Raw genomic sequence first — 228435 nt, 5'->3', positions numbered from 1 at the left:
TGGTCTTCTCCGCGCTGTCGGGCGACGAGCTCTCGCACATCGCCGGACTCCAGATCGGCCGCCTGGCCAAGCGCCTCGCCGACCGCAGGCTCACCCTCGACGTCACCCCGGAGGCCCTGGCCTGGCTGGCGGAGGAGGGCAACGATCCGGCCTACGGGGCGCGGCCGCTGCGCCGCCTCATCCAGACGGCGATCGGTGACCGGCTGGCGAAGGAGATCCTCGCGGGCGAGATCACGGACGGCGACACGGTACGCGTGGACCGGGTCGGGGACGGGCTGATCGTGGGACCCGCCGCGGCTGGAAAGGCCCTCTAGATCTCCTGGGCCTGAATGTTCGCGACCGTCCCCGGCCGAAAGACCTTGTGTCCGGCCGGGGACATGTCGTGCCGGTGCTTTCCCCGAATTGCAGAAGAATCGCTGATCATGGCCGGAACGAGAAATGGATCGTGCTCATCGGTTCGTTGATCACCATCGATATTGAGCCGAATATGCCGCTCGGATCTTCTGCCCGGCCGGCCTTGTCGATGGTCGGGTCGCGGCGTCCGCGGTAGCCCGTGGATCGCCATATCCCCTTCTGGGGCGGCCCGCAGCCACGACGTGTCGAGTGGCGGGCCGCGGCCCGGAATATCGGTTACTGCTCAATATCAGGACACTCCGGGACGTCCTTCGTTACCGGACCCCAAGAGTGAACAAGTGGGGAATTCAACAACCGGTAGGGTGCCACGCATGACCGACCGGATACGTGATGAGATAAATCCGCAGCCGGAGGGCGGCAGACGCGAGAATCTCATTCACCTCAGTGAATTTCGTGCGCTCTGGGCCGCCTATGCGCAGTCCGTTCTGGGCGACCAGCTGGCACGTGTGGCGCTGTCGTTGCTGGTCTTCGATCGAACCGGCTCACCCGGATGGACAGCGGCGACCTACGCCCTGACGACGTTGCCCGCCCTGTTCTCCGGGGTGCTCCTGTCCGGGCTCGCGGACCGCTTTCCCCGGCGTACGGTCATGATCGGCTGCGACTTGGTGCGGGCCGTGCTGGTCGGCCTGATGGCGCTGCCCGGTACGCCGCTGCCGCTGCTGGCCGGACTGCTGGTGGTGGCGCAGCTGGCGGAGGCGCCCTTCGGTGCGGCGCAGGGTGCCCTGCTGCCGACCGTGCTCGGCGAGCGGATGTACGAGCGGGGCCAGCGGGTCATGCTGATCACGCACCAGGCCGGGCAGCTGGTCGGGTTCGCCGCCGGGGGCGTGCTGGTCGTGTGGCTGGGCACCCACCTCTCCCTGGGGCTGAACGCGGTGTCGTTCCTGCTGTCGGCGGCCCTGATCCGGTTCGGAGTGAAGGACCGCCCCGCGACGAGCGCCGCTGGGGGCACGCTGCGGCTCGGCGCCCAGGTCGGGAGCGCGGCGGCTCTGATCTGGTCGGACCGCAGGCTGCGGACACTGGTCGCGCTCGGGTGGCTCGCCGGGTTCGTCGTCCTGCCGGAGGGACTGGCCGCGCCGTTCGCGGACGAGGTGGGCGGGGGCGACGCCTCGGTCGGGCTCCTGCTCGCCGCGCATCCGGCGGGAATGGTGCTGGGGACCCTACTGCTGGGGCGGCAGCGGGTCGGGGACGAGTGGCGCAGGCGCCTGCTCGGACCGCTGGCCGTCGCCGCGAACGTGCCGTTGCTCGTCTACTGGCTCGGCCCCGGCGTAGGGGCCGCCGTGTTCCTGCTGATGGTGTCGGGAGTGTGCTCCGCCTACCAGATCACCGCGGGGGCCACCTTCGTGCTCCTGACCCCGGCCGGCCAGCGCGGCCAGGCGCTCGGGCTGGCCAGGTCGGGGCTGATCGCGATGCAGGGGATCGGTGTCGCCGGTGGCGGCCTGGCGGCGGAGCTGTCCGGGTCCTCGGCGGACACGATCGGCGCTTCCGGGCTTCTCGGAGTGCTGTGCGCGATTCCGGTCGCCGTCGCCTGGTCGAGGGTACGGACAGCGGACGCGGGCATGATTCCGCTCAGGGCGCAGGGCCAATGACCGTCATTCGCGGTTAGGGTCGAAGGCAAAGTCAGGCAACCACGTGCGATCCACAGGAGTAACCGGCGATGTCTATCGACCCGTCCTCGATTCCCAACTTCGGGGGGCAGCCCGACCCGCAGGCGGCAGGACCCGCCGGCCCCGTCGTCCCTGACCAGGACCTCGTCAAGCAGCTGCTCGAGCAGATGGAGCTGAAGTTCGTCGTCGACGACGAGGGCGACCTCGCCGCGCCGTGGGAGGAATTCCGCACGTACTTCATGTTCCGTGGCGAGGACGAGCAGCAGGTCTTCTCGGTCCGTACGTTCTACGACCGCCCCCACGCCCTCGACCAGCGTCCCGTCCTGCTGGACGCGATCGACGACTGGAACCGCCGCACCCTGTGGCCGAAGGTCTACACGCATGCCCACGAGGGTGAAGAGGGCGCCGCGGCTTCCGTCCGGCTGATCGGTGAGGCGCAGATGCTCATCGGTACGGGCGTCAGCCTGGAGCACTTCGTCTCCTCGACGGTCAGCTGGGTGCGGGCCTCGATCGAGTTCGACAAGTGGCTCGTGGAGCGCCTGGGCCTGGAGTCGGCCGAGGCGAAGCCCGACGACACCGAGTCGCCGGAAGCCTGATCCGGATACACCGGTACGCGAGCCCGGCCCGGGGCGTGGTCATGACGATGGCCTTCGCCCCGGGCCGGGTTTTCTGACGCGCCGTGGTTTCTCAGCCGGTCAGGGTCTTCAGACGGGTCACCGCCTCGGACAGCACCTCGGTGCGCTTGCAGAACGCGAACCGCACGAAGGGCGCGCCCTGGTCCCGGTGGTCGTAGAAGACGGCGTTCGGGATGGCGACGACCCCGCAGCGTTCGGGCAGGGCGCGGCAGAACGCGAAACCGTCGCCCCCGCCGCCGAGAGGGCGGATATCGGGGGTGACGAAGTACGTCCCGGCCGGCCGGTGGACCCCGAAGCCCGCGTCGGCGAGTCCGTCGCTCAGCAGATCGCGCTTGGCGCGGAGGTCGGCGCGCAGCGCGTCGAAGTAGGTGTCGGGCAGACGCAGGGCGTCGGCGACGGCGTACTGGAGCGGGCCTGCGGAGACGTACGTCAGGAACTGCTTCGCCGCGCGGACCGCGGCGACCAGCTCCGGGCTCGCGGTGATCCAGCCGACCTTCCACCCGGTGAACGAGAATGTCTTCCCCGCGCTGCTGATGCTCACCGTGCGCTCGCGCATACCGGGGAAGCCGGCGAGCGGCAGGTGTTCGCCCTCGAAGACCAGGTGCTCGTAGACCTCGTCGGTGACGACGAGCAGGTCGCGTTCGCAGGCGAGCGCGGCGACCGCGGTCAGCTCCTCACGGGTGAGGACGGTGCCCGTGGGGTTGTGCGGGGTGTTGAGAAGGATGAGGCGGGTGCGAGGGGTGACGGCCGCGCGGAGTTCGTCGAGGTCGAGCCGGTAGGCGCCGTCGTGGGGGCGCAGGGTGACGGGGACGCGGGTACCGCCCGCCATGGCGATGCAGGCGGCGTACGAGTCGTAGTACGGCTCCAGGGCGATGACCTCGTCGCCGGGCTCCAGCAGGGCCAGCAGGGCGGCCGCGATGGCCTCGGTGGCGCCCGCGGTGACCAGGACCTCGGTGTCGGGGTCGTACGTCAGTCCGTGGAAGCGCTGCTGGTGCTCCGTGATCGCGGTACGCAGTTCCGGGATGCCGGGGCCGGGCGGGTACTGGTTGCCGCGCCCGGCGCGCAGGGCGCGGACCGCGGACTCCCGGATCTCTTCGGGGCCGTCGGTGTCGGGGAAGCCCTGGCCGAGATTGATCGAGCCGGTCCGCGCGGCCAGCGCGGACATCTCCGCGAAGATGGTCGTACCGAACTCGGTGAGCCGGCGGTTGAGCAGCGGTCGTCCCTGTGTCATGGCCGCCATCCTGTGCCGAAGCTCTGTAGTTGCTCAAGTCTGCTTTGGCTCCGCGAGGCGGAGGGCATCCCCCTGACACACAGGAAGCGGGGGACCTCGCTTCGGGGGACGGAAGGGCGTGAGGTCGGTGGGGATTTTCGCAGGGGTACTGGTCGGCATCGTCGTGGTGGCGGCCGTGATCGCCGGGCTCACCGGTGGGCGCGGCCGGCGCAGGCCGGTGCCCGGGGGGTCGGTCAAACGGCGCCGCAGGGCCGCCGGAAGCTCGTACGCGAGCGGTGGGGGCGGTTCGTCGTGCGGGAGCAGCTCCTCGTGCGGGAGCGGCAGTTCCTCGTGCGGGAGCAGCGGATCGTCGTGCGGGGGCGGTTGTGGCGGAGGCAGCTGACACCGGGCAGCCGGTCCGACGACGGGCGCTGCGCATGTGAGGTGTCCGGTGGGTGAACTCCCGCCGGACACCTTTTCGTTGAGCCACGCGGAGAGTTTCGGTTGAACAGTTGAACCGGGCTGCCCCCTGGGGGATGGAAACCACGTCAAGTTGGGCAAAAACGCTGTGAGTGCGGCGTACTTCGTGATTCCCTCCTTGTAGAGAACATTCAGCCCTCGGACCCCAGTTGGACCTGATCGGGCGTTCCCTCCCCCACGCGCACCTCCAGGGGGCGCCCCCTGTCCATGTGTCCATGTGTGTTTGCGGAGCCGAACCATGCTCACGACCCTTCATACGGCCTACTCCGACACCCGTGCCGCAGACCTGGCCTGGGCGCTCGGACGGGAGCCGCTGCCCGCCCTCGCCGTCCTCGACCTCCGGTTCGAGGAGGTCAAGGTGCAGTTGAGGCTGCTCGGCGCTTCCCACCAGGTCCTCCTGGAGGAGGACCGCGGCACTTGTTCGGAGACCGTTGCCTGTATCCCCGGAAGCAGTACCCCGTTGCCCCTCGGTGTCGCCAAGCGGTTCGGCGACTGGGAGTACGAATTCGCGGCGCGCGTCGAGACGCTGACCGAAGGCGCGTTCGCCGGACGCGCACAGGAACTGCTCGCGCTCGTCGCCGACCATCCGCACGGACTTGCCGGGACGTTTCCCGGCAGTCCGCACGCCTTCACCGCCCTCCTCGCGCAGCGGACCGACGGCCAGGTGCGGTGGCGGACCTGGCACGCGTACCCGCAGGAGGGGCAGTTGGTGGTGACGCGCACCCGGGTGGGGGTGAGGGTGCCGGCCCCGGTGCTCTGACCCGCGGCCGGTGCCCTGCCCCGCGGGGCAGGAGTGCGTCCGTGCGTGGATGCCTCACTTACACCCGTGTGGGTGACAGGTGGCGACTGTTCCGTAACGTAGCGTTCGTTTCATGATCGACCAGCAGGTGCCGCTGCGAGGGGGCCCGGCGCGGCTTCCCGTACGGCCCAGGACCGGACGGTTCCTCGTGCTGGCCGCTGTCTTCATCTGCGCCGCCTGCGGTCTCGTGTACGAGCTGGAGCTGGTCGCGCTCGCCTCGTATCTGATCGGCGACTCGGTCACGCAGGCGTCCGTCGTGCTCTCCGTGATGGTGTTCGCGATGGGTATCGGCTCGCTCCTCGCGAAACGTTTGCGCAGCCGTGCGGCGGTCGGCTTCGGGCTCATCGAGGCGGCCCTCGCGCTCGTCGGCGGTTCGTCGGCGCTCGTGCTGTACGCGTCGTTCGCCTGGCTCGGTGAGTCGCGGTACGCCCTGGTCGCGTTCTCGCTGACGATCGGCGTGCTGATCGGTGCGGAGATCCCCCTGCTGATGACGCTGATCCAGCGGGTCGACCGGCAGGACGCGGGCGGGGCGGTCGCCGACCTCTTCGCCGCCGACTACGTGGGGGCGCTGGTCGGCGGGCTCGCCTTCCCGTTCCTGCTGCTGCCGATGCTGGGACAGCTCACCGGAGCGCTGTTCACGGGCGCGGTCAACGCGGCGGCCGGCGGGGCACTGGTGCTGTGGCTGTTCCGGCGGGACCTGAGCTCCCGGTCGCGGTGGCTGCTGGTCCTGGCCAATGTCACGGTGATCGCGCTGCTGGCCACGGCCACGGTGCTCGTCGACGACTTCGAGCGGGCGGCCCGGCGCGCGGTCTACGGGGACCGGGTGCGGGTCGCCGTGCAGACCGGGGTGCAGGAGGTCGTCCTCACCGGTGAGGGGCGGGAGTCCCTGGACCTCTACCTGGACGGGCGGCTGCGGGTCAGTGCCCGCGACGAGCACCGCTACCACGAGGCGCTGGTGCACCCGGCGATGCGCGGGCCGCACGCGCGGGTGCTGATCCTGGGAGGCGGTGACGGCCTGGCCGCCCGCGAGGTGCTGCGCTACCCGGGTGTGCGGGCCGTCACGGTCGTCGAACTCGACCCGGCCGTCACCCGACTGGCCCGAACGGACCCCGCGCTCTCCGAGCTGAACGGTCACGTGTACCGGGACCCGCGGCTCAGGACGGTCGGCGAGGACGCGTTCAGCTGGCTGCGGGCTGTGCGGGGCTTCTACGACGTCGTCGTATCGGATCTGCCGGACCCCGGAATCACGGCGAGCACCAAGCTGTACTCGGCGGAGTTCTACGGGCTGGTCGCGGAGTCCCTCGCGCCGGGCGGGCGGCTGGTGGTGCACGCGGGACCCGTGGCGGTCCGGCCCCGGTCGTTCTGGACGGTGGAGGCGTCCGTGCGGGCGGGCGGCCTGTCGACGCGCCCGTACCGCGTCACCGGCAGGATCTCCGGATTCGCGGCCGGCCCGGACCGGGTCACGGAGCAGACGCGGGAGCCGCGCGACTGGGGCTTCGTCCTGGCCGCGCGGCGGACCGCGCCGCCCCTCGCGCTGGACGCGGGGGCCCCGGAACTGCGGTCGCTGGGGGAGCGGGAGCTGCGGGGCGCGGGCGTGGCCGCGGAGCGCGTACGGGTACGGGGGCAGGCGCCGTCGACGCTGGTGCATCCGCGGTACTGGGAGGAACCGTGACGGCGGCGTGCGGGGGCGCCGGGCGCGGAAGCTCTGACATGCGGAAGGGGGGAAGCGCTGACGTGGTGGCCGGGTCTGAGTAGGCTCGGTTTCCATGGAGCATGAGGTGTTCGTTCCGGTTCCGGTCCTGTCTCTGCGGCGGACGCTGGGCGATGCTGCCCGGGTCGCGCGCTGTGTGCCGGGATTCCAACAGGACGCCGACGCGTCGGCGGGCCCGCTGTCGGGCCGTCTGAAGATCAGGGTCGGCGGCCACGCGATCACCTACCGGGGTGTGCTGAAGCTCGCCGGCCGGGACGGTGACACCTTCGCCGTGGCCGGGGAGGGCGTGGAGGCCCGGGGCACGGGCTCGGCGAAGCTGGCCCTGACCCTCACCCTCACGGAGACCGACGGCGGCACGACGATCGAGTACGCGGGTACGGCGGGCGGCGACGGCCGCATCGCGGACCTGGAGGACGCGGCGGCTCTGGCGGCCGCCCACCGCTTGCTGGACCGCTTCACGCAGCAACTGGTGACGGAGTCGCTCGCGGCGTCGCCGGGGCGGGGCGCGGGCGGCTCCGAGGACGCCGGCACGTCCGGCGAGACCTCCGCGCCCGAGGTGTCCACGGGGCCGGGTGGCTCCGCCCGCGACGAGGCGTCCGTGCCGACCCACGAGGCCGTCGGCGACGACGTGTCCGTGCCGACGGACGAGGCCGCTTCCGACGATGTGCCGTGCGAGGACCCCGCGTCGCCCGGGAAGGGGTCCGTGTTCGACGCTCCGGTGCCGCCGCCCTCGCTCGACCCTCTGGCGGAAGTGGAGTTCACCGTGCCCGACGGGCCTCCGGCCGAGGCCGCGCACGCCAGGCGCACCATGATCGGGCGCAGCACGGAGGAGGTCGACCACGCGCCGCCGCGCGGCCGGTACGCGCCCGTGCCCTCGCCCGATGCGGACGGCGCCGCGACGACCCTGCGGTGGATCGCCCCCGCCGCCGCCCTCGCGCTCGCCTCCGCGGTGGTCGTGGGCCGTGCGCTGCGGCGGCGGAGGTAGCGACGCCAGTAGTGTCGTGGGGTGAGCAGAGCTGCGAAGAACGTCCGGCTGACCGTCGGCGACGCCGAGTTGACCGTTGACCCCACCCATGGCTGCCGGATCAGCAGCCTGCGGATCGGTGGCACCGAACTGCTGCGCCAGGGGGAGAGGTACGGCTGCTTCCCGATGGTGCCGTGGTGCGGGCGCACCGAGAACGGGCAGTTCCGCAGTGGCGGCGAACTGCACAGCCTGCCGCTGAACTCCCCGCCGCACGCCATCCACGGCACCGGGCGCGACACGTCCTGGCACACCGCCCGGGAGACCGGGACCGAAGCGGCCTTCTACTACGACCTGGCCGAACCGTGGCCCTACCCGGGCCGGGTCACACAGACCTTCGAACTCGCCGAGGACTCCCTGACGCTCCGGATGGGCGTCGAGGCGCACGTGGACTCGTTCCCGGCGCAGGCCGGCTGGCACCCGTGGTTCCTCCGCACCATCGGCGGCCAGGACGTGCGGCTCGACTTCGACGCCGCATGGCAGGAGGAGCGCGGTGAGAACCACCTGCCCACCGGCCGGCGGATCGACCCCCTGCCCGGCCCGTGGGACGACTGTTTCGGGATGCCCGACGGCGTCGACGTGAAGCTCACCTGGCCGGAGCAGCTGGAGCTGACGGTGAAGAGCCGGGACGAGTGGGTCGTCGTCTACGACGAGCAGGACGAGGCGGTGTGTGTCGAGCCGCAGTCCGGGCCGCCGAACGGGCTGAACACCGCGCCCCGGCTGGTCACCCCGATCGAGCCGCTGGAGATCGCGACGACCTGGAGCTGGGTGCGGCTCTGACCGGCGACGGCAGCGCTTACCCTCGTTGACATGACTGACGTACGCGCTGAGCTGCTCCAGCAGATCAAGGACAAGGCCGTGGTGCACGGCAAGGTGACCCTCTCCTCGGGGCTGGAAGCCGACTGGTACATCGACCTGCGCCGGATCACGCTGGACGGCAAGGCCGCGCCGATGGTCGGCCAGGTGATGCTCGACGCCACCGCCGATCTGGACTACGACTGCGTCGGCGGTCTGACGCTGGGCGCCGACCCGGTGGCCACGTCGATGCTGCACGCCTCCGCGGCGCGCGGGCGGAGCCTGGACGCCTTCGTCGTCCGCAAGGCGCAGAAGGCGCACGGTATGCAGCGCCGGATCGAGGGCACGGACGTGAAGGGCCGCCGCTGCCTCGTCGTCGAGGACACCTCGACGACGGGCGGTTCGCCGCTGACCGCCGTGGAGGCGGTGCGCGAGGCCGGGGGCGAGGTCGTCGCGGTCGCCGTGATCGTGGAGCGGGGGGCCGCTCCCGCCGTCGCGGAGGCCGGGCTGCCGTACGTCCACGTGTACTCCGTGGCGGACCTCGACCTGGCCTGACCTGCGGATTCGAACAAGGGCGGGCTGTTTCACGTGAAACGGCCCGCCCTTGCGTATGCCTGGGTGGAGGAGGCCGGGTGGAGCCGCGGCGAGAGTCTGGGAAGATGGGGGCGACGATGACGTCGCCCCCAGGTCAGGGACCAGCACTGCACACCCGCACATCCCAAGGAGCGGACAGATGCCCATCGCAACCCCCGAGGTCTACGCCGAGATGCTCGACCGGGCGAAGGCTGGCAAGTTCGCCTACCCGGCGATCAATGTGACGTCGACCCAGACCCTGCACGCTGCACTGCGCGGTTTCGCGGAGGCCGAGAGCGACGGCATCATCCAGATCTCCACCGGTGGGGCGGAGTTCCTGGGCGGCCAGTACAACAAGGACATGGTCACGGGCGCTGTAGCCCTGGCCGAGTTCGCGCACATCGTCGCCGCCAAGTACGACATCACGGTCGCGCTGCACACCGACCACTGCCCCAAGGACAAGCTGGACACCTATGTGCGTCCGCTGATCGAGATCTCCGCGGAGCGTGTCGCCAAGGGTCTGAACCCGCTGTTCCAGTCGCACATGTGGGACGGCTCGGCCGAGACCCTCGCCGACAACCTCTCCATCGCGCAGGAGCTGCTCGCCAAGGCCGCCGCCGCCAAGATCATTCTTGAGGTCGAGATCACCCCGACCGGTGGCGAGGAGGACGGCGTCACGCACGAGATCAACGACGAGCTGTACACGACCGTCGATGACGCGCTGCGTACGGCCGAGGCGCTCGGTCTGGGCGAGAAGGGCCGCTACCTGCTGGCCGCGTCCTTCGGCAACGTCCACGGTGTCTACAAGCCGGGCAACGTCGTGCTCCGTCCCGAGCTGCTGAAGGACCTCCAGGAAGGCGTCGGCGCCAAGTACGGCCAGACGTCCCCGTTCGACTTCGTCTTCCACGGCGGTTCCGGTTCCACCGCGGAGGAGATCGCCACCGCGCTGGAGAACGGCGTCGTGAAGATGAACCTCGACACCGACACCCAGTACGCCTTCACCCGTCCGGTCGTAGACCACATGTTCCGCAACTACGACGGTGTCCTGAAGGTCGACGGCGAGGTCGGCAACAAGAAGGCGTACGACCCCCGCAGCTGGGGCAAGCTGGCCGAGGCGGGCATGGCCGCGCGCGTCACCGAGGCGTGCGCCAACCTGCGCTCCACGGGCACCAAGATGAAGTAGTCAGTGTGGTGATGGGCCCGGTACCCCTTGGGGTGCCGGGCCCATGGCATGTCCGGGTGAGGTTCCGAGTGAGGTGAGGTAACCGCTGTGAGTGCGTCCTACGACTTCGACACCGTCGTCGACCGCCGGGGCACCTGGTGCGTCCAGTGGGACGGCGTCGCGGACCGGTTCGGGGTGGACGGGCTGCTGCCGTTCACCATCTCCGACATGGACTTCGAGACCGCGCCGGAGGTGCTGGCGGCGTTGCGGGCCCGGCTCGACCACGGGGTGCTGGGCTACACGGACTGGCAGCAGGACGACTTCCGGTCGGCGATAGCCCACTGGTACGAGACCCGGTACGGCACCGGGCTCGACACCGGGCGGCTGGTCTACGCGCCGTCCGTGCTCAGCCAGCTCTCGCAGCTCCTCCAGATGTGGACGGACGCCGGGGACGGGGTGGTCGTCCACACCCCCACGTACGACGGCTTCCGCAAGGCGATCACCGGGCTCGGGCGGGAGATGCGGGGGGTGCCGGTGGGGGACGTGGAGGCGTTGGAGCGGGAGCTGGCCCGGGCCGACGCGAAGGTGCTCGTGCTGTGCTCGCCGCACAATCCGACCGGGCGGGTGTGGACGGAGGCCGAGCTGACGGAGATGGCCGGCCTGGCCGGGCGGTACGGGGTGGCGGTGATCAGCGACGAGATCCACGCGGATTTCGTGCACGACGGGTACCGGCACGTTCCCTGGACGCGGGTGGGGGGTGACGGGCGCTGGGCGGTCATCACGTCCGCGTCGAAGTCGTTCAACTTCCCGGCGCTGACGGGGTCGTACGGGGTCGTCGGCAGGGCGAAGGACCGGGCGGAGTTCCTGCGGCGCATGGAGACGGCGGAAGGGCTCGCCTCGCCGGCGGTGCTCTCACTGACCGCGCACATCGCGGCGTACCGGGAGGGTGCGGCGTGGCTGGACGGGGTCCGTGCGTATGTGGCGGGGAATCTGGCGCTGGTCGCGGAACGGCTGAACGGGGCGTTCCCCGAGCTGGGGTGGGAGCCGCCGCAGGCGGGGTACCTGGCGTGGATCGATCTGCGGCCGCTGGGTGTGGACGACGAGGCGTTGCAGCGGGTGCTGATCGAGCGGGAGAAGGTCGCGATCATGCCGGGGGCGGTGTACGGGGCGCCGGGGTTTCTGCGGCTGAACGTGGGGTGTCCGCGGAGCAAGGTGAGGGCCGGGGTGGAGGCGCTGGTTCGAGGGGTGGGGGTCGTGCGGTAGGGGCGGGCTGCAAGAGGTGTCCTCCCGCGCCGGACAGGCGTGAGAGACGCCCCGGTGGCCGGTGCTCCGGGCGGCGGGGATGCTGGCCGCATGGGTGATGTGCGAAGTGGCGGTGGTGGGGACGGCATCCGGGTCTCGTCGCCCGTCGGTCGCTGGGTCGTCCTCACCACCGTTCTCGGGTCGAGCATGGCCATGCTCGACTCCACCGTGATCAACGTCGCCCTCCCCCGCATCGGCGAGGACCTCGGCACCGATCTCGCCGCGCTTCAGTGGACCGTCAACGCGTACATGCTCACGCTCGCCGGGCTGATCCTGCTCGGAGGGGCGCTCGGGGACCGGTACGGGCGGCGGAGGGTGTTCGTCGTCGGGGTCGTGTGGTTCGCCGCGGCCTCGTTGCTCTGCGGGATCGCGCCGAGCGCGGACGTTCTCATCGCCGCCCGCGCCCTGCAAGGGGTCGGCGGGGCGCTGCTCACCCCGGGGTCGCTCGCGCTCATCCAGGCCAGTTTCCATCCGGACGACCGGGCCCGGGCCGTCGGGCTGTGGTCGGGGCTCGGGGGCGTGGGGGCCGCGATCGGGCCGTTCGTGGGGGGCTGGCTCGTCGACGGGCCCGGCTGGCGCTGGGTGTTCCTGCTCAACCTGCCGCTCGCCGCCATCTGCGTACCCGTGGCCCTGCGCCACGTACCGGAGTCGAGGGACCTCGCGGCGCACGGCCGCTTCGACGTACTGGGGGCGGTGCTCGGGGCGCTCGCACTGGCGGGTGTGACGTTCGCGCTGATCGAGGCGCCGGGGCGGGGCGCCTCCCCGGTCGTCATCGGGGCCGCGGTGGGCGGGGTGCTGCTCGGGGCGGCGTTCGTGCGGGTGGAGGCGCGCCGCGCCGACCCCATGCTGCCGCCGTCGATCTTCGCGTCCAGGCTGTTCACCGTCGTCAACATCGTCACCCTCTGTGTGTACGCGGCGCTCGGCGGCTTCTTCTTCCTCTCCGCGATGCAGCTCCAGGTCGTCGCCGGATACTCGGCCCTCGGGGCGGGTGCCGCGCTGCTGCCCACGACGGTGCTGATGCTGCTGTTCTCCGCGTGGGCAGGCGAACTGGGCCGGCGGATCGGGCCCCGTATCCCGCTCACGGTGGGGCCCCTGCTGGCCGCCGCGGGGATGCTGCTGATGCTGCGGGTCGGGCCCGGTGCCACCGTCTCCTCGTACGTCGCCGACGTCCTGCCCGCCGTCGTCGTGCTGGGCCTCGGCCTGGTGGTCCTCGTCGCGCCGCTGACCGCGACCGTCCTGGCCGCCGTGGACACCGGGCGGGCCGGGCTCGCCAGTGGCATCAACAACGCGGCGGCGCGTGCCGCGGGGCTCATCGCCGTGGCCGCGCTGCCGCTGCTCGCCGGGATGGGCCCGGAGGCGTACCGCGACGCCGGGGAGTTCGCCTCGACCTTCCGGCGCGCGATGCCGATGTGCGCGGGACTGCTGGTGCTGGGCGCGGCGATCGCCTGGTGGACGGTGCGCACCCCGCGCACGGCGGCCCGGCCCGCGTGCACCGTGCACTGCGGGGTCACGGCCCCGCCGCTGGAGCCCGTACGACGCCCGCAGGACGCTTCGGAACGGGAACCGGGGTGATGCCCCACGGGCCCGTCCCACCAGGCACACTTGGACCCATGTCCATCCACGAGAACCTGCTCGGGGGGCCCTCCCCGACCCATCTGCCCGACGACCCGGAGCCGCGCGAGCTGCTCGCCAACGGCGCGGCGCCCGCCGACGTCGCAGCGAAGTACCCCACCTCCTCGCTGGCCTGGGCGCAGCTCGCCGACGAGGCGTACGAGGGCGGCCGGGTCATCGAGTCGTACGCGTACGCCCGCACCGGCTACCACCGCGGCCTGGACGCCCTGCGCCGCGCCGGGTGGAAGGGGCACGGCCCCGTCCCCTTCGAGCACGAGCCGAACCGCGGCTTCCTGCGCTCCCTGCACGCTCTCGCCCGCGCCGCGGGGGACATCGGTGAGAAGGACGAGCACGAGCGCTGCTCGACGTTCCTGCGCGACTCCTCACCGACCGCCGCCGACATCCTGGGCTGAGCCCGCGCCGTACCGGGCCCCGTGGACGCACGTCGTCCGCGGGGCCCGTGTGCTGTCCGCCGGACCGCCTCCGGGACGACGCCGCGCGTGGCCCCGGCTTAGGATGCGGGCAGGGGACCGGAGCTCCACTTCCTCACGGAAGGGGCGGACCGCTACCCGGAAGCTCGTGTCGAGGAGACAGAAATGTCGACGAATCACCCCGACCCCGAAGCCACCGGTGCGGACACCCCGCACCTGGACTTCGCGGGAACGACTCCGTACGAGGACTATGTCCAGGCGGATGTCCTGACCCACCTCCAGCACCTTCGCTCGGACGACCCCGGCGAGATGGTCTTCCTGGTCACCACCCAGGTCATGGAGCTGTGGTTCACGGTCATCGTCCATGAGTGGGAGACCGCGGCGCACGCCCTGCGCGAGGACCGCATACCCGTGGCGCGGGACGCGCTGAAGCGGTCCGTACGGGAACTGGAGGCGCTGAACGCCTCCTGGACCCCGCTGGCCGGGCTGACCCCCGCCCAGTTCAACTCCTACCGCGGCGCGCTCGGCGAAGGCTCCGGATTCCAGTCGGCGATGTACCGGCGGATGGAGTTCCTGCTCGGGGACAAGTCCGCCTCCATGCTCGTCCCGCACCGGGGCGCGCCCCGTGTGTACGCCGAGCTGGAGAAGGCGCTCCACGAGCCCAGCCTGTATGACGAGGTGCTGGCCCTGCTCGCCCGGCGCGGGCACGCGGTGCCGCAGTCCGTGCTCGGCCGCGACCTGGCCAAGAAGTACGAGCCGTCGCCCGAGGTCGAGACCGTCTGGGCGGGGATCTACGCCAACCCCGACCAGCACGACGAGTTGGTCCGCCTCGGTGAGGCGCTCACCGATGTCGGTGAGCTGGTCTGGCGCTGGCGCAACGACCATCTGGTCGCCACCCGCCGCGCGATGGGTTCGAAGACCGGTACCGGCGGCTCGGCCGGGGTCGCGTGGCTGGAGAAGCGGGCCACGAAGAACGTCTTCCCCGAGCTGTGGACGGCACGCAGCCATGTCTGAGACCTACATGGACACGTCTGAGACCTGTGCAGACAAGGCGGCGGCGCTCGACGCCGCCGACGAACTGGCCAAGCTCCGCGAGCTGTTCACCCTCGACGACACCGTCTACCTCGACGGGAACTCGCTGGGCGCGCTGCCCCGCCACGTGCCCGCGCGGCTCCAGGACGTCGTCACCCGTGAGTGGGGCGAGCTGCGCATCCGGTCCTGGGACGAGAGCGGCTGGTGGACCGCGCCCGAGCGGATCGGCGACCGGATCGCCCCGCTCGTCGGGGCCGCCGCCGGGCAGATCGTGGTGGGCGACTCGACGAGCGTGAACGTCTTCAAGGCCGTCGTCGCCGCGAGCCGCATCGCGGCGGACGGACGCGACGAGATCCTGGTCGACGCGACGACCTTTCCCACGGACGGGTACATTGCCGAGTCCGCCGCCCGGATGACCGGCCACCGGATCGTCCCGGTCGCGCCCGCCGACGTACCGGCCGCCCTCGGCCCCCGTACGGCGGTCGTCCTGCTCAACCACGTCGACTACCGCACCGGCAGGCTGCACGACCTGCCCGGTCTCACCGCCGCCGTGCACGCGGCGGGCGGCCTCGCCGTCTGGGACCTGTGCCACAGTGCGGGCGCCCTGCCCGTCGGCCTGGACGAGCACGGGGTGGACCTGGCCATCGGCTGCACGTACAAGTACCTCAACGGCGGCCCCGGTTCGCCCGCCTACCTGTACGTCGCCGAGCGCCACCAGGCGGCCTTCGACTCCCCGCTGCCGGGCTGGACCTCGCACGCCGACCCGTTCGCGATGACACCCGGGTACGCCCCCGCCGAGGGTTCGGTACGGGGCCGGGTCGGCACCCCCGACATCCTGTCCATGCTGGCGCTCGAAGGGTCGCTGGACGTGTGGGACGGGGTGGAGGTGGCCGCCGTACGGGCCAAGTCCCTCGCGCTGACGGACTTCTTCCTGGAGTGCGTCGCCGCGTACGTGCCCGAGGGCCGGGTCACCTCGATCACGCCCGCCGCGCACGCGGAGCGCGGCAGCCAGGTCGCGCTGCGGTGCGAGGACGCCGAGCCGGTGATGCGCGCGCTCATCGAGCGGGGCGTCGTCGGGGATCTGCGGCGGCCGGATGTGCTGCGGTTCGGGTTCACGCCGTTGTACGTGGGCTTCGCGGACGCGGAGCGGGCGGCGCGGATTCTGGCGGACGTGCTGAAGGGATAGCCCGGCTGCCGCATTGTCCTTGATCGCCGGGCGGGCCCGGAACCGCTCGTCCGGCGATCAAGAGCGACTGCCCGGGGCTGATACCGTCCCCGCAGGTCAAGCCAGTTGGGTTATTCGTTGGACGGTTGGAGCAGCATGTCGGATTCTGCCGCGCGTGATCGTGATGCCGCCGAGGAGGAGTCGGCGTTCGCCCACCCGGTGGTCGCCCCCGACCGGTCCGCGGCCTACGGCAGCCATCCCGACCAGGTGATCGACTTCTACGCTCCCCGGGACGGCAGGACCGGGGCGCCGCTCGTCGTCCTGCTGCACGGAGGGGCGTGGCGTGCCCCGTACGACCGGCACCATGTCTCCCCGTTCGCGGACTTCCTGGCCCGGCGCGGCTTCGCCGTCGCCAACGTCGAGTACCGACGCGGCGGCGAGAGCCCGCGGCAGAGTGCTTCCGGTCCTGCCGCCGGACGCTGGCCCGAGACCTTCGACGACGTCGCCGCCGCGATGGACGCGATGCCGCTGCTGGCCGGGCGGGAACTGCCCCAGGCCGATGTGCGGCGGATCGTGGTCACCGGGCACTCGGCGGGCGGCCAGCTGGCGCTGTGGGCCGCCGCCCGGCACGTACTCCCCGAGGGGTCGCCGTGGCGGCTGCCGTCCCCGCCGCCGCTGCGGGGCGTCGTCGCCCTCGCGCCGGTCGCCGACTTCGCCACCGCCGTCGAGCTGGACGTGTGCTCCGGCGCGGTGGGCCAACTCCTGGGCAGCGGTGAGGACTTCGCGGCACGGAGTCCCCATGCCGACCCGGCCGCCCTGTTGCCCACGGGTATCGCCACGGCCGTGGTGCAGGGCACCTGTGACCTGACCGTGCCCCCGGCGGTGTCGGAGGCGTTCGTCGACGCGGCGGCGAAGGCGGGGGAGATGGTGGGGCTGACGCTGCTGGAGGCGGTCGGGCACTTCCCGCTGATCGATCCGTCGGCCGACGCGTGTGCGGTGGTCGCGGAGGAGCTGGCCCAGCTCGCCTGGTGAGCCGGCGGGGTCCGGCCGGTGGGGCCCCGTGAGGGTGTCTTCCGGCCGGTGGCGTGCCGTGAGGATGTCGTCCGGGCGGTCGCGTAGTCCTTGCGACGGACGCCCGGGAATCCGTATCACTGCTGACGCCCCCGCCCGCCGCGCCGCCTACCGTGAGAAGCGTGACCGAGACCAAGACCAGAAGCCCCGAGTTCCGGCTGGCCGCAGACGCGATAGGCGGCCTGCGGCAGGACCTCTTCCACGATGTGCTCGCCTACCGTCCGCTGGACCCGCTGGGGACCGGCGGACCGGTGATCCGGCGGCTGCCGAAGCGGCTGCGGGCACGTGCCGTCTGGTCCCCGCACGCGGCGGTCGGCGCGCTGGCCCTGCTCACGGCGCTGATCGGTCTCGTCGCGGCCGACTCCGACGGCGTCTACGGAGTCGCGGCCGTCGTCACCGGGCTGCTGCCGGCCGTTCCGCTGCTGATGACCCTGGTCAGGCCCGTCGGCGCCTTCTGGGCGTCGATGGCGCTGACCCCGGTGGCGGCGGTGGCGGGCCGGGGGGACTGGCCGTGGGGACCGGGCATGTTCCTCTGCCACCTGGGCGTCCTGGTCGTGGTCGCGGCGCGCACCCGGCCGCGTGCCGCCGCCTGGATGTGGGTCGTGACCCTGTTCGCCGGGTCCTTCCTGGACAACTTCGGTGCCGGGTATTCCTCCACCATCGCCGGCATGGCCGTCACCTCCGCGCTCGCGCTGCTCGTCGTCGCCATGGTGCAGGTGCGGCGGGAGGCCCAGCGCGAGGTGACCGTGCAGCGCACGGTGACCGCCGTCGAGCGCGACCGGCGCACGCTCCTGGAGGAGCGCACGACCATCGCCCGTGAGCTGCACGACGTCGTCGCCCACCACATGTCGGTCGTGGCGATCCAGGCGGAGGCCGCCCCCTACCGGGTGGAGAACCCGCCGCCCGAGCTGGAACAGGCGTTCCTCACCATCCGCGAAAACGCCGTCGCCGCGCTCACCGAGCTGCGCCGGGTCCTCGGTGTCGTACGGGCCGAGGACCACGAGGCCCCGGACGCCCCGCAGCCCACGCTCGCCGAACTGGACCGCCTCCTGGCCAATGTGGCGGACGCGGGTCTGGAGACGGAGAAGACGGTCACCGGAGCCGTACGCGAGCTGCCGCAGGGCGTCGAGCTGTCGGCGTACCGGATCATCCAGGAAGCCCTGAGCAACACACTGCGGCACGCGCCGGGCGCCACCGCGAAGGTGGAGATCGGCTATGTGCTCGGCGGACTCGGGCTGCGCGTCGTGAACGGGCCGGCGACCGGTCTCGTCAAGCCCTCGCCGGGGGCCGGGCACGGGATCACGGGGATGCGGGAGCGGGTGGCCATGCTGGACGGTGAGATGACCGCGCAGTCCACGGCGGACGGCGGCTACGAGATCGCCGCGTTCATCCCCGTCCAGGCCGTGCGCGAACCGGCCGAGGACGACATGCTGCCGGGCGGGACCGTATGAACAGCATCAGAGTGCTGATCGTCGACGACCAGATGATGGTTCGCGAGGGCTTCTCCGTACTCCTCAACGCGATGCCGGGGATCGAGGTCGTGGGCGAGGCCGTGGACGGCCGCCAGGCCGTCTCGCAGGTGGCCGCGCTCCGGCCCGACGTCGTGCTGATGGACATCCGGATGCCGGAACTCAACGGCATCGAGGCGACCCGCGAGATCGTCGCCGCCGACGCGGACGCCAAGGTCCTGGTCCTCACCACCTTCGACCTCGACGAGTACGTGTACCAGGCGCTGCGCGCGGGGGCCTCCGGCTTCCTGCTGAAGGACGCGTCGGCCCGCCAGCTCGCCGAAGGTGTACGGGTGGTGGCGTCCGGAGAAGCGCTGCTCGCCCCGGCCGTCACGCGGCGGCTGATCACGGAGTTCTCGAAGCTCTCCGAAGCGCCGCGCCCTCCCGCGCTCGCCCGGATCGGGGACCTCACGGAGCGGGAGACGGAGGTGCTCGTACTGATCGCGCAGGGGCTGTCGAACGCGGAGATCGCCTCGCGCCTGGTGGTCGCCGAGTCCACGATCAAGACGCATGTGAGCCGCATCCTGGTGAAGCTGGGGCTGCGCGACCGGACGCAGGCGGCGGTGTTCGCGTACGAGGCACGACTGGTCACCCCCGGGTAGACCGTTCGAACTGAGCTGCTGGGCTGCCGGGTAGCGTCAGGGCATGTATGTGTCCTTCGACCCCTGGTCGCCCGCGTTCGTCGCCGATCCGTACCCCGCCTACACCGCGCTGCGTGCCGCCGGCCGGGCGCATTACTTCGAGCCGACCCGGCAGTGGCTGATCCCGCACTACTCCGACGTGTCCGGGCTGCTGCGCGACCGGCGGCTCGGCCGGACGTATCTGCACCGGTTCACCCACGAGGAGTTCGGGCTCGCTCCGCCACCGGCCGCGCACGAGCCCTTCCACACGCTCAACGGGCAGGGGCTGCTCGATCTGGAGGCCCCCGACCACACCCGCATCAGGCGGCTGGTCTCCAAGGCGTTCACCCCGCGCACGGTCGAGCGTCTCGCGCCGACGGTGGAGCGGCTGGCGGCCGAACTGGTCGACGCGTTCGTCGCCTCGGGCGGGGGTGATCTGCTGGCGGCGGTCGCCGAGCCGCTGCCCGTCGCGGTGATCGCCGAGATGCTGGGCGTGCCGGAGGCCGACCGGGCGCTGCTGCGGCCGTGGTCCTCGGCGATCTGCGGGATGTTCGAGCTGAATCCGTCGGAGGAGACGGCCCGGGAGGCCGTCCGGGCGTCGGTCGACTTCTCCGCGTATCTGCGGGGGCTGATCGCGGAGCGCCGCAGGGACCCCGGTACGGATCTGATCTCCGCGCTCATCGCCGCCCATGACGAGGGGGAGCGGCTCAGCGAGCAGGAGATGATCTCCACGTGTGTGCTCCTGCTGAACGCGGGGCACGAGGCGACGGTCAACACCACCGTCAACGGCTGGTGGACGCTGTTCCGGCACCCGGAGCAGTTGGCGGCCCTGCGCGGCGATCACGGTCTGCTGCCCACGGCTGTGGAGGAACTGCTGCGGTACGACACTCCGTTGCAGATGTTCGAGCGCTGGGTGCTCGACGACATCGAGATCGCCGGCACGGTCATTCCCCGGGGCGCGGAGGTCGCGCTGCTCTTCGGCTCGGCCAACCGTGACCCCGAGCGCTTCGCCGAGCCCGACACGCTGGATCTGTCCCGGCCGGACAACCCGCACATCACGTTCGGGGCGGGTATCCACTACTGCCTGGGGGCGCCGCTGGCCCGCATCGAACTGGCGGCCTCGTTCGGTGAGTTGCTGCGCAAGGCGCCGGGCATGCGGCTGGTCGCGGAGCCGGAGTGGCATCCGGGCTATGTGATCCGGGGGCTGAAGGAGCTGAACGTGGAGCTCTGAGGAGCGGCCGGTTCAGCAGCCCGGTCCGCAGGCGAGAGGTGGGCCCGCGAGGACGTCGAAGCCGTAGCCGAAGGCGGTCAGCGCAGCCAGGATCAGCGCGGGGATCAGGGCCTGGCGCCACTTTCGGCGTACGAGGGCGAAGAGGACGAGCGCGGCGGCGATCCCGCCGAGGGTCATGACGGGGAGGCCGAGCCAGAGGACGTTCCACTCGGACTCGCCTTCGAAGCCGCCGAAGATGCCGTCCATGCCGTACGGGGTCCAGACGACCAGACCCGCGATGGCGCCGATGGCGGCGGCGAGGCATCCCGCGGTGCCGGTGATGGCTTCTCGTCGTGTGTCCACGTGAGGGTGGACGCGGCGGGTGGGCCCGGGGGTTCCGGGGGCGGGGGCCGAGGCGGGGACGGCGATCCGGGTCCGCCGGACCACCCCGGGGCTCCGGCTCCTCAATCGCCGGAGGGGCTGGATCTGTCGGTCAGGGGCCTCAGGTCAGGACGTCCCGGCGGCGCGGGGCCGTCAGGCCGACGGTTATCAGGGCCGCCGCTCCCGCCGTCATCAGGAGCACTGGTGGCATGGCCTCCCGCGTCTTCGCGGCGCTCCTCGCCGACGACGACGGCGCCATGACCTCGGCCGAGCTGGCGCTCGCACTCCAGATCAGCCCGGCCGCCGTCTTCGGCGCGGTCAGCTATCTGACCCAGGTCAGCATGGTCAGCAGGGAGCGCGAGCCCGGCTCCCGCCGCGACCGCTACCGCCTGCACGACGAGATCTGGTACGCGAGGGTGCCCGCACCCTCGGCGAGAGCACCCCGGCCGGGGTCCGGCTCGCCGAGACGGCGGCGTTCTTCGAGAAGCCCTAGGCCACGGCCTGGCCCCCCGCCGTCGGCAGTATCAGCGACCACGCCCCCGCCCGCACCGTCCACGTCCGGGTGCGGACCGGGCCGGTGACGTGTATGTCGGCCCGGTAGCGGAAGTCCGCGCCGGAGACCGTCACCGCCTTGGCCTCCCGGGATTCCGTGCGCCCCGGCCCGGTGTGGATCACCACGTCGACCAGGCCGCCGTCACCCTGCGCGGTCACCGAGACGCCCTCGACCGGGCGGTCCAGGTCGTTCAGCAGGACCCCGTCCGCCTCCACGCGCAGCCGGTGCGTGCGCGGCGGTGTGTGGGCGGTGGCCGGGGCCGGGCGGACCAGGGACGCCACCAGGGAGCGGCAGGTGTCCCAGACCGCCGTGACCCCCGTGTGCGGGGCGCCGGCGGACGCGGGCAGGGCGGGGATGCGCAGGGTGCCGAGGACGACGCCGTCGCTGTCGTCGACCAGCAGGTCCAGCCGGCGGACCGTGCCGTCGAGCGCCGACCGGGCCGCGGCCACCGCGCCCCGGGGCACGCCGAGCGCGTGGGCGAGTTCCAGTGTGGGTGCGGCGCCGACCGGGATCAGGGAGAGGGCGCCGTCGGACAGCTCGCGCTCCCGGTGGAGATGGGCGACGGCGCGCAACAGCGCCCGGTCGTCGCCGACGACCACCGGCCGTCTGCTGCCCCGGCGCGACAGGGCCCTGAGGAACTCCTCGGGGGTGTCGGGAAGGCAGATCTTGGCGTGCGAGCCGGCGCTCAGCACGTCCTTCGCGATACGGACGGACTCGCCGTCGGTCCGGCGGGCAACCGGGTCGATGAGCACCAGAAGCTGGTGGTCGCCGTCGCCGGGGGGCTCTGCAGCCGACACCTCGGTCCTTCCTCGGGTAGCATCTTGGTGCAAGAGCCCCTTGCGCTATTGCGCCAGGGGCTTCGTCTATTCCGGGGCACCCGGTTCGACGGCTCAGGCTTTGCCGCACATCGTCGTGCGGCAGGTACACCTTTACGTACGCCCCCTGACCTTGGACATGCCCCGCCCGGAAGGGGTGTACGCCTGTGCCCGCACTTGTGCTGCTCGGTGCTCAGTGGGGTGACGAGGGCAAGGGGAAGGCCACCGACCTCCTCGGTGGTTCCGTGGACTATGTGGTGCGCTATCAGGGCGGCAACAATGCCGGCCACACGGTCGTCGTGGGCGACCAGAAGTACGCACTGCATCTCCTTCCCTCCGGAATCCTGTCGCCGGGGTGTACCCCGGTCATCGGTAACGGAGTCGTGGTCGACCCGGCGGTGCTGTTCTCCGAGCTGAACGGTCTGAACGAGCGAGGCGTCGACACGTCCAAGCTTCTGATCAGCGGCAATGCTCATTTGATCACTCCGTACAACGTCACGGTCGACAAGGTGACGGAACGCTTCCTCGGCTCCCGCAAGATCGGTACCACCGGTCGCGGTATCGGGCCGACGTACGCGGACAAGATCAACCGCGTCGGTATCCGGGTCCAGGACCTCTACGACGAGTCGATCCTCGTCCAGAAGGTCGAAGCGGCCCTCGACTTCAAGAACCAGATCCTCGCCAAGCTCTACAACCGGCGCGCGATCGAAGCCGGCAAGATCGTCGAAGAGCTGCTCACCTACGCGGACCGGCTCAAGCCGTACGTCTCCGACACGACGCTGGTCCTGAACAACGCCATCGACGAGGGCAAGGTCGTCCTCTTCGAGGGTGGCCAGGGAACGCTGCTCGACGTCGACCACGGCACCTACCCCTTCGTCACCTCGTCGAACCCGACCGCGGGCGGCGCCTGCACCGGTGCTGGCGTCGGCCCGACGAAGATCAGCCGCGTCATCGGCATCCTCAAGGCGTACACCACGCGCGTCGGCGCCGGGCCGTTCCCGACGGAGCTGTTCGACGAGGACGGCGAGGCGCTGCGCCGCATCGGTGGCGAGCGCGGTGTCACCACCGGCCGTGACCGTCGCTGCGGCTGGTTCGACGCCCCGATCGCGCGGTACGCGACCCGGGTCAACGGTCTCACCGACTTCTTCCTCACGAAGCTGGACGTGCTGACCGGCTGGGAGCAGATCCCGGTGTGTGTCGCGTACGAGATCGACGGCAAGCGCGTCGAGGAACTCCCGTACAGCCAGACCGACTTCCACCACGCGAAGCCGATCTACGAGATGCTGCCGGGCTGGTCCGAGGACATCACGAAGGCCAAGACCTTCGACGACCTGCCGAAGAACGCGCAGGACTACGTGAAGGCGCTGGAGGAGATGTCGGGCGCTCCGATCTCGGCGATCGGTGTCGGCCCCGGCCGTACCGAGACCATCGAGATCAACTCGTTCCTCTAGACCGGGGAAACCGCGGGAGGGCCGGGACGCGTGCGTCCCGGCCCTCCCGCGTTCGGTCCATCCCGAAGAGGCCCGAGGAGCCGGCTCCCGGAGAAGCCCCTCCCGGAGAGGGGCTCTCAGTCCGCCCCGCAGATCCGCAGGCCCTTGGGCGTCGCGCACGGCAGATGGCCGTGGGTCCTGATGACGTCCTGGCCGCTGCCGCGGCTGAGGTAGCCGAGGAAGCTGGAGGCCAGCGAGTCCGCGGGCGGCTGGCCGTAGCTGTAGGCGTACTCGATCTCGCGGTACGGGTAGGCGCTGCTGCCGATCGTGTCGACGGACGGGGTGGCGCCGTCGATCGCGAGCTGGTGCAGCCCGTTCAGTTCGGTTCCGGCGCGCAGTTCGCTGTAGCCGATGGCTCCGGGCAGCCGGGCCACGGTGGACAGGACCTGTTCGGTGCTGTCGAGTTCGCACCGGGTGACAGCGGACTGCGGGTCGTCCTTGGTGGCGCAGTCGCGGGAGGACTGGGCGGGCTCGTTGCGGCCGAGTACGCGCCGCTGGAAGACCTCGCGGGTGCCGGAGTTGGCGTCCCTGCTGACCAGCAGGACCTTCAGGTCCGGGCCGCCGAGGAGCTTCCAGTTGCGGATGTCGCCCCGGTAGATCTTCCGGATGTCCTCCAGCGAGAGGTCGCGCACCGGTACCCGGTCGTTGACGACGAGGGAGAAGAGCGAGACCGCGACGCGGTTCTCGCGCAGCTGCGGGTAGCCGTCCGGCTTCGGGCCGTCGGAGAGGGCGACCAGCGCGGGGGAACCGGACTTCGCCTCATCGGCGCCCTGGTCGGCGAGCCGCCGTATGCCGGCGTTGGAGCCGTGCGCGTCCACGTGGATGGTGGAGCCCTCGCACTCCTTCTCGTACTTTGCGGCCAGTTCCCGTACGACGGGGGCGAAGGCGGTGGAACCGGTGACCGTCAGCTCGCCCTGGGCGCAGCCGATCGGCGGCGGGTCGTCGTCCCGTACGAGGATGATCGAGGCGAGCGTGACGACGCAGACGGTCAGGGCCACGGTGATCAGCCGGGCGGCCAGGCCGAACAGGGGCGGTTTCTCGTCGGGGCGGGCGGCCTTGTTGGGCCTCACCTTGCCGTCCCGGATGCCGCCGATGATCTTGATGGGGCTGCCCACGCTCCCCCCGGTGAGCAGGACGAGCAGCTTGAAGTGTTCGTTGCGGTTGAGCGGGACGCGGGGGAGCCGGATCAGGGCGCCGCTGTGCCGCATCCCGCCCGCCGGGGTGAAGTGCTCCATCAGATGGTCGGCGTTCGGTGACTGCGTGACCGCTATGCCGCGGACCGTGCGGCCGGTGAAATCGACGGTCAGGCCGTGCAGTTCGCGGCCCGTGTAGTCGCTGTCCCCGATGGACTGCGAGCCGTCGTTCTCGACGCGCAGCAGGACGAGCGTGGCGTCGGCCATGTCCGCCGTCTCGTTGAAGAGACCGAGCCGCACGTTGGCCCGCCCCTGGCTGACGTCGCTGCCGATCGGGGTGTCCATCTGGACGCGGTAGCCGATGCGCTTGCGGCGGGGCACGCGGCGCTCGTACCAGAGCACCCCGACGGAGGCCAGGACACCCAGTACGGCGGTGAGCACGGCCACGACGTTCTCGGCGCTGAACCACTCCACGGCTTCCTCGCACTCCCCCCACGTGCACGGGCGCGCGCCCGTGCGCGGCCATTTGTTCGCGTCACCGTACGTGTGGCTCAAGGGAGTTGGGGGCGCGGAGCGGTCCCGTCGACTGAAGTTCGCCGGTTGTTCGCCGGGGCACTCCGGCAACCTTGGTCTAGACCTTGACAGGTACAGACCATTCCGCTTGAGTGACGGACACCCCCCATGGCGGCGCACGGGCAGCCCGTGCGCCGCGCCGAAGGAGTGATCATCTTGATCAGACGCGTCCTGAGTCTGCTGACCGCGCTGGGCGCGGTCGTCGCGACGATCGTCATCCTCCCCGCCACCACGGCCGCGGCGGCCACCTGCGCCCCGGCGTGGAACGCCTCGTCCGTCTACACCGGAGGCGGCACGGCCTCCTACAACGGGCACAACTGGTCCGCGAAGTGGTGGACCCAGAACGAGACCCCGGGCAGGGCCGAGGTCTGGGCCGACAGCGGCACCTGCGGTTCCGGCGGCGGTACGGGCGAGCCCAGTCCGTCGGGCTTCGTCGTCAGCGAGGCGCAGTTCAACCAGATGTTCCCGAGCCGGAACTCGTTCTACACCTACAGCGGACTGACCGCCGCCCTGAGCGCCTACCCGGCCTTCGCCACCACCGGCAGCGACACGGTCAAGCGCCAGGAGGCGGCGGCCTTCCTCGCCAACGTCAGCCATGAGACCGGCGGCCTGGTGCACATCGTCGAGCAGAACCAGGCCAACTACCCCCACTACTGTGACAGCAGCCAGCCCTACGGCTGCCCGGCGGGCCAGGCCGCCTACTACGGTCGCGGCCCGATCCAGCTCAGCTGGAACTTCAACTACAAGGCGGCCGGTGACGCCCTCGGGATCGACCTCCTGCGCAACCCGTACCTGGTGGAGCAGAACGCCTCCGTGGCCTGGAAGACCGGCCTCTGGTACTGGAACACCCAGAACGGCCCCGGCACCATGACGGCCCACAACGCCATGGTCAACGGCGCCGGATTCGGCGAGACGATCCGCTCGATCAACGGCAGCCTGGAGTGCAACGGCGGCAACCCCGCCCAGGTCCAGAGCCGGATCGACAAGTACCGGGCCTTCACCCAGATCCTGGGCACCACGCCCGGCTCCAACCTGAGCTGCTGATCAGGCCCCTCCTGCCGGACTGTGCCGCCGTCCGCCCGGAAGGGCGGGCGGCGCGCCACCGGCGCCCACCCCCGCGGGACCGCCGCGCCCATACCCGCGGACCCAACGCGCCTACACCAGCGACGGCTTCACGGACATCAGCAGATGCTGGTGCGTGGTCAGCGCAGGGACCGGATCGCCCGTGATCATCGCGCGCTGCCCCGGACCCAGCAGATGCAGCCGGACCACCGGCTCCTCGAAGGACGTCAGCGCGTCCATCAGATACGAGGGGTTGAACGCCACCGTCATCCCGTCGGCTCCCTCCAGTGAGGCCGGCAGCCGCTGCGCGGCCACATCGTCCTCGTATCCCGCCTGGAGCAGCACCGAGCCCTCGGCGGCCGAGAAGGTCAGCTGGATCGGACTGTCGCCGTCCGCGACCACCGAGACCCGCTTGACTGCCTCCACGAGACCGGACCGGTCGGTCACCGCGAACGCCGGGTCCGGCATCGCGAACAGTTTGTCGTGGCGGGGCAGCCGCCCGTCCAGCAGGCGCACCGTCGTCCGCATCCCCGCGTGCTCGAAGCCCACCGAGCCGGAGTCCAGTGCGACGCTGACGAGCCCGGACCGGCCCAGCGAGCGGGCGATCTCGGTGAGCCTGCGGGCCGACACCACGACATCGGCGGTGACATCGGGCGCCGCCGCCTTCCAGGGCAGGGTCCGCACCGCGAAGCGGTACCGGTCGGTGGCCGCCAGCGTCATCGTCGTACCGTCGAGGCCGAGCCGGATGCCGGTCAGCGTGGGCAAGGTGTCGTCCCGCCCCGCGGCCACCGCCACATGGGCGACCGCCGAGGCGAACTCGGCCGCGTCCACCGCCCCGCGGACCTCCGGCAGCGTGGGCAGGGCCGGGTAGTCGTCCAGCGGCAGCACCGAGAGGCCGAAGCGGGCGCCGTCCCCCGCCACCGTGAAGCGCGAGCCCTCCACCGCGCACTCCACCGCGCCCTCGGGCAGCACCTTGCAGATGTCGAGCAGCCTGCGCCCCATCACCAGCACCCGGCCGGGCCGCAGTGTCCCGGCCTCCACGTCGATGCAGGCCGACGCCTCGAAGTCGAGTCCGGAGATGCGCAGTCGGCCGCCCTCCCCCGCGAGCAGCAGCCCGCCGAGCACGGGCACCGGCGACCGGGTGGGCAGCACCCGGGCCGCCCAGGCGACGGCGTCGGTCAGTGCACCACGTTCAATGCGGAACTCCATGGCGGGGCTTCTCCTCATCGGTCACCGGAGTGCCGACGCTAGGGGACGCCACTGACAATCCCCCCTGGCCGCCCGCCGGAAGGGAGACGACTACAGCGACCACCCCCGTGTGCCGCTGCCGTCGCGCTCCCCCCGGTCCCTGCGTGCCCGGCTTCCCCCGAAGGCCGGGACACGTTCGGACTCTAGGGGGCGGGGTAGCGGAAGGGGAGCTTCACTTCGCCTTCCGTGAGGCTCTCCGGGTATCAGTTCGCACAGTCGGGCCGGTAGGCTTCACCACCGATTTTCCGTCGAGCGGGGGTCGCGTGCACACGCGGGAACGGGCCGAGGACGTACTGCGGATGCACCGCCTGGCCCGCGTCGGCGGAACGGCGGAGCTGCTGCGGTGGCTCGCCCTGCGCGCCGACGGCTGGGCCGGCCTGCTCGACTCCGACGGCACGGTGCTCCACGCCGCAGCCGCGCCGCAGCCGGGAGTGCTCCCGGAAGTGCTCCAGGAGGCCGCCGCACTGGCGGCCGAGGGCGTCATCGTGCTGAAGGGCCGGGACGCTCGCGCGTACGCGTTCGACAAGGGCGCGTACACCGGTCTGCTCTTCCCCCTCGACGGCCTCGCCGGCGCGCCCCTCCCCGTCCTCGCCGTCCTCGCGCCCCGCCCCCTGCCCCCCGGGCTGGCCACCCTGCTGGCCGACGTGATGATGCCCCTGACCCTGTGCTGGGAGTCCGAGACCGTCGAGCGCAAGCGCCGCCGCGTCGCCCTCGCCGAGTCCCGGGGCCGGGAAGCGGTGCTGCATCTCCTGATGTCCGGCCAGCTCTCCATCGCCCACCAGGTGGCGGGAGCCCTGCGGCCGAGGCTTCCCGATCCGGTGCGGGTGTGTGTGGTCGAGTGCTCGGGCGGGAGCCGCGACGACGTGGCGCGGGTCTGCGCGGACGTCTCCGGCGGCCGGTCGTGGATCGTGCGGTGCCCGGTCTACGCGCGGCATCTGATCCTCGTGATGCCGGCGGGCGAGAAGGCGGACGCCGAGCCCGTGGACCGTGCGGTCGCCGCTCTCGTGGACGACTGCGTCGTCGGAATCAGCGAGGAGATGCCGCTGTCCGACACGGCGACCGGCTACCAGCAGGCCTTCCACGCACTCGCCGTGGCGCGCGGACTCCCCGGCCGGCATTCCCGCTTCGGCCTCGCGCCGGAACCCGCCCTGGTCGTCGGCGCCGCGGGCGCGCAGTGGGCCGACACCCTGCTCGGCCCCCTGCTGGCCTACCGCCCGAGGCGGTCCCAGGACCCCGGCGGTCAGGAACTGACGGCGACCCTCCGCTCCTGGCTGGCCTTCTCGTCCGGTGCCACACAGCATCTGAAGATCCACCGCAACACGCTGACCGCCCGGCTGCGCCTGACCGGCGGACTGCTCGGCCTGGACCTGGAACGGATCGCCGACCAGGCGGCGGTCGATCTGGCCCTCCGCGTCCGGGCGGCACCCGCCCGGACCACGGCCACAGCCCCGGTGGCGGCGGCCGCCCCGAGCCTCGACGGGCTGCTGGCCGGCCCCGCGCTCCAGGCCTGGGCCGCGGACCAGGTGCGGGCGCTGGCCCCGGCCGGTGAGACGGCGGAGGCGACCCTGCGCACCTGGCTCAGGTGCGAGGGCCGCCTCGGTCCTGCGGCGCGGGAGCTGGGCATCTCCGTGCCGGGCGCCCGCAAGCGGCTCACCCGGCTCGAAGCGGTGCTCCAGCGCTCCCTGCTGAGACCCCCGAGCGCCCGCTACGACCTGTGGCTGGCGTTCCGGGCCGCGGATCTCACTACTTCGTGAAGCTACTGCGTGAAGCTACTTCGTGAAGATGAAGTACTTCCAGCTGCCGTGCGTGGTGCTGTTCACGCTGTCGCCCGACGACCCGTTGATGTACGAGGCGCGCACGCGCATCTTGTAACCGGTGTCGTGGGTGCCGTCCAGCCTGATCGAGGTCTGGCCGCTGGTGGAGAGCGCGAAGTACTGCTGGCCCACGTCGTACCAGGTGCCCATGTAGTACAGCTCCAGGGACAGCTTGTGCGAGCGGCCCTTGTAGTAGCTCATGGCCGTGTTGAAGACCGGGTCCGTCTTCTTGTGGAAGTACGCGTACGACCGCGTGCCGATCTTCGCGTTCTTGTACTCCTTGGTGACGGAGGTCGACACCTTCACCCGCGCGTACGCCGTCGACTTCACGGACTTCGGCGCGTAGCGCGAGTCGCCCCTGAACACGGCGGTGACGGTCGTGTCCCGCTTCATGTCGACGACCACGGACAGGTTGCCCTTGGAGTTGACCTTGCCCGTGCGGACGAGCTTCTTCGGCTTGTCGGAACCGAAGGGGTCCACCCACAGCTCGACGACCCGGTTCTTGTACGTCGTACCGAGGTGCGCCGTGAACGAGACGTCCTTGCCGTACGAGTAGACCGACTTGTTCCGGTTCAGCGTCAGGGACGGGGTGGCGCGCGAGACGGTGACGGAGTCGTATCCCGAGGACGCGGAGTGCGTGGCGTCACCCGCGTACGCCACCTTGTACGTCACCTTGCCGCCGGCGGGCGGGGAGTTGGTGAACGAGAAGGTGCCGTCCGACTTCAGGGCCACCGAGCTGGGCGCGGTGCCCTTCGGCGACTCCATGTCGACGCGGGTCACCGCGATCCGGGCACCGGCCGGGAACGGCGTGTTCGACGCGACCTTCCCGGTGACGGTCAGCTTCTTGGCGCGGGTCGCCGTCGACGGGGCGTTCACCGTGACGGTGGTGGCCGACTTGGTCGGGTCGGACAGCACACGCAGCGTGCGTACGCCCTCGCTGTTCTCGGAGACCGCGAACAGCCGGCTCTTGTCCGGCGCCCAGGCCAGAGCGTTGGGCACCAGGGTGTCCGCACCGCTGTGGTTCCCCGTGTTGGGGAAGTCGTACTGCCGCAGCGGGCCCTTCGTGCCACCGGCCTTGAAGACGTGGACGTCCGGGTCGTACCAGGAGAAGGTGCCTGCGGCGACCATGCCGTCGGGCGCGATGGTCAGCGCGTTCGGATACGCGGTGGTGGGGTACCGGCCGACCTCGGACAGGTCGGTGGTGGAGTAGATCGGCTGGTAGTACGGCGAGCCGCTCGCGGTCACGAGCTGCGTGCCGTCCGGGCTGATGTCGAAGTCGGCCAGGCCGCCGCCTCCGCCGTCCGGGTTCCACTTGGACGTACGCAGGGTGGCCGTGCCGGCCGCCACGTCGTACACCGCAAGGGTGGTCGGGCTGCCGCTGGACTCCCCGACGGCCAGCACGCCGGGAGCGGCCGGGTCCGAGGCGAGCCGTGTCCGGCTGCTCCAGGTCTCGCCGGGCGCCTGCGCGAGCGCGACGACCGGCTCGGCGCCCGACAGGTCGAGCCAGCCGATGTTCCCCGCGTAGCCGAACCACAGTCTGCCGTCGACGATGGCCAGATGACGCGGCTCCGTGGCGTCACCCAGGTCATGGCTGACGGTCTCGGTGGGTGTCTGGGTGTTCACGGCGACGATCGTGCCGAGTCCCGCGACCGCCGCGTACACCTGGCTGGAGTCGGCCGAGATCTCGAGCCCGGTCACGCCCGGCAGACCGGGGATGGTCGTGACGACCTTCCCCGTGTAGTCGGTCACCAGCAGCGTGCCGCTCGTCGGGTCGCTGATGTACACCCGCTGGTGGACGCCGTCCACGACGACATCGCCGACGGACGCTGCGGGAAGGATTCTGCTGCTGTCGGCGGCAGCCGGATTCGCGGCGCCGCCGACGAGCACTACTGAACTGAAGAGGACCGCGAGCGCTGTCGCGGTCGAAATTCTGCGCGTACGCACAGTGTCTGTTACCCCCACGGTAAGAGGGGCCGCATGGCACCCGGAGATGAGAGAGGGGTGCGGCCCGGATCGCAGGGTATGGCATGACACCGACAGTCAGCGCGCAATATCGGCCGACGGGGGCGGGGCGACGGTCGCGGGACCCGCCCCGTCAGCCGCCCGGTCACTGGAGGTCGCCTCCCAGGAGCGTTCCGCTGGCCGGGAAAAGCCCCAAGTGGGTGGTCCCGAATGCCACCGAAGACGTGTACACCGGCTGGGACGTACCGCCCGGCAGCACCCAGACCCCGCCCCGGTCGTCCTCCCACGCCGCGCCCACGGCGATCTCGGGCCTGCCGTCACGGTTGAGGTCCCCGGCGGTCACGGTCGAGCCGAACTGGTCGCCATCCTCGGCACCGCCCGGCACCCCGGCCGTGTTCTGCGTGAAGGCGTACGCCCCGGCGCCCAACTGGCCTGCCCGGAGGCCGGGTACGACGGTCACGGCTCCGGCGGACCCCCTGGTGCCGATGCCCTCACCGGGCGCGCCGATCACGATGTCGCCCACGCCGTCCCTGTTCAGGTCGGCGACGGCCACGGACGCCCCGAAGGTGTCGTGACGCTCGCCCCCGCCGGGGACACCTGCGGTGTCCTGGTGGATGGTCATGGGCGCCTTGTCGTACGCCACGCCCGTCTTGGACCCGAACCAGACGTGGACCGCGCCACCGATGTGGCCCACGATGCCTTCCTCGTTCGGCTCGTCGGGATCGCCGACCACCAGGTCCCCGTAGCCGTCGCCGTTGACGTCGCCGATGGCCGAGGTGAGTCCGTCCTGGAACCTGCGGTCGAGGGGGTCCGACGGGGAGGGGTTCACGAACACGAACCCACCGCTCTGCCCGCCCATGCGACCGGTGACGAGCACCCTGTCGGCCTTCTTGTCCCCGTTCAGGTCGCCGAGTGACGCGGACCGCATCCAGCCCGTCCTGTCGTGCAGCGTGGACCAACCGACCGCACCGGTCCGGCTGATCGGACCTGTCAGCTCCGTAGTGGTGTTGTCGTTGACGACCAGTATCCGTGCGCCGTCCGGGCCGGACCACGCGGCCACGTCCTTGCCCGCGTACCGGTCGCCCTCCACCCCCGTCGGAAGCACGGTCCCGGACACCAGACCGCTCTTACTGCCCCACAGGACCGTCACCGAGCCTGTCTCCTTCGCGGTACCGATGCTCTCGTAGAGGGAGCCGACCACAAGGTCCGCGAACCCGTCCTTGTCGAGGTCCGCGAGGGAACTGGACGCGCCGAAATGATCGCCGGCCTCGGCCGCGCCCGGCACACCGGGTGAACTCTGGGTGATCACGGCCCTCTTGCCCGCCGAGACGCCGGTGGCAGACCCGTAGAGCACCACCACGGCACCGGCGCTGTCGTGGCCGTTCACGGTGGCGCGGGGCGCCGGGACGACCAGGTCCCGGTAACCGTCCCCGTTGATGTCCTGAGGCACGGGCATCGGCGCGGCGAGTGCTGTCCCCCCGGACAGCGTCGCGGCGGCCACGGTCGCTGCTGCGGCCAGTACGGCCCCGCGTCTGCGACGAGACATTCGTACGGTCATGTGTGCCCCCACCCTGGAGAAACGTTGTGTGGGGCGTATTCAGCCACGCGGGGGTGTGGACCCGCAATCAACGCGGGGCCGGGCAGGATGTGCCCGGTCCCGCGTGTGTGTTCAGCCCGCCCAGGTGAGGAACGTCGACCAGGCGTCGGGGGCGACCTCGAAGGCGGGGCCTTCGGGGACCTTGGAGTCCCGCACGTGGACGGCGTGGGGGCAGGTGGCCACCTCGATGCACTCGCCGCCGCTTGAGCTGCTGTACGAGGACTTGTGCCAGTCGAAGGCGACCTCGATGCACTCGCCGCCGCTGTCACTGCTGTAACTGGACTTGAACCACCGCAGGGTGTTGCTCATTCCTTTTCTCCTGCCAACCGCTCGATGAGGCCCAGCGATTCACGAGGACCCAGGGCCTGTGCCCGGATCTTCGCATATCGATGCGCGTACGTACTCACCTTCGCGGCGTCCCTGATCAGCAGGCTCTCGTCCTGGGGCTCCAGGTACACGAGGTGGTCGTGGTCCGGGGTTTCCACCAGCGTCATGCCGCCCCGATCGCCCGCATGCTCGCCGCTCAGCCCGCAGTCCAGCGGCAGCACCTGAAGCGTGACGTTACGACGCCGGGCGCACTCCGCCAGGTGCCGCATCTGCTCCCTCATCACCTCCTTGCTGCCGATGGCGCGCGTCAGGACCGTTTCCTCCAGGATCAGTTCGATCAGTGCCACCGGCTCGCGGTCGAACAGGACCTTGCGCGCCATCCGGGCCTCGACCAGCTCCTCCACCCGATGGTCGGGGAGCGGTGGATATCCGCCCCCGATCAGAGCGCGTGCGTACGCCTCCGTTTGGAAGAGGCCATGTACGACGGGTGTTGCGTACAGCATCAGCCCCACCGCGTCCTGCTCCAGCAGCGCGTAGCCCTGGAACTGCTGCGGATACTTCTCCATCCGTACATACCGCCGCGCGGTCTCGAAGAAGTCCGCGTCGTCATCGAACACCCGATTCAGCGCGACCAGCATCGCGTCACTGGCCGGCTGGGCGTTGGTCTCCATCGCACTCACGGCCGCCGCCGAGTAGCCGATCTCGTTACCCAGGTCCTCCTGGGTCCAGCCGCGTTTCACGCGCATCGTGCGGGCCAGATCCGCCACCATCTGGGCCGTCGGACTCGCCGTTTCCTTGTTCTCAGCTCGCGCCATTGCGATCCCTTTTCGACTCAACCGGACTCAACCGGTCACTACCCGACCCCGCCGAATTCAACTGAACAACAGAGGAGTTCGCGCAGGTCAACGGGTATGCGACGCCCCTCGTCAGTCAAGGCAAACGCTAGGCGTTCGGCCACACAATGTCCCTGTGAATGCGCCGAATCGTGAAAGAAACATCGAGTGGATTCCGGACTCGGGATTCCAACTCCGCAAGGCGGGCGTGCAATTCGACGCCGTCCGCGTCGACGGGGACGACGGGCGTCGGCTCGCCGATCTCATAGAGGCGATCACGGGGGGCGAGCCCGGGCCCGTGATCACCGAGGCGAGCGGGCGGCGGGGGGTGTATTTCCTCGTGCCGGCCGGTACGACGTCGGGGCGGCCGTGGCCCGAGGGAGTGACGCGGCTCAACGCGGCGACCGGGGCGGTCAGTTACGCACCCGTACCGGCGCTGATCGGGCGGACCTGGCCCCTGGCGTGGCGGTATCCGCCGACGTGCCCGGGGCGCTTCGTGCACACGCTGATCCTGCTGAACGCGGCGTTTCTGCTGCTGGGCTGACCCGGTCGGCCGATCAGCCGCTCCACGACGCGTAGACGACGACATGCGTGCCGTTGTCGTTGGCTCCCACGCACACGTCACGCCAGTCGAGCAGCCAGCCGCTGGGGCGGCAGGTCTCCTTCCGGAGATCCAGTCTGCGGATGATCTCCGGGCGGGTCAGGCCGTCCTCGCTGTCGACGACCACCAGGCGGTAGCAGCCGCCGGACCCGCAGTTGGTGCCTTCGGAGACCACCGTGATGCCGGCCGGCAGGGGAGGTACGGCCCTGGCGGGCGGCGCGTCCGACCCTTCGGTGAGCATCAGGGAGTACAGGAGGCCGACCACGAGCGTGAGCGCGAACTGCACGCCCAGGAAGCCGATGGCTCCGTTGCGGCGGGGGATCCAGTCCGGGGGAGGGGAGTCTTCGTGGCGGCCTTCGAGTCCCGCGCCGCACGCGATGAGGACCGGCGCGAGGACCGTGTACACGAGATGGGCGTCGGGCCGGGGAGCGGCGATCCAGCCCTGCTGGACGCCGATCAGCAGCCCCGCTCCGGCCAGCAGCGCGCCGCCGACCGCCAGGCCCACCCCTCGGGTGCGGGCGATCGTCATCCAGACGACCAGCGGTGCGACGGCGAAGAGTATCCCCAGGATGGTCAACACGTAGTGCAACTTTCACCCGACGGCGGCGGCATGACGAGGGACGTCACGCCGCCGCCGTCCGGTTCCGGCAGCTTCGTACCGGACGGCCTGCGGTTACGGGAACGTGGGCAGGCCGGTCGGCGAGGACGTGGTGGGGACGTAGTCGAAGTTGGGCGTGAGGGTGCCGAACAGAGAACCGACGCGCGGGGCTTCACCGCCGGTGGCGAAGGCGAAGAGGCGCGAGGCCTCGGCCGTCATGTAGAACGGCGCCTTCTTGATGCGGAACCCGGTGGGGCTGGGGCGGGCCCCGGCCATCACCTCCGTATAGGTGGACTCGGCGACCGAGACCTCGTCGAGAAGCGTCTCTCCGTCGACCGCGACGCCCGCCGAGTAGGCCGGGGTCGGCATCACGCGGATGAAGGTCGGCTTGAGCGTGATGGTCTTGCCGGATTCCTCGTGGTGGAAGTTCAGGCCGCCGGGGTAGAAGATCCGGCCCTTGGAGTCGAGGCCGTCACCTGCCGTCGAGCCGATCGGCATGGAGAAGCCGCGGCCGTCCGCGTCCATGACGAACGGGCTGATGGCTTCGAGCGTGACGCCTTCGCGCTCCATCCAGGCCAGAGCCTCGTCGCCGAGGGCGACCTGCGCGTCGCCCCACGGGGAGATGTAGGCGCCCGGGAACGGCTCGGCGACGGCAGCTGTGGGGGTGGCCGCGGTGTGCTGCGGCGCGGAGGCTCCGGCGGACGCCATTCCGAAGGGGACGGTGAGCGCGGCCACGGCGGCGAGGACGGTAAGACGACGGAATCCGTACATACTTATAGGCCTTTTCTGCTTGTGGGGGTGAGGGCGGACGTGGCGTGCGGTCCGCCCGGAGCCCCAACAGAAGCGGGGGGAAGCCGAGTTCAGCAACAGTGGGCGCGGATGCGGCGCTCGACGTCCTTTATCGACGTTCTGTTGGGATGTGCCTATCCATGCATAGTCACGCTCAAGATCAAACTTTGCTTAACCCGCGCGGTGGAAATCAATACACGACCGGATGCGATGGGCGCGCTGAGGTCGCATCAAGGTCGCCGTCGAACCAGGCTGGGGCCAACTCCCCCCAGACACCGCAATGGAGAGTGGCATGCCTGGATTCGTCGGAACTCCCCGATTCAACAGACTGTCCCGTAAAAAGCTTGCCGCCCTTGCCGCCGTCACCACCGCGCTCGCCGCCGCCTCGGTGGCCGGACCCCTCATGGGAACCGGACAGGCGGGTGGCCATATCGACGCTCCGTCGACTCTGCTCGACGCTCCGACGGACCTCACCGACGTCTACGCCTTCACCAGCCCCGACGACCACGACATGGTCACCCTCGTGGCCAACGTCCGCCCCTTCCAGGTGCCGGGCACGGCGGCGAACGCGCTGGTGGACCACCCGTTCGCGACCGGGGCGCGGTACGAGATCCACACCGACGCCGACGGGGACGGGGCGCCCGACACCACGTACCGCTGGACGTTCCGCGACGAGGACCGCCGTCCGTTCGGAATGGGCCCCAAGGTCGGGCCGACGCCGGTGAATTCGCTCGACGACAGGTCGCTCGGCGTCCGGCAGAAGTACACCCTGGAGAAGGTCGCGGCCGACGGCTCCGCCACGAAACTGCTGACCGACGCCATCGCCTCGCCCACCCACACCGGCCGGGCCCTGATGCCGGACTACGGCAAGCTGCGGACGCAGGCCACCCGCGCCCTGCCCGGCGGCGGCCGTACGGTGGCCACCCAGGCGGCGGAGTCGTTCAAGGCCGACAGCCAGGTCTTCGGGCTCTTCACCGTCGGGACCTCGGGCCCGGTGCCCGGCTGGCTGCCCGACGCCCAGCCGCTGTCCGCGCTGAACGTGAACAGCCTTGTGCTGCAAGTACCCAAGAGCGAGGTGGCCCTCAAGGGCGACCCGGAGCGCAACCCCGTCGTCGGGGTGTGGGCGTCCGTCTCGCGGCAGGGTGCCGACCTGGGACGCAGCCTGGAGGAGCAGGCCCCCACCTTCCGCCAGGTCTCCCGGAACGGCACCCCGCACGTCGCCTTCGCGGTGTACGGCTCCACGATCGGGTTCTCGCAGCCTGGCGGGCCCGAGGACCGGTTCCAGGCGCGCGCCCCGAAGGGCGACCAGCTGGAGGCGGACTTCCTGGCCGCGACGCTCGACCCCGTACCGCCGAAGCGCATCGAGAGGGCCCAGGGACGCAAGGCGCCGGCGGCCCCGCGCCACGACATCCAGGCCCTGTTCATGAAGGGCATCGGGAAGTCCAACGGCTCGCTGTTCGGCTTCGACCTCAACACCCACACGATGAACGCCGACGCCGACCCCGGCCGCATCAGACTCGCCGAAATGCTCCGGCTCAACCTCACCACTCCGGTGACGGCCCGCCCGCGGTCGCACGGTGTCCTCGACGGTGACCTCCAGGGTTTCCCCAACGGGCGGCGCCTCAACGACAACATCGACGGTCCGCTGATCCGGATGCTGGAGGGCGAGCCCGCCGGCCCGTCCGCTAGGGACCTGCTGCCCGACCCGGTCCTGCGCCTCGAACCCGCCGACGCGCAGGCCACGTTCCCCTACCTCAACCTCCCGCACGCGGGCCCGTGAGTCGTCTGATCACCGCCGCGGGCGGAGCGGTGGCCGTGGCCGGCTGTGTGGCGGGACTCCTGTACCTGGGTCCCGGCACCGGCCGGCCACCGGCCGCCGGCCCGCCCGCCGCAGCGGGAACCGACGCGCGGGCCGGGGCCATGGACGCGCTCGGCACCGCCCGTGAGCGAGCCAGGGCCCACCCGAAGGAACCCACGGTCTGGGCGGCCCTGGCCCGTGCCGAGATCGAACAGGCCCGCACCACCCTGGACGCGGCCCGTCTGGACGCCGCCGACCTCGCCCTGCGCCGCTCGATGTCCCTCGACCCCACGGACAACTACGCGGCGGAGACGGGCCGTGGGCTGCTCGCCAACGCCCGGCACGCCTTCACCGAGGGCCGCGCCCAGGGGCTGCGGGCCACCCGGATGGCACCGGACCGGCCGGACGGCTACGCCGTACTGGCCGACGCGGAGATCCAGCTCGGCCACTACCCGGCCGCACGGGCGGCGGTACAGCGCCTCCTGGACCTCGCCCCGGCCTCGGCCGCGTACAGCAGAGCCGCGTACGACCTGGAGACGAACGGCAGACCGCAGGATGCGGAGATCGCGCTCCGGCGTGCGGTGGACAGCGCGGACGGCCCGGACGAACGGGCCTTCGCCGAAGCGCGGTTGGGTGATCTGGCCTGGTCCGGAGGCGCTGTGGACCGGGCGGACACGCACTACCGCCGGGCGCTGGACGCCGTGCCGGACCACCCGTACGCACAGGCCGGAACGGCCAGGGTGCTGGCCGCACGGGGTGAGCCGGGCAAGGCACTTGAGCTGTACGAGCGGCTCACCGGACGGACACCGCTGCCGCAATTCCTGCTGGAGGCGCTGGAACTGCGCGGTGCGGCGCCGTCGGACGGCCGCCGGCCCGGGGGAGAGGCGGCGGCGCTGGCCGCGCAGGTGCGCCTCGCGCTCGCGGACGGTGGCCCGGTCGATCCGCAGCTCGCCCTCTTCGCGGCGGACCACGGCGATCCGGAGGACGCGGTGGAGCTCATGAGCCGGGAGTGGAAGCACACCCGCAGCGTCATCGTGGCCGACGCGCTCGGCTGGGCGCTTCACCGGGCGGGCCGGGACGCGGAGGCGCTCCCGTACCTCCGCAAGGCGGCCGCGACGGGCTGGAAGAGCGCCCTGTTCCGCTACCACCGCGGCGCTGTCGAGCGGGCACTCGGCAGGCCCGAAGGGGCGCGGCACCTGCGCGAAGCCCTCGCTCTGAACCCGCACTTCTCCCCGTACCACGCACCGCGCGCCACCGAAATGAGCCGTGAATGACCCGCCTTCGCCGCGTCGCAGCCGTGGCACCCGTACTGATCCTGCTCACCCTGACGGCGGCGCCACAGGCCCACGCCCATCCGCTGGGGAACTTCAGCGTCAACCACTACGACGGGCTGCGGATCGCGCACGACCGGATCGAGGACACCGCCGTCGTCGACAGCGCGGAGATCCCCACCGCGCAGGACCGGGCCGCCACGGACAGGGACCACGACGGGCGGATCTCCCGGTCCGAGACGGCGGACAGGGCGACCGAGAGGTGCACCGAACTGGCGCGGAGGACCAGGGCGGCGGTGGACGGGCAGCAGCTGCGCTGGCGCACCGGGCGCGCCTCTCTGACGTACGCGCGAGGCACCGCGAACCTTCCTGTCAGCCGCCTGACCTGCGCGCTGCACGCGGATGCCGGTCTCTCCCGGGGGGCCCGTGTCACGTTCGCCTCGGGGGCGGACGTGGCGCGTACCGGCTGGAAGGAGATCACCGCGGTGGCCGGGCCGGGGGTACGGCTGGCCGAGTCGTCGGCCCCGGCGACGAGCCCGAGCCGGGTGTTGCGCCGCTATCCGGCGAGCGGGTCGGACCGGCCGCTGGACGTGACCGGCGCCGAGTTCCGTACGGCGCCGGGCGCGGGGGCGGCCGGGGCGGGACCGGCCGGGGCGCCGGCCGCGCAGGCGGTGGACCGGGGCGCGGTCCTCTTCCCCGCCCTGGAGAACCGGCTCGCAGAGCTGACGGCGGGCCGGGACCTGACGCTGCCCGTCGGCATGCTCGCGGTCCTGCTGACCCTGCTCCTGGGCGCGGGCCACGCGGCGCTGCCGGGCCACGCGAAGCTCGCGGTGGCGGCGTGCCTGGCACGGCGCGAAGGCGGTGTACGGGCGGCGCTGGCCGTGGGCGCCACGGTCACGACGACCCATACGGCGGGTGTCCTGGCGACGGGCCTGCTGCTGACCGCGGGCGGAAGCCTTCTGGGGGAGCGGCTGCTGGGGTGGCTGGGAGCGGTGAGCGGGGCGGTGATCGCGGTGCTGGGGACGGTGCTGGTGGTGTCGGCGGTACGGAGACTGCGGGGCGGAGGGGCGGACGGCCCGCACCACGGCCATGACCACGGCCACCATCACGACCACAGCCACCACGGCCACCACCACCATCACCATGACCGCACCGGACTGCCCGCGCTCCTCGGTGTGGGACTGGCGGGGGGTCTCGTGCCCAGCCCCTCCGCTCTGGTGGTGCTGCTGGGGGCGGTCGCGTTGAGCCGTACGTACTTCGGGGTGCTGCTCGTCGTCGGATACGGGGTCGGCATGGCCCTCACCCTGACCTCGGCCGGCCTGCTGCTGTCCGGCGGCGGGACGAGGCTCGCGGCCCTGGGGGAGCGGCGGCTGCCGGGGTTGCGCCGCTACACGCGATACGGGTCGCTGCTGACGGCACTGGCGGTCCTGGCCGTAGGACTGGCCCTGACCACCCGCAACCTGACCTGACAGCACTTCGCCCCGCCGGACAGCCGGCGGGGCGAAGTCGTCGCTCCTCTAGGCGAGGAACTTGGCGATCATCTGCGTCTTGCGCTGGAGAGCGTCAGGGCTCACGGAGGCCAGCTCGGCGGCGATCTTGTCGGCCTGCGCCTTCAGGTCCTTCACGACAGCGGTGTCGCTCTCGTCGGCATCGACCGTCCCGGCCTCAGCGAGACGGGCCGCCTGCACACAGGTCTGGGCCTGCGGCTCCAGGATGGTCAGCAGCGCGAAGAACTTTGCGAGGTCCGAGCTGTTCACGTGGGCTCCTAGGTCAGAGGGCCGATCATCTACGGTAACGAGGATGCTACCCATAGTGACTTCTCCCAGGTGGCGACGGAGCGCGGACACACCGAGGCGAGTCCCGGCCGCCACCCCCGGCCCTGGCCGCCACCTCAGCCCCTCCGGCGTTTGAGGACGGAACCGTTCACCGGGCGGCCCGGACACGCTCAGGCGCCTCCGGCGCCATCCGCGGCGCCGCCGCCCACCGTCTCCACCGCCTCGGACAGCCGCTCCAGCACCCGTACCGTCTCCGCGAACCCCTCCGCGCCCAACTCCTCCGCCAGCCGCGCGGCGAACTCCGCGTGGCCGGGGCCGATCCGCGACACCGCCTCCCGGCCCTCATCCGTCGGACGGAGCAGCTTCGCCCGGCGGTGGGCCGGATTCGGTACGTACTCCGCCAGCCCCTTCCCCACCAGCAGATCCGCGATCCGCTGCACGCTCTGCCGCGTGATCCCCATCGCCCGCGCGATCCCGGAGACCGGCAACGGCTCACGCAGCACCGCCCCGAGCACCTGCCACCAGGCCGCCGTGAGCCCGGCCGGCCGGGCCAGTTCCTCCGATACGGCGAGGAACTGCCCGTTCAGCCGGAACACCCCGAGCGCGGTCCGGCTCAACCGGACCTGGTCGTCGGAGCCGCTCATCCCGCCAGCACCTCGTACGCACGCGCGTCGGAGTCGTGGAACAGCCGGTACCAGGCGTCCAGCTTCTCCGGCCCGTACACCCCCAGCAGTCCGAACACCTCCCGTGCGAACGCCACCGGCTCCGTCGGCCCGGCCGTGACGAGGCCGCCGTCCGTCACCGCGTCCGCCTCCACGTACCGGGCGGCGCCCGCGTACCCCGTCGCCGCCAGGTAGAAGGAGACCGCACTCGTGTGGGCCCGGTCGTCGAGCAGCCCTTCGCGGGCGAGCCCGGCCGTCGCCCCGCAGATCGCCGCGACCGGCACCTCCGCGTCGAGGAAGGCGCGGGCCTCGCGGGCGAAGGGGGCCAGCTCGTCGCCGGTGTCCCAGAGGCTCGCCCCGGTCAGGATGAGCAGCGCGCTGTCCTCGGGCCGCAGCTCGTCGAGCGCCAGATCGGGCTGGACGCGCACCCCGCCCATGGTGGTGACGGATTCCGTCGTGGCCCCGACGGTCCGGACCGTGTAGCCGTTCTGCGTGAGATGGGCCGTGGCGTACCCCGTCTCCCAGTCGGCGAAGGTGTCGTAGACGGCCAGATGAACGGTCTTGCGGGTCATGGTGTCCTCCAGGGCCGGAATCGACTATGACAGCAGGCTGTCATGAATGCAGCATGCTGTCAATCAGTCCAGACCCGACACCCTGCCGAACCGAACGCCACACTCCATACAAGGTGGCCATGGAGCACGCCCCTCACCGGCACCTACGCTCACGGCATGACCCCTCATGCCCCGTATGTCGACTCCGCGGCCGGAGCGGCCGTGAAGGCCGCCGACCGCGCCCACGTGTTCCACTCCTGGTCCGCCCAGGGTCTGATCGACCCGCTCGCCGTCGCCGGCGCCGAGGGGGCGTACTTCTGGGACTACGACGGCAACCGCTACCTCGACTTCACCAGCGGCCTCGTCTACACCAACATCGGCTACCAGCACCCCACCGTCGTCGCGGCGATCCAGGAGCAGGCAGGCAAGCTCGCCACCTTCGCCCCCGCCTTCGCGATCGAGGCGCGCTCCGAGGCCGCACGCCTCATCGCCGAGCGCACCCCGGGCGACCTGGACAAGATCTTCTTCACCAACGGCGGCGCCGAGGCCGTCGAGAACGCCGTCCGTATGGCCCGGCTGCACACCGGCCGTACGAAGGTGCTCTCCGCCTACCGCTCGTACCACGGCGCCACCTCCACCGCGATCAACCTGACCGGTGACCCGCGCCGCTGGCCGTCGGACAACGGCTCGGCGGGCGTCGTCCGTTTCTGGGCGCCGTTCCTCTACCGTTCGCCGTTCTACGCCGAGACCGAGGCCGAGGAGTGCGCACGGGCACTCCAGCACCTGGAGGACACCCTCGCCTTCGAGGGTCCGTCGACCATCGCCGCGATCATCCTGGAGACGATCCCCGGCACGGCGGGCATCATGACGCCGCCGCCCGGCTATCTCGCGGGCGTCCGCGCGCTCTGCGACCGGTACGGCATCGTCTTCGTCCTCGACGAGGTCATGGCCGGGTTCGGCCGTACGGGCAAGTGGTTCGCCGCCGACCACTACGACGTCACCCCCGACCTGATGACCTTCGCGAAGGGCGTCAACTCCGGTTACGTGCCGCTCGGTGGAGTCGCGATCAACGCGGAGATCGCCGCGACCTTCGAGACCCGCCCCTACCCGGGCGGGCTCACCTACTCCGGCCACCCGCTGGCCTGTGCGGCGGCCGTCGCCACGATCAAGGTGATGGAGGACGAGAAGGTCATCGAGAACGCCGCCCACATCGGCGAGAACGTCCTCGGCCCCGGTCTGCGCGAGCTGGCCGAGCGCCACCCCTCGGTCGGCGAGGTCCGCGGCCTCGGCGCGTTCTGGGCGCTGGACCTGGTGCGCAACAAGGAGACCCGCGAACCGCTGGTCCCGTACAACGCGGCGGGCGCGGACAACGCTCCCATGGCCGCCTTCGGCGCGGCGGCGAAGAAGAACGGCCTGTGGCCCTTCATCAACATGAACCGCACCCACGCCGTCCCCGCCTGCAACGTCACCGAGGCGGAGGCCAAGGAGGGTCTCGCGGCCCTGGACGTGGCCCTCTCGGTCGCCGACGAGCACACCGCGTAAGGAGCCCCGCCCGGCATCCCGCCCCCGGCGCCCCCTCCTCCTCGGCGCCCCCTCCCCTTCGGCTTCCCCTGCCCGGAACCGGGCAGACGCGCCTGGCTTATGGTGACCGGAGCCGAAAACGGGAGGGGGCGCCATGCGCGCGAGCGGAGGCGTGACCCGCAATACGCTGCGGCAGCAGATCGCTGACGCGCTGCGTGACGAGGTGCTCGCCGGGCGTCTGCAGCCGGGCCGCGAATTCACCGTCAAGCAGATCGCGGAGCAGTACGGGGTCTCCGCGACCCCGGTCCGCGAGGCGCTGTTCGACCTCTCCGCGCAGGGCCTCCTCGAATCGGACCAGCACCGCGGATTCCGGGTGCGCGAGTTCAGCGTGGCCGACTACCGGTCGATGGTGGAGGCCCGCGCGCTCGTCATCGACGGGGTGTTCCGGGGCGTTTTCGACGGCCCGGAGCCGGCCCGGGAGCGCCTGAGTCCGTACCGCGACGCGCTCGTCTCCGTACGCCGCCGGGCGGAGGAGGCCGCACGGGCGGCACGCTGCGGCGATCTCGACATCCTGATCGGCTACGACCTGCGCTTCTGGCGTGAGCTCGGCGCGATCGTCGCCAACACGTACATCACCGACTTCCTGCACCGCCTGCGCGTTCAGGCGTGGGTGTTCGCCGTGCCGTATCTGCGCGGGGAGGCCGACGTACTGGACTGGCTGTGGAACGGCCACCAGGAGCTGGTGGAGGCGATCGTGGACGCGGACGCCGACGCCGTGCGCGCGGTGCTCGACGCGTACAACGAGCACGGCCTGAAGTGGGCCGACAGGCTCGCGGCCGGAGACCCGGCGCACCCCGGTCACCGGGCGGGAACGGCCGGGCCGGCGGAATAGGTCGGGAGGTGCTCTGTGCGCGACGTTCCGTCCGCATTACGCTGTCCCGACCATCGCACGAACCCGTTGGAGAGCGAGCATTCGTGGCCTGTGACCTGTGGCTGGTCCCCCTCGTCGACGTGCTGTGCCACAGCCCCGACAATCCGTTCGCCGAAGAGATCGCCATCTACGACAAGGCGCTGGGCGACGCGGGACTGCCGCCGGTCCCCGTCTACGCCTACATGCCGGGCCTCACCGGGGACGTCGCCCCGGTCGCGGGCTTCGACTACGACGCGCTGCACTTCCTGCGCCGCGCCTACCTGCTCCAGCTGAGCGGTCTCGCCGTGACACCCGTCGACGAACTGGGCGGGGACTACGAGCAGTTGCTGGAGATGTTCGAGCAGAGCGCGCAGCAGTCGCACCTGGTCTGGCACTACGACCACGCGGGGGCGTACGTCCCGGTGGACTTCGCCGCCCCGCTGTCGAACGACGAACTGCTGGAAGGCGGAGGTCCGTTGGGGTCCTCGCACGGCCTGCTGCGGGATCTGGAGTTCGTGGCCCCGTCGATCGGCATCGACCCGGCCAACCCGCCGGCCGCCCCGCTCCCGCCGATCGGCCCGACGACCCTGGAGGAACCGGCCGGCCCGATCCTCCACGACGACAACCCCTTCGCCCGCGAACGCCACGTATGGCTGGGCCTGCACGCGGCCGCGACCAGAAGCCTGGCGCAAGGCTCAATGATCATCTTCAGCTGACCGGCCCCCAGTACGCACCTCACCCGGCCCTCACCCCCCGGCCCTACTCCGGCGGCCGCTGCCGGGGCATGTTCGGCCGCCCCACAGTCGGCAGGGCGAACCGCCCCACCGCTCCCCCCGGCTCGGCCCGCCCGCTCCCGCCCCCCGAGGCGATCGACTGCATGGCCATCGGCGCGGGCCCCGCCCGGAACTCCACCATCCAGTCCGCCGTCTCCGACCGCACCAGCTCCGTGACGTCCTCCGAGAACCGGCGCAGCACCCCGAGGCACCGGTCCGCCGCCTCGCTCGCCGTGCCCTCGGCCGGCCCCAGCACCTCCCGTACGCACTCCGACGCCCAGTCGAACTGGAGCACCTGGAGCCGCCGCTGCACGGCCTGCGCCGTCGCGAGGTTCCTTATCCATCCGGACGTCAGCCCGAAGTACCGGTCGCACGCCATGCACGCCGCACCCAGCAGCAGCGAGAGATAGCCCCACCCCGCCGCCCCGTCCAGCGCCCCCGTCAGATCGAGCAGCGGCAGCGCCGCCCCCGCGACCACCCCGGCCGCCGTGCCCAGCCGCAGCGCCCGCGCCGCCCGCCGCTTGCGCAGGCGGTCCTGCAGATACCAGTCCGCGGTGCGCAGGGCGCCGTCCTCGACCCAGCGGTAGAGCTCGTCGAGACGTTCGGCCGGCTCGCCCCAGTCGCCGAGCGGGAAGGCGCGGCCCGTGAGGTCCCGGGGCGCCCCCACCCCCCGGGATCGACCGGAGCGCTTAGTTCCGGTTTCTGCACCGGTTCCCTCGCCGGACTCCTTGCGGGGCGGCCCTTCGGGCTGCATCTCCGGCTGACTCACCGGGGCACTCCTCTGCACTCTGCGTAGGAACGACGTGGGTTCTCTGGCTGACTCCGGGTAACTCTGCGTTACCGCTGATGCGCGTGGGTGTACTGATACGCATGCCCTTCCTACCGCCGAATGGTGGGGCGTGGAGTCGAAATCGCGGGATTCCTGGGTGTGCACGGCCTGTGATCAGGTATAGGAGGGTGACCAACGCATTCCAAATCTCACCCGAAAGAGTTGGTCCCGGGTGAGTGGGGCGCGCCGACCGGCGAGCACGTAGGCTCGGCATACCGAAACATTTGTCGTCGAAATGCCAGGAGTGACCGTGATTCCCGGTGGTGGTCAGCCGAACATGCAGCAGCTGCTCCAGCAGGCCCAGAAGATGCAGCAGGACCTTGCCGAGGCCCAGGAGGAGCTGGCCAGGACAGAGGTCGACGGACAGGCGGGCGGTGGCCTCGTGAAGGCCACGGTGACCGGTTCCGGCGAGCTCCGCGCCCTGGTGATCGACCCCAAGGCCGTGGACCCGGAGGACACCGAGACGCTCGCCGACCTCGTCGTCGCCGCGGTCCAGGCGGCGAACGAGAACGCGCAGGCCCTCCAGCAGCAGAAGCTGGGCCCGCTCGCGCAGGGTCTGGGCGGCATGCCCGGTCTTCCTTTCTGACCCCGGCCAAGACCTACTGATACCCAGGCGTACCAACTACGGTACGAGCAGAGCAGCACAGCAGCAGAAAGGCTTTCCGTGTACGAAGGCGTTGTTCAGGACCTCATCGACGAACTGGGCAGGCTGCCCGGCGTCGGTCCCAAGAGCGCGCAGCGGATCGCCTTTCACGTCCTGCAGGCCGAGCCGACCGACGTACGGCGTCTCGCCCATGCCCTCCTGGAGGTCAAGGACAAGGTCCGGTTCTGCTCGGTGTGCGGCAACGTCGCCCAGCAGGAGCAGTGCAACATCTGCCGGGACACCCGCCGCGACCTGACGGTCATCTGTGTGGTCGAGGAGCCGAAGGACGTCGTCGCGATCGAGCGGACCCGCGAGTTCCGGGGCCGTTACCACGTACTCGGCGGGGCGATCAGCCCGATCGAGGGCGTCGGTCCGGACGACCTGCGGATCCGCGAGCTGCTGGCCCGGCTGGCCGACGGCTCCATCACGGAGCTGATCCTGGCGACGGACCCCAACCTGGAGGGCGAGGCCACCGCGACGTACCTGGCGCGGATGATCAAGCCGATGGGTCTCAGGGTGACCCGGCTGGCCAGCGGCCTGCCCGTGGGCGGCGACCTCGAATACGCCGACGAGGTCACCCTGGGCCGCGCGTTCGAAGGCAGGCGACTCCTGGATGTCTGACGCCCGCGCTGTGCTTCTCCGGCCCCACTCACCGTTCGAGACCGCGCCCACGGGAGGTCCCCTCGATGTCTGACGCCACGCTGAACTCCGTCACGCAGGACCCGGACGACTTCGCCGTCCAGATCGCGGACCAGATCAAGACGTTCATCGTCGCGGTCACCGAGGTGTCCAAGGTCGAGGAGCCCGAAGAGGCCGTCCCCGTACTGCTTCTCCAGGTCTCGCAACTCCTGCTCGCGGGAGGCAGGCTCGGTGCGTACGAGGACGTCCTGCCCGACGAGCGCTACGAGCCGGACCTCGGCCCCGAACCGGACGCGGACGGCCTGCGCGAACGCTTCGCGGCCCTCCTGGAACCGATCGACGTCTACTCCGAGGTCTTCGACCCGTACGAGCCCCGCAAGGCCCCGGTCCCGCACCGGATCTCCGACGACCTGGCCGACCTGGTCACGGACCTCGGCCACGGCCTGGCCCACTACGAGGCGGACCGCACGGCCGAGGCGCTGTGGTGGTGGCAGTTCTCGTACTTCTCCAACTGGGGCTCCACCGCCTCCGCGACCCTGCGCGCCCTCCAGTCCCTGGTCGCGCACATCCGCCTGAACCAGCCCCTTGAGGAACTGGACGGTCTGGACACGGACCAGGACCCGGGCGACGCGGACCTGGCCGAGGAAGCCGGCCGCGTCATGTTCCAGGAGATCGCGGGCCCCCTGGGGCTGCGCCCGGCGAAGTAACCCGCTCACCCCCTCGTCCCGATCGGTGTGGGCTGGGACACAAAGGGGCGTGGTCCTGCGTTCGGCGGGCAGCAACCTCGTACGAGCAGTCCGGGTCGACACGCCGGACCACGTGGTGAGCGGGACATCTCACCATCTGGTAAGGACGGGTCGATTCCGGACTGCTCGTTAAACTGAGCCGACCGCACTATTGAATTGAGCGAGGAGCGCACGTGGGCCTTGTCGTGCAGAAGTACGGAGGCTCCTCCGTAGCCGATGCCGAGGGCATCAAGCGCGTCGCCAAGCGAGTCGTCGATGCCAAGAAGAGCGGCAACCAGGTGGTTGTCGTGGTGTCAGCGATGGGCGACACGACGGACGAGTTGATCGATCTCGCCGAGCAGGTTTCCCCGATCCCTGCCGGGCGTGAGTTCGACATGCTGCTGACCGCGGGAGAGCGGATCTCCATGGCGCTGCTGGCCATGGCGATCAAAAACCTGGGCCACGAGGCCCAGTCGTTCACGGGCAGCCAGGCCGGTGTCATCACCGACTCGGTTCACAACAAAGCGCGGATCATCGACGTCACGCCGGGCCGGATTCGTACCGCGCTCGACGAGGGCAACATCGCGATCGTCGCCGGGTTCCAGGGTGTGTCGCAGGACAAGAAGGACATCACCACCCTCGGCCGGGGCGGGTCCGACACCACCGCTGTCGCGCTCGCGGCCGCGCTGGACGCCGGGGTCTGTGAGATCTACACCGATGTGGACGGTGTCTTCACCGCCGACCCGCGGGTCGTGAAGAAGGCCCGGAAGATCGACTGGATCTCCTCCGAGGACATGCTGGAGCTGGCCGCGTCCGGCTCCAAGGTGCTGCTGCACCGCTGCGTCGAGTACGCACGCCGTTACAACATTCCGATCCACGTCCGCTCGTCCTTCTCCGGACTGCGCGGCACCTGGGTCAGCAACGAGCCGCAAGGGGACCAGCAGGTGGAGCACGCGATCATCTCCGGAGTCGCCCACGACATCTCGGAGGCCAAGGTCACCGTCGTCGGCGTCCCCGACAAGCCGGGCGAGGCCGCCGCGATCTTCCGCACCATCGCGAACGCGGAAGTCAACATCGACATGGTGGTGCAGAACGTCTCCGCCGCGTCGACGGGCCTGACGGACATCTCCTTCACGCTCCCGAAGTCCGAGGGCCGCAAGGCCATCGACGCCCTGGAGCGGCAGAAGGGCGCCATCGGCTTCGAGTCGCTGCGGTACGACGACCAGATCGCCAAGATCTCCCTGGTCGGCGCGGGTATGAAGACCAACCCGGGCGTCACCGCAGGCTTCTTCGAGGCTCTCTCCGACGCGGGCGTGAACATCGAGCTGATCTCGACGTCCGAGATCCGCATCTCGGTGGTCACCCGCGCCGACGACGTCAACGAGGCCGTGCGCGCCGTGCACACCGCCTTCGGACTCGACAGCGACTCCGACGAGGCAGTGGTCTACGGAGGCACCGGACGATGACGCACAGCCGCCCATCGCTCGCGGTCGTCGGTGCGACCGGGGTGATCGGCGGCGTCATGCTCCAGATCCTTTCGCAGCACGCGGATGTCTGGGGCGACGTGAAGCTGATCTCCTCGCCGCGTTCGGCCGGCCGCAAGCTGGTCGTCCGCGGTGCGGAGACAGAGGTCCTCGCGCTCGACGAGGACGTGTTCGACGGTGTCGACGTGGCCCTGTTCCTGGTGCCGGACGAGGTGTCCGCCCGGTGGGGGCCGCTCGCCGCGTCCAAGGGCGCCGTGGTCATCGACGACTCGGCCGCCTTCCGCGGGGACGACGACGTGCCGCTGGTCGTTCCCGAGATCAACCCCCATGCCGCCCGGCTCCGGCCGCGCGGCATCGTGGCGTCCCCGCACTGCACGACGCTGTCACTGATCGTCGCGGTCGGTGCCCTGCACGCCGAATTCGGCCTTCAGGAACTGATCGTCTCCTCCTACCAGGCGGTGAGTGGCGCAGGCCGCGAAGGCGTCGCCGCGCTCCGCCAGGAGCTGTCCCTGGTGGCCGGTACGGAGCTGGGCACGCACCCCGGAGACGTACGACGCGCCCTCGGCGACGGCGAGGCGAGCCCCTTCGCCGCTCCCGTGGCGCTGAACGTCGTGCCGTGGGCCGGGACCGATGCCGGAAACGGCTGGTCGTCCGAGGAGATGGCCATCCGCGACGAGTGCCGGAAGGTCCTGGGTCTGCCGGATCTCCGGGTCGCGGCGACCTGCGTGTACGTGCCCGTCGTCGCGACACACTCGATGTCCGTCCACGCGCGCTTCGAGAACGAGGTCGCCGTCGAACGGGCGCACGAGATCCTGGCGACCGCCCCCGGGGTGGTGCTCTTCGACAGCCCGGCGTCCGGTGACTTCCCCACCCCGTCCGATGTCGTGGGCACCGACCCGACCTGGGTCGGGCGCGTGCGGCAGTCGATGGACGACCCGAGAGCGATCGAAATGTTCATCTGCGGCGATAACCTCCGAAAAGGTGCGGCACTGAATGTCGCGCAGATCGCCGAGTCGGTGGCCGCCGAATTTCCCCGGACCTGATCGAGCCGGTTTTGTAGGATCTGTGCGTTCCCTGTGAGCAAGTAGCAGGTCTGAACCTCTTGAGCTGGGACATTGCCGTATCCGACGATGATCTCCTGGCTTTCTGCAACCGCGAGTCGGGCGGCTGCGTCTATGCCGTCACTCTCGTGTGGCGGGGCGCACGTATGGGGCATTCGGGGAAGAGCAGGTACGTATGAGGGCATGTCGCACAGCGCCAAACGCGATGGCGCACGCGTACAACCCTGACGGGGGGAAACGTGTCCAACTGGCGTGGCAGAGGTTCTCGACATCACAGTGGTGGGCCCGTTGCGAGGCGCTTCATTGCGTCCGCTCCGGCGGCCCCGCGCAGCCGGCGGTATGCCGGTGATTGCGCCCATGCCCGCTGCACGTTCCACGCGGCTGCCTTCGCAGCGCGAGGGCGCTGAGGAGACGGTGGCAGCGGGGACCACGGTCGACCACCTCACCGAGACCTATCGCGCCCACTACCGTTCGCTGCTCGGCCTCGCGGCCCTGCTGCTGGACGACACCGCGTCGTGTGAGGACGTGGTGCAGGAGGCGTTCATCCGCGTGCACTCGGCGCGCAATCGGGTACGTGACCCGGAGAAGACGCTCGCGTACCTCCGCCAGACGGTGGTCAACCTCTCCCGCTCCGCACTGCGTCGCCGCATCCTCGGGCTGAAGCTGCTCTCCAAGCCCATGCCGGACATGGCGAGCGCGGAGGAGGGGGCGTACGACCAGCTGGAGCGGGACGCGCTGATCAAGGCGATGAAGGGGCTGCAACGACGCCAGCGAGAGGTGCTGGTGCTGCGCTACTTCGCGGACATGACGGAGGCCCAGGTCGCGGAGACCCTGGGGATATCGCTGGGCTCGGTCAAGGCGTACGGATCCCGAGGCATCGCGGCGCTGCGCGTCGTGATGGAGGCGCAGGCATGAGTGGCCCCGAGCACAGGCGTGAGAGCGACCGGACTGGAAACGGAATTGTGAACCACGGGTCGGAGAACACACCGGACGCCCACCCGGACGGTGCCGAGGACCGGGGCCAGGCCCAAGGTCAGGCTCCGGACCAGGGCCGAACTCCCGACCAGGAACCGGAGCTTGAACCGGTCCCCGAAACCGCCCCCGAACCGGCCCCCGAACCGGAAATGGAACGGGAACGGGACGCGGAGCCCGAGTGGGACGGGGCGCACGCCCAGGACGCGGCAGCCGACCTCGACGAACTCGCCCTGCGCCGCATGCTCCACGGAGCCGTCCAGGACCTCGAACCCTCCAACGGCACCCTCGACCACCTCCACCGCGCCGTGCCCGCCCGGCGCGCGCGGCGCCGGCAGGCGGTCGTCGGATTCGCCGCGGCGGCCCTGCTGCTCGGCACCGCGGTCCCCGCGTTCGTGCACGTCGCGAGTTCGGACGGCGCCACCGGAGCCAACCCCGCCATCGCCGGTCACGGCGAGCAGGCCCAGGGCGGCAGCGGGGAGGAGTCGGGCGAGGAGCCCGGCGACGACAAGGACCCGGGGCCCGCCGACGAGGTGACCGATAGCGGCAAGGGCGACCCCGATGTCTCCGCCTCCCCCTCCTCGGACACCGACGACGTTCCCGACCCCCAGGGCATCGGCGGCGTCGCCGACACCCCGCGCTCCGAGGTGGCCGCCATGCCCAGCTGCGGCCCCGGCCAGCTGGGTGTCGTATCGGCCGAGTCGGGTGCCGCGGGCGCCGACGGCACGGTGTACGGCACGTTCCGGATCTCCAACGTGTCCGGTGAGGAATGCTCGGTGAGCGGCAACGGCTCGGTGGGCGTGCAGGCGATGGGCGCGGCCGACCCGCTCAAGGTCCAGGTCGTCCAGCACACCGCCGGTGACCCCGCGGCCGGACTGCCCGATCCCTCGCTGGAGCCCGGCACGGTGATGCTGAAGCCGGCCATGGCGTACGAGGTGCGGTTCGCCTGGGTGCCGTCGGAGACCTGTCCGACGACCGGCACCTCGCCCAGCCCCACCCCGACGGACGCCGTCGGCGGCTCCACGAGCGAAGGGGCGGCCTCGACGGGCACGGAAGCACAGTTCGGCAGCGAGGACGGCGGGACCGCGGACGGCAGCGTCGCGGTGTCGCACACCTCGGAGGCGGGGTCCCCGACGGCGCAGACGACGATCTCCGACGCCTGCGCGGGCACGATCTACCGCACAGGAGTGCTCGCGGTGTCCCAGTAAGGGCGAGGCGGGATGTGAGGAGGGGGAGGGCCCGCACGCGGGCCCTCCCCCTCCTCACATCCCGTTCGACGCCGGAGGCTCGTCAGTCGGCGTCGGCCGCGAGCCCCAGCTCGACATCGCGCGCCGCCTCGGCCTCACGCCGCAGCAGCCGGAACCACATGAAGAGCACGAAGCCGCCGAAGACGAACCACTCACCCGTGTAGCCGAGGTTCTGGAACGCCTTCAGGTCGAGCCCGCTGCCCTGCGGCGCCTCGGCGGGCACCGGCTTCAGCGCGCCACCCGTGGCGCCCTTGCCGTCCGAACCCGCCTCAGGCTTCTGGAGCGTGACCCAGGCGTCGTACACGTCGTACGGCACGAGGTTCACGAGCGACGCGGCGCTGATCATGCCGAGCTGGCCCTCGGGCAGCCCGCCCTCGGAGTGGACGCCGTCCGTGCCCGCGTTCTCGGACGCCTGGAGATCGCCGGTCACCGTGACCTGGCCGGCCGGTGCGGCAGGCACCTCGGTGCGGCCCGCGGTGCCGGGCAGCCACCCGCGTACGACCGGCAGGGCCTTGCCGCTGTCGGTACGGAGCAGGTTGAGGACGTAGAAGCCGTTACGGCCGTCCAGCTCGCGGCCGGGTACGAGGAACTGCTCGGCGTACGTCCCGGTGGCGGTGGCGGGGCTGCCGGACGTCACCTTGTCGACCGGCAGCAGGGAGTCCAGGGGCTTGGCGGCCCGCGTACTCGGATCGGGCCGCTTCTCGGCCTCCTCGTGCGTCTGCACGCGATCCTCGAAGCGGCCGAGCTGCCAGGTGCCCATGAACACGCAGAACGGTATGGCCAGCACGACGAAGAGGTTGATCCCCCACCATCGCGGGGTCAGCAGGAACCGGTACACCCCTCCACGGTACGGTCCCCGCTCCCGCCGGTCCGGAGCGGGGCCCTCAGTCGCCGCTGCCGTCCGGCCACCCGCTTTGTCCTCAATCGTCGGACGGGCTCGATTTCAGGTGCCTGAGCGCGAAGTCCAGCTCCAGCCGCACCTGCTTGATCCGCTCCTCCACGACGAGCGAGCCGTGCCCCGCGTCGTACCGGTACACCTCGTGCACCGCGCCGCGGGCCTTCAGACGGTCCACGTAGTTCTCCACCTGGCGGATGGGGCAGCGCGGATCGTTGACGCCCGCGGAGATGTAGACGGGGGCGCGCACCGCGTCGACGTACGTGAGCGGGGAAGACGCCTCGAAGCGCTCGGGCACCTCCTCCGGCGTGCCGCCCATCAGCGTGCGGTCCATCGCCTTCAGGGCCTCCATCTCGTCGTGGTAGGCCGTGACGTAGTCGGCGACCGGAACGGCCGCCAGGCCCAGGGCCCAGGAGTCCGGCTGCGTACCGAGACCGAGCAGGGTCAGGTAGCCGCCCCAGGAACCGCCCGCCAGGACCAGCCGGGCCGGGTCGGCAAGGCCGGACTTCACCGCCCAGTCGCGGACGGCCGCGATGTCCTCCAGCTCGATGAGCCCGACCCGGTGCTTGAGCGCGTCCGTCCAGGCACGGCCGTAGCCGGTCGATCCGCGGTAGTTGACCCGTACGACGGCGAAACCGTGGTCCACCCAGGCCGCCGGGCCGGACGCGAACGCGTCGCTGTCGTGCCAGGTCGGGCCGCCGTGGATCTCGAACACGGTCGGGAACGGGCCGTCCCCGGTGGCGGGCCGCTGCACGAGGGCGTGGATACGGCCGCCGGGGCCCTCCACCCACGCGTCCTCGACGGGCACCGACGCCGGTGCCTGGGCGCCCGGCGGGTCGAGGACCACGGCGCCGGTCGTGGACCGGACGACGGGCGGTCGCGCGGCCGATGACCAGAGGTACTCCACGGTGCCGTCCGGCCGGGCCGTCGCGCCCGACACCGAGCCGGCCGGGGTCTCCACCCGGACCAGCTCCTTCGCACCGGGCTCGTACCGCCACAGCTCGCTGCGGGCCTCGAAGCTGTGCTCGACGAGGAGCGCCGAGCCGTCCGGATACCACTCGGCGCCCACGTCACCCGGGAGGTCGATCGGCAGATGCGTCTCGGTCCCCGCGACCGGGTCCCAGATCATCGGCTCCCAGCGGCCCCTGCGCTGGTGCCCGACGAGGAGCCTGGTGTCACCGGCCACGGGGGAGAAGCCCAGGACGGCGAGGCCGAGCTCCTTCGTGCCGCCCTCGGTGTCGTCCAGCTCGGCGACCGTCGGCGCCGCCCCGCCGTCCTCGGTGCCGGGGGCGCCCTGCCACCGCACCACCCGCAGCGCGGAGTGCATCGCGTCCCCGTGCTCCGTGTGCTCCAGGGCGATCAGAGTGCCGTCGTGGGAGAGGTCTCCGACCCCGGCGGACTCCCGGTGCCGGTAGATCTCGACGGGGGCGTCCGAGGGGCGTACGACATGGATCGTCGTGCCCTCCTCGTCGGTGGAGCGGCCGATCACCGCCGTACCGTCCCGGCCGATGGCGAGACCGGCGGGGTAGGAGGGTTCGAGCCCCGGGGCGGCGGGCTCGTCCTCCCCCTGGGCGCCGTCGAAGGGCTGCCGCATCCACACACCGAACTCGTCGCCGTCGGTATCGCTGAACCACCAGATGGCCGAGCCGTCCGGCGTCAGCAGACCGTCGGTCGTCCCGTTGGGCCGGTCGGTCACCTGGCGCTGCCGCCCGCTCGCACGGTCCCAGGCGTAGAGCTCATACGTCCCGGTGGCGTTGGAGACGAACAGTGAGCGGTCAGGGGCGTCCTCGGCCCAGTCGGGCAGGGACACGCGGGGCGCGCGGAATCGCTGCTCCCACTCCGGCGTGGACGAGACGTTCTGTGTGTCGCTCATGCCACCATCCAACCCGATCGCGCGCACGGCCGAGCGGCCTGTGGATAACTGTTCGCGCCGTCCCCCGCCTGTGGGTAACTTTCGGGCATGCATGCACCGACTCCGGACGACTGGCACGACGCCAACCGCGCGCGGTGGGACGAGCGCGTGGCGATACACGCGGCGAGCGACTTCTACGACCTCGACGCGTTCCGCGCGGGGAAGGACGCGCTGCGCGACTTCGAGCTCGCCGAGGTCGGTGACGTCACCGGGAAGTCGTTGCTGCACCTTCAGTGCCACATCGGGCTCGACACCCTCTCCTGGGCCCGGCACGGCGCCGCGCACGTGGTCGGTCTCGACTTCTCCGAGCCCGCCGTGGAGACCGCCCGCGGTCTGGCCCGCTCCCTCGGTCTCACCCCGGAGCGCGCGGCCTTCGTCGCCGCAGATGTGTACGACGCGGCGGAGGCCGTCCCCGATTCCTCGTACGACATCGTCTACACGGGCGTCGGCGCGCTGAACTGGCTGCCCGACATCGAGCGCTGGGCGGAGACCGCCGCCTCGCTCGTCGCCCCCGGCGGCTTCCTCTACCTCGCGGAGTTCCATCCGCTCACCGACGCGCTGGACGACGCGACGGGCTCCCGGGTCACGTACGACTACTTCAGCCGTGAGGCATGGGTGGACGAAACGCCGGGCACGTACACCGACTTCGACGCGCCGACGATCCACAACCGAAGCGTCGAGTGGCAGCATCCGGTGGGCGAGGTCGTCTCGGCGCTGGCCTCGGCCGGGCTGCGGATCGAGCTGCTGCACGAGCACGACGCCTCGCTCTTCGCGCGCTTCGCCGCACTGGAGCGGCAGGGTGACGGCTACTACCGCTTCCCGGCCGACCGCCCGCGTATCCCCCTGATGTACTCGGTCAAGGCGTCCCGCCCGCTCCACGGCTGAGCCCTCGGGGGTCACGGCGATGCGGCGGCCCTCCGGAGCGGACTCCGGTGGACCGCCGCATCTGTGGGGAAGGACCCCGTGGGGCGGAACCCTGTGCGTGACGCGGCGGGTGGAACCCGTGCGTTACGCGGCCGAGCGGAAGGCCGGCAGATATCCGCCCGCCTGCCCCGTGGCCTTGGGGTGGTACGAGTTGTAGACCGGGATCGAGACGCTGTGGATCCAGGCGTCACCGGAGCACAGCTCGTGTCCGGTGAACTCGTCCACCACGCTGGAGAAGGTGAATCCGGCATCGGCGGCCCGCTTGGCGAGGACGCCGTTCAGGATGTCCGACGCCCTGTTGATCGCACCGCGCTCGGTCTCGGTGAGCCCGGCGATGCAGCTGCCGGAGAGCTTGTAGAAGCGCGGATAGCCCAGCACCACCACACGCGCCTGCGGAGCCCGTGAACGGATGCCGCTGTAGAGCGAGTCGAGGCGCGCCGGCAGCACGTTCTCCACCTGGGAGACCGCCGCGTTCACGCTGTTCAGACAGGTGGCCTCGCTCGACAGGACACAGTCCGTCATCACGTCGGCGAACCCGACGTCGTTGCCGCCCGCGGTCACGCTGACGAGCGCCGTCGAGGAACTCAGCGCCCCCAGCTGGCCGCTGGAGACCGAACTCGTCGTCGCCCCCGAGCAGGCGACGAAGGCGAACGACGAGGGGGAGTTCGCCGCGGCCCATAGGTACGGATACGCGTTGGTGCTGCGCCGGCAGTCACCGCTGTCGGAGAGGTAACTCCCGGCGCCGACACCGGAGGAGTAGGAGTCGCCGAGAGCGACGTAACCACCGGCGGCCGCCGAGGCCGGCGTGGCGGCGCCCAGCGCGGCGACGGCGGCGAGAGCGAGCGTGGAGAGGGATGCCCAGATTCTTCGTACTGACATGGCTGCCAGCCCTTCGAAGTGTGGGGGATGGGGGGGATTTGGTGGGGCGCCCCAGTTTTTAGCAGCTCCGGGTACTCGCCGGTAATGCCCGCGCAAGAAGTCGTCTGATATGCCCGAATGATCGTTCGGTAGTCGAAGCTCCGCGCGTAGATAAACCTCGAATGCCCCCTGAAATAAAGGCCGTTGGGGCGTTTCGGTGGGTAAATCATTTGAACGGCCGCTGTGGTGGTCAGTACCGTTCCCCGCCGGGCGGGGCCGGTCTGGATGCCCGCCGCGTACGGCCGCGTACAGCCGAGGAAGGTCCCTGCATGACGGGCACGAAGATGCACGCCGACGAAGTCGACATCGACGCCACGCTGGTCGGCCGGCTGATCGCCGCGCAGTTCCCGCGGTGGGCGCATCTCCCCGTCACCACCATCCGCTCCGCGGGCACCGACAACGCCATGTACCGGCTGGGCGAGGACATGGCCGTACGTCTGCCGCGCGTTCCCGGCGCGGCGGGCCAGGTCGCCAAGGAGCAGTGCTGGCTGCCCCGCCTCGCCCCGCACCTCCCGCTGCCCGTGCCGGTCCCGCTCGGCCTGGGCGAACCGGGTGAGGAGTTCGGGATGCCGTGGTCGGTCTACGGCTGGCTGGACGGCGAGAACGTCTACGACTCACCCCTCACCGACGAGCCGGACGCGGCCGTCCGGCTGGGCCGTTTCGTGGCCGCCCTGCGCACGGTCGACGCGAGCGGAGGACCGGCGGGCTTCCGCGGCGGGCCGGTGAGTACCCGCGATACGGACGTCCGCACCGCGATCCGCGAGCTGGGGGCGGACGGCGCCGTGGACGCGGACCTCGTGACGGCGGCATGGGAGGCGGCTCTGCGGCTCCCCCAGTGGGAGGGCGAGCCCGTCTGGCTCCACGGCGATCTGTTGCCGGGCAACCTGCTGGCCCGGGACGGGCGTCTCGCGGCCGTCATCGACTTCGGAGGGCTCGGCACCGGCGACCCCGCCTGCGACACGATGGCCGCCTGGACCCTGTTCTCCACGAGCTCCCGGGGCCTGTTCCGCGAGGCCGTCGAGGTGGACGACGCGACGTGGGCGCGGGGCAGGAGCTGGGCGCTGACCTTCGGCCTCGTGGCGTACCGCTACTACCGCGTCACGAACCCGGTACTGGCCGCCGTCGCCCGACGCGCGGTGGGCGAGGCACTGGACGACTTCCGGCGCGTGGGCTGACCGGCCGGCCCCCGCCCGCGCGGCTCCCCGCCGTAGGGGATGCGTCAAGAGCGTCCCCCGACTCGTATGGGACCCGTTAACGGGAGCCGCCACCCCCCTGAGAAGGCGTTTCCTCGGAATGTCCGAGAATCCGTTCTTCACTCAGGAGCTCACGATGGCCGATGTGGCCTTCGTCGTCACCACGATCGCGGTCTTCGCGCTGGTGGCCTTCATCGCCCGAGGGGTGGCGAAGCTGTGACCGCCGAGAACGTCGTCGGCCTCGTCGTGGCCGCCGCCCTGCTGGGCTACCTCGTGCTGGCCCTCATCAAGCCGGAGAGGTTCTGAGCCCCGGCCATGAGTCCTGTCCTCTCCGGAGCGCTCCAGCTCCTCGCCCTGATCGTCGCGCTGGGGCTGGCGTACCGCCCGCTCGGCGACCACATGGCCCGTACGTACTCCTCCGACAGGCATCTGCGTGTCGAGAAGTGGATGTACAAGGCCATCGGCGCCGACCCCACCACCGAGATGCGCTGGCCCGCCTATCTGCGCGGCGTCCTCGCCTTCTCCGCGGTGAGCGTCCTCTTCCTCTACCTGATGCAGCGCGTGCAGGGTTCGCTGCCCGGCTCGCTCGGCTTCTCCTCGATCGACCCGGACCAGGCGTTCAACACCGCCGCCTCGTTCGTCGCGAACACCAACTGGCAGTCCTACTACGGCGAACAGGCCATGGGTCACGTCGTGCAGACCGGCGGCATCGCGGTGCAGAACTTCGTGTCCGCCGCGGTGGGCATGGCGGTCGCCATCGCCCTCGTACGGGGCTTCGCGCGCGCTCACACCGGTGAACTCGGCAACTTCTGGTCCGACCTGGTGCGCGGCACCGTCCGCATCCTGCTCCCGGTCTCCGTGATCGGCGCGATCGTCCTGGTCGCGTGCGGCGCCATCCAGAACTTCTCCGGCATCCACGAGGTCGGCCAGTTCATGGGCGGCTCGCAGCAGTGGAACGGCGGCGCGGTCGCCTCGCAGGAGGCCATCAAGGAGCTGGGCACGAACGGCGGCGGCTACTTCAACGCCAACTCCGCCCACCCCTTCGAGAACCCCACCCCCCTCTCGAATCTCTTCGAGATCTTCCTGATCCTGCTCATCCCGTTCGCGCTGACCCGCACCTTCGGCACGCTGGTCGGCAGCGTCAGGCAGGGGTACGCGATCCTCGCCACGATGGCCACCCTCTGGATCGGCTTCAGCCTCCTGATGCTGTGGACCGAGTCCGCGCACCACGGACCGGCCTTCGACCTCGCGGGCGCCGCGATGGAGGGCAAGGAGACCCGCTTCGGGATCGCCGGCTCGTCGGTCTTCGCGGTGGCCACCACGCTCACCTCCACCGGCGCGGTGAACTCGTTCCACTCCTCGTACACCGGCTTCGGCGGCGGCATCACGATGCTGGGCATGCAGCTCGGCGAGATCGCCCCGGGCGGTGTCGGCTCCGGTCTGTACGGAATGCTGATCATGGCGGTCATCGCGGTGTTCATCGCCGGGCTGATGGTCGGCCGCACCCCGGAATACCTGGGCAGGAAGATCGGCACCCGGCAGATCACGTTCGCCGCCTGCTACATCCTCGTCACCCCGGCACTGGTCCTCGGCTTCACCGCCGCGGCGATGGCCCTGGACACCCCGGGCCACTCGATGACCAACTCCGGTGCGCACGGCTTCTCCGAGATCCTGTACGCGTACACCTCGGGCGCCAACAACAACGGATCGGCCTTCGCCGGACTGAACGCCGACACGCAGTGGTTCAACAGCACGATCGGTATCGCGATGCTGCTGGGCCGCTTCCTGCCGATGGTGTTCGTGCTGGCGCTCGCCGGATCGCTGGCCGAACAGAGCCCGGTCCCCGAGACGGCGGGCACGCTGCGCACGCAGAAGCCGCTGTTCACGGGCCTCCTGATCGGCACCATCATGATCATCACCGGTCTGACCTACTTCCCGGCGCTCGCGCTGGGACCGCTCGCCGAAGGGCTCGCGTCATGAGCACCAGTACGCCGACCGTCACCCCCAGCACGCCGACCGCCACCCCCGCCGGGGCGCCGCGCCAGGGCGCTCCCACCGGCCGTACGCCCCGGAGCGGCGGGGTGGGCGGGGGTCTGTTCGACCCCAGGACGCTCATCAGGGCGTTCCCGGACGCGCTGCGCAAGCTCGACCCCCGGGTCATGGTCAAGTCCCCCGTCATGTTCGTGGTGCTGATCGGATCGGTCCTCACGACGGTCTTCGCCGTCAGGGAGCCGGGCGACTGGTTCGGCTGGGCGATCACCGGCTGGCTGTGGCTGACGACGGTCTTCGCCAACCTCGCCGAGGCCGTGGCCGAGGGCCGCGGCAAGGCGCAGGCCGACACGCTCCGAAGGGCCAAGACGGACACGGTCGCCCGCAGGCTCGTCGGTACGCGTGAGGAGAGGGTCCCCGGCACCGACCTGCGCGTCGGTGACCTCGTGCTCTGTGAGGCCGGCGACATCATCCCCGGCGACGGTGACGTCGTCGAGGGCGTGGCCTCGGTCGACGAGTCGGCGATCACCGGCGAATCGGCGCCGGTCATACGGGAGTCGGGCGGCGACCGCAGCGCTGTCACGGGCGGTACGAAGGTGCTGTCGGACCGGATCGTCGTCACGATCACCACGAAGCCCGGCGAGACCTTCATCGACCGGATGATCAACCTGGTCGAGGGCGCCGCCCGGCAGAAGACCCCCAACGAGATCGCGCTCAACATCCTGCTCGCGTCCCTCACGATCGTCTTCCTGCTCGCGGTCGTCACGCTCCAGCCGTTCGCCACGTACGCCGGCGCCCGGCAGTCGATGACCGTGCTCACCGCGCTGCTGGTCTGCCTCATCCCGACGACGATCGGTGCGCTGCTCTCGGCGATCGGCATCGCGGGCATGGACCGGCTGGTCCAGCGCAACGTCCTGGCGATGTCCGGGCGCGCGGTCGAGGCCGCGGGCGATGTCTCCACGCTGCTGCTCGACAAGACCGGCACCATCACCCTCGGCAACCGACAGGCATCCGCGTTCGTACCGGTCGCGGGCACGACCGAGGCGGAACTCGCGGACGCCGCCCAGCTCTCCTCGCTGGCTGACGAGACGCCCGAGGGCCGCTCGGTCGTGGTCCTGGCGACGGAGGCGTACGGACTGCGGGAGCGCCACCGCGGCGAACTGGCGCAGGCCCGTTGGGTGGCCTTCACCGCCCGGACCCGTATGTCGGGTGTGGACGTCGACGGACGCAAGGTCCGTAAGGGCGCGACCGGTTCGGTACTGGCGTGGGTGAAGGAGCGGGGCGGCCGCGTCTCCGAGGACGCGCAGGCGCTCGCGGACCGTATCTCCGAGGCCGGCGGCACACCGCTGCTGGTGGCGTCCGAGGACGGGGAGGGCGCCCGGGTCCTGGGAGTCATCCACCTCAAGGACGTGGTGAAGGAGGGCATGCGGGAGCGGTTCGACGAACTGCGGCGCATGGGCATCAAGACGGTCATGATCACGGGCGACAACCCGCTGACCGCGAAGGCCATCGCCGAGGAGGCGGGGGTCGACGACTTCCTCGCCGAGGCGACGCCCGAGGACAAGATGGCCCTCATCAAGCGGGAGCAGGCGGGCGGCAAGCTCGTCGCGATGACGGGCGACGGTACGAACGACGCGCCGGCGCTCGCTCAGGCGGACGTCGGAGTGGCCATGAACACCGGCACATCGGCCGCCAAGGAGGCCGGGAACATGGTGGACCTGGACTCCGACCCGACCAAGCTCATCGAGATCGTCGAGATCGGCAAACAGCTCCTCATCACCCGGGGAGCGTTGACGACCTTCTCGATCGCCAACGACGTCGCGAAGTACTTCGCGATCATCCCGGCGATGTTCGCGGTCGTGTACCCGGGCCTGGACAAGCTCAACATCATGGACCTGGCCTCGCCGGAGTCGGCGATCCTGTCCGCCGTCATCTTCAACGCGCTGATCATCATCGCGCTGGTGCCGCTGGCGCTCAGAGGAGTCCGGTACCGGCCCACCGGCGCCGACAGGATGCTCCGCCGCAACCTCGGAATCTACGGACTCGGCGGCCTGGTCGCCCCGTTCGTCGGCATCAAGGCCATCGACCTCGTCATCTCCCTCTTCCCCGGGCTGCGTTGATTCAGGAGCGTGCAGATCACCATGACCAACTCCCTCGGCAACACCGCCCGGATGCTCGGTGCCGGACTGCGGGCCCTGCTCGTCCTGACCGTGATCTGCGGGGTCGTCTACCCGCTCGCGGTCACGGGCGTCGCCCAGGCCCTGTTCCACGACAAGGCGAACGGCTCGGAGATCACGTCGGAAGGCCGGACCGTCGGCTCCGCACTCATCGGGCAGCGCTACGACCTGCCGCTGAAGGAGGGGAAGGAGACGGCGGCCCCGGACCTCAGATGGTTCCAGCCGCGCCCGTCCAACGGCCTCGGCGCCAACAACGCCAACACGCGGTACGCGCTCATCCTCTCCGGCGCGACCAACCGTTCCGGCGACAACGCGGAACTGATCCAGTGGGTGAAGGACGCCAAGGCAGCGGTGGTGACGGACAACTCGACACCCGGCCACCCGGTCGAACCGTCCGACGTCCCGGCCGACGCCGTGACGTCCTCCGGTTCGGGCCTGGACCCGCACATCTCCCCGGAGTACGCGAAGCTCCAGGTCAACCGGGTCGCTGAGAAGAACAACCTCGACGTCGAGCAGGTGGGCCGACTGGTCACCGGCCACACGGACGCCCGCGCCCTCGGCTTCATCGGCGAGCCCCGCGTCAACGTTCTCCAGCTCAACGTCGCACTCAGGGCCCTGATGGAGAAGTGAGGGCCGTGACCGGGAAGTGAGGGCCGAAACGGACGGGCGGCCCCGGAGTGCTGGGTCCAGTTCCCAGCACTCCGGGGCCGCCCCTTCGTACGCGAAGGCTGCTCACCCGCTCGTCCCCGAAGGGCCGGCGCCGCAGGGCTCAGTTGTGCCCGAACTTCCGCTCCTTCTTGTGCGAAACGCTCTCCCCGATCGCGCGTACCGCCTCGGGCGAGGCCTCTGTCGGCCTCTGCTCCTTGGTCTCCGCGGTGGCACTGCGCTCATGACCACCGGTGCGAGCACCACGGTTCTGCCGGCTCTGTTTCTTGCTCACGACCACGCCTCCTGTCAGCGTCCCGGACGGTGGGGCACTTTCCAGATTCGCATGTGCGTACGAAGGTCGCATGTCGGGCATGACCGAGGCCCCGGGTGCGTCAGGAGCGGGAGGGTGATCGGCGCCCCGGCTCAGAACGCGGAGTTGGCGAACCAGTGCGTCAGCAGGGCCTCGTCCCCCTCGTGCGAGAGCGCCGCGGAGCTGTGGTGCAGACGGCCGTAGACGAGAAGCAGCAGGTCGCGCGCGGCTCCCTGGACGGTCGCGTCAGCGGTCTCCGCCATCGTCTCTGCCATCGTCCCCGTCCCCGTCCCCGTCCCCGTCCCCGTCCCCGTCTCCGTCTCCGTCTCCGTCCCCGTCTCCGTCTTCGCGCGGGCCGAGGCGAGAGCGAAGCCGTCGGGCCGCAGGCGGACGAGCCAGTCACCCTCCCCGTCGGTGGCGCGGAAACGGATGGTCCTTCCGGGGCCGCGCAGGTTGACGACCTCGGGGGCGAAGGAGGCGGCGAAGGGCAGGTTGACGAGGAACTCGTCGATCCCGTCGATGGCCACCGCGCGGTCGATCACGGGCCGGAGCCCGAGGGCCAGCTCGGCGTCGGCCCGGTGCAGCAGGGTCTCGAAGAGCATTCGGCGCGCCCAGAAGCGGGCGTGCTGATCGACGCCCCACGCCCACATCGGCAGGCCCGGGTCGGTGACCGCGAAGGCGTCGGCGGCGACGCGCGCGCTCTCGGCCAGCCAGTCGGCGTACGCGTCCTCCTGGTCCGGGAGGCGCAGGTCCACCGTGCGGCTCCGCGGGGCCTCCTGGACGCCCTCCCGCAACAGGGCCGAGAACCAGCGCTGGACGCTGCCGGTGTGCCTGACCAGGTCGGCCAGGGTCCAGTCGGGGCAGCTGGGTACCGGGGTCGCCAGGTCGGCGCCCCTGACCACCGTGACGAACCGGGCGGTCTCCGCCGCGACCTGCGCGCGGTGGTCGACGATGGGAGCCGATGCCTGGCTGGGGTGGCCGGAGGTCTTCATCGTGGCGTGCCTTTCAGGGAGTTCGTGAGGGCGTGCGGGCGTGGACGCCCCCGCCGTTCAGACGAGTTCGGCGTCCGCTGCGGCCTGTGCGGGTTCCGCCGTCCCGGACCCCGCGACCTTCCGCAGCACCGGCGTACGCGGCGCATGCGACGACTTGAGCCCGATGAGAGCGACGGCCACGACCAGGGCGAACGCCGCCCCGGCGATGGCGAAGCTCAGCGTGAACTGGCTCTCCTGGGGCAGCACGGGCATCCCGGCCGGGAGTGCGATGGTCTTCGACGCGAGCAGCGAGGTGATCACCGCGCTGGCGACGGCGCTGCCGACCGAGCGGGAGATGGAGTTGAGGCCGTTGGCGATGCCGGACTGGTGGGCCGGGACGCCGGCGACGATGAGCGCCGGCATGGCGGCGTAACCGAAGCTGATCGCCAGACCGATGACCATGCCGGCGCCGATCACCGAGGCGGTGGTGTCGTGCGCGACGGTCAGCCACGTGAAGCCGAGGACTCCGAAGCAGGCCCCCGCGGCCAGCGTGGTGCGCGCGCCGAGCCGTCGCACGAGCACACCACCGAACTGGGCGCCGACGAGCGAGACGAGCGTGGCCGGCAGCAGGTAGGCGACGGACGCGCCGAGCACCGAGGCGCCGAATCCGTAACCGGCGAGGTCCTCGGGCACCTGCACGAGGTACGAGACGCCGATGAACTGGGCGAACATCGCGAATCCCAGCAACAGCCCGGCCAGGTTGGTGAAGAGAACGGGCCGGTGGACGAACATCTTCATGTCCACCATCGGCTCACTGACCCGGCTCTCGGTGACGGCCCACACGCCCGCCATGACGACCGCGCCCACGAAGGCGCCGAGCGTACGGCCGGACGTCCATCCCCACTCGTGTCCCTGCGAGATCGGCAGAAGCAGCAGCACGAGCAGCATCGCGAGGGTGAGCGCGCCCAGCCAGTCGGTCCGCCCCCCGGTCTTCGTACGGGAGGGAGGCACCGCGAACAGCACCCCCGCCAGCGCCACCACGGCGAGCACGACCGCGAGCCAGAAGACCCGGTGGTAGTCGGGATCGGAGCCCTGGGTGAGCAGTCCGGCGCCGACCAGCGCGAGCCCGCTGCCGAAGGCCAGCGTGCCGCTGACCAGGGCCATGGCCCCGTGCAGCTTCTGCGGCTTGATCTCCTCACGCAGTACGGACAGGGCGAGCGGGAAGATCGCGGTCGCCGCCCCCTGCATCACCCGGCCCACGATCAGCCAGGTCAGCGAGCTGGTGGTGGCCGCGAGCACCGAGCCCGCGATCATCACGAGCAGGACACCGATGAGGGTGGGCCTCTTGCCGTGCTGGTCACCGAAGCGGCCGAGCAGGGGGGTGAAGACGGCGGCCGAAAGCAGCGTGGCCGTGGTCACCCAACTGGCGTTCGCCGTGGTGGCGTTCAGGTCGCTCTGGATGATGCCCAGGATCGGAACGACCAGGGTCTGCATCATCGAGACCACCATGGCGGCCAGACCGAGGGCGAGGACGACCGCGGTCTGCCCGGAGGCGCGTGGGGGAGTCGCGTGATGTGCGTGGGACACGGAACTTCTCTCTCGACTACTTGACAACCTAGATGCTTGAGAACGTCAAGCAACGGGTTAGACGGTAAACGTCAATATTTGAGATCGTCAAGTTTCCTGAGGTAAGGTGATCCGCATGACAGGATCTCCCCGCGTCGACACGGCCCAGCTCATGGAGCTGCTCTCGGTGTCGCTCGGTGCCTACTACGGCGACTTCACGGTCGCGGCGGCGAGTGAGAATCTCACGGCGAGCCAGGGCAAGACGCTGACTGTGCTGCGCCGGGGCCCGGCCGCGATGCGCGTCCTGGCCGACACGCTGACCTGCGACGCCTCCAACATGACGGGGATCATCGACCGGCTGGAGAAGCGCGGCCTGGTCCGCCGCGAAGCCAACCCCACCGACCGGCGCGTCAAGAATGTGGTCCTCACGCCCGAGGGCAAGCGCGTCATCGACGTGATCCGCGCCAGGATGCACACCACGCTGGACGGCCTGAACCAGCTCAGCGACCAGGACAGGGACGCCCTGTACGTCCTGCTGGAACGCGTCTTCGTCTCCCGCCCCGCTGCCGCCTGACCGACCACGGCAAAGGGGGAGCGGACGGCCGCCCCCTGGCTCCCGAAACGGCCCGTACAACACGTCAGGCCCGGTACTGATCTCTCAGTGCCGGGCCTGACGTGATTTGGCTGTCGGGGGTGGCGGGATTTGAACCCACGACCTTTCGTCCCGAAGTAACTCGGGTGGGAGCTCGGCCATGGCCCGGAGCGCCTCTCACCTGTGCTGACGGTCCGCAGACGTTCGCGCTTGTCCGCCGCTGTTCGTCGGCGTTGTCACGCAGTTGGACACTCACGATCGTGAGGCCGGAAGGCAGTGAGCAGGTCACCGACATCTCGAACTTGATGACGGGTATTCGAAGACTGCTCGCGCTTAAGGAGGCTGATGCCCATGACCGCCGCCCCAATCGCCTACAAGGGGCTCGACTTAATGCCGACATGGTTCGTCGTCGTGGTCGCAGTGCTGGCTGCGATCGGGATCATCCTGGCCTATCGACGAGGACGTTGACGGCCAGACCGGAACAGGCGGGCCGCTGTCCACCAGCTGCTGACCGGCGGCCCGTCGGTCTGGTTTTGCTGACCAGCCTCATCCTTATCAGGTCGGTCATGGAGCTCATGGAGCTCGGAGAAAACCGATCTGAGTACGACTCCGGTGCCCGCTGGGGACCGCTCGTGTCCGGCTCGGTTCATCGCCTCGGCTGTGCTACTGCGTCGACGCGTCTCGGAGAGATTGGCGGGCGAGCCCTGAGCTGGGACCACGTGTTCCTGAAGGGCCAGCCGGATGCCGACCCGCCTCAGCCTCCGCACATCGCAGTGTGGCGCTCGGTCCGTCGCGGCGGGGACACGAAGATCCGGAAGTCCCGGCGAACACTCGCTCCGCGGGCACGTTGCGTCGAGGCCCTCTGGCAACAGTTCGAAGAGCAAGGCTGGGTACGGCTCTCGATGCAACCAACGTCCGGCGCGCGTTCCGCCAGGCGCTCAATGAGGCCGTGGGAAATCAACGCCGAAGAGTGGACACCGCGGGAGCTCCGGCACAGGCACAGCTTCGTGTCCCTGCTGTCCGACCGTGGTGTCCCCCTGGAGGAGATCTCTCGCCTGGTTGGCCATTCAGGGACGGCTGTCACCGAGGAGGTCTACCGCAAGCGGATCCGCCCTGTGATCCAGACCGGAGCCGTGGTCACGGACGGGATCTTCCACCGCGGTCCGGAGCGGTAGTCACGTAGATAGACACGCAGTAACGCCAGAGGGCCCTTACCTACCCGGTAAGGGCCCTCTGACCTGCTACTTAGCTGTCGGGGTGGCGGGATTTGAACCCACGACCTCTTCGTCCCGAACGAAGCGCGCTGCCAAGCTGCGCTACACCCCGATGTCACGCGGTCTCCCGGCGACATCGATTACTTTAGCCCACCCGCGGCCGGAGGCGAAATCCGGTTTCTGCGGGTGCCGGAGGCCCCCGGTCCGTGGGTCAGTCGCGCGGCGTGAGGGTCAGCAGCGTCGCCTCGGGCGGGCAGGCGAACCGGACCGGGGTGTAGCGGTTGGTGCCGCAGCCGGCCGAGACGTGCAGATAGGACCGCCGGCCCCCGGCCGTGTGGGTGGAGAGGCCCTTGACCCGGTCCGTGTCCAGGTCGCAGTTGGTGACGAGGGCCCCGTAGAAGGGGATGCAGAGCTGGCCGCCGTGCGTGTGGCCCGCCAGGATCAGGGGGTAGCCCTCGGCCGTGAAGGCGTCGAGGGAGCGCAGGTACGGGGCGTGGACCACGCCGATGGAGAGGTCCGCGCCGGTCTCGGGGCCGCCCGCGACCTCCGCGTAACGGTCGCGCTTGATGTGCGGGTCGTCGAGGCCGGTGAAGGCGATCTCCAGGCCGTCGAGCTTCAGCCGTCCGCGCGTATTGGACAGGCCCAGCCAGCCCGCCTCGTCGAACGCGTCCCGCATCGGCTCCCACGGGTTGTGGACGACGCCGACCGCCGGGGCGTTGCCGTTGAGGCCGTGGTTGCCCTGCATCTTCTCGAACAGATACCGGGCGGGGTTACGGAGCTTGGGGCCGTAGTAGTCGTTGGAACCGAAGACGTAGACCCCGGGGAGCTCCATCAGCGGACCGAGCGCGTCGAGCACCTCCGGTACGGCTTCCGGGTCCGAGAGGTTGTCGCCGGTGTTCACCACGAAGTCGGGGCGCAGGCCCGCGAGCGACTGGAGCCAGGCCCGCTTCTTGCGCTGGCCGGACACCATGTGGATGTCGGAGACCTGGAGCACGCGCAACGGGCGTGCCCCGTGCGGGAGTACAGGAACCGTGATCCGTCGCAGGCGGAACGAGCGGGCCTCGAATCCGGCGGCGTAAGCGAGACCGGCGACGCCGACCGCAGCGCCGACAGCCGTGACTTTCAGGGGTACTCCGTAGCGTGCGCGCATGTGCCCATCGTCGCAGACACGGTGCCGCGACAGGAAAACGCACGGGCGGCAGGTGCCCCGTACCTGTCACAATCGCCGCATGACCACGCTCAAGTCCAAGCTCAAGGAAGACCTCACCACGGCCATGAAGGCGCGTGACGAGCTGACCTCGTCCACCCTCCGGCTGACCCTCACCGCGATCACCAAGGAGGAGGTCAGCGGCAAGACGGCGCGCGAACTCTCCGACGACGAGGTGCAGAAGGTGATCGCCCGGGAGGCGAAGAAGCGCCGCGAGGCCGCGGAGGCATTCGCTCAGGGCGGCCGGCAGGAGCAGGCCGACCGGGAGAAGGCCGAGGGCGAGCTGCTCGACGCGTACCTTCCCAAGCAGCTCAACGACGAGGAGCTCACGGACATCGTCGCCGCCGCGGTCGAGGAGGCGAAGGCCGCCGGAGCCGAGGGGCCGCGCGCGATGGGCGCCGTCATGAAGATCGTGAACCCGAAGGTGGCGGGCCTCGCCGAGGGCGGCCGGGTGGCCGCGACGGTGAAGAAGCTCCTCGCGGGCTGATCACCGGTTCGGGACCCACCGCCTGACGGGCCCCCGGCGGGCGTTCTGCCTCCGCCGGGGGCCCGTCATCGGCGCGTGGATCAGCTGAAGGTCGAGACCGACTCCAGCATGTGGTCGTAGCTGTCCCAGTGGATGCCGCCGGTCACGGTCCCGTCGTAGACGCCGGTGTACGCCACGAGGGCGACGTGACGGTCCTCGGGGAGCGACATGTCCACGTCGCGCGTCGAGCCGGCCTTGGTCCGGTTCCAGTAGTAGTACGTGGTGTCCCCCTGCACGACGAGCCGGGCCACCGTCGACTTGCCGTCACTGACCAGGTCGGTGATGTAGAGGTGCTCGCCGTAGGGCTCGAACTTGGCCTTGCCCAGCTGGGACGCGGTGTAGATGGTCACGGCGGGGTCGTCGGCCTGCGCCGAGGACGCCGTGATTCCTCCCACGAGCAGAACTGCGGAGGCGATGGTTACGGCGCGCATTGCGTGACGCATATAAATGACCTTTCGGTTGTGGCTATCGGAGATGCAGCCCGGTCCGTGCGCTTTGAATCATTCAGGCTGAATCTTCTGAGTGGTCCGACAGTTGGCCGCGATGAGCATGAGGACTTTTCCGTCAGCCGTGAACGGGCTTCCTGCGGCAGGGGACTGAGAACAGACCTGCCAATTCCTCGCTGCCCGGGCGTCGAGCGGCCTGGACGGTTTATCCCGGTCCCGGGCCGTCATGCGGTCGGGCCGGAAGCCGGTCGCGGCCATCAGGGCCGCGGCTTCGCCGGTGGTCCTGCCCGTTACGTCGGGGACCGCGGGGCGTGGCACGTCGGCGCCCCTCTTCGCGGGGCAGTCCTCCGCCGATGGCACCACGAACAGGTCGACCGCGCTGAGCTCCGGCTTGTCCTCCGTGAAGCACACCTCGTACTTCCGGGTCATCTCCGGCGGTATGTATCTGCCCAGGGAGGTCGCGTCCCGGACCGAGAGTCCGAGTCCCGCGGACGTCACCTCGTCCACGACCTCCACGAGCGGAGTCCCCGGCTTCACGCTCCGGAAGCCGGCCTCGTCCTTGGGCCGTGAGGCCTCGGGTGATGATCCGCAGCCTGCGACGAGCGACGAGGACGCGAGGAGAAAGACAATGGCTCTTGCCGTCCCGATAAATCGCAACCGTCTTTACGCCCTTGTTTTTTCGTGTGCGCCGCAAAGTGAGTAATAAATACTCGCGGCTCTTTCTTCTTCGATCATAGGTGGGGAAGACGTGGTGAGGACGGGGCGGAGGTCAAGATATACGGAACAAGGTCGTCCGGTACTGCGTTGGGTGAAATCCAGGTGTCACAAAGTCGTTTGTGGGTGGAATTTATGGATTCGCCACGCAGGTCAGGAGTCGCGTTTTTCACGAAGAGTCACGTGAGCTTGGTCACGTAGGGGTGAAGCACGAAGAGGGTGCCCCGGGATCATCCCGGGGCACCCTCTTCGTGCTTCTACGCGATCAGCGCCGCCCGCGCACCGAGGTGCGTGAACCAAGCCGGCGGATCAGTTCCGGCCGCCGCCGGTGCCGTCTCCCCAGTCACCGTCACCACCGGTGGCGCCGCCGAGGAGGCCGGGCAGGGAGATGTCGTCGCCGGGGTTGGCGTCGTCACCACGGCCGCCGTTGCCGTTCTCGTCCCTGTCACCCCTGTCGCCCCTGTCGCCCTTCTCTTCCTTCTCGGGCTTCGTGTTGCCGCGCGGAATCTTGACGTAGTTGAACGAGGGCGTTTCGCCGGCGCTCAGCATCTCGGTCATCGCGGTCCGCCAGATCGGGCCGGGAAGGCAGCCACCGCAGACCTTGTCGTAGTACTGGCCGCCGATGGTGATGTTGTACATGCCGCGCTTCTCGCCGACGTCGTCGCCGACCCAGACCGCGGTGGACAGGTTCGGGGTGTAGCCGACGAACCAGGCGTCCTTGCGGTCATCGGTGGTACCGGTCTTGCCCGCGTTGTCGCGGTCGGTGAGTCCGGCCTGGGCGCCGGTCCCGTCCTCGACGACGCCCTTGAGCATCTGGTTGATCATGTCGGCGGTGCGCTCGCTCATCGCCTGGTTGCAGACGCTCTTCGGGACGGGCAGCGACTTGCCGGCCCGCGTGGTGACCGCCTCGATGGCGACGGGAGAGCAGTACGTGCCGCGGTTGGCGAAGGCGGCGTAGGTGGAGGCCATGCCCAGCGGGGTGTTCTCCGCGACCCCGAGGGTGATCGACGCGTCCTCGCCGAGCTTCCTTCCCGTGCCCGCCTCGTACCCGAGCTTCTTCGCCATGGTGACGGTCTCGCACAGACCGACCTTCTGCTCCAGCCGCGCGAAGTAGGTGTTGATGGACTTGCCCAGCGCGCTGGTCAGGTCGTAGGGGCCCTTCTCGGACTCGAGCTCGTTCTGCACGGGCCACTGGCCCGAGCCGGTCGGGCTGCCGGCGCAGGTCCGGTAGTCGCTCTTCGCCATGCTGATCTTCCACGGGTCGTCGTAGACCGTGGTCGGGCTGACGCCGCCCTCCAGAGCGGCGGCCGCGGTGATGGGCTTGAACGTCGAGCCGACCTGGAAGCCGTACGTCGTACCGCCCATGTCGCTGCCGACGGCGAGGTTGATCACCGTCTCGTTCTTCGTCCCGTCGAGCCCGTACGGCCGCGACTGTCCCATCGAGAGGATCTTGCCGGTGCCGGGCTGGACCTGGACGACCGAGGCGGCGACGCCGTCGTCCTTGTTGACGCGGGAGGTGGCCGCCTTGTTGGCCGCCGCCTGCGCCTCGGGGTCGAGGGTGGTCTTGATGGTCAGGCCGCCGAGGTCCCACAGCTTCTGCCGGTCGGCCTCGGTCTTGCCGAACGCGGGGTCGGACAGGACGGTCTTGCGGACGTAGTTGCAGAAGAAGCCGGCGCCCTCGACGGCGGTGATGCAGCCGCTGCGGGGCTTGCTGACCTTCAGGCCGAGCGGGGTGGCCATGGCTTTCTCGGCCTCGGCCTGCGTGATGCTCTTGGTCGCGGCCATACGCTGCAGCACGGTGTTGCGACGCTTGGTCGCCTCCTGTGCGTCGTTGACCGGGTCGTAGCGGCTCGGCGACTGGACGATGCCGGCCAGCATCGCCGCTTCCGCCAGTTCGAGCTTCTTGGCGGGCTTGGAGAAGTAGCGCTGGGACGCGGCCTCGATGCCGTACGCCTGCTGCCCGAAGAACGTGATGTTGAGGTAGTTCTCCAGGATCTTCTTCTTGCCGAGCTCTTCCTCGACCTGGATCGCGTACTTGAGCTCGCGGACCTTGCGGCCCAGCGTCTGCTGGGTGGCCGCCGCGACCTTCGCCTGGTCGTCGCCCGCCTCTTCGACGAAGACGTTCTTCACGTACTGCTGGGTGAGGGTCGACGCACCCTGTGCCGCCCCGCCGGCCTGCACGTTGCGGTTCATCGCGCGCAGGATGCCCTTTAGGTCGACGGCCCCGTGCTCGTAGAAGCGCGAGTCCTCGATCGCGATGATCGCGTCCTGCATGTACGGGGAGATGTCCTTGAGCGGTACGACGGTCCGGTCGCGCGAGTAGTCGGTCGCGATGAGACCGCCGTCGCTGTCCAGGATCTTGGTGCGCTGACTGAGCGGTGGCGTCTTGAGGTTGGAAGGGATTTCGTCGAATCCCTCGACCGTCCCCTTGGCCGCGAGGCCGAGCACTCCGGCGGCAGGCAGTGCGATACCTGCCAGGACAGCTCCGGATAGTGCGGCGACACCGAGGAACTTGGCGGCCTGCTGGGTCGTCGTGAGACCCCCGCCCGAGCGCTTCTTTGGCATGGGGGCAGCCTACGTTCTCATTCGCCGGACAGGCGTATATGCGTTGGCCTAAGCTGCTCTCAACTGTCACAGCAGTCCGGTTTCATATCAACCCCCGTGCAGTTCCAGCCATCTCCGTTCGCAGTGTCTCCGCGGCCCCCGGCGTTCCCGAATTCGCCTTGTGTGTCACGGATTGCCCGCAGCGACTTGGGTGCACTATCCCGATTTCAGGGTGATGGTCTCGTATGTCCTCCCCTCACTCCTCTGGGTGATCTGCCGCGTACGCATAGTCCGTTCGGGCCATCGAAGATTGGGCCCGAAGGGGGTGTTGTGCCGTCCCTACCTTCCGTAACGTCCTCAACTGGTGGCGGTGAATATGCCGCCGCCGCCGTGGGGGAGCCTCGATTCGGGAGAGGACGGCGCCGGCATGGGCTGGGTAACCGACTGGAGTGCGCAGGCAGCCTGCCGCACTACCGATCCGGATGAACTGTTCGTACAAGGGGCAGCGCAGAACAGGGCCAAGGCGGTGTGCACCGGTTGTCCGGTGCGGACCGAATGCCTGGCCGACGCGCTGGACAATCGCGTCGAATTCGGCGTGTGGGGCGGAATGACGGAGCGGGAGCGCCGCGCACTACTGCGCAGACGGCCCACCGTCACGTCCTGGCGTCGCCTGCTGGAGACCGCTCGCAGTGAATACGAGCAGTCGACGGGCATCCTGCCCGCAGCGGTCGGCCTGGACGACGACGTGCTGCACGAGACGTTCGCCGCCGTGGGGTAGGCCCACGAGCCCGCGCCCCACTAGGGGGTGACGGGCGGTAGGGCCTAGGCAGCTCCGGCCGGAGCGGAAGCGGAACCGGCCGCGAGCCGGTCTCCGATGGCTCGGAGACCCGCCAGGTCGTGTACATCGCCGGGCAGCGCGGCCACTTCGGTGACTGCGACCTCGGGATGGAGTGCGGTGAAGCGGTCGCGTGTGCGCTGTTCGCGCGCGACGACCTGCATGCGCTCGGCGTGCAGCCGCAGCAGACCTGCGGTCAGCTGCTCGACCGAGTGCTCGGCTGATGCGGAAGGGCCGGGTTCATCACGCGGCTCGTGCGGTTCATTCGGCTCGTGCGAATCGTCGCGTTCGTCGGGGGGCAGCGGTGTGCCAGGGGCTTCGGGAGAGGCGCCCGCCGGGTCCACCGGGTCACTGAGGCCAGCCTTCCCTGTCGTCTGATCCACAATGCCGCGCTCTTCAAGATTTTCCGCGGCGGCCAGCGCACGCTCCGCGGTCAGCCGGGAAGCCTCGCTGCCGTGCACCCGGTTGAGCACCAGCCCGGCCAGAGGCATCTCCTCCGCTGCCAGCCGCTCCACGAAGTACGCGGCCTCGCGCAGCGCGTCCCGCTCGGGCGTCGCGACGACGAGGAACGCCGTGCCGGGCGCCTGGAGCAGCTTGTAGGTGGCATCGGCCCGGCTACGGAATCCGCCGAACATCGAGTCCATCGCTGCGACGAAGGTCTGTACGTCGCGGAGGAACTGACCGCCGAGCAGCTTGCCGAGCGTCCCCGTCATCATCGACATGCCGACATTGAGGAACTTCATCCCGGCCCGGCCGCCGATCTTCGCCGGAGCCACCAGCAGCCGGATGAACTTTCCGTCCAGGAACGAACCCAGACGCTTCGGCGCGTCCAGGAAGTCCAGCGCGGAGCGCGAGGGCGGCGTGTCGACGATGATCAGATCCCACTCGTCGCGGGCCCTCAGCTGCCCCAGCTTCTCCATCGCCATGTACTCCTGCGTGCCCGCGAAACCGGCCGACAGGGACTGGTAGAAGGGGTTCTCCAGGATCGCGCGGGCCCGGTCGGCGTCGGTGTGCGCCTCGACGGTCTCGTCGAAGGTCCGCTTCATGTCGAGCATCATGGCGTGCAGTTCGCCGCCGCCCGCGCCGTCGATCTCCTCGACCCGGCGCGGGATGTTGTCCAGCTGGCCGATGCCCATGGACTGGGCGAGCCGGCGGGCCGGGTCGATGGTGAGGACCACCGCCTTGCGCCCGCGTTCGGCTGCCCGTACGCCGAGAGCGGCGGCCGTCGTGGTCTTGCCGACCCCGCCGGAGCCGCAGCACACGACGATCCGGATCTCCGGGTCGTCCAGGAGCGCATCCGTGTCCAGCCCCGGTGCGACGTCCGAACCCAGCGTCATGACCCCACCTCTTCCCCTGCGCCCTGTTTACGGAGCTCGGCCGCCAGGTCGTACAGCGCGGGGAGGTCCACACCCTCGCCGATCAGCGGGAGTTCTGCCGTGGGCAGCTCCAGACCGGCCAGCACGGCGCGCTGCTCGCGCTCCAGCGAGACCCGCTGGGCGTGCTCGGCCGCCTGCGCGACCAGCGGCCGTACGAGTGCGGCGGAGCCGGTCACGCCCGACCGGGTCAGCGTCTTCGCGATCTCCTTGCGACGGGCCCCGGAGGCCGTCCGCAGCGCGTCCTCGTCCAGCAGGTGCGGGCGCACCATGTTCACGATGACCCGGCCCACGGGCAGCTCGGCCGCACGGAGCTCGGCGATGCCGTCCGCGGTCTCCTGGACCGGCATCTCCTCCAGCAGCGTCACGAGGTGGACCGCGGTCTCCGGGGACTTCAGGACCCGCATCACGGCCTGTGCCTGATTGTGTATCGGGCCGATCTTCGCCAGCCCTGCGACCTCGTCGTTCACGTTGAGGAAGCGGGTGATGCGTCCGGTGGGAGGCGCGTCCATGACCACGTGGTCGTAGACGAAACGTCCCCGCTTGTCCTTGCGGCGTACGGCTTCGCACGCCTTGCCGGTCAGCAGGACGTCCCGGACCCCCGGTGCGATGGTGGTGGCGAAATCGATCGCCCCGAGCTTCTTGAGCGCCCGGCCGGCGCTGCCCAGTTTGTAGAACATCTGGAGGTAGTCGAGGAGGGCACGCTCGGCGTCGATCGCCAGGGCATGGACCTCCCCGCCGCCCGGCGCGACGGCGATCTTGCGCTCCTCGTAGGGGAGCGCTTCCGACTCGAAGAGCTGGGCGATGCCCTGTCTGCCCTCGACCTCGACGAGGAGGGTGCGCTTCCCCTCGGTCGCGAGGGCGAGCGCGAGGGCGGCGGCGACCGTGGTCTTACCGGTACCGCCCTTGCCGCTGACGACCTGGAACCTGCTCACGTCCTGGAGCCTAACCAGTCGTGCCCCGGGCTACGCACGAGGCCGCACGTGCCAGGTATTACAGTCGGCTCCATGACCAAGTGGGAATACGCGACCGTGCCCCTTCTCGTGCACGCGACCAAGCAGATTCTGGACACCTGGGGCGAGGACGGCTGGGAGCTCGTCCAGGTCGTGCCCGGCCCGAACAACCCCGAGCAGCTCGTGGCGTACCTGAAGCGGGAGAAGCCGTAGTGGCGGGCGTGGTCGAGGCGCGCCTCGCCGAGCTGGGCCTGACGCTCCCGGACGTCGTGCCGCCGCTCGCGTCGTACCAGCCGGCCGTGCAGTCCGGGGTGTACGTCTACACCTCCGGTCAGCTGCCGATGGTGGAGGGCAAGCTCGCGGTGACCGGCAAGGTCGGCGCCGAGGTGACGCCCGACGAGGCGAAGGAGCTCGCCAGGACGTGCGCGCTCAACGCCCTTGCGGCGGTGAAGTCGGTCGCGGGTGACCTGGACCGGATCGCCCGGGTCGTGAAGGTCGTGGGCTTCGTCGCCTCGGCCGCCGACTTCACCGGTCAGCCGGCCGTGATCAACGGTGCGAGCGAGCTGCTGGGCGAGGTCCTCGGCGACAAGGGCGTGCACGCGCGCAGCGCCGTGGGCGTCGCGGTGCTGCCGCTGGACGCGCCGGTGGAGGTCGAGGTGCAGGTCGAGCTCGTCGACGCCTGAGCCGTCTCCTGTACGCCTGCGATGATCCCGTCCGGTCCGTGTGACCGGGCGGGATCGCGCGTGTAAGGGGCAAGGGAGCGCCCCAGGGGGAGCATGCGTGTAAGGGGCATGTACGAATCACCCGCGGCCCTCGAACATCGGGACGGTTCCGGATAGCCTCCGGCCATGTCCAATGGTCAGTGGTACCCACCGGAATGGCCCGACCGGATTCGGGCCCTCGCCGCAGGCGAGCTGACAGCCGTGGCCCCCAGGCGGGCCGCCACCGTGATGCTGCTCCGGGACCCTGCCGCGGGCACCGGGGGTGGGCCCACCGTGCACATGCTGCGTCGCCGCACCTCCATGGCGTTCGCCGGGGGTGCGTACGCCTATCCGGGTGGCGGAGTCGATCCGCGCGACGACGACCACCTGGTCGGCTGGGCCGGGCCTTCGCTCGACCACTGGGCGGAGCGGCTCGGCGTCGCCACGGTGACCGAGGCGCAGGCCATCGTCTGCGCGGCCGTGCGCGAGACGTACGAGGAGGCGGGCGTCCTCCTGGCGGGGCCGACGGCAGGCACGGTCGTCAGCGACACGACCGGGGCGGACTGGGAGGCCGACCGCGAGGCGCTGGTCGCCCGTGAGCTGTCCTTCGCGGAATTCCTGGACCGGCGTGGTCTGCTGCTGCGTTCCGACCTGCTCGGCGCGTGGGCGCGGTGGATCACCCCGGAGTTCGAACCGCGCCGCTACGACACCTGGTTCTTCGTCGCCGCGCTCCCCGAGGGCCAGCGCACCCGTAACGCGTCCACCGAGGCCGACAGGACCGTGTGGATCGCCCCCGGCGAGGCGGCCGACGGCTACGACAGGGGCGAACTGCTGATGATGCCGCCCACCGTGTCCACGCTGCGGACGCTCAGGCCGTACGGGACGGCCGCGGAGGCCCTGAAGGCGGCAGACACCCAGGACCTCGCTCCCGTACTCGCACAGGCCCGCCTGGACGGCGACGAGCTGGTGCTGAGCTGGCCGGGACACGACGAGTTCACCAAACACATCCCGGCCGGGAGCACGGAGGGCGAGGGCGCATGAGCGACGCGGAGGCACTTCCCGGGCAGCCGCGGGGCGGAGTCCTCTCCGGCCCCGCCACCACCCGTACGGTCAACGTCCTCGCCCCGAACGCGTCGGCGATGACGCTGGACGGCACCAACACCTGGATCGTGGCCGAACCCGGCTCGGACCTGGCCGTCGTCATCGACCCGGGCCCGCTGGACGAGGCCCACCTGCGGGCGGTGATCGACACCGCCGAGCGGGCCGGGCGCCGAGTCGCGCTCACCCTCCTCACCCACGGCCACGCCGACCACGCGGAGGGCGCGGCACGCTTCGCCGAGCTGACCCGTACGAAGGTGCGCGCCCTGGACGCGGCGCTGCGGCTGGGCGACGAGGGGCTGGGGGCGCGCGATGTGATCACCACCGGCGGACTCGAACTCCGGGTGGTCCCGACCCCTGGGCACACCGCGGACTCGCTCTCCTTCCACCTGCCGGCCGACGGAGCGGTGCTCACGGGTGACACGGTCCTGGGACGCGGTACGTCGATGGTGGCGCACCCGGACGGGCGGCTGGGCGACTACCTCGACTCGCTGCGGCGCCTGCGCTCGCTGACGGTCGACGACGGAGTGCACACCGTCCTGCCGGGGCACGGGCCGGTCCTGGAGGACGCGCAGGGGGCGCTGGAGTTCTATCTCGCCCATCGCGCGCACCGCCTGGCCCAGGTGGAGACGGCGGTGGAGTCGGGCCGCCGGTCGCCTTCGGACGTGGTGTCCCACGTGTACGCCGACGTGGACCGCTCGCTGTGGCCCGCGGCGGAACTGTCGGTGCGGGCCCAGCTGGAGTATCTGACCGAGCACGGACTCATCTAGAGCTTCGCGGGCGACCGGGAACGCGGAAGGGCCCCGCCGTCCGGCGGGGCCCTTCGCACAGGTGCGGGGTCAGCGTGAGCGCTTCGCCAGCCGCTCCACGTCCAGCAGGATCACCGCGCGCGCCTCAAGGCGCAGCCAGCCGCGTCCGGCGAAGTCCGCGAGCGCCTTGTTGACCGTCTCGCGGGAGGCGCCGACCAGCTGGGCCAGCTCTTCCTGGGTCAGGTCGTGCACGACGTGGATGCCCTCCTCCGACTGCACGCCGAAGCGGCGCGACAGGTCGAGGAGCGCACGGGCGACACGGCCCGGTACGTCGGAGAAGACCAGGTCGGACATCTGGTCGTTGGTCTTGCGCAGCCGCCGGGCGACCGCACGCAGAAGCGCGGTGGCCACCTCGGGGCGGGCGTTCAGCCAGGGCTGGAGGTCGCCGTGCCCGAGGCCGAGGAGCTTGACCTCGGTCAGGGCCGTCGCCGTCGCGGTGCGCGGGCCCGGGTCGAAGAGCGACAGCTCTCCGATGAGCTCGCCGGGACCGAGGACGGCCAGCATGTTCTCGCGCCCGTCGGGGGAGGTGCGGTGGAGCTTCACCTTGCCCTCGGTGACCACATACAGGCGGTCGCCCGGGTCGCCCTCGTGGAACAGCGCGTCGCCGCGCGCGAGGGTCACCTCACTCATCGAGGCGCGGAGCTCCGCGGCCTGCTCATCATCGAGCGCCGCGAAAAGCGGGGCGCGCCGCAGAACGTCGTCCACGAGTTCTCTCCTTGTCGGCCTGTTCAGGGAACCGTGGTCCCCATGATGCCGGACGGTAAAACAGTGCGATCAATCACAAACCAGTTTGACGCACGGACGTGCCGGACCGTACGGCAGGGGGCCGATTGGGCGCGGATGCGCAGTGACCGGGGCGGATGTCAGTGCCGGGCTCTAGGCTGGCCGGGTGTCCAGAATGCCGGTGAGAGCACAGGTCGAGGGGGCTGATGGGGTGTCGGAAGGCCCTGATTCCGCTGTGGGCGAACAGTTCGCACGTCGCCCCGCAAATGCCACAAAACACCCGGACGAGACCACTGCGGGGCAGCCCGCGACGAAGGCAGGGAAGACGACGAAGGCAGTGAAGACGACGAGGGCAGTGAAGACGGAGAGGCCAGTGACGGAGACGAAGGCGGTGGCGGAGACGAAGACGACCGGGTCGACGAGGGCGGCCAAGCCCCCGAAGACGGCCAAGCCCGCGAAGACGGCGAAACCGGAATCGCACCTCGCCATGGTGCGCCGCGCGCGCCGGATCAACCGCGAGCTCGCCGAGGTCTATCCGTACGCCCATCCGGAGTTGGACTTCCGCAACCCCTTCGAGCTTCTCGTCGCCACCGTGCTCTCGGCGCAGACCACCGACCTGCGGGTCAACCAGACCACTCCCGCGCTGTTCGCCGCCTACCCGACCCCTGAGGACATGGCGGCGGCCGTTCCGGAAAAACTGGAAGAGCTCATTCGGCCGACCGGCTTCTTCCGGGCCAAGACCAAGTCGCTGATAGGCCTTTCGACCGCCATCCGGGACAACTTCGGCGGCGAGGTCCCCGGCCGGCTCGTCGACCTGGTGACGCTGCCCGGCGTGGGCCGCAAGACCGCCAACGTCGTGCTGGGCAACGCGTTCGGGGTCCCCGGCATCACGGTGGACACGCACTTCGGCCGGCTGGTCCGCCGCTGGAAGTGGACCGACCAGGAGGACCCGGAGAAGGTCGAGGCAGACGTGGCCGCGATCTTCCCGAAGAGCGAGTGGACGATGCTCTCCCACCGCGTGGTCTTCCACGGCCGGCGCGTCTGCCACTCCCGCAAGCCCGCCTGCGGCGCCTGCGCCATCGCGCCGCTCTGTCCTTCGTACGGTGAAGGGGAGACGGACCCCGAGAAGGCGAGCAAGCTCCTGAAGTACGAGATGGGCGGCTACCCGGGCCAGCGCCTCAGCCCTCCGCCCGACTACCCGGGCAAACCGGCACCGCCCCTCGGGGCCGAATGAGGGACGGGAACGGCCCGGCCCGTATCGAAGCGAGCGAAATGGCCCCGGAACGAAATGGCCGATGACAGGCGTTGTGAAACGGAGGGGGTGCATATGACGCACGCGCAGAGCACGCGGTCCGCTCCGACCGCGGGGACGGACTCGCCCGCCGGTGACGGACCGGGCACGCCCCACGGCGACTTGGTCCCCGTCACCACCGAGGGGCTGCCCGACTGGCTCGACCCGGTCGCCCGCGCGGCGCGGAAGATCCGGCCCCAGCAGCTCAGCCGCTTCCTGCCGCCCGAGAGCGGTGCGGGCCGCCAGTCCGCCGTCCTGATCCTGTTCGGCGAAGGCGAACGCGGCCCGGAACTGCTCCTCATGGAACGCTCCAGCTCCCTGCGCTCCCACGCCGGCCAGCCGTCCTTCCCCGGCGGCGCCCTGGACCCCGAGGACGGCGATCCGGCGACCACCGGGCCGCTCAGGGCCGCGCTGCGGGAGGCGCAGGAGGAGACGGGGCTCGATCCGCGGGGCGTCCAGCTCTTCGGCGTGCTGCCCCGGACGTACATCCCGGTGAGCAGCTTCGTGGTGACGCCCGTTCTCGGCTGGTGGCGGGCGCCGAGCCCCATCGGCGTCGTCGACCCGGCCGAGACCGCCCGGGTCTTCACGGTCCCCGTGGCGGATCTCACGGACCCGGCCAACCGCGTGACCACCGTGTACCCCAGCGGCCATCCGGGGCCGTCGTTCCTGGTCGAATCCGCCCTCGTCTGGGGGTTCACGGCCGGTGTGATCGACCGGATTCTGCATTACGCGGGCTGGGAGCGCCCCTGGGACCCGACCAGACAGGTGCCGCTCGACTGGCGCCCATGACAGGCTGACTGCTCCATCCCGTGCTGCGCTGCTCCGGCCCGGCCCGGATCCCGTCGGACGGACGACGGGCCAGGTGACGAATCTGCGAGGCTAGAGACGGTGAACGTGCTGGACATCCTGCTGCTGGTCGGCGCCGTGTGGTTCGCGGTCATCGGCTACCGCCAGGGTTTCGTCGTCGGCATCCTGTCGGTGATCGGCTTTCTGGGCGGCGGACTCGTCGCCGTGTATCTGCTGCCGTTCATCTGGGACCAGGCGACCGACGGTTCCGAGGTCTCCTCCACGGCCGCCGTTGTCGCGGTCATCATCGTGATCGTGTGCGCCTCGGCGGGCCAGGCGTTCACCACCCACCTGGGCAACAGGCTCCGCGGGCACATCACGTGGTCGCCCGCGCGCGCTCTGGACGCCACCGGCGGTTCCCTGGTCAACGTCGTGGCGATGCTCCTGGTCGCCTGGCTGATCGGCTCGGCACTGGCCGGCACATCGCTGCCCACGCTCGGCAAGGAGGTCCGTAACTCCAAGGTCCTTCTCGGCGTCTCACGGGTGATGCCCGATCAGGCGTCCACCTGGTTCACCGACTTCTCCTCGGTGCTCGCGCAGAACGGCTTCCCTCAGGTCTTCAGCCCGTTCGCCAACGAGCCCATCACCGAGGTCAGCGCCCCGGACCCGGCCCTGGCCGGCAGCCCCGTCGCCGCCCGTGCCAAGAAGTCCATCGTCAAGGTCGTGGGCATGGCTCCCGGTTGCGGCAAGGTCCTCGAAGGCACCGGCTTCGTCTTCTCCGACCGCCGCGTCATGACCAACGCCCACGTCGTGGGCGGAGTCGACGAGCCGACCGTCCAGATCGGCGGCGAGGGCCGGCTGTACGACGCGAAGGTCGTGCTCTACGACTGGCAGCGCGACATCGCCGTACTGGACGTGCCGGACCTCGAGGCCAAGCCCCTGCGCTTCGCCGGCGGCGACGCGGAGACCGGTGACGGCGCGATCGTCGCGGGCTTCCCGGAGAACGGCGCCTACGACGTACGCTCCGCCCGCGTCCGCGGGCGCATCGACGCCGACGGCCCGGACATCTACCACCGGGGCACGGTCCGCCGCGATGTGTACTCGCTCTACACGACCGTGCGGCAGGGCAACTCCGGTGGCCCGCTGCTCACTCCGGACGGACAGGTGTACGGAGTGGTGTTCGCCAAGTCCCTCGACGACCCGGACACCGGATACGCGCTGACGGTCGACGAGATCCGCCAGGACATCGAGCGCGGCCGGAGTGCGAACCAGCAGGTCGACAGCCAGAGTTGCGCGCTCTAGGGCCTGCCCGGCCCTGAGCCGCCGGACAGGCCCTGGGCCTGCGAGTCCTGGTGTGGGAAGGGGACCGCGTCATCCCCGGGGATGACGCAGCCGCGCCGAGACCCAGCGGGCCCGGCGGCGGAGAATGCGCGGAATTCCAAGCTGGGGATCATGAAAGTCATACACTTCGTGCACCCGGCCCTGCGGGCCGCCCCCCTCGTGAGTGCTCGGACCGACCGTTGCGGTCGAGCGGCGGTTGCGTGCTGCGTCACCGAAGTCGTGCGTCCAGCCCATACCCCGACGTCTGCCCGGCACCCAAGGTCGGTAATCGTGGGGAAGTCAGCCAATTGGCCTATGCGGCAGGCAATTGGCTGTTCGTCGGACACGTGTGCCCCTGTGTCAGCGGTCGGGTTCGGGGTCCTTGAGCCAGTTGATGAGTTCGGTCGAGAAACCCACCGGGTCCTCCTCGTGGGGGAAGTGCCCCAGACCGTCGAAAAGTCGCCAACGGTACGGCGCTTCCACGTACTCGCCGGACCCGGCGGAACTCCGCGTACGGATCGCCGGATCGAGTGAACCGTGCAGATGCAGCGTCGGTACGCGCACCGGCCGCTTCATCCGCCGGTTGAACTGGACGCCGTCCGGCCGGGCCATGGACCGCACCATCCAGCGGTACGGCTCGATCGAGCAGTGTGCCGTCGACGGGATCGACATCGCGCGCCGGTAGACGTCCAGCGTCTTGTCGTCGGGGAAGTCCGCGGTTCCAGGCCCCGACCACTCCGTGATCAGCCGGCCCACGAGGGCCGCCTCGTCGGCGACGAGCCCGCGCTCCGGCAGCCACGGCCGCTGGAAACCCCAGACGTAGGACCCCGCCCGGGACTGCGCGAAGTCGGAGAGCATCGCGGAGCGCCAGCGGCGCGGGTGCGGCATCGAGGACACCACGAGCCTTCGGACCAGCTTCGGCCGCATGACGGCGGCGGTCCAGGCGAGATAGCCGCCCAGGTCGTGGCCGACCAGCGCCGCGTCCGGCTCACCCAGCGAGCGGATCACGCCGGTGACGTCGAGAGCCAGGTTGGCGGGGTCGTACCCCCGGGGCGTACGGTCGCTGCCGCCGACCCCGCGCAGGTCCATGGCCACGGCACGGAACCCGGCGTCGGCCAGGGCGGTCATCTGGTGGCGCCATGTCCACCAGAACTGCGGGAAGCCGTGCAGCAGGAGCACCAGGGGCCCGTCGCCCAGCTCGGCGATGTGGAAGCGGGCACCATTGGCCGCCACGTCCCGGTGGGTCCATGGACCGTCGAGGCGTACGGGACTGCCGGAACCGGCCTGGCCCAGAGGGCCTGCTGCCGGAGCGAACGCACTGGAATCAGGGACCGTCATGTGGACGAGCGTGCCACAGTGGACGCCTTGTCCTGGACCGGGCGGCTTTCGATGGCCTTGTCCGAGGGGGTGCTGCCGAACGTCGTGCGGGCCGTACCGGGCAGGGGCTCGGGCCGCGGGTGGGGCTTGACGCCCTGGAGGACGGCGGCGGTCTGCTTGGCGGAGGCGATGGACTTCTCCGGCGGCTTGAGCTGGCCGAACTTGATCTTCGCGAGCAGCGCGAAGAGCGCGCCGACCACGATGTACGCGCCGCCGACGATCAGGAAGCACCAGGCCAGCCCGAGACCGGAACTGTGGATCCAGTAGGCGAGCGCGAAGCTGAACATGGGGATCGAGGCCAGGAACAGCACCCCCATGATGGCGCCGGCCACACCGCCCACCGCGCCACGCTTCACGTCCTGGCGGAGTTCCGCCTTGGCCAGTGCGATCTCGTCGTGCACCAGTGCCGACATCTCGGACGTCGCCGCGGCGACCAACTGTCCGAGACTGCGGTCGCCATTGCCCGCGTAGTTGCCGGGGTCGCTCATCCCTGACTCCCTCTCCTCTTCAACACATCCGGTGTCAGATCATGCCGGACTGTCCGTCCTGTTGCTCGTTGCCCCCGCCGCTCGGGCCAGACGGCGATGCTCGGCGGCCTTCTTTTCGAGGATCGCGGCCATCCGGAGGTGGTACTCCGGATTGCCCTGCTCGTAGACATCGGGGACGCCGTCCTCGTCCTCGTCGAGCTCCTCGGCGTCGTAGAGGGCCCGGTATCTGCGTACCCGCAGTTTGAGGAGTACACCGGAGAGTACGGCCGCAATCAGGGAACCCATGAGCACGGCGGCCTTGATCTCGTTGACCGTCTCACCCTCGCCCTCGAACGCGAGTTCCCCGATGAGCAGTGAGACGGTGAAGCCGATACCGGCGAGCGAGGCGACGGCGAAGAGATCGGCCCAGGCCAGGTCCTTGTTGAGCTCCGCTTTGGTGAAGCGGGCGGCGAGCCAGGTCCCGCCGAAGATGCCGACGGTCTTGCCGACCACGAGGCCGAGGACGACACCGAGCGTTTCGGGCTGGGTGAAGACGCCGGCGACGGCGTCGCCCTGGAGGGAGACGCCGGCGGAGAACAGCGCGAACAGCGGTACGGCGAAACCGGCCGACAGCGGGCGGACGAGGTGCTCGATGTGCTCCCCGGGGGAGTGCGCCTCGCCGTCACGCGTCGTGCAGCGCAGCATCAGACCCATGGCGACACCGGCGATGGTCGCGTGGACACCGCTGTTGTACATCAGCCCCCAGATGACCAGGGCCAGCGGTACGTAGATGTACCAGCCCTTGATCTCGGCACGGAGCAGGAAGTAGAAGACGACCAGGCCCACGACCGCTCCGCCGAGCGCCATGAAGTCGATGCTGTCGGTGAAGAAGACCGCGATGATCAGGATCGCGAAGAGGTCGTCGACCACGGCGAGGGTGAGCAGGAACGCCCGTAGGGCGGAGGGCAGCGAGGTGCCGATGACCGCGAGCACGGCGAGGGCGAAGGCGATGTCGGTGGCGGTGGGGACCGCCCAGCCGGCCAGGGTTCCGCCGCCGAGTACGGCCGTCAGGGTGTAGACGAGGGCCGGGACGGCCATGCCGCAGAGCGCGGCGATGACCGGCAGGGCGGCCGCTCTGGGGTCCTTCAGTTCGCCCGCGACCAGTTCACGCTTGAGCTCGACACCGGCGACGAAGAAGAAGACGGCGAGAAGGCCATCGGCGGCCCAGTGGGCCACGGAGAGGTTCAGTCCCAGTGCTTCGGGACCGAGGTGGAAGTGGCTGACCGACTCGTAACTTCCCCCGAAGGTATTCGCCCAGATCAGCGCGGCCACGGCGGCGACCAGCAGGATGATGCCGCCGACCGTCTCGGTGCGCAGCGCTTCGGCGACGTAGTTCCGCTCGGGCAGGGAAAGGCGGCCGAGGACGGTGCGGCGGGGGGAGGGCGGGGTGGGAGTGGGCGCGGCCACGGTGGAGACCTCCGGGTCGGTACGGCAGCGGGGCATGGCTGGAGCACTTGCCGACCAGACTTCCCGGCGCACCTAGTGGAGATTTCTTATGACGTTGTTGACGGAGTCATCACTGTACCTGGGGGTACCGGAGCCGTATCGAACGATCTTCAGACTAAATGCCCGAGGGGCACCCGGCTCGTTGCCGGGTGCCCCTCGGTGCGGTGGCTGTCAGTGATGCGGTGGCTGTCAGTCCTCGGACGAGGAGGGCAGCTGCGTCGTGATCAGGTCCATCACCGTCGAGTCGGCCAGCGTGGTGACGTCGCCGACCTCGCGGTTCTCGGCGACATCGCGCAGCAGACGGCGCATGATCTTGCCGGAGCGGGTCTTGGGCAGTTCGGCGACCGGCAGGACCCGCTTGGGCTTGGCGATCGGGCCGAGCGTGGTGCCCACGTGGTTGCGCAGGTCCGCCACCAGTTCGTCCGAAGCGGTGGCCGTGCCACGCAGTATCACGAAGGCCACGATGGCCTGGCCCGTCGTCTCGTCGGCTGCGCCCACGACGGCGGCCTCGGCGACCGCCGGGTGCGAGACGAGTGCGGACTCGACCTCGGTGGTCGAGATGTTGTGCCCGGAGACGAGCATGACGTCGTCGACCCGGCCCAGCAGCCAGATGTCGCCGTCCTCGTCCTTCTTGGCGCCGTCGCCCGCGAAGTACTTGCCTTCGAAGCGTGACCAGTAGGTGTCGAGGAAGCGCTGGTCGTCGCCCCAGATGGTGCGGAGCATCGACGGCCACGGCTCGGTCAGGACGAGGTAGCCGCCCCCGCCGTCCGGGACCTCGCGGGCCTCGTCGTCGACGACGGTGGCCGAGATGCCGGGCAGCGCGCGCTGCGCCGAACCGGGCTTGGTCGCCGTGACGCCGGGCAGCGGCGAGATCATCATCGCGCCGGTCTCGGTCTGCCACCAGGTGTCCACGATCGGGCACTTGTCGGCGCCGATGTGCTTGCGGTACCACATCCACGCCTCGGGGTTGATCGGCTCACCGACCGAACCGAGGACGCGCAGCGACGACAGGTCGAACTTGGCGGGGATGTCGTCACCCCACTTCATGAACGTACGGATCGCCGTCGGCGCGGTGTAGAGGATGGTGACGCCGTACTTCTGCACGATCTCCCAGAAACGCCCCTGGTGCGGGGTGTCGGGCGTGCCCTCGTACATGACCTGGGTGGCGCCGTTGGCCAGCGGCCCGTAGACGATGTACGAGTGGCCGGTGACCCAGCCGATGTCGGCGGTGCACCAGTAGACGTCGGTCTCCGGCTTGAGGTCGAAGACCGCGTGGTGGGTGTAGGCCGCCTGGGTGAGGTAGCCGCCGGAGGTGTGCAGGATGCCCTTGGGCTTACCCGTCGTACCCGAGGTGTAGAGGATGAAGAGCGGGTGCTCCGCGTCGAATGCCTCGGGGGTGTGTTCGGCGGACTGCCGGGCGGTGATCTCGTGCCACCAGACGTCGCGGCCCTCGGTCCACGCCGTGTCCTGTCCGGTGCGCCGCACCACGAGGACGTGTTCGACCGACGCGATACGCGAGACGGCGTCGTCCACCGCGGGCTTGAGCGCGGAGGGCTTGCCGCGGCGGTAGCCGCCGTCGGCGGTGATGACGACCTTGGCGTCCGCGTCCTCGATGCGCGCGGCGATGGCGTCGGCGGAGAAGCCGCCGAAGACGACCGAGTGCGCGGCGCCGATGCGGGCGCAGGCCAGCATCGCGACAGCGGCCTCGGGGATCATCGGCAGGTAGACGGCGACCCGGTCGCCCGCGACGACACCGAGTTCGGTGAGGGCGTTGGCGGCGCGGGAGACCTCGTCCTTCAGCTCCGCGTAGGTGAGGGCGCGGCTGTCGCCGGGCTCGCCCTCGAAGTGGATGGCGACCCGGTCGCCGTTACCCGCCTCGACGTGGCGGTCCACGCAGTTGTACGCGACGTTGAGCTTGCCGTCCGCGAACCACTTCGCGAAGGGCGGGTTGCTCCAGTCGAGCGTCTCGGTCGGCTCCGTGGCCCAGGTCAGGCGGCGGGCCTGCTCGGCCCAGAAGCCCAGCCGGTCCGCCTCGGCCTGCTCGTACGCCTGCGCTGTGACATTGGCGTCGGCGGCCAGCTCGGCAGGCGGAGCGAACTTCCGCTCTTCCCGAAGCAGGTTGGCGAGGCTTTCGTTGCTCACGACTTCTCCCAGTCCCAGGGTGTCCGTTGTGTCCCGGGGCATAGCTCATCAGGCCAAAGGCCGGGTGACAAGTGTCTGCCGGGAATTGGTTTAGACCTGTGTTCTCGTGTATGGGGCCACAGATCCCGCTTCCGTACGCAGCCGGGTGCGAGGCGGGTGCGAGGCGGAAGCGGGACCACAAGGTCTCACGGACCGGGCGGGGGTGTGGTTCAGGCAGGCCTGCGGTTCGGGCGAACGTGCCGCTCCGTCAGGCGTCGAGGGCGGTGCTGAGGTCGGCTCCGGGGCCGACGCGGTCGAAGACCTCGTCGGTGCCCGTACCCGTACTGGCCCCCTCGGCCAGCAGATACGCCTGTGCCTCGCCCACGTGGAAGTACATGCCGTGCAGTTCCAGCGTGCCTTCCGCCAGCCTGCGCGCCACCGATTCGTGGGCCCGCAGATGGTCCAACTGCTGGACCACATTGGTGAGGCAGAGCTGTTCCACCGCGTCGGCGGGCAGCCGTCCGGAGATCCGGGCCCAGGAGTGGTCACGCGACGCCATCCGCTCCAGGCTCGGCAGACCGTGCCGCAGCCACCGCCACAGAGGTGTCCGGGGCGCGCGCGGTTCGGAGCCGAGCAACGCCTGCATGGCACCGCAGCCGGAATGTCCGCAGACGGTGATGGACTCGACCCTCAGCACATCCACCGCGTACTCGATGGCCGCGGCCACCGAGTCGTCTCCGCTCTCGGTGGTCTCCGTGTCCGGCGGCGGGACGAGATTGCCCACGTTCCGCACGGTGAAGAGGTCGCCGGGGCCGCTCGACGTGATCATGCTGGTGACCAGCCGGGAGTCGGCGCAGGTGATGAAGAGCTGGGAGGGCCGCTGGCCTTCGGCGGCCAGCCGGGCCAACTCCTCGCGCACCAGTGGTGCCGTGTTGCGCTGGAAGGAACTGAGACCGTTGAGCAGGCGATGGGCTCCGGCGGGGCGTGGGGCTCCACCCGTCGTCACGTCCCCCGTGCTCGGGCTGCTGGGTTGATCCGTCCCACCGACGCGGTCGGCATCCCCCGGCCCGGACTTACCCCCGCCCGTGGCGTCTTGCGGCGTACCCCCGGTGGTGGCTGCGGCGGCGTGTTCGGCACGGTCGTGGCAGTGGTGGTTGCGCCAGGGGGTCCAGGGGCGGCAGCAGGAGTGCGCAGCCGCCGCGGGCTCGGCGACCCGGCCGCCCGACCTGCCGGTGAAGACGACGCGTCCACCCTGGGCGAGCTGGGCGCTGCGCCAGTCCTGGATCGCCTCGAACGCCGCGTGATCCATGAAGAAGCCGTCCAGCTCGACGATCGCATCGACGCCGGGGGGTAGCTGGCCGAGCGTCCTGCTCAGCCGCGGCACGGCCAGAAACGTCAACTGCCCGCGGACCGTCACCAGATGGCGCCCTTCCTGCTCCGTCACGGTGATCCTCGTGCGGGCCAGGCGGTGCAGTGCGACGGCCACCGCCACCGCGACGCCGAGCGCCACTCCCTTCAGCACCCCGAAGAGGACGACGCCGCTGATCGTCGCTCCGTACACCAGGAATTCGCGGTGCTTGTGGACGTTACGGATGTGGGCGAAGCTCACCATCTGGATGCCGACCATCATGACCAGGGCGGCGAGCGCGGCCAGCGGAATCCATTCGAGCACCGTGACCAGCAGGGCGGCGGCCAGCAGCACCCAGAGGCCGTGCAGCACCGTGGCCGCCCGGCCGGTCGCCCCGGCCCGTACGTTCGCCGAACTGCGCACCGCTCCACCGGAGATCGGCAGCCCGCCGAGCAGGCCCGCCAGCGAGTTGGCGATGCCCTGGCCCCGCAGCTCGCGGTCCAGATCGGAACGCCTGACCGCCTCGTGGCCGGACGGCCCGCCCCGGGAACGGTCTGCCGCACGGTCCGCCGCCATCTTGTCCACGGCGACCGCCGCGAGCAGGGACTCCAGGCTGGCCACCAGCATGACGGTGAACACCGCGGTGGCCAGGGCGAGAACGGGGCCCTGCGGCATTTCGGGCAGGGCGTGCGAGCGCCAGGACGGCAGGTCGACCCGGGCGATCCCCGGGGTCGCCAGGGCGGCGACCGCGGTCGCGATCACCACGGAGGCCAGCGCCGCCGGAATTCTCCGCACCACGTGACCGGCACGTCCCGGGAGGCGTGGCCACAGCACCAGGACGGCGATGGTCAGCGAGCCGATCAGCGGGGCGGCGGGACTGATCCGCTCCAACTGCGCGGGCAGAGCGAGGGCGTTGTCGACGGCGGAGCTCTGGGGCGAGCCGCCGAGCACGATGTGCAGCTGGGCCAGCGCGATGGCCACACCGATCCCGGCGAGCGTGCCGTGCACGATGGCGGGGCTGACGGCGAGCGCGCTGCGGGCCGCTCTCAGGGAGCCCAGCAGGATCTGTAGAAGCCCGGCGCCGATGGTGATCGCGCAGGTGGTCCGCCAGCCGTAGATCTGGATCAACTCGGCGGTGACGACGGTCAGTCCGGCGGAGGGGCCGCTGACCTGAAGAGGGGTGCCGCCGAGCAGCCCGGCGACGATTCCGCCGATGGCCGCGGAGACCAGGCCGGCCTCGAGTGGGGCGTCCATGGCGACGGCGAGGCCGAGCGACATGGGGACTGCGATGAGGAACACGGTGATCGACGCCGACAGGTCGGCGCCGGCGATGCGGAAGCGGCGTCCGCCGGGCGGCGGTGGCGGGCTGTGTGGTCGCTTGAATCCCGAGGCCCGGGAAGGGCGGGAACTGCGGGATGTGTGGTCATTACGGGTGGGGACGCATGCAGACATGTTCCCGTCTCCTCCGGGGCAGCGCGGTCGCGGAACGTGGGGGACGCGGCCGTGGGTCACGGCGTGCAGCGGCGGGATTTCTCAACTCTCAGTAAACGAATCGTAATGCAGAGTAAAGAGATGTGTCCATGATCTAGGGCAAATGGTCCTTTGAGCCACCCAATCAGGTGAATATGCAGCTTTTCATTCGGCCTGTCGTCCGGGTTCGTTCGGCCTGCGTGCGACGTTGGCCGCGCCGTGTCGGCACTTCGACGCACATAACCTGCAAGGAAGAGGGTGAGGCGGATGATGGCCGCCACGAAGAAGATCGTCATGGGTGTCATGGCGACGGCACTGGTCGCGGGCCTGGCGGGCTGTGCCGGCTCCGGTGCGGGTTCGGGGGCAGCCGGTTCCGGCGCCGAGAAGGGGGCCAACGGCCCGAAGGAGGACGCCCCGGCCGCAGCCCCCAAGAACAAGGTGCAGCTCATCGGCGACGGCTCCACCGCCTTCACCGGGCGGCAGCCGAAACTTCCCGCCCCCAAGCGCCTGGCGCCCGGTCAGAAGCCCCCGCAGTTCGTGGTGTTCTCCTGGGACGGAGCGGGTGAGGACAGTCAGAAGCTGTTCTCACACTTCCGCGGCGTGGCCAAGAAGAACAACGCGACCATGACGTACTTCCTCAGTGGCGTGTACCTGCTGCCGGAGGAGAAGCGGCACCTCTACAACCCGCCCCAGCACTCGGCGGGCCGCTCGGACATCGGCTTCAACGACACCAAGGGCATTCGCGACACCCTCACCGAACTGCGCGCCGCCTGGCAGGACGGCAACGAGATCGGCACCCACTTCAACGGCCATTTCTGCGGCAAGGACGGCGGAGTCGGGACCTGGTCCGTCGAGGAGTGGAAGAGCGAGATCCGCCAGGCGAAGGCCTTCGTCCAGAGCTGGAAGTCGAACACCCCGGAACTCAAGGCCGAGGCGCCACTGCCCTTCGACTACGAGAAGGAACTCGTCGGCGGTCGCACCCCCTGCCTGGAAGGGCAGGAGAACATGGTCGCCGCAGCCCGGACGATGGGCTTCCGGTACGACTCCAGCGGCGTCGGCAACCAGGTCTGGCCCAAGAAGAAGAACGGCCTCTGGGACCTGCCGCTCCAGCTCGTCCCCGTACCCGGCCGAGCCTTCGAGACCCTCTCGATGGACTACAACTTCATGTTCAACCAGTCCGGCACGACCAAGGGCGACCCCGCCAAGCACGAGTACTGGGGCAACCAGATGCGCGACGGTCTGATCCAGGCGTTCGACCGCTCGTACAACGGCAACCGGGCCCCGCTGATCATCGGCAACCATTTCGAGTCCTGGAACGGCGGCACGTACATGCGCGCCATCGAGGAGACCATCGAGACCGTCTGCACCAAGGAGGGCGTGCGCTGCGTCTCCTTCCGGCAGCTCGCCGACTGGCTCGACGCACAGGACCCGGCGACGCTGGCCAAGCTCGGCACGCTCGGCGTGGGCGAGGCGCCCAAGGCGAGCTGGGCCTCCTACCTCGGCCCGACGGGTCAGGGCAAGCAGGCCGCCAAGCCCGCTGCCGCCAAGCCCGCAGCCGGTGAGCCCGCCGCGAAGTCCGCCGCGGGTGAGCGGTCCGCCGACTGACGTCTGCGGCTCGTCGGGCCGGTGGGGCGTGTGGCGGCCGAGGCGTTGATGCCCCGGATGCCGCACACCCCGCCGGCCGCGGCCTCGTCCGGCCGCCGTCACGCGGGCTGCGCGACGCCCGTCTGCGCGTACCGCTCGTCGAGTACGAAGGCGGGGTCGACCTGCGCGGCGAGGTCGGCGCCCGTCTTCGCATTGCCCCAGCTCTCCGCGTTCTTCAGATGGAAGTGGACCATCTGACGCGTGTAGCGATCCCAGTCGCGTTGTGTGTACGAATCCTCCGCGGCGTCCTGCAGGGCCTGCAGCGCCATCCGGTTGTCCGCCTCCAGCAGCTCGAACCGGGCGGGACGGCCCTTCTCCATCGAGCGCACCCAGTCGGAGTGGCCAACGCCCACCAGCAGGTCGTCGCCCACCTCGGCCCGCAGGAAGTCCAGGTCGTCCTGGCACTGGACCTTGTTGCCGACCACCTTCAGCTCGACGCCGAAGTCCCGTGCGTACTCCTTGTACTGGCGGTACACCGAGACGCCCTTCCGGGTCGGTTCCGCGACCAGGAACGTCATGTCGAAGCGGGTGAACATCCCGGATGCGAACGAGTCCGAGCCCGCGGTCATGTCGACCACCACGAACTCGTCCGGGCCGTCGACCAGGTGGTTGAGGCACAGCTCGACCGCCCCGACCTTGGAGTGGTAGCAGGCCACCCCCAGGTCGGACTCGGTGAACGGGCCGGTGGCCATCAGCCGGATCTCCCCGTCGTCGAGCCGGACCGTACGCGCACAGGCGTCGTAGATCGGGTTGTCCTCGCAGACGCGCAGGAGTCGCGAGCCCTCGCCGGGCGGCGTCGTTTTGATCATCGTCTCGGCGGAGGCGATACGGGGGTTGTTGCCGCGCAGGTAGTCCTTGATGAGGGGGAGCTGCGCGCCCATGGCGGGCAGGGCGGCGGCCTCCTCCTCGTCGAGGCCGAGCGCGGCTCCGAGATGCTGGTTGATGTCGGCGTCCACCGCGACGACATGGGCTTCATTGGCAGCGAGGTGGCGGATGAAGAGCGAGGACAGCGTTGTCTTGCCGCTGCCGCCCTTCCCCACGAAAGCGATCTTCATGTTCACCTAGGGTAGTCGTACGATCGCGGTGTGCTGTCACACTTCGTGAAGAAGACCACTCCAAGGCGGTAAGGGTGTAGGGGGCGCGTAGCCTCGCTACTTATGAGTACGACTGCCTCAGACCCGCTCGCCGCGCTGGCTGCCCTGCCCGGCGTCACCGATGCCGTGGACTCCGTACGCAAGGCCGTGGACCGGGTCTACGGCCACCGTGTCATGCGGCGCCGGAGCAACGAGGTCACCGCGGAGGCGGCCCTGCGCGGCGCCCGCGGCTCGGCCGCGCTCTCTGGCGCCGACTGGAATCTGGAGGAGGTGCGCCGGCGCACCGACTTCAGAGGTGATGACGAGGCGCGCACGATCGGCGCGGCCCTGCGGCTGACCGCCGAGGCGGGGCAACTGCTCTCCATCTGGCGGCAATCGCCCCTCCGTGTCCTGGCGCGGCTGCACCTGGTGGCGGCGGGCGGGGCCTCTCCCGATGACGCCGTCGGGCGGCCGCGACTGGCAGGCGAGACCGTCGAAGAGCCGCTGATCGAGGCGCCGGTACCGGACGCCGACGAGGTCGCTGGACGGCTGGAAGGCCTGTCGCAGTTGATCATCGCGGGGAGCGCGGCGCCTGCGCTGGTCTCGGCGGCGATCGTGCACGGTGAACTGCTGGCTCTGCGTCCCTTCAGCTCCTGCAACGGTCTGGTCGCGCGGACGGCGGAGCGGATCGTGCTCATCGGCAGCGGCCTCGACCCGAAGTCGATCTGCCCGGCCGAGGTGGGCCACGCGGAGCAGGGGCGAGCGGCGTACGTGGCGGCCTTCGAGGGCTATCTGACCGGGACGCCGGAGGGCATGGCGGCCTGGATCGCACACTGCGGCCGTGCGGTGGAACTGGGGGTGCGGGAGTCGACGGCTGTCTGCGAGGCGATGCAGCGCGGCGCTGCCTGATGCCCTGGTGACCGGCGTTTCACGTGACGACCGGCGTTCCACGGCTGCCTGGGTCCACGGGCTGCGGGCTCACGGGCTGCGGTTACGGCCCCGAAAAGGGTTGCGGCGGTACCGGAAACCGGTACCGCCGCTGGCATGTCCGCCGGGTTACCAAGCGTCCTCGATATATGCCCATCAGGTCGGGTACTTCGCCCGTGCCCTGGTGCGGCTGGCCCGTAATCGACGGGTCGACGTCGCGTGGGTGCTCGGCTTTCATGCGCGGTCCGTGGGGCCGACTTGCGTGTGAAGGTCATCCTCGCGGATGTCCTTGGTCTCGCGGGCCGTTGAGTCCTTTGTACTCCCCTGGTGGAGGAAGGGAAAGTGGTGGCCGGACTTCTTTACTTTTAGGTTCAAATACGGGTGAGTCGGGCGGGACCGGGGGGCGGAGGGCGAATGCCGTGGGCCGTCGCGAGGGGACGGACGCGGCCTGCCCCCGCGGGGGATCAGCCGGCGAGCGTGGTGGCGCGGCGTCGGCTGGCGTACCAGACCAGTCCCGCGGTCACGGCTGCCGCGCCCACCGCCGCCGCTGCCACGAGCGCCGGGCGCGGGGGCATCGAGAAGGCGGGCAGTCGCTGCTTGAGTCGGACCGGCCGGTTGAAGACGAGAATCGGCCACTCCCGGAGGGTCGCCTCGCGCCGCAGCGCGCGGTCCGGATTCACCGCGTGCGGGTGCCCGACGGACTCCAGCATCGGCACATCGGTCGCGGAGTCGCTGTACGCGTAGCAGCGTGAGAGGTCATACCCCTCCGACACCGCGAGCGCCTTGATCGCCTCGGCCTTGGTCGGCCCGTAGGCGTAGTACTCGACCTCGCCGGTGAAGCAGCCGTCGTCGCCGACGACCATCCGGGTGGCGACAACCCGGTCCGCGCCCAGCAGCTCGCCGATCGGCTCGACCACCTCGGCGCCCGACGTGGACACGATGACCACGTCGCGGCCCGCCGTGTGGTGCTCCTCGATGAGGGTGGCGGCCTCGTCGTAGATGAGCGGGTCGATCAGGTCGTGAAGGGTCTCGGCGACGATCTCCTTGACCTGCTCGACGTTCCATCCTTTGCAGAGCGCGGAGAGATATTCGCGCATCCGCTCCATCTGATCGTGATCGGCGCCTCCGGCAAGGAAGACGAACTGTGTGTACGCAGTGCGCAGTACGGCGCGGCGGTTGATCAGCCCGCCTTGGTAGAAGGACTTGCTGAAGGTCAGCGTCGATGACTTCGCAATGACCGTCTTGTCCAGGTCAAAGAAGGCTGCTGTGCGCGGCGAGAAGCAGTTTTCCACAAGGCTGAGCATAGGGGCCCACCATTCGGCGTAAACTCTGGCGTGTGGGTTTGCCTGAGAAGGCTCTCGGGTACACCATGGAAGTCACGGATCGTTCGCGACCGTGCTAACCCGGTCCGGCTCCTCCCCCCCCGAGTCGGCCGTGGGGACGACCCCCGCTCTCCCCCCCGGCGGGGGTCGTCGCATGTCCGGACGCGGTTTGGCCGCCCGGGATCAATGTCTCCGCCCTCCTCCCAGCCGTGATGACCCGGCTCGGCGCGGGACTTTCTTCAGTTTGCCTCGTCACGGTGCGTTACGGAAGAGCTGCGCTCGGAAGTCGCCGGTATGGGTTACCGAGTTATTCACAACGCTGAAGTTGTCCACAGTTTTGCATCAAGATCCACATGTTTTTCCGAAGCACTGCACGGTGATTCCACCCGTGAAGTCCGCGGGTTCCGGAATCGCGCATCTCGGAACGCTCCGAGATCGCCGCGAACCGTACTGAGGGGGCAGTGGGAAGGGGGCGGAGATCGTGGCTGGATCGTTCGCACGAGAAGGTCTGCCGAGCTCGGAAGGGCGTCGGGGCGGGCCGTTGATCGTGACCGAGGACGTGGAGTTGCTCGACGATCTGCTGAGGCTCTGCGCGGCGGCCGGAGCGGAGCCGGAAGTTCATTACGGGCCGCCCGAACGAAGGGGCGGCTGGGAGCAGGCCCCGATGGTTCTGGTGGGCGACGACGCCGCCCCGCGATGCCGTGGCGCTGCCCGCAGGCGCGGCGTGATGCTCGTCGGGCGGGACCAGGACGCACCGGACGTCTGGCGGCAGGCGGTGGAGATCGGGGCCGAATATGTGCTGCGGCTGCCCGATTCGGAGGGCTGGCTCGTCGATCAGATCGCCAACGCGGCCGAGGGCGTGGGCCGTCCCGCGCTGACCGTCGGCGTGATGGGCGGGAGGGGCGGCTCCGGCGCATCCACGCTGGCCTGTGCGCTCGCGGTGACCGCCGCCAGGTCCGGCCGGCGGACGATGCTGATCGACGGAGACCCGCTGGGCGGTGGCATCGATGTGCTGCTCGGTGGTGAACGGGCCGATGGGATGCGGTGGCCGGATTTCGCCCAGTCCAAAGGGCGGGTCGGCGGCGGTGCGCTGGAGGACTCGCTGCCTGCCCTGCACGGGCTGCGGGTGCTGAGCTGGGGCCGCGAGGACGAGGTGGTCATCCCGCCGCAGGCCATGCGGGCGGTGCTGGCCGCCGCGCGCAGACTCGGCGGAGTGGTCGTCGTGGATCTGCCGCGCAGGGTGGACGAAGGCGTGGCCGAGGCGCTGGCGCAGCTCGATCTCGGACTCCTGGTGGTGCCGGGCGAACTCAGGGCGGTCGCGGCGGCCCAGCGGGTGGCGTCGATGGCCGGAATGGTCCTGGAGGACCTGCGGGTCGTCGCGCGGGGGCCGTACGCGGCGGGCCTCGACGAGCGATGGGTGGCCAACGCGCTGGGACTGCCGCTCGTGGGCGAACTGCCCTGGGAGGCCGGGCTTCCGGCGGCCCAGGACGACGGTGCGCCACCGGGGAGCGCGGTGCGCGGGCCACTGGCCCGGTTCTGCACGGCCTTCTGGGAGCAGGCGGGCGCCGCCGGTGGCGGAAGCCTCGCCGCCGGGCTTCCCGGCGGAGGTGTGTCATGACGGAAGCTCTCCTCGACGCCGTGCGGCAGCGTCTGGCCCGCAGCGGCGCGGCGCCGACCCCGGCAGGGGTGGCGGCGGCCCTGCGCGCCCAGGGGCGGCTCCTGGGCGATACGGAAGTGCTCGGCGCGGCCCGCGAGTTGCGGGGTGAGCTGGTCGGCACCGGGGTGCTGGAGCCGCTGCTCGCCGACCCCGCGGTGACCGATGTGCTGGTGTCCGCGCCGGACCGGGTGTGGGTGGACCGGGGCGGCGGGCTCGAACTGACCGGGGTCACCTTCGCGGACGCGGCCGCAGTACGCAGGCTGGCGCAGCGGCTCGCGGCCGTCGCCGGGCGGCGTCTGGACGATGCCCGGCCCTGGGTGGACGCGCGGCTGCCGGACGGCACCCGGATGCACGCGGTGCTGCCCCCGGTGTCCGTCGGCTCGACATGTCTGTCCTTGCGGGTGGTGCGGCCCAGAGCGTTCGCGCTGACGGAGCTGGTCGAGGCCGGCACGGTGCCGCCGGGCGGGGACCAGCTGCTGCGGGACCTGGTGGAGGCCAGGGTCTCGTATCTGATCAGCGGGGGGACGGGCGCGGGGAAGACGACGTTGCTGTCGAGCCTGTTGGGGGCGGTCGGGGAGCGGGAGCGGATCGTGCTCGCCGAGGACTCCGCCGAGCTGCGGCCGGACCATCCGCACGTGGTGCGCCTGGAGTCACGCCCCGCCAACCAGGAGGGCGCGGGCCGTGTGACTCTGCGGGACCTGGTGCGGCAGGCGTTGCGGATGCGACCCGACCGTCTGGTGGTCGGGGAGGTGCGAGGGGCCGAGGTCACTGAACTGCTCGCCGCGCTGAACACAGGGCACGAGGGCGGATGCGGTGTATTGACCGAACTAACTCTGACGTTTTCGCAGGTCAGAGGGCATTCTGTTAAGTTCCGGCAGTGCGTGACAGAAGAACACTCGAACGAAATCTGAAGACCTTCGTGCTGCCCGAGATCGGGCAGTTGCAAACGACAGGGGACGCTTGGGAGCCGTACCGGCTCATCGATCCGGAAGGGCAACGCGTCGAACCGGTCGCGATCTACTTCAAAGACCTGCTGACCGCAGACAGCCCGGCCACCACGCTGTATTCGTACGGCAACGACCTGCTGCGATGGTGGCGGTTCCTGTGGGCCCACGACATCGCATGGGACCGCGCCGTCCGTGAGGACGCCCGGGACTTCACGCTGTGGATGCAACTCGCGGACAAGCCGGTGCGGGTTCACTGGCGGCACCGCGGCAAGGATCCAGCCGAGATACCCGCGCGCAAGATTCCGGCCCTCTCACCAGGAACGCCTAACCCGGTAACCGGGAAGCCGACCATCGGCAAGAAGTACGCGCCCGCCACCCGGGCCCACTGCGAGACCGTGCTCCGGACCTTCTACGACTTCCATCTCGACCTCAACAGCGGCCAGTTGCTGGTCAACCCGTTCCCGTTGGACCGCAACCGCCGCAAGGGGCGGCCGCACGCCCACCACAACCCGACGGAGGAGTTCAAGCGCGAGCGGACCGGCCGCTACCGGCCGACCGTCCCAAACCGAATCCCCCGCCGGATACCGGACGACGAGTACACCAAGGTCTTCGCCGGCCTGCGCTCGCACCGGGACCGCGCCCTTCTTGCCTTCTGGGTCTCCACTGCCGCTCGTTCAGAAGAGTTGCTGACCGCGACCGGCCGCGACGCCCTGCCCGGCCAGCAACTCATCGGCGTAATCCGCAAAGGCACCCGGGACTACCAACAGCTGCCCGCGTCTCCCGACGCATTCGTCTGGCTCCGCCTCTACCAGGAAGAAGCCTGGCGCAACGGAGTCCCGCGGGGGCGCAACCAGCCTCTCTGGTGGACCTTGCGACGCCCTTGGCGGCCACTGAACTACGACGCCGCTCGCGCCATGTTCAAGCGTGCGGTTGAACTCCTGGGCGCCAACTGGACACTCCATGACCTGCGGCACACCGCGACATACCGCATGACCGAGGACCCGAAAATGTCGCTGGTCTACGTCCAGCACATCCTTGGCCACAAGGACCAGAGCACGCTCCAGAAGTACCTTCGCCCGAGCCGGGACGAGGTCATCTCCGCCGGGCTGGCCCACCATGCCCGGCAGGAGGCGAAGAAGAACGCCGCACCGCCGGCCCCCACCGCCCCCGCCTACAACGAGGACTCCATGAACACCCTCTTCGGAGGGCTCGTCGCATGACCACCGCAACCCTCACAGCCCCGCCGCAGGCCCCGCGCAAGCTCGCCGGCGCTGAGGCCGCAGCACTCCTGCAGAAGTTCCCGCCACGCCAGAATCTCGACTCCTGGTTCATCACCGAAGCCGACACCGACTACATCCTGGACCGCCTCCGGACACACCCCTTCCGCGCTGAAGGCGACAGCGCCCAGTCGACGCGCATGGTCGGTGCCCGGGCAATCCTGGCCTGGCTTGCGACCTTTCCCGGATCGACCTGGCAGGCCAACTGGGACGCCAGCCCCGCAGCACCCTCGACCGCCGGCTGGCACCACACGGTCCTCGACTGGGCCGCCGCCGAACTCGGCCGCCGGCCGACTTCGGCCTGCCTCTCCTCCGGGACTCTGGCCCTGATCTGCGCAGACGTCATCCGCCCCTCTCCGGCCTGGTTGGCCGCCAGCTCTTCCAACGCCCTGCGCCCGGCCATGGCGGCGGCCCGCGACCCAGAAGGGTTCGCGCGCCTGGAGGCCCAGTTCCCCGCGGCCATCCGGTCCACCCGGCATGCCTCCGCGGCCCTCAAGGCCGTCGCCCGCATCCTGGCCGCCTTCGGCGGCCTCGTCGAGGACATCACCGTCGGGGACCTCCTCGTCCTCCTTCAGGAAACCAACCACGACGCAGCCCGCGGGGCCCGCATCGCCTACACCGCTCTGCGCGACCGCGGCCAGTTTCCGCCGGACGCCCCGGCGACCCTGCTCCGGCTCCAGACCCGCACAGGCCAGGTGACCCCTGCCGAACTCGTGGACCGCTACCACCTGCGCTGCCGCCCTGTCCGCGACCTCCTCGTCGACTACCTCACCGAACGCCAACCGTCGCTCGACCACAACTCCTTGATCAGCCTGTCGGCGGCTCTGGCCAACAATTTCTGGCGGGACCTCGAACGTCACCACGAGGACATCTCCTCGCTGCATCTAACTCCGGAAATCGCCGCGGCCTGGAAGGCCCGCGTCAACGTGGTCACCCGCCGCCGGCGCATGCCAGACGGTCAGGTCATCGAGACCACTACGCCCCGCAACAGCGCACCTGCGGTCAAAACTCTCGTCCGGGCGTTCTACTTCGACATCGGCCAGTGGGCCCTGGACGAGCCGGCCCGATGGGGACCTTGGGCAGCACCCTGCCCCATCACCGAAGCTGACTGCTCAGACAAGAAGACCAAGCAACGGCAGAAGACCGCCTCCGACCAGCGGACCCGTGAGCGACTCCCCGTGCTGCCCGCTCTCATTCGCGTCGCCGATCGTCGGCTCAAGGAAGCCCGCGCTCGTCTCGAAGCACTCCACGCCACACCTCTCGGCACCCAGTTCACCGTCCTCGGAGAGACGTTCACAACGCCCAAGGGAACCTCCCGGGCCGGCCTCACGGGCCAGGCATACGACGACACAGGCCGCCGCCGGGACATCGAGGCCGAGGAAAAGCGGGCCTTCTGGGGTTGGGCCACCATCGAGATCCTCCGGCACACGGGAATCCGCATTGAGGAGCTACTGGAACTCGGCCATCACAGCATTATTCGCTACAAGCTTCCCACCACAGGGGAGTTCGTTCCTCTGCTGCAGATTGCGCCATCGAAAACAGACCAGGAACGCCTGCTGCTTGTCACTCCCGAGCTTGCTGACGTCCTGAGCATCGTGGTCACACGCGTCCGCGGTGAGAACAAAGCAATTCCATCGGTTCCCAGCTACGACATTCATGAGAAGGCTTGGAACGACCCGATGCCACTTCTCTACCAATGGAATGTTTCAGGCGAGAGGCGGCCTATTTCATCAAACACGGTTCGCGACGCTCTCAATGATGCACTCATAGCCACGGGACTCACTGACGCTACCGGAAAACCGCTAAAGTTCCAGCCACACGACTTCCGACGGATCTTTATCACCGACGCGATTCTCAACGGGCTGCCCCCGCACATCGCCCAAGTCATTGCCGGGCACACCAACATAAATACCACTATGGGTTACAACGCTGTCTACCCGGTCCAGGCCATCGAAGCTCACCGGTCATTTATCGCCCGACGCCGCAGCCTCCGCCCTAGGGAGGAATACCGCGCAGTCACCTCGGAAGAATGGAACGAGTTTATGAACCACTTCGAACAGCGCAAGCTAGCGCTGGGATCGTGTGGTCGCGCTTTCGGCACCGACTGCATTCATGAACACGCTTGCGTTCGATGCCCTGTCCTAATCGTCGATCCTGCGGAAAGAGGCCGGCTTGTTGAGATCCGCGACAATCTAGACGAACGAATCGCCGAGGCGAAGCGTGAAGGATGGTTGGGCGAGGTCGAGGGACTGTCGGTCAGCAGGGACGCCGCAGAAGAGAAGATCGACCAGCTAGATGCCCGGCAAGAGAAGAAGGATTCGCCTGTCTTCCTCGGAGTTCCCAGCTTCAGTCAAATCGCTATTCACGCGAATTAGACCATCCACGCCAAAGAGTCTGACCTAGGACCTAATAAGAAGAACGACCCGAGGTCCTACTTCCCCTCTACTCGTGGTGCAAGTCTTCACCATGCTGATGGCGGAGCTGGGACAGGATCAAGCTCCCCAGTCCGAGAACACCGAATGCATATCGCTTTGCGTCGTCACGCTTTTGGATATTGTGGCGATCTACATTGCTCAGCGCCTGAGCAAACCCCATTCCCAGCCCTCGCCAACCTTCCCACTCGCCGGGCTCCTTGCCGAGCCGATACTGGGCATCGGTAGCGAATACAGCAGCGAAGAGACTTTTGCCGACCAATACCTGGCCGTTGTTTCCCCGGGGGTTTCCGCACCATCTCCGAACGCAGTCTTCGACATAGATGGCGGTCTGGCTGGAGACCGTTTGCCAGTCCTCGCTTTGGACATGCTTCTGAACGTGAGACCACAGGGCTGGGTCAAACGTTGTTTCATCCACTGCGTCGTCGCTGGTTCCGGCGTCGGACAGCTCGAATAGGGCTGCTTCGATTACGCCGTTAGCCTTCTTCAGGCCACCAATAAAAATGCGCTCGCCATAGTCGTCAGACATTCCTGAAGAATATACAGACGGCGAGTATTTGACCTTGTCGAAATCCTTCAGCAAGTGATGATCTGAACCCAGGGCGCGAATGAGAGTGGACTTGACGCGGCCTTTCCATGACGTGATTTCACCAGGGGGGCGAAGCTCGATCCCTCGGCGATCAGCTTCTTCCTTGAGTCCCGTCAGGACCTCGATGGCTCGCTGGGTATGCATCGACACACGGTACGACCACGTGTGCACAAGGGCATAGCAGTTAGTTCAGAGAAGGCACGGTGCACGCCAACGCCGCCGAACACGTCCCGGCCCGTCTTGAAGCGCTGGGGACGGCCGCGGGGCTCGACCGGACGGCCCTGCACAGCCAGTTGGCGGCCGCCCTGTCGGTGGTGGTCCATCTGGTGCGGGACCGGGGTGGACGTCGGAGGCTCACCGAGATCCATGTGCTGGAACGGGACGCGGCGGGGCTGGTGGTGACCGTGCCCGCCTTGCGCTGGGGCGCCGACGGGTTCGTACGGGAGCGGGGCTGGGAGCGGCTGCGGTCGCTGATCGGGGGCGCGTCGTGACAGGCGTGGGGCCGGGGTACGCGATGTACGCGGCGGCAGTGTGTGCCGGGCTGGCGGCCTGGGCCGGTGTGCAGCGCGATCCGGCGCTGCGTCGGGCGCGTGTGCTGTTCGTGGACGGGGCGCCGGAGCCGAGTCGGCTGGGGACGTACTGGGCGGCGATGCCGGTGATCCTCCGCGGGCGGCGTGAGTGGCTGTGTGTCCCGGTGGCGGTGCTGCTCGCCGTGCTGGGCGGGTCGGTGCTGCCGTTGGCCGCGGGGGCCGTGGCGGTGCCGCTCGTGCGGCGGTGGCTGCGGGTGCGGTCCCGGCGGAGCGAGCGGGAGCGGGCGGCGGATGCGGTGATGGGGCTGTGCGGTGCGGTGGTGGGGGAGTTGCGGGCGGGGCGTGAGCCGGGGCAGGCGTTGCTGGTGGCTGCCCGTGACTCGGGGGAGGCGCTCGGCGAGGCGGAGGCCGCCGTGCTTGCGGCCGCGCGGTTCGGTGGGGATGTGCCGGGTGCGTTGCGGCAGGCCGCGGATGCGCCAGGGCATGAGGGGCTCGCCGGAGTGGCGGCGTGCTGGCGGGTCGCGGTGGACGGCGGGGCGGGGCTCGCGGCCGGACTCGACCGCCTGGAGGGCGCGTTACGGGCGGACAGACGGCGGCGGGAGGAGCTGCGGGCCCAACTGGCGGGCGCTTGGTCGACGGTCGTGGTGCTGGCCCTTCTGCCGGTGGCAGGGCTGGGGCTGGGTGCGGCGCTCGGGGCCGATCCCTTGCGGGTCCTGCTGCACAGTCCGGGCGGGCTGGCGTGCCTGGCGGCGGGGGGAGTGCTGGAGGCGGCGGGCCTGGTGTGGGCCCGGCGGATCGTCAGGGCGGGTGAGGCGGCGTGAACGGGATGACAGGGGGTGCTGTCCACGCCCTGGGGATCGTCGGGACGGTGATGGGCACGGCCGCGTATCTGGCGCTCGCCGTCGCCGGGCGCCGGCGGGAGCGGGCGATGCGCAGACGGGGGTCGTTGCTGCTGGCGATCGGAGGGGGGAAGCGGCGCCGGTGGCGGCCGGGAGTCCAGGCGGGTGCGCAGAGGTGGGCGGCGCCGTTCGGGGCAGCGGCAGTCGGCTGGGTTCTGGTTGGCGGGCTGCCGGGCTGTGTGGCAGCGGTGGGCGCGGCGTACGGGACGTGGCGCTGCCAGCGGTCGTGGATGGCGCGTGACGCGGGATCCGCCGATGCGGAGGCGGCTGCGACGGCAGGCCAACTTCCGCTGGCCGCAGATCTGCTGGCGGCCTGCCTCACCGCCGGGGCCGGTCCCAGGGAGGCGGCGGAGGCAGTGGGGGAGTCCATGGGCGGCCCGGTCGGTGAGCGGCTGGCCAGGGCGGCGGCGGAGGTCCGGCTCGGCGGGGAACCGGCCGAAGCGTGGGGGCGGTTCGCGAACATACCGGGCGCGGAGCCGCTGGCCCGCTGCCTGGACCGGGCCGGCTCGACCGGGGCACCGGCGGCGGAACCTGTCACCCGGCTGGCCGAAGCGATGCGCGCCGAACGGGCGAGTGCGGCCGTGGCCCGTGCCCAGCGTGCCGGCGTCCTGATCACCGCGCCGGTGGGGCTGTGTTTTCTGCCCGCCTTCCTGGCGATCGGGGTGGCACCGGTGGTGATCGGGCTGGCGACCGGACTGCTGACCGACGGCTGACGCGAAAGCGGCGGTGCCTCCTTTCGGGCGCCTGCCGGTTCATGAAAATCGACATATCTATTCAATTTCGGGGGTTGAGATGAGCGGGAACTTCAGGGAACGCGCGCTGGGTTCGGTGCGCCGGGCATGGGCCGCCAAGCGGAGCCTGCTGGGCAGGTTCGGCCGGTCGGACCGTGGGATGACGACTTCCGAGTACGCGGTGGGAACCATCGCGGCCTGCGGGTTCGCCGCGGTGCTCTACAAGGTCGTGACGAGCGGGCCCGTGCTCTCGGCGATGCAGTCGTTGATCAAGGACGCCCTCGATGCGAAGTTCTGAGGCCGGGCGGAAGTGCCGGGCGCCTGGCGCTTCCGCCCGGGACCGGGGTGCCGTGACGGCGGAGGCGGCGATGGTCATTCCCGCCCTGGTCGCCTTCGCGCTGGTCCTGATCTGGGCCCTGGTGGCAGCCGCCTCCCAGATCCGGTGCGTGGACGCGGCGCGGGCGGGGGCGCGGGCGGCAGCCCGTTCGGAGCCGGATGCGGCGGTGCGGGAGGCGGCACGGTCGGCGGCGCCCCGGCAGGCGCGTGTCGAGGTGGAGCGGTCCGGAGAGCTGTGGCGGGTCCGCGTGGAGGCACCGGCACCGGGGCCAGGCCCGTTGGCGCTGACGCTGAGCGCGGAGGCGGCCGCGCTGGCCGAGGACACGGTGGGAGTGGACACGGTGGGAGCGGAGCCGTGAGGGGGCGGAGGCGAGGGCTGACGCTCGGGGCAGGGGCAGGGGCAAGGACAGGTTCCCGGTCCCGAGCCCGGCCCCGAGCCCGAGCCGGTGATCAGGGGCTGGCGACGGTGTGGGTGGCGGCGACCACGGCCACCCTGTGCGCGGTGTTCGCGGTGGTGCTCGCCCTGGGGCAAGCCGTGGCGGCCCGGCACCGGGCCGGCGGCGCGGCTGATCTGGCCGCCCTCGCCGCGGCCGACCGCGCCCTTCAGGGCCCGGCAGCCGCGTGCGAGGCGGCCGGGCGGGTCGCCGGGGCACAGGACACGGTGCTGGTGCGCTGCGCGGTGCGGGGAGAGATCGCTGACGTGACGGCGCGCGCCCGCTTCGGCCCGTACGCGCCAGAGATCAGGTCCCGCGCGGGACCGCCGGAAGGGGCGGGGGCCTCAGGAACGGGCTGACCGGGCGGAATCGCCAGGTCTGCTGCGGCGCCGGGGACTTCGCCCGTGCTACTCCTTCTGGGCTTCTTCCGGGGGCGGGGGAGCCGTGCGGAGGAGTTCGGTGAGGAGACGTACGGCGCCTCGCTTGTGCAGGGGCTCGTTTCCGTTGCCGCACTTGGGGGACTGGATGCACGACGGGCAGCCCGCGTCGCACTCGCAGGATGCGATGGCCTCGCGGGTCGCCGTCAGCCACGTCCGGGCCGTGTGGAAGGCCCGCTCGGCGAAGCCGGCGCCGCCCGGGTGGCCGTCGTAGACGAAGACCGTGGGCAGCAGGGTGTCCGGGTGGAGCGGCACGGAGACCCCGCCGATGTCCCAGCGGTCGCAGGTGGCGAAGAGCGGGAGCATCCCGATCGACGCGTGCTCGGCGGCGTGCAGCGCGCCGCCGAGGATCTCCGGATTGATCCGGGCGGCATCGAGCTGGTCCTCGGTGACCGTCCACCACACGGCGCGGGTACGCAGGGTGCGGGGCGGCAGATCGAGCTTGGTCTCGCCCATCACCTCCCCGGTGATCACCCTGCGGCGCAGGAAGGAGACGACCTGGTTGGTGACCTCCACGGAGCCGTAGCAGAGCCGCCCGTCGCCCCAGGGGATCTCGGTGTCGGTCTCCAGGACGGCGATGGCGGTGGTGTCCCGGGCGGTGGTCGAGTACGGCGGGTTCGCCTCCTCGACGAGGGCCACCGAGTCCTCCAGGTCCAGTTTCCGCACCAGGTAGGTGCGGCCCTGGTGGAGGTGGACGGCGCCCTCGTGGACGGCGGTGTGCGCCGCCGACTCGTCGACGGTGCCGAGCAGACGGCCGGTGCCCTCCTCGACGATCTGGACCGGACGGCCGCCCTCGCCCCGGATGTCGGTGAGATCCGCCGCGCGCTCCCGGCGGGTCCAGTGCCAGCCCGACGGGCGCTTGCGCAGCAGTTTCGCGGCCTCCAGCTGCGGCAGCAGATCAGGCACCGCCGGACCGAAGAGCGCGATGTCGGACTCGGTGAGCGGGAGCTCGGCGGCTGCCGCGCACAGATGGGGGGCGAGGACGTACGGATTGTCCGGATCGAGGACGGTCGACTCCACGGGCTGCTGGAACAGCGCCTCCGGGTGGTGGACCAGATAGGTGTCCAGCGGGTCGTCCCGGGCGACCAGGACGGCGAGTGCGCCCTGACCGGAGCGGCCGGCCCGGCCGGCCTGCTGCCACAGGGACGCCCTGGTGCCCGGGTAACCGGCGATGACGACGGCGTCCAGGCCCGAGACGTCGATGCCCAGTTCCAGGGCGGTGGTGGCGGCGAGGCCGAGGAGCTCGCCGGAGTGCAGGGCGCGTTCCAGGGCGCGGCGTTCCTCGGGGAGGTAGCCACCGCGGTAGGCGGCGATCCGCTTCGGCAGCGAGCGGTCGACCTCGGCCAGGCGTTCCTTGGCGATCACGGAGATGAGCTCGGCGCCGCGCCGGGAGCGTACGAACGCCACCGAGCGGACGCCCTGAAGGGTCAGGTCGGTGAGGAGGTCGGCTGTCTCGGCCGTGGCCGTACGGCGTACCGGGGCGCCCTTCTCGCCGTGGAGTTCGGTCAGCGGGGGTTCCCAGAGGGCGAAGACCAGCTCGCCGCGGGGCGAGGCGTCGTCGGCGACCTCCTTCACGGGGAGGCCCGTGAGGCGGCCTGCGGCGACCGAGGGATCCGCCGCGGTGGCGGAGGCGAGGAGGAAGACCGGATCGGCGCCGTAACGGGCGCACAGGCGGCGCAGGCGCCGCAGCACCTGGGCGACGTGGGAGCCGAAGACGCCCCGGTAGGTGTGGCACTCGTCGATGACGACGAAGCGCAGGGCGCGCAGGAACGAGGACCAGCGGGGATGGGAGGGCAGGATTCCGCGGTGCAGCATGTCGGGGTTGGTCAGGACGTAGTTGGCGTACTGACGTACCCACTCGCGTTCCTCGACGGGAGTGTCTCCGTCGTACACGGCGGGCCTGATCGCGTGGCCGAGGGGCGCCGCGAGTCCCTTCACGGACCGCCGCTGGTCGGCGGCGAGGGCCTTGGTGGGGGCGAGATAGAGGGCGGTCGCCCCGCGCCCGTTCGGGGCTTGCGAGCCGTCGAGGAGGGTGCTGAGGACCGGCGCGAGGTAGGCGAGCGACTTCCCGGAAGCGGTCCCGGTGGCGATCACGACGGATTCGCCGTCCAGGGCGTGCTCGGCGGCGGTGGCCTGATGTGTCCACGGATGGTCGATTCCGGCCTGCTGAATCGCCGCGACGACTTCTGGGCGGATGCGATCCGGCCAGATGGCATGGGTTCCCGCCCGCGGGGGCAAGTGCTCCGTATGAGTGATGCGCGCGGACCGGCCCGCCCCTGCGGCGAGCCGGTCGAGGACCACGGCGGGAGAGGGGCGGGAGCCCCCGTTCTCGGGCGGTCGACTGGGGCGGTGATTCTTGGCCATCGGCACCGAGTGTGTCACTGGCGTGGCGGACAATGGTCCCAAGGCGTCGTGCATGGCTGCTGGTAAGTGATTGAATGCCATCGCGGCTGGCGATCCGTCCCCTGGCTCCGTCGGGGAGACCGAGGGGCGACCGCTCGATAGCAAGGTGCTGGAGGATCCGTGGACCTGTCCCTGTCGACTCGCAATGTGTCCGGCCCTGGTGGCGACCGTACGGTCGTCGAGGTCGGTGGCGAGATTGATGTGTATACCGCGCCCAAGCTGCGCGAGCAGTTGGTCGAGTTGGTGAATGACGGCAGCTACCACCTGGTTGTCGACATGGAAGGTGTCGACTTCCTCGACTCCACCGGCCTCGGCGTGCTCGTGGGTGGCTTGAAGCGTGTCCGGGCCCATGAGGGCTCGTTGCGCCTGGTCTGTAACCAGGAGCGCATTCTCAAGATCTTCCGGATCACAGGTCTGACCAAGGTGTTCCCCATTCACACCACGGTCGACGAGGCTGTCGCTGCCACCGACTGACGTCGGAGCGGGCCGGCCTCGTCTGGCCGGCCGGCAGGCAGTGCACAGCCCGGCACGCGGCAGCAGGCAGGCCGTGGCGAGCAGGTGGTCGGCCATGGGCCGACTGCCGGCTTTGTCGGCTTTTCCGGAGGCTGGAGAGCAGGGGTACCGGGCGCCACGCCCGGGCCTCTGAGAAGCACGCCCGTACGTTCGAGGGGGATCACATGGCCACCGTTGAACTCCGCTTCAGCGCTCAGCCCGAACATGTCAGGACGGCACGCCTTGTGGCAGCCGCCGTGGCGCGCCGGGCCGGGGTGGACGAGGCGTTGCTCGACGAGGTCAGACTCGCTGTGGGCGAGGCCTGCAGCCGTGCTGTCGGGCTGCACCGCAGTCATGGCATCACCGCCCCGGTGGCGGTCGTACTGACCGAAGAGGAGAAGACCTTCTCCATCGAGGTGGGCGACGAGGTGCCCGGCCCCGGCAGCGAGGCCCACGCCACGCCCGGCGGGCGAAGTGGCGCGATGGATTCCGAGACCGACGGCGAGGCCGAGGACGAGATGGGTCTCGCGGTCATCAGCGGCCTGGTCGACGACATGGAAGTCAGATCGGGTGCGGCAGGTGGAGTGATCCGCATGAGCTGGCCGACGAAGTCCGCGGCGGTGCTTTCCTGAGACCCGTGGCGGCGCGGTCCCGAGTCCGCGTCGAGCCTGTGGGGGTGCGTCCCCGAGCCCGCGTCGAGCCTGTGGCGGTGCGTTCCCGAGCCCGCGCACGGTTCCGGGTTTCCGCGATCGTCCGGGTGCGTGTGATCCGGCGCGAGTCCTGACCTGTTCCTATTTCCGGCACCTTCCGGGTGTGCGTGATCGATTTTCCGGGCCCTGCTGAGCAGGGCCTTTTTCGTTTTCGCTTGACCGGTGATCTCCCGGCAATGGCCCTGCCCCGTTACTGCATTCGGGCGAAATCGAGGGTGAGATCATTTGCCGATTGAGGGACGATGGTCAATTCCATTACGCACCCACTGTTTTGATCAGGTTCTGCTCCCTACAATCCGTCCACGTCTTGAGCGCTGAGCGTCAAGGAGGACGTATGGCGGGGTTCCGCAACACACCACTGGCAGAACTGACGCAGTATTCCGCACCTTCCGACCGTCCCACCTCACTCGCGGCCGCGGTTCTCACCGATGACAACCGGCTGATCATCATCGTTGTCGCGGTCGTCGCCGTCGCCGCACTGGTCGTGGCCCAGCTGCTGGTGCGCCAGGTCCTGGCCGCCGGTGAGGGTACCGAGCGCATGAAGGAAATCGCGGCAGCCGTCCAGGAGGGCGCGAATGCGTATCTGGCGCGGCAGCTGCGTACCGTCGGCATCTTCGCCGTCGTCGTGTTCTTCCTGCTTCTGCTGTTGCCGGCCGACAACTGGTCGCAGCGCGCGGGACGGTCGTTGTTCTTCCTGGTGGGTGCGCTTTTCTCGGCGGCTACCGGATACATCGGCATGCGCCTCGCCGTACGCAGCAATGTGCGCGTCGCGGCAGCCGCGCGTGAGGCGACTCCGGAAGAAGGCGAACCGGAAAAGGATCTCACCACCGTTTCGCACAAGGCGATGAAGATCGCTTTCCGTACGGGGGGCGTGGTCGGCATGATCACGGTGGGCCTCGGCCTGCTCGGCGCCTCCTGTGTCGTCCTCGTCTACGCCGCCGACGCGCCCAAGGTGCTGGAAGGGTTCGGACTCGGCGCCGCACTGATCGCCATGTTCATGAGGGTCGGCGGCGGCATCTTCACCAAGGCGGCGGACGTGGGCGCCGACCTCGTCGGCAAGGTGGAGCAGGGCATCCCTGAGGACGATCCGCGCAACGCCGCCACCATCGCCGACAACGTGGGCGACAACGTCGGGGACTGCGCGGGCATGGCGGCCGACCTGTTCGAGTCGTACGCGGTGACGCTCGTCGCCGCACTCATCCTCGGCTCGGCCGCCTTCGGGAACTCCGGACTGGCCTTTCCCCTGATCGTGCCGGCGATCGGCGTGGTCACCGCGATGATCGGCATCTTCGCGGTCGCCCCGCGGCGCGCCGACCGCAGCGGGATGACCGCCATCAACCGGGGGTTCTTCATCTCCGCGGTGATCTCGCTGGTCCTGGTGGCGGTGGCGGTCTTCGTCTACCTCCCGTCCTCGTACGCCGAACTGGACGGCGTCACCGACAGCGCCATCGCCTCGCACGGCGGCGACCCCCGGATCTTCGCCCTGGTCGCCGTCGCCATCGGTATCGTGCTCGCCGCGCTGATCCAGCAGCTCACCGGCTACTTCACCGAAACCAACCGCCGCCCGGTCAGGGACATCGGAAAGTCCTCGCTGACGGGCCCGGCCACCGTCGTGCTCGCCGGGATCTCCATCGGCCTGGAGTCCGCCGTCTACACCGCGCTGCTGATCGGGCTCGGCGTCTACGGGGCGTTCCTGCTCGGCGGTACGTCGGTGATGCTGGCGCTCTTCGCCGTGGCGCTCGCCGGGACCGGCCTGCTCACCACCGTCGGGGTCATCGTCGCCATGGACACCTTCGGACCGGTCTCCGACAACGCGCAGGGCATCGCCGAGATGTCGGGCGACGTCCAGGGCGCCGGCGCCCAGGTGCTCACCGACCTGGACGCCGTCGGCAACACCACCAAGGCCATCACCAAGGGCATCGCCATCGCCACCGCGGTCCTGGCGGCGGCGGCGCTCTTCGGGTCCTACCGCGACGCGATCGCCACGGCGGTCGAGGACGTGGGAGCCGAAGCGGGCGAGCTGGGGCTGAGCCTGGACATCTCCCAGCCCAACAACCTGGTCGGGCTGATCCTCGGCGCGGCGGTCGTCTTCCTCTTCTCCGGTCTGGCCATCAACGCGGTGTCCCGGTCCGCCGGGGCCGTGGTCTACGAGGTGCGGCGGCAGTTCCGCGAGCATCCCGGGATCATGGACTACAGCGAGAAGCCGGAGTACGGGCGCGTCGTCGACATCTGCACCAAGGACGCGCTGCGCGAGCTGGCCACGCCCGGTCTGCTCGCCGTGCTGGCGCCGATCGCGGTCGGTTTCAGTCTCGGTGTCGGGGCGCTCGGCTCGTATCTCGCGGGTGCGATCGCGACCGGCACCCTCATGGCCGTCTTCCTCGCCAACTCCGGTGGCGCGTGGGACAACGCCAAGAAGCTCGTGGAGGACGGTCATTACGGGGGCAAGGGCAGCGAGGCCCACGCCGCGACCGTCATCGGTGACACGGTCGGAGACCCCTTCAAGGACACGGCCGGACCGGCGATCAACCCGCTCCTCAAGGTGATGAACCTGGTGGCGCTGCTCATCGCCCCGGCGGTCGTTCAGTTCAGCTACGGGGACGACGCGAGCGCCGGGGTGCGGGCGGTGGTGGCGGGGTTCGCCGTCGTCGTCATCGTCGGAGCGGTGTACGTGTCCAAGCGGCGCGGGATCGTCATGGGTGACGAAGACGAATCCGGGGGCGGAGGGGACGACGATGGTGGCCGTCCCGCCAAGTCGCCCGATCCGGCGGCCATTTCCTGATTCTGGACGGCCGGCCTCGCGTGCCCCAATGGGCTCGGGGGCCGTAGCGCCAGGTCAAGCGGCGGGCGGGCGGACCTTTCTGAGGTGTCGTCCGCCCGCTGTGCTGCACGGGGCATCGTCCGAATCGGTGAGCATCCGCACGCGTGAGTGGGCATTCGGGTGAGTTGTATCTCCCTCATTTCCCTTGGTGCAAATGGCTGCAAAAGCCCGTACATCCGACGTCCGGCGCCAGAATGTCGCCCACTTGGCGTGTAAGTTCCGGGGCCGAGAGCCTTGGAAGGGACCCAATCCGGTGAACAAGAAGCTTGCAGCCGCACTGTCCGGCGGTGCGGTACTCGTACTGACGCTGTCGGGCTGCAGCGACGACAGCGACGACAAGGTCAACGACTGGGCCAAGGAGGTCTGCGACCAGGTCCAGCCCCAGCTGCAGAAGATCGCGGACGCCAACGCCGACATCCAGCGGCAGACCGCGGACAACAGCAAGCCGGCCGACGTCCAGGCGACCGACTCGGCCGCCTTCCAGCAGATCTCGCAGGCGTACAAGGCGCTGGGCTCAGCCGTGGACTCGGCGGGCCCGCCGCCCGTCGACGACGGTGAGACCACGCAGAAGGAGGCCGTGAAGGAGCTCAACGCCTCCTCCGCCGCCTATGCCGAGCTGAAGACGAAGGTCGACGCCCTCGACACGAAGGACCAGGCGAAGTTCGCCGACGGTCTCAAGAACATCGCCGACGAGCTGAACAAGATCAGCACCAATGGTGACCAGGCGCTGAAGAAGCTCCAGTCCGGTGAGGTCGGCACCGCGATGGCCAAGCAGAAGGGCTGCCAGAAGCCCACGGCCTCCTCGCCGTCCGCCGAGCCCCCGGCGTCGGCCTCGCCGTCCGCCTCGGCGAGCAAGAAGGCCTGAGGGCAGGGCCTGCTGGACCGCCGGTCAACGGCCCGGTCACCCTCCATGGGTGCCGGGCCGCTGCCGTTGTCAGTGGGAGCGGACACAATGGGCGGGTGAGTACGACCAGCCTTCCCGCATCCGACCGTATCCCCGCGCTCCGTGAAGCCCTGCTCTCCGCCGCCTTCACCGCGGACGGGCTCCTCGACCGGCTCGGCGCGTCCGCGTACGCCGCGCTCGCCCGCAGCGAGACGGTGCCCGCTCTGCGGGCGACCAGAGGCGAATCGCCGCTCGACACGCTGGTGCGGCTCTTTCTTCTTCAGCGCTCCGTCGCCTACGAGCGGGCCCGCGCCGCGCTTCCCGTGGAGGAGTGCGTCGAGGACGGCTGGCTGAGACGTGACGGCGACGAGGTGCGGGCGACCGTCGACGTCCGGCCGTACGGCGGGCCGGAGGGCGAGGACTGGTTCATCGTGTCCGACCTGGGCTGTGCGGTGGGCGGGGCCGGCGGCATCGGTTCGCACGAGGAGGGCGTCGTCCTCGGCGTCGGCGGGGCGTCGACCACGCTCGCCGGAATCACCGTCCGTGAGCCGGTGGCCTCCGCTCTGGACCTCGGCACCGGTTCCGGCATCCAGGCGCTGCACGCCTCCCAGCACGCCACCCGCGTCACGGCCACGGACCTGAACCCGCGGGCCCTGGCCTTCACCCGGCTCACCCTCGCCCTGTCCGGGGCCGCCCCCGCCGATCTCCGCGAGGGGTCCCTCTTCGAACCGGTCTCCGGCGAGACGTTCGACCTGATCGTCTCCAACCCGCCGTTCGTGATCTCGCCCGGCGCCCGGCTGACGTACCGCGACGGCGGAATGGGCGGCGACGACCTGTGCCGGACCCTGGTGCAGCAGGCGGGCGACCGGCTGAACGAGGGGGGTTACGCCCAGTTCCTCGCCAACTGGCAGCACGTCGAGGGCGAGGAGTGGCAGGACCGGCTGCGCACCTGGGTGCCGGGCGGCTGCGACGCCTGGATCGTGCAGCGGGAGGTGCAGGACATCACGCAGTACGCGGAGCTGTGGCTGCGCGACAGTGGCGACCACCGCTCGGACCCCGCCGCGTACACCGCGCGCTACGAGGCGTGGCTCGACGAGTTCGAGGCCCGCGGGACGAAGGCGGTCGGCTTCGGCTGGATCACGCTCAGGAAGACCGGTGCGGCCGAGCCGTCGATCGTGATCGAGGAGTGGCCGCACCCGGTGGAGCAGCCGCTCGGCCCCGCGATCGAGGCCCACTTCGCCCGCCAGGACTACCTCCGGGAGCAGGACGACGCGGCGCTGCTGGCCGCCCGCTTCACGCTGGCCGCCGAGGTCGTGCAGGAGCAGGTCGGACTGCCCGGCGCGGAGGACCCCGAGCATGTGGTGCTGCGCCAGAACCGCGGGATGCGCCGTGCCACCAAGGTCGACGCCGTAGGGGCCGGATTCGCCGGTGTGTGCGACGGGTCGCTGCCCGCGGGACGGATCCTCGACGCCATCGCCCAGCTGATGTCCGAGGACCCCGTGCTGCTGCGCGACCGCACCCCGCAGGCGATCCGGCTGCTGGTGGAAGAGGGTTTCCTGGAGCCGGTAGGAGAAAGCGCGTGAGCGCCTCCTGGCGGGTCCGGTGGGCCGGGCGCATGACGCCCCGGCCTCGTACGGAACCGGAGCGCCGGTGATCCGTATAGAGCTGGACGAGGCTTCGCTCGGCGCGACCCGGATCGCCGTCAGCCCGCTGTGGGACACCTTCTGCAGCATCCATCTGGCCCGCCCACACCGGACGGTCTCCTGGCCGTACGAGGCGTGGGTGGGCCGGGCCCGCGAGGTCCTGCGCGAGGACGACCGGACGCTCCCGCTGCGCCTCCTGATCGACGGCCCGGACGGCTTCCCCGACTTCATGGTGCCGAAGCCGGCCGGGGCCGCCTCCATCGAGGCGGAGCTCGACCTCGTCCGGGCCACGCCCGCCGATGTCGTACGGGCCGGGATCGACGAGCATTACGCGGACCTCGGCGACCATCCCTGGGTCCGCCCCTATCGCGACGACCCCGAGGCGGCCTGCGCAGCGCTCGCGGACGCGTACGCGGCGTACTGGGAAGGCGCGCTGGCGCAGCACTGGCCGACCATGCGCCGGCTCGTGGAGGACGAGGTCCTCGTCCGGGCCCGCACCTTCGCCACGGAGGGCGTCGACGCGCTCTTCGCGGGGCTGGAGGCTCGGGCCAGATGGACGCCGCCCGTCCTGGAGCTGACCAAGCACATCGACGCCGACTACCGGGCGGGCGAGCGGCGGCTGCTGCTCGTCCCCCTCGTCTTCGCCGAGGGCTGCCGGCTCTACTCCACCGACGACCCCGAGGTCCTGACCGTCTCCTTCCAGGCCAGGGGAGCGGCCGCCCTGCGCGAGCGGTGTGCCGAGCCGGAGTCCGGCGCCGCCGACCGGCTCGGTCTGCTGCTGGGCCGGGGGCGGGCCTCGGTCCTGCGCCAGCTCGGGGCCCCGCTCACCACGGCCGGGATATCCGACCGGCTGGGCCTCGCGCCGAGCACGGTCTCCGAGCACCTCTCGGTCCTCGCCGACTCGGACGTGGTGACCCGGCACCGCGTCGGCCGCAGCGTGTACTACCAGCTCACCGACACCGGCCGGGCGCTGCTCGCACTCCTGTCCGGGGAGGACATCCTGCGCGCGGTGTCCTGACGCGGGGCGCCGCGTGACGATTCGGCGGCCCCCGAATCGATGGCCGGGCAGCGGCCGCGGTTCTAGCGTCGCCGCCATGCTTGCGATCGAGGCGAGGAATCTCCGCCGCACCTACACCGCCCGCACGGGCTTTCTGCGGCCGCGCCGCACCGAGACCGAGGCCGTCCGCGGCGTCACTTTCCAGGTGGCGCGCGGCGAGCTCTTCGGACTCCTCGGGCCCAACGGCGCGGGCAAGACCACGACCATCAAGATGCTCAACACCCTTCTGCTGCCCACCTCCGGCACCGGGACGGTGCTGGGGCACGACGTGGCCACCGACCCCGTGGCCGTACGCCGCCGGATCGGGTACGTCTTCGGCGGCGACCGGGGTCTGTACGACCGGCTCTCCGCCCTCGACAATCTGCGCTACTTCGCCGAGCTGTACGGGGTCGAGCCCCGCGAACAGAGGGCCCGGATCGGTGAACTGCTGGATCTGGTGGGGCTCACGGGCCGCGAGAAGGAACGGGTCGAGGGTTACTCGCGGGGCATGCGTCAGCGCCTGCACATCGCCCGCGGCCTGCTGCACAAGCCCGATGTCCTCTTCCTCGACGAGCCCTCCATCGGCGTCGATCCGGTGGCGGCCCGCGATCTGCGCCGTACCGTCGCCGATCTGCGAGCGGGTGGCACGACCATCCTGCTGACCACCCATTACATGGCCGAGGCCGACGAACTCTGCGACCGGATCGCGGTGATCGCGGGCGGCACGATACGGGCGCTCGGCACCCCTGACCTGCTCAAGTCCCGGGTCCAGGACCGCGATGTCCTGGAGATCGAGGCGTACGGGGCGGCCGACGGCCACCTCGACCGCATCCGGGCACTGCCCGGGGTGCGGGGCGTGGCCGCGGAGGAGCGCGGCAGCGGGCAGGCCGTCACCGTGCAGACGGAGCGGGGAGCCGGGCTGCACGCCGGGGTCCTGGCGGCGCTCGACGGCATCCGGGTCGGACGGGTCGTCACCCGTGAACCGACCCTGGAGGACGCCTACATCGCGATCGTCGAGGAGACGAACGGCGCGGACCCGGAATCCGCGGCATCGGGCGGGCCGGAGACCGCGAGGTCCGACGAGCGGGAAACCGCCGCACGTGGTGAGCGGGAGGCCGCCGTATGAGGACGGGAACGAGCCCTCGCCGGGCCCTGCGGCTGACCGTCGTCGGTGTGCGCACCCACGTCTCGTACATGAGCCGGTCGCCGCTCGAAGTCACCTTCGCCGTCCTTCTGCCCCTGGTGTACGCGACTCTCGCCGTCTACCTCTTCCGCGCCGCCGACGACCCCGACGGCCTGCTCACCGCGGCCGTTGGGGCGGGGCTGATGGGCATCTGGTCCTCGGTGCTGTTCGGGTCGGGCGGCGCCGTGCAGAACCAGCGCTGGCTCGGCACGCTGGAGACGCTGGTCGCCTCGCCGGCCCCGCTCTCCCTCGTCCTGCTGCCGATCACGCTGGCCACGGCCGTCATCGGGACCTACGCCATGGGCGCGACGGTCCTCTGGGGCGCGGTGCTCTTCGGCGTGCCGATGGACTTCGCGCACCCGCTGCTCTTCCTCGTCGCCGTCCCCGTGTGCGTGCTGTCGCTCGGCATGATGGGGCTGCTCCTGGCCGCCACCTTCGTCCTGCTGCGCAACGCGAACGCGCTCGCCAACCCGCTGGACGCGCCCGTGTGGCTGCTGTCCGGAATGCTCGTCCCCGTCACCGTCCTGCCCGACTGGACCCGGCCGGTCTCCTGGGCGCTGCCCACCACCTGGGGTTCACGGGCCGTCCACGCGGCGACCTCGGGCGGGCCCGCCCTCGCCGAGGTGCTCGTCCCGATGGGCGCTGCCCTCGCCCTCGGCGGGTTCTACGCCCTGCTCGCGGTCCTGGTCCTCGGCCGGGTCGAACGCCGCGCCCGGGCCGCCGCCACTCTCTCCCTCGCCTGATGACCGGGCCGTTCAGGATCTCCAGGAGCCCCAGCATGCCCTCGCCAGCCCCCACCTCCCTGGCCGCACTCGCCTCGGGAGCCGTCCGTACGGCACGGCTTGTCGTCCTCGGCGGAGCCATCTCCTACCGCGCACTGTTCAACTGGACGACGCCGCCCATGTTCATCGGCACGCTGCTCGTCGGCCCGCTGCTGCAACTGCTGTTCTTCGTCTTCCTCGGGCGGCAGCTCGGGGTGGCCGACGACCGCTTCTATCTGCTCGGCAACGCCGTGCTCGCCTCCTCGACCGCCTGCGTCTACGGCGGCACCATGGCCATCGCCAACGAGCGCCGCTACGGCACTCTCGGCGCCGTCCTCCTCAGTCCCCGCCACCGCGCTCCGCTCTGGTTCGGCCGAGCGCTGCCCTACGTACTCAACGGGCTTCTCATCAGCGCCTTCACCCTCACCGCTGCCTCCCTCCTGCTGGGGCTGCGGATTCCGCTCGGAGCTGTACCGGGGCTTGTTGCGGTGCTGCTCGCCGCCTCCGCCGGATGCTCCGCGTTCGGTCTCGCGCTGGGGGCCCTCGGGCTCCGCTTCCGGGATGTCTTCCTGGTCTCGAATGTGGCCGGTTCCGTACTGCTCCTGCTGACCGGTGCCAATGTGCCCCGGAGCGGGCTACCCGCGTGGATGCAGGTCGTCGGTGACGTGCTCCCGCTGACCCATGCCGCGGACGCGGCCCGGCAGTTGTCCGCGGGCGGCGTCCTCGATACGGGCCTGCTCGGGGCCGAGCTCGCGGTGGGCGCCGGGTACGCGCTCCTCGCCGTGGGCCTCCTCGCGCTGTTCGAACGCGGCAGTCGGCGCCGCGCGACCCTCGACGTGATGTGACGACGTGACCCGGGAAGGGGCCGGGGGAGTGCTGTTCACCCCGGGTTCGTGTCGACGACGCCCCGGCGTGGCAGCCTCCCCCTGCCGGAGCGCGTCACGACGAGTGAGTTTGAGGGGTACGGACATGGAGGACGTCACCGCCGTCTTCGCCGGTACGGCATTCGCACTGTTCGGTGCCGCGCTCCTGACCTGGACGGGGGCGCGCACCCTGCACCGCGCGCCGGTGGCTCACGGTGTGAGCCCCGTCGCCTCCACCGCGCTCGCCACGCTTTTCGGCGCGGCGTTCCTCGTCGTCGGCGTCTGGTGCTTCACCCGCGCCTGATCCCCACTCCCAGCAGGGCTGGGCCCGGGCGTGGCACCTCCGGCGGGCTCCGCGAGCGCACCTCGGCGGCGCCCCGGAATGCGCAGGCAGGAGGCGTGCGCCCTGCGGACCGAGCGGTCCGGGCGGCAGGAATGGCGGAAGTCGGGTTACCGTTCGAGTGGCCGTTGCGGGCTTTTGCCGTTTGACACGGGGGCGGGTTGTACCGTCACACTCCGCAGCGACAGCACCGCGGGCAGCGTCATTACGCTGCCCGGATGCCCACTGAGTGCCGACCGGAGAGAAGAGCGAAGTTGTCCCCGACCAGCGAGACCGCACAGGGCGGCCGCCGACTCGTCATCGTCGAGTCGCCTGCCAAGGCGAAGACGATCAAGGGCTATCTCGGCCCCGGATACGTCGTCGAGGCGAGCGTCGGGCACATCCGCGACCTCCCGAACGGCGCCGCCGAGGTGCCGGACGAGTACACCGGTGAGGTACGTCGTCTCGGCGTGGACGTCGACAACGACTTCCAGCCGATCTACGTCGTCAACGCCGACAAGAAGGCCCAGGTCAGGAAGCTCAAGCAGCTGCTGGCCGAGTCCGACGAACTCTTCCTCGCCACCGATGAGGACCGCGAGGGCGAAGCCATCGCGTGGCACCTCCAGGAAGTCCTGAAGCCCAAGGTCCCGGTCCACCGGATGGTCTTCCACGAGATCACCAAGGACGCGATCCGCGCCGCCGTCGCCAACCCGCGCGAGCTCAACCAGCGCATGGTCGACGCCCAGGAGACCCGCCGCATCCTCGACCGCCTCTACGGCTACGAGGTGTCCCCGGTCCTCTGGAAGAAGGTCATGCCGCGGCTGTCGGCGGGCCGTGTCCAGTCCGTCGCGACCCGCCTCGTCGTCGAGCGGGAGCGCGAGCGCATCGCCTTCCGTTCCGCCGAGTACTGGGACCTGACCGGCACGTTCGCCACCGGCCGTACCGGTGACGCGTCCGACCCCTCGACGCTCACCGCCCGCCTCAGCGCGGTCGACGGCCGCCGGATCGCCCAGGGCCGCGACTTCGGTCCCGACGGGCAGCTCAAGTCCGCCTCCGGCCAGACGCTGCACCTGGACGAGACGAACGCCCGTGCCCTGGCCGCGGCGCTCGCCGAGTCCACGTTCGCGGTCCGCTCCGTCGAGTCGAAGCCGTACCGCCGCTCGCCGTACGCGCCGTTCCGTACGACCACCCTCCAGCAGGAGGCCAGCCGCAAGCTGGGCTTCGGGGCCAAGGCCACGATGCAGGTCGCGCAGAAGCTGTACGAGAACGGCTTCATCACCTATATGCGTACGGACTCCACGACCCTCTCCGACACCGCGATCTCCGCGGCGCGGGCACAGGTCACGCAGTTGTACGGAGCCAATTACCTGCCGGACAAGCCGCGCACGTACGCCGGCAAGGTCAAGAACGCGCAGGAGGCGCACGAGGCGATCCGTCCCTCGGGCGACCGCTTCCGCACCCCCGCCGAGACCGGTCTCACCGGCGACCAGTTCCGGCTGTACGAGCTGATCTGGAAGCGGACCGTCGCCTCCCAGATGAAGGACGCGGTCGGTAACTCGGTCACCGTCAAGATCGGCGGCCGGGCGAGCGACGGCCGGGACGCGGAGTTCTCGGCCTCCGGCAAGACGATCACCTTCCACGGCTTCATGAAGGCGTACGTCGAAGGCGCCGACGACCCGAACGCCGAGCTGGACGACCGCGAGCGGCGCCTGCCGCAGGTCGCGGAGGGTGACGCCCTCTCCGCCGACGAGATCACGGTCGACGGCCACGCCACCAAGCCGCCCGCCCGCTACACCGAGGCCTCGCTGGTCAAGGAGCTCGAAGAGCGCGAGATCGGCCGCCCGTCGACGTACGCCTCGATCATCGGGACGATCCTGGACCGCGGCTACGTCTTCAAGAAGGGCACGGCGCTCGTCCCGTCGTTCCTCTCCTTCGCCGTGGTCAACCTGCTGGAGAAGCACTTCGGCCGGCTGGTCGACTACGACTTCACCGCCCGTATGGAGGACGACCTCGACCGCATCGCGCGGGGCGAGGCCCAGTCCGTGCCGTGGCTGAAGCGTTTCTACTTCGGTGCGGGCGAGGACACGGCCGGCGCCGGTGCCGCCTCCGACGCGGGCAACGGCGACGGCGACCACCTCGGTGGTCTGAAGGAACTCGTCACCGACCTCGGCGCGATCGACGCCCGGGAGATCTCCTCCTTCCCCGTGGGCAGCGGCATCGTGCTCCGCGTCGGGCGCTACGGCCCGTACATCGAGCGCGGCGAGAAGGACTCCGAGGGTCACCAGCGCGCCGATGTGCCCGAGGAGATGGCACCCGACGAGCTGTCCGTGGAGTACGCGGAGGAGCTGCTGGCGAAGCCGAGCGGCGACTTCGAGCTCGGTGCGGACCCGGTCAGCGGGAACCAGATCATCGCGAAGGACGGGCGCTACGGCCCGTACGTCACCGAGGTGCTGCCCGAGGGCACGCCGAAGACGGGCAAGAACGCGGTGAAGCCGCGGACCGCCTCGCTCTTCAAGTCGATGTCGCTGGACACGGTGACGCTGGCCGACGCGCTCAAGCTGATGTCGCTGCCGCGTGTGGTCGGCGAGGACGCCGAGGGTGTCGAGATCACCGCGCAGAACGGCCGCTACGGCCCGTATCTGAAGAAGGGCACGGACTCGCGGTCGCTCACCTCCGAGGACCAGCTCTTCGACATCACCCTCGAAGAGGCCCTGGCGATCTACGCTCAGCCCAAGCAGCGCGGCCGCGCCGCCGCCAAGCCGCCGCTGAAGGAACTGGGCACCGACCCGGTGAGCGGGGCCCCTGTGGTCGTCAAGGACGGCCGTTTCGGCGCGTACGTCACGGACGGCGAGACGAACGCGACCCTGCGGACCGACGACAGCGTCGAGGACATCACGCCGGAGCGCGGCTACGAGCTGCTGGCCGAGAAGCGCGCCAAGGGTCCCGCCAAGAAGAAGACGGCGAAGAAGGCCCCGGCGAAGAAGGCCACGGCGAAGAAGACGACCACGGCCGCCAAGAAGACGGCGGCGAAGAAGACGGTCGCCAAGAAGACGACCACCGCCAAAAAGACGACGACGGCCAAGAAGGCCACAGCGGCGAAGAAGACGGTCTCGTCCGCCTCCACGGAGGACTGACCGAGCACGCACACGGACGGCGGGGCCCTCACGGTCCCGCCGTTTCGTATGTCTCGTATCCGTATGTCTTGTATCCGTATGTGTCGCGTGTACGGGGAAGGCGCCCGCCGCGCCCCCGCGGCCGTATGTTCGGACGGGGCCAACGGTGACCGCACCGCTCCGGATAGGCTGGGCGGATGACGCGAGCCGAGCAGCCAACGGTCGTGAGCCCCACCTCCGACACACTTGCCGCAGACTCACGCGAGCGCGCCGTACGAGCACTGTTGCGTGTTCCCCCGCTGAAGCGGTTGTGGAGCGCCCAGCTCGTCGGCAGTATCGGCGATGCACTCGCCCTTCTCGTGCTGGTGCTGATGTCGCTGCAAGCGGCGGTCCTGGAGGGCTCATTCGGAGCCGGATACCGAGGGGCGGCCTTCGCGGTCGCCGCGGTGTTCGGCGTCCGGATTATTTCCACGGTGCTCTTCGGAGCCGTACTCCTGGGGCCACTGACGTCGCTCACGGGCCCGGGCGGCCCGGTGGACCGGCGCTGGCTGATGATCGGGGTGGACGGGCTGCGACTCGCTCTCCTGGTCGTCGCACCGCTGTGGATCGACTGGATGCCCGACCAGGCACTCATGATGATCCTGATCACCGTCTTCGTCACCGGCGTCGGTGAGCGGCTGTGGACGGTCGCGAAGGAGAGCGCGGCCCCCGCGCTGCTGCCAGCCCCGCCCGCCGAAGGCGCCGCCGTGCGCCCCCTGCCCGACCACCTCGACGCACTGCGCAGGCTCTCCCTGCGTACGAACTTCCTCGCGATCCCCGCCGCCGGAGCGGCCCTGCTGATCGCCACCCTGATCGGCAATCTGCTCGGTGCGGGACTCGACTGGTTCTCGTTCCACCAGGCGGCACTCGGTTCGTACGTCGCGGCCGGACTGTTCTCCGCCTCGATCTCGACCCTGTACTTCCTCGAACTGCCCGGTACGCCGACCCCCCGCCCGCGTTCGCCCCTGGAGGGCCTGCGCCGTCCGGCCACCGGCACGGGACCCGACAAGGGCCGCACCGGCACGGTTCCGCTGGTCGTCGGCGCCTGCGCCGCGGTCGCGGGGGCGATCGCCGCTGCGGCGGCGGTCTCCGTACTGCACGCGCTCGACCTGGGCGGCGGCCCCGCCACGTTCGCGCTGCTGATCCTGGCGCTGACCGGCGGCACCGGCCTCGGTATCCGTACCGCGCAGAAGGTGCTGCCCACCCTGTCGCGGCGCCGTCTGCTGGCCTTCGCCACCGCCGTCACCGGAGTCGCGCTCCTCACGCTCGGCCTGGTGCCCGACACGACGACGGGGCTGCTCCTCGCGCTCCTCGCCGGTTACGCGGCCGGTGTCGCCGCCGGCACGGGGCACACGCTCATCGACCAGGAGACCGAGGAGTTCCGGCAGGCCAGGACCACCGAACACCTCCAGGCCGTCGTCCGGGTGCTCATCGCGCTCGGCGCCGTCGGCGGCCCGCTGCTGGCCGCCGCCATCGGCCGGCACCGCCTGGTCTCCGGTGACTTCGTCTTCGCGCACGGCGGGGCCGCGTTCGTGCTGATGCTCATCGGCGCGCTGCTGCTGCCCGTGGCCGCGGTGCTCCTCGCCAAGACGGACGACCGCGCGGGTGTGCCGCTGCGACGCGATCTGCGCGAGGCGGTGCGCGGCGGCGATCCCACGGTCGCGCCCGCCGCCACCGGCTTCTTCCTCGCCCTGGAGGGCGGCGACGGGGCCGGCAAGTCCACCCAGGTCGAGGCGCTCGCCGAGTGGATCCGGGCCAAGGGCCACGAGGTCGTCGTGACCCGCGAGCCGGGAGCGACGCCGGTCGGCAAGCGGCTGCGGTCGATCCTGCTCGACGTGTCGTCGGCCGGGCTCTCCAACCGGGCCGAGGCCCTGCTGTACGCCGCCGACCGCGCCGAGCACGTCGACTCGGTCGTGCGTCCGGCGCTGGAGCGCGGTGCGATCGTCATCTCCGACCGGTACATCGACTCGTCCGTCGCCTACCAGGGCGCGGGCCGTGACCTGTCCCCGACCGAGATCGCCCGGATCTCCCGGTGGGCGACGAGCGGCCTCGTACCGCATCTGACCGTGCTGCTGGACGTGGACCCGGAGACCGCGCGCGAACGGTTCACGGAGGCGCCGGACCGTCTGGAGTCGGAGCCGCCGGAGTTCCACGCCCGGGTGCGTTCCGGCTTCCTCACCCTCGCGGCGGCCGACCCCGTCCGCTATCTGGTGGTGGACGCCGGCCAGGAACCGGCAGCGATCACCACCGTCGTACGCCACCGGCTCGACCGGCTCCTTCCGCTCTCCGAGGCCGAGATCAAGGCCCAGGAGGAAGCGCGCAGGGCGGCCGAGGAAGAGGCCAGGCGCAGGGCCGAGGAAGAGGCGGCCCGCAAGGCCGAGGAGGAGCGGCTGGAGCGCGAGCGGCAGGAACAGCTCGCCAGGCTCCGTGCCGAGGAGGAGGAGCGCAAGCGCCGCGAGCTGGAGGAGGCGCGGCAGCGCGAGGCCGAACGGCAGGCCGAGGAGGCCCGGCTGCGGGCCGAGGAGGCACGCCGTCTCGCGGAGGAGGAGCGCGCCAGGCGCGAGGCCGAGGAGCAGGTGCGCGCGGCCGAGCAGGAACGCCTTCGCAGGCAGGCCGAGGAAGAGGCGCGGCTGCGCAAGGAGGCGGAGGCACGACGCCTTGAGAAGCAGCGCAAGGCGGAAGAGGCCCTGCTGAGGGCCGAGGAGGCACGGCGTCAGGCGGAGGCGGAGGCCGCGTCCAGGGCAGAGGCCGAGGCCGCGTCCAGGGCGGAGGCGGAGGCCGCTGCTGCTGCCGCTGCCGCCGCTGAGGAAGCGGAGCGTTCGGAACGTTCGAAGCGCTCGCGGCCCTCCGACCGGTCCGGGCCGTCCGTGCCCGACAACGAGCTCACGGTGCCGACGCCGGTCATCGGGGCGAACGAGGTCACCCAGCCGGTGCCGTCGCCGGTGGCGCAGCCGACCGAGCACCCGCACTCCGAACGCTCGGACCGCTCCGACCGCTCGGACCGCTCGGACCGCTCCGACCGTTCCGACCGCTCCGGCCGTTCGGCCGGGGACGACGCCGATACGGCCATGCTGCCGCGGGTGAACGACCCGGCCGCGCGCCGTCCGGCACGGGACGCGGACGAGACGGCGGTTCTGCCGCCCGTACGGGACGAGGCGCCGTCCGACCGTGTGCCGCCGGGCATCTTCCGTGACGAGCGCCCCGCCGCGCCCGCCCCGGAGAGCGAGAACGAGCGCACGCGCGAGCTGCCGCAGATCGGCGAGGACCCCCGGGCCACCCGGGAGGCGTACGACCGCCAGGCCCGCCAGAAGCGCCCCCGGCCCGACTGGGCCGAGGAGACGCCGCTGGACGACCTGCCGTCCCTGGCCGACGAACTGCTCGGCGGCCACGACGAGGATCAGGGTCCGTCCGGCCGGGGCCGCCGTCCGCGCGGCTGACCGACCCGCCTGGCTGACCGATCCGCCCGGCTCTCTCATCGGCGGGCCCGGAATTCCGGGCCCGCCGATGGCGTGGGAGCGGCAGCCGTCCCGGGAGCGCCCGTCGGCCGGCCCGTGCCGACCGCCGGAAAGCCGGGATTGTCAGACCCTTCCCCCACAATGGGAATCCGGCTCGACGCATCACCCCACCCCCGCCAGCGCTCGACGCACCACCACACCACCGGAAGGGCGGTGACCCATGACCGTATGGGACGACCTCGTCGGACAGGACCGGGTGCAGGAGCAGCTGGCCGCTGCCGCCCGTGACGCCGATGCGCTGGTCACCGCCATCTCCACCGGCGAGCCCGTGCCGCCGGGCTCGAAGATGACCCACGCCTGGCTGTTCACCGGACCGCCCGGGTCCGGACGGTCCACCGCCGCCCGTGCCTTCGCCGCCGCGCTCCAGTGCACCAGCCCGGACCGGGCCCTCGGCGGCATCCCGGGCTGCGGTTTCTGCGACGGCTGCCACACCAGCCTCATCGGTACGCACGCCGACGTCGACGTCATCCGCACCGACCTGCTCTCGATCGGTGTGAAGGAGACCCGCGAGCTGGTACGCCGCGCCCAGCTCTCCCCGGCCGTCGGCCGCTGGCAGGTCATCGTCCTGGAGGACGCCGACCGTCTGACCGAGGGGGCGGGCAACGTCCTGCTGAAGGCCGTCGAGGAGCCCGCGCCCCGCACGGTGTGGCTGCTCTGCGCGCCTTCCCTGGAGGACGTCCTGCCCACCATCCGCTCCCGCTGCCGTCACCTCACGCTCCGCACGCCGTCCGTCGACGCCGTCGCCGACGTCCTGATCCGGCGGGACGGCATCGATCCCGAGCGGGCCGCCTCCGCGGCCCGGGCCACCCAGGGCCACATCGGTCGGGCCCGTCGCCTGGCCACGGACGAGCGGGCCAGGGCCCGCCGCGCCGCCGTGCTCAAGCTCCCGCTCCGGATCGATGACGTCGGCGGCTGCCTGAAGGCCGCCCAGGAACTGATCGACACCGCGTCGGAGGAGGCCAAGCAGGTCTCGGACGAGGTCGACGTCAAGGAGACCGACGACATGAAGGCGGCCCTCGGCGCGGTCGCGGGAGGCCGGATGCCCCGTGGCACGGCGGGGGTGATGAAGGAGCTGGAGGACAGGCAGAAGCGCCGCAAGACCCGGTCGCAGCGCGACAGCCTGGACCTGGCGCTCACCGATCTGACCGGCTTCTACCGCGACGTACTGGCGCTCCAGCTCGGTTCGCGGATCGCCATAGCCAACGCCGACGCGGAGGACGCGCTCGACCGGATCGCCCGGTCGTCGACCCCCGAGCGCACCCTGCGGCGGATCGAGGCGGTCATCGCCTGCCGCCGGGCACTGGATCGCAACGTGGCACCGCTGCTCGCGGTGGAGGCGATGACGATGGCGCTCCGGGCCGGCTGACGCCGCCGCTGCACGGGTGGGACGGGTATTCACCCGAATGAGCAGGGAATCGGACGAGTCGTCACCCGGCGACTACGCTCCGGGGATGGACACCAGGCGCCTGCTCCGTATCTCCGCCACCGCGCTCGCCACTGCGGGCCTCCTCGTCTCGGGCTGCAGCAGCGGACCGTCGACGACGAGTGCGTCGGCGGCCGGAGCGGCGGCCCCCAAGGACCTCAAGCCGTACTACGCGCAGAAGCTGAACTGGCGGGACTGCGGTGTGGAGGGCTTCCAGTGCGCCACGATGAAGGCGCCGCTGGACTACGGGGATCCCGACGACGGGGACATCAAGCTGGCCGTCTCCCGCAAGAAGGCCACCGGGCCGGGCAAGCGGATCGGCTCGCTCCTGGTGAATCCGGGCGGACCGGGCGGCTCGGCCGTCGGCTACCTCCAGGGGTACGCGGCCATCGGCTACCCGGCACCGGTCCGGGCCCGCTACGACATGGTCGCGATCGACCCGCGCGGAGTGTCCCGCAGTGAGCCGGTCGAGTGCCTGACCGGCAAGGAGATGGACGCCTACACCCAGGTCGACCAGACCCCCGACGACGCCGCCGAGACCACGAAACTGAGCGCCGCCTTCGAGGAGTTCGCCCGCGGCTGCGAGAAGCGCTCCGCCAGGATCCTCCCGCATGTCTCCACGGTCGAGACGGCCCGCGACATGGACGTCCTGCGTGCCCTGCTGGGCGACGAGAAGCTGCATTACGTCGGGGCGTCCTACGGCACCTTCCTCGGGGCGACGTACGCGGACCTCTTCCCGGACCGGGTGGGCCGGCTGGTCCTCGACGGTGCGATGGACCCCTCCCTTCCGGCCATCGACATCAACCGCGACCAGACGGCGGGCTTCGAGGCGGCGTTCCAGTCCTTCGCCGCGGACTGCGTGAAGAAGGAGGACTGCCCGCTCGGCACGACCTCCACGGAGGCGGCGGGCACCGCGCTCAAGCGGCTCTTCACCGACCTGGACGCCAAGCCCGTCCCGACCGGCGAGAGCCGGAAGCTGGGCGAGTCGCTCGCCACGACCGGGGTGATCGCCGCCATGTACGACGAGGCGGCCTGGCCCCAGCTCCGTGAGGCACTGGCGGGGGCCGAGCGCAGTGACGGCTCGGGTCTGCTGGCCCTCGCCGACAGCTACTACGAGCGCGAGCCGAACGGCTCGTACGCCAACCTGATGTTCGCCAACGCGGCCGTGAACTGCCTCGACCTGCCCCCCGCCTTCGACGCGCCGACCGCCGTCCGCAAGGCCGTCCCCAGCTTCGAGCAGGCGTCCCCGGTCTTCGGCAGGGGCTTCGCCTGGGCGGCCCTGAACTGCGGCTACTGGCCGGCCGACCCCACCGGGACCCCCCATCGCACGGAGGCGAAGGGCGCGCCGCCGATCGTCGTGGTGGGCACCACCCGGGACCCGGCCACCCCGTACAAGTGGGCCGAGTCACTCGCGGACCAGCTCTCCTCCGGCACGCTCCTCACGTACGAGGGGGACGGCCACACGGCGTACGGCCGGGGAAGCGACTGCATCGACACGGCGATCAACACCTACCTCCTGGAGGGCACACCTCCCCCGGCCGGCAAGAAGTGCTCCTGACCCGGGCCCGGCCCACGCCCGAACCCTGCCCGCCCCGCGTCTGACCTGCGGATACGGCTCCGGGGGCGGCCGGTACGGAGCACCCCCGGAAACTGTGTAGACTTGGGCCCGCTGCTGATCGCACCATAGTGCGACAGGGCGTGCCGCCTTAGCTCAGTTGGCCAGAGCAACGCACTCGTAATGCGTAGGTCTCGGGTTCGAATCCCGAAGGCGGCTCTTTTGAAGCCCCAGGTCTCACTCACCGTGACCTGGGGCTTTTGCTTTCTTGGGGGGAGAGACGCATGGGTGTGCCGGAGCTGTCGGGGGTTCTTCCCGGTCCGTTGGTCGGTGTGGAGTGGCTCGGGGAGCGGTTGGGGCTGCCGGGGGTCGTGGTGCTCGATGCCTCCGTGGGCGCGAACCGGGGGGCGGAGCGGCGGATTCCGGGGGCCCGGCTCTTTGATATCGACGGTGCGCTGTCCGATCACTCCGGGCCGCTGCCCCACACCATGCCCGGGGCGGAGGCCTTCGCGCGGGAGATGCGGGCGCTGGGTGTCCATGACTCCGACACCGTGATCGTCTACGACGGGGTGGGCATCTACTCCAGCGCCCGGGCCTGGTGGATGCTGCGTGCGATGGGCTTCGACCGGGTCGCCGTGCTCGACGGGGGTCTGCCCGCGTGGGCCGGAGCCGGGCTGCCGTTGGAGAGCGGTGGCGTCCCGGCGGTGTGGGCGGAGGGTGACTTCACCGCTCGGCCGCGCGCCGGGTTCGTCGTCGGGAGCGGCGAGGTCTCGGCTGCCCTTGCCGATCCGGATGCCGTCGTCTTCGACGCCCGGGCCCGGGAGCGGTTCGCCGGTACGGCACCCGAGCCCCGGGCGGGGCTGCGGGGTGGCCATATGCCGGGGGCGGTGAACCTGCCCTTCGTCGAGCTCCAGCGTGACGGACGGATGCTCCCGGCCGCGGAGCTGCGAGCCGCCTTCGCCGGTCTCGCGGGGGAGCGGGAGCGGCTGGTGTTCAGCTGTGGGTCCGGGGTCACCGCCTGTGTGCTGGCGCTGGGTGCCGAACTGGCGGGGTACGGCGGCCTGTCCCCATCCGGTCTGTCCGTGTACGACGGATCCTGGAGCGAGTGGGGGCTGCCCTCGGAGCGCCCCGTCGTGACGGGCGGTTCCGAGGACGGCCGCCTCTCGTGACGGGCGGTTCCGAGGACGGCCGCCTCTCGTGACGGGCGGTTCCGAGGCCGGCCGCCTCTCGTGACGGGCGGTTCCGAGGATGGCCGCCTCTCGTGACGGGCGGTTCCGAGGATGGCCGCCTCTCGTGACGGACGCGTCGAAGGCGGCGGAGGGCGTGTCATTCGCGCATGCCGGCCAGTTCGGCCGGCCGGGTGCGCAGGGCCGCCAGGGCCGGCAGTACGGCGGAGACCGTGGCCAGGGCAGCGCTCGCGGCCAGGAGTGCGGCCATGGTGCCCCAGGGCACGATCACCGGTGAGCTCACGGCGAGCAGTTCCAGGGCGCCCTTGACGCCGAGAAGGTTCAGGGCGGCGACCGCCCCGCCGAGGACGGCGCCCACGGCCACGACCACCAGGGCCTCGACGGCGACCAGGCGCAGGATCTGCGGTTTCGTGGCGCCGGTGAGGCGGAGTACGGCGAGGTCGCGGACCCGGTCCGAGGTGGCCATCACCAGGGTGTTGGCCAGGGCGATGCCCGTGTACAGCAGGGCGATTCCGAGGATCAGGAACAGGCCCGTACGGGTGTTCTCGCTGGTGCGCGGATAGTGCTCGGCGACCCAGGCGTCCTTCGTCAGGACGGGGGTGGCGGTTACCCGGCCGGCCTCTTCCAGGAGGGCGGCGGTGGCCGAACGGTCCGCTCCGGCACGGAGTGCGATGTCGATACGGTCGATTCCGGCGCCCGCCGCGTTCCTCGGGGTCACGTACACCCCGTTGGAGCCGGTGCCGACGCGCAGGACCGCGGCGATGCGCAGCGTCACCTTGCGCCCGTCGCCGAGCCAGACGCTCACCCGCTGCCCGACGGTCCGGGTCTCCCACTCCTCGTTGACGACGATGGAGCCGTCGTCGAGGTCGGTGATCCGGCCGGAGACGACCGGGAGACGGGCGATCCGGGCCAGGGCGGTCGGGTCGACGGCCCTGGCCTCGGACCGGATGAGCGCGGTGCCCTCTTCGAGGACGGTGACGGCGGTGGAGCGCGAGGCGCTGGTCACCGCGCCCGGGATGCCGCGGGCCCGGATGAGGAAGCGCGGGTCCAGCGTGCGGCCCTCGTCGGCCACCGCCATCCAGTCCGCGCGGGTCTGCGATGCCGCTTCGGTGACCTTGGCCCCGCTGATGGTGGCCACGGTGCCGAGCAGGGAGACGGCCAGGGCGACGGTGATGAGGACCGGAGCCGCGACGGCCGCCGTGCGGCGTACCGAAGTGGAGGCGTTCTGCCGGGCCAGCAGACCCGTGGCGCCCGGCAGCCGTGCGGGCAGCCAGGTCAGCAGACGGGTCAGCGGGCGTACCAGGAGCGGGGCGAAGAGCGCGCAGCCGACGATCAGCCACATGGGCTGAAGGACGTACGTCTTCCGCTTCAGTACGTCCCCCGGATCGGTGACCAGCGCCCAGGCCAGCAGCCCCAGGCCGGTCAGCAGGACGGCGGATCCCACCAGGAGGCGGCTCAGCGGCATCGTCCGGCTGTCGACGGAGGACTCGCGGAGCGCCTCGGCGGGGCCGATCCGTCCGGCCCGGTGGGAGGAGACCACCACACCGGCCATCGCGACGAACAGTCCCGTCCAGAAGGCGGCGTGCAGGGGCCAGGCCACGTCACCGACGGCGAACCAGGACGGTGCGATTCCCGCGCCCGTCATCCAGGAGGCGAGCCGGGGTGCGGCGGCGTCGCCGAGCAGGCAGCCCGCCGCCGAGGCGAGCACCCCGATGACGGCTGCCTCGGCGACCACCATGCGGCGTACCTGACCCGGTGTGGCACCGGCCGTGCGGAGCAGCCCGAACTCGCGCCGCCGCTGGGCCACGGTGAAGGAGAACGTCGACGCGACGACGAAGACCGAGACGAAACCGGTGATGCCGGCCGCCGTGCCGAGCATGGCGTTGACGGCGACCAGCGCCTCGCTGTCCCGGTCGGGGTCGGGGTCGGCCCGACGCCGTTCGTCACCGGTGAGGACGGTCATGCCGGGGGCGGCCCCGGCCAGTTGGCGTACGGCGGCGGGGTCGGCGTTCACCACGACCGCGTCGACCGGTGGGGAGATGCGGGCCGCCTCGGCGTCGCTGAAGAACACGGCGCTCTCGAAGCCGGTCGCCGGCACGGTTCCGACGACCGTCCGTACGGCGGCGGCGCCGTACCGGCCGGTGGCGGCCCGGACCCGGTCCCCGACGCGGAGGCCGTGGCCGGAACCCGTCGCGACGACGATCTCGTGCCGAGCCTCGGGGGCACGGCCCGCGGAGAGGCGGTACGGGGTGGCGGCGGCGATCGACCAGGGGTGGCCGACGAGGTCCTCCCCGGTGATCCGGACGGGGAACGTACGGTCCTGGGCCGTGCGGCCCAATGAGGCGAGCCGGGCGGCCAGGTCGGCGGGCACGGGCCGGGGATCGGCGAGTCGCTGCGTACGTTCCCCGACCGGCGTCGCGATACGCAGGGTGTCGGACGCCCGTACGACGACCGGGGCCGCGGCGAACCGTTCCGGCACCCGGTCCGGCGGGCTGAACGTCGCCGCCAGGGCCATCCCCGTGGTGGCGATCAGCCCGACGCCCAGGGCCAGGGCGACGAAGGAGCCGATGAACGTGACCCAGCGGGTCCGCATCGAGCGCAGTGCCAGGCTCAGCACGGGAGCACCGCCGATGCGGTCATACGTGCGGCGACCTGATCCGCCGTCGGCTCGTACAGCTCGTCCCGTACCGATCCGTCGGCCAGGAACACCACCCGGTCCGCATAGGAGGCGGCCACCGGGTCGTGCGTCACCATGATGACGGTCTGGCCCCGGTCGGCCATGGAGCGCAGCAGCGTCAGCACCTCCCTGCCGGTCTGCGAGTCGAGCGCCCCGGTCGGCTCGTCACCGAACAGCACCTCGGGACGGGTGACAAGAGCCCTGGCCAGGGCCACCCGCTGCTGCTGCCCGCCGGACAGTTCGGCGGGCCGGTGCCCGGCCCGGTCGGCGAGACCGACCTGCTCCAGTACGTCACGCACCTCGGACCGCTTTGGCCGTCGGCCCGCAAGCCGCAAGGGGAGCGCCACGTTCTGCGCCGCCGTGAGGGAAGGCAGCAGGTTGAACGCCTGGAAGACGAACCCGACGCGGTCGCGGCGCAGCAGGGTCAGCCGCCGTTCGCTCAGCCCTGTCAGATCCGTGTCCCCGAGGAACACCCGGCCGCCGGTCGGCCGGTCCAGGCCCGCCGTGCACTGGAGCAGCGTGGACTTGCCGGAGCCGGAAGGCCCCATGACGGCGGTGAACGTTCCACGGGGGATGGTGAGGCTGACGTGGTCGAGGGCGGTGACGGCGTCGGCAGGCTTCCCGAAGGAGCGGGTGACCGAACTGAGCCGCACGGCGGGCGGGTCGGCGGCGGGTCGCTGATTCATGAGAGCCAGTCAACCGACGCCTCACGCCGCGCACATCGCAGCGAGGAGGGGTCCTGGAGGTGGAGGTGGCTCCACCTCCACCCAGCACCCGGCGGATGGTGGAGCCAGCTGGGTGGCCGCCCGCGACCAGCACCTTCTACCGTGCGCTCATGCGCTCCCACAGCATCGGTCAGGCTCTTCGAAGGCCCCGCTACCTCCTCGGCGGATGGCCGTGGCGTGCGGCGCTCTATCTGCTCAGCGGGGTCCCGGCCGGGATGGCGGTCCTCGGCTGCGTCCTGCTGCTGGCGGTCGTGGGCAGTGCGCTGACCCTCGTACTGATCGGGATTCCGCTCCTTCTGATGCTCGCGCTCACCGGTGTCCCGGTGGCCGCGCTGGAGCGCCGGCGGCTGCGGCTGGTCGACCCCGCTCCGATCGCTGATCCGCACCGCGACCCGGACCGCACCGGCCTGACCGCGTGGGTGCGGACACGGCTGCGGGAGCGGGCCACCTGGCGGGAGCTCGGCTTCGCGCTGCTGTTCGCCTGGGTGCTGTGGCCGTTGGAGGGGCTGGTGATCGGGACGGTGCTCGCGGTCTGCGGCGGACTGCTCTCGACGCCGGTCGTGATGGCCGTGGTCACCGGCGGCGAGGAGGTACGCGTACTGAAGCTGGGCCTGGCCGAAACGTATCCGCAGGCGTGCGCCGCTGCGCTTCTCGGGGCCGTACTGCTGGCTGCGTCCGCCTACCCGGTGGGGCTGGCCGCCGCGGCCAGGGGTGCGCTGACCCGGTGGATGCTGTCCTCGCGCGGCAGCGGGACCGACGCCAGGATCGTGGAGCTGGGGCGGTCGCGGATGCGGCTGGTGGACGCGTTCGAGGCGGAGCGCCGGAGGATCGAGCGCGATCTGCACGACGGGGCGCAGCAGCGGCTCGTCGCCCTGTCGATGACGCTGGGCCTTGCCAGGCTGGAGAGCCCGGCCGAGCCACTGGGCGGACTGCTGGCCAAGGCGCACGACGAGGCCCGGGCGGCGCTGGTCGAGATCAGGGAACTGATCCAGGGAATCCACCCCCAGGTGCTCACCGACCGCGGTCTCCAGGCAGCGGTCGAGGACCTGGCGGACCGGTCGGCTGTGCCTGTGGACGTGGAGTTCGACCTGCCGGGCCGGCTCCCCGAACATGTCGAGACAGCTGTGTACTTCGCGGTCTGCGAGGCGCTCGCCAATGTGGCCAAGCACAGCGGGGCCGGCCGGGCCGAGGTGCACGGCCGCGTGACGGAGGGGGCGTTGGTGGTCGAGGTCCGGGACGACGGGACGGGTGGTGCGGCCACGGCCGGCGGCACCGGGCTCCAGGGGGTGGCCGACCGTGTCTCGGTGCTGGACGGCCACCTGCTACTGTCCAGCCCGCCCGGAGGACCGACCGTATTCCGGCTGGACGTTCCCGTGCACGCCCTGGTCGGGCACGCCATATCCCTTACGCCCGCCGCCCCATGACGTTGAGGATCTGATGTTGCGCATCGTGCTGGCCGAGGACAGCGTGCTTCTGCGGGAGGGCCTCGTCGGTCTGCTGGAGCGGTTCGGCCACCAGGTCGTGGCGGGTGTCGGCACCGCCGACGAGCTCACCGCCGCGGTCGAGGAACACGGGCCGGACGTCGTCGTGACCGATGTGCGCATGCCGCCAGGCTTCTCCGACGAGGGCCTGCGGGCGGCCGTCGCCCTGCGCGAGGCCCGGCCGCGGCTGCCCGTGCTCGTCCTCAGTCAGTACGTCCAGCGGGCCTACGCCGAGGAGTTGCTCGACTCCTCCGACGGCACGGGCGTCGGCTATCTCCTCAAGGAGCGGATCGGCAACGTGGAGGAGTTCGTCGACGCGCTCCAGCGGGTCGCCGACGGCGCCACCGTGGTCGACCCGGAGGTCGTACGCCACCTGCTCAGGCACCGCCGTGATCCGCTGTCCCGGCTCACCGCCCGCGAGCAGGAGGTGCTGGCGCTGATGGCCGAAGGCCGCTCGAACGCCTCGGTGGCGCAGGCGATGTCGGTCAGTGAGGGCACGGTCAGCAAGCACTTCGGCTCCATCCTGACGAAGCTCGACCTCTCGCTGACGGACGAGACGAACCGCCGCGTGCTCGCCGTACTGGCCTACCTGCGGGGGTAGGTCTCCCGTTCGGATCGGGCCCGGACTCGCGTGCCCTGGTGCCGTACCTCGGGGCGTGTCGTCAGCCCGTCGCGGTGCCGACCAGCTCCGCCGCCTCGTCGAGCACCGCCAGCTCCCGCTCGCTCTGGCACGGGTCCGCGGCCCGGAGCGCCCTGGCGCGGGCCAGGGCGCCGACGGGTACACCGCCGTCCTCGGCGAGCCGGCCGACCAGCTCCCCCAGCAGACCCCGGACGGCGGCGCCGGCCGGGAACGAGGGATCGAGCGAGACCTGGGCCAGGATCAGGCACGACATGGCCCGGTCGAGCTCCGGCGGGCCTTCCGAAGCGGTGCTCCAGTCGATCACCATCGGACCGTGGGGCGTCAGCATCACGTTCTCCGGATGCAGATCGAGATGGATGATCCGGTCGTCCGGGTCGTGGGAGAGCCGGGGCGGGATCGCGTGCAGCTCCCGCAGGAGCCGCGCCAGCGTCTCGGCGCCCTCCGGCCCGCTGAGCGTGCCCGCGAGCAGGGCCTCCGCCATCGTCGGGCCGGTCAGCCGTTGCAGCACCAGGTCGGATGCGGGCATCGAGGGGCCTACGGGCGGACCTATGCGGGGGACCGGGAATCCGGTGGCGGAGAGGTAGGCCATGACGGCCAGTTCAGGCGTGGCGTCGGTGCCGTCGCGGTAGCGGCGCAGGACCCAGGACTCGTCGATCGCGTACACATCGGCGGTGCGTCCTGAGCCCAGCGGTTGGCCTGTGTGCATGAGGGGAACCTACCCGGGCCGCCGTCCGAGGGGGAGTCGCCGGGGCATGTGCACGTCCTCGTCCGGGGGCGCCCCATAACGCGAAGTGAGGGGGCGGACGGGATCTCCTCGGCCGACGGGTGCGCGGCTACGGTTTCGGCAGTCCCCGACACGGCCTCCCCGCCGTGGAGCCCAACACCCCCCACACCAAGGAGAGTTACGTGGAGATCACCGCACTCCGCAGACGCGCGCTCATCGCGTGCACCGCCACCGCGGCGGTGGGCGCGCTCGCCCTGGCAGGTCTGACCGGCACCGCGTCGGCCGACCCGACGGGCGCCGCCGTCCCCTCCGTGGCGGCGGCCGGGCAGGTGTCACCCGGCCTGATCGAGGCCATGCGGCGCGACCTCGGGCTGAGCGAGGAGGAGGCGAGGAGCCGGATGGACGACGAGTACCGGGCCGCGGCCGTCGCCGCGGGGCTGGAGAAGTCCCTCGGCGCCAGCTTCGCCGGTGCCCGGGTGAGCGGTGACAGCGCCACGCTCACCGTCGCCACCACCGACGCCGCGGAGGCGGGACGCATCACCGCCGCGGGCGCCGAGGCCGAGGTCGTCGGCCACAGCCTGGACCGCCTCGAAGCCGCCAAGGCCGCGCTGGACCGCACGGCGCGGAGCGAGGCCCCCAGGGACGTGCCCTCCTGGTACGTCGACGTGCGCACCAACCGGGTCGTCGTCAACGCGGCGGACGCCTCGGCCGCGGACACCTTCCTCGACGCCGCCGGTGTCTCCCGCTCCCTCGTGAAGGTCAACCGGTCCACCGAGCGGCCGCGCGCCCTCGCGGACCTGCGCGGCGGCGACGCGTACTACATGAACGGCTCGGGCCGCTGCTCCATCGGCTTCCCGGTCAGACGCGGTACGCAGAACGGTTTCGTCACCGCTGGCCACTGCGGCAGGGCCGGCACGACCACCAACGGCTACAACCAGCAGGCCCAGGGCTCCTTCCAGGCATCCACCTTCCCCGGCCGCGACTACGCCTGGGTCGCCACGAACACCAGCTGGACCCCGCGCGCCCTGGTGAACGGGTACGGCAGGGGCGACGTGACCGTCACCGGCTCCACCGAAATGCTCGAAGGCGCCTCCGTCTGCCGCTCGGGATCCACGACCGGCTGGCACTGCGGCACCATCCAGCAGCGCAACACCAGCGTCACCTACCCCGAGGGCACCATCTCCCCGGTGACCCGCACCAGTGTGTGTGCCGAACCGGGCGACTCCGGCGGCTCGTTCCTCTCCGGGAGCCAGGCGCAGGGAGTCACCTCCGGCGGTTCCGGCAACTGCTCGTCCGGCGGTACGACGTACTTCCAGCCGGTGAACGCCGCGCTCCAGGTCTACGGGCTGACCCTGATGACCAGCGGCACACCGACCGACCCGCCCACCGATCCCACGGACCCGCCGACCGAGCCGGGCGGGACCTGGGCCGCGGGCACGGCGTACGCCGCCGGCGCCACGGTCACGTACGCGGGAGCGACCTACCGCTGCCTCCAGGGCCACACGGCCCAGCCGGGCTGGCAGCCGCCGAACGTACCGGCGCTGTGGCAACGGGCCTGACCGCCTGACCGGACACCTCCCCTCCGTACGTCCTCTCCCCCATCCGAGGAATACGCCATGACTCCAGCAGCAAGCGACAGCACCCCGAACGAAGAAGTCCCCCACGACCGCCGCATCAGCCGCAAGAGCCTCCTGAAGGCCGCGATCGTCGCGAGCGCCGCCCCGCTGCTCGCCGGAGGAGGCGTCGCGCTCGCCCGCGACGCCGGCTCCGACGGCGGGCTGCTCGCCCCCACCCCCGCCTGCGACGACGGGGACGACCCGACGCCGCCACAGATGGAGGGCCCGTACTTCAGGCCCAACTCCCCGCGCCGCACCAGCCTGGTGACGACGGGGACTCCTGGTGTGCCGCTGACCGTCAGCGGTTACGTCTTCGGCCGGGCCTGCCGGCCCGTCCCCGGAGTGCTCCTCGACTTCTGGCAGGCCGACACCAACGGTGCGTACGACATGGCCGGCTACGCCTTCCGCGGCCACCAGTTCACCGACGCGAACGGGGCCTTCACGCTCACCACGGTCGTGGCGGGCCTCTATCCCGGACGCACCCGGCACATCCATGTGAAGGCCCAGGCCCCCGGCCACCCGGTGCTCACCACCCAGCTGTACTTCCCGAACGAGCCGCGCAACGCCACCGATTCCCTCTTCGACCCAGCGCTGCTCATGAACGTGCGTACCGCCGGGAACGGCAGGCAGGGCACCTTCGACTTCGTCCTCGACCTCGCCCAGACCCCCGGCCCCACCGACCCGCCCACGGACCCTCCGGGCGGTACCTGGTCGGCCGGGACCTCCTACCGCGCGGGAGACCGCGTCACCTACGGCGGTGTCGCCTACCGCTGTCTGCAGGGCCACCTGGCCATGACCGGCTGGGAACCGCCCCATGTCCCCGCGTTGTGGGAACGCGGGTAGACGCGGCAGCAGGCGGGCACCACCGCCCCGAAGGGTCCCGTCCACGCGGTCAGCCGCGCGGGCGGGACCCTTTCCCAGTCCCTCTGAAACATTTGCGGGCGCCCGACGCGTCGAAGGGGTGTGGGGGCGGGGAGCGGGACACGGACCGGACGAACGGGGAGGGCATGAGGACGTCGCGCGCGGACGACTTCGGAGAGTTCGCGGCTGGTCGTGCGAAGCATCTGTATCGCTCGGCATGCCTGCTGACCAGTGGGGACGAGCATCTCGCCGAGGACCTGGTGCAGGAGACCCTGGGCCGGATGTACGTGCTGTGGGGCCGCGTCCACCGGATCGACAACCCGGCGGCGTACGCCCAGACCGTGCTCGTACGCACGTTCCTGACTCACCGGCGACGCCGTTCCGCGGCCGAGCGCCCGCAGGCGGAACTGCCGGACAGCGCGACGGCCCAGGGCAGCGATCCGGCGTTGCGGCTGGCGCTGCTCCAGGCGCTGGCGCAACTGGCGCCGAAGGACCGGGCGGTGGTGGTGCTGCGCTACTGGGAGGACCGGAGCATCGAAGAGACCGCCGAGGCACTCCAGGTCAGTTCGGCGGCGGTACGGACCCGCTGTGTGCGGGCGCTCGGGAAACTGCGCGAGCAGCTCGGCGGCAGCATCGCGGAGTTCGCGCTCCACTGACGGCGCCGCACCGACGGCATCCACGCAGAACTCACTCAGACGCACTCAGCCCGAGAAGTGGTGGTTTCCCATGCCCTTTGAAGACGAACTCAGCGAGGAGCTCCGCCGTGCGGGGGAAGCCTTCGAGCTCACCGACTGCCCGTCGGTGGTGGACGGCGGGCTGGCGGCGGGCCGCCGCGCCCTGCGGCGGCGCCGGGTGACGGCCATGGCGGGAAGCGTGATGGCACTGGCCCTGATCGGCGTGGGCGGGGCCTTCGCCGGCGGCCTGATCGGCGGGTCCGGTACCTCGGCCGACCTGGCGGGCGGACAGCGGTCCGTCCTGCCGGGGTCCGGGTCCGGGTCCGGGTCCGGGTCCGGGGTCTCCGGGGCCGAGATGGCCGACACGCTGGAGAGCCTGCTGCCGAAGGGCGCGACCGCTCAGGCGGTGGGCCAGGGAACCGATGCCGTGCGCGACCGCGGTCGTGCGACGGCTTCCGTCGTCTACGACGACGGGAAGGGGGAGGCGACGGTCTCGGCCTCGCTGTATGTCACTCCGGAGCTGGAGAAGGACGCGAAGGGCATGCCGCTGTGCCGGGAGGACGCGAAGTTCTGGGCGAACGAGCCCACGGGCAGGAAGCCCGAACTCGGCATCATCGGCAGCGAGGAGGGCGTCGGCAGCAAGGCGGCCCAGCAGAGGGTCATGGCGTGCGCGGTCCCGGTGGGAGGGGACGGGAAGCCGGAGAAGGGGGGCCCGGCGGACAACGGTGAAGGGGACGAGGGGATCACGTCCTCGCGGTACGTCTACCTCACCAACAGCGGTGTCACGGTGGACATCCGCGCGTACAACGGCATCGTGGGCGCACGGGCGAAGCCCACCCGGCCCGAGCCGCCCCTGGGCACGGATCGGCTCGTCGCCCTGGGCAAGGCCGCGGAGTGGCGGGCGCTGGCCCTCCGGCTGAAGGCGGCCCTGGCGCACGACGACGGGAAGTCCGCGAATCCTCCGGCCCCGGCCCCGTCGTCGGCCTCGCCGGTGGCGACCGCGCGACCGCCGCAGACGGAGAAGCAGGAGACGCCGGAGAAGCAGGAGAAGGCCGCGAGGCCGGGGGACGGCCTGCCCGTTGCCCCCGCACTCGACTACACCCGCCTCATGCCCACGTTCCTGGGACTGCTGCCCAAGGACCTCCGGGTTGTGGAGAAGCGGCCCGATGGCGACGAGTACGCGTACGTCATCGTGGACGACGGCAAGGGCAGGTCGCTCGTCCAGGTCAATGTGCAGCGCGACATGCGGGACGTCGCCGATCAGCTCTACACCGGCGCGGAGACGCTGCCCGACGGCACGAAGGTCATGACCACGCAGGAGCCCGGTGAGAAGGGCGGCGAGGGCGTCGTCCAGTGGACGGCCGACACGATGCGCCCCGACGGCATGCGCGTCGTCGTCTCCGCCTTCAACTCCGGCGAACAGTCGGCGGCCGCCACCCGGGCCGAGCCCGCGCTGACCATCGAGCAGCTCACCGCGCTGGCAACCAGCACGGAGTGGCTGAAACTCCAGAAGTAAGGGCCATCAGGGCCTCACTTGGCGTCGGAGTACCGCTCCACCACCGCCGTCGTGAACGGAAACCGCACCGGTGTGTCGCCGAAGGCGGTCCGCCCGGCCAGTTCCCCGGCCGCGCGGATCGCCTCCACCACGCGCTCGGCCTCCTCGGCCGGGCAGTGCACGATCACCTCGTCGTGCTGGAAGAAGACCAGTTCGGCTCGCGACTCCCCGGCGGTGAGCGTCCGTCGCAGAGCGGCCAGGAGCAGCAGTGCCCAGTCGGCGGCGCTGCCCTGCACCACGAAGTTCCGCGTGAAACGGCCCCGGGCCCGGGCGTTCGACGAGGCGTAGCCGGGGGTGACGTCGGGGTCGCCCGAACCGCCACCGCCCGGCAGCTCCCCGGCCTCCTGCGGGATGCCCGCCTCCTCGTCCTCCCCGGCCCCGGCGGCCGGAGGGCTCGTCCGGCCCAGCCAGGTCCGTACGAGCCGGCCCTCCTCACCGGCCTTCGCCGCGTCGTCGACGTAGGCGACGGCCTGCGGGAACCTCCGGCGCAGCGCGGCCAGGTTCTTCAGCCCGTCGCCGGAGGTCTGGCCGTAGATCGCGCCGAGCAGGGCGATCTTCGCGTGGTCGCGGTCGCCGTGGAACGCCCGGTCGGACAGCGCCTTGTAGAGGTCGCCGTCATGGCCTGCCACCTCCATCAGGCCCCGGTCGCGGGAGATCGCGGCCAGGACGCGCGGCTCCATCTGGTCGGCGTCGGCGACGACCAGTCGCCAGCCCTCGTCCGCGACGACGGCCTGCCGTATGACCTTGGGGATCTGGAGGGCCCCGCCGCCGTTGGTCGTCCAGCGGCCGCTGACCGTGCCGCCCGGCTGGTACTCCGGCCGGAAGCGGCCGTCACGGACCCAGTCCTGGAGCCAGCTCCAGCCGTGCGCCGTCCAGATCCGGTACAGCTTCTTGTACGCGATGAGCGGCTCGACGGCCGGGTGGTCCAGCTCTTCGAGCTCCCAGCGCCGTGTCGACTTCACCTTGATCCCGGCCTGCGCGAACGCCTTCAGCACGTCGGCGGGCAGATCGGGGCGCACCCTCCTGCCGAACGCGGCCGACACCTCGTCCGCCAGCTCGGCCAGTCGGCGGGGCTCCCCGCCGCCCGCGTACCGCTCGCCCAGCAGTTCGTGCAGCAGGTCGCGGTGCACGTCCGCCCGCCAGGGCAGGCCCGCCCTGTTCATCTCCGTGGCGACGAGCATGCCGGCCGACTCGGACGCGGTGAGCAGCCGCATGCGGCCCGGATGCGACGCGGCGTCGTGACGGCGCAGCTGCTCGGCGTAGACGGCGAGGAGCGCGTCGAAGGGGACGTCCGTCCCCGACCGCGGTTCGAAGAGGGAGGACTGCGACCCCGGCTCGGCGGAGCGGGGCGGCGGATCGGGCGGCACGGGCGCGTTGCGCAGACGGGCCCAGGCGGCGGCCGCTGAGCGGGGCTCCCCGAAGCGCCCCTCGTGGCCGAGCAGCAGCAGCTCGGCGCACTCCACGTCGTAACACCGCTCGACCCGGACGCCGGCGGCGAGCAGCCGTGGATAGATCTCGGCGGTCGACCGCCAGACCCAGCGCACCACGTCGGGCCGTGACCGGACGGCCTCGGTGAGGTCGGGCTCGGCGAGGACGGGGCCGGCGGGCAGCCCGTCCCGGTCCAGCGGTGCGAGCAGCGCACCGCCGCCCTCTGCCGTGGCCAGAGCCCAACGATCGGTCATGGACCGAGTCTGGCACCCGCCACTGACAACGGCCCGGACGGCGGCTCCGGGTCGCAGGACCGAATCCGGGCCGTGAGGATCGACGCATGGAAGCGATCGTGTACGAGCGGTTCGGGGGTCCCGAGGTGCTGCACCTGGCCCAGGTGGACGAGGTGCACCCGGGACCCGGCCAGGTGCGTGTGGAGGTCAGGGCGGCGGGGGTCAACCCGGTCGACTACAAGATCCGGCGCGGCTGGATGGAACAGGTCTTCCCCACACCGTTGCCCGCCACGCCAGGCAGTGACTTCTCCGGAGTGGTCGACGAGATCGGTGAGGGCGTCACGGCGTTCGCGCCCGGCGACGAGGTGCTCGGCACGAGCGTCACCGGCTCGTACGCCACCCACGCGCTCGCTGACGTGCGAACCATCGTCCGCAAGCCGGAGGAGCTCGACTGGGAGGCCGCCGCCGCGCTGCCGGTCGCCTCCGAGACGGCCGCCCGGGTACTGGACGAACTCGCGGTGAACGAGGGCGACACCCTGCTGCTGCACGGGGCGGCCGGAGCGGTGGGCTCCGCGGCGGTCCAGCTGGCGACGGCCCGGGGCGCCACGGTCATCGGCACCGCGTCGCCGGCCAACCACGAGTACCTGCGGGTCCTCGGCGCGGTCCCGGTGGCGTACGGGGAGGGCCTGGTCGACCGGGTCCACCAGGTCGCGCCGCAGGGTGTGGACGCGGTCTTCGACGCCTCGGGGCGGGGTGCGCTGCCTGACTCCATCGAGTTGCGCGGCGGCACCGGCCGGATCGTCACCATCGCGGACGCGGATGCCGCGAAGCTGGGGGTGGCGTTCTCCTCCGCCGTCGGCGCCCCGCCGGGCGCACACCTCGCGGAGAGCGTCCGCCTGGCGGCGGCGGGGGAGCTGCGGGTGCCGGTGGCCCAGACGTTCGCCCTGTCCGATGCGGCGAGGGCGCAGGAGGCGAGTGAGGCGGGACATGTGCGGGGGAAGCTGGTTCTGCTGCCCGGCATGTGAGGCGCGGGGCCCGGAGCCGCGCTCCGGGTTCGGGCAGGGGCGGGCGCAGGCAAGACCGCCGCCAGGCCGGGGCAGGAAGTGGGCGGGCAGGGGCAAGACCGCCGCCAGGTCATGCCCGCACCCCACCTACCCTGACCTCATGGAACCGGTGATCGACCAGGCATTCGCAGCAGCCCTGTACGCGCAGGACGACACCGGCCTGGACACCGGCGCCTCCCTCCTGGCCGCCGCCCCCACCGCCGACGACGAGGTTCACGCCCGCGGCGAGGAGTTCGTGCGGCGCGCCTGGGCCCGCGGCTGGCAGCCCGCCGACCTCGTACGGATCGTCCGGCGGGACCTGGACGAGAGCGGGGCCGCGCTCGTGGCCACCCTGATCACGGCCGAGACCGCCGGGTACCCGCACCTCCCGCCCCGCTGGGCCGACCAGCTCGCCGCACTGCCCGCCCCCGTGCCCCGGAACCGCCCCGACCGCTTCTCGTACGCCTCCGCCCTCCTCGACCTGTACCGCGTGCTGCTGCGCCTCCCCGCCATCGAGCCCGTCGGCCCGGCCCCCGGGACCGCCGCCGACCGCCTCCACCAGCCGCCCGCCCATGGCGAATCCCGCATGCTCACGCGGATTCGCGCGCTCCTGGCGAAGGCGGAGGGGACCGGCTTCCCCGAGGAGGCGGAGGCCCTCACCACCAAGGCGCAGGAGCTGATGGCCCGGCACAGCATCGACGAGGCGCTGCTCGCCGCCCGTACCCACAGCGACGAGACGCCGGGCGCCTGCCGGATCGGGGTCGACGCCCCGTACGAGACGGCGAAGGCGATCCTGCTCGACGCCGTCGCCTCCGCCAACCGCTGCCAGGCCGTCTGGAACAGCGAGGCCGGCTTCACGACGGTCGTCGGCTTCGAACCGGACCTGGAGGCGGTGGAACTGCTCTTCACCTCCCTGCTCGTGCAGGGCACGTCCGCGATGACGAAGGCCGAGGCCGGCCAGCGCGCCGGCGGTCGCAAGCGCACCAAGACGTTCCGGCAGTCCTTCCTGATGGCGTACGCCCAACGGCTCGGCAGCCGCCTCGCATCCGACACCGCCCGGGTCACCGCCGCGGCGGACGCGGGCGACGACACCGGGACCGGCACGGAACAGGCCACCCCCGGCAGCCTGCTGCCCGTGCTGGCCGCCCGGGACGTCGCGGTCACGGACGCGGCCGAGCGGATGTTCCCGAAGACGACCACCACCCGCGTACGCGGCGCCACGGACATCGACGGCTGGACCCACGGTACGGCCGCCGCGGACCGGGCCCGGATGGGTGGAAGCGGGCCGGGCATCGACCGTTGAGCGGAGGATGAGCCGTTAAGGCCCGTTCATCCGCTCCAGTCGTCCTTGTCCTGTATTGCGGCCGGGCTCGGCCTTTGCGGCTAGGCTCGGCCCATGAGCTGGCTCCGGGCGCTGAAGGAGACCGCCCGCTCGGGGCTGACGTTCGAGCGGCGGCGTCTGGAACCGCTCATCGCGCTCCGCGGGGCCGCGGGTCTGGCCCTCGTCCTCGGGACGAGCCTGGCCCTCTTCGGGCCCGTGATCGCCGCCAGCTCCGCGTTCGGCGCGTACCAGGCGGCGATCGCCACCTTCCAGCGCAGCTGGCGGCCCAGGCCCGTCCTCGCCCTGGTCTCCGGTGCCAGCCTGGCCGTGTCGACCTTCATCGGCTACCTCACCGTCTCGCAGACCGGCCTGTTCGTCGCCCTGCTCGTGCTCTGGACGTTCGTGGCCGGCCTGGCCTGGGCGGCGGGACCGACCGCGGGCATCATCGCCTCCTCCAACGTCGCGATCATGCTGGTGACGATCACTCTGCCCACCTCCGTCGCCGAAGCGGCCGTGCACGCCGCGATGATCGCGGTCGGCGGCGTGGTCCAGGCCGCGCTGATCATCCTGTTCCCGGTACGCAGGTGGGGCGCCCAGCGGGACGCGCTCGCCGATGCCCTCGCCGGTGTGGGCGACTACGCCCGACGGCTGCGCCACGATCCCCTGGCCGACTTCGACCCGGTCCTGATGATGACCGCCCGCAGCGCCGCCGCCGTCACCCCCCGGCAGGCCCGTCGCAGGCCCGCCGAACTGCACGGGGCCCGCGGGGTCGCCGAACGGATCAGGCCCGTGCTGGCCTCGCTCGCGGACCCCGCGCTGGGCGTCCCGGCGGAGGGGCCGGAACGCGACCGGGCTCGCGAACTGCTCGGGGCCGCCGCGTCCGTGCTCGACGCGGCGGCCCGCGCGATCCGGCAGGGCGACCCGGTGCGGCTCCCCGCGCCCGCCCTCGCCACGCTCAGGACCCCCGACACCGAGGTGATCTTCACCGGCCCGCCCCGCCGCGCCGCCGACCGGCTCACCGCGCTGCTCGACGACGTCATCGAGATCGCCGAGGGCGCCGGCACGGGAGACGGGGAGACCGCCGTCCCGGACGCCCCGCACCGCCGCCGCCCCACGCTGCTGCGGCTGGTCCCCGTCGTGCTGAGGTCGATGCGGGGCGAGCTGCGGCGCGGGTCCCCGATCCTGCGCCACGCGATCCGGGTCTCGGCGGTCGTGGCGGCGGGCTACCTGGTGGGCGCGGCTCTGCCGTTCGGCCACGGGTACTGGGCGCCGATGGTCGCCGTCATGGTGATGCGCCCGGACTTCTCGCAGACGTACTCCCGTTCCGTGGCCCGTTTCGGCGGCACCGTCGTCGGGGTCACGCTCGCCAGCGTCATCGTGCAGACCGTCCGCCCGGACGCCACGCTCTCGGCCGCCCTCTCGGTGGTCTGCGCCCTGCTGATGTACCTGCTGATGCGCACGGGCTACGCGATCAGCCAGATCTGTGTCTCCGCCTACGTCGTCTTCCTCCTCGGGATGGCGGGCGACGACTGGTCGCAGACCGTCAGCGAACGAGTCGGCCTGACCCTCGCGGGCGGCATCCTCGCGATGGTCTCGTACGCCATCTACCCGGCCTGGGAGACGCCGCGGCTGCGTAACCGCCTGGCCGACTGGCTGATCTCGGACGGCCGTTACGCGGCCACGGTCGTCGACCAGTACGCCGATCCGGCGGCCAGGAGCAACGAGGACGTACGCGCCGCCCTGCTGGCGACCCGGGAGGCCCGGGTCGCCTGGCAGGAGGCGCTGGCGACCGCCCAGTACGAGCCCGTACGCCACCGGGGCATCTCCCGGTCGGCCGCCGACGACGCCCAGCACGCGCTGGCGCGGCTCGGCCGGGTCGCGATGGTGCTGGAGGCGCATCTGCCGGGGAGGTCTGCCGCCCCCGTGCCGGGCGCCGCCGAGCTGGCGGCGGCCCTGCGGAAGGCCACCGAGAGGGGCGCGAAGGCGGTGCGGGAACGCCGTGTACCGGAGTGGGAAGCGGTGCGGGAAACGGTGGCGTACTGGGACACCGAGGAGTCGGGCTCGCACGCCGCGACGACGGAGGGCGCCCCGGCCGACGCCCCTGCGGACGCCCCCGCGGCCGTCCCCGCGCAGCTTCCCGACCCGGTCGTACGCGAGGGTGCCGGCCTGCTCCTCGACGCCCTGGAGGAGTTCTCACGGAGCCTGGACACGGGTGAACGGGACGCGGATGAACGGGGCACCGGCGAGCCGGGGAGTGGATGACTCCCGGCCGTCAGGGGGTCGGCATGCCCGGCAGGTCGGAGGGAAGCATCGTGCCGTCGGTCTTGGTGAGCGTGTCCTTGGCCCCGGCGTCCCAAGAGACGACGAGGGTCTTGCCGTCGTTGGACTCGACGGACCCCATGGTGCGGTCGGTGTTCCCGCCGGGGCACTTCAGCGCCAGCATCACCTTGCCGTGGTCCTTCACCTCGCCCTGGCAGACGTTCTGTTCGGCGACGAGCGCGACCTTGCCGGAGGTGACGGACAGAGCGACGGCCTTCCCGTCGGTCAGCCCCGCCCAGGTGCCTTCGAGCTCGGAAGCACCGGCGCCGGGCTGCCCGGAGGCCGAGCCGGAGTCGGAGCCAGAACCAGAACCTGAATCGGAGCCGGAATCGGAACCAGAATCGGAACTGCCCGAGCCGCCCTTACGGCCCTCTGCGCCACCGTCGCCGTCACTGCCACAGGCCGTCAGCGCGAGCGCGGCCACAAGGCCCGCGGTGATGATGGCTCCGGTACGTACGAACCTGTCCATGTGGACTTCCCCCTGTTGTTTTTCGGTCGAAAGACCGCGCCAAACTACCAGCGCCGCAGAAGTAACTCCCTTGAGGCGGAGCCGAATAGGCGTGCTGTTCGTCTCCTGTCAGGAGGGCGGGCAGGTGGGGAAGTGAGCTGTAATCAAAGGAACACCCCGCGTGCACGTGCATCTGCTCATGCATTGGCATATGAACACAGCTATGATCCGAGCTAGTTGACACTTGCACCTTGCAACTCGGGGAGCGTCCTGTGCACCACGTGTACAACGGCATGGCAGCCACAGAGCTCCGCGGAGTCGTCTGGCAGAAGAGCAGACACAGCAACTCCCAGGGCTCCTGTGTGGAGTTCGCGAAACTGCCCGGAGGGAATGTGGCGATGCGGAACTCGCGCCATCCCGACGGGCCCGCCCTGGTCTATACGCCGGCCGAGATAGAGGCGTTGCTGCTCGGCGTCAAGGACGGGGAGTTCGACCACCTGGCCGCGGGCGGCTGACCGCCCCGGTCGCTCACGCACTCCCGCGCCCGCGCGCACACCCGCCCACGCCCCTGCCGTCGACGCCCGCTCTACGCGCGTCGGCACGCAGAAGCGCTTTCCTACGCGCCGTCGGCCGTCCCGCCGCCCGGCAGCCGGAACAGCGCCCAGACCACCTTTCCGCGCATCGCCCCCGTGGGCAGCTTCTCCCCGGCCAGTACGGGGGAGGGGTGCCAGCCCCACGAGTCGCTGAAGGACTCCACCAGGAACAGGCCGCGACCCGACTCCGCCGAGTCCGCCGCCTCACCGGCCACCGGACCGGACCGGCTGGGATCGCGCACCGCGCACACCAGGCGGGACGTCCAGTGCATCAGGTGCAGCCGCACGGGCGGGTCCTGCGGGTCCCTGGCGACATCCGCCGGCAGGGCATGACGCAGTGCGTTGGTGACGAGTTCGGACACGACCAGGGCGACATCGTCGAACCGCTCGGTCAGCTCCCACTGGGCGAGCGTCTTCCTGGTGAACTGCCGCGCCCCGCCCACCGCTTCGTAGCGAGCCGGCAACGTGCAGGAGGCCGATCCGGCGACCGCCGAGGGGTCGGTAGGTGGAAGCCCCTGCCGTAACGGCTCGAGCATCGTCGATCCATTCGTCCCCATGCGAGGCACTCCCGGGATTCGCGGCTGTAGCGGCACTGCCTGTAGCGGTACTGCGGGGGGTACAGCGGCACAACACGAACGAGCACGCAGGTGCGCGATGGCCATCGTTCCGAATGCGCAGGGCAGATGCAAGGGCAGATGCACGTGCACGCGCCGGACCTGCCCGACAGCGTGCCGGTTCTTACTCATTTCTTCCCCTGGGCAGATTCGAAGCTTTCTGCAAGTCTTCCCATTTCCGTAATCGAATGAGTACGGGCTGAAGCGTTTTGGTGGCAGAATCCGGCACTCGGGGTTCAGGGGGAACCCCGAGTGTCCGGGAAGCGATGGGGAGGGTTGGACCAGTGCCGGCAGGCGAGTCGAGTGGTTCTGTGGTGCGGCGCATCCTGCTGGGCTCACAGCTCAGACGCCTGCGCGAGTCGCGCGGCATCACCCGTGAGGCGGCCGGCTACTCCATCCGCGCCTCCGAATCGAAGATCAGCCGCATGGAGTTGGGACGGGTGAGCTTCAAGGCCAGGGACGTCGAGGACCTGCTCACGCTCTACGGCGTCGCCGACGAGGTGGAGCGCGACTCCCTCCTCGGCCTGGCCCGTGAGGCCAACGTGGCGGGCTGGTGGCACAGTTACGGTGATGTGCTGCCTGGCTGGTTCCAGACGTACATCGGTCTGGAGGGTGCGGCATCGCTCATCCGGATCTACGAAGTCCAGTTCGTCCACGGTCTGTTGCAGACCGAGGCGTACGCCCACGCCGTGGTCTCCCGGGGTATGCGCGGCGCCCCCGCGGCCGAGATCGACCGCCGGGTCGCACTGCGGCTCGAGCGGCAGAAAGCGCTCGTCTCCGAGCGGGCCCCGCGCTTCCACGCCGTGCTCGACGAGGCGGCGCTGCGCCGTCCGTACGGTGAGCGCGAGGTGATGCGTGCGCAATTGCGGCATCTGATCGATATGTCGGAGCAGCCGAACATCACCCTTCAGGTGATGCCCTTCAGTTTCGGCGGCCATGCGGGAGAGAGCGGCGCATTCACGATGCTGCGATTCCCGGAATCCGATCTGTCGGACCTTGTCTATCTGGAGCAGCTGACAAGTGCGCTTTATCTGGACAAGGCCGAGGAAGTCGCCCAGTACGAAAAGGCCATGATTCGGCTCCATGAGGACAGCCCCGGCCCCGAAGAGAGCCGGGATCTGCTCCGTGGACTTCTTCAACTGACGTGATGTGTACGTACGATGACGTCGTATCAGCCGTGCCGGGAGTCTGCGTCTGCAGTAAGGGATTGCATGTCCTACTTCAATGAACTGGCCCACCAGTACATCGACGGCGAGTGGCTGACCGGCAGCGGCTCGTGGGACATCATCGATATCAATCCCTACAACGGCGAGAAGCTGAGCTCGATCACCGTCGCCACCTCGCTGGAGGTGGACAGGGCCTACCGCGCCGCGGAACGCGCCCAGCCGAAATGGGCCGCGTCCGGCCCGTACGAACGCCGTGCCGTGCTGAGCCGCGCCGTGGACCTCATCGAGGAGCGCACCGAGGCCATCGTCGAGGCGATCATCGAGGAACTGGGCGGCACCCGCCTCAAGGCGGAGTACGAGGTCCGCACCTGCCAGGAGTTCCTGCGCGCGGCGGCCGGTCAGGCGCTGCGCCCCCTGGGCCGGCTGCTGCCCTCACCGGTGGACGGCAAGGAGAACCGCGTCCACCGGGTGCCCGTCGGGGTCATCGGTGTGATCTCCGCCTTCAACTTCCCTTTCCTGGTGACCATGAAGTCCGTGGCCCCCGCCCTTGCCCTCGGTAACGCGGTCGTCGTCAAGCCCCACCAGAACGCTCCCGTCGTCGGCGGCACCCTGGTGGCCAAGATCTTCGAGGACGCGGGACTTCCCGCCGGACTGCTCAACATCGTGGTCACGGACAGCGCGGAGATAGGCGACTCGTTCATCGCGCACCCCGTGCCCAAGGTGATCTCGTTCACCGGTTCGGACCGGGTCGGCCGCCATGTCGCCGCGACGGCGGGCGGTCTCTTCAAGCGGGTCATCCTCGAACTCAGCGGCAACAGCGCCCTGGTGGTGCTGGAGGACGCGGACATCGACTACGCGGTCCAGGCCGCCGTCTTCAGCCGTTTCCTGTACCAGGGGCAGGTCAGCATGGCCGCCAACCGCATCCTGGTGGACCGGGCGGTCGAGGCCGAGTTCACCGAGCGGTTCACGGCCGAGGTGGCCGGTCTCAGGACCGGCGATCCCCGCGATCCGGACACCCGGATCGGCCCGGTCATCAGCGCCTTCCAGGCGGAGGCCCTGACCGCTCTGGTCGACCAGGCGATCGCCGACGGCGCGACGGCGCTCGTACGGGGCCGGACGCGCGGCAACCTCGTCGAGCCGACGGTGCTGGCCGGACTGCCCGAGGGATCTCCGCTGCTGGCTCAGGAGATCTTCGGCCCGGTGGCGCTGCTGGTGCCGTTCGAGGGCGAGGACGAGGCCGTACGGATCGTCAACGACAGCCCGTACGGACTGAGCGGCGCCGTGCACACGAAGGACGTGGAGCGCGGTGTGCGCTTCGCCCGGCGCATCGTCAGCGGAATGTTCCACGTCAACGACTCCACCGTCCAGGACGACCCGCTCGTGGCCTTCGGCGGCGAGAAGATGTCCGGGATGGGCCGGCTGAACGGTGAGGCGGCCGTGGAGGCGTTCACCACGCAGAAGTGGATCTCCATCCAGCACGGGCGCACCCGATTCCCCCTGTGAAACCGAGAGTTGAGGACGGAAGCTGACCGCAAGGGTTCGTAACGTGGTCGGTGTCAGGAAGAAGGACACCGGCACGATCCCCAAGGCGGTCACCATGGTCACTCACGTTCTCTCCGAGGCGCACGGCGACGAGCGCGGCGCACTTCTGTCCTTCGTCGAGGCGCAGCGCGGAGCCATCCGCCGTTCGCTCATCGGCCTCTCCGAGGAGCAGGCCGCGAGCCGTCCCAGCGCCAGCGAGCTCTCCCTGTCCGGGCTGGCCAAGCACGTGGCCGAGACCGAGCTGAGCTGGCTCCGGATGGCCCAGCAGCGGCCGAACGACAAGGCGCGCACCCAGGAGACCTGGGGCGACAGCTTCCGGCTGGTCGAGGGCGAGTCCGTCCCCGGCATCCTCGCCTTCTGGGCGAAGGTCGCGGCGGAGACCGAGGAGTTCATCGCCTCGGTGGACAGCATGAACGACACCTTCCCCCTTCCCGAGGCGCCCTGGTTCCCCAAGGACGGCCGGGTCTCGATGCGCTGGCTGCTCATCCACCTCGTGGAGGAGATCGGCAGGCACGCCGGGCACGCGGACATCATCCGGGAGTCCCTCGACGGCAGGACGGCCTTCGAGCTGGTGGCCCAGGACGCGGGCTACGCTGAGGGCAGCTCCTAGTCAAAGTTGAATAGAAAGAGTGTGGGAATGTCCGCGATCCGGCTGCTGGTCCTCGGTGCCGTGCGTCAGCACGGCCGTGCGCACGGCTATCAGGTCCGCAACGACCTGGAGTACTGGGGCGCGCACGAGTGGTCCAACGCGAAACCCGGATCGATCTACCACGCTCTCAAGCAGATGGCGAAGCAGGGCCTGCTGGTCGCGCACGAGGTCGCCCCGTCCACGGCCGGCGGCCCGCCGCGCACCGAGTACGAGATCACCGACCGGGGAACGCGGGAGTTCCTGACGCTGCTGCGCGAGGCGATCATCTCGTACGACCAGAAGATGGACGTGCTCTCGGCGGCCATCGGCTTCATCGTCGACCTGGAGCGGTCCGAGGCGGTCGCGCTGCTGCGGCAGCGGATCGCGGCCATCGAGGCGTGGCGGACCTCGGTCACCGAGCACTACATCCCCGAGGACGGGCCGGAGCAGCTCGGCCACATCGGCGAGATCATGCATCTGTGGGTGCACTCGGCGGACGCGGGCGCGGAGTGGACGCGCGGTCTCGTCGCCCGGATCGAGGGTGGCGCGTACACCTTCGCGGGCGAGGGCGAGCCGTTCGTTGGGGTGCTCGGTGAGGGCGAGGAGAACCCGTACGCGACCGGCATCCCCGATCCTGGGGATGCCCACTAATCAAGTTTGACGAATGCATGGGCGTGGGATACCTTCCTGCATCTAGTCAAGTTTGACTACGCGAGGAGCTGGGGGAGAACGTGACCGACGCGATCGTCGTAGAAGGCGTTCACAAGCGGTACGGGGACAAGCGCGCCCTGGACGGGCTGGACCTCACCGTCCGCCGGGGCACCGTGCACGGCGTGCTCGGCCCCAACGGCGCGGGCAAGACCACGGCCGTCCGCATCCTGTCGACCCTGCTCAGGCACGACGAGGGACGGGTCGAGGTGGCGGGACACGACGTACGCACCGGTGCGCGCGAGGTCCGGCAGCGGATCGGCCTGCTCGGGCAGCACGCGGCGGTGGACGAGGAGCTGGGCGGCCGGCAGAACCTGGAGATGTTCGGCCGGTTGTACCACCTGGGCGCACGCCGGGCGGGCGCACGGGCGGACGCCCTGCTGGAGCGGTTCGGGCTCGCCGACACCGGCCGCAAGCCCGTCAAGCAGTACAGCGGAGGCATGCGGCGGCGGCTCGATCTGGCCGCCTCCCTGATCACCGACCCGGAGGTGCTGTTCCTGGACGAGCCCACGACCGGCCTGGACCCGCGCGGCAGGGCCGAGGTGTGGAGCGCGGTGCGTTCCCTGGTGGGCGGTGGCACGACCGTCCTGCTGACCACGCAGTATCTGGACGAGGCGGACCAGCTGGCCGACCGCATCTCGGTGATCGACCGGGGGCGGGCCGTCGCGGACGGGACGGCCGACGAGCTGAAGGCGAGGGTGGGCGGCGACCGGATCGACGTGGTCCTGCGTGACGCGGCCAGGCTCGGGGAAGCGGCGGCGCTGCTGGGGGACGGCGTGACCGTGGACGAGGACCGGCGGCTGCTCAACGCGCCCGCCCCGGACCGGATGGCGGCACTGACCCGGACCGTACGGGCGCTGGAGGAGGCGGACATCGAGGCGGAGGACATCGCGGTACGGCGTCCGACGCTCGACGAGGTGTTCCTGGCCCTCACGGAACGGACATCGGACGACGCGGAGGTGGCGGCATGAGCGCGGGTACGGCAACGGCGGCAGCGACGACGAAGGTCACGTCGACAGGCCGCGTCGGCTGGGCACTGGCCGACTCCTGGACGATGACCCGGCGCGAACTGGCGCACTGGGCACGGCAGCCGGTCCAGGTGGTCGTCGGCCTGGTCTTCCCGGTGATGCTGCTCCTGATGTTCAACTACCTGGTCGGCGGGGGCCGGGGAGTCGACGGCGACACCACCGAGTTCCTGGTGCCCGGCATGCTCGCGCTCACCATGGCCTTCGGCCTGGAGGGGACGATGCTCGCCGTCACCCAGGACCTCGGCAAGGGCGTCATCGACCGGTTCCGCTCCATGCCGATGGTCTCGGGCGCCGTCCTGGTCGGCCGGAGCGTCGCCGACATGCTCCAGTCGGTGGCGGCGCTCGCCGTCATGACCGGCGTCGGTTACGCGGTCGGCTGGCGCTGGCACAACGGCCTCGCCGCCGCACTCGGCGCGGTGGGGCTCCTGCTGCTGCTCCGGTTCGCGATGCTGTGGATGGGCATCCAGCTGGCGATGGTGGCGGGCAGGCCGGAGATGGTGCAGGCCGTACAGATCCTGGTCTGGCCGGTGGGCTTCCTCTCCAACGTCTTCGCGACCCCGGAGTCGATGCCGGGCTGGCTCGGAGCGGTCGTCGAATGGAACCCGATGTCGGCGACGGCGACAGCGGTACGCGGTCTGTTCGGCAATCCGGGCGCCGCGGGCGGCACCTGGGCATCGGACCACGCCGAACTCCTGGCAGTGGCCTGGCCGCTGGCGCTGACGGCGGTGTTCCTCCCCCTGGCGGTCACCCGTTTCAAGAACCTGGACAACTGACCGGACGGGCCGCCTCCGGCCCGTCCGTTCATCCCTCAGTGATGGAACGCCGTGGCCGCACCCCGGTCACGGCTCAACGGGTGCCCCTGCGCCCGAAGGTCCGGCAGCAACCGCCGGAGGTCCTCCACCAGCAGCTCCGCGAGATCCGACGAGAACCCGTTCCGGCACACCACCCGCAGCACCGACAGATCCTCCCGGTGAGCCGGAAACGTGTACGCCGGGACCAGCCATCCGTGCTCCCGCAACCGCCGCGACACGTCGAACACGTCGTACGCCTTCACGTCCGGCGCCGTGGTGAACGCGAACACCGGCAACTCGTCGCCCCGCGTCAGGAGCTGGAAGTCCCCCAGGCTCTCGATCGCCTGTGCCACCCCCCGCGCCACATCCCGCGACGCCTGCTGGACCGCCCGGTATCCCTCCCGCCCCAGCCGCAGGAACGTGTAGTACTGCGCCACCACCTGCGCCCCCGGCCGGGAGAAGTTCAGCGCGAACGTCGGCATGTCGCCGCCCAGGTAGTTGACCCGGAAGACCAGCTCCTCCGGCAGCTCCGCGGCCGAACGCCACAGGGCCCAGCCCACCCCGGGATAGACCAGGCCGTACTTGTGCCCGGAGGTGTTGATCGACGAGACGCGGGGAAGCCGGAAGTCCCACACCAGGTCCTCGTCGAGGAACGGAGCCACCATCGCCCCGGACGCCCCGTCCACATGGACGGGGATGTCCAGGCCGGTGTGCTCCTGGAGCTCGTCCAGCGCCGCGCACAGCGCCGCGATCGGCTCGTACGAACCGTCGAACGTGGAGCCGAGGATCCCGACCACCCCGATCGTGTTCTCGTCGCAGAGCTCGGCGGCGGCCTGTGGGTCGAGATGGAAGCGGCCCCCCTCCATCGGGACCTGCCGGGCCTCGACCTCCCAGAACGTACAGAACTTCTCCCAGCAGACCTGCACGTTGATGCCCATCACCAGATTGGGCCGCGCGGTGCCCGGGTAACGGTCGGCGTTCCGCGCCGCCCAGCGCCGCTTCAGCGCCATTCCCGCGAGCATGCACGCCTCGCTGGAACCCGTCGTCGAGCAGCCCACCGCGGCCGCCGGGTCCGGCGCGTGCCACAGGTCGGCGAGCATCGAGACGCAGCGCCGCTCCAGCTCGGCCGTGCGCGGATACTCGTCCTTGTCGATCATGTTCTTGTCGCGGCACTCGCCCATCAGCACCCCGGCCTGCGGCTCCATCCAGGTGGTGACGAACGTGGCCAGGTTCAGCCGCGCGTTGCCGTCGAGCATCAGCTCGTCGTGCACGAGCGCGTACGCCGTCGACGGCGGGACCGGCCCGTCCGGCAGCCGGTGCCTGGGCGGCGCCGACGTCATGGCCGCCGTCGGATCGGCCTCGCCGAAGAACGGGTTGAGGGCGAGCCTGCGCCGCTCCTCGGGGGGTTCGTCCTCGTGCCCGTGGGCACCTTTGTGAAGCGGCATCGGCGGCAGCCCTTCTCGGCTCTCGGCGGCGGTCGGGGTCTGCGCCGGGCGGAACACCGACCGGACATAGACCGCACGAACGCGACGATACGGACATACATCCCAACCGGCGCGTCGAGTGGGCGCCACCGGAGGGCGGCCCCCCGTCACCTCACCTCAGCGGCGTACCGTCCTCGCGCAACTGCATCTGCGGCCGCCCCGTCGCCAGCAGCCAGGCCGGCAGCGAGGCGATGCAGAGCACGGGCAGGACGGTTGTGTCGCTCACCAGCACGGCCGCGGTGAACAGGCTCAGCCAGCCCTGGCGGGTCACGGCCAGCAGGACGCCCAGCACCGCACAGGACACGGCGAGCGCGGGCGGTACGGAATCGACGAGGGTGTTCGCGCAGAGCCCGAGCGCGACTCCGACGAAGACGGCAGGGAAGATCCGCCCGCCCCGGAAGCCGCAGGTCGCGGCGACGACCAGCGCCGCCGTCTTCACCACCGCCATCACGGCGAACTCCCCGGCTGTCCAGTTGCCGGGATGCGCGGCGAGTTCCTTCACCTCCTCAAGCCCCTTGAAGAGCGTGAGGTGGCCGCCCAGGGCCCCCAGCAGGCCGAGCAGCAGTCCGCCCAGCGTCATCGCGAGCACCGGATGCCTCAGCGCTGTGAACAGCCGGTGGGCCACCGGGAACGCGTACACCGCCACCAGTCCGAGCAGCGCTCCCGCGGAGGCGATCACGACCGAGGAGAGCAGGTCGCCCCAGGCGGGCTTCGTGTAGTCGGGCAGTGACAGGTCGAAGCTCGGATGGGCGGTCAGCATCATGGTGAGCGAACCCGCGGCGCCCGCCGCGAGCGGGGCGAAGAGCCGGTCCCAGAGCGCCCCGGGGGCGGGGCGCGAGGCGAGGCTCTCGGAGAGGATCAGCGCCGCGGCCACGGGCGTGCCGAACAGGGCGCCGATGGTGCCGGCCGCCGCGAGGTAGACCCACATCTCGGCGGGCGCCCCGGGCAGCGCACGGCGGCCGAGCCAGAAGGCCAGCGCGATGTTCGCGGCCGTGATCGGGTTCTCGGGCCCCAGACTCACTCCGCCGGCCAGCGCCAGCAGGGTCACCAGGAGCAGCCCGGGGAGGACGCCGGGTGCCATCGGGGTGTCGACCAGCCCTGTGGTGGCCGGATCGGGTCCGGCGTGTCCGTGCACGGTGCGGACGACCAGACCCACCGCCAGGCCGGTGGCGGTGAGCATGACGATCATCCACAGGGAGGAGTACCCGCCCACGCCGAGCGCGTCGGGAAGGGTCTTCCAGAGCACGTCCTTGAGTTCGTCCGCGAGCAGGCTGACGCCGAGCAGTACGAGCGCGGAGACCACTCCCACGGTGAGGGCGGGCACGATGACCAGCAGCAGCCGATGGGCCGGTGTGGGCGCGGGGGAAGGCGATTCGGGGGCCACCGGCTCACCATAACGGCGTAAAAGCCGCATACTCCTCAAAGTCTTCGTCAGGCCGCATGATTTCCCGCTTGCACCTCACGCCACGTCAGGACTCAGGCTGAGGCACGTACCGAGCAACAGAAGGGAGCGGGGGGCCGTGAGCTACTCCGTAGGACAGGTCGCCGAATTCGCCGGGGTCACGGTGCGCACGCTGCACCACTACGACGGAATCGGCCTGCTGTCGCCCAGCGGGCGCAGCCACGCGGGCCACCGCCGTTACGACGACGGGGACCTCGACCGGCTTCAGCAGATCCTGTTCTACCGGGAGCTCGGCTTCCCGCTCGACGGCATCGCGGTCCTGCTCGACGACCCGGAAGCGGACCCGCGGGAACACCTGCGCCGCCAGCACGCGTTGCTGTCCGACCGGATCGCCGCACTGCGGAAGATGGCCGCCGCCGTCGAAACAGCCATGGAGGCGAAGAAGATGGGCATCAACCTCACGCCCGAGGAGAAGTTCGAGGTCTTCGGGGGCAAGGACCCCGAGGCGTACGCGGAGGAGTCCGAACGCCGCTGGGGAGGCACCGAGACCTACGCCGAGTCGCAGCGCCGCGTCGCCCGCTACACCAAGGACGACTGGAAGCGGATGCAGGCGGAGGTCACCGACTGGGGCGAGCGCTACAGCGCGCTGATGGAGGCGGGCGAGCCGGCCACCGGTGAGCGGGCGATGGACCTCGCCGAGGACCACCGGCAGCACATCACGACGTGGTTCTACGACTGCACGCTCACGATCCACCGCGGGCTCGGCGAGATGTACGTCTGCGACCCGCAGTTCCGCGCGTATTACGAGTCGATGAGGCCGGGCCTGGCCGAGCACCTGCGGGACGCGATCAACGCCAACGCCGAGCGCCGGGCGTAACCGCGCCCGTCGGTACGGGGGCGGGGCGCCCCGCCCCCGTACCGCTCACAGCCTGCTGATCACCGCCGCCGTCCCGTACGCGCAGACCTCCGTCCCCACGTCGGCGGCCTCGCTCACGTCGAACCGCATCATCAGCACCGCGTTGGCGCCCCGCGACCTGGCCTGCTCGACGAGCCGTTCCATCGCCTGGTTGCGGGTCTCGACCAGGGTCTTCGTCAGCCCCTTCAGCTCGCCGCCGATCATCGACTTCAGACCGGCGCCGATCTGGCTGCCCAGGTGGCGCGACCGCACGGTGAGGCCGAACACCTCGCCGATCACCTGCGTCACCTGATGCCCGGGAACGTCGTTCGTCGTGACGATGAGCACATCGGCCTGAGCCGCCTGTCCGCCGCCGTAGTCCTCAATGCCCATGGTTGTGGCACCTCCTGCGGACAGCTTTGCCCCGGTTCGCTCCCTGTGCATTTCCGCCTACGCCGTTGGAACCCGGAGGCGCCTCGCAGCGTTGATAGCTTGGGGCGGCCACGCAGCCGCCATCGATCGATCCTGGAGCCCGGACCCTTGAATACGCTTGCGCTCGGCCCGAGCTGGCTGGACCCGGACTATCTGCTCAACACCTTCGGGCTTCCCGGCCTCCTCGCCATCGTCTTCGCCGAGTCCGGACTGCTGATCGGCTTCTTCCTGCCCGGCGACTCCCTGCTGTTCACCACGGGTCTGCTGGTGACGACGGGGGACCTGAAGTACCCGCTGTGGCTGGTCTGCACCCTGGTCGCCCTGGCCGCGATCATCGGTGACCAGGTCGGCTATCTCTTCGGCCGGAAGGTGGGCCCGGCCCTCTTCAAGCGCCCGGACTCCCGCCTCTTCAAGCAGGAGAACGTCGAGAAGGCCCACGACTTCTTCGAGAAGTACGGCCCGAAGTCCCTGGTCCTGGCCCGCTTCGTGCCCGTGGTGCGTACGTTCACGCCGATCATCGCCGGTGTGAGCCGGATGAACTACCGCTCGTTCATCACGTACAACATCATCGGCGGCATCCTCTGGGGCGTCGGCGTCACCGTCCTCGGAGCCATGCTCGGCAAGATCGACTTCGTGCACGCGCACATCGAGCTGATCCTCATCCTGATCGTGCTCGTCTCGGTGCTCCCGATCGCCTTCGAGTTCCTGCGCGCCCGCGGCAAGTCGAAGAAGGAAGCCGCGCGCGGGCAGGACGACCCGGGGCACTCCGGCGGCGGTCCGGCCGCAGGCGGCAACCCCTCCGCAGGCCAGCGCGGCCGGCACGCCAAGCGCTGACCCCGTCGCCGTACGGGCTCAGAAGCCGCGCGTCCGCTTGGCCGCGCGGCGGCCCGCACCGCCGACGGCCCCGGGCACCCGCATGAACAGCCGCGAGATCTCGCTTCCCAGGTTCACCCCGATCGCGATGGCCAGCGCCGTCGCCACCGCGGTCGACAGGGAGGCGAGCCCCGCGTCCAGCTCCCCCTGGGCCACACCCAGCAGACCGAAGTACGTCGCGGAGCCGGGCAGCAGCGGACCGATCGCCGCCGTGATGAACGGCAGCGAAGAGGTGTACTGGTAGCGCGAGAACAACTGGCCGAACAGCCCCACCAGACCGGCCGCCACCGCCGTCGCCGCGACCGGCGAGATGTCGCCCGTGCGGGCCATGGCCCCGTAGATGATCCAGGCCACGCCGCCGTTGAGGGTGACCATGAGGACGGTCGAGCGCTCCTGCTGGAGCAGCAGCGCGAAGGCCAGGCTGAGCGCCATCGACGCCAGGATCTGGAGCACGGGCCTGTCGATGGCCACGAAGCGCTCCTCGGGGTTCAGCCCGACCCCCAGCTGGACGCCCAGATAGAGGATCAGCAGCACCCCGGCGACGATGCCGATGAAGAAGTACATGACTTCCAGGAGCCGTGCGGCGGCCGTGATGTAGTAGCCGGTCAGCCCGTCCTGCACACCCGCTACCAGGGCCCGCCCCGGCAGCAGCGCGAACAGCCCACCGGTGATCACCGCGGACGGGCGGATGTCCGTGGAGTGGGTCATCGTCAGCAGGACGCCCATGGCCGCGGGCGGCATCGCCGCGACCAGGAACTGGTAGAACTCCGGCAGGCCGCGCCCCGCGCAGAGCCACGCCAGCCGGTCGCCGAGCATCGCGCCGGCCGCTGCCACGAGGAAGACCAGCACACCACCGCCCACCAGCACGGATGCCGCACCGGCCAGCAGACCGGCGGCGGCCGTCAGGACCCATCCCGGGTACGGATGCCGGTTACGGCGGATCTCGGCGAGACGCCCGTACGCGTCCTCCAGCGAGACCTCGACGTCCTCGGTCGTGATGTCGTCGACCAGCCGGAACACGGCCGCCAGCCGGGTGTAGTCGGTGCCGCGGCGGCGTACGGTCCGGCTCGCCGTCACCGGGTCATCGACCAGCGACGGCTGGTGAGAGATCGACAGCAGCGTGAAGGTGACGGTCGGCTCGGACCGGTCGAGTCCGTACGAACGCGTCACCGCGAACATGGCGGCCTCGACGTCCTCCGCGCCCTCACCGCCCGCCAGCAGCAGCTCCCCGATACGCAGCGTCAGGTCGAGCACGCGCGGTACGGCGGGGCCGGTGTCATCGGTCCGCTGGATGCTCTCGGGCGCGGGCCGTTCGGTCACCGGCATCCGCAGCATGGTCCGCATCCGGTCCTGCCAGGGGGCCTCCTTGGTCAGCCGGATCATCGGGCTGCCGTGGGCCGGGGTGAAGGCGGGCGGTGCGTGCTGGGCGCTGTAGGCGCGCGGCGGCACGAACGCGGACGTCAGCGTGTCCGAACCGGAACCGGAACCCGTTCCGGGCCCCGAGCCCGATGCCCCCGAAGGGTCCGTGTGCAGACCTGCCGGAAGAGCGAACTCCGATGTCGGATGGTCGTCCTCGACAGGCGCCGCGGGCTGGTCCACGCCCTCAGGTGGCACGAAGGCGCTGCGTGCCTCGTCGGACTGGGGCTTCTGGTCCTCCGGACCGCCCTGTTCCGCCACTACTCGACCTCCATCCCTTCGGCTCGTTTCCTCGGCTGCGCCCAGGGCTCTGTCTCGTGCCCAGTATGGGCACGGACATGGCCCGGGACGCGAAACGGGCGGCCCACCCGTGAAGGTGTGCCGCCCGTTCACCGACCCGCCCGGACCGACTGGCCCGGGCGGAAACGGAAGCGTTGCGTCAGTGCGCGCCGCCCTGCGCCTCAAGACGCTTGTAGGACGCCTCGATCTCGGCCTCGGCCTCGGTGCGGCCGACCCAGTCGGCGCCCTCGACGGACTTGCCGGGCTCCAGGTCCTTGTAGACCTCGAAGAAGTGCTGGATCTCCAGGCGGTCGAACTCCGACACGTGGTGGATGTCGCGCAGGTGCTCCACCCGGGGGTCGGACGCCGGGACGCACAGCAGCTTGTCGTCGCCGCCCGCCTCGTCCGTCATGCGGAACATGCCGATGGCACGGCACTTGATGAGGCAACCGGGGAAGGTCGGCTCCTCCAGGATGACCAGCGCGTCCAGCGGGTCGCCGTCCTCGCCGAGGGTGTTCTCGACGTAGCCGTAGTCGGCCGGGTAGCTGGTCGAGGTGAAGAGTCGACGGTCCAGGCGGATGCGACCGGTCTCGTGGTCCACCTCGTACTTGTTCCGCGAACCCTTAGGGATCTCGATAACGACGTCGAACTCCACGGGTGGCTCCTCCATGATCAACACATACGACTGGTGATTAAGTGTCCCCCACGCAGATGGGTGCTCGCGAAAGGGGCTGGTCAACGGTGGCCGAGCCGGTGGAAAGACCGTCGATCCGTCCGTCGAACATGTGGGACAGGCTGAAAGACCCGAAGAACCGGAAACGGCTGATCGGGTCGGGCAGTCGGCGGTTCGTAGCAGGCTCCGCGGTGCTCGGACTGCTCGTGGCCACCGGCGCCGTCGTCGCCGCCGGTCCCTGGGACACCGGTCAGCGTAAGGCCGAGCGGGACCTGGCCGTCGCCCGGGACCACACAGGTGGCGCACATCACGAGCGCACCACGCCCGCCGCGCCGAAGCCCGCGCCCAGCGCCCCCGCCGTGCTCACCGCGCTGGGCGGCCCCGTCACCCGGACGGCGTCCAAGGACGCCGCCGGTCTCACCGCCGTCCTCGGCCCCCTCCTGAACGGCCCCGCCCTCGGCACCCGCCGCACCGGCGCCGTCATCGACACGGCCACCGGGAAGGAGCTGTACGGACAGGGCACCGGCACCCCGATGACCCCCGCCTCCACGGTGAAGATCGCCACCACCGTCGCCGCGCTCCGCGCCCTCGGCACGGACCACCGCATCGCCACGACCGTCCGGGCCTCCGCGGACTCGCGGACCCTCACCCTCGTCGGCGGCGGCGACCCCACCCTGGACAAGGCCGCCCTGCGCCGCCTCGCCGCCGACGCCGCGGACGCGGTGCGGGAGCAGGAGATCAGCACCGTAAAGCTCACGTACGACACCTCCCGCTACACCGGGCCCCCGTTGCACCCCATCGGCCCCAACGAGAACATCGCCCCCGTCAGCGCCCTCATGATCGACGAGGGCCGGCTCGACGGCTCCACCCACGGGCCCGCCCCGCGGACCGCCGACCCGGCCGGGGACGCCGCGCGCGCCTTCGCCGTCCTGCTCGACGAGGCCGGCATCGCCACCGAGGCCGCGCCCACCCGCCACCGGGCCCCGGCGAAGTCCCGGACGGTCGCCACGCACCGCTCGAAACCCATGTCGGCGCTGGTCGAGCGGGCCCTGACCAACAGTGACAACGACATCGCCGAAGCCCTCATGCGCGAAACGGCGCTGGCGACGGGCGAACGGGCCGACTTCGCGGGCGGCCGACGGGCCGTCACCGCACAGCTGAAGAAGCTGGGCCTGCCGACGGCGGGCGCGAACCTCGCCGACGGCAGCGGCCTCGACCGGAACGACCGGGTGACCGCCGCCCTGCTCGCCGGCCTCCTGGCCCACGCGGCGGACCCGGCGCACCCCGAACTCCGTCCCGTCCTCACCGGCCTCCCCGTCGCCGGATTCAGCGGCACCCTCAAGGGCCGCTACACGGAGAAGTCCCACGGCACCGGCCTGATCCGCGCCAAGACCGGCACCCTCACCGGAGTGAACACACTCGCCGGGACCGTCGTCGACACGCGGGGCCGGCTCCTGGCGTTCGCCTTCCTCGCCTCCGGCACGACGTCCCCGTCCGAAGCCCAGTCCTCGCTCGACACCCTGGCCACCGCTCTCGTCGACGGCCCACGATGAGCGGTCCAACACCCCTCCATGGGGCGACCCCCTCACGTACGGTTGACGCATGACGAGCATCGGTGGTGCCGAGATGGTCGACTGGAATCTCGCGGTGGCGACCGCGACGCGGCTCGTGCGGCCGGGGCCCGAGATCAGCCGCGAGGAGGCCCGCGCCGTCGTCGCGGAGCTCCGCCGGCATGCCAAGGCCTCGGAGGAGCATGTCCGTTCCTTCACCCGGATGATCCCGGACGGGGCCGAACCGGAGGACACCCCGGTCCTGGTCGTCGACCGGGCCGGCTGGATCAAGGCCAACGTCGCCGGCTTCCGGGAACTGCTCCGCCCCCTGCTGGAGAAGATGCAGGACCGGCGTCCCGGCGGCCCCGGCGGTGCCGTGCTCGGCGCGGTCGGCGGCAAGGTGACCGGCGTGGAGCTGGGCATGCTGCTGTCGTTCCTGGCCTCCCGGGTGCTGGGGCAGTACGAGACGTTCGCCCCCGCCACCCGCGAGCTCCCCGCGTCCGCCAAGGGCGGCGGCCGGCTGCTGCTCGTCGCCCCCAACATCGTCCACGTCGAGCGCGAACTCGAAGTGGACCCCCATGACTTCAGGCTCTGGGTGGCGCTGCACGAGGAGACGCACCGCACCCAGTTCACCGGTGTGCCCTGGCTCCGTGACCATCTGAAGGGCGAGATCCAGTCGTTCCTGGACGAGACGGACGTCGACCCGATGACCGTCCTGGAGCGCCTGCGCGAGGCCGCCCAGTCGCTGTCGGGCGCGGGCCGCCCCGAGGGCGAGGAGGGCGAGGAAGAGGGCCGCAGCCTCGTCGAGATCGTCCAGACACCGGCCCAGCGCGAGATCCTCGGCCGGCTCACCGCGGTGATGTCCCTCCTCGAAGGACACGCGGACTTCGTGATGGACGGGGTGGGGCCCGAGGTCGTCGGCTCCGTGGCCGAGATCCGGGAGAAGTTCCAACAGCGCAGGGCCCGTGGCGCGGGCCGCCTCGACCAGGCGCTGCGCAAGCTCCTGGGACTCGACGCCAAGCTCCGTCAGTACCGCGACGGAGAGCGCTTCGTCAGCGCCGTGGTCGGCGAGGTCGGTATGGACGGCTTCAACCGGGTCTGGACCTCGCCCAACACCCTCCCGACCAAGGCCGAGATCGCCAAGCCGGCGGACTGGATCGCGAGGGTGCACCGTAAGCCAGAGGCGTGATCATGACCCGCCCGTAGGCCGAAGAATGCCCCTCCAATCACCCATCCGAGGGACCATAGGGGCATGGGAAGGCGTGCGATGCTCGATGAACAGCTTGGCTCTGTCACCATCGACGCACTCTGAGTGACGGGACTCACGTTCTGTCCCTTCGAGGCACCCCCCGAAAAAACTTCACGAAGGGCACCGGACATGGGTCCCCATCCTGCGGTCGCGGCGATACGCCTGGCGGTTCGCCGCGTACTCCACGACGTACTCACCGAATACGACCGCCACACCGACAAGGCCGGCCGGGCCGAGTTCGCCGAAGCGGGCGCCGGCAGGCAGCGCGCCGCACTTCCCGAACGGCCCGATACCCCACTCGTGCTCGTGGCATGCTCCGGCGGCGCCGATTCCATGGCGCTCGCCTCCGCCCTCGCCTTCGAGTCCCGCAAACTCGCCGTCCGGGCGGGCGGAATCACCATCGACCACAACCTCCAGCCGGGGTCGGCCCTGCGCGCCGCCGAGGTCGTCACCCGGCTCGGCACCATGGACCTCGACCCGGTCGAAGCGGTCTCCGTGCACGTCGGCCGCGACGGCGGCCCCGAAGCCGCCGCCCGTGACGCGCGCTACGCGGCCCTGGACGCGGCGGCCGAGCGCCACGGCGCCGCCGCCGTCCTGCTCGGCCACACCCGCGACGACCAGGCGGAAACCGTCCTGCTCGGCCTCGCCCGAGGCTCCGGCATCCGCTCCCTGTCCGGGATGGCGGCCGCCTCCGGGCCCGCGGGCCGCTACCGCCGTCCCTTCCTCCAGCTCGACCGGCAGACCGCCCGCAAGGCCTGTCTGGTGCAGTCGCTGCCCGTCTGGGACGACCCCCACAACATCGATCCGGCCTACACCCGCTCCCGCCTCCGCCACGAGGGCCTGCCCGCCCTGGAGAAGGCACTCGGCAAGGGTGTCGTCGAAGCGCTCGCCCGTACGGCCCAGCTCTCCCGCGACGATGCCGACGCCCTCGACACCTGGGCCGCCGAAGCGGACCGTTCCGTACGCGACGACGCGGGGCAGCTGGAGTGCGCGAAGCTCTACGTCCTGCCGCCCGCCGTGCGCCGCAGAGTGCTGCGCCGGGCGCTGATCGAGGCCGGTGCCCCCGCCGGGTCGCTGTTCGCCCGTCATATCGAGGAAGTCGACCGTCTCATCACCGGCTGGCGCGGCCAGCGCGCCATCAACCTGCCGGGCCGCGTCGAAGCCCAGCGGCAGGGTGGCAGACTGGTCATTCGGCAGAGCTGTAGCGCAAGCGGCTGAAGTGCAGGCGAAACGGCCGGCCGGCCCGGGGCACGACTCCGGGACCGGCGGGCTAAGAAAGAGACGCGGGTGAACGAGAAGGACATGGGCACCGACCTTCAGTCGGTGCTCCTCACCAAGGAAGAGATCGACGCGAAGCTCGTGGAGCTGGCCGCGAAGATCGACGCGGAGTACGCGGGCAGGGACCTGCTCATCGTCGGCGTCCTCAAGGGCGCGGTGATGGTCATGGCGGACCTGGCGCGCGCCCTGTCCACCCCCGTCACCATGGACTGGATGGCCGTCTCCTCGTACGGCGCGGGCACCCAGTCCTCCGGGGTCGTCCGCATCCTCAAGGACCTGGACACCGACATCAAGGGCAAGCACGTCCTGATCGTCGAGGACATCATCGACTCGGGCCTGACGCTGTCGTGGCTGCTGTCCAACCTGGGCTCGCGCGAACCCGCGTCGCTGGAGGTCTGCACCCTGCTGCGCAAGCCGGATGCCGCGAAGGTCGCCATCGACGTGAAGTGGATCGGCTTCGACATTCCCAACGAGTTCGTCGTCGGCTACGGGCTGGACTACGCGGAGAAGTACCGCAACCTCCCCTTCGTCGGCACGCTCGCCCCGCACGTCTACGGCGGCTGACGCCCTGCCGCCTGCCCTGCCCGGCCGCCCGGCCAACCCGGACGGGCGGTGGGGAACCCTCACCGGCTTCCCGCCGTTGGAGCTTCGAAGGCGGATTTGTCAGACGTCCCCGGCGGTCGCGGGTGACAATGCTGGGGTACGGTCCGAAGAACAGTCTTTTCTCACAGCAGCATTTACCTACGGGCAGGAGGGACGGGGCGACTTCGCTCCGTATGGATGGACGTGAAGCGATACTTCCGTGGGCCGGTCATGTGGATCGTGCTGGCCGTCCTCGCCGTGGTCGTGTTGATGCAGGTCGTCGGCTCGTCGGGCGGCTACAAGACGGTAGACACCGGCGAAGTGATCCAGGCGATCAGCAAGAACCAGGTGGAGCAGGCCAAGCTGACCACCGGTGACGAACAGATTCTCAAGATTGAGCTGAAGGACGGCCAGAAGCTCGAGGGCGAGTCCGGCAGCAAGTTCCAGGCGAGCTACATCGGCAACCAAGGCGTCGAGCTGGCGGACACCCTGCAGCAGAAGTTCGAGAGCGGTGACATCGAGAAGGGTTACACCGTCTCGCCGTCGAAGCAGTCCCCGTTCGTCTCGATCCTCCTCTCGCTGCTGCCGTTCGTTCTGATCGTGGTCGTCTTCCTGTTTCTGATGAATCAGATGCAGGGCGGCGGTTCCAAGGTCATGCAGTTCGGCAAGTCCAAGGCGAAGCTGATCACCAAGGACACGCCGAAGACGACGTTCGCCGACGTGGCGGGGTCGGACGAGGCGGTCGAGGAACTCCACGAGATCAAGGAGTTCCTGCAGGAGCCGGCGAAGTTCCAGGCCGTCGGCGCCAAGATCCCCAAGGGTGTCCTGCTGTACGGGCCTCCCGGTACGGGCAAGACGCTGCTCGCCCGCGCGGTCGCAGGCGAGGCCGGCGTCCCGTTCTACTCGATCTCCGGTTCCGACTTCGTCGAGATGTTCGTCGGTGTCGGTGCCTCCCGAGTGCGTGACCTCTTCGAGCAGGCCAAGGCGAACGCCCCGGCGATCGTCTTCGTCGACGAGATCGACGCCGTTGGCCGGCACCGCGGTGCCGGTATGGGCGGCGGTCACGACGAGCGCGAGCAGACTCTCAACCAGCTGCTCGTCGAGATGGACGGCTTCGACGTGAAGGGCGGCGTCATCCTGATCGCCGCCACGAACCGGCCGGACATCCTCGACCCGGCGCTGCTGCGCCCGGGACGCTTCGACCGGCAGATCGCGGTCGACCGCCCGGACATGCTGGGCCGTCTGGAGATCCTGAAGGTGCACCAGAAGGGCAAGCCGGTAGCGAAGGACGTCGATCTCAACGCCGTCGCCCGCCGCACCCCCGGCTTCACCGGTGCCGACCTGGCGAACGTGCTGAACGAAGCTGCGCTCCTCACGGCGCGCAGCAACCGGAAGCTGATCGACAACGCCATGCTCGACGAGGCCATCGACCGCGTCGTGGCGGGTCCGCAGAAGCGGACCCGGATCATGTCCGAGAAGGAAAAGAAGATCACCGCGTACCACGAGGGCGGACACGCCCTGGTCGCGGCGGCTTCTCCCCAGTCGGACCCGGTCCACAAGATCACGATCCTCTCCCGTGGCCGCGCCCTCGGTTACACGATGGTGCTCCCGGAAGAGGACAAGTACTCCACGACGCGCAACGAGATGCTCGACCAGCTCGCGTACATGCTGGGCGGGCGCGCGGCCGAGGAACTGGTCTTCCACGACCCGACCACCGGCGCTGCGAACGACATCGAGAAGGCCAGTGCCACGGCCCGCGCGATGGTGACGCAGTACGGCATGACGGAGCGGCTCGGCGCGATCAAGTTCGGTGGAGACAACACCGAGCCGTTCGTGGGCCGCGAGATGGGCCACCAGCGCGACTACTCGGAAGAGGTCGCCGCGCTGGTCGACGAAGAAGTCAAGAAGCTCATCGAGACCGCGCACAACGAGGCCTGGGAAATCCTCGTCGAGAACCGCGACATTCTCGACGCCCTGGTCCTCGAACTCCTTGAGAAGGAGACGCTCGGCAAGGAGCAGATCGCTGAGATCTTCGCTCCGATCGTCAAGCGCCCGGCCCGCCCGGCCTGGACCGGTTCCTCGCGGCGCACGCCGTCGACGCGGCCGCCGGTCCTCTCTCCCAAGGAGCTGGCCCTCACCAACGGCGTCACCACCGCCAACGGTTCGGCCACCCCCGCGGAGATCGCCCCGAAGGACATCACCCCGGCGACGGAGTCGATTCCCGACGAGCGCCCCGAGAGCTAGACCCCGTACCGACTCCGGTGTGGCCCCCGTCACGGGCGTCCCACCGGGCCCGGAATGGATGCCGCGTCCCCCAGGTTTTAGCCTGTGGGGGCGCGGCTTTTTCGTATGCCTGCGAGGTTTGCGCGAAGCACGCGCACGCGACAGCACGAGGAACGAGGACAGATGACCGACCCGGTGACGCTGGACGGCGAGGGCACGATCGGCGAGTTCGACGAGAAGCGGGCCGAGGCCGCCGTACGCGAACTGCTCATCGCGGTCGGGGAGGACCCGGACCGCGAGGGCCTGCGCGAGACGCCGGGGCGGGTGGCGCGTGCGTACAAGGAGATATTCGCCGGGCTGTACCAGGAGGCCGGGGACGTCCTGACGACGACGTTCGATCTGGGCCACGACGAGATGGTGCTGGTGAAGGACATCGAGGTGTTCAGCACCTGTGAGCACCATCTGGTGCCGTTCCGGGGGGTCGCGCACGTCGGATACATCCCGGCGACCACCGGCAAGATCACCGGGCTCTCGAAGCTGGCGCGGCTGGTCGACGTCTACGCGCGGCGGCCGCAGGTCCAGGAGCGGCTGACCACGCAGATCGCCGATTCGCTGATGGAGATCCTGGAGCCGCGCGGAGTCATCGTCGTGATCGAGTGCGAGCACATGTGCATGTCGATGCGGGGCATCCGCAAGCCGGGTGCGAAGACGATCACCTCGGCGGTCCGTGGCCAGCTCCGCGACCCCGCGACGCGCGCCGAGGCCATGAGCCTCATCATTGCCCGCTGACGACCGACGACCGACGGCTGACGGCGGGCTTGGGAATCAAGCCCGCCGGCCCTTGAGGACCGAGCGGCGGCCGGACGACCCGGCGGGCCTGCCCGGTCAGCGCACTAGGCGGACGCCGCGTTCCGGTCGTTCTCGCCCTTGCCCTTGTCCTCGGGGAGCTTGCAGACGCGCTCCAGGAACAGGGCGGCGGCGATGACGGCGATGCCCGCCAGGACCGCGAAGCCCGCGTAGATGGCCTGTTCGCGACGGGGCGGGATGTCGAGGGAGCCGAGCAGGAAGACGCCCGTGCCGCCGTACATCCCGGCGACCAGGGCGGTGACGAGGGCGCTGGCCTGGCCGAAGACGACCGCGCGGGCCGCCATCAGCGGCTCGACGCCCTTCGCGCCCGGCCGCCGCTCCCGCTGGGCCCGCAGGCGGGCGCGGATGGAGAGCGCCGTCGCGAGCAGGACCACCGCGATGACCGCGAGCACCACCGGCGCCGCCAGGGGGACGCTCGGCAGCGTCCCCAGGGAGTCCCAGAGGCGCGCAGCGCCCCAGGACAGTACGCCGGCGGCGGCGAAGAGTCCGGCCAGTACTCCGAGCCGTAGTTGCTTCACCGAGAGAGCCGCCCTTCGCCGCCGGGTGTCCGTGGAGTGCTTGTGTGGGTGTCCGTCGAGCCTAACGACTACTCGGGCAGACGGAGTTCCAGGTCGGCCCGGGGAAGTACGCCCGCATCACCGATTCCGGTCAGCAGGTCGGCGACCGCACCGGCGCCCGGGAGCTCGGCCTCGGGGTCCACGTCGTGCCAGGGTGCGAGCACGAAGGCCCGCTCACGGGCACGGGGGTGGGGCAGGGTGAGCTGCGGGTCGTCGGAGACCACGTCCGCGTACGCCACGATGTCGACGTCGATGGTGCGCGGGCCCCAGCGCTCCTCGCGGACCCGGTCGAAGGCCTCCTCGATGGCCTGGCCGCGCTCCAGCAGGGAGGACGGGGGCAGTGTCGTCTTCACGACGATCACCGCGTTGAAGTACGAGGGCTGGGAGCCGGGAGCGACGCCCCAGGGCTCCGTCTCGTACACCGGGGAGACCGCCTTGACCCGGAGGCCGGGGGTGTCCTCCAGGGCGTCGATGGCGCCCTGGAGGGTCTCCAGGCGGTTGCCGAGGTTGGAGCCCAGGGAGATCACCGCCCGTTTCGGGTTGGAGAGGGTGATGTCCGCGGCATCCACCTGCTCGACCACGGCGGCGGGAACCGGCTGTACGGTCGGGTCGCTCTGCCCCTCGGTGGAAAATGCAGTCATGCTCGGCTCCGGGTGATGGTGATGGTCACGTCGTCGAACGGGACGGTGATCGGGGCGTCCGGCTTGTGGACGACCACCTCGACCTCCTGGACGCCCTCGTGCTTGAGGCACTGCTGGGCGATGCGTTCCGCGAGGGTCTCGATCAGATCGACCGGTTCGCCCTTGACCACGTCGACGACTTCCTCCGCGACCACCCCGTAGTGCACGGTCTTCGTCAGGTCATCGGTGGCCGCCGCGGGCCGGGTGTCCAGACCGAGCACCAGGTCGACGATGAACGTCTGGCCCTCTTCCCGCTCCTTGGGAAACACACCATGGTGCCCACGGGCCTTGAGGCCGCGCAGCGCGACACGATCCACGCGAATCACTCCTGCTGTCGTTGGTCGTTGGGACACCCGGCTGCGTGCGGGCGGCGAAGTGCCCACTTTCGAATCTACCTGCGAGCACCGACAGTGCTCGCCCGCGGGGCTCCGGACAGGACCCCGGAGGGCTGGTAGGCGCCTGTACCCCGGGCCCGGGGGCCCAACCCCCGACGAGGGCGTACCCACTCAGGAGGGTGTTTCCTCGTCCTCTTCCTCGCCGGTTTCGGCCAGTACGGGTGAACCGTGGTGGGACCACAGCTTCCAGCCGTCGGGTGTGCGGCGGAACACATTGGTCGCGACGACGAGCTGGCCCACGAGCGGGCCGAGCGCGTTGCCGTCCTCGGCCGGGCCGCCGCTGAGGATGTTCTCGGTGCAGGTCACGAGCGCGGTGTCGCCGGTCATCGAGACGCCGACATCGGTCAGGAAGAACTGGATGTACTCCGTGTTCGCCATGATCAGCGCATAGCTGCGCAGCACCTCGCCGCGCCCGGTGAGCACCGGCCACCCCGGGTGGACGCAGGAGACGGTCAGGTCCTCGCCCGGCAGCCAGAGACCGGAGAGCGTGTCGAAGTCACCGCGCTCCATCGCCTCGTAGAACGCGGTGTTGGCCTGTTCGACGGCCTCGATGTCCGCGGCCGCCTCCGCGTGCTCGTCCTGCGGCCCGCTCACGCCGCTCCCTCGATGGCGCGGGCGACCCGTACGGCGTCGGCGGTGGCCCGTACCTCGTGCACCCGTACCGCCCACGCGCCCGCCTGGGCGGACAGGGCGGAGATCGCGGCCGTGGCGGCGTCGCGTTCGCGGGCGGGCGGCGGGGCGGCTCCCTCGCCGGCCAGGACGTGACCGAGGAACCGCTTGCGGGAGGCGGCGACGAGCAGGGGGCGGCCCAGTGCGTGCAGCGCGTCGAGGTGCGCGACGAGCGAGAGGTCGTGGGAGGCGTCCTTGGCGAATCCGAGGCCGGGGTCGATCACGAGCCGTTCGGGGGACACCCCGCCCGCGATCACGGCGTCCATCCGTGCGCGCAGTTCCGCGAGGACCTCGGCGACGACGTCCCCGTACACCGCTCTGCTGTTCATGGACTCGCTGAAGCCGCGCCAGTGCATGACGACGAAGGGCACGTCCGCGGCGGCGACGACCGGGACCATGTCCGGGTCGGCGAGGCCGCCGCTCACGTCGTTGACGAGCGCCGCACCGGCGGCGACGGCCTGCTCCGCGACGCGGGCCCGCATGGTGTCGACGGAGACCGTGACCCCCTCGGAGGCCAGTCCCCGCACGACCGGGACCACGCGCCGCAGCTCCTCGGACTCGTCCACCCGGCTGGCACCGGGGCGGGTCGACTCGCCGCCGACGTCGATCAGGTCGGCGCCCTCGCCGGCCAGCACGAGGCCGTGCTTGATCGCCGCCGTGGTGTCGAACCACCGGCCTCCGTCGGAGAAGGAGTCGGGCGTCACATTGACGACTCCCATGACCGCACAGCGGTCCCACTCCGGCAGGTCCTGCACCGTGCCGCGCCCGCGCAACGTACTCATACGCCCAGCGTAGGCCCGCCGGGAGACCCGTCGCGCCGTGCGGCCCCCCGCGCTCCGGGCGCGGCGGGAGCGGACCGGTGCGGTCACGGGGCCGCCGTGGTCACGCTCGCCACGGTCTCCACGGCGACGGCGGCGCGCGGCACGTCCTGGGCGTCCGCGTCGATCGAGCGGCGCAGGGCCTCGTGGAGGCGGGCAGGGGTGAGGACGCCCAGGAAGCGGCCGGTGCTCTCCTTGTCGATCACCGCGATCCAGCCCGCGTCGTGCTGGAGCATCGTGGCGAAGGCCTGCTTGAGCGGCGCGCCGAGGGGGAGCCATGCCTCCATTCGGCGGGCGTGTTCGCGGACCGTGCCCTTCGAGGCGGCCGTGGCGTCGCCGACCGGGATCCAGCCATGCAGATTGTCCTCCCGGTCGAGCACCACGGCCCAGCGCGCTCCCTCGGCGCGCAGCCGCTCGGTCGCCTGCGCGAGGGGGTCGTCGAGGTGGACCACCGGCGGCTGGTCGAGGTCGCTCTCCTCGATGGGGGTGACGGAGAGCCGCTTCAGTCCGCGGTCGGCGCCGACGAAGTCCGCGACGTACGGGGTCGCGGGGGCGCCGAGGACGGTGGCGGGGGAGTCGAACTGCTCGATGCGGCCCTGCCCGTACACGGCGATCCGGTCGCCGAGCCGGACGGCTTCCTCGATGTCGTGGGTGACGAACAGGACGGTTTTGCGGACCTGTGCCTGGAGCTTCAGGAATTCGTTCTGGAGATGTTCCCGTACGACGGGGTCGACCGCGCCGAAAGGTTCATCCATCAGCAGTACGGGCGGGTCGGCGGCCAGGGCTCGGGCGACGCCGACGCGTTGGCGCTGACCGCCGGAGAGCTGTTCGGGATAGCGGTCACCATAAACGGAAGGATCGAGTCCGACGAGATCGAGGAGTTCCGCCGCCCGCTCGCGGCCCTTTCCGCGTTTCCAGCCCAGCAGATGGGGGACGGTGGCGGTGTTCTCCAGCACGGTCCGGTGCGGGAAGAGACCGACCTGCTGGATCACATAGCCGATGCGCCGCCGGAGTTGGACGGGGTCGATGGCGGATATGTCGTCCCCGTCGAGGAATATCCGTCCCTCGGTCGGTTCGATCAGCCGGTTCACCATCTTCATGGTGGTCGTCTTGCCGCAGCCGGAAGGTCCGACGAGCGTGACCAGTTCACCCTCGCCGACCTCGAAGGAAAGGTCGTCGACGGCGGTGGTGCCGTCGGCGTACCGCTTGGTGACGTGCTCGAAACGGATCATGGTTCCCCATTGTGACGCGCGTTCTGTGAAGGCCGTGTTGCCGGAATGCGACGGCCTCGGCGATTGTCAGTGGTCGAGGATAGGGTCGCCAGACATCAGTTCGGTACAAGAAGCGCGACGGTAAATCAGGGGGTGGGGACGGGTGGCCGGAGAGAACTGCCTCGTGGCGAACGACTGGATCTGCGGCGAGTATCTGCGTTCCCGCAGCCAGGAGTTGACCGACGCGACCGTCCAGCACATCTGGATCACCGCCGTTTCGGTGCTGATCGGGCTGGCCGTGGCCTTCCCGCTGGCGCTCCTGGCCCGCCGCGGCCGGCACTTCGCGGGGCCGGTGCTGGGGCTGACGACCGTGCTCTACACCGTGCCGTCGCTGGCGATGTTCTCCCTGCTGCTGCCGCTGTTCGGTCTGTCGGCGGCCCTGGTCGTCACCGGCCTGGTGCTCTACTCGCTGACCATTCTCGTACGGAACATCCTGGCGGGACTCGAAGCGGTGCCGCAGGAGGCGAAGGACGCCGCGAAGGGCATGGGGTACGGCCCGGCGCGGCTGCTGTGGGAGGTCGAACTCCCCCTGGCGCTGCCCGCGCTGATGGCGGGCCTGCGGATAGCCACAGTCTCGACGGTCGCACTGACGACGGTGGGTTCGCTCGTCGGCAAGGGGGGCCTCGGCAATCTCATCGAGGACGCCCTGCCGAGCCTCTTCAAGGCCCAGGTACTGACCGCGTCGGTGCTCTGCGTACTGCTCGCGGTCGCCGCCGACCTGCTGCTGCTCGGCGTGCAGCGACTGCTGACGCCCTGGACCCGAATACGTGCGACGACCGGCCCCGGGGGCGGGCCCCCGGTCGCGAAGGTGGAGGCGGGCTGATCCGTGGGAGTCATCGGCGACGCCTGGACCTGGCTCACCACCGGGTCCAACTGGTCGGGGGAGAGCGGAGCGGCGCACCGGCTGGGCGAGCATCTGTACGTCAGCGGGGTGGCGCTCGCGCTGGCCTGTGCCATCGCCCTGCCGCTCGCGCTGTATCTCGGCCACCTCGGCAAGGGAGGCGCGCTCGCGGTCAACATCTCCAACGTGGGGCGTGCCGTACCCGTCTTCGCGGTGCTGGCCCTCTTCATGCTGACGCCGCTGCGCAACACCGGCTACTGGCCCACGATCATCGCGCTGGTGCTGTTCGCCGTGCCGCCGCTCCTCACCAACGCCTACGTCGGGATGACGGAGGTCGACCGGTCCGTGGTCGAGGCGGCGAGAGGCATGGGGATGTCCGGCCCCCAGCTCTTCGCACGGGTCGAGCTTCCGCTCGCCTACCCCCTGATCATGACCGGGCTCCGCTCCGCCGCCGTCCAGGTGGTGGCCACCGCCTCCATCGCGGCGATGGTCGGGCTCGGCGGCCTGGGCCGGATCATCACCGCCGGATTCAACACGTACGACACCGCACAGGTCTTCGCGGGCGCGGTGCTGGTCGCCGGGCTCGCCCTGGTGGTGGAGGGGTCGCTGATGGCGCTGGACCGGCTGCTGTCGCCCCTGCGCCGCCGGCGGAGTGCCTGATGCTGTGCAGCTGTTTGTCACCTTTTCGCTGTGGACGGAGAACATCATGAGCAGGACCTCGCGCATAGCGGGTGCGGTCATCGGAATGGTCGCGCTGGCCGGGTCGCTCGCCGCGTGCGGCGGCGACAGCCTGGAGAAGGAGAAGAGCGGTTCGGACGCCGCGTCGGGCTCGGGCTCCAAGAAGGGCTCGCTCGTCGTGGGCGCCGCGTCGTTCACCGAGTCCAAGGTGCTCGCCGAGCTGTACGCACAGGTCCTCGGCGACGCCGGATACAGCACCTCGATCACCACCGTGAAGAACCGTGAGCTGTACGAACCCTCGCTGGAGAAGGGCGAGATCGACGTCGTACCGGAATACGCGGCGACGATCGCGGAATTCCTCAACGCCAAGGTGAACGGGGCGAGCGAGGCGGAGAAGAAGCCCGTCGCCTCCGGAGACGCCGCCGCCACGGTCGCCCGTCTGGAGAAGCTCGCCACCCCGCTCGGTCTGAAGGTGCTCCCGCCCGGCGACGCGGTCGACCAGAACGCGTTCGCCGTGACGAAGGAATTCGCCGAGAAGAACAGCCTCACGACCCTTTCGGACCTCGGCAGGTCGAAGATCAAGGTGAAGATCGCCGCCGGTGACGAGTGCGAGGTCCGGCCGTTCTGCGCTCCGGGTCTGAAGAAGACGTACGGCATTGATGTCATCGGCATCGACCCCAAGGGCGTCGGCACTCCGCAGTCGAAGCAGGCCGTCAAGGACGGCAAGGACCAGCTGGTTCTGACGACCACCACGGACGCCGTGCTGGACAGTTACGGCCTGGTGTTCCTGGAGGACGACAAGAAGCTGCAGAACGCCGACAACGTCCTGCCGGTGCTCAATGCCAAGGACGCGGGCGCGCAGGACATTGCCGACGCGCTCGGGAAGCTCACCGGGGCACTCACCACGCAGGACCTCGCCGAACTGAACCGCAAGGTCGACGCCGAGCGTGCCAAGCCCGCCGATGTGGCCAAGGAGTATCTCCGGGCGAAAGGCTTGGTCAAGAAGTAGAGAGCGGTGAATCGGGTACTTCGGGAGGCCGTCAGGTAACCGGCGGGGAACAGATTGCCGGGCGGCCTCCCAAGTAACCCGTACGCACGGTAAATTTCGAGCCATGCCACGTGGACGTCACCGCCATTCGCCACCCCTGCACAGAATCCTGCCGCCTTCTCTGGTGGCCGGAGTGTCGGTCGTCTGTGCCGCCGGCGCCTGGCTGCTCGCCGAACCCCTCGCGCTGCGCGGTCTGGTGGCCGCCACGGCGGCGGCCGCCGTCTCCGGCGCGTATCTGATGCGCAGCTGGGACCGGGCCGCCGGCCTGCGCGTCGCGGAACTGACCCGCGCCCGCGCCAGCGACGAGTGGAAGACCGAGGAGCGCATAGCCGAGCTCGAGGCCGACCTCGAGGAATCGCGCGAACTGCGCACCCGGCTGGAGACGAAGCTGCGCCGCAAGCGCGTGGAGCTCGCCGGTCTGCGGGGCGAACACGCCGCGCTGCTGCGCCGGTACGCGAACGCCGAGACCGAGCGGGCCACCGCGCTGGAGGGCCGCAGGCAGCTGGCGCTCGAAGCGGCCTCCACGCCGAAGGAGTTGCCGAGCGCGCGCTCCACGCCCACCCCGGGTGCGTATCTCCGTGCCGCCCACGCGCTGCGGGACCTCTCACGCAACGCAGCGCTCCAGGAAGCGCGCCGCACCGCCGAACAGGCCAGGCAGCGCGACGTCGCCGAGCGGACCCGGACACGGGACACGGAGGCGGAGGGCCCGAAGGGGAAGCACGCGGCGGCCGCGGGGACGGGCGGCCACCAGCACCGCCGCCCGTCGTCCGCCCTGCCGGCCCCACAGCTCTCGCCCGTACCCGTACAGGCTCCGCGCCCGGTCCCGGCCGCCTCGGCCGTCGTTCCGTACGCGGCCGCGCGCCGCCACCTCGTCCCGCAGGGCAGCTTCGACTTCTTCGGTACGCAGAAGACGAACGCCGCGATCGAGGCCGTACAGAACGAGGACCTGGCCGACGTGGTGGGCGAGGAAGCCCTCGCCGCCCACCGGACGGGCACGGCGGAGAACCGCGCCGTGGGCAAGGTCATCGACCTCACCGCGCACGACGAGACCGAGCAGCTGGACCTCGCCGGACTGCGCAGCGCGATTTCCTCGTAGGCCGCGCAGGGCCGCCCGCTACTTGTCGATGTCGCCGACGACGAAGAAGAGCGATCCGAGGATGGCCACCATGTCGGCGACCAGGGTGCCGGGCAACAGCTCGGTGAGGGCCTGGATGTTGTTGAACGAGGCGGAGCGGAGCTTCAGCCGGTACGGGGTCTTCTCGCCCTTGGACACCAGGTAGTAGCCGTTGATGCCGAGCGGGTTCTCGGTCCACGCGTAGGTGTGGCCCTCCGGCGCCTTCAGCACCTTGGGCAGCCGCTGGTTGATCGGCCCCGGCGCCAGGTCGGCCATCCGGTCCAGGCAGGCGTCCGCGAGATCCAGCGAGTTGTGCGTCTGGCCCAGCAGGCATTCGAACCGCGCCAGGCAGTCGCCCTCGGTGGCGGTGACGACCTTGAGCGTGTCCTGAAGCTCTCCGTACGCGAGATACGGCTCGTCGCGCCGCAGGTCGAAGTCGACTCCGGAGGCGCGGGCGATCGGCCCGGACACCCCGTAGGCGTGCACGGCCTCGGCGGAGAGCACCCCCACCCCGCGGGTACGGGCCCGGAAGATCTCGTTGCCCAGCACCAGCTTGTCGTACACGTCCATCCGGGACCGCACGGAGGCGATCGCGTCCCGCGCGCGGCCGAGCCAGCCCGCGGGAAGGTCCTCCTTCAGCCCGCCGACCCGGTTGAACATGTAGTGCATCCGGCCGCCGGAGACTTCCTCCATCACGGCCTGGAGTTCCTCGCGCTCGCGGAACGCGTGGAACATGGGCGTGATGCCGCCCAGTTCGAGGGGGTAGGAGCCGAGGAACATCAGGTGGTTCAGGACCCGGTTCAGCTCGGCGAGCAGGGTCCGCGTCCACACGGCTCGCTCGGGGACCTCCATGCCGAGCATGCGCTCGACGGCCATGACGACACCCAGCTCGTTGGAGAACGCCGAAAGCCAGTCGTGGCGGTTGGCGAGCATCACGATCTGCCGGTAGTCGCGGGCCTCGAAGAGCTTCTCGGCGCCGCGGTGCATATAGCCGATGACCGGCTCGGCGTGCTGGATGCGTTCGCCGTCGAGGACGAGCCGCAGGCGGAGCACCCCGTGGGTCGAGGGATGCTGGGGGCCGATGTTGAGCACCATGTCGGTGCTCTCTGCCGCGCCGCCGATGCCGACCGTCGTCTCCGTCATGCCGGACAGTATCCCCCGGGTGCCCAGGACTCCGCCCCGGACCCCGCTCCTCGGACACCGGACGGGCGCAAGGGCGCCGGGCGGGCTCGGACTCCACCCCCGCCGTACGCCCTACGCGCGCGCCGGCACCCGTTGCGACAGCCAGCCGAAATCGCCCAGCCCGCCCCGCGCCGTGAGCTCGGCCGCCTCGCCCGAAGCGGAGAGCGCCCGGACGTACCCGGCGGGATCGGCCGACGCCAGGGAGAGCGGCGGCCGCTCACCGCTGACACCCAGCTCCCGCAGCGCCGCACGCTGGTCCCGCACGTCTGCCGGCAGGCCGGCCGCGGCGCTCCCCGCCTCCGCGCACGCGTCCAGCGCCACATGGGAGGTGAGGTCGCAGCTGCCGTCCGGCACCGGGCGCACCTCGCGGCCCGCCCGGAAACCGGTCAGCGTTCCGTACGGCGGCCTCGCGTCCCGTACGTGCGCGTAGTCGACCGCCACCGCCAGCCCCCCGGCCAGCGACGCGACCGCCCCCGCCCACACCTCGTCGCGCGGCCGGCCGATCTCCGCGCGGTCGCCGGGGCGCGTCAGCGGCCACCAGCGCCGCAGCCACTCGGCGTCCGCCCCGCTCACCGGGCCGCCCAGCCGCTCAGCGCCGTCCGCCCGCCGGACGAGGACGTAGCGGGCCACCCCGTCGGCATCGGCCTCCGCGATCTCCGTCGGGACGTTGTCCAGCCATTCGTTGGCGAACAGCAGCCCGGTCACCCCGGGCGGAGGCTCGGCGCACCACTCGATCCGGGGATCGAGACCGGGCGGACGCCCGGCGATCTCCACCGCGTACGCCCGCACCTTCAGCCCCGCGGGCACCGCCGCGAGCACCCCCGTCAGCAGCTCACCCCGGCCCGCGCCCACGTCCACCAGGGCGACCTCGTCCGTGTCCAGCTCCCGCGCCGTCCCGGCCAGCAGCCGGGCGACGGCGGCGGCGAACAGCGGGGAGGCGTGCACCGACGTACGGAAATGTCCCGCGGGCCCTTCCGGCCTGCGATAAAAGCCCTCGTCCCCGTACAAAGCGGTCTCAGCCGCTTCCCGCCACCCGCACCACTCATCCGTCACGTAGGCAAGTCTCCACCTTGGGGAGTACGGTCCCAGGACCTGGATCGGCCCTTCGGCTGACCCGGGCACCGATCTGCTATCCCTACGCTGGGTTACGTGCAGCGCCTCTACGACTTCATCCGCAGACACCCGACGGGCGTCGACAGTTTCTGGGCTGTCTTCCTCCTCGGGCTCTCCGGCGTGTCGCTCGTGGCGGGCCAGTACGGCCACGGCCGGGAGCGCGCGCTTGCGGTGCCGATCGTGCTCGGTCTGTGCACGGTCGTCGCGCTGCGTCGGCGCGCACCCGAGAAGATGCTGCTGCTCGCCGTCGCGATGGGCCTCGCGCAACTCGCCGCGGACGTCAGGCCGGGCATCGCGGACTTCGCCCTGCTCGTCATCACGTTCACGGTGGCCACCGTCGGGGAACGCTGGGCGTCCCGGCTGGCCCTGGCGTGCAGCCTCGTCGCGGCGGGCCTCTCGCAGCTCCGATGGCCGGAGGGGGCCCCGGAGCACTGGGCCCAGTCCGTCTTCGTCGTGGTCGTCATGACGGTGCCTTTCGTGCTCGCCTGGGTGCTCGGCGACTCGATGCGGACCCGCCGGGCCTACTTCGACCAGCTGGAGGAGCGTGCCGCCCGGCTGGAGCGGGAGCGCGAGGCGCAGTCGAAGGTCGCGGTGGCCGCCGAACGCGCCAGGATCGCCCGCGAGCTGCACGACGTCGTCGCCCACAACGTCTCCGTGATGGTGGTCCAGGCCGACGGCGCCGCGTACGTCATGGACGCGGCCCCGGATCAGGCGAGGCAGGCGCTGGAGACCATTTCGAGCACCGGCCGCCAGGCGCTCGCCGAGATGCGCAGGCTGCTCGGGGTGCTGCGCACCGGCGATGCCCCGGAGAGCGGGGAGTACGTACCGCAGCCCGACGTCGGACAGATCGAGGACCTGATCGAGCAGGTCCGGCAGACCGGCCTCGCGGTGGACTTCAAGATCGAGGGGACTCCGCGCCCCCTGCCCAGCGGGGTGGAGCTGACCGCGTACCGCATCGTGCAGGAAGCCCTCACCAACACCCGCAAGCACGGCGGTCCCGACGCGGGCGCCAGCGTGCGGCTGGTCTACTTCGACGACGGCCTCGGGCTCCTCGTCGAGGACGACGGCCGGGGGGCGGCGCACGAGCTGTACGAGGACGGCGGCGCCGACGGAGCCGGGCACGGCATGATCGGTATGCGGGAGCGGGTCGGCATGGTCGGCGGCACGCTGGACGCGGGGCCGCGCCCCGGCGGCGGGTTCCGGATCAGCGCCCTGCTGCCACTGAAGCCCGGCCATTAGACGTGTGCGGTTGATGAGCACCATTCCCGAATCCCCCTCTGACCAGGAGAACAGGACCCCTCATGGCGATCCGCGTGATGCTCGTCGACGACCAGGTGCTGCTGCGCACCGGATTCCGGATGGTGCTCGCCGCCCAGCCGGACATGGAGGTCGTGGCCGAGGCGGGTGACGGCGCGGAGGCGATCGAGGTGCTGCGCGCCACCGCCGTCGACGTGGTGCTGATGGACGTACGCATGCCGAGGCTGGACGGCGTCGAGGCGACCCGGCGCATCTGTGCGCAGACCGACCCGCCCAAGGTGCTCATCCTGACCACGTTCGACCTGGACGAGTACGCCTTCTCCGGGCTGAAGGCGGGGGCCAGCGGCTTCATGCTCAAGGACGTGCCGCCCGGCGAACTGCTCGCCGCGATCCGTGCCGTGCACAGCGGTGACGCGGTCGTCGCGCCGTCCACCACCCGTCGCCTGCTGGACCGTTTCTCCTCGATGCTGCCCAGCAGCGGCAAGGACCCCGCCCACAAGCACATCGAGAAGCTCACCGAGCGGGAACGCGAAGTGATGATGCTGGTCGCCCAGGGGCTGTCGAACGGCGAGATCGCGGCACGGCTCGTGCTGTCCGAGGCGACCGTGAAGACCCATGTCGGCCGCATCCTGACGAAGCTGAACCTCCGTGACCGGGTGCAGGTTGTCGTCCTGGCGTACGAGACGGGCCTGGTCCGGGCCGGCGGCGGAACGGGCTGACCGCACGGCGCCTGCGAGGCCCCGGCGCAGCCCCCCGCTCAGCGCAGGACCGCCTCCAGGAAGTCGCTGCCGAGCCGGGTCACCACGGTCAGGTCCAGCTGGTGCAGGACGTACCGGCCGCGCCGCCGGGTCGTGACCAGACCGGCCTTCTTCAGTACCGAGAGGTGCCGGGAGACCTCGGGGGCCGTGATCCCGTGCGAGTCGGCGAGTTCGCCGGTGGTGTACGGGGAACGGGCGAGGTTGCGGCACAGACGCATCCGCATCGGATGGGCCAGCGCCTCCATCCGGAGCTGGAGCAGCTCGACGGAGGCGGGGGAGGGCAGTTCGGGGCGGTGCACCGGGTAGTGGATCACCGGCCGCCAGCCCGGGGCGTGCAGCACCATGAGGTGCGGCCAGCCGAACGTGGTCGGTACGAGGGTGAGCCCGGGGCCGACGGCCGGGTCGGCGGCGTTGGTCCGGCCCTCGGTCAGCTTGTCGACGCTGAGCCGGGTCCCTTCCTCGTTCAGCGACAGGGCTGCGGAGACCGCGCGCATCGCCTCGTCGAGGCCCTTGCGCCGCAGCAGTTCCGTCTTGTGCCGGGCGTCGGCGACGAGCTGGACCTGCACCCGCCGCCAGGTGTCCGCGAAGAACGCCTCGTCGCAGTCCTCGAAGAGCCGCCGGACCCACGTGCGTACGGACGCCGGATCGGCGAGCAACTGCTGGGTGAACTCCACCTGCTGAGGTCCGCGGGCCGCGGCCAGGTCCAGCGCGCGGTTGCGCATCGTGGCATCCGCCAGCGGTGACGGCGCGCCGATGCCGTACTGGCTGGCACAGGTGAATTCCAGGGCGGCGGCGACGAACCGCTCGTCGTCCATCGTGTCGAGGATGTCCAGATCCTCGGCGAGCGTGGCCCCTGTCCTGCCGTCACCGCCGCGCACCCCGGCGAACGGCATGAAGACGTCCGAGAAGGTGTTGCGCCAGAGGAACTCCGCCTCGTGGAGCCGGTCCGCGAGGTCGGGCTCCAGGGAGGCGGCGGTCACGGTCGCCCAGCCGTGCAGCCCCGGATGGTGGCCGGGCTCGGAGAGCGCGTGCAGAGCAAGCCCCAGCTCGGCGAGGGGCGAGGTCTCGAAGACGATGCGGTCGGCGGGCAGGCCCGCGATGTCGATGTGTACGCTCACCCCTCCATGGTGGGGGGTACGGGGACGGGGGCACGCCCCGTTTGACGGTGCTCGTCAATCCACGCGCCGACCCGCCGGGACCGGCTCACCCTGGAGACATGGACGCCATTCAGCAGCACATGCTCGACAGCTACCGCGCGGCGCAGCACGCCGAGACGCCCCCGCCGCCGCCCGGCCGGCACGATCTGGAGGTGCTCCGGGATCTCCGCGACCGGTTCCGGGCCTGGACGGCCGCCGCCCGCACGACTACCCCAGCCGCCTGACGAACTCCGCCACCGCCCCCCGCACATCCCGCGCCGTCCACTCCAGTCCCTCCGCGGCGACCGTGATCTCCGTGAACGAGACCCCGGGCGGCGTCGACGGCCCGGGGGACCACCGGTGGAACAGCGTCACCCCCGTCTCCTCCGCCTGCCGTACCGACGCCTCGTTCAGCACGGCCTCTCCGTACGGCAGCCACACCTGGAACTGATGGGTGTGCGGTGGTTCCGGATGAACCCGGGACCAGGGGACCGCCGACTCCCCGAAGCCCTCGGTCAACGCCCCGGCGACCACCTTCGCGTGCGCGACGTACGAGGGCAGCCGCGGCAGCTCCCGTTCCAGGCCGAGCAGCGCGGAGAGCGCGGCAGGGTGCTGCTGGAAGACGTCTCCGCCGTACCGGTGGCGCCATGTCCGGGCCTCGTCCACCAGCTCGGCGGGACCGGCGAGCGCGGCCCCGGAGAGCCCGCCCAGGGACTTGTAGAACGACACGTACACGCTGTCCGCCAGGGCGGCGATCCCGGGCAGTTCGCGCCCGAAGTGCGGGCCGCACTCCCACAGCCTCGCCCCGTCCAGGTGGACCACCGCGTCCCGCTCACGCGCGGCGGCCACCACGCCCTCCAGCTCCTCCCACGTGGGCAGCACGAAACCGGCGTCGCGCAGCGGCAGTTCCAGCATCAGCGTCCCGAACGGCTCGGGGAAGTCCCGTATCTCGTCGGCCGTGGGCAGCCGCGGAGCGGACGTCGGGTGCACCGTACGCAGCCCGCTCACCGTGCTCAGCGCGCCCCGCTCGTGCCTCTCGGGATGGGAGAGCGGGTGCAGGGCCACGGCCGGGTTGCCGGTCCGTCCCGCCCAGCAGCGCAGCGCGACCTGCTGGGCCATCGTCCCGGTCGGGAAGAACGCGGCGGCCTCCGTGCCGAGCAGCTCAGCCACCCGTCGCTCGACCGCGGCGACCACCCCGTCCCCGTACACATCGGTCCAGTCGGCCAGGTCGTGGACGGCGCCCGCGTCTGCCGCCAGCGCGGTCAGCCGTTCGCCGATCGTGGTCTCCGCGGACGTCCGTGCCAGCACCCGCCCCGACTGCCGCCACGCGGCCAGCCTGCGCTGCCGCTCCTTCTGCCCCTCGGTGTCCGTCATGGGACGATCATTACCCGGACCGCTGACATCGCCCGACCGGATTTCCACCGGAGCCGCGGAGTTACCCACAGCCTGTGGACAGCCGACGGGCGGCGCGAAACGCTGGCGTAGCATGCAGAGAAATCGTCCGGTACCCCCCGCGGACTGGAACGGAAGGCCATCGCCGCGTGAATACGACAACTTCGAAGGACCCCCTCGACGCGAGGGACCGCCCCGCCCGCCTCACGGTCGGTGTCGTCGGCGCGGGCCGGGTCGGCCCGGCACTCGCCGCCTCGCTCCAGCTCGCCGGGCACCGCCCGGTGGCCGTGTCGGGCGTCTCCGACGCATCGGTGCGCCGGGCGGCCGCGCTGCTCCCCGACGTACCCCTGGTGACGCCCGCCGAGGTGCTGGCACGCGCCGAGCTGGTGCTGCTGACCGTCCCCGACGACGCGCTGCCCGGTCTGGTCGAGGGCCTCGCCGAGACCGGTGCCGTACGGCCGGGGCAGCTGATCGTCCACACCTCGGGGCGGTACGGGACCAAGGTGCTCGACCCCGCCAGGCGGGCCGGGGCGCTGCCCCTCGCCCTGCACCCGGCGATGACCTTCACCGGCAGCTCCGTCGACGTCCAGCGGCTCGCGGGCTGCTCGTTCGGTGTCACCGCCCCCGTGGAGCTCAGACTCGCCGCGGAGGCACTCGTCATCGAGATGGGCGGCGAGCCCGAATGGATCGCGGAGGAGTCCCGTCCGCTGTACCACGCGGCGCTCGCCCTCGGTGCGAACCACCTGGTCACCCTGGTCGCGGAGGCCATGGAACTGCTCGCCAAGGCCGGTGTATCCGCCCCCGACCGGATGCTCGGCCCGCTTCTCGGGGCGGCGCTCGACAACGCCCTGCGCTCGGGCGACGCGGCGCTGACGGGCCCCGTGGCCCGCGGTGACGCGGGCACGGTCGCGGCACACATCGGCGAGCTGCGCGCGCACGCGCCGGAGACGGTCGCCGGATACGTCGCGATGGCCCGCGCCACGGCCGACCGGGCCCTCGCGCACGGGATGCTCAAGCCGGAACTCGCGGAGGACCTGCTCGGTGTCCTGGCCGACGGCGGCCGCACGGCCGGGCCCGGCGGGACCGAAGGCACAGGACCGGGGGAGGCCCGATGAACGTCCAGGATCCCGGCGCGAGGACCCTCACCCCCGCCCTCCTGCACACCGCGGCCGAGCTGGACGCCCTGCGCCGCCCGGCCGGGGCACGCCGCGTCGTCGTCATGACGATGGGCGCGCTCCACGAAGGCCACGCCACCCTGATCCGTACCGCGCGCTCCGCCGCCGGCCCGGCCGGCCAGGTCGTGGTCACCGTCTTCGTGAACCCGCTCCAGTTCGGTGAGGCGGCCGACCTCGACCGCTACCCGCGCACGCTCGACGCGGATCTCGACGTCGCCGCGGCGGCGGGCGCCGACGCGGTCTTCGCGCCCTCGGTCGACGAGGTGTACCCGGGGGGCGAACCCCAGGTCCGCATCACCGCCGGCCCCATGGGCGAGCGCCTCGAAGGCGCCGCACGCCCCGGGCACTTCGACGGCATGCTCACCGTCGTCGCCAAGCTGCTCCACCTCACTCGCCCCGACGAGGCGCTCTACGGGCAGAAGGACGCCCAGCAGCTGGCGCTGATCCGCCGCATGGTGCGTGATCTCAACTTCGGCGTCGAGATCACGGGCGTGCCCACCGTCCGCGACCCCGACGGCCTCGCACTCTCCAGCCGCAACCGGTTCCTCTCCGCCGAGGAGCGGCACACCGCTCTCGCGCTGCCGCGTGCCCTGTTCGCGGCCCGCGACCGGCTGGCCGCCCAGCAGGCACTGCACGAACGCGCGGCGGCGACCACGGCGAACGCGAGCCGGGTCGCCGGGCTCGCCGCGCTCGGCGAGTCCCGGGCGGCCGCCGACACCCAGGCGGTGGCCCTGGCCCGGCCGAGCGGCGGCCCCGCCGCGGTCCGCGCCGCGGCCCGGCTCATCCTGGAGGACGCGTCCAGGGAACAGCCACCGCTCGCCGTGGACTACCTCGCCCTCGTCGATCCGGCGGACTTCACCGAGATCCCCGACGACCGCGACCACGGCGAGGCGATCCTCGCCGTGGCGGCACGGGTGGGCGCCACCCGGCTGATCGACAACATCCCGCTGACCCTCGGAGCCCTCACGTGACCGGAATACGGCTGACCGCCCCCGCCCCCGGCTGGGCCATCGACGCGGACGTCGTCGTGGTCGGCTCGGGCGTGGCCGGTCTCACCACCGCACTGCGCTGCGCCGCCGCGGGCCTCGCCACGGTCGTCGTCACCAAGGCCCGTCTCGACGACGGCTCCACCCGCTGGGCGCAGGGCGGCATCGCGGCGGCCCTCGGGGAGGGCGACACCCCCGAACAGCACCTGGCCGACACCCTGGTCGCGGGCGCGGGCCTGTGCGACGAGACGGCGGTACGGGCCCTGGTCACCGAGGGCCCCGACGCCGTGCGCAGGCTGATCGAAACCGGCGCGCTCTTCGACAAGACGGAGAGCGGCGACATCGCCCTGACCCGCGAGGGCGGCCACCACCGCCGCCGTATCGCGCACGCCGGAGGCGACGCCACGGGCGCCGAGATCTCCCGTGCCCTGGTCGAGGCAGTGCGTTCGGCGGCCCTGCACACCGTGGAGAACGCCCTGGTCCTGGACCTCCTCACCGACGCCGAAGGCCGTACGGCGGGAGTCACCCTGCACGTCATGGGCGAGGGACAGCACGACGGCGTGGGCGCGGTCCGCGCCCCCGCGGTCGTCCTCGCCACCGGCGGCATGGGCCAGGTCTTCTCCGCCACCACCAACCCGTCGGTCTCCACGGGCGACGGCGTGGCCCTGGCGCTGCGGGCCGGTGCGGAAGTTTCCGACCTGGAGTTCGTCCAGTTCCACCCGACGGTCCTGTTCCTCGGCGCCGACTCGGAGGGACAGCAGCCCCTCGTATCGGAGGCGGTACGGGGCGAGGGCGCCCACCTCGTCGACGCGTCCGGCACCCGCTTCATGCTCGGACAGCACGAGCTGGCGGAGCTGGCGCCGCGCGACATCGTCGCCAAGGCCATCACCCGCCAGATGCACCTCCACGGCACCGAGCACATGTATCTGGACGCCCGGCACTTCGGCGCCGAGATGTGGGAGCACCGCTTCCCCACGATCCTGGCGGCCTGCCGGGCCCACGGCATCGACCCGGTCACCGAACCGATCCCGGTCGCCCCGGCCGCGCACTACGCGTCGGGCGGTATCCGCACCGACCTCGCCGGCCGTACGACGGTCCCGGGTCTGTACGCCTGCGGCGAGGTCGCCTGTACGGGCGTGCACGGCGCGAACCGCCTGGCCTCCAACTCGCTCCTGGAGGGCCTGGTCTTCGCCGAGCGCATCGCGGCCGACATCGTGCGGGACCGGCCGGAGCGCACCGAGGCGGTGGAACCCGTCGGCGGCAGCACCTCGCCCCTCCTGGTGCCCGAGTCCCGCGCCGCGATCCAGCGGATCATGACGAAGGGCGCCGGAGTCATCCGTTCCGCCTCCAGTCTCGCCACCGCGGCCGATGAGCTGGACGCCCTGCACCGCACCGCGGCCGACGACGCGGACGCGGCCGAACCCAAGGTGGCCGTGCCCGGAGTGGACGCCTGGGAGGCCACCAACCTGCTCCTGGTCTCGCGGGTCCTGGTCGCCGCGGCCCGCGAGCGCGAGGAGACCCGCGGCTGCCACTGGCGCGAGGACCGGCCCGACCGGGACGACGAGAACTGGCGCCGCCACCTCGTCGTACGGATCGCCCCGGACCGGCGGCTGGTCGTCAGCCGTACGGAGACCGCCGCATTCCCGCCCGTACGCGGTACCGGGACACCAGACTGCCCAAGCACCCCGAACCACCCCGCCGACGCCCCCGAGGAGCCGCAACCGTGAGCACGCCCGAAGAGAATCCGCGCCCCACGCCCGTGGACGTACCGCTGATCCACATCGGCGCGCCCGCTCCCGCCGCCGGAGGCTGCGGCGAGGGCTGCGGCTGCGGCGACGGTTACGACCCCGACGGCCTGGAGTGCGGTCTCGACCCGGCCCTCGCCCAGCTGCTCGCCGACTCCGGGCTGGACCCGGTCCAGGTCGAGGACGTCGCCCACGTGGCGATCGAGGAGGACCTCGACGGCGGGGTGGACGTCACGACCGTGGCGACGGTCCCCGAGGACGCCGTCGCGACCGGTGACTTCACCGCGCGCGAGGCGGGTGTCGTCGCCGGTATCCACATCGCGGAAGCGGTGCTCTCGATCGTCTGTACGGACGAGTTCGAGGTGGAGCGGCATGTCGAGGACGGCGACCGCATCGCGGCCGGCCAGAAGCTGCTGACGGTCACCACCCGCACCCGTGACCTGCTCACCGGCGAGCGCAGCGCCCTCAACCTGCTCTGCAGGCTCTCGGGCATCGCGACCGCCACGCGCGCCTGGGCCGATGTGCTCGACGGTACGAAGGCCAAGGTCCGCGACACCCGCAAGACGACGCCCGGGCTGCGCGCGCTGGAGAAGTACGCGGTGCGCTGCGGCGGCGGCGTCAACCACCGCATGTCCCTCTCGGACGCTGCGCTCGTCAAGGACAACCACGTCGTGGCGGCGGGCGGCGTCGCCGAGGCGTTCAAGCGGGTCAGGGACGCGTTCCCGGACGTACCGATCGAGGTCGAGGTCGACACGCTGGAGCAGGTCCGCGAGGTCCTCGACGCGGGCGTCGACCTGATCCTGCTGGACAACTTCACCCCGGCGCAGACGGAGGAGGCCGTCGCCCTTGTCGGCGGCCGTGCCGTGCTGGAGTCCTCCGGCCGGCTCACCCTGGCATCGGCGCGCGCCTACGCCGAAGCGGGCGTCGACTACCTGGCCGTCGGGGCGCTCACCCACTCCTCCCCGATCCTCGACATCGGCCTGGACTTCCGCGACACCGATGGGGCCGGCGCCTGATGCTGCTCACCATCGACGTCGGCAACTCGCACACGGTCCTCGGCCTGTTCGACGGCGAGGAGATCGTCGAGCACTGGCGGATCTCGACGGATTCCCGCCGTACGGCCGACGAGCTCGCCGTGCTGCTCCAGGGGCTCATGGGCATGCACCCGCTGCTCGGTGTGGAGCTCGGCGACGGCATCGAGGGGATCGCGATCTGCTCCACCGTCCCCGCCGTCCTGCACGAGCTCCGCGAGGTCACCCGCCGCTACTACGGTGACGTCCCCGCGATCCTCGTGGAGCCGGGCGTCAAGACCGGTGTGCCGGTCCTGACCGACAACCCCAAGGAGGTCGGCGCGGACCGCATCATCAACGCGGTCGCCGCGGTCGAGCTCTACGGCGGTCCCGCGATCGTCGTGGACCTCGGTACGGCCACCACCTTCGACGCGGTCTCCGCCCGCGGCGAGTACACCGGCGGCGTGATCGCGCCCGGCATCGAGATCTCGGTGGAGGCGCTCGGGGTCAAGGGTGCCCAGCTCCGCAAGATCGAGCTGGCCAGGCCGCGCAGCGTCATCGGCAAGAACACCGTCGAAGCCATGCAGTCCGGCATCGTGTACGGCTTCGCGGGCCAGATCGACGGCGTCGTGACACGGATGAAGAAGGAGCTCGCGGCCGACCCGGACGACGTCACCGTCATCGCGACCGGCGGCCTTGCTCCGATGGTGTTGGGGGAGTCCTCCGTCATCGACGAGCACGAGCCCTGGCTGACGCTCATCGGTCTGCGCCTCGTGTACGAACGCAACATCGCCCGGCTCTGACGCATGCGCCCGCACCTGCGGGTATGGTCCGGCGGCGCGCCGGCAGACGGCGCGCCGCCCACGGCCAGTTAAACGGATTTTGTCCATTTAGCACGTATTGTCGCGTTATGCCCACGCCCTACGGATCACGCGGCGGCATGGCGTTCAGCGCGGACGAGCTGCGGGTGCTCCGACGCGTCCTCGCCATTGCCCTCCACCCCACGCCCCTGCCCGAAGAGGATGTCCAGGACTGCCTGCGTCTCGCGGGGGCCGTGGACGAGGCGGTCGGCGAGGCCGGCCGGCTGCGCGCCTTCCTCCTCGCCGATCTCGCCCGCTATCGCGAAGCACTCCCCGGCTCCGTCTCCGGCTACCTGGAGCTCCTCCAGGACGCCCTGGCCGCCGGATACGACCCCCGCCCCGACGACCTGGCCGCCCTGCGCGCGCTGCGCGGGAGACCACTCGCGGCGGCTCTCCTGGAACGCTGTCAGGTGATCGCGGAGCGCTCCGTCCGGGCCCGCCTCGCCGGACGCGCCGTCGCCATGTCGGCTCCGGCCCCCCGCAGCCGCCTGCTCGCCCTGCCCGGCGGCCTCGCGGCCGCGAAGGAGCCGGACCGGCCGAAGGCCCCGCCTGCGCCCGTCCGCCCGCCGCAGCCCGGGGAGCGCCCCATGCCGAAGCCCTCCGAGGTCTTCCCGCCGCGCCGCCGCCCCGTACCCCCGTCCGAGGAACGCGCCGCGGGGTGACCGGTCCGCCGCGCCCTCCCCGGGAGGGCGCGGGCTCCGGCCGTGCGGGGCTCGCTACTCTGGACGGCATGGACTACGTATCCGCGCTTCTGCCCCCCGTGGTGATGGCCGCCTTCTTCATCGGTCTCGTCGTGACGATCGTCAAGAGTCAGGGCGGTCCGAACAAGACCAAGGAGGACGCGGCCGTGGATGCCGCGATCTCCGGCGCGGAGTCGGGCCGCCAGGCCCCGCGGGCCGAAGGTGTCTGACCGCGTCTGACCCGGACCTGAGAAGGGCGTACGGCTCGTGAGTGACGAGCTGTACGCCCTTTTGCTGTGTAAATAACCGTCCATTCCAGACATCTAGCACTAAGGTGACGCTGTGCCTCGCCAATTGGGAGAGCTGGAAGACGCCGTGATGACACGGGTCTGGCAATGGAACCGTCCGGTCACCGTGCGGGAAGTTCTTGAGGACCTTCAGCAGGAACGGTCCATCGCGTACACGACGGTCATGACGGTAATGGACAATCTCCATCAGAAGGGCTGGGTGCGCAGGGAAGTCGACGGCCGCGCATATCGATATACGGCGGTCTCCACCCGTGCCGCGTACTCGGCCGCACTGATGAACGAAGCGTGGTCCCGCAGTGACAACCCCGCCGCGGCTCTCGTCGCCTTCTTCGGCATGATGTCGGCCGAACAGCGCGAGGCTCTCCGGGACGCCATGCGCATGGTTCTGCCCACCTTCCCCGAACCGCCCGCGAGTCCGGCCGGTGAGACAACCCCGGCCGATGACACGGAGCCGGAGACCGGGCGATAGCGTCTGGGCATGTCCTCAGAGCTGCCGCAAACCCAGCCGGATACCGAGTTTCATACCGACCCGTCGGTAAATAGCCCCGCCATCACCGTCCGACGTGCCAGGACGACCGATGTCGCGTCGGTCCGCAGCCTCCTTGACGGGTACGTCTCCGAAGGCATCCTGCTCGACAAAGCGACGGTGACGCTTTACGAGGACATCCAGGAGTTCTGGGTCGCGGAACGCGACGAGGACGCCCGTGTCATCGGTTGCGGCGCACTCCACGTGATGTGGGAAGACCTCGCCGAAGTGCGCACTCTTGCCGTCGACCACAGCATCAAGGGCGCGGGAGTGGGACACCGGGTGCTGGACAAGCTCTTGCAGACCGCCCGCTGGCTGGGGGTGCGCCGGGTTTTCTGTCTCACCTTCGAAGTCGACTTCTTCGCGAAGCACGGCTTCGTCGAGATCGGAGAGACGCCGGTCGACACAGATGTCTACAGTGAGCTGCTGCGTTCCTATGACGAGGGTGTCGCGGAGTTCCTCGGTCTCGAACGAGTGAAGCCGAACACCTTGGGCAACAGCCGGATGCTTCTGCACCTGTGATCGGCAGAAGCCGCCGGAGCCCTATGTCCGAATCGCGCATGTTTCCCGCGTTCTTGCGCTCCTGAACCTCTCCCAGGGGTTTGTGTTTTCCGGGGAAAAGCGGTTTCCTTTCCGCGTACTACATTTTCGATGAAAGGAAATCCAGTGGCACAGAAGGTTCAGGTCCTTCTTGTCGATGACCTCGACGGTGGCGAGGCGGACGAGACAGTGACGTTCGCACTTGACGGCAAGACGTACGAGATCGACCTCACCACGACCAACGCGGACAAGCTCCGTGGTCTTCTTGAGCCGTACACCAAGGGTGGGCGTCGTACCGGAGGCCGCGCCGCGACCGGTCGTGGCAAGGGCCGCGCCGTCACCGGTGGCAACAAGGACACCGCCGAGATCCGTAAGTGGGCTCGGGAGAACGGCCACAATGTGAATGACCGCGGCCGTGTTCCCGCGGAGATCCGCGAGGCTTACGAGAAGGCCAACGGCTGAGCTGTCGGCCTATCGGTCAGCAGTCCGGTCCGGGCACGCGTCAATCGAGCCCGGTGGCATTCCGTCGCGGCCACGTCCACCAGCCGTGCGAGATCGGGAACATCCCCACCCCTGTTCCCGAAGCCGACGAGAGCCGGGAGTACCGGCTCGACCTCCTGCCTCGGCTCGGGGGGCCGCAGCCAGAGCGCGGCCCCCGGCAAGCCGGCCGCCCAGCCGGGCGGCGCCGGGGCGGCGATCCGCCCGCCGGTACCGACGGCGGTCAGATCGAGGGCGATTCCGCCCCACTCCAGCCAGTCGAGCAGCCCCGGCAGCTCATCGGCGCCTCCCGCGGCCACCAGCAGCCTCATCCGCTGCCCGGCCAGTGCCACCGGACCCGTACGACCCAGCCGCCGCAGGGCGGCGTGACCGGCGTCGGCGGGCAGCTCCAGCACGTCGAAACGCAGCCCGGTCAGCAGACGCACCGGCGCCCCCTCCGCGGTGGCCCAGCCCAGCTCGCGCTCGTACCACCGCGCACAGTCGTCGGCATCGGGCGACGAGCGGGGAGGCGGGACGGTGAGGGCCATGCCCGATGAACCGCCGAACCGCCCCCCGGGTTACGCGGAGTCGGCGTCCGATCGCCCTGTGTGCCCGGTACGGGGGCGTGCGGGCGCGTCCGGGAGCGCGAAGATGTTCGCCCGTAGCTGAGGGAACCGGGGCGCGCCGCATGGACTGTCAGTGGTTGCGGGTAAGACATCCCTAGTGGGAAGGGGCGACACGCAGGCCGATACGTCTCACGTTCGCCATCGGCGTACTGGCGAAAGGGGTATCTGCCTGGCCTGCGGGAACATCGTCTCGCACCATCGGGTTGGAGCAGTTGTCGGCGTTCCGGGCAGGAGGCCAAGAACGGGTGTCGGCAGTTGGAATGAGCGGTCCCCGCTTGCGGGACTAAGCTGCGGAAGGACAGGGAGGGGACCGACCCCTTACTGCCTGACCGCTCTGAGGAGCGATTAACGATGTTCGAGAGGTTCACCGACCGCGCGCGGCGGGTTGTCGTCCTGGCTCAGGAAGAAGCCCGGATGCTCAACCACAACTACATCGGCACCGAGCACATCCTCCTGGGCCTGATCCACGAGGGTGAGGGTGTCGCCGCTAAGGCCCTGGAGAGCCTCGGGATTTCGCTCGAGGCGGTCCGCCAGCAGGTGGAGGAGATCATCGGTCAGGGCCAGCAGGCCCCGTCCGGCCACATCCCCTTCACTCCCCGAGCCAAGAAGGTCCTGGAGCTTTCGCTCCGCGAGGCCCTTCAGCTGGGCCACAACTACATCGGCACCGAGCACATCCTGCTCGGCCTGATCCGCGAGGGCGAGGGCGTCGCAGCCCAGGTCCTCGTGAAGCTGGGCGCCGACCTGAACCGGGTGCGGCAGCAGGTCATCCAGCTGCTCTCCGGGTACTCGGGAGGCAAGGAGGCGGCCACAGCGGGCGGCCCCGCGGAGGGCACGCCCTCCACGTCCCTGGTGCTCGACCAGTTCGGCCGGAATCTCACCCAGGCCGCTCGTGAATCCAAGCTCGACCCGGTCATCGGGCGCGAGAAGGAGATCGAGCGGGTCATGCAGGTGCTGTCCCGCCGTACCAAGAACAACCCGGTTCTCATCGGCGAGCCCGGCGTCGGCAAGACGGCGGTCGTCGAGGGCCTGGCCCAGGCCATCGTCAAGGGCGAGGTGCCCGAGACCCTCAAGGACAAGCACCTCTACACGCTCGACCTCGGCGCCCTGGTGGCGGGTTCCCGCTACCGCGGTGACTTCGAGGAGCGCCTGAAGAAGGTCCTCAAGGAGATCCGCACCCGCGGCGACATCATCCTGTTCATCGACGAGCTCCACACCCTGGTGGGTGCGGGTGCCGCCGAGGGCGCGATCGACGCCGCGAGCATCCTCAAGCCCATGCTGGCGCGAGGCGAGCTCCAGACCATCGGCGCCACGACGCTCGACGAGTACCGCAAGCACCTGGAGAAGGACGCCGCTCTCGAGCGACGCTTCCAGCCCATCCAGGTCGCGGAGCCGTCGCTGCCGCACACCATCGAGATCCTCAAGGGTCTGCGCGACCGTTACGAGGCCCATCACCGGGTCTCCATCACGGACGAGGCGCTGGTCCAGGCCGCGACGCTGGCCGACCGGTACATCTCGGACCGCTTCCTGCCGGACAAGGCGATCGACCTGATCGACGAGGCCGGCTCCCGGATGCGCATCCGCCGGATGACCGCGCCGCCGGACCTCCGCGAGTTCGACGAGAAGATCGCGGGTGTCCGCCGCGACAAGGAGTCGGCGATCGACTCCCAGGACTTCGAGAAGGCGGCGTCTCTCCGCGACAAGGAGAAGCAGCTGCTGGCGGCGAAGGCCAAGCGCGAGAAGGAGTGGAAGGCCGGCGACATGGACGTCGTCGCCGAGGTCGACGGCGAGCTCATCGCCGAAGTCCTGGCCACGGCCACCGGCATCCCGGTCTTCAAGCTGACGGAGGAGGAGTCCTCCCGTCTGCTGCGCATGGAGGACGAGCTCCACAAGCGCGTCATCGGGCAGAAGGACGCCATCAAGGCCCTTTCGCAGGCGATTCGCCGTACGCGAGCCGGTCTGAAGGACCCGAAGCGCCCCGGTGGCTCGTTCATCTTCGCCGGTCCGTCCGGTGTCGGTAAGACCGAGCTCTCCAAGACGCTCGCCGAATTCCTCTTCGGTGACGAGGACGCGCTGATCTCCCTCGATATGTCGGAGTTCAGCGAGAAGCACACGGTTTCCCGTCTCTTCGGTTCGCCCCCCGGTTACGTGGGCTACGAAGAGGGCGGACAGCTCACCGAGAAGGTGCGCCGCAAGCCGTTCTCCGTCGTCCTCTTCGACGAGGTCGAGAAGGCCCACCCCGATATCTTCAATTCCCTGCTCCAGATTCTGGAGGACGGTCGCCTGACCGACTCCCAGGGCCGGGTCGTGGACTTCAAGAACACGGTCATCATCATGACGACCAACCTCGGGACCCGGGACATCTCCAAGGGCTTCAACCTGGGCTTCGCCGCCCAGGGCGACGTCAAGACGAACTACGAGCGGATGAAGGTCAAGGTCAACGAAGAGCTCAAGCAGCACTTCAGGCCTGAATTCCTCAACCGCGTCGACGACACGGTCGTCTTCCACCAGCTGACCGAGGAAGACATCATCCAGATCGTCGACCTCATGGTCGCCAAGGTGGATGAGCGCCTCAAGGACCGCGACATGGGCATCGAGCTCAGTGCCGAGGCCAAGGCGCTCCTGGCGAAGAAGGGCTACGACCCCGTGATGGGCGCCCGGCCGCTGCGCCGGACGATCCAGCGCGAGATCGAGGACATCCTCTCCGAGAAGATCCTCTTCGGCGAGCTGCGTCCCGGTCACATCGTGGTCGTCGGCACGGAGGGCGAGGGCGAGGAGAAGAAGTTCTCGTTCCGTGGCGAGGAGAAGTCGGCACTGCCCGACGTTCCTCCGATCGAGCAGGCGGCAGGCGGCGCCGGCCCGAACATGACGAAGGACGTCTAGCGGCGTCGTAGTCAGCACGTACGAAGGGGCTGCCCCGGACCGTTGTCGGTTCCGGGGCAGCTCCTTTTTCTGCGTGTCCGGTCAGAGCGTGACGTCGATGCCTTCGTCGCCGACGATCTCCGAATACGCGCCGTTGACCGTGACCCGGCAGCCGGGCAGGGCGCGGAGAGGGGCCAGATTGAGCGGGTGCGGCGGGTTCGGCCCGAGCCGTATCCGGAGCGAGGCAAGGGACGGAAAGGTCCTGGCGATCGCGCCGAGCTCGCTGCCGTGCAGGGACTCGAAGCCCAGGTCGGTGATGTGCGGGAGAGGTTCCTCGGCGAGGAGCTGATGGAGCGCGGGCACCGAGAGCTGGAGATCGGTGATTCCGGGGCTGCTCCGCAGGGCCTCGGACAGCCCGGCGGTGGGGAAGTCGTTGTGGAGGGTGAGCGAGGTCAGGCTCTTCCACGCGTCCAGGCCCGCCATGGCGAAGGGCCGGTCGGGCCAGATGCGCAGGCTGGTGACGAGTGGATGCGCGGGAAGGTCGGCCAGGCGGTCGGCCGACGCCGAGGCCAGCGTCAGCGAGCGCAGGCCGCTGAGCGAGCCCAGCGTCTGGTTCAGCAGCTCACTGGTGTCCAGCTTCAGATGACGGAGCACCGTGAGAGCGGAGAGGGGTGCCAGGGAGGCGATCCGGGGGCACTTGCTGATGTTGAGCTCGGTGAGCCGGTCCCCGCACACACGCAGGAAGTTCAAGTCGGTCAGTACGGGGTTGTGCGCGATGTTCAGATACTCCGGGCCGACACCCTGGGGGAGCGCGTGGAGGTCGTCGTCGGTGAGGGCACCGAACAGCCCGACGTGGACGGCCCCGGGTGTGTGGCGCAGCGCGGCCAGCTGATCGGCCGTGAAGACCGTCATCGGGGTGCGCGGTTCGATCCGGGCCAGGACCTCTCGCGCGTACGGCTCCGTGGGATACATGGACCAGGCCCCCGCGAATTCGGAGCCGGTGGAGGGGTGCGCCTCGACCCACTGCCGTGCGTACGGGACGGCTTCGGCGCCGCCGACCCTGTTGATCAGGCGCGTCACGTGAAACACGGTGTCCGTGTCCTCCGGGACACTGCCCGGCGCCGGCAGGAGAGCCAGCGCCGCGGTTTCGAGCCTGGCCAGGACCGGCACGTGCTCGAACCCGCGCGGCGGGAAGAGGTCCGCGGTGTGCCGGCGGACCCGGTCCCTGACGGTCCCGTCGAGCCAGGTCGCATGCTGTTCGCACAGCGCTGCCAGCACATGGAGCTGTGTACGCGCGAGCGAGCCCTTGGCCTCCGCCAGGCCCGCGTCGAGCAACCCGGTCACCAGGACCGGCAGTTCGCGCCGTCCGCAGTGTCCGGCCGCCAGCAGGATGACGTCCTGCCACTGTTCCTCGGCCGCGTGGCCCAGGAGCTCGTTCAGATGGTCGTCCTCGATCAACTCCTTGGCGGCCAGGAAGTCCTGGAAGGTGCGGTGGGCGAACTGGTAGGAGTCGTCGGTGCGTTCCTGGAGGAGGCCGCTCCGGTTCAGGAGGTGCGTCAGGATCTCCTCCGCCGTGCCCTGGCTACGGACGCGTTCCATGCCCGACAGGGCACGGTCCAGCTGCCGCAGCGCCTGTTCCCGGGAGAATTCCGACTGGCCCTCGCGGACCAGCCAGACCGCGATGCGCTGGAGCAGCTGGGTCTGCTCCTCGACGTCCATCGTGATGCCCTCGGGCGCGTGGATCCTGCGGCGTTTGTCGCGGTTGCCCAGCAGCATGTCGAGGGCGGAGCGGTACAGCTTCCAGCGGGTCTCCGGCAGGAAACCCTGGCGCCGCCGGTGCAGGGCGCAGATCACGGCGCAGAGCAGGGGAGTGCGGGCGAGGTCGCGCAGGGCGGTGTTCTGGGTGAAACGGTGCGCCAGGTCCTGTTCCAGCTCGGTCAGATGCGTGTGGTCGTCACCGTCCAGCCGGGCGGCCCTGTGCCAGGCCCCCACAAAGGACCGGATGTCCTCGTTCCGCATCGGTAGGAGCCGTAACTCCTCGAAGTCCTGTGCCTTCAGCCAGTCCGGTTCGACGGCGAGCGGGCGTACGGTCGCCACGCACCGGATGCCCGGGTAGCGCTCCAGCAGCCGGGACAGCCAGTCGTGCGCCTCCTCGCGGTCGTCCTGCGAGACCTCGTCCAGACCGTCGACCAGCAGCAGCGCCCGGCCGGATTCCAGGACCCGGCCCGCCCAGCCCTCCGGTGGGCCGTCGATGACCAGCCGGGCCGCGGTGGGCAGCCCGGCGGGCCCGGGAAAGGTCCCGCCCCGGGCGCGCAGGGTGCGCAGGGGGACGACGAAGGGCACCAGGCCGTTGAGGGCGTCCAGCCGCTCGGGGAGGGTGCGGGCCGCGGCGTGTGCGGCGAGCCACCAGATCAGGGTGGTCTTCCCGGCGCCCGCGTTTCCCCGCAGCAGCACCCGGGGGCGGTCGGACAGCAGGGCGTCGACGCGCTGCGGCACCGAGGGCGGGCGCCGGTCCGCGCGGGCGTCGGGCGGCTGGGCCTCCAGGCTCAGATACGCGGTGTCCAGGTCCCACTCGGTCTCGTTCCGGTTCAGCTCGTCGAGGCCGAAGACCTTCGTGCGCCGGTAGGCGGCGCCGACCGAGGCCGCGTACTCCTCCTCGTACTGCCGGTCCCTCGGATGGTGGCCGTGGACCTTCTCGCAGCTCAGCGACGTGCCGGTGGCCTGCTCGTAGACGAGCTGGAGCGGCCTGGCGGCGGCGAGCAGGGCGAGCGCGACACACTCCACCCGCCGGCCGCCGCGCTGCCGCGGGACCTGGCGGGCGATGCCGAGCAGCACGTTCCCGGCGAAGACGGGGCCGCCGGACAGGCCCCGGAGCATGGGGACACCGTGGCCGTCGGTGGCCGGGGGCGGGCCGTCGAGTTCGCAGATCATCAGGCTGCGCATCCGGCCCGCCATGGGCAGAACCGTGGCCGTGTACTGGTCCGCCTCCAGATGCCCCCCGGAGCCGTACCGCTGGATGTCCGGGAAGCCGGTGATCTCGCAGTCGTGGAGTGCCTGGTCGCCGGCGAGGGCGCCCAGCCGCACGGGCGGGACGGGAAGCACCGGTTCCACGGCCAGGAGAAGGGCGGCGTCGAGGTCGTGGTCGATCCAGGCGACCGTCGCGTCCCGGTGCTCCGCAAGACCGGGGTGCGCCACACGGCTCCGGCCGCTGCCCTTGACCACATGGGCGCAGGTCAGCACGAGCCGGTCGGTGAGCAGGACGCCACTGCCCTGTACGGAACCGGCGCCCAGGACGACGACCGCGCGGTCCCCGGGCTGTACGTCCCTCACGGGCGGTCCGGTCCGTGGCCGCGGCCCCGGCCGAAGTGTTCCGTGCTGCCGCCGTCCTCGTGCCCGATCTCCCAGGCGCCGCCGGTCACGGCGTTGCGGGGGGTCAGCGTGAAGGCGACCTTGTGGGTGCGGGCGGTCGACCGGGACGCGTCGGCGCCCGCCTCCACCACCCACGCCTTGACCTTCGCGCCGCCCTTGGCCTCCTTGCGCAGCTCCAGCGTGAACTCCATCTGGATCTCACCGACCTCGAAGGAGACAGGGCGGCCGGTGGCGCGGGTGGCGGCGTCGATGAGCTGGTCGCGGATGGACTCCACGGCGTCGGCGAGCTCGATGCCGGCCGGGCCGTGGGTGTCGTCGTTGTCGTCGTCGGCCATCGTGTCCCCCCGAGAGCTGAGCCGCTTCCCCGACAGCGTAGTCAGCCCGCGGGCCGAAGGTCCCGAATCGGACATCCTTTCGTCCCACCGGCGGTGACAAGGCGCACAGCCCTTCAGGGGCCTACTAGCCGGCCTAGGAGGAGGGGGCGTGATCGCGGAAGGGACCTTCGTCCCGCCCGGGGAGGGGCCATTCAGCGAAACAGGGTGATGTGCCCGGAAGGCCGCTACATGTCCGGTTAGGGCGGGTTCGAACTGGGCCTAAACCCGATCCGAGACAGAGTTTTCCAGGGGGCGCGGGGCCCTGCGCGCGGGACCGCGGTCAACGAATTCCCGATGCCCCGACTACGGCTTTTCATCGTAGATGGGGTGTTTGAGCCAAGGTGGGGTCGCGGGTTACCAAGGTGGAGCACGTCCGGCAGAACGCCGGTTCCACTCACCACCGGAGGACTTCCCCGTATGTCGAAGCGCGTTACGTTCCAGCAGTCCGCCCGCCCGTCCCTGTCCCGAGTCCGTGGCACCGTGGTCGCCGCTTCCGTGGGTGCATCGATGGTGCTCGGTGCGGGCGCGGCGTTCGCGGCCTCCGGTACGGCGAGCACCACCGGTACCGCGGTCGTCGCGGGTACCGCCGACTCCGTCGCGAAGCAGGCGCAGGCGCAGAGCAAGGCGGCCTCGTCCGCGAAGAAGGCCGCGGCCGAGAAGTCGGCGAAGGCGAAGGAGGCGGCGAAGAAGAAGGCCGCCGCCGCGAAGAAGAAGGCCTCCTCCTGGGAGGCCCCGGTCGAGCACTACACGCTGAGCGCCAGCTACGGCACCGGCGGCGACCGCTGGGCCCACAAGCACTCCGGTCAGGACTTCGCCGTCCCGATCGGTACCAAGGTCGAGGCCGCTCACGCCGGCACCGTGGTCAAGGCCGGCCCGAACGGCGGCGGCGACGGCCCCGCGTACGGCAACGCCATCGTGATCAAGCACTCCAACGGCAAGTACTCGCAGTACGCGCACCTGTCGCAGATCAACGTGAAGATCGGCCAGACCGTGAAGACCGGCCAGAAGATAGCCCTGTCCGGCAACACCGGAAACTCCAGCGGTCCGCACCTCCACTTCGAGATCCGGACCACCCCGAACTACGGTTCCGCGCTCAACCCGGTCTCGTTCCTGCGCTCGGTGCACGTCTCCATCTGACGCGGACCTATGCCGGATGATCCGGGCCGTGTGCCCGGGTGACCAGTTCGACGGCGACTTCGAGGACGGCCTTGCGCTTCTCCTCGGGGTCGCCGTCGACGTCTTTCAGGGCGAACATGCCGGCGTGCATCGTGAAGAGCGCGCTGATGCAGCGCACCTGGTCGGGGAGTGACGCCTCGGGGTCCTTGATCAGATCGATCAGGGCGATGACGCGGCCCTTGATCGTCTCGCCGATGCTCAGATCGCGTACGGTCGCCTGGTTCTCCTGCATGAAGCGGAAGAGGGGGGCGGCGGCGAGGAGCGCGTCGCTGTAGCGGGCCAGGATCTCCTTCTTCGTCTCCAGGGTGCGCGGCTGCTCCTTGCCCCAGGCGAGCAGCTCCTCGACGGGCCGGTTGAGGTCCTCGAAGATGCTGTTGAGGATCTCTTCCTTGGTCTTGAAGTGGTAGTACAGCGCGGCCTTGGTCACGTCGAGCTGTTCGGCGATCTCCCGGAGCGAGGTCTTCTCGTACCCCTGCTCGGCGAAGAGTTCCAGGGCCACGTCCTGAATGCGCTGGCGCGTGTTGCCGCGCCGCGGCTGCGGCGTGCTGCCGATGCCCATGGTTTCTCCCAAACTTACTTGACGCCCGGCTAGTGACGGGTCTACCTTCCCCAAGTGTAGTCAGCTAGCCGGGCGGCAAGTAAGTGCCCCGGTGGACCGGGGAGCAGGGGAGTGGGGACCATGGCGGACCTGAAGAAAGCGGTGGACGGGACGGCGTCCGGGCAAGCGGAACCACAGGCGCGCAGCGTACGGGTGGTGATTCTGGCCCTGATGATCGCGATGCTGCTGGCCATGCTCGACAACCTGATCGTCGGCACCGCGATGCCGACCATCGTCGGTGACCTCGGCGGCCTGGAACATCTGTCGTGGGTGGTCACCTCGTACACCCTGGCCACGGCCGCCTCCACCCCCATCTGGGGCAAGCTCGGCGACATGTACGGCCGCAAGGGCGTCTTCCTCACCTCCATCGTGATCTTCCTGATCGGCTCGGTCCTGAGCGGCATGGCCCAGGACATGGGCCAGCTGATCGGCTTCCGGGCGGTCCAGGGCCTCGGCGCGGGCGGACTGATGGTCGGCGTCATGGCGATCATCGGCGATCTGGTGCCGCCCCGGGAGCGCGGCAAGTACCAGGGCATGATGGCCGGCGTGATGGCGATCGCCATGATCGGCGGACCGCTCGTCGGCGGCACCATCACCGACCACCTGGGCTGGCGCTGGAGCTTCTACATCAACCTGCCGCTCGGTGCGGTCGCGCTCGCCATGGTCACCGCCGTGCTGCACCTGCCGAAGACACGGCGCAGGAAGGCGAAGGTCGACTACCTGGGCGCCGCACTGCTGACCGTGGGCATCACCGCGATCGTGCTGGTCACCACCTGGGGCGGTACGGAGTACGCCTGGAGCTCGGCCGTGATCATGGAGCTCGTCGCCGTCGGCGTGGCCTCACTCGTCGGCTTCGTCTTCGTCGAGACGAAGGCGGCCGAGCCGATCATCCCGCTGCACATCTTCCGGAACCTCAACTTCACGCTGATGTCGGTCGTCGGCTTCATGGTCGGCTTCGTGATGTTCGGCGCGGTGCTCTTCCTGCCGCTCTTCCAGCAGTCGGTACAGGGCGCGTCGGCGACCAACTCCGGCCTGCTGCTCCTGCCGATGCTGCTCGCGATGATGCTCGTCTCGCTGATCGCCGGCCGCGTCACCACCAGCACCGGCAAGTACAAGATCTTCCCGATCGTGGGCAGCGCCCTGATGGTGGCGGGCCTGTTCCTGCTCGCACAGATGGACACCGGCACCTCGCGGTTCACCTCAGGCGTCTACATGGCGGTGCTCGGGGCGGGCATGGGCTTCCTGATGCAGATCACGATGCTCGTCGCGCAGAACAGCGTCGAGCTCAAGGACATGGGCGTGGCCTCGTCCGCGACCACCCTCTTCCGTACGCTCGGCAGCTCCTTCGGCGTCGCGATCATGGGCGCGCTCTTCACCGGCCGGGTGCAGGACGAGATGGCGGCGCACGGCGGCGGAGGCATCACCGAGAAGTCGGCGCAACTGGACGCGGAAAGCCTGTCGAAGCTGCCGGTCCCGGTGCGGGAGGCGTACGAGTTCGCCGTGGCGTCCGGCACGCACATCGCCTTCCTGGTGGGCGGCGCGGTCGCCGTGCTGGCCCTGGTGGCGGCGCTGTTCGTCAAGGAGGTGCCGCTGCGGGGCGCGGCGGCACCGGCCCCCGCCGACGATGCGCCGGCCTCACCGGCCAAGGAGTCGCAGACCGTCTAGTGCGGTGACCGGAAAGGGTCACCGGGTCCTTCCGGTACCCGTTCCGTCCTCGGCCGCCGGACGGGCTCGGTTCTTCGAGCCCGTCCACCGTCTTCTCGGTCCGTCCGGCCGCCGCTGTTCCGCCAGGTTGAGCACCGGGAAACTGCCGGTGGCCGTCGGCGCGTGCTCCGGCAGCCACAGCACGGCGATCGCCCCGCCCACCCCCTCGGCGCCGTCCTCACGCGCCAGGTTGCGGAAGGTGAGCCGGGCGCCCAGCACCCGCGCCTGGCCCGCCGCGATCGTCAGCCCCAGCCCGTGGCCCTGCCCTGCCCGGTCACTGCTCCCGGTACGGAAGCGGCTCGGCCCCTCCCGCAGCAGCTCCTGCGGGAACCCCGGCCCGTGGTCGCGGACCCGCACCACCCGGCCCTCGACCGTGACCTCCACCGGCGAGGCCCCGTATTTGGCCGCGTTCCCCAGGAGGTTGCCCAGAATGCGTTCCAGGCGCCGCGGATCGGTGGAGACCCACGACTCGTGGATCACCCGCACCGTGACGTCCGGGCCCAGCAGGGCGATCCGACGGGTGACGAACTCTCCCAGCGGCAGTTCCTGAAGCTCCGCCCGCTCCGACGCGCTGTCCAGCCTGGCCACCTCCAGCACGTCCTCGACCAGCGTCCGCATGGCCTGCGCCCGGTCGCGTACGAGCTCTGTGGGGCGTCCGGGCGGCAGCAGCTCGGCCGCCGTGAGCAGACCCGTCACCGGCGTGCGCAGCTCATGGGCGATATCGGCGGTGACCCGGCGCTCCGCCTCGATGCGTTCGTTCAGCGCGTCCGTCAGCGCGTCCACCGCGCCGGCCAGCTCATCGGTCTCGTCGCGGACCACTCCGCCGACGGCCTCCCTGACCCGTACCTCCGTGTTGCCCTGCGCGACCTTCCCCGCCGCGGCCGCCGCCTTGCGCAGCCGGCGCGACAGCTGGCCGCCGATCAGCACGCCCAGTGCGGAGCCGCCCAGCACGGCGGAGACCGAGCCGATGACCAGGGCCCGGTCCAGGTCGCTCATGATCGTGGCGCTGCGGTCGGCGAAGCGGGTGTGCAGCGAGAGGATGTCGCCGTTGGCCAGCGGGACGGCCGCCCAGACGTCCGGCACGCCGTTCACGTACTCGTCGACGTGGGTGGCACGGCGGTTGCCGCGGACCTCGTCGCGCAGGCTCTCGGGCATCGCCGGGTCGTTGAGCTTCGCACCGAACTTGGGCGTGTTGTTCTTCGCGTTCGTCGCCTCGTACAGCCGCTGCGCGAACAGGAGCCGCTCCAGCTGCACCTCGCGCGCGTTCTCGATCATCGAGACGCGCGCCGCGTTGTGGACGACCAGGCTCAGTGCCACCGCGATGAGCGCGCCGACGGCGGCGATCGCGATACTGATCTTCCAGCGGACGCCGGTCCGCAGGGGCCGGCCGGTCATGCTCTGAGCTTGTAACCGAAGCCGCGGACCGTCTCGATCCGGTCCTGCCCGATCTTGGTCCGCAGCCGCTGCACATGGACGTCGACGACCCGGGTGTCCCCGCCCCAGCCGTAGTCCCAGACCCGCTCCATCAGCTTGTCGCGCGAGAGCACGGTGCCGGGCGTGGAGGAGAACTCCAGCAGCAGCCGCATCTCGGTGGGCGTGAGCGCCACCTGCCGGCCACCGCGGCGCACCTCCATGCCCTCGGTGTCGATCTCCAGGTCACCGAAGACGAGCACGCCGCCGGCCTCGTACGGCGACTCGCCGCCCGGCTGCCCGCCCGTGCCCGCCGCATGACCGAAGCGGCGCAGCACGGCGCGGATACGGGCGACGAGCACCGCTCCGTCGAACGGCTTGGTGACGTAGTCGTCCGCCCCCGCCTCCAGGCCGAGCACCACGTCGATCGAATCGGCGCGCGCCGACAGCATGATCACGGGCACGGTCGACTCGTCGCGGATGCGGCGGCACAGGCTGACCCCGTCCAGACCCGGCACCATCACGTCGAGCAGGGCGATGTCCGGGCGGTCGGCCCGGAACGCCTCCAGGCCGGAGAGGCCGTCCGGCATCGCGGTGACGACGAATCCGTCCCGCTCCAGCGCGAGCTGGGTGGCCTCGCGGATCACGTCGTCGTCCTCGACGAAGAGGACGTGGGTCTCGGCCATGCGACTGCTTTCCGTACGGGTCGGTTCTCGGTCGGTTCTCGGTCAGTTCCTGGTCGGCTCCGCCGGCGTGGGGATCTCGCCGTCCCCGCTGCCGACGGCCCGGTTGAAGTCGTTGTGCACACGGTCGTGCTCGCTGAACCGGTCGTCCGCCCAGCGGTACGTGATCACTTCCTCGCCGGAGGGGTACGCGACCGAGTCCTTCGATCCGTACACCTGCGTCGTCACCACCAGATCACCGCGGTCGATCGTGCCGTAGACCGCGGGCATCTCGGCGGCGAAGACGTTCTCGTACGAGCCGTCGGACCGCGGCCGGTAGACATACGTGCCGATGCCCACCGAATCACCGCAGGTCATCACGTTGACCACGACATCGGCGGCCGGGCCGTCGGTCAGTGATCCGTACGAGGTGTCGACGGGGTACTCGTCCCCGGAGCAGGGCCTGAGGTCGGTCCTGACCCGCGCGCTCACCGCGGAATCCCGCTTCAGCAGCGCCACGGCGTTCACCCGCCGGGCGGGCTGCGCGGTCGTCGAGGGCGTGGCGAGCGAGGGCGTGACCTGGGCGACCGGCTGCGTACCGGCCGGCCCCTCGTCCCGGGTGCCCGTGCCGCCCGCGGAACAGCTGACGCCGAACAGTCCGAAGGCGGCGAGCCCGGCCATCGCCGTACTGCTCGCCGCCAGTCCGGCCCGGATTCCGTTGCGCCGGCGGGCCGTGCCGGCCGTTCCGCGACCGTCGTACGAGGCGCCGTCGCCGTCCGTGCCGTCACTGCTGCCTGTCAGGCCGCGCACCGCTCCCGCCCCCGCTCGTCGTGACGCCTGTCGTGCCGCGCCGGTGTGTGTGCGCGCACCGGCGACCCGGGCGTGCGACTCGCGGCTGCCTCGCGGCTGCGGGCCTCCCGGCTCGCCGCCTCGCGGCTCTCCAGTTCCTGGCGCAGTCGCGCCAGCGCCCGGTGCAGCGTGCTCTTCACCGTACCCGCCGACATACCGAGAGCAGCGGCCGTCTCCTCCGTGCTCATCTGCTCCCAGTGTCGCAGCACGACGACGCTGCGCTGCTTGGGAGCCAGTACGCCCAGGACGTCCATCAGCAGGGCACGGTCGGCGCGCTGGTCCGCTCCGTCCTCCACGCTCGCGTCGGGAAGCTGCTCGGTGGGGACCTCTTCGAGCTTGCGGGCCCGCCACCACTCCGTACGCGTGTTGATCATGACGCGGCGCAGATAGGCGTCGGCGAGGGACTTGTCGGCGATGCCGTCCCAGCGGCCGTACGTACGCACCAGAGCGGTCTGCAACAGGTCCTGCGCGTCCACAGGGTCGGGGACGAGACGCCGGGCACTGCGCAGCAGGGCATCCTGCCGGGTGCGTACGTAGTCCTCGAATGCGAGCACCTCGCCCTGCGCCATTACAACCGCCTCCGTCCCCGTGGATCCCCGTCTCACTGCTGTCGCAGACGCTACGGAGGCGTTGTCACGAGGCTGTCCGGAGCAGCCATACGCGGACGCACGGCTGCCCATCGGTTGTGTAACAGCGCGGACCGCCGGGGCTCAGGTCAGCGGCAGCCGGTACTGGCCGTCCGGCAGCGGTTCGACCAGACCGTCGGCGACCAGGCCGTCGAGTGCCCGGGCACGCTGCACGGGCTCGTCCCACACGGCATCGAGCGCGGACTGGGCGACCGGCGCCACCGCCTCACGCAGAACGGCCAGCAGCCGCCCCCGTACCTGCCGGTCCGTACCGGCGTACGTCTGGCCCCGGCGCGGCGGCCCCTGGTGTGCGGGTTTCCCGGCCAGCAGCCAGGCGCACTGACCGGAGATGGGGCACCGCGCGCAGTCCTCGTTCTTCGCGGTGCACACCAGCGCGCCGAGCTCCATCGTGGCCGCGGCCCAGCGGGCCGCGCGCTCCTCCTCCTCGGGGAGCAGCGCCCGGGCGAGCTTGCGCTCGGCGGCGGTGGTCGCGTTCGGCGGGTACTGGATGCCGGTCGCGGCGCGGGCGAACACCCGGCGGACGTTCGTATCGAGCACCGCGTGCCGTTGGCCGTACGCGAACGAGGCCACGGCCGCCGCCGTGTACTCGCCGATGCCGGGCAGGGCCAGCAGCTGGTTGTGCTCGCTCGGCACGTCGCCGCCGTGCCGTTCCGTTATCGCCTGCGCGGCCCCGTGCAGGCGCAGGGCCCGGCGGGGATAGCCGAGGCGGCCCCAGGCGCGGACCGCTTCACCGGGGGCGTCGGCGGCCAGGTCGGCGGGGCGCGGCCAGCGGGCAAGCCACTGCTCGTACACGGGGAGGACTCGGCTCACCGGGGTCTGCTGCAGCATGAACTCGCTCACCATCACGCCCCAGGCGCCCGCTTCGGGGCGGCGCCAGGGGAGATCGCGGGCGTGCTGCTCGAACCACCCGATGACGGGGGTGTGGAGGGATGCGGGGGGCGTGTGTGTGGAAGTCGTCGCAGTCATCGCACCGACGATCCTGGCACGGAAGGCGGGGCGATGGTCACGGCCGCAGGGGTGTCGTCCTTCCGGAGGCCCCACGGAGTGACGACGCCACCCGTTCTGTCCCCTGTGCCCGTCTCGGGAGCCGTCCTCGCGGCACGCCGTGATGATGATCGGCAAAACTTGACGATCAGAGCGGCGGGTGGGGCGGGAGTTGGGCCCGATCTCTCGTAGAGTTTGCGCCGTGGGATCTATGCGCAATCCGGTCGGGCCGCTTCCCTCCTCCATCTACTGGCGACGGAGGGCAGTCGCGGCATCGCTGATCGCGCTGCTCGCCTTGCTGATCGTATGGGCCGTCACCTCCGGTGGGGGCAACGGGGACAGCGGCGACGCCAAGGCCAAAGGACCTGATCCCGCACCCTCGATCACCCCCGGCCCCTCGGGTTCGGGGCCCGCGATCAGCCAACAGCCGGGCGGACGCGACGAGTCCGGCTCGGACGGAAGCAACGGCGACACGGACCCGGGCGCCACGGGCGGAACGGACACAGCGGGTTCCGGCGGTTCCGCTGGTTCTGCCGGCTCCGACGGTGACACGACGGCCGGGGCGGACTCGGCCGGATCGGGCGGCGTCCCGGCCGCCGAGCGGGTGCCGGCCGGCTCACCGCTCCCCGACTGCAAGCCCGCGGCGCTCACGCTGAGCCTGAAGACGGAGGTCAGCTACGGCCCCGACGACGAGCCGGTGTTCCAGCTGATCGCCAAGAACACCTCGGCCACCGCCTGCAAGGCGGACTTCGGCCCGAAGAACACGGTGCTCACCATCACCGAGGCGGGTGGCGAGGACGACCGGATCTGGTCGTCCGAGGACTGCCCGGCCGCTCCGGGCCACCTTTTCCTGAAGGTCCCCGCCGGCGCGACGGTCGTCCACACGGTGGAGTGGGACCGCGAGAAGAGCACCCCCGAGTGCGCTTCGGCCCCCACGAAGAAGGCAGGCCCCGGGACGTATCTCCTTGAGGCCAGGTCCCCGGGCGAACCGCTCCAGCGGGCATCCTTCGTCCTGCCGAAGGACTAGCTCACCAAGCCCGTCCGGCGTGCGGGGACGGAGAGACGGCCGCCGGACGCACCGGCACCCGCCCCGCCCCCACCTAGACGTACCGCTCGAGAATCGAAGACTCCGCCAGCCGCGAAAGACCCTCGCGCACACTCCGCGCCCGCGCCTCCCCGACCCCGTCGACCGTCTGAAGGTCGTCCACGCTCGCGGCAAGCAGCTTCTGCAGACCACCGAAGTGCTCCACCAGCCGCTCGATGATCGCCCCCGGCAGCCTCGGCACCTTCGCCAGCAGCCGGAATCCTCGCGGCGACACCGCCGAGTCCAGCGTCTCCGGCGAGCCGCTGTACCCCAACGCCCGCGCCACGACCGGCAGTTCCAGCAGTTCCGTATGGGACAGCGCGTCCAGCTCGGTCAGTGCCTCGGCGACCGTACGGGATCGTTTCGCCGTCGGCTCCGGCACATAGTCGCGTACGACAAGCTCCCGCTCCGGCTCCACGCCCGCGATCAGCTCGTCCAGCTGGAGGGAGAGGAGCCGGCCGTCGGTGCCCAGCTCCACCACGTACTCGGCGATCTCCGTAGCGATCCGGCGGACCATCTCCAGGCGCTGCGCGACAGCCGTCACGTCCCGGACGGTCACCAGGTCCTCGATCTCCAGGGCGGAGAGCGTGCCCGCGACCTCGTCCAGCCGGAGCTTGTACCGCTCCAGCGTGGCGAGCGCCTGGTTGGCGCGCGACAGGATCGCGGAGGACTCCTCCAGCACCCGGCGCTCCCCGTCCACGTACAGCGCGATCAGCCGCATCGACTGGGAGACCGACACGACCGGGAAGACGCAGGCCTTCGAGACCCGGTCCGCCGTGCGGTGACGGGTGCCGGTCTCCTCCGTGGGGATCGACGCGTCCGGGACCAGCTGCACGCCGGCCCGGAGGATCTTCGTCATGTCCTTGTCCAGGATCAGCGCCCCGTCGAGCTTGCACAGCTCACGCAGTCGCGTCGCCGTGAACTCCACGTCCAGCACGAATCCACCGGTACACATGGATTCGACGGTTTTGTCCATGCCGAGGACGATCAGCCCGCCGGTGTTGCCCCGGAGGATGCGCTCCAGGCCGTCCCGCAGGGCCATTCCGGGCGCGACCGCGCTCAACGAGGCGCGCATCAGCGCCTCGTTACCGGTGCCTTGGCCGGACTTTCCGGGCGATGCTGCCCGGTCGTTGGCTGCCACTGCACTCCTCCGGTCACAGGTTTGCGGTGCCCTTGCGTCCCTCATACCGTTCGTACGGGCGGGCGAGACCAGGGCAAAGTCTACCGGCGCGCATTGTCCTCCTGTGGTCCGTCCGGACGAGACCGGCGCGGGAGCACTCTGAGGGCATCGCCCATGTCGGCGACTTCCGTGACCTTCATACCGGACGGCACCTTCCCCGGGTCGCTCGGCACGAGCGCGTGCGTGAACCCGAGGCGATACGCCTCGGCCAGCCTGCGCTGCACCCCCGTCACCCGTCTGACCTCGCCCGCGAGGCCCACTTCGCCGATCGCGACGAGGTTCTTGGGGAGCGGGGTGTCGCTCGCCGCACTGGCCAGGGCCAGGGCGATCGCCAGGTCCGCCGCGGGCTCGGTCAGCTTCACACCGCCGACCGTCGCGCTGTAGATGTCCCGCTTGCCGAGCGCGCTGATCCGCCCCCGCTGCTCCAGCACCGCCAGCATCATCGACACCCGGGACGTCTCCAGACCGGAGGTCGTGCGCCGGGGCGAAGGGATCTGCGAATCGACCGTCAGCGCCTGCACCTCGGCGACCAGGGGCCGCTTGCCCTCCAGCGTGACCGTCAGGCAGGTGCCCGGAACCGGCGCGTCACGACGGGTGAGGAAGAGGCCGGAGGGGTCGGCGAGACCCGTGATCCCCTCGTCGTGGAGCTCGAAACAGCCGACCTCGTCCGTCGCCCCGTAGCGGTTCTTGACGCCCCGGACGAGACGGAGGCGGGCATGGCGGTCGCCCTCGAAGGACAGCACCACATCGACGAGGTGCTCCAGGAGCCGCGGCCCGGCGATCGCGCCGTCCTTGGTGACATGGCCGACCAGCAGCGTCGCCATCCCGCGCTCCTTGGAGGCCCGGATGAGCGCCCCGGCCACCTCCCGGACCTGCGCCATACCGCCGGGCGCGCCCTCGATCTCGGGCGAGGCCACGGTCTGTACGGAGTCGAGGACGAGCAGGGACGGCTTGACCGCGTCCAGGTGGCCGAGCACGGCGGACAGGTCGGTCTCCGCCGCGAGGTAGAGGTGGTCGTTGATCGCCTTGATCCGGTCGGCGCGCATCCGGACCTGACTCGCGGACTCCTCGGCCGTGACGTACAGCGTGCGGTGGTCCTCGGAGGCCGCCTTGGCCGCCACGTCCAGCAGCAGCGTCGACTTCCCGACACCCGGCTCGCCCGCGAGCAGCACGACGGCGCCCGGCACGAGCCCCCCGCCCAGGACACGGTCGAGCTCGCCGACACCGGTCGAGCGGGCGGTCGCCTGGCGGCTGTCCACCTGGCCGATCGGGACGGCGGCGGTGGAGACCCGGCCGGCCGCCGTCGTGCGCACGGCAGGGGCGCCGCCGAATTCCTCGACCGTCCCCCATGCCTGGCATTCGGGGCAGCGGCCGAGCCACTTGGCGGTCGTCCAGCCGCACTCGGTGCAGCGGTAGGACGGCCGGTCCTTCGCGGATTTCGTACGGGCAGCCATGGCGCCACCGTATAGGTGAGGTCTGACAGCGCCGACCGGCGCAGGGGCGCGCGTGGGGGCTTCCGCCAGAAACCGGAATTGCTGTCCTCTTTTGAGGGATACGTTCACCCGTAAGGATTAAATGTGGTCAAGAGGTGCTAAGGGTGTGCCTTCGCCTGCCTACGGTCGCCACGTGACGAGCACCAGGCTGGAGACCCCCACACACACCACCGGCGCACACCGGGCGCACCGCCGCCCTCCCCACGCGTCGGCACAGCGACCGCCCGCACGTTACGAGCCCTACCTCGACGGACTGTTCACCTACTGCCTCTCCGTCCTGTGCGATCACGAGGCGGCGACCGAGGCGCTCGGCGCGGTCCTCGTCGTGGCCGAACGGCAGGACAGCCGGTGCCCGGCGGACGAGGAGGAACGTAAATCCTGGCTGTACGCCCTGGCCAGATGGATGTGCCTGCGCACGCTCTCCGAGCAGAAGCGCGGCCGCCAGGCCCACCGCCTCCCGGCCAAAGGGGCCAAAGGAGCCAAGGGGGGCGCGCGCGCCACCCGACGCACGCCAGGAAGCGCACCGGAAGCCCCCGCTCCCGCCCCCGCCGGTCCGGAGGAAGCGGCCGTCCCGGCGCCCTCCGAATCCCCCGCCGCGGAAGCCCGCCGCCGCGAACTCGCCCAGCTGGCCTGGCCCGAGGCAGCGGGCACCACCCCCGAACAGCGCGAAGCACTCGAACTCGCGGTACGCCACCGGCTTACCCCGCGCGCCGTCGCCGCCGTCCTCGGCCTCGAACCCGTCGTCGCCCGGGAGCTCCTGGCCGCCGCGGCCTGCGAGGTGGAGCGGACCCGGGCCGCCCTCGCCGTCGTCGAGACCGGCAACTGTCCCACCGTCGCCCGGCTCACCGGCGACCACCAGGTCCTGCTCTCCGCCGCGCTGCGCCGCGAGCTCGTCCGGCACGTCGACGACTGCCCCCGCTGCCGCCGCGCCGCCGAACGGGCCGGCGCCGCGGGCCCCTGGCCCGGCGCGGCCGTCAGCCCCACCGCCGCGCTCCCGGTCGTCGAGGCGCCGCTCCCCTCCGTCCAGGTCGCCATGGCCCTCGCCCAGCGGTCCCGCTCGGGCGGCCCGCGCTTCGACCGGACGGGCTTCCCGCTGGACCCCAAGGACCACGCGGCCCGCCGGGACCGGCTGCGCGCCCGGGTCCTGACGACCACGGTGGTCGCGACCGTCGTCGCCGCACCCGTCATCGCCCTGTGGGCCGCCTACCGGGGGGCGCCGCAGACGGGGGAGGGCCATGCCGGTTCCTCGGTCGCGGCGACGGAGAGGGAGGGCGCGGGCGGCTTCGAGGGCGAGGCGTACGACCACTACGAGAACGCGGGCAACGCCCGCCCCGGCAAGAACGGCCGCTCCACGCCCGGCGCCCGTACGCCGGACGTCTCGGCCGAGGTGATCAGCACCGGCGGGCGGCACGGCCCCGGCAGCCTGGTCGTCACGGCCCGCACGTCCGGCGACCTCACGACGATCACGCTGACGGCCTCCGGCAGCGAACCCGTCTCCTGGTCCGCCTGGGTGGACGCGCCCTGGCTCCACCTCAGCAGTACGTCCGGCACGCTGGCCCCCGGCCGCAGCGTCACGATCCGCGTCTCCGTGAACCACGCGGCCGAGCCGGACGGGCCGTGGCGGGCACGGGTCGGCCTCGACCCCGAAGGGTCCGTCGTCGTGATCGACGGGTACGGGGCCACGGCGCCGCCGCCCGGCGACCCGACCGGCCCCTCGAAGCCCACCCCGTCCGTACCGGCGGAACCGTCCGAGCCGCCGCCGACGACCCCCGCGCCCACACCCACGGACCCGGCGCCGTCACCCGACCCCACGCCGACGCCCACGGACCCGGCCCCGACGGAGCCGACCGACCCGCCGTCGCCGGGCCCGAGCGACCCCACCACGCCCACGGACCCGGGGGCGGGCCCCACGAGCCCGGACCCGGCGGGCTGAAGCCCCCGTCAGCCCGTCGGGTCGGCCGGGTGCGGAGCCATCGGCAGCAGCGAGGACAACCGCTCCTCGCACAGCTCGACCAAGCGGTCGTACGCCTGCTTGCCCATCAGCTCGACGAGCTCCGGACGGTAGGACACGTACACCGGGTCACCGGCCCCGTGCGCCGAGGTCGCCGAGGTGCACCACCAGTGCAGGTCGTGACCACCCGGGCCCCAGCCCCTGCGGTCGTACTCCCCGATCGAGACCTGGAGCACCCGGGTGTCGTCGGGGCGGTCGATCCAGTCGTACGTACGCCGGATCGGCAGCTGCCAGCACACGTCCGGCTTGGTTTCGAGGGGCTCCTTGCCCTCCCGCAGCGCCAGGATGTGCAGGGAGCAGCCGGCGCCGGCCGGGAAACCGGGCCGGTTCTGGAAGATGCAGGAGCCCTCCCAGCGCCGGGTCTGCCGTTCGCCGTCCTCGTCGATGCCGACCCAGCCCGTCTCCGTACCGACGTCGTGGAACTGCCACAGATCCGGAGTCAGCCGGGCCACGTGCCCGGCCACCCGCTTCTCGTCGTCCTCGTCGGAGAAGTGGGCGCCCAGCGTGCAGCACCCGTCGTCCGCGCGGCCCGCCTGGATGCCCTGGCAGCCGCTGCCGAAGATGCAGCTCCACCTGGAGGTGAGCCAGGTCAGGTCGCAGCGGAAGATCTGCTCGTCGTCCGCCGGGTCCGGGAACTCCACCCAGGCCCGTGCGAAGTCGATGCCCGTCTCGTCCGGCCTGGCGGGCCCCTGCGCTTCCGGCTGCTGCGTCTCCCGCTTCATTTTCTGCTTCTTAGTTGCTTTGTCCGGCTTCGCCTTTTTCGTCTTTGGCACGCGCCAAGAGTAAGTCCGTCGGAGCAGTAGCGTTCCGGGTATGAGACTCGGAGTCCTCGACGTGGGGTCGAACACGGTTCATCTGCTGGTGGTGGATGCCCACCCCGGCGCCCGCCCGCTGCCCGCGCACTCGCACAAGGCCGAGCTGCGGCTTGCCGAGCTCCTCGACGAGGACGGGGCGATCGGCCCGCTGGGCGTGGACCGGCTCGTGTCGACGATCGCCGGTGCCGTGCAGGCCGCCGAGGACAAGGGCTGCGAGGACGTGCTGCCCTTCGCCACCTCCGCCGTACGGGAAGCGACCAACGCCGACGCGGTGCTGGCGCGGGTGCGGGACGAGACCGGCGTCGACCTCGCCGTCCTCAGCGGTGAGGAGGAGGCGCGCCTCACCTTCCTCGCGGCCCGCCGCTGGTTCGGCTGGTCGGCGGGGAAGCTGCTCGTCCTGGACATCGGCGGGGGCTCGCTGGAGGTCGCGTTCGGTTTGGACGAGGAGCCCGACGCCGCGGTGTCGCTGCCGCTGGGGGCGGGGCGCCTGACGGCGGCCTGGCTGCCCAGCGACCCGGCGGACCCGCTGGAGGTGAAGGCGCTGCGCCGCCACGTGCGGGCCGGCATCGCCCGGAGCGTCGGCGTGTTCACCCGGTTCGGCGGCCCCGACCATGTCGTCGGCACCTCCAAGACCTTCAAGCAGCTCGCCAGGATCACGGGCGCCGCCCGTTCCACGGAGGGTCTGTACGTACAGCGCGTCCTCACCCGCAAGGCGCTGGAGGAGTGGGTCCCGAAGCTGGCGGCGATGACCGTCGAGCAGCGGGGCAACCTGCCCGGCGTCTCCGAGGGGCGGTCCGCGCAGCTGCTGGCCGGGGCGCTGGTCGCCGAGGGGGCGATGGACCTGTTCGGTGTCGAGGAGCTGGAGATCTGCCCCTGGGCGCTGCGCGAGGGCGTCATCCTGCGCCGGCTGGACCACCTCCCGGCCGAACAGGTCGCGCTGAACTGACGGCGCCGGCCGGGGCCGGGCGCCGGTAGGCCCATCCGTCATGGCCCTGGTCACTTTCGGTCAAGATCCCGTGGCGACGCGCACCGCTGCCCGTACCCTGTTCTGGTGGCAGAACCAGTGGTGCGCGTACCGGATGCGAAGGTCGCGCTGTCGACTGCTTCGGTCTATCCGGAGTCGACGGCGACGGCCTTCGAGATCGCCGCGCGCCTGGGCTACGACGGCGTCGAGATCATGGTCTGGACCGACCCGGTCAGCCAGGACATCGAGGCGTTGAAGCGGCTCTCGGACTACCACCAGGTGCCGATCCTGGCGGTGCACGCCCCCTGCCTGCTCATCACGCAGCGGGTCTGGTCCACCGACCCGTGGGTGAAGCTCCAGCGGGCGAAGGCGGCGGCGGAGAAGCTCGGGGCGTCGACCGTCGTCGTGCACCCGCCGTTCCGTTGGCAGCGCAACTACGCACGCGACTTCGTCACCGGCATCTGGCGCATGGCCGACGAGACGGACGTCCGGTTCGCCGTCGAGAACATGTACCCGTGGCGCTACCGGGACCGCGAGATGCTCGCGTACGCCCCCGACTGGGACGTCACCAACGACGACTACCGGCATTTCACGGTGGACCTCTCGCACACCGCGACCGCCCGCACCGACGGGCTGGCCATGGTCGACCGGATGGGCGACCGGCTCGCCCACGTCCACCTCGCCGACGGCAAGGGGTCGAGCAAGGACGAGCACCTGGTGCCGGGCCGCGGCGACCAGCCCTGCGCGGAGCTGCTGGAGCGGCTGGCCCGCACCTCCTTCGCCGGCCATGTCGTCATCGAGGTCAACACCCGCCGCGCCATGTCCTCCGCCGAACGCGAGGCCGACCTCGCGGAGGCGCTGGCCTTCACCCGACTGCACCTGGCCTCGTCCGCGCGGGCCCCCCGCGCATGACACCGGAGGCCCCCGCCCCCCGCCGAAGGGGCCGTCCCGCGCGTACGACGGAGGGCGCCGGCCCCGACGCCCGTACCCGCATCCTCGAAGCCGCCCGCACCGAATTCGCCGAGCGCGGCTACGACAAGACCTCGATCCGGGGCATCGCCAAGGCGGCGGACGTGGACGCCGCACTCGTCCACCACTACTTCGGTACGAAGGACGAGGTCTTCGCGGCCGCCATCGAGGTCTCCTTCGAACCGGCACTGGTGATCCCCGCGGTCCTCGGCGGTTCGACGGACGGCCTGGGGGAGCGGCTGGCCCGCTACTTCATCTCCGTATGGGAGAACCCCGCGACCCGGGCCCCGCTGCTGGCGATCATCCGCTCCGCCCTCACCCACGAGACGGCGGCGAAGGTGCTGCGCGGCTTCGTGCTGAGGCGGCTGCTGGAGCGGATCGCGGCGGAGCTGGACGTACCCGATCCGACCTTCCGCGCGGAGCTGGCCGCCTCGCACATGATCGGTATCGCGATCCTGCGGTACGTGATCCAGGCCGAGCCGCTGGCGTCGGCCGACCCGGAGAAGATCATCGAGATGGTGGCGCCGACGCTCCAGCGATATCTGACGGCACCCTGACCCGGTCGTCCCGGCCGGCCGCTCACCCACCGAGCACCCCATCCCGCATTCCGGACACTCTGTCCAGATCTTGGAGCCGAGGGCGTACGCTCGGAGACAGTCTTTTCCGTCGAAGGAGCGAGCGCGATGCCACAGCTGAGGTCCCGCACTGTCACCCACGGCCGCAACATGGCGGGCGCCCGCGCCCTTATGCGGGCCTCGGGCGTAGCGAGCGAGGACATCGGCAAGCCGATCGTCGCGGTGGCCAACTCCTTCACCGAGTTCGTCCCCGGCCACACCCACCTCGCCCCCGTCGGCCGTATCGTCTCCGAGGCGATCAAGGCGGCGGGCGCGGTGCCGCGCGAGTTCAACACGATCGCCGTCGACGACGGCATCGCGATGGGCCACGGAGGCATGCTCTACAGCCTCCCGTCCCGCGACCTGATCGCCGACTCCGTCGAGTACATGGTCGAGGCGCACTGCGCGGACGCGCTCATCTGCATCTCCAACTGCGACAAGATCACGCCCGGCATGCTGATGGCGGCTCTCCGCCTCAACATCCCCACGGTCTTCGTCTCCGGCGGCCCGATGGAGGCCGGCAAGGCCACCCTCGTCGACGGCACGGTCCGCAGCCTCGACCTGGTCGACGCGATGTCCGAAGCGGTCAACGACAAGATCTCGGACGAGGACATCCTCCGTATCGAGGAGAACGCCTGTCCGACCTGCGGCAGCTGTTCCGGCATGTTCACCGCCAACTCGATGAACTGCCTCGCCGAGGCCATCGGCCTGGCCCTGCCCGGCAACGGCTCGGTCCTCGCCACGCACACCGCCCGCAAGGCGCTGTACGAGGACGCCGGCCGCACGGTCGTGGAGATCACCAAGCGCCACTACGAGCAGGACGACGAGACGGTCCTTCCCCGGAGCATCGCCTCGCGCGCCGCCTTCGAGAACGCCATGGCCCTGGACATCGCCATGGGCGGTTCCACCAACACGATCCTGCACCTGCTGGCCGCCGCGCAGGAGGCCGAGCTCGACTTCGGCCTCCCTGAGATGGACGAGATCTCGCGCCGCGTCCCCTGTCTCGCGAAGGTCGCGCCGAACGTGGCGCCCGGTGGCACGTACTACATGGAGGACATCCACCGGGCGGGCGGCATCCCCGCCATCCTCGGTGAGCTCAGCCGCGGTGGCCTTCTCAACGAGGACGTGCACTCCGTCCACTCCGACTCCCTCGCGGACTGGCTCAAGTCCTGGGACGTGCGGGGCGGCTCCCCGTCCCCCGAGGCGATCGAGCTGTGGCACGCGGCCCCCGGCTGCGTCCGCTCCGCGACCGCCTTCTCGCAGTCCGAGCGCTGGGACACCCTCGATGTCGACGCCGAGGGCGGCTGCATCCGCTCGGTGGAGCACGCCTACTCCAAGGACGGCGGCCTCGCGGTCCTCAAGGGCAACCTCGCGGTCGACGGCTGTGTCGTGAAGACGGCCGGTGTGGACGAATCGATCTGGACCTTCGAGGGCCCGGCCGTGGTCTGCGAGTCCCAGGACGAGGCGGTGGACAAGATCCTCCGCAAGGAGATCACGCACGGCGACGTCGTCGTCATCCGTTACGAGGGCCCGCGCGGCGGCCCCGGCATGCAGGAGATGCTCTACCCGACCTCGTTCCTGAAGGGCCGTGGTCTCGGCAAGACCTGCGCCCTCGTCACGGACGGCCGCTTCTCCGGCGGTACGTCGGGTCTCTCCATCGGCCACGCCTCCCCGGAGGCGGCGTCGGGCGGCACCATCGCGCTCGTCGAGGACGGCGACCGGATCAGGATCGACATCCCGAACCGTTCCATCGAGCTCCTCGTCCCCGAAGCCGAGCTGGCCACCCGCCGCGAAGCGCTGAACGGGGTGTACGCGCCGAAGAACCGCGAGCGCAAGGTCTCGGCCGCCCTGCGCGCGTACGCGGCGATGGCGACGAGCGCGGACCGGGGCGCCGTGCGCGACGTCTCCAAGCTCGGCTGAACGGCCTGACCGTTCCACGGCCCTGGGCACCGGTCACCGACCGGCTCCCAGGGCCTCACCAGTCCGCGGGACTACGCCCGTCGACAGCGAATACGGAACCGTCGGGGGACGTCCCGTACACGGTCTCCCCGATGGCCACGGGGGCAGGCAGCGCCGAGGCGTACGCGAGCTTTCCCGCCCGCAGCCTGGGGCGGGTCTGGCCCAGCAGCGCACCGCGCTTCGCGTCGACAGCCAGCAGCCGCCCGTCGGCCGCCGAGAAGCACAGCCGGTTCCCGCCTGTGAGTACGGGCGGCGAGGTCCGCCCGGCCGAGGTCTCCAGGCGCCACAGCTCGGCCTTCCGGCCCGCCGGGTCCGCAGCACCGCCGGCGCGGGTGTCCATGGCGAGCAGCGTTCCGCCCCGCGCGAGCAGATAGGCCGTGTCCCCGCCCATCACCACTTCCGGTTCGTTCATGCGGAAGGGCAGTGAAAGCCGCGTGACCGCCGTGCGCGCCGGCTCGTAGCGGACGAGCGCCACGGTCTGGGCCTCCTCGTTCATGGCCGTCAGCACCAGCGCACCGCCCGGCGCGCCCACCGGCGTGAGCGTCCCGGACAGCCGGTGCTGCCACGCGGTGCGCCCCGTAGCCGCTTCGAGCGCCGTGACCAGGGTCGTGGCGCCGTCGGCCGCGTGCTCGAAGGCGTACGCGAGCCCGGACTCCTCGTCGTACAGGGCGTAGTCGGGCCGCAGGTGACCGGGCACCGCCCGCACCCACCGGGACGCCCCGGTCCTGGCATCCAGCCCTTCGGCGGTGCCGTTCTCCCGGGTCATCAGCAGCGTGTCCCCCGCCGAGAAGGGAACACCGAGGTACCCGGACAGGTCCTTGTCCCAGAGTTCCGTGCCCTTGTCCGCGTCGTACGCCCGGAGCTTCTCACCGGGATCGGAGGCGTGTACGACTCCGATCGGCAGCGCCCCCACCGACGGCGTCTCCCCGGAGGACTCCCGATGGGACCAGGCCACCCGGCCGTCCACCGGATCGAGTCGCGCCGTACCGAATCCGGCAGCCGCGCAGTACAGCCCGTCGCCGGCCCGCGAACAGGCGGGCGTCGACCCGCCCGGCGAGGGCAACGGCGTCACCCACGGCACGAAAGCAGCAGTCACCACGCCCTTGCCGCCCTCCGCGCCCGCCGGACCGCCCGGAGTCCCGTCCCCGTCCCGGAGAGCGACCGCCCCCGCGCCCCCGGCGGTCAGGACGAGCAGCGCCGCGCCGACCACCGCCCACCGCGACCGCAGGCCCCCGCGCTTCGGCGACCGCGCAGAACCCGCACCGGACGCCCGTACATGCGTCTCCGTCTCGGGCCCCGGCCCCGTCTCCGAGCCGGAGCCCGGCCCCAACGCCCGCGCGGACCCGGGCGCCGCGGCCGCCCGGCGCTGCGACGGTATGAACGCGGCGGCGTCGTACGACGGAGGGTGCAGCGCGAGCGCCGCCATGATCTCGTCCGGAGTGGGCCGCTCCGCGGGGTCCTTGGCCAGGCACCGCGCGACCAGCGGCGACAGATCCGACGGCACCCCGGCGAGATCGGCCTCGTCGTGCACCACCTGGTAGGCCACGATGTACGGACTGTCGGAGTCGAAGGGCCCCCGGCCGGTCGAGGCGTGGACCAGCACGGCCCCCAGAGCGAACACGTCCGCCGCCGGCCCGACCTCGCGGGGCCGCTGGAACTGTTCGGGTGCCATGTACGGCGGCGAGCCGATCAGCTTCCCGGTCTCCGTGCGCAGATCGCTGTCGTACGGCCGGGAGATCCCGAAGTCGATGACCTTGGGCCCCGAGTCGGAGAGCAGCACGTTGCTCGGCTTGAGGTCGCGGTGGATGACCCCGGCCCGGTGGATGTCGCGCAGCGCCTCGGCCAGCCCCGCGGTGAGCCTGCGGAGCTCGGCGGGGGCCAGCGGCCCGTTCCGCTTCACCTGCTCGGAGAGCGTCGGGCCGGGTACGTACAGCGTGGCCATCCAGGGCAGCGCGGCGGTCGGATCGGCATCGACGACCGGCGCGGTGAACGCGCCGCTGACCCGTCGGGCCGCCGCCACCTCCTGCCGGAAACGCGCCCGGAACTCCGGGTCCGCCGCATGCTGCCGGTGCACGATCTTCACCGCGAGCTGGAGCCCGGACGCGGAGCGCGCCAGGTGCACCACACCCATGCCACCCGCTCCGAGACGTGCTTCGAGCCGGTACTGCCCGGCGTACTCAGGATGCTCCGCTTCCGGATCGAATCCGGCCCCTCGCAGCGGCGGCATCGCCCACCCCCGTGTGTTCGTGCGCAAGCGCGACGCACGGAGCCTAGTCGATGGTGTGTGCGATCGGCGTGGGGCTTGTTAGCCTGCGCGTCGCATGCACTGTTTCCAACGGGGGAGGGCCTTATGGCCATGGAAGAGAACGCCGTCGCGGAGAGCGTGACACTGGCGTCGGACGGCGTGACCCGCTATCCGATCGCACCGGGATACCGGGTCAATGTCCGACGCGGACCGGGCACGAAGTACGGCATCGTCCGGACGCTGCCATACGGAATGAGCGTCCCGGTCTACTGCCAGAAGCCGGGGGAGCGGGTCACCGGCCCCTACGGCACCACCAGCCTCTGGGACAACATCGCCGACGGCGAGTTCGTCTCGGACGCCTACGTCAAGACCGGCAGTGACGGGTACGTCGCCCCGCGCTGCGACTGACCGCCCGATCGTCCCCGCGCCGCGACCGGCGGTTGCCGGCGCGGCGCGGGGATAATCGACCTCGTGAGCGAGAACAGCGAGAACAGCGCAGCACCCGGTCCCGGCCCCAAGTCCTCCGACGCCACCGCGCCCGGCCCGCGGCCCGAGCCCATCCGATTCTTCGGTACGACCTGGGTCAGCCATGACGGCGGCTACGGGCTGCGCCGAGCCGGCGTCGCCGCCGGATCGCTCGCCGCGGCCGTCGCCGCCTGCTTCGTACTCCGCTTCGCCTACCAGGGCCTGGAGATCGCGGACGTCGGCAGTTTCGTCGGCATCCTGGTCGTCCTGATGTTCGCGGTCTGCAGCGCGATCGCCTTCCGCAAGACCTGGGAGGGCTTCGGCCGTCGGCCGGAGGACCCTGCCCGCGAGGACAATCTGCGCGGCCTCAAGTCCATCGGCTTCGTCGGCTCGCTGCTCGCCTATTTCTTCCGCTCGCTCACGGAGGCCCCGGGCGAGAAGCTGCGGCGTACGGAGTACGACACCGCGCTCGCCCAGTACGCGAAGCGCCGCTCGTCCCGTACGGGAAACCCGGCGGCCCGCAAGCGCCCCAAGCGCAGGTAACCCGCCCCCCCCGCGACGCCCACGCACCTGCCGATCCCTTGACGGGGGACTCCGCCGGGACAAAAATTCATCACATGATGAATTCGCTGCGCGCCGATAGCCCCGAACCCCCCGAAGGACCCCCCGGCCCCGCCGTCGAAGCCCGCGACCTCACCGTCGTACGTGGCGACCGCACCGTCCTGCGCGGCCTCGGCTTCACCGTCGAACCCGGCAGGATCACCGGCCTCCTCGGCCCCTCCGGCTGCGGCAAATCCACCCTGATGCGCGCCGTCGTCGGCACCCAGGCCCAGGTCACCGGCACCCTCCACGTCCTCGGCCACCCGGCAGGCCACCCCGCGCTCCGCCCACGCATCGGCTACGTCACCCAGGCCCCGTCCGTCTACACCGACCTCACCGTCCGGCAGAACCTGGACTACTTCGCGGCCGTCCTCCAGCCCGGCCGCCCCCACCGCGGCGCCCGCCGCGATGCCGTCACCCGAGCCATCGACGACGTCGACCTCGCCTCCCACGCGGACGCCCTCGCCGGCACGCTCTCCGGCGGCCAGCTCAGCCGCGTCTCGCTCGCCGTCGCCCTCCTCGGCACGCCCGAACTCCTGGTCCTCGACGAACCGACCGTCGGACTCGACCCCGTCCTGCGCCGCGACCTGTGGAACCTCTTTCACACCCTCGCCGGCGACCGGGGCACGACGATCCTCGTCTCCTCCCACGTCATGGACGAGGCCGAGCGCTGCCACCGGCTCCTCCTGATGCGCGAAGGCGACATCCTCGCCGCGGACACCCCCGCGGCCCTGCGCACCCGCACCGGCTCCGCCACCGTCGAGGAAGCCTTCCTCCACCTGGTCGACGACGCATCCGCGACCGCCACCCGCCAGGAGGCGACCCGATGAGCACCACCGTTCCACGCGCGCTGACCCCCGCCCGCACCACGGCCACGGCCACCCGCGTCCTGCGCCAGCTCCGTCACGACCCCCGCACCATCGCGCTGCTGCTGCTCATCCCGGTCCTGATGATCACGCTGCTCCGGTACGTCTTCGACGGCAGCCCGCAGACCTTCGACTCCATCGGCGCCTCACTGCTCGGCATCTTCCCGCTGATCACGATGTTCCTGGTGACCTCGATCGCCACCCTGCGCGAACGCACCTCCGGCACCCTCGAACGTCTCCTCGCCATGCCCCTCGGCAAGGGAGACCTGATCGCCGGCTACGCACTGGCCTTCGGTACGGTCGCCGTCGCCCAGTCCCTCCTGGCCACCGCGCTCTCCGTCTGGGTGCTCGGCCTCGACGTCATCGGCTCGCCGTGGCTGCTGCTCCTGGTCGCGCTCCTCGACGCCCTGCTCGGCACGGCCCTCGGCCTGTTCGTCTCCGCCTTCGCCGCGTCCGAGTTCCAGGCCGTCCAGTTCATGCCGGCCGTGATCTTCCCGCAGCTGCTCCTCTGCGGCCTGTTCACCCCGCGGGACCAGATGGCCCCCGTGCTCGAAGGGATCTCGAACGTCCTGCCCATGTCCTACGCCGTCGACGGAATGAACGAGGTCCTCCTCCACACCGACATCACCGCCGACTTCGTCCGGGACATCCTCGTGGTCGCGGGCTGCGCGCTGCTCGTCCTCTGCCTGGGCGCGGCCACACTCCGCCGCCGCACGGCCTGACGACCCGATGCGAGGATGACGACGAGAACGACGAACAGAGCACCGCCCGGAGGGTGAACCCATGACCCAGACAGTCGCAGTCCTCGGCACAGGCAAGATCGGCGAGGCACTGCTCAGCGGCATGATCCGGGCGGGCTGGCGCCCGGCCGACCTCCTGGTGACCGCGCGCCGCTCGGAGCGCGCCGAAGAACTCCGCACCAGGTACGGCGTCGAGCCGGTCACCAACGCCGAAGCCGCCAAGAGCGCCGACACGCTCATCCTCGCGGTCAAGCCGCAGGACATGGGCAAGCTCCTCGACGAACTGGCCCCCCACCTCACCCCCGACCGCCTGGTCATCAGCGCCGCGGCGGGCATCACGACCGCGTTCATCGAGGAACGCCTCACCCCGGACACCCCGGTCGTACGCGTCATGCCGAACACCCCCGTCCTGGTGGACGAGGGCATGTCCGTCATCTCGGGAGGCAGCGAAGCCACCCCCGCGCACCTCGCCCACACCGAGGAGATCTTCGGCAGCGTGGGCAAGACACTCCGCGTCCCCGAATCCCAGCAGGACGCCTGCACGGCCCTCTCCGGCTCGGGTCCCGCGTACTTCTACTTCCTCGTCGAGGCGATGACCGACGCCGGAATCCTCCTCGGCCTGCCCCGCGCCCAGGCCCACGACCTGATCGTCCAGGCCGCCATCGGCGCCGCCGTCATGCTCCGTGACAGCGGCGAACACCCGGTCAAGCTCCGCGAAGCCGTCACCAGCCCCGCCGGCACCACCATCAGCGCCATCCGGGAGCTGGAGAACCACGGTGTACGGGCCGCCCTCATCGCCGCCCTCGAAGCCGCCCGGGACCGAAGCCGCGAACTCGCCTCCGGCAACGGCTGAGCCTCAGACCGCAGCCGCCACCAGCTCCGCGCTCCGCACCACCCGCGCGAACCCACCGCCGTGCAACGACACGGCGGTGGCGCGCGCCAGCTCCTCGGCGCCGAGCGTCCACCCCCAGGGCCCCGCCAGGTCGAAGGTGTACGTGGCGTCCAGCGCGAAGAACACCTCGTATCCGAGGTTCCCGCCCATCCGCGCCGTCGTCTCCGCGCACATATTGGTCTGGATCCCGGCCACGACGATCTGGCGCACTCCGCTTTCCCGCAGCCAGGAATCCAGATCGGGCGCCCCGTAGAAGGCGGAGTTCACGCTCTTCGTCACCAAGAGCTCAGGCCCGCCCCCCTTCCCCCGCCGCTCCTCCACATAACTCTTGAAGCCGTTCCCGGAATACCCCGCCCGCAGCGGCGAATCGGGGTTGGGCGAGTCATGCCGTACGAAGACGACGGGCCGCCCGCTCGTCTGCCAGGCGTCGATCAGCCCGGCGATGTTCCGATCCGCGTCCGGATTGTTCCGGGGCCCCCAGTACGCCCCCTCCTCGAACCCTTCCTGCACGTCCACCACAACCAGCGCCGCGTTCTCCGAAATCTCCATGCCCTGATCGTCCGTCCTGGCACGCCGCCCACCCAGACCCACAAAAGCCATCGATCGATGATTTACTGCCAGCATGGCCGCCACGACGCGCATCGCACTCCTCGCCTTCCCCGGCATCAGAGCCTTCGACGTCTCCGTCATCACGGAGGTCTGGGGCGTGGACCGCACCGACCGCGGCGTACCCGCGTTCGACCTGCGCCGCACCGCGGCGGACCCCGCCCCCGTCCAGCTGCGCGGCGGCCTGACCCTCAGCCCGGACCGCACCCTCGCCTGGCTGGCCCGCGCCGACCTGATCGTGGTCCCCGGCCTCGACGACCACGTGACTCCCGCCCCTGCCCCGGTCCTCGACGCCCTCCGCCGCGCGCACGCGGCCGGCACCCCGATCGCCGCGCTCTGCGGAGGAGCGTTCACCCTGGCCCAGGCCGGTCTGCTGGACGGCCGCCAGGCAGTCACCCACTGGAACCTCACCGGCCTCCTCCGCACCCACCACCCCCACGTCACGGTGGTCCAGGACGCCCTGTTCCTCCACGACGACAACATCTGGACCTCGGCCGGCACCGCGGCCGGTATCGACCTCTGCCTCCATCTGATCCGCACCACGCATGGCGCCGAAGCCGCGGCCACGATCGCCCGCTCGATGGTCACGGCCCCGTTCCGCACCGGAACCCAGGCCCAGTTCATCGAGCACCCCACCCCTCATACCGACCGCGACGCCGACACCCTCGCCTCGGTACGCGCCCACGCCCTGACCCACTTGGCCGAACCCCATACGGTCGCGTCCCTGGCCGGCCACGCGGGAATGTCCCCGCGCTCCTTCGCCCGCCATTTCCAGGCGACCACCGGGACGACGCCCCTGCGCTGGCTGATCACCCAGCGCATCGCCGCAGCCCAGAGGCTCCTGGAGCGCACGGACCTCCCCCTCCCCGAAGTGGCCCGCCGCACGGGGTTCGGCAGCGAGATCACCATGCGGCAGCACTTCGCGACCCACCTCTCCACCAGCCCCCGCGACTACCGCCTGGCCTTCCACGACGCCGTGCCCCGGCCGGGGGTTGACACGCCCCGCACAGATACGTAATGTGCTCCGAGTTGTCCGACGTGAGCGCCGACCCCGGTCGGTCCCCGGACAGCCATTCCGCAAGAACCACTCGAAGCGAGCGACAGTTGTCGCACCGTTTTCTGTGCGCATTTGCGAAATGAGGAATCCGCGTTCGAACGAGCGTGACCCGATTAGCGTCGGGGCCCGGGATTCGCTAAAGTCTCACTCGTCGGAACGGCCCAACGGCCGGGAAGACAGCCCCACTGACTGGGAATCAGGCCCGAAAGGATCTGATAGAGTCGGACTCGCCGGAAAGGGAAACGCGAAAGCGAAGAACTGGAAAGCGAAACCCGCTTCGACCGGGAATC

Annotated in this window: 206 protein-coding genes, 2 tRNA genes and 4 pseudogenes (1 of these 212 only partly in view); 137 read left to right on the top strand and 75 right to left on the bottom strand. The window is 70.8% G+C overall.

Features of this window, described 5'->3' with window-relative positions; translation table 11 throughout:
- The 3 genes from clpB to AC07FA_RS10455 form a co-directional block, all read left to right on the top strand.
- Positions 1-314, top strand: partial view of an ATP-dependent chaperone ClpB gene (clpB, locus tag AC07FA_RS10465; RefSeq protein ID WP_479074529.1) — the final stretch only. The gene continues 2287 nt to the left of window position 1, outside the view; the window shows 314 of its 2601 coding nt (coding positions 2288-2601); its start codon lies beyond the left edge, outside the window; its stop codon occupies positions 312-314.
- Between the two features lie 411 nt (positions 315-725).
- Positions 726-2000 carry an MFS transporter gene (locus AC07FA_RS10460; RefSeq protein ID WP_479074528.1) on the top strand — a complete coding sequence of 425 codons (1275 nt, stop codon included), beginning with the start codon at positions 726-728 and terminating at the stop codon, positions 1998-2000.
- Between the two features lie 68 nt (positions 2001-2068).
- The gene (locus tag AC07FA_RS10455; protein ID WP_479074527.1) at positions 2069-2614 is read left to right on the top strand and encodes a type III secretion system chaperone family protein; all 546 of its coding nucleotides are present in this window, start codon (positions 2069-2071) and stop codon (positions 2612-2614) included.
- 91 nt (positions 2615-2705) lie between these two features.
- Here the strand turns inward: AC07FA_RS10455 and AC07FA_RS10450 are convergent, their stop codons facing one another.
- Positions 2706-3884 carry a pyridoxal phosphate-dependent aminotransferase gene (locus AC07FA_RS10450; RefSeq protein ID WP_479074526.1) on the bottom strand — a complete coding sequence of 393 codons (1179 nt, stop codon included), beginning with the start codon at positions 3882-3884 and terminating at the stop codon, positions 2706-2708.
- A 697-nt stretch (positions 3885-4581) separates the two neighbouring features.
- Here AC07FA_RS10450 and AC07FA_RS10445 point away from each other — a divergent pair.
- From AC07FA_RS10445 to AC07FA_RS10375, 15 genes are all read left to right on the top strand, one after another.
- A complete protein-coding gene (locus AC07FA_RS10445; protein ID WP_479074525.1) occupies positions 4582-5103 on the top strand; it encodes a DUF2617 family protein in 522 nt (173 codons plus the stop codon).
- Positions 5104-5215: 112 nt separating this feature from the next.
- The gene (locus AC07FA_RS10440) at positions 5216-6814 is read left to right on the top strand and encodes a polyamine aminopropyltransferase (RefSeq protein ID WP_479074524.1); all 1599 of its coding nucleotides are present in this window, start codon (positions 5216-5218) and stop codon (positions 6812-6814) included.
- A 94-nt stretch (positions 6815-6908) separates the two neighbouring features.
- On the top strand, positions 6909-7838 hold the full coding sequence (locus AC07FA_RS10435) for an SRPBCC domain-containing protein (protein WP_479074522.1): 930 nt from the start codon (positions 6909-6911) through the stop codon (positions 7836-7838).
- Positions 7839-7859: 21 nt separating this feature from the next.
- Positions 7860-8654 carry an aldose epimerase family protein gene (locus AC07FA_RS10430; protein WP_479074521.1) on the top strand — a complete coding sequence of 265 codons (795 nt, stop codon included), beginning with the start codon at positions 7860-7862 and terminating at the stop codon, positions 8652-8654.
- 30 nt (positions 8655-8684) lie between these two features.
- A complete protein-coding gene (pyrE, locus tag AC07FA_RS10425) occupies positions 8685-9224 on the top strand; it encodes an orotate phosphoribosyltransferase (RefSeq protein ID WP_479074519.1) in 540 nt (179 codons plus the stop codon).
- 178 nt (positions 9225-9402) lie between these two features.
- Positions 9403-10425, top strand: coding sequence for a class II fructose-bisphosphate aldolase (fbaA, locus tag AC07FA_RS10420; RefSeq protein WP_479074518.1), 1023 nt, complete (start codon positions 9403-9405; stop codon positions 10423-10425).
- Between the two features lie 87 nt (positions 10426-10512).
- Positions 10513-11667, top strand: coding sequence for a MalY/PatB family protein (locus AC07FA_RS10415; protein ID WP_479074517.1), 1155 nt, complete (start codon positions 10513-10515; stop codon positions 11665-11667).
- Positions 11668-11757: 90 nt separating this feature from the next.
- On the top strand, positions 11758-13278 hold the full coding sequence (locus tag AC07FA_RS10410; protein ID WP_479074516.1) for a DHA2 family efflux MFS transporter permease subunit: 1521 nt from the start codon (positions 11758-11760) through the stop codon (positions 13276-13278).
- Between the two features lie 38 nt (positions 13279-13316).
- Positions 13317-13730 carry a DUF3151 domain-containing protein gene (locus tag AC07FA_RS10405; RefSeq protein ID WP_479074515.1) on the top strand — a complete coding sequence of 138 codons (414 nt, stop codon included), beginning with the start codon at positions 13317-13319 and terminating at the stop codon, positions 13728-13730.
- Between the two features lie 183 nt (positions 13731-13913).
- Complete coding sequence (locus AC07FA_RS10400) at positions 13914-14762, top strand: tryptophan 2,3-dioxygenase family protein (protein ID WP_479074514.1); 849 nt, start codon at positions 13914-13916, stop codon at positions 14760-14762.
- Positions 14755-15966 (top strand): kynureninase, encoded by a 1212-nt coding sequence (kynU, locus tag AC07FA_RS10395; protein ID WP_479074513.1) that lies wholly within the window; start codon positions 14755-14757, stop codon positions 15964-15966. Before AC07FA_RS10400 ends, kynU begins: the two co-directional genes overlap by 8 nt.
- A gap of 135 nt (positions 15967-16101) precedes the next feature.
- Positions 16102-16977: an alpha/beta hydrolase family protein gene (locus tag AC07FA_RS10390; RefSeq protein ID WP_479074512.1), complete on the top strand. Its 876-nt coding sequence runs from the start codon at positions 16102-16104 to the stop codon at positions 16975-16977.
- A 161-nt stretch (positions 16978-17138) separates the two neighbouring features.
- Positions 17139-18467, top strand: coding sequence for a sensor histidine kinase (locus tag AC07FA_RS10385; RefSeq protein ID WP_479074511.1), 1329 nt, complete (start codon positions 17139-17141; stop codon positions 18465-18467).
- On the top strand, positions 18464-19126 hold the full coding sequence (locus tag AC07FA_RS10380) for a response regulator (RefSeq protein WP_479074510.1): 663 nt from the start codon (positions 18464-18466) through the stop codon (positions 19124-19126). The genes AC07FA_RS10385 and AC07FA_RS10380 overlap by 4 nt, the downstream gene beginning before the upstream one ends.
- Positions 19127-19169: 43 nt before the next feature.
- A complete protein-coding gene (locus tag AC07FA_RS10375; RefSeq protein ID WP_479074509.1) occupies positions 19170-20375 on the top strand; it encodes a cytochrome P450 in 1206 nt (401 codons plus the stop codon).
- Between the two features lie 12 nt (positions 20376-20387).
- Here the strand turns inward: AC07FA_RS10375 and AC07FA_RS10370 are convergent, their stop codons facing one another.
- Complete coding sequence (locus AC07FA_RS10370) at positions 20388-20717, bottom strand: hypothetical protein (RefSeq protein WP_479074508.1); 330 nt, start codon at positions 20715-20717, stop codon at positions 20388-20390.
- A 227-nt stretch (positions 20718-20944) separates the two neighbouring features.
- On the opposite strand from AC07FA_RS10370, the pseudogene AC07FA_RS10365 reads away from it, so the two are divergent.
- A pseudogene (locus tag AC07FA_RS10365) lies at positions 20945-21219 on the top strand (GbsR/MarR family transcriptional regulator); the annotation flags it as partial.
- Positions 21220-21224: 5 nt separating this feature from the next.
- On the opposite strand, the gene AC07FA_RS10360 reads toward AC07FA_RS10365, so the two are convergent.
- On the bottom strand, positions 21225-22085 hold the full coding sequence (locus AC07FA_RS10360) for a diacylglycerol kinase family protein (protein ID WP_479074507.1): 861 nt from the start codon (positions 22083-22085) through the stop codon (positions 21225-21227).
- Positions 22086-22270: 185 nt separating this feature from the next.
- Here AC07FA_RS10360 and AC07FA_RS10355 point away from each other — a divergent pair, with 185 nt between their 5' ends.
- Positions 22271-23554, top strand: coding sequence for an adenylosuccinate synthase (locus AC07FA_RS10355; RefSeq protein ID WP_479074506.1), 1284 nt, complete (start codon positions 22271-22273; stop codon positions 23552-23554).
- Positions 23555-23670: 116 nt separating this feature from the next.
- Here AC07FA_RS10355 and AC07FA_RS10350 read toward each other — a convergent pair whose 3' ends face one another.
- The gene (locus AC07FA_RS10350) at positions 23671-25200 is read right to left on the bottom strand and encodes a substrate-binding domain-containing protein (protein WP_479074505.1); all 1530 of its coding nucleotides are present in this window, start codon (positions 25198-25200) and stop codon (positions 23671-23673) included.
- Between the two features lie 255 nt (positions 25201-25455).
- On the opposite strand from AC07FA_RS10350, the gene AC07FA_RS10345 reads away from it, so the two are divergent.
- Complete coding sequence (locus AC07FA_RS10345) at positions 25456-26343, top strand: glycoside hydrolase family 19 protein (protein ID WP_479074503.1); 888 nt, start codon at positions 25456-25458, stop codon at positions 26341-26343.
- Between the two features lie 111 nt (positions 26344-26454).
- On the opposite strand, the gene dnaN is transcribed toward AC07FA_RS10345, so the two are convergent.
- A complete protein-coding gene (dnaN, locus tag AC07FA_RS10340) occupies positions 26455-27570 on the bottom strand; it encodes a DNA polymerase III subunit beta (protein WP_479074501.1) in 1116 nt (371 codons plus the stop codon).
- Between the two features lie 338 nt (positions 27571-27908).
- On the opposite strand from dnaN, the gene AC07FA_RS10335 reads away from it, so the two are divergent.
- Positions 27909-29363 (top strand): helix-turn-helix domain-containing protein, encoded by a 1455-nt coding sequence (locus tag AC07FA_RS10335; RefSeq protein ID WP_479075165.1) that lies wholly within the window; start codon positions 27909-27911, stop codon positions 29361-29363.
- Between the two features lie 15 nt (positions 29364-29378).
- Here the strand turns inward: AC07FA_RS10335 and AC07FA_RS10330 are convergent, their stop codons facing one another.
- The 4 genes from AC07FA_RS10330 to AC07FA_RS10315 all read right to left on the bottom strand — a co-directional run bounded on the left by AC07FA_RS10330 (position 29379) and on the right by AC07FA_RS10315 (position 34124).
- Positions 29379-31367 carry an Ig-like domain repeat protein gene (locus AC07FA_RS10330; protein ID WP_479074499.1) on the bottom strand — a complete coding sequence of 663 codons (1989 nt, stop codon included), beginning with the start codon at positions 31365-31367 and terminating at the stop codon, positions 29379-29381.
- A 163-nt stretch (positions 31368-31530) separates the two neighbouring features.
- Positions 31531-32943, bottom strand: a complete 1413-nt coding sequence (locus AC07FA_RS10325; RefSeq protein ID WP_479074498.1) for a hypothetical protein — start codon at positions 32941-32943, stop codon at positions 31531-31533.
- A 111-nt stretch (positions 32944-33054) separates the two neighbouring features.
- Positions 33055-33291: a DUF397 domain-containing protein gene (locus AC07FA_RS10320; RefSeq protein ID WP_479074497.1), complete on the bottom strand. Its 237-nt coding sequence runs from the start codon at positions 33289-33291 to the stop codon at positions 33055-33057.
- Positions 33288-34124 carry a helix-turn-helix domain-containing protein gene (locus AC07FA_RS10315; protein ID WP_479074496.1) on the bottom strand — a complete coding sequence of 279 codons (837 nt, stop codon included), beginning with the start codon at positions 34122-34124 and terminating at the stop codon, positions 33288-33290. The genes AC07FA_RS10320 and AC07FA_RS10315 overlap by 4 nt, the downstream gene beginning before the upstream one ends.
- Positions 34125-34350: 226 nt before the next feature.
- Between AC07FA_RS10315 and AC07FA_RS10310 the strand changes: the two genes are divergently transcribed.
- Positions 34351-34686, top strand: coding sequence for a hypothetical protein (locus AC07FA_RS10310; protein WP_479074495.1), 336 nt, complete (start codon positions 34351-34353; stop codon positions 34684-34686).
- Between the two features lie 13 nt (positions 34687-34699).
- Here the strand turns inward: AC07FA_RS10310 and AC07FA_RS10305 are convergent, their stop codons facing one another.
- Both AC07FA_RS10305 and AC07FA_RS10300 read right to left on the bottom strand, forming a co-directional pair.
- Entirely contained in the window at positions 34700-35323 is a 624-nt protein-coding gene (locus tag AC07FA_RS10305) for a hypothetical protein (protein WP_479074494.1), read from the bottom strand.
- Between the two features lie 93 nt (positions 35324-35416).
- Positions 35417-36112, bottom strand: coding sequence for a hypothetical protein (locus AC07FA_RS10300; protein WP_479074493.1), 696 nt, complete (start codon positions 36110-36112; stop codon positions 35417-35419).
- Positions 36113-36422: 310 nt separating this feature from the next.
- Between AC07FA_RS10300 and AC07FA_RS10295 the strand changes: the two genes are divergently transcribed.
- The 3 genes from AC07FA_RS10295 to AC07FA_RS10285 are packed head-to-tail and all read left to right on the top strand — an operon-like array spanning position 36423 to position 40668.
- Complete coding sequence (locus tag AC07FA_RS10295) at positions 36423-37910, top strand: DUF4331 domain-containing protein (protein ID WP_479074492.1); 1488 nt, start codon at positions 36423-36425, stop codon at positions 37908-37910.
- Positions 37907-39202, top strand: a complete 1296-nt coding sequence (locus AC07FA_RS10290; protein WP_479074491.1) for a tetratricopeptide repeat protein — start codon at positions 37907-37909, stop codon at positions 39200-39202. The genes AC07FA_RS10295 and AC07FA_RS10290 overlap by 4 nt, the downstream gene beginning before the upstream one ends.
- Positions 39199-40668, top strand: a complete 1470-nt coding sequence (locus tag AC07FA_RS10285; RefSeq protein WP_479074490.1) for a nickel transporter — start codon at positions 39199-39201, stop codon at positions 40666-40668. Before AC07FA_RS10290 ends, AC07FA_RS10285 begins: the two co-directional genes overlap by 4 nt.
- Positions 40669-40716: 48 nt before the next feature.
- Here AC07FA_RS10285 and AC07FA_RS10280 read toward each other — a convergent pair whose 3' ends face one another.
- The 3 genes from AC07FA_RS10280 to AC07FA_RS10270 all read right to left on the bottom strand — a co-directional run bounded on the left by AC07FA_RS10280 (position 40717) and on the right by AC07FA_RS10270 (position 42208).
- A complete protein-coding gene (locus tag AC07FA_RS10280; protein ID WP_479074488.1) occupies positions 40717-40956 on the bottom strand; it encodes a hypothetical protein in 240 nt (79 codons plus the stop codon).
- A 188-nt stretch (positions 40957-41144) separates the two neighbouring features.
- Positions 41145-41618, bottom strand: coding sequence for a MarR family winged helix-turn-helix transcriptional regulator (locus AC07FA_RS10275; protein ID WP_479074486.1), 474 nt, complete (start codon positions 41616-41618; stop codon positions 41145-41147).
- Complete coding sequence (locus AC07FA_RS10270; RefSeq protein ID WP_479074485.1) at positions 41615-42208, bottom strand: type 1 glutamine amidotransferase family protein; 594 nt, start codon at positions 42206-42208, stop codon at positions 41615-41617. The genes AC07FA_RS10275 and AC07FA_RS10270 overlap by 4 nt, the downstream gene beginning before the upstream one ends.
- Before the next feature lie 156 nt (positions 42209-42364).
- Between AC07FA_RS10270 and AC07FA_RS10265 the strand changes: the two genes are divergently transcribed.
- From AC07FA_RS10265 to AC07FA_RS10255, 3 genes are all read left to right on the top strand, one after another.
- A complete protein-coding gene (locus AC07FA_RS10265) occupies positions 42365-43729 on the top strand; it encodes an aminotransferase class III-fold pyridoxal phosphate-dependent enzyme (RefSeq protein ID WP_479074483.1) in 1365 nt (454 codons plus the stop codon).
- A 133-nt stretch (positions 43730-43862) separates the two neighbouring features.
- Positions 43863-44600 (top strand): GntR family transcriptional regulator, encoded by a 738-nt coding sequence (locus AC07FA_RS10260; protein WP_479074481.1) that lies wholly within the window; start codon positions 43863-43865, stop codon positions 44598-44600.
- 83 nt (positions 44601-44683) lie between these two features.
- The gene (locus tag AC07FA_RS10255) at positions 44684-45334 is read left to right on the top strand and encodes a hypothetical protein (protein WP_479074480.1); all 651 of its coding nucleotides are present in this window, start codon (positions 44684-44686) and stop codon (positions 45332-45334) included.
- A 43-nt stretch (positions 45335-45377) separates the two neighbouring features.
- Here the strand turns inward: AC07FA_RS10255 and AC07FA_RS10250 are convergent, their stop codons facing one another.
- Positions 45378-46160, bottom strand: coding sequence for an SLATT domain-containing protein (locus AC07FA_RS10250; protein WP_479074479.1), 783 nt, complete (start codon positions 46158-46160; stop codon positions 45378-45380).
- Positions 46161-46470: 310 nt separating this feature from the next.
- Here AC07FA_RS10250 and AC07FA_RS10245 point away from each other — a divergent pair, with 310 nt between their 5' ends.
- The 7 genes from AC07FA_RS10245 (at position 46471) to AC07FA_RS10215 (ending at position 52952) form a co-directional block, all read left to right on the top strand.
- Positions 46471-46806, top strand: coding sequence for a YbaB/EbfC family nucleoid-associated protein (locus AC07FA_RS10245; protein ID WP_363074963.1), 336 nt, complete (start codon positions 46471-46473; stop codon positions 46804-46806).
- 78 nt (positions 46807-46884) lie between these two features.
- Complete coding sequence (gene recR / locus AC07FA_RS10240) at positions 46885-47484, top strand: recombination mediator RecR (RefSeq protein WP_266707091.1); 600 nt, start codon at positions 46885-46887, stop codon at positions 47482-47484.
- Between the two features lie 65 nt (positions 47485-47549).
- Complete coding sequence (locus AC07FA_RS10235) at positions 47550-48209, top strand: DUF5063 domain-containing protein (protein ID WP_479074478.1); 660 nt, start codon at positions 47550-47552, stop codon at positions 48207-48209.
- 212 nt (positions 48210-48421) lie between these two features.
- Positions 48422-49693, top strand: coding sequence for an aspartate kinase (locus tag AC07FA_RS10230; protein WP_479074476.1), 1272 nt, complete (start codon positions 48422-48424; stop codon positions 49691-49693).
- Positions 49690-50754: an aspartate-semialdehyde dehydrogenase gene (locus tag AC07FA_RS10225; RefSeq protein ID WP_479074474.1), complete on the top strand. Its 1065-nt coding sequence runs from the start codon at positions 49690-49692 to the stop codon at positions 50752-50754. Before AC07FA_RS10230 ends, AC07FA_RS10225 begins: the two co-directional genes overlap by 4 nt.
- A 357-nt stretch (positions 50755-51111) precedes the next feature.
- Positions 51112-51687: a SigE family RNA polymerase sigma factor gene (locus tag AC07FA_RS10220; protein WP_479074472.1), complete on the top strand. Its 576-nt coding sequence runs from the start codon at positions 51112-51114 to the stop codon at positions 51685-51687.
- A complete protein-coding gene (locus AC07FA_RS10215) occupies positions 51684-52952 on the top strand; it encodes a hypothetical protein (RefSeq protein WP_479074471.1) in 1269 nt (422 codons plus the stop codon). The genes AC07FA_RS10220 and AC07FA_RS10215 overlap by 4 nt, the downstream gene beginning before the upstream one ends.
- Before the next feature lie 82 nt (positions 52953-53034).
- On the opposite strand, the gene AC07FA_RS10210 is transcribed toward AC07FA_RS10215, so the two are convergent.
- Together AC07FA_RS10210 and AC07FA_RS10205 are read right to left on the bottom strand one after the other, a co-directional pair.
- Positions 53035-53829 (bottom strand): SURF1 family protein, encoded by a 795-nt coding sequence (locus tag AC07FA_RS10210; protein WP_479074470.1) that lies wholly within the window; start codon positions 53827-53829, stop codon positions 53035-53037.
- Positions 53830-53911: 82 nt separating this feature from the next.
- Positions 53912-55759, bottom strand: a complete 1848-nt coding sequence (locus AC07FA_RS10205) for a S9 family peptidase (RefSeq protein WP_479074469.1) — start codon at positions 55757-55759, stop codon at positions 53912-53914.
- Between the two features lie 87 nt (positions 55760-55846).
- On the opposite strand from AC07FA_RS10205, the gene AC07FA_RS10200 reads away from it, so the two are divergent.
- The gene (locus AC07FA_RS10200) at positions 55847-56683 is read left to right on the top strand and encodes a class I SAM-dependent methyltransferase (RefSeq protein WP_479074467.1); all 837 of its coding nucleotides are present in this window, start codon (positions 55847-55849) and stop codon (positions 56681-56683) included.
- 123 nt (positions 56684-56806) lie between these two features.
- Here AC07FA_RS10200 and AC07FA_RS10195 read toward each other — a convergent pair whose 3' ends face one another.
- Positions 56807-57601, bottom strand: a complete 795-nt coding sequence (locus tag AC07FA_RS10195; protein WP_479074466.1) for an SGNH/GDSL hydrolase family protein — start codon at positions 57599-57601, stop codon at positions 56807-56809.
- A 308-nt stretch (positions 57602-57909) separates the two neighbouring features.
- On the opposite strand from AC07FA_RS10195, the gene AC07FA_RS10190 reads away from it, so the two are divergent.
- From AC07FA_RS10190 to AC07FA_RS10170, 5 genes are all read left to right on the top strand, one after another.
- Positions 57910-58815, top strand: coding sequence for an aminoglycoside phosphotransferase family protein (locus AC07FA_RS10190; RefSeq protein ID WP_479074465.1), 906 nt, complete (start codon positions 57910-57912; stop codon positions 58813-58815).
- A gap of 234 nt (positions 58816-59049) precedes the next feature.
- On the top strand, positions 59050-59139 hold the full coding sequence (gene kdpF / locus AC07FA_RS10185; protein WP_479074464.1) for a K(+)-transporting ATPase subunit F: 90 nt from the start codon (positions 59050-59052) through the stop codon (positions 59137-59139).
- A 9-nt stretch (positions 59140-59148) separates the two neighbouring features.
- A complete protein-coding gene (kdpA, locus tag AC07FA_RS10180) occupies positions 59149-60813 on the top strand; it encodes a potassium-transporting ATPase subunit KdpA (protein ID WP_479074463.1) in 1665 nt (554 codons plus the stop codon).
- Complete coding sequence (kdpB, locus tag AC07FA_RS10175; protein WP_479074462.1) at positions 60810-62942, top strand: potassium-transporting ATPase subunit KdpB; 2133 nt, start codon at positions 60810-60812, stop codon at positions 62940-62942. The genes kdpA and kdpB overlap by 4 nt, the downstream gene beginning before the upstream one ends.
- A 21-nt stretch (positions 62943-62963) precedes the next feature.
- Positions 62964-63629 carry a potassium-transporting ATPase subunit C gene (locus AC07FA_RS10170; protein ID WP_479075164.1) on the top strand — a complete coding sequence of 222 codons (666 nt, stop codon included), beginning with the start codon at positions 62964-62966 and terminating at the stop codon, positions 63627-63629.
- Between the two features lie 139 nt (positions 63630-63768).
- Here AC07FA_RS10170 and AC07FA_RS10165 read toward each other — a convergent pair whose 3' ends face one another.
- The 3 genes from AC07FA_RS10165 to AC07FA_RS10155 all read right to left on the bottom strand — a co-directional run bounded on the left by AC07FA_RS10165 (position 63769) and on the right by AC07FA_RS10155 (position 66515).
- Positions 63769-63939 carry a hypothetical protein gene (locus AC07FA_RS10165; RefSeq protein WP_479074461.1) on the bottom strand — a complete coding sequence of 57 codons (171 nt, stop codon included), beginning with the start codon at positions 63937-63939 and terminating at the stop codon, positions 63769-63771.
- Between the two features lie 131 nt (positions 63940-64070).
- Positions 64071-64949 carry a maleylpyruvate isomerase family mycothiol-dependent enzyme gene (locus AC07FA_RS10160; protein WP_479074460.1) on the bottom strand — a complete coding sequence of 293 codons (879 nt, stop codon included), beginning with the start codon at positions 64947-64949 and terminating at the stop codon, positions 64071-64073.
- A gap of 57 nt (positions 64950-65006) precedes the next feature.
- Positions 65007-66515 carry an MFS transporter gene (locus tag AC07FA_RS10155; protein WP_479074459.1) on the bottom strand — a complete coding sequence of 503 codons (1509 nt, stop codon included), beginning with the start codon at positions 66513-66515 and terminating at the stop codon, positions 65007-65009.
- 115 nt (positions 66516-66630) lie between these two features.
- Between AC07FA_RS10155 and AC07FA_RS10150 the strand changes: the two genes are divergently transcribed.
- Entirely contained in the window at positions 66631-67068 is a 438-nt protein-coding gene (locus AC07FA_RS10150) for a MarR family winged helix-turn-helix transcriptional regulator (RefSeq protein ID WP_479074458.1), read from the top strand.
- A gap of 716 nt (positions 67069-67784) precedes the next feature.
- Positions 67785-68261, top strand: a pseudogene (locus AC07FA_RS10145) (tyrosine-type recombinase/integrase); the annotation flags it as partial.
- A gap of 77 nt (positions 68262-68338) precedes the next feature.
- Here AC07FA_RS10145 and AC07FA_RS10140 read toward each other — a convergent pair.
- Both AC07FA_RS10140 and AC07FA_RS10135 read right to left on the bottom strand, forming a co-directional pair.
- Positions 68339-68412 (bottom strand) — tRNA-Pro (locus tag AC07FA_RS10140).
- A gap of 99 nt (positions 68413-68511) precedes the next feature.
- Positions 68512-69450 (bottom strand): metallophosphoesterase, encoded by a 939-nt coding sequence (locus tag AC07FA_RS10135; RefSeq protein ID WP_479074457.1) that lies wholly within the window; start codon positions 69448-69450, stop codon positions 68512-68514.
- A 79-nt stretch (positions 69451-69529) separates the two neighbouring features.
- Between AC07FA_RS10135 and AC07FA_RS10130 the strand changes: the two genes are divergently transcribed.
- A complete protein-coding gene (locus AC07FA_RS10130) occupies positions 69530-69994 on the top strand; it encodes a GatB/YqeY domain-containing protein (RefSeq protein WP_479074456.1) in 465 nt (154 codons plus the stop codon).
- 80 nt (positions 69995-70074) lie between these two features.
- Here AC07FA_RS10130 and AC07FA_RS10125 read toward each other — a convergent pair whose 3' ends face one another.
- The 3 genes from AC07FA_RS10125 to AC07FA_RS10115 form a co-directional block, all read right to left on the bottom strand.
- Positions 70075-70464, bottom strand: a complete 390-nt coding sequence (locus AC07FA_RS10125; protein WP_479074455.1) for a hypothetical protein — start codon at positions 70462-70464, stop codon at positions 70075-70077.
- A 69-nt stretch (positions 70465-70533) separates the two neighbouring features.
- A complete protein-coding gene (locus AC07FA_RS10120; protein WP_479074453.1) occupies positions 70534-70986 on the bottom strand; it encodes a PASTA domain-containing protein in 453 nt (150 codons plus the stop codon).
- 516 nt (positions 70987-71502) lie between these two features.
- Positions 71503-73758, bottom strand: coding sequence for a transglycosylase domain-containing protein (locus tag AC07FA_RS10115; RefSeq protein WP_479074451.1), 2256 nt, complete (start codon positions 73756-73758; stop codon positions 71503-71505).
- A gap of 406 nt (positions 73759-74164) precedes the next feature.
- On the opposite strand from AC07FA_RS10115, the gene AC07FA_RS10110 reads away from it, so the two are divergent.
- Positions 74165-74515 (top strand): WhiB family transcriptional regulator, encoded by a 351-nt coding sequence (locus AC07FA_RS10110; RefSeq protein ID WP_328910953.1) that lies wholly within the window; start codon positions 74165-74167, stop codon positions 74513-74515.
- A 44-nt stretch (positions 74516-74559) separates the two neighbouring features.
- Here AC07FA_RS10110 and bagB read toward each other — a convergent pair whose 3' ends face one another.
- Both bagB and bagA read right to left on the bottom strand, forming a co-directional pair.
- Positions 74560-75909, bottom strand: a complete 1350-nt coding sequence (bagB, locus tag AC07FA_RS10105; RefSeq protein WP_479074450.1) for an ATPase BagB — start codon at positions 75907-75909, stop codon at positions 74560-74562.
- Positions 75906-76880: an ATPase BagA gene (bagA, locus tag AC07FA_RS10100; RefSeq protein WP_479074448.1), complete on the bottom strand. Its 975-nt coding sequence runs from the start codon at positions 76878-76880 to the stop codon at positions 75906-75908. Before bagA ends, bagB begins: the two co-directional genes overlap by 4 nt.
- Before the next feature lie 72 nt (positions 76881-76952).
- On the opposite strand from bagA, the gene AC07FA_RS10095 reads away from it, so the two are divergent.
- The 4 genes from AC07FA_RS10095 to AC07FA_RS10080 all read left to right on the top strand — a co-directional run bounded on the left by AC07FA_RS10095 (position 76953) and on the right by AC07FA_RS10080 (position 79467).
- On the top strand, positions 76953-77111 hold the full coding sequence (locus AC07FA_RS10095; RefSeq protein WP_019992579.1) for a Sp36 family protein: 159 nt from the start codon (positions 76953-76955) through the stop codon (positions 77109-77111).
- The gene (locus AC07FA_RS10090; RefSeq protein ID WP_479074447.1) at positions 77111-77581 is read left to right on the top strand and encodes a RidA family protein; all 471 of its coding nucleotides are present in this window, start codon (positions 77111-77113) and stop codon (positions 77579-77581) included. Before AC07FA_RS10095 ends, AC07FA_RS10090 begins: the two co-directional genes overlap by 1 nt.
- Before the next feature lie 165 nt (positions 77582-77746).
- Positions 77747-78640 carry an NUDIX hydrolase gene (locus tag AC07FA_RS10085; RefSeq protein ID WP_479074446.1) on the top strand — a complete coding sequence of 298 codons (894 nt, stop codon included), beginning with the start codon at positions 77747-77749 and terminating at the stop codon, positions 78638-78640.
- Positions 78637-79467, top strand: coding sequence for an MBL fold metallo-hydrolase (locus tag AC07FA_RS10080; protein WP_479074445.1), 831 nt, complete (start codon positions 78637-78639; stop codon positions 79465-79467). The genes AC07FA_RS10085 and AC07FA_RS10080 overlap by 4 nt, the downstream gene beginning before the upstream one ends.
- A 69-nt stretch (positions 79468-79536) precedes the next feature.
- Here the strand turns inward: AC07FA_RS10080 and AC07FA_RS10075 are convergent, their stop codons facing one another.
- Positions 79537-80211, bottom strand: coding sequence for a Crp/Fnr family transcriptional regulator (locus tag AC07FA_RS10075; RefSeq protein ID WP_014046869.1), 675 nt, complete (start codon positions 80209-80211; stop codon positions 79537-79539).
- Positions 80212-80440: 229 nt separating this feature from the next.
- Between AC07FA_RS10075 and nth the strand changes: the two genes are divergently transcribed.
- From nth to AC07FA_RS10060, 3 genes are all read left to right on the top strand, one after another.
- Positions 80441-81463 carry an endonuclease III gene (gene nth / locus AC07FA_RS10070; protein WP_479074444.1) on the top strand — a complete coding sequence of 341 codons (1023 nt, stop codon included), beginning with the start codon at positions 80441-80443 and terminating at the stop codon, positions 81461-81463.
- Between the two features lie 93 nt (positions 81464-81556).
- Positions 81557-82309, top strand: a complete 753-nt coding sequence (locus AC07FA_RS10065) for an NUDIX hydrolase (protein WP_479074443.1) — start codon at positions 81557-81559, stop codon at positions 82307-82309.
- Between the two features lie 99 nt (positions 82310-82408).
- A complete protein-coding gene (locus AC07FA_RS10060; RefSeq protein ID WP_479074441.1) occupies positions 82409-83608 on the top strand; it encodes a MarP family serine protease in 1200 nt (399 codons plus the stop codon).
- 69 nt (positions 83609-83677) lie between these two features.
- Here the strand turns inward: AC07FA_RS10060 and AC07FA_RS10055 are convergent, their stop codons facing one another.
- The 7 genes from AC07FA_RS10055 to AC07FA_RS10025 all read right to left on the bottom strand — a co-directional run bounded on the left by AC07FA_RS10055 (position 83678) and on the right by AC07FA_RS10025 (position 92211).
- Positions 83678-83881, bottom strand: coding sequence for a hypothetical protein (locus AC07FA_RS10055; RefSeq protein ID WP_479074439.1), 204 nt, complete (start codon positions 83879-83881; stop codon positions 83678-83680).
- Between the two features lie 105 nt (positions 83882-83986).
- Positions 83987-84964: an alpha/beta fold hydrolase gene (locus AC07FA_RS10050; protein ID WP_479074437.1), complete on the bottom strand. Its 978-nt coding sequence runs from the start codon at positions 84962-84964 to the stop codon at positions 83987-83989.
- Positions 84961-85491 (bottom strand): phage holin family protein, encoded by a 531-nt coding sequence (locus tag AC07FA_RS10045; protein WP_479074436.1) that lies wholly within the window; start codon positions 85489-85491, stop codon positions 84961-84963. Before AC07FA_RS10045 ends, AC07FA_RS10050 begins: the two co-directional genes overlap by 4 nt.
- Before the next feature lie 39 nt (positions 85492-85530).
- Entirely contained in the window at positions 85531-86973 is a 1443-nt protein-coding gene (gene nhaA / locus AC07FA_RS10040) for a Na+/H+ antiporter NhaA (protein WP_479074435.1), read from the bottom strand.
- A gap of 192 nt (positions 86974-87165) precedes the next feature.
- On the bottom strand, positions 87166-89160 hold the full coding sequence (acs, locus tag AC07FA_RS10035; RefSeq protein WP_479074434.1) for an acetate--CoA ligase: 1995 nt from the start codon (positions 89158-89160) through the stop codon (positions 87166-87168).
- Between the two features lie 205 nt (positions 89161-89365).
- Entirely contained in the window at positions 89366-91897 is a 2532-nt protein-coding gene (locus AC07FA_RS10030) for a bifunctional SulP family inorganic anion transporter/carbonic anhydrase (protein ID WP_479074433.1), read from the bottom strand.
- Positions 91898-91953: 56 nt separating this feature from the next.
- The gene (locus AC07FA_RS10025) at positions 91954-92211 is read right to left on the bottom strand and encodes a hypothetical protein (RefSeq protein ID WP_479074432.1); all 258 of its coding nucleotides are present in this window, start codon (positions 92209-92211) and stop codon (positions 91954-91956) included.
- On the opposite strand from AC07FA_RS10025, the gene AC07FA_RS10020 reads away from it, so the two are divergent.
- Positions 92183-93520, top strand: coding sequence for a polysaccharide deacetylase family protein (locus AC07FA_RS10020; protein WP_479074430.1), 1338 nt, complete (start codon positions 92183-92185; stop codon positions 93518-93520). The genes AC07FA_RS10025 and AC07FA_RS10020 overlap by 29 nt on opposite strands.
- 98 nt (positions 93521-93618) lie before the next feature.
- On the opposite strand, the gene AC07FA_RS10015 is transcribed toward AC07FA_RS10020, so the two are convergent.
- The gene (locus tag AC07FA_RS10015) at positions 93619-94614 is read right to left on the bottom strand and encodes an ATP-binding protein (protein ID WP_479074428.1); all 996 of its coding nucleotides are present in this window, start codon (positions 94612-94614) and stop codon (positions 93619-93621) included.
- 102 nt (positions 94615-94716) lie between these two features.
- Between AC07FA_RS10015 and AC07FA_RS10010 the strand changes: the two genes are divergently transcribed.
- Positions 94717-95541, top strand: a complete 825-nt coding sequence (locus AC07FA_RS10010; protein ID WP_479074427.1) for a Fic family protein — start codon at positions 94717-94719, stop codon at positions 95539-95541.
- A gap of 482 nt (positions 95542-96023) precedes the next feature.
- Here the strand turns inward: AC07FA_RS10010 and AC07FA_RS10005 are convergent, their stop codons facing one another.
- The gene (locus tag AC07FA_RS10005; RefSeq protein WP_479074425.1) at positions 96024-96863 is read right to left on the bottom strand and encodes an HAD family hydrolase; all 840 of its coding nucleotides are present in this window, start codon (positions 96861-96863) and stop codon (positions 96024-96026) included.
- 499 nt (positions 96864-97362) lie between these two features.
- On the opposite strand from AC07FA_RS10005, the gene ssd reads away from it, so the two are divergent.
- From ssd to AC07FA_RS09985, 4 genes and pseudogenes are all read left to right on the top strand, one after another.
- Positions 97363-98499 (top strand): septum site-determining protein Ssd, encoded by a 1137-nt coding sequence (gene ssd, locus AC07FA_RS10000; RefSeq protein ID WP_479074424.1) that lies wholly within the window; start codon positions 97363-97365, stop codon positions 98497-98499.
- Positions 98496-99359 (top strand): annotated as a pseudogene (locus AC07FA_RS09995) (TadA family conjugal transfer-associated ATPase); the annotation flags it as partial. The gene ssd and the pseudogene AC07FA_RS09995, both read left to right, overlap by 4 nt.
- A 98-nt stretch (positions 99360-99457) precedes the next feature.
- The gene (locus tag AC07FA_RS09990; protein ID WP_479074423.1) at positions 99458-100705 is read left to right on the top strand and encodes a tyrosine-type recombinase/integrase; all 1248 of its coding nucleotides are present in this window, start codon (positions 99458-99460) and stop codon (positions 100703-100705) included.
- On the top strand, positions 100702-103137 hold the full coding sequence (locus AC07FA_RS09985) for a tyrosine-type recombinase/integrase (RefSeq protein ID WP_479074422.1): 2436 nt from the start codon (positions 100702-100704) through the stop codon (positions 103135-103137). The genes AC07FA_RS09990 and AC07FA_RS09985 overlap by 4 nt, the downstream gene beginning before the upstream one ends.
- A 67-nt stretch (positions 103138-103204) precedes the next feature.
- On the opposite strand, the gene AC07FA_RS09980 is transcribed toward AC07FA_RS09985, so the two are convergent.
- Positions 103205-103927, bottom strand: a complete 723-nt coding sequence (locus AC07FA_RS09980) for a TIGR02391 family protein (RefSeq protein ID WP_479074421.1) — start codon at positions 103925-103927, stop codon at positions 103205-103207.
- Positions 103928-103980: 53 nt separating this feature from the next.
- On the opposite strand from AC07FA_RS09980, the pseudogene AC07FA_RS09975 reads away from it, so the two are divergent.
- From AC07FA_RS09975 to AC07FA_RS09950, 6 genes and pseudogenes are all read left to right on the top strand, one after another.
- Positions 103981-104274: pseudogene (locus AC07FA_RS09975) on the top strand (TadA family conjugal transfer-associated ATPase); the annotation flags it as partial.
- 23 nt (positions 104275-104297) lie between these two features.
- Complete coding sequence (locus AC07FA_RS09970) at positions 104298-105134, top strand: type II secretion system F family protein (protein WP_479075163.1); 837 nt, start codon at positions 104298-104300, stop codon at positions 105132-105134.
- A 5-nt stretch (positions 105135-105139) separates the two neighbouring features.
- Entirely contained in the window at positions 105140-105925 is a 786-nt protein-coding gene (locus AC07FA_RS09965) for a type II secretion system F family protein (protein ID WP_479074420.1), read from the top strand.
- Positions 105926-106004: 79 nt separating this feature from the next.
- A complete protein-coding gene (locus AC07FA_RS09960; protein ID WP_479074419.1) occupies positions 106005-106241 on the top strand; it encodes a DUF4244 domain-containing protein in 237 nt (78 codons plus the stop codon).
- A complete protein-coding gene (locus AC07FA_RS09955; protein WP_479074417.1) occupies positions 106228-106638 on the top strand; it encodes a TadE family type IV pilus minor pilin in 411 nt (136 codons plus the stop codon). The genes AC07FA_RS09960 and AC07FA_RS09955 overlap by 14 nt, the downstream gene beginning before the upstream one ends.
- A gap of 107 nt (positions 106639-106745) precedes the next feature.
- Complete coding sequence (locus AC07FA_RS09950) at positions 106746-107072, top strand: Rv3654c family TadE-like protein (protein ID WP_479074416.1); 327 nt, start codon at positions 106746-106748, stop codon at positions 107070-107072.
- 48 nt (positions 107073-107120) lie between these two features.
- Here the strand turns inward: AC07FA_RS09950 and AC07FA_RS09945 are convergent, their stop codons facing one another.
- A complete protein-coding gene (locus AC07FA_RS09945) occupies positions 107121-109595 on the bottom strand; it encodes a DEAD/DEAH box helicase (RefSeq protein ID WP_479074415.1) in 2475 nt (824 codons plus the stop codon).
- 78 nt (positions 109596-109673) lie between these two features.
- Between AC07FA_RS09945 and AC07FA_RS09940 the strand changes: the two genes are divergently transcribed.
- The 16 genes from AC07FA_RS09940 to AC07FA_RS09865 all read left to right on the top strand — a co-directional run bounded on the left by AC07FA_RS09940 (position 109674) and on the right by AC07FA_RS09865 (position 131075).
- On the top strand, positions 109674-110027 hold the full coding sequence (locus AC07FA_RS09940) for an STAS domain-containing protein (RefSeq protein ID WP_003967428.1): 354 nt from the start codon (positions 109674-109676) through the stop codon (positions 110025-110027).
- A gap of 203 nt (positions 110028-110230) precedes the next feature.
- The gene (locus tag AC07FA_RS09935; protein ID WP_479074414.1) at positions 110231-110677 is read left to right on the top strand and encodes an ATP-binding protein; all 447 of its coding nucleotides are present in this window, start codon (positions 110231-110233) and stop codon (positions 110675-110677) included.
- Between the two features lie 412 nt (positions 110678-111089).
- The gene (locus tag AC07FA_RS09930; protein ID WP_479074413.1) at positions 111090-113534 is read left to right on the top strand and encodes a sodium-translocating pyrophosphatase; all 2445 of its coding nucleotides are present in this window, start codon (positions 111090-111092) and stop codon (positions 113532-113534) included.
- A gap of 292 nt (positions 113535-113826) precedes the next feature.
- The gene (locus AC07FA_RS09925; RefSeq protein WP_479074412.1) at positions 113827-114438 is read left to right on the top strand and encodes a small secreted protein; all 612 of its coding nucleotides are present in this window, start codon (positions 113827-113829) and stop codon (positions 114436-114438) included.
- Between the two features lie 95 nt (positions 114439-114533).
- Positions 114534-116039, top strand: a complete 1506-nt coding sequence (locus AC07FA_RS09920) for a DUF7059 domain-containing protein (protein ID WP_479074411.1) — start codon at positions 114534-114536, stop codon at positions 116037-116039.
- Positions 116040-116106: 67 nt separating this feature from the next.
- Positions 116107-117117, top strand: a complete 1011-nt coding sequence (locus AC07FA_RS09915) for a helix-turn-helix domain-containing protein (RefSeq protein ID WP_479074410.1) — start codon at positions 116107-116109, stop codon at positions 117115-117117.
- A gap of 76 nt (positions 117118-117193) precedes the next feature.
- Complete coding sequence (locus AC07FA_RS09910; RefSeq protein WP_479074409.1) at positions 117194-118261, top strand: ABC transporter ATP-binding protein; 1068 nt, start codon at positions 117194-117196, stop codon at positions 118259-118261.
- Positions 118258-119061, top strand: coding sequence for an ABC transporter permease (locus AC07FA_RS09905; RefSeq protein WP_479074408.1), 804 nt, complete (start codon positions 118258-118260; stop codon positions 119059-119061). The genes AC07FA_RS09910 and AC07FA_RS09905 overlap by 4 nt, the downstream gene beginning before the upstream one ends.
- A gap of 35 nt (positions 119062-119096) precedes the next feature.
- Positions 119097-119924 carry an ABC transporter permease gene (locus AC07FA_RS09900; protein ID WP_479074406.1) on the top strand — a complete coding sequence of 276 codons (828 nt, stop codon included), beginning with the start codon at positions 119097-119099 and terminating at the stop codon, positions 119922-119924.
- Between the two features lie 124 nt (positions 119925-120048).
- Positions 120049-120246, top strand: coding sequence for a hypothetical protein (locus tag AC07FA_RS09895; protein WP_479074405.1), 198 nt, complete (start codon positions 120049-120051; stop codon positions 120244-120246).
- Positions 120247-120536: 290 nt separating this feature from the next.
- Complete coding sequence (gene topA, locus AC07FA_RS09890; protein ID WP_479074404.1) at positions 120537-123395, top strand: type I DNA topoisomerase; 2859 nt, start codon at positions 120537-120539, stop codon at positions 123393-123395.
- A gap of 176 nt (positions 123396-123571) precedes the next feature.
- On the top strand, positions 123572-126850 hold the full coding sequence (gene tmk, locus AC07FA_RS09885) for a dTMP kinase (protein ID WP_479074403.1): 3279 nt from the start codon (positions 123572-123574) through the stop codon (positions 126848-126850).
- Positions 126851-127088: 238 nt separating this feature from the next.
- Entirely contained in the window at positions 127089-128294 is a 1206-nt protein-coding gene (locus AC07FA_RS09880) for a DNA polymerase III subunit delta' (protein ID WP_479074402.1), read from the top strand.
- Between the two features lie 85 nt (positions 128295-128379).
- Positions 128380-129909 carry an alpha/beta hydrolase gene (locus tag AC07FA_RS09875; protein ID WP_479074401.1) on the top strand — a complete coding sequence of 510 codons (1530 nt, stop codon included), beginning with the start codon at positions 128380-128382 and terminating at the stop codon, positions 129907-129909.
- A gap of 142 nt (positions 129910-130051) precedes the next feature.
- Positions 130052-130125 (top strand) — tRNA-Thr (locus tag AC07FA_RS09870).
- Positions 130126-130190: 65 nt separating this feature from the next.
- Positions 130191-131075, top strand: coding sequence for a sulfurtransferase (locus AC07FA_RS09865; RefSeq protein ID WP_479074400.1), 885 nt, complete (start codon positions 130191-130193; stop codon positions 131073-131075).
- Between the two features lie 157 nt (positions 131076-131232).
- Here the strand turns inward: AC07FA_RS09865 and AC07FA_RS09860 are convergent, their stop codons facing one another.
- Together AC07FA_RS09860 and AC07FA_RS09855 are read right to left on the bottom strand one after the other, a co-directional pair.
- A complete protein-coding gene (locus AC07FA_RS09860) occupies positions 131233-133710 on the bottom strand; it encodes an ABC transporter permease (protein WP_479074398.1) in 2478 nt (825 codons plus the stop codon).
- Entirely contained in the window at positions 133704-134456 is a 753-nt protein-coding gene (locus AC07FA_RS09855; protein ID WP_479074396.1) for an ABC transporter ATP-binding protein, read from the bottom strand. Before AC07FA_RS09855 ends, AC07FA_RS09860 begins: the two co-directional genes overlap by 7 nt.
- A gap of 149 nt (positions 134457-134605) precedes the next feature.
- On the opposite strand from AC07FA_RS09855, the gene AC07FA_RS09850 reads away from it, so the two are divergent.
- The gene (locus AC07FA_RS09850) at positions 134606-135919 is read left to right on the top strand and encodes a sensor histidine kinase (RefSeq protein WP_479074394.1); all 1314 of its coding nucleotides are present in this window, start codon (positions 134606-134608) and stop codon (positions 135917-135919) included.
- 13 nt (positions 135920-135932) lie between these two features.
- Positions 135933-136577, top strand: a complete 645-nt coding sequence (locus AC07FA_RS09845; protein ID WP_479074392.1) for a response regulator transcription factor — start codon at positions 135933-135935, stop codon at positions 136575-136577.
- A 61-nt stretch (positions 136578-136638) separates the two neighbouring features.
- Here AC07FA_RS09845 and AC07FA_RS09840 read toward each other — a convergent pair whose 3' ends face one another.
- Positions 136639-137322, bottom strand: a complete 684-nt coding sequence (locus tag AC07FA_RS09840; RefSeq protein WP_479074391.1) for a phosphotransferase — start codon at positions 137320-137322, stop codon at positions 136639-136641.
- 200 nt (positions 137323-137522) lie between these two features.
- On the opposite strand from AC07FA_RS09840, the gene AC07FA_RS09835 reads away from it, so the two are divergent.
- From AC07FA_RS09835 to AC07FA_RS09820, 4 genes are all read left to right on the top strand, one after another.
- Entirely contained in the window at positions 137523-138899 is a 1377-nt protein-coding gene (locus tag AC07FA_RS09835; protein WP_479074389.1) for an alpha-lytic protease prodomain-containing protein, read from the top strand.
- A gap of 57 nt (positions 138900-138956) precedes the next feature.
- Positions 138957-139799, top strand: a complete 843-nt coding sequence (locus tag AC07FA_RS09830; protein ID WP_479074387.1) for a dioxygenase family protein — start codon at positions 138957-138959, stop codon at positions 139797-139799.
- Positions 139800-139963: 164 nt separating this feature from the next.
- Positions 139964-140473 carry a SigE family RNA polymerase sigma factor gene (locus AC07FA_RS09825; protein WP_479074386.1) on the top strand — a complete coding sequence of 170 codons (510 nt, stop codon included), beginning with the start codon at positions 139964-139966 and terminating at the stop codon, positions 140471-140473.
- Positions 140474-140543: 70 nt separating this feature from the next.
- Positions 140544-142007, top strand: coding sequence for a hypothetical protein (locus AC07FA_RS09820; protein ID WP_479074384.1), 1464 nt, complete (start codon positions 140544-140546; stop codon positions 142005-142007).
- A gap of 14 nt (positions 142008-142021) precedes the next feature.
- On the opposite strand, the gene AC07FA_RS09815 is transcribed toward AC07FA_RS09820, so the two are convergent.
- The gene (locus AC07FA_RS09815) at positions 142022-143728 is read right to left on the bottom strand and encodes a bifunctional 3'-5' exonuclease/DNA polymerase (RefSeq protein ID WP_479074383.1); all 1707 of its coding nucleotides are present in this window, start codon (positions 143726-143728) and stop codon (positions 142022-142024) included.
- A gap of 86 nt (positions 143729-143814) precedes the next feature.
- Between AC07FA_RS09815 and AC07FA_RS09810 the strand changes: the two genes are divergently transcribed.
- The 3 genes from AC07FA_RS09810 to AC07FA_RS09800 all read left to right on the top strand — a co-directional run bounded on the left by AC07FA_RS09810 (position 143815) and on the right by AC07FA_RS09800 (position 148333).
- The gene (locus tag AC07FA_RS09810) at positions 143815-144732 is read left to right on the top strand and encodes an NADP-dependent oxidoreductase (protein WP_479074381.1); all 918 of its coding nucleotides are present in this window, start codon (positions 143815-143817) and stop codon (positions 144730-144732) included.
- Between the two features lie 139 nt (positions 144733-144871).
- Positions 144872-146053: a DUF2786 domain-containing protein gene (locus AC07FA_RS09805; RefSeq protein WP_479074380.1), complete on the top strand. Its 1182-nt coding sequence runs from the start codon at positions 144872-144874 to the stop codon at positions 146051-146053.
- Between the two features lie 93 nt (positions 146054-146146).
- Positions 146147-148333, top strand: a complete 2187-nt coding sequence (locus AC07FA_RS09800) for an FUSC family protein (protein ID WP_479074379.1) — start codon at positions 146147-146149, stop codon at positions 148331-148333.
- Positions 148334-148343: 10 nt separating this feature from the next.
- Here AC07FA_RS09800 and AC07FA_RS09795 read toward each other — a convergent pair whose 3' ends face one another.
- Positions 148344-148859: a hypothetical protein gene (locus AC07FA_RS09795; RefSeq protein WP_479074378.1), complete on the bottom strand. Its 516-nt coding sequence runs from the start codon at positions 148857-148859 to the stop codon at positions 148344-148346.
- 251 nt (positions 148860-149110) lie between these two features.
- On the opposite strand from AC07FA_RS09795, the gene AC07FA_RS09790 reads away from it, so the two are divergent.
- A complete protein-coding gene (locus tag AC07FA_RS09790; protein WP_033296523.1) occupies positions 149111-149353 on the top strand; it encodes a DUF397 domain-containing protein in 243 nt (80 codons plus the stop codon).
- Positions 149354-149454: 101 nt separating this feature from the next.
- On the opposite strand, the gene AC07FA_RS09785 is transcribed toward AC07FA_RS09790, so the two are convergent.
- Complete coding sequence (locus tag AC07FA_RS09785) at positions 149455-149967, bottom strand: ATP-binding protein (protein ID WP_479074377.1); 513 nt, start codon at positions 149965-149967, stop codon at positions 149455-149457.
- A 344-nt stretch (positions 149968-150311) separates the two neighbouring features.
- Between AC07FA_RS09785 and AC07FA_RS09780 the strand changes: the two genes are divergently transcribed.
- The 6 genes from AC07FA_RS09780 (at position 150312) to AC07FA_RS09755 (ending at position 155890) form a co-directional block, all read left to right on the top strand.
- Positions 150312-151193, top strand: coding sequence for a helix-turn-helix domain-containing protein (locus AC07FA_RS09780; protein WP_479075161.1), 882 nt, complete (start codon positions 150312-150314; stop codon positions 151191-151193).
- 63 nt (positions 151194-151256) lie between these two features.
- On the top strand, positions 151257-152714 hold the full coding sequence (locus AC07FA_RS09775; RefSeq protein ID WP_479074375.1) for an aldehyde dehydrogenase family protein: 1458 nt from the start codon (positions 151257-151259) through the stop codon (positions 152712-152714).
- 94 nt (positions 152715-152808) lie between these two features.
- Positions 152809-153363 carry a DinB family protein gene (locus AC07FA_RS09770; protein ID WP_479075159.1) on the top strand — a complete coding sequence of 185 codons (555 nt, stop codon included), beginning with the start codon at positions 152809-152811 and terminating at the stop codon, positions 153361-153363.
- Between the two features lie 27 nt (positions 153364-153390).
- On the top strand, positions 153391-154032 hold the full coding sequence (locus AC07FA_RS09765; protein WP_479074373.1) for a PadR family transcriptional regulator: 642 nt from the start codon (positions 153391-153393) through the stop codon (positions 154030-154032).
- Between the two features lie 80 nt (positions 154033-154112).
- Entirely contained in the window at positions 154113-155060 is a 948-nt protein-coding gene (locus AC07FA_RS09760; protein WP_479074372.1) for an ATP-binding cassette domain-containing protein, read from the top strand.
- Positions 155057-155890, top strand: a complete 834-nt coding sequence (locus tag AC07FA_RS09755; protein ID WP_479074371.1) for an ABC transporter permease — start codon at positions 155057-155059, stop codon at positions 155888-155890. Before AC07FA_RS09760 ends, AC07FA_RS09755 begins: the two co-directional genes overlap by 4 nt.
- 35 nt (positions 155891-155925) lie before the next feature.
- Here the strand turns inward: AC07FA_RS09755 and gad are convergent, their stop codons facing one another.
- Both gad and AC07FA_RS09745 read right to left on the bottom strand, forming a co-directional pair.
- Positions 155926-157353, bottom strand: a complete 1428-nt coding sequence (gene gad, locus AC07FA_RS09750; protein ID WP_479074369.1) for a glutamate decarboxylase — start codon at positions 157351-157353, stop codon at positions 155926-155928.
- Positions 157354-157504: 151 nt separating this feature from the next.
- Positions 157505-158806 carry an ion channel protein gene (locus AC07FA_RS09745; RefSeq protein WP_479074368.1) on the bottom strand — a complete coding sequence of 434 codons (1302 nt, stop codon included), beginning with the start codon at positions 158804-158806 and terminating at the stop codon, positions 157505-157507.
- 106 nt (positions 158807-158912) lie between these two features.
- On the opposite strand from AC07FA_RS09745, the gene AC07FA_RS09740 reads away from it, so the two are divergent.
- Entirely contained in the window at positions 158913-159671 is a 759-nt protein-coding gene (locus AC07FA_RS09740) for a MerR family transcriptional regulator (protein WP_479074366.1), read from the top strand.
- 45 nt (positions 159672-159716) lie between these two features.
- Here AC07FA_RS09740 and AC07FA_RS09735 read toward each other — a convergent pair whose 3' ends face one another.
- Complete coding sequence (locus AC07FA_RS09735; protein WP_479074364.1) at positions 159717-160082, bottom strand: YbjQ family protein; 366 nt, start codon at positions 160080-160082, stop codon at positions 159717-159719.
- Positions 160083-160229: 147 nt separating this feature from the next.
- On the opposite strand from AC07FA_RS09735, the gene AC07FA_RS09730 reads away from it, so the two are divergent.
- The gene (locus AC07FA_RS09730) at positions 160230-160955 is read left to right on the top strand and encodes a DedA family protein (RefSeq protein WP_479074363.1); all 726 of its coding nucleotides are present in this window, start codon (positions 160230-160232) and stop codon (positions 160953-160955) included.
- Between the two features lie 18 nt (positions 160956-160973).
- Here AC07FA_RS09730 and AC07FA_RS09725 read toward each other — a convergent pair whose 3' ends face one another.
- On the bottom strand, positions 160974-162671 hold the full coding sequence (locus AC07FA_RS09725) for a threonine/serine exporter family protein (protein ID WP_479074361.1): 1698 nt from the start codon (positions 162669-162671) through the stop codon (positions 160974-160976).
- A 178-nt stretch (positions 162672-162849) separates the two neighbouring features.
- Positions 162850-163344: an inorganic diphosphatase gene (locus AC07FA_RS09720; RefSeq protein WP_185302784.1), complete on the bottom strand. Its 495-nt coding sequence runs from the start codon at positions 163342-163344 to the stop codon at positions 162850-162852.
- Between the two features lie 86 nt (positions 163345-163430).
- Here AC07FA_RS09720 and dacB point away from each other — a divergent pair, with 86 nt between their 5' ends.
- From dacB to folE, 6 genes are all read left to right on the top strand, one after another.
- A complete protein-coding gene (dacB, locus tag AC07FA_RS09715) occupies positions 163431-164915 on the top strand; it encodes a D-alanyl-D-alanine carboxypeptidase/D-alanyl-D-alanine endopeptidase (protein WP_479074359.1) in 1485 nt (494 codons plus the stop codon).
- Between the two features lie 49 nt (positions 164916-164964).
- Positions 164965-166101 carry a zinc-dependent metalloprotease gene (locus AC07FA_RS09710; RefSeq protein WP_479074358.1) on the top strand — a complete coding sequence of 379 codons (1137 nt, stop codon included), beginning with the start codon at positions 164965-164967 and terminating at the stop codon, positions 166099-166101.
- Positions 166102-166290: 189 nt separating this feature from the next.
- Positions 166291-167379 carry a tRNA lysidine(34) synthetase TilS gene (gene tilS, locus AC07FA_RS09705; protein ID WP_479074356.1) on the top strand — a complete coding sequence of 363 codons (1089 nt, stop codon included), beginning with the start codon at positions 166291-166293 and terminating at the stop codon, positions 167377-167379.
- A gap of 84 nt (positions 167380-167463) precedes the next feature.
- Positions 167464-168003 carry a hypoxanthine phosphoribosyltransferase gene (gene hpt, locus AC07FA_RS09700; RefSeq protein WP_069756216.1) on the top strand — a complete coding sequence of 180 codons (540 nt, stop codon included), beginning with the start codon at positions 167464-167466 and terminating at the stop codon, positions 168001-168003.
- A 216-nt stretch (positions 168004-168219) separates the two neighbouring features.
- A complete protein-coding gene (gene ftsH / locus AC07FA_RS09695; RefSeq protein ID WP_479074354.1) occupies positions 168220-170265 on the top strand; it encodes an ATP-dependent zinc metalloprotease FtsH in 2046 nt (681 codons plus the stop codon).
- A gap of 162 nt (positions 170266-170427) precedes the next feature.
- Positions 170428-171033 carry a GTP cyclohydrolase I FolE gene (gene folE / locus AC07FA_RS09690; RefSeq protein ID WP_479074353.1) on the top strand — a complete coding sequence of 202 codons (606 nt, stop codon included), beginning with the start codon at positions 170428-170430 and terminating at the stop codon, positions 171031-171033.
- Between the two features lie 104 nt (positions 171034-171137).
- Here the strand turns inward: folE and AC07FA_RS09685 are convergent, their stop codons facing one another.
- The 6 genes from AC07FA_RS09685 to AC07FA_RS09660 form a co-directional block, all read right to left on the bottom strand.
- Positions 171138-171629, bottom strand: coding sequence for a DUF3180 domain-containing protein (locus AC07FA_RS09685; RefSeq protein WP_479074351.1), 492 nt, complete (start codon positions 171627-171629; stop codon positions 171138-171140).
- Positions 171630-171697: 68 nt separating this feature from the next.
- Entirely contained in the window at positions 171698-172309 is a 612-nt protein-coding gene (gene folK, locus AC07FA_RS09680; RefSeq protein WP_479074350.1) for a 2-amino-4-hydroxy-6-hydroxymethyldihydropteridine diphosphokinase, read from the bottom strand.
- A complete protein-coding gene (gene folB / locus AC07FA_RS09675; RefSeq protein WP_328910881.1) occupies positions 172306-172665 on the bottom strand; it encodes a dihydroneopterin aldolase in 360 nt (119 codons plus the stop codon). Before folB ends, folK begins: the two co-directional genes overlap by 4 nt.
- Positions 172666-172854: 189 nt before the next feature.
- Positions 172855-173337 (bottom strand): nuclear transport factor 2 family protein, encoded by a 483-nt coding sequence (locus AC07FA_RS09670; RefSeq protein WP_479074349.1) that lies wholly within the window; start codon positions 173335-173337, stop codon positions 172855-172857.
- The gene (gene folP, locus AC07FA_RS09665) at positions 173334-174194 is read right to left on the bottom strand and encodes a dihydropteroate synthase (RefSeq protein ID WP_479074348.1); all 861 of its coding nucleotides are present in this window, start codon (positions 174192-174194) and stop codon (positions 173334-173336) included. Before folP ends, AC07FA_RS09670 begins: the two co-directional genes overlap by 4 nt.
- A gap of 83 nt (positions 174195-174277) precedes the next feature.
- On the bottom strand, positions 174278-175462 hold the full coding sequence (locus AC07FA_RS09660) for an ABC transporter ATP-binding protein (protein ID WP_479074346.1): 1185 nt from the start codon (positions 175460-175462) through the stop codon (positions 174278-174280).
- A gap of 142 nt (positions 175463-175604) precedes the next feature.
- On the opposite strand from AC07FA_RS09660, the gene AC07FA_RS09655 reads away from it, so the two are divergent.
- From AC07FA_RS09655 to AC07FA_RS09640, 4 genes are all read left to right on the top strand, one after another.
- Positions 175605-176324, top strand: coding sequence for an ABC transporter permease (locus AC07FA_RS09655; protein ID WP_479074345.1), 720 nt, complete (start codon positions 175605-175607; stop codon positions 176322-176324).
- 3 nt (positions 176325-176327) lie between these two features.
- Entirely contained in the window at positions 176328-177002 is a 675-nt protein-coding gene (locus tag AC07FA_RS09650) for an ABC transporter permease (protein ID WP_479074344.1), read from the top strand.
- A 46-nt stretch (positions 177003-177048) separates the two neighbouring features.
- Entirely contained in the window at positions 177049-178029 is a 981-nt protein-coding gene (locus tag AC07FA_RS09645; protein ID WP_479074342.1) for an ABC transporter substrate-binding protein, read from the top strand.
- A 103-nt stretch (positions 178030-178132) separates the two neighbouring features.
- Positions 178133-179164, top strand: a complete 1032-nt coding sequence (locus tag AC07FA_RS09640; protein ID WP_479074341.1) for a hypothetical protein — start codon at positions 178133-178135, stop codon at positions 179162-179164.
- 18 nt (positions 179165-179182) lie between these two features.
- On the opposite strand, the gene AC07FA_RS09635 is transcribed toward AC07FA_RS09640, so the two are convergent.
- Positions 179183-180325: an NADH-quinone oxidoreductase subunit D gene (locus AC07FA_RS09635; protein ID WP_479074340.1), complete on the bottom strand. Its 1143-nt coding sequence runs from the start codon at positions 180323-180325 to the stop codon at positions 179183-179185.
- A gap of 111 nt (positions 180326-180436) precedes the next feature.
- Positions 180437-181417 carry an SAM-dependent methyltransferase gene (locus AC07FA_RS09630; protein ID WP_479074338.1) on the bottom strand — a complete coding sequence of 327 codons (981 nt, stop codon included), beginning with the start codon at positions 181415-181417 and terminating at the stop codon, positions 180437-180439.
- A 96-nt stretch (positions 181418-181513) separates the two neighbouring features.
- Here AC07FA_RS09630 and AC07FA_RS09625 point away from each other — a divergent pair, with 96 nt between their 5' ends.
- Together AC07FA_RS09625 and AC07FA_RS09620 are read left to right on the top strand one after the other, a co-directional pair.
- On the top strand, positions 181514-182716 hold the full coding sequence (locus tag AC07FA_RS09625) for a sensor histidine kinase (protein WP_479074337.1): 1203 nt from the start codon (positions 181514-181516) through the stop codon (positions 182714-182716).
- 62 nt (positions 182717-182778) lie between these two features.
- Complete coding sequence (locus AC07FA_RS09620) at positions 182779-183453, top strand: response regulator transcription factor (protein ID WP_479074336.1); 675 nt, start codon at positions 182779-182781, stop codon at positions 183451-183453.
- Positions 183454-183491: 38 nt separating this feature from the next.
- Here the strand turns inward: AC07FA_RS09620 and AC07FA_RS09615 are convergent, their stop codons facing one another.
- Entirely contained in the window at positions 183492-184610 is a 1119-nt protein-coding gene (locus tag AC07FA_RS09615) for a DUF5937 family protein (RefSeq protein WP_479074334.1), read from the bottom strand.
- A 98-nt stretch (positions 184611-184708) separates the two neighbouring features.
- On the opposite strand from AC07FA_RS09615, the gene AC07FA_RS09610 reads away from it, so the two are divergent.
- Complete coding sequence (locus AC07FA_RS09610; RefSeq protein ID WP_479074333.1) at positions 184709-184873, top strand: hypothetical protein; 165 nt, start codon at positions 184709-184711, stop codon at positions 184871-184873.
- Here AC07FA_RS09610 and AC07FA_RS09605 read toward each other — a convergent pair.
- Complete coding sequence (locus AC07FA_RS09605) at positions 184857-186002, bottom strand: threonine aldolase family protein (RefSeq protein WP_479074332.1); 1146 nt, start codon at positions 186000-186002, stop codon at positions 184857-184859. The two genes, AC07FA_RS09610 and AC07FA_RS09605, sit on opposite strands and share 17 nt — an antisense overlap.
- A 167-nt stretch (positions 186003-186169) precedes the next feature.
- Here AC07FA_RS09605 and AC07FA_RS09600 point away from each other — a divergent pair, with 167 nt between their 5' ends.
- The 10 genes from AC07FA_RS09600 to AC07FA_RS09555 all read left to right on the top strand — a co-directional run bounded on the left by AC07FA_RS09600 (position 186170) and on the right by AC07FA_RS09555 (position 194312).
- Complete coding sequence (locus tag AC07FA_RS09600) at positions 186170-187135, top strand: Rossmann-like and DUF2520 domain-containing protein (RefSeq protein ID WP_479074331.1); 966 nt, start codon at positions 186170-186172, stop codon at positions 187133-187135.
- Positions 187132-188166, top strand: a complete 1035-nt coding sequence (gene panC / locus AC07FA_RS09595; protein ID WP_479074329.1) for a pantoate--beta-alanine ligase — start codon at positions 187132-187134, stop codon at positions 188164-188166. The genes AC07FA_RS09600 and panC overlap by 4 nt, the downstream gene beginning before the upstream one ends.
- Positions 188163-189908, top strand: a complete 1746-nt coding sequence (locus AC07FA_RS09590) for an L-aspartate oxidase (protein WP_479074327.1) — start codon at positions 188163-188165, stop codon at positions 189906-189908. The genes panC and AC07FA_RS09590 overlap by 4 nt, the downstream gene beginning before the upstream one ends.
- A complete protein-coding gene (nadC, locus tag AC07FA_RS09585) occupies positions 189905-190942 on the top strand; it encodes a carboxylating nicotinate-nucleotide diphosphorylase (protein ID WP_479074325.1) in 1038 nt (345 codons plus the stop codon). Before AC07FA_RS09590 ends, nadC begins: the two co-directional genes overlap by 4 nt.
- Positions 190942-191739 carry a type III pantothenate kinase gene (locus AC07FA_RS09580; protein ID WP_453526289.1) on the top strand — a complete coding sequence of 266 codons (798 nt, stop codon included), beginning with the start codon at positions 190942-190944 and terminating at the stop codon, positions 191737-191739. Before nadC ends, AC07FA_RS09580 begins: the two co-directional genes overlap by 1 nt.
- 137 nt (positions 191740-191876) lie before the next feature.
- Positions 191877-192458: a hypothetical protein gene (locus AC07FA_RS09575; protein WP_479075157.1), complete on the top strand. Its 582-nt coding sequence runs from the start codon at positions 191877-191879 to the stop codon at positions 192456-192458.
- 68 nt (positions 192459-192526) lie between these two features.
- Positions 192527-192706: a hypothetical protein gene (locus tag AC07FA_RS09570; RefSeq protein ID WP_479074323.1), complete on the top strand. Its 180-nt coding sequence runs from the start codon at positions 192527-192529 to the stop codon at positions 192704-192706.
- A 112-nt stretch (positions 192707-192818) separates the two neighbouring features.
- The gene (locus AC07FA_RS09565) at positions 192819-193253 is read left to right on the top strand and encodes a BlaI/MecI/CopY family transcriptional regulator (RefSeq protein ID WP_479074321.1); all 435 of its coding nucleotides are present in this window, start codon (positions 192819-192821) and stop codon (positions 193251-193253) included.
- Positions 193254-193262: 9 nt separating this feature from the next.
- Entirely contained in the window at positions 193263-193832 is a 570-nt protein-coding gene (locus AC07FA_RS09560) for an amino-acid N-acetyltransferase (protein ID WP_479074319.1), read from the top strand.
- Between the two features lie 144 nt (positions 193833-193976).
- Positions 193977-194312: a histone-like nucleoid-structuring protein Lsr2 gene (locus AC07FA_RS09555; protein ID WP_173313782.1), complete on the top strand. Its 336-nt coding sequence runs from the start codon at positions 193977-193979 to the stop codon at positions 194310-194312.
- Here AC07FA_RS09555 and AC07FA_RS09550 read toward each other — a convergent pair.
- A complete protein-coding gene (locus AC07FA_RS09550; RefSeq protein ID WP_479074316.1) occupies positions 194291-194875 on the bottom strand; it encodes an SCO3374 family protein in 585 nt (194 codons plus the stop codon). The two genes, AC07FA_RS09555 and AC07FA_RS09550, sit on opposite strands and share 22 nt — an antisense overlap.
- Positions 194876-195304: 429 nt before the next feature.
- Here AC07FA_RS09550 and AC07FA_RS09545 point away from each other — a divergent pair, with 429 nt between their 5' ends.
- Complete coding sequence (locus tag AC07FA_RS09545; protein WP_479074314.1) at positions 195305-197833, top strand: ATP-dependent Clp protease ATP-binding subunit; 2529 nt, start codon at positions 195305-195307, stop codon at positions 197831-197833.
- A gap of 81 nt (positions 197834-197914) precedes the next feature.
- On the opposite strand, the gene AC07FA_RS09540 is transcribed toward AC07FA_RS09545, so the two are convergent.
- On the bottom strand, positions 197915-201142 hold the full coding sequence (locus AC07FA_RS09540) for an NACHT domain-containing protein (RefSeq protein ID WP_479074312.1): 3228 nt from the start codon (positions 201140-201142) through the stop codon (positions 197915-197917).
- Entirely contained in the window at positions 201139-201516 is a 378-nt protein-coding gene (locus tag AC07FA_RS09535) for a trypco2 family protein (protein WP_479074310.1), read from the bottom strand. Before AC07FA_RS09535 ends, AC07FA_RS09540 begins: the two co-directional genes overlap by 4 nt.
- 456 nt (positions 201517-201972) lie before the next feature.
- On the opposite strand from AC07FA_RS09535, the gene AC07FA_RS09530 reads away from it, so the two are divergent.
- Positions 201973-202692, top strand: a complete 720-nt coding sequence (locus AC07FA_RS09530; protein WP_479074308.1) for a M23 family metallopeptidase — start codon at positions 201973-201975, stop codon at positions 202690-202692.
- Positions 202693-202699: 7 nt separating this feature from the next.
- On the opposite strand, the gene AC07FA_RS09525 is transcribed toward AC07FA_RS09530, so the two are convergent.
- Complete coding sequence (locus AC07FA_RS09525; RefSeq protein WP_479075155.1) at positions 202700-203284, bottom strand: TetR/AcrR family transcriptional regulator; 585 nt, start codon at positions 203282-203284, stop codon at positions 202700-202702.
- A gap of 126 nt (positions 203285-203410) precedes the next feature.
- On the opposite strand from AC07FA_RS09525, the gene AC07FA_RS09520 reads away from it, so the two are divergent.
- Positions 203411-204994: an MDR family MFS transporter gene (locus AC07FA_RS09520; RefSeq protein ID WP_479074306.1), complete on the top strand. Its 1584-nt coding sequence runs from the start codon at positions 203411-203413 to the stop codon at positions 204992-204994.
- 18 nt (positions 204995-205012) lie between these two features.
- Here the strand turns inward: AC07FA_RS09520 and cseC are convergent, their stop codons facing one another.
- The 5 genes from cseC to AC07FA_RS09495 all read right to left on the bottom strand — a co-directional run bounded on the left by cseC (position 205013) and on the right by AC07FA_RS09495 (position 209567).
- Positions 205013-206536, bottom strand: a complete 1524-nt coding sequence (cseC, locus tag AC07FA_RS09515; protein WP_479075153.1) for a two-component system sensor histidine kinase CseC — start codon at positions 206534-206536, stop codon at positions 205013-205015.
- The gene (gene cseB, locus AC07FA_RS09510) at positions 206425-207129 is read right to left on the bottom strand and encodes a two-component system response regulator CseB (protein WP_479074304.1); all 705 of its coding nucleotides are present in this window, start codon (positions 207127-207129) and stop codon (positions 206425-206427) included. The genes cseC and cseB overlap by 112 nt, the downstream gene beginning before the upstream one ends.
- A gap of 42 nt (positions 207130-207171) precedes the next feature.
- Complete coding sequence (locus AC07FA_RS09505) at positions 207172-207915, bottom strand: hypothetical protein (RefSeq protein ID WP_479074302.1); 744 nt, start codon at positions 207913-207915, stop codon at positions 207172-207174.
- Positions 207903-208523, bottom strand: a complete 621-nt coding sequence (locus tag AC07FA_RS09500; RefSeq protein WP_479074300.1) for a SigE family RNA polymerase sigma factor — start codon at positions 208521-208523, stop codon at positions 207903-207905. The genes AC07FA_RS09505 and AC07FA_RS09500 overlap by 13 nt, the downstream gene beginning before the upstream one ends.
- Before the next feature lie 141 nt (positions 208524-208664).
- Positions 208665-209567, bottom strand: coding sequence for an HhH-GPD family protein (locus AC07FA_RS09495; RefSeq protein ID WP_479074298.1), 903 nt, complete (start codon positions 209565-209567; stop codon positions 208665-208667).
- A gap of 229 nt (positions 209568-209796) precedes the next feature.
- Here AC07FA_RS09495 and AC07FA_RS09490 point away from each other — a divergent pair, with 229 nt between their 5' ends.
- Positions 209797-210612 (top strand): hypothetical protein, encoded by an 816-nt coding sequence (locus tag AC07FA_RS09490; RefSeq protein ID WP_479075151.1) that lies wholly within the window; start codon positions 209797-209799, stop codon positions 210610-210612.
- Between the two features lie 73 nt (positions 210613-210685).
- On the opposite strand, the gene disA is transcribed toward AC07FA_RS09490, so the two are convergent.
- Positions 210686-211810, bottom strand: coding sequence for a DNA integrity scanning diadenylate cyclase DisA (gene disA / locus AC07FA_RS09485; RefSeq protein WP_479074296.1), 1125 nt, complete (start codon positions 211808-211810; stop codon positions 210686-210688).
- 80 nt (positions 211811-211890) lie between these two features.
- Entirely contained in the window at positions 211891-213303 is a 1413-nt protein-coding gene (radA, locus tag AC07FA_RS09480; RefSeq protein WP_443037486.1) for a DNA repair protein RadA, read from the bottom strand.
- A 172-nt stretch (positions 213304-213475) separates the two neighbouring features.
- Between radA and AC07FA_RS09475 the strand changes: the two genes are divergently transcribed.
- Positions 213476-215275, top strand: coding sequence for a BACON domain-containing protein (locus AC07FA_RS09475; RefSeq protein ID WP_479074294.1), 1800 nt, complete (start codon positions 213476-213478; stop codon positions 215273-215275).
- 8 nt (positions 215276-215283) lie between these two features.
- On the opposite strand, the gene AC07FA_RS09470 is transcribed toward AC07FA_RS09475, so the two are convergent.
- Complete coding sequence (locus tag AC07FA_RS09470; protein ID WP_479074292.1) at positions 215284-216126, bottom strand: DUF3109 family protein; 843 nt, start codon at positions 216124-216126, stop codon at positions 215284-215286.
- A gap of 40 nt (positions 216127-216166) precedes the next feature.
- Between AC07FA_RS09470 and AC07FA_RS09465 the strand changes: the two genes are divergently transcribed.
- The 4 genes from AC07FA_RS09465 to ilvD all read left to right on the top strand — a co-directional run bounded on the left by AC07FA_RS09465 (position 216167) and on the right by ilvD (position 220635).
- The gene (locus AC07FA_RS09465) at positions 216167-217114 is read left to right on the top strand and encodes a Ppx/GppA family phosphatase (protein WP_479074290.1); all 948 of its coding nucleotides are present in this window, start codon (positions 216167-216169) and stop codon (positions 217112-217114) included.
- Between the two features lie 120 nt (positions 217115-217234).
- The gene (locus AC07FA_RS09460) at positions 217235-218044 is read left to right on the top strand and encodes a sugar phosphate isomerase/epimerase family protein (RefSeq protein WP_479075150.1); all 810 of its coding nucleotides are present in this window, start codon (positions 217235-217237) and stop codon (positions 218042-218044) included.
- Positions 218041-218658, top strand: a complete 618-nt coding sequence (locus tag AC07FA_RS09455; RefSeq protein WP_479074288.1) for a TetR/AcrR family transcriptional regulator — start codon at positions 218041-218043, stop codon at positions 218656-218658. Before AC07FA_RS09460 ends, AC07FA_RS09455 begins: the two co-directional genes overlap by 4 nt.
- 126 nt (positions 218659-218784) lie before the next feature.
- On the top strand, positions 218785-220635 hold the full coding sequence (gene ilvD, locus AC07FA_RS09450) for a dihydroxy-acid dehydratase (RefSeq protein ID WP_479074286.1): 1851 nt from the start codon (positions 218785-218787) through the stop codon (positions 220633-220635).
- Positions 220636-220690: 55 nt separating this feature from the next.
- On the opposite strand, the gene AC07FA_RS09445 is transcribed toward ilvD, so the two are convergent.
- On the bottom strand, positions 220691-222901 hold the full coding sequence (locus tag AC07FA_RS09445; RefSeq protein ID WP_479074285.1) for a protein kinase domain-containing protein: 2211 nt from the start codon (positions 222899-222901) through the stop codon (positions 220691-220693).
- 129 nt (positions 222902-223030) lie between these two features.
- Between AC07FA_RS09445 and AC07FA_RS09440 the strand changes: the two genes are divergently transcribed.
- The 5 genes from AC07FA_RS09440 to proC all read left to right on the top strand — a co-directional run bounded on the left by AC07FA_RS09440 (position 223031) and on the right by proC (position 226443).
- A complete protein-coding gene (locus tag AC07FA_RS09440) occupies positions 223031-223327 on the top strand; it encodes an SH3 domain-containing protein (RefSeq protein WP_479075148.1) in 297 nt (98 codons plus the stop codon).
- Between the two features lie 63 nt (positions 223328-223390).
- A complete protein-coding gene (locus AC07FA_RS09435) occupies positions 223391-223927 on the top strand; it encodes a hypothetical protein (RefSeq protein WP_479074284.1) in 537 nt (178 codons plus the stop codon).
- A gap of 74 nt (positions 223928-224001) precedes the next feature.
- Positions 224002-224814 carry an ABC transporter ATP-binding protein gene (locus tag AC07FA_RS09430; protein WP_479074283.1) on the top strand — a complete coding sequence of 271 codons (813 nt, stop codon included), beginning with the start codon at positions 224002-224004 and terminating at the stop codon, positions 224812-224814.
- Positions 224811-225572 (top strand): ABC transporter permease, encoded by a 762-nt coding sequence (locus AC07FA_RS09425; RefSeq protein WP_479074282.1) that lies wholly within the window; start codon positions 224811-224813, stop codon positions 225570-225572. Before AC07FA_RS09430 ends, AC07FA_RS09425 begins: the two co-directional genes overlap by 4 nt.
- A 61-nt stretch (positions 225573-225633) precedes the next feature.
- Positions 225634-226443: a pyrroline-5-carboxylate reductase gene (gene proC, locus AC07FA_RS09420; RefSeq protein ID WP_479074281.1), complete on the top strand. Its 810-nt coding sequence runs from the start codon at positions 225634-225636 to the stop codon at positions 226441-226443.
- A gap of 3 nt (positions 226444-226446) precedes the next feature.
- Here proC and AC07FA_RS09415 read toward each other — a convergent pair whose 3' ends face one another.
- Positions 226447-227031, bottom strand: coding sequence for a cysteine hydrolase family protein (locus tag AC07FA_RS09415; RefSeq protein ID WP_479074279.1), 585 nt, complete (start codon positions 227029-227031; stop codon positions 226447-226449).
- Positions 227032-227104: 73 nt separating this feature from the next.
- Here AC07FA_RS09415 and AC07FA_RS09410 point away from each other — a divergent pair, with 73 nt between their 5' ends.
- On the top strand, positions 227105-228106 hold the full coding sequence (locus tag AC07FA_RS09410; protein WP_479074278.1) for a GlxA family transcriptional regulator: 1002 nt from the start codon (positions 227105-227107) through the stop codon (positions 228104-228106).
- Positions 228107-228435 lie beyond the last annotated feature (329 nt).

It is taken from the genome of Streptomyces sp. NPDC045968 (assembly GCF_056430475.1).
The sequence above is the reverse complement of the archived record's forward strand: the minus strand, read 5'-3'. Positions and strand labels throughout refer to the sequence as shown.

Bases quoted from the DNA above. Each gene is read 5' to 3' on its own strand.
- AC07FA_RS10460 (WP_479074528.1), top strand. From the start codon at position 726: ATGACCGACCGGATACGTGATGAGATAAATCCGCAGCCGGAGGGCGGC.
- AC07FA_RS10455 (WP_479074527.1), top strand. From the start codon at position 2,069: ATGTCTATCGACCCGTCCTCGATTCCCAACTTCGGGGGGCAGCCCGAC.
- AC07FA_RS10450 (WP_479074526.1), bottom strand. From the start codon at position 3,884: ATGACACAGGGACGACCGCTGCTCAACCGCCGGCTCACCGAGTTCGGT.
- AC07FA_RS10445 (WP_479074525.1), top strand. From the start codon at position 4,582: ATGCTCACGACCCTTCATACGGCCTACTCCGACACCCGTGCCGCAGAC.
- AC07FA_RS10440 (WP_479074524.1), top strand. From the start codon at position 5,216: ATGATCGACCAGCAGGTGCCGCTGCGAGGGGGCCCGGCGCGGCTTCCC.
- AC07FA_RS10435 (WP_479074522.1), top strand. From the start codon at position 6,909: ATGGAGCATGAGGTGTTCGTTCCGGTTCCGGTCCTGTCTCTGCGGCGG.
- pyrE (WP_479074519.1), top strand. From the start codon at position 8,685: ATGACTGACGTACGCGCTGAGCTGCTCCAGCAGATCAAGGACAAGGCC.
- fbaA (WP_479074518.1), top strand. From the start codon at position 9,403: ATGCCCATCGCAACCCCCGAGGTCTACGCCGAGATGCTCGACCGGGCG.
- AC07FA_RS10410 (WP_479074516.1), top strand. From the start codon at position 11,758: ATGGGTGATGTGCGAAGTGGCGGTGGTGGGGACGGCATCCGGGTCTCG.
- AC07FA_RS10405 (WP_479074515.1), top strand. From the start codon at position 13,317: ATGTCCATCCACGAGAACCTGCTCGGGGGGCCCTCCCCGACCCATCTG.
- AC07FA_RS10400 (WP_479074514.1), top strand. From the start codon at position 13,914: ATGTCGACGAATCACCCCGACCCCGAAGCCACCGGTGCGGACACCCCG.
- kynU (WP_479074513.1), top strand. From the start codon at position 14,755: ATGTCTGAGACCTACATGGACACGTCTGAGACCTGTGCAGACAAGGCG.
- AC07FA_RS10390 (WP_479074512.1), top strand. From the start codon at position 16,102: ATGTCGGATTCTGCCGCGCGTGATCGTGATGCCGCCGAGGAGGAGTCG.
- AC07FA_RS10380 (WP_479074510.1), top strand. From the start codon at position 18,464: ATGAACAGCATCAGAGTGCTGATCGTCGACGACCAGATGATGGTTCGC.
- AC07FA_RS10375 (WP_479074509.1), top strand. From the start codon at position 19,170: ATGTATGTGTCCTTCGACCCCTGGTCGCCCGCGTTCGTCGCCGATCCG.
- dnaN (WP_479074501.1), bottom strand. From the start codon at position 27,570: ATGGAGTTCCGCATTGAACGTGGTGCACTGACCGACGCCGTCGCCTGG.
- AC07FA_RS10335 (WP_479075165.1), top strand. From the start codon at position 27,909: ATGCACCGCCTGGCCCGCGTCGGCGGAACGGCGGAGCTGCTGCGGTGG.
- AC07FA_RS10325 (WP_479074498.1), bottom strand. From the start codon at position 32,943: ATGACCGTACGAATGTCTCGTCGCAGACGCGGGGCCGTACTGGCCGCA.
- AC07FA_RS10320 (WP_479074497.1), bottom strand. From the start codon at position 33,291: ATGAGCAACACCCTGCGGTGGTTCAAGTCCAGTTACAGCAGTGACAGC.
- AC07FA_RS10315 (WP_479074496.1), bottom strand. From the start codon at position 34,124: ATGGCGCGAGCTGAGAACAAGGAAACGGCGAGTCCGACGGCCCAGATG.
- AC07FA_RS10300 (WP_479074493.1), bottom strand. From the start codon at position 36,112: ATGTACGGATTCCGTCGTCTTACCGTCCTCGCCGCCGTGGCCGCGCTC.
- AC07FA_RS10295 (WP_479074492.1), top strand. From the start codon at position 36,423: ATGCCTGGATTCGTCGGAACTCCCCGATTCAACAGACTGTCCCGTAAA.
- AC07FA_RS10285 (WP_479074490.1), top strand. From the start codon at position 39,199: ATGACCCGCCTTCGCCGCGTCGCAGCCGTGGCACCCGTACTGATCCTG.
- AC07FA_RS10275 (WP_479074486.1), bottom strand. From the start codon at position 41,618: ATGAGCGGCTCCGACGACCAGGTCCGGTTGAGCCGGACCGCGCTCGGG.
- AC07FA_RS10270 (WP_479074485.1), bottom strand. From the start codon at position 42,208: ATGACCCGCAAGACCGTTCATCTGGCCGTCTACGACACCTTCGCCGAC.
- AC07FA_RS10265 (WP_479074483.1), top strand. From the start codon at position 42,365: ATGACCCCTCATGCCCCGTATGTCGACTCCGCGGCCGGAGCGGCCGTG.
- AC07FA_RS10260 (WP_479074481.1), top strand. From the start codon at position 43,863: ATGCGCGCGAGCGGAGGCGTGACCCGCAATACGCTGCGGCAGCAGATC.
- AC07FA_RS10235 (WP_479074478.1), top strand. From the start codon at position 47,550: ATGTCTGACGCCACGCTGAACTCCGTCACGCAGGACCCGGACGACTTC.
- AC07FA_RS10225 (WP_479074474.1), top strand. From the start codon at position 49,690: ATGACGCACAGCCGCCCATCGCTCGCGGTCGTCGGTGCGACCGGGGTG.
- AC07FA_RS10220 (WP_479074472.1), top strand. From the start codon at position 51,112: ATGCCGGTGATTGCGCCCATGCCCGCTGCACGTTCCACGCGGCTGCCT.
- AC07FA_RS10215 (WP_479074471.1), top strand. From the start codon at position 51,684: ATGAGTGGCCCCGAGCACAGGCGTGAGAGCGACCGGACTGGAAACGGA.
- AC07FA_RS10205 (WP_479074469.1), bottom strand. From the start codon at position 55,759: ATGAGCGACACACAGAACGTCTCGTCCACGCCGGAGTGGGAGCAGCGA.
- AC07FA_RS10200 (WP_479074467.1), top strand. From the start codon at position 55,847: ATGCATGCACCGACTCCGGACGACTGGCACGACGCCAACCGCGCGCGG.
- AC07FA_RS10195 (WP_479074466.1), bottom strand. From the start codon at position 57,601: ATGTCAGTACGAAGAATCTGGGCATCCCTCTCCACGCTCGCTCTCGCC.
- AC07FA_RS10190 (WP_479074465.1), top strand. From the start codon at position 57,910: ATGACGGGCACGAAGATGCACGCCGACGAAGTCGACATCGACGCCACG.
- kdpA (WP_479074463.1), top strand. From the start codon at position 59,149: ATGAGTCCTGTCCTCTCCGGAGCGCTCCAGCTCCTCGCCCTGATCGTC.
- kdpB (WP_479074462.1), top strand. From the start codon at position 60,810: ATGAGCACCAGTACGCCGACCGTCACCCCCAGCACGCCGACCGCCACC.
- AC07FA_RS10170 (WP_479075164.1), top strand. From the start codon at position 62,964: ATGACCAACTCCCTCGGCAACACCGCCCGGATGCTCGGTGCCGGACTG.
- AC07FA_RS10160 (WP_479074460.1), bottom strand. From the start codon at position 64,949: ATGAAGACCTCCGGCCACCCCAGCCAGGCATCGGCTCCCATCGTCGAC.
- AC07FA_RS10150 (WP_479074458.1), top strand. From the start codon at position 66,631: ATGACAGGATCTCCCCGCGTCGACACGGCCCAGCTCATGGAGCTGCTC.
- AC07FA_RS10135 (WP_479074457.1), bottom strand. From the start codon at position 69,450: ATGCGCGCACGCTACGGAGTACCCCTGAAAGTCACGGCTGTCGGCGCT.
- AC07FA_RS10130 (WP_479074456.1), top strand. From the start codon at position 69,530: ATGACCACGCTCAAGTCCAAGCTCAAGGAAGACCTCACCACGGCCATG.
- AC07FA_RS10125 (WP_479074455.1), bottom strand. From the start codon at position 70,464: ATGCGCGCCGTAACCATCGCCTCCGCAGTTCTGCTCGTGGGAGGAATC.
- AC07FA_RS10115 (WP_479074451.1), bottom strand. From the start codon at position 73,758: ATGCCAAAGAAGCGCTCGGGCGGGGGTCTCACGACGACCCAGCAGGCC.
- AC07FA_RS10110 (WP_328910953.1), top strand. From the start codon at position 74,165: ATGGGCTGGGTAACCGACTGGAGTGCGCAGGCAGCCTGCCGCACTACC.
- bagB (WP_479074450.1), bottom strand. From the start codon at position 75,909: ATGACGCTGGGTTCGGACGTCGCACCGGGGCTGGACACGGATGCGCTC.
- AC07FA_RS10095 (WP_019992579.1), top strand. From the start codon at position 76,953: ATGACCAAGTGGGAATACGCGACCGTGCCCCTTCTCGTGCACGCGACC.
- AC07FA_RS10085 (WP_479074446.1), top strand. From the start codon at position 77,747: ATGTCCAATGGTCAGTGGTACCCACCGGAATGGCCCGACCGGATTCGG.
- AC07FA_RS10080 (WP_479074445.1), top strand. From the start codon at position 78,637: ATGAGCGACGCGGAGGCACTTCCCGGGCAGCCGCGGGGCGGAGTCCTC.
- AC07FA_RS10065 (WP_479074443.1), top strand. From the start codon at position 81,557: ATGACGCACGCGCAGAGCACGCGGTCCGCTCCGACCGCGGGGACGGAC.
- AC07FA_RS10055 (WP_479074439.1), bottom strand. From the start codon at position 83,881: ATGGGCTGGACGCACGACTTCGGTGACGCAGCACGCAACCGCCGCTCG.
- AC07FA_RS10050 (WP_479074437.1), bottom strand. From the start codon at position 84,964: ATGACGGTCCCTGATTCCAGTGCGTTCGCTCCGGCAGCAGGCCCTCTG.
- AC07FA_RS10045 (WP_479074436.1), bottom strand. From the start codon at position 85,491: ATGAGCGACCCCGGCAACTACGCGGGCAATGGCGACCGCAGTCTCGGA.
- nhaA (WP_479074435.1), bottom strand. From the start codon at position 86,973: ATGCCCCGCTGCCGTACCGACCCGGAGGTCTCCACCGTGGCCGCGCCC.
- acs (WP_479074434.1), bottom strand. From the start codon at position 89,160: ATGCCCCGGGACACAACGGACACCCTGGGACTGGGAGAAGTCGTGAGC.
- AC07FA_RS10030 (WP_479074433.1), bottom strand. From the start codon at position 91,897: ATGTCTGCATGCGTCCCCACCCGTAATGACCACACATCCCGCAGTTCC.
- AC07FA_RS10020 (WP_479074430.1), top strand. From the start codon at position 92,183: ATGATGGCCGCCACGAAGAAGATCGTCATGGGTGTCATGGCGACGGCA.
- AC07FA_RS10025 (WP_479074432.1), bottom strand. From the start codon at position 92,211: ATGACGATCTTCTTCGTGGCGGCCATCATCCGCCTCACCCTCTTCCTT.
- AC07FA_RS10015 (WP_479074428.1), bottom strand. From the start codon at position 94,614: ATGAAGATCGCTTTCGTGGGGAAGGGCGGCAGCGGCAAGACAACGCTG.
- AC07FA_RS10010 (WP_479074427.1), top strand. From the start codon at position 94,717: ATGAGTACGACTGCCTCAGACCCGCTCGCCGCGCTGGCTGCCCTGCCC.
- AC07FA_RS10005 (WP_479074425.1), bottom strand. From the start codon at position 96,863: ATGCTCAGCCTTGTGGAAAACTGCTTCTCGCCGCGCACAGCAGCCTTC.
- AC07FA_RS09985 (WP_479074422.1), top strand. From the start codon at position 100,702: ATGACCACCGCAACCCTCACAGCCCCGCCGCAGGCCCCGCGCAAGCTC.
- AC07FA_RS09980 (WP_479074421.1), bottom strand. From the start codon at position 103,927: ATGCATACCCAGCGAGCCATCGAGGTCCTGACGGGACTCAAGGAAGAA.
- AC07FA_RS09970 (WP_479075163.1), top strand. From the start codon at position 104,298: ATGTACGCGGCGGCAGTGTGTGCCGGGCTGGCGGCCTGGGCCGGTGTG.
- AC07FA_RS09965 (WP_479074420.1), top strand. From the start codon at position 105,140: ATGACAGGGGGTGCTGTCCACGCCCTGGGGATCGTCGGGACGGTGATG.
- AC07FA_RS09960 (WP_479074419.1), top strand. From the start codon at position 106,005: ATGAGCGGGAACTTCAGGGAACGCGCGCTGGGTTCGGTGCGCCGGGCA.
- AC07FA_RS09955 (WP_479074417.1), top strand. From the start codon at position 106,228: ATGCGAAGTTCTGAGGCCGGGCGGAAGTGCCGGGCGCCTGGCGCTTCC.
- AC07FA_RS09945 (WP_479074415.1), bottom strand. From the start codon at position 109,595: ATGGCATTCAATCACTTACCAGCAGCCATGCACGACGCCTTGGGACCA.
- AC07FA_RS09935 (WP_479074414.1), top strand. From the start codon at position 110,231: ATGGCCACCGTTGAACTCCGCTTCAGCGCTCAGCCCGAACATGTCAGG.
- AC07FA_RS09930 (WP_479074413.1), top strand. From the start codon at position 111,090: ATGGCGGGGTTCCGCAACACACCACTGGCAGAACTGACGCAGTATTCC.
- AC07FA_RS09910 (WP_479074409.1), top strand. From the start codon at position 117,194: ATGCTTGCGATCGAGGCGAGGAATCTCCGCCGCACCTACACCGCCCGC.
- AC07FA_RS09905 (WP_479074408.1), top strand. From the start codon at position 118,258: ATGAGGACGGGAACGAGCCCTCGCCGGGCCCTGCGGCTGACCGTCGTC.
- AC07FA_RS09900 (WP_479074406.1), top strand. From the start codon at position 119,097: ATGCCCTCGCCAGCCCCCACCTCCCTGGCCGCACTCGCCTCGGGAGCC.
- AC07FA_RS09895 (WP_479074405.1), top strand. From the start codon at position 120,049: ATGGAGGACGTCACCGCCGTCTTCGCCGGTACGGCATTCGCACTGTTC.
- tmk (WP_479074403.1), top strand. From the start codon at position 123,572: ATGACGCGAGCCGAGCAGCCAACGGTCGTGAGCCCCACCTCCGACACA.
- AC07FA_RS09880 (WP_479074402.1), top strand. From the start codon at position 127,089: ATGACCGTATGGGACGACCTCGTCGGACAGGACCGGGTGCAGGAGCAG.
- AC07FA_RS09875 (WP_479074401.1), top strand. From the start codon at position 128,380: ATGGACACCAGGCGCCTGCTCCGTATCTCCGCCACCGCGCTCGCCACT.
- AC07FA_RS09865 (WP_479074400.1), top strand. From the start codon at position 130,191: ATGGGTGTGCCGGAGCTGTCGGGGGTTCTTCCCGGTCCGTTGGTCGGT.
- AC07FA_RS09855 (WP_479074396.1), bottom strand. From the start codon at position 134,456: ATGAATCAGCGACCCGCCGCCGACCCGCCCGCCGTGCGGCTCAGTTCG.
- AC07FA_RS09850 (WP_479074394.1), top strand. From the start codon at position 134,606: ATGCGCTCCCACAGCATCGGTCAGGCTCTTCGAAGGCCCCGCTACCTC.
- AC07FA_RS09845 (WP_479074392.1), top strand. From the start codon at position 135,933: ATGTTGCGCATCGTGCTGGCCGAGGACAGCGTGCTTCTGCGGGAGGGC.
- AC07FA_RS09840 (WP_479074391.1), bottom strand. From the start codon at position 137,322: ATGCACACAGGCCAACCGCTGGGCTCAGGACGCACCGCCGATGTGTAC.
- AC07FA_RS09830 (WP_479074387.1), top strand. From the start codon at position 138,957: ATGACTCCAGCAGCAAGCGACAGCACCCCGAACGAAGAAGTCCCCCAC.
- AC07FA_RS09825 (WP_479074386.1), top strand. From the start codon at position 139,964: ATGAGGACGTCGCGCGCGGACGACTTCGGAGAGTTCGCGGCTGGTCGT.
- AC07FA_RS09820 (WP_479074384.1), top strand. From the start codon at position 140,544: ATGCCCTTTGAAGACGAACTCAGCGAGGAGCTCCGCCGTGCGGGGGAA.
- AC07FA_RS09815 (WP_479074383.1), bottom strand. From the start codon at position 143,728: ATGACCGATCGTTGGGCTCTGGCCACGGCAGAGGGCGGCGGTGCGCTG.
- AC07FA_RS09810 (WP_479074381.1), top strand. From the start codon at position 143,815: ATGGAAGCGATCGTGTACGAGCGGTTCGGGGGTCCCGAGGTGCTGCAC.
- AC07FA_RS09805 (WP_479074380.1), top strand. From the start codon at position 144,872: ATGGAACCGGTGATCGACCAGGCATTCGCAGCAGCCCTGTACGCGCAG.
- AC07FA_RS09800 (WP_479074379.1), top strand. From the start codon at position 146,147: ATGAGCTGGCTCCGGGCGCTGAAGGAGACCGCCCGCTCGGGGCTGACG.
- AC07FA_RS09795 (WP_479074378.1), bottom strand. From the start codon at position 148,859: ATGGACAGGTTCGTACGTACCGGAGCCATCATCACCGCGGGCCTTGTG.
- AC07FA_RS09785 (WP_479074377.1), bottom strand. From the start codon at position 149,967: ATGCTCGAGCCGTTACGGCAGGGGCTTCCACCTACCGACCCCTCGGCG.
- AC07FA_RS09780 (WP_479075161.1), top strand. From the start codon at position 150,312: ATGGGGAGGGTTGGACCAGTGCCGGCAGGCGAGTCGAGTGGTTCTGTG.
- AC07FA_RS09775 (WP_479074375.1), top strand. From the start codon at position 151,257: ATGTCCTACTTCAATGAACTGGCCCACCAGTACATCGACGGCGAGTGG.
- AC07FA_RS09770 (WP_479075159.1), top strand. From the start codon at position 152,809: ATGGTCACTCACGTTCTCTCCGAGGCGCACGGCGACGAGCGCGGCGCA.
- AC07FA_RS09765 (WP_479074373.1), top strand. From the start codon at position 153,391: ATGTCCGCGATCCGGCTGCTGGTCCTCGGTGCCGTGCGTCAGCACGGC.
- AC07FA_RS09755 (WP_479074371.1), top strand. From the start codon at position 155,057: ATGAGCGCGGGTACGGCAACGGCGGCAGCGACGACGAAGGTCACGTCG.
- gad (WP_479074369.1), bottom strand. From the start codon at position 157,353: ATGCCGCTTCACAAAGGTGCCCACGGGCACGAGGACGAACCCCCCGAG.
- AC07FA_RS09745 (WP_479074368.1), bottom strand. From the start codon at position 158,806: ATGCGGCTTTTACGCCGTTATGGTGAGCCGGTGGCCCCCGAATCGCCT.
- AC07FA_RS09735 (WP_479074364.1), bottom strand. From the start codon at position 160,082: ATGGGCATTGAGGACTACGGCGGCGGACAGGCGGCTCAGGCCGATGTG.
- AC07FA_RS09710 (WP_479074358.1), top strand. From the start codon at position 164,965: ATGACGAGCATCGGTGGTGCCGAGATGGTCGACTGGAATCTCGCGGTG.
- tilS (WP_479074356.1), top strand. From the start codon at position 166,291: ATGGGTCCCCATCCTGCGGTCGCGGCGATACGCCTGGCGGTTCGCCGC.
- hpt (WP_069756216.1), top strand. From the start codon at position 167,464: ATGGGCACCGACCTTCAGTCGGTGCTCCTCACCAAGGAAGAGATCGAC.
- ftsH (WP_479074354.1), top strand. From the start codon at position 168,220: ATGGACGTGAAGCGATACTTCCGTGGGCCGGTCATGTGGATCGTGCTG.
- folE (WP_479074353.1), top strand. From the start codon at position 170,428: ATGACCGACCCGGTGACGCTGGACGGCGAGGGCACGATCGGCGAGTTC.
- folK (WP_479074350.1), bottom strand. From the start codon at position 172,309: ATGACTGCATTTTCCACCGAGGGGCAGAGCGACCCGACCGTACAGCCG.
- folP (WP_479074348.1), bottom strand. From the start codon at position 174,194: ATGAGTACGTTGCGCGGGCGCGGCACGGTGCAGGACCTGCCGGAGTGG.
- AC07FA_RS09660 (WP_479074346.1), bottom strand. From the start codon at position 175,462: ATGATCCGTTTCGAGCACGTCACCAAGCGGTACGCCGACGGCACCACC.
- AC07FA_RS09645 (WP_479074342.1), top strand. From the start codon at position 177,049: ATGAGCAGGACCTCGCGCATAGCGGGTGCGGTCATCGGAATGGTCGCG.
- AC07FA_RS09640 (WP_479074341.1), top strand. From the start codon at position 178,133: ATGCCACGTGGACGTCACCGCCATTCGCCACCCCTGCACAGAATCCTG.
- AC07FA_RS09635 (WP_479074340.1), bottom strand. From the start codon at position 180,325: ATGACGGAGACGACGGTCGGCATCGGCGGCGCGGCAGAGAGCACCGAC.
- AC07FA_RS09620 (WP_479074336.1), top strand. From the start codon at position 182,779: ATGGCGATCCGCGTGATGCTCGTCGACGACCAGGTGCTGCTGCGCACC.
- AC07FA_RS09610 (WP_479074333.1), top strand. From the start codon at position 184,709: ATGGACGCCATTCAGCAGCACATGCTCGACAGCTACCGCGCGGCGCAG.
- AC07FA_RS09605 (WP_479074332.1), bottom strand. From the start codon at position 186,002: ATGACGGACACCGAGGGGCAGAAGGAGCGGCAGCGCAGGCTGGCCGCG.
- panC (WP_479074329.1), top strand. From the start codon at position 187,132: ATGAACGTCCAGGATCCCGGCGCGAGGACCCTCACCCCCGCCCTCCTG.
- AC07FA_RS09580 (WP_453526289.1), top strand. From the start codon at position 190,942: ATGCTGCTCACCATCGACGTCGGCAACTCGCACACGGTCCTCGGCCTG.
- AC07FA_RS09575 (WP_479075157.1), top strand. From the start codon at position 191,877: ATGGCGTTCAGCGCGGACGAGCTGCGGGTGCTCCGACGCGTCCTCGCC.
- AC07FA_RS09570 (WP_479074323.1), top strand. From the start codon at position 192,527: ATGGACTACGTATCCGCGCTTCTGCCCCCCGTGGTGATGGCCGCCTTC.
- AC07FA_RS09560 (WP_479074319.1), top strand. From the start codon at position 193,263: ATGTCCTCAGAGCTGCCGCAAACCCAGCCGGATACCGAGTTTCATACC.
- AC07FA_RS09550 (WP_479074316.1), bottom strand. From the start codon at position 194,875: ATGGCCCTCACCGTCCCGCCTCCCCGCTCGTCGCCCGATGCCGACGAC.
- AC07FA_RS09545 (WP_479074314.1), top strand. From the start codon at position 195,305: ATGTTCGAGAGGTTCACCGACCGCGCGCGGCGGGTTGTCGTCCTGGCT.
- AC07FA_RS09535 (WP_479074310.1), bottom strand. From the start codon at position 201,516: ATGGCCGACGACGACAACGACGACACCCACGGCCCGGCCGGCATCGAG.
- AC07FA_RS09530 (WP_479074308.1), top strand. From the start codon at position 201,973: ATGTCGAAGCGCGTTACGTTCCAGCAGTCCGCCCGCCCGTCCCTGTCC.
- AC07FA_RS09520 (WP_479074306.1), top strand. From the start codon at position 203,411: ATGGCGGACCTGAAGAAAGCGGTGGACGGGACGGCGTCCGGGCAAGCG.
- cseB (WP_479074304.1), bottom strand. From the start codon at position 207,129: ATGGCCGAGACCCACGTCCTCTTCGTCGAGGACGACGACGTGATCCGC.
- AC07FA_RS09500 (WP_479074300.1), bottom strand. From the start codon at position 208,523: ATGGCGCAGGGCGAGGTGCTCGCATTCGAGGACTACGTACGCACCCGG.
- AC07FA_RS09495 (WP_479074298.1), bottom strand. From the start codon at position 209,567: ATGACTGCGACGACTTCCACACACACGCCCCCCGCATCCCTCCACACC.
- AC07FA_RS09490 (WP_479075151.1), top strand. From the start codon at position 209,797: ATGCGCAATCCGGTCGGGCCGCTTCCCTCCTCCATCTACTGGCGACGG.
- radA (WP_443037486.1), bottom strand. From the start codon at position 213,303: ATGGCTGCCCGTACGAAATCCGCGAAGGACCGGCCGTCCTACCGCTGC.
- AC07FA_RS09465 (WP_479074290.1), top strand. From the start codon at position 216,167: ATGAGACTCGGAGTCCTCGACGTGGGGTCGAACACGGTTCATCTGCTG.
- AC07FA_RS09455 (WP_479074288.1), top strand. From the start codon at position 218,041: ATGACACCGGAGGCCCCCGCCCCCCGCCGAAGGGGCCGTCCCGCGCGT.
- ilvD (WP_479074286.1), top strand. From the start codon at position 218,785: ATGCCACAGCTGAGGTCCCGCACTGTCACCCACGGCCGCAACATGGCG.
- AC07FA_RS09445 (WP_479074285.1), bottom strand. From the start codon at position 222,901: ATGCCGCCGCTGCGAGGGGCCGGATTCGATCCGGAAGCGGAGCATCCT.
- AC07FA_RS09440 (WP_479075148.1), top strand. From the start codon at position 223,031: ATGGAAGAGAACGCCGTCGCGGAGAGCGTGACACTGGCGTCGGACGGC.
- AC07FA_RS09430 (WP_479074283.1), top strand. From the start codon at position 224,002: ATGATGAATTCGCTGCGCGCCGATAGCCCCGAACCCCCCGAAGGACCC.
- AC07FA_RS09425 (WP_479074282.1), top strand. From the start codon at position 224,811: ATGAGCACCACCGTTCCACGCGCGCTGACCCCCGCCCGCACCACGGCC.
- proC (WP_479074281.1), top strand. From the start codon at position 225,634: ATGACCCAGACAGTCGCAGTCCTCGGCACAGGCAAGATCGGCGAGGCA.
- AC07FA_RS09415 (WP_479074279.1), bottom strand. From the start codon at position 227,031: ATGGAGATTTCGGAGAACGCGGCGCTGGTTGTGGTGGACGTGCAGGAA.
- AC07FA_RS09410 (WP_479074278.1), top strand. From the start codon at position 227,105: ATGGCCGCCACGACGCGCATCGCACTCCTCGCCTTCCCCGGCATCAGA.